The sequence below is a fragment of the Tsukamurella sp. NPDC003166 genome (assembly GCF_040611135.1).
Lineage (GTDB): Bacteria > Actinomycetota > Actinomycetes > Mycobacteriales > Mycobacteriaceae > Tsukamurella.
Map to the genome: position 1 here is coordinate 57,193 of NZ_JBEXNL010000001.1, position 222,807 is coordinate 279,999.

Sequence of the window (222,807 nt, forward strand, 5' to 3'; positions counted from 1 at the left end):
TGGCCCCCGCGCCCGCGGCGAGTGAGACGAGGACCCACAGCCACATCGCGCCGGGCCGGCGCACACTCGCCACCGTCAGGCCAGCCGGGCCTTGACGGCGGAGGACAGCCGCTTGCCGTCCGCGGCGCCCGCCGCCTTCGCGTTCGCGACCTTCATGACCTGGCCCATCTGGCGCACCGTCGGGGCCTCGCCGAGCTCGGCGGTCACTTCGGCGACCGCGGCGTCGACCAGCGCGTTCAGCTCGTCGTCGCCGAGCTGCTTCGGCAGGTAGCGCGACATCACCTCAGCCTCGGCGCGCTCCTTGTCGGCGAGCTCGTCGCGGCCGTTCGCGGCGAAGATCTCGGCCGCCTCTCCGCGCTTCTTCACCTCACGCGCGACCACCTTGAGGAATTCCTCGTCGGTGAGCGCGTGCGCGGTGCCGGAGGTCTCCTCGTTCTGGATCGCGGACAGCAGCATCCGGAGCGTGCCGGTGACCAGGGTGTCCTTGGCCTTCATCGCCGTCTTGAGATCGTCGCGGATCGCGGCCTTCACTTCTGACATGGCCTCCAAGTTACGCGGTGTGCGTGGGGGCGGCAGCTGAGTATCCTGGGGCAATGGCAGTTCACCCTCTTCTCCGCGCCGGTGCCGGGTTGGCGGGCGCGGGTGTCGCGTCCATCGCCTACGCCACGGTCCTCGAACGCAACGCGTTCACGCTGCGCGAGCACACGCTGCCGATCCTGCCTCCCGGTACGCCCACGCTGCGGATCCTGCACATCTCGGACCTGCACATGACGCCCGGACAGCGGCTCAAGCAGGGCTGGGTGCGTGACCTGGCGGCCCTCGAACCCGACCTCGTGGTGAACACGGGCGACAACCTGTCGCATCCGCGGGCCGTGCCGTCGGTGGTCCAGACGCTCAACCCGCTGCTGGCGCGCCCGGGCCTGTTCGTGTTCGGGTCCAACGACTACTTCGGGCCCACCCCGAAGAACCCCGCCAAGTACTTCGACAAGAATCACGAGCGCAAGCACGGTGAGCCCCTGCCCTGGCAGGACCTGCGCGCCGCATTCTCCGAGCGGGGCTGGCTCGACGCGACGCACCAGCGGCGCCGGCTCGAGGCCGGGGGAGTCACGATCCAGGTCGCGGGCGTCGACGATCCGCACATCGAGCGGGACCGGTACGAGACGATCGCAGGGCGGGCCGACGAGGCCGTCGACCTGCGGCTCGCGCTCACCCACTCGCCGGAGCCGCGCGTGCTGGACCGGTTCGCCGCCGACGGCTACGACCTCGCGCTCGCCGGCCACACCCACGGCGGTCAGCTGTGCTTGCCGGTGTACGGCGCGCTGATCACCAATTGCGGTTTGGATCGGTCCCGGGTGAAGGGCGCTTCCGCGTGGGGTGCGCACATGAAGCTGCACGTCAGCGCGGGTCTGGGCACGTCGCCGTGGGCGCCGTTCCGCACGTTCTGCCGCCCCGAGGCATCGCTGCTGACCCTCGTCGGTGCGCCCGTCCGCGACCGGGAAGTCGAGCTCGGTCCGGTCATCGCACCGGAGGCGGTACAGGCCTGACCAGCCGATTTCCTGCCCGACGGTGGCTGTAGTAACCTTATCGAGGTTGTCACCACGGGGTGTGGCGCAGCTTGGTAGCGCGCTTCGTTCGGGACGAAGAGGTCGTGGGTTCGAATCCCGCCACCCCGACTCGTTGGTTGAGACGACAGCAGGGCCCCTGATCAGTGGAAACACTGGCCAGGGGCCTTACTTGTCGGGATGGAGTCCGCGATCGTCGTCGACGGCCGTCACGCCGTTGTGAAGACGCGATCGAGTTGACGGTCGATGATCGCGATGGCGTCGTCGGACGACAGCTGGCTCAGCAGCATCCGCGTCTGCAGGCCTTCCGCGCCGGCGGTGAGGAAGGCGCCCTCGACGGCGGGCTCGACGTGATCCGGCACCTGCCCGAGTGTGTGCGCCGCGGCGATCAGGTCCGTGACCAGATCGGCGAGCCCGGAGGTGGCCGCTTCGGCGACCGCCATGAGTGCGGGCTCGGTGAGGAAGCGGACGAAGTAGGCCGCGTAGACGGTGTGCCGGTCACGGCGCTCCTGGTCGAGCGGCAGCATCTCCAGGAGAATCCCCCGGACGACGGCGCGGATGCTCGGTGACTCGCCGAGCTCGGCCATACGTCCCTTCGCCTGACGTTCTGCGTCGGCGTTGAGGATCTCCAGTGCGCCGAGCAGCACCTGATCGCGCGTGCCGAAGTAGTACTGCAGGAGTCGCGCGGAGACATCCGCCTCCGCCGCCACCTGGCGGAGGGTGACCTGCTCGAGCCCGCCTCGCATCGCCAGTCGCCAGACCGCCTCGGCGATCTGGCGCCGCCGTTCGTCGTGGTCCACCTGCCTCGGCATCGCGCCCAGCCCTTCTCCTGTTTCGTGGTGCGAGCGTAACAAAACGATGTTATGGTGCAATCGGACCAAAAAAGCTGATCGGCAAGGAGGTGACGATGCGGAACGGAATCGTGCTGGTAGTGGGTATCGCACTGCTGGTGCTGGGAGTGCAGGGCGGGATTCGACTGCTCGTCGATCACGGCAACGAGGGACTGTTGCGATGGATGCCGGGCGGATTCGTCGCGCACCTCGCCGTCTACGTCGCGGTGGCCGTGGTGGGGCTCGTCCTCGCGAGCCGAGGTGAGGGTCGGGCTGAGGGCTCCGACCATTAAGTAGCGAACGTAACGAATAGCCCCCGGGCGTCGACGTTCTGGACACGATCGATCCACAGGAAGAGAAGGAGACTCGACATGACCTCAACCAACACGCGGCTCCACCCGGTGGGCGTGAGGCGCTCTCTCGTCGTGGGAATCGCCGGCGCGATCGCCGCATCGGGGCTGTTCGTCGCGGGCGGCGGCGTTGCTCAGGCGGCGGGCGGCGAGGCACTGGTCTGCACGAGCGACGGTGTCTCGGTGAGTGCGTCCGATCGGGACGGCGCGCACGGCGGCTATCCGGCCCCCGGCCGCACCTGGGTCGACACCATTGCCGATGCGTCGAAGTACAATGCAGGATTCATGCAGGTCGTGCCGAAGACCTCTGGCACGCTGACCTGGCAGAACCTACGGACGGGCGCCCATGGGGTACTGCGGGCGGCCGACGGGCGGTTCGCCGATATCGACACCGGTGCCGGAACCGTTCGCCTCACCGCCGACACGACCGTGAAGTGGGGCTGGGGTTACGCGAATACGAGCCGCACGTCCTGTTCCGGAACGTACAGCCGGTAGGGATGTCGACGGTACGCGGCCCGCTCCGGGGGAGCGGAACGGGCGCGTCCGTCGCGCGGTCATCAGAGGTGGTCGGGCGTTCCCGTCACGGTGTGGTCGGCCTGCGCGACGGACTCCAGGAGGAGCCGCAGGACATGGCCACCCGCTAGACGGTAGAGCCGGGCGGTGCCGTCGGCGCGGTTCACGACCACACCGGCGAGGCGCAGTTTCGCCAGGTGCTGGCTAGCTGCGGTCGGCGTGCAACCGGCCTTCTCGGCGAGGGCGCCGACGCTCAACTCGTCGTCGCGCAGGGCCCAGAGCAGCCGGAGTCGGGTGGGCTCGGCGAGCATCGCCAGCATGGAGACCGCGGCACCGACCTGGTCGTCGCTCAGGTGCTCGGGGTGGTGAGTCGATCCGCTGTAGAGGTCGGTGGCTGAGTGGCCCATCTCCGCAGTATCTCCTCCGTCGGTCCGGCACCGGTCGTGAATCAGGCTACCCCTGAGTCGATGAGCCTTCGTGTCTTCGTGTCTTCGTGGATGCGCAGATATGCGATAAGGTAGCCCGATGAGCCTTGCCGCCCCCGCCTTGATCGCCGCTTCCGCCGGGGTCGGATTCGGCCACGCCGTCATGCCCGATCATTGGGTTCCGCTGTCGGTGATCGCACGGACGCAACGCTATCCGCTGCGCCGGGTGCTGCGATTGTCCGCGGTGGCCGGGGTTGCGCACGTCGCGCTGTCGCTGCTCCTCGGTGCCGCTGTCATCGCGATCGGACTGCAGTTCCGCTCGATCGTCGAGCGGAATCAGACACTGATCGTGGGCAGCCTCCTGATCCTGACCGGTCTGGTCTTCCTCGTGATGGAGGTCCTCGGGCGCGGCCACTCCCACGGCCACGATGAGCATGGTGGTCACGTCCACGGCGATGGTCGCCACGCCCACGCCCACGACCATGAAGGCCAAGGGCGCGACGGCCGTCATGCGCACGACCACGGCGGCAGGACGGCGCAGCTGATGGCGTTCGTGATCCCCTTCGGAGCTGCCGCGTCGCCGGACCTGACGATCCTGCCGGTGTTCCTCGCTGCGAGCGGTCTCGGGGTCGTCGCCGCGACGGGAACCCTCGTCGCCTTCTCGGTCGTGACGATCGGGACGATCGTCGGCCTGACGATGCTCGGCGCGATTGCGGGATATCAGCTTCGCGGTGCGTGGATCGACAAGGGAGCGAACCTGATCACCGCGGCGGTGCTGCTCGTGGTGGGCGTGTTGGTCGCCGCCGGTATCGTCTGAACTCGCTGGACCGTGGGGGTTGTCGCCGAGTCGGGGCGCTGCCGGGGCTAGCAGCAGCCGGGATCGAGGACCTTGCAGAGTGCGGTGAGCGCATCGCGACGAGGGGTGTGGTGCACGCTCATGCCCTGTCGCTCCGACGCGATGAAGCCGGCGATGCGCAGTTGAGTGAGATGGTGGCTGACGGTCGACTCGGCGAGACCCACTGCGGCGGCGAGTGATCCGGTCGTACAGGGCTCGGCGCAGGTGAACAGAAGCGACAGCATCTTCACGCGAACCGGATCGGCGAGGGCCTTGAGGCGCAGCGCGACGTCGAGCGCCGCGGCATCGTCGGCCGGTGCGGCCGCGACCGGTGCGCAGCGGACCGGGTCGGTCATGTCGATGACGGGCAACGCCTTGGGCATGGAGCCGAGCCTACGTACCTCGTTGACATATGTCGAAGAGGTGGCGTAGAACGGACCGCGCAAGTGATCGGCATACGCCGCAGAGCCTCGGAGGTGGACATCGTGTCCCGCGCACAGCTCGCCCTCAACGCCGACGACTTCGATACGCCGATCGCGTTCTACACCAAGCTGTTCGGTACCGGTCCGGCGAAGGTGAAGCCCGGGTACGCGAACTTCGCGGCCGCCGATCCCGCCCTCAAGCTCGTGCTGATCGAGAATCCGGGCCACGGCGGCACCGTGAATCACCTCGGCGTCGAGGTCGCGTCCACCGATCTCGTGCACGACGAGATCGCGCGCCTCGCGGACACCGGCATGTTCACCGGAGTCGCAGCAGCCGCCACGTGCCAGTGCGGACCGCAGTGACGGCGCCCGCCACGGACCACCGGGTCGCAAGGAAGCTGTCGACCCTCGATCGGTTCCTGCCGGTGTGGATCGGCGTCGCGATGGCTGTGGGCCTCCTCCTCGGCCGCGCGATCCCGGGCCTGAACACGACGCTCGAGAAGATCCGGGTCGACGGGGTCTCCCTGCCGATCGCGGTCGGGTTGCTCATCATGATGTATCCGGTGCTGGCGAAGGTCCGCTACGACCGCCTCGACACCGTCACCGGCGACCGCAAGCTCCTCCTGGGATCCTTGCTGCTGAACTGGATCGTCGGTCCGGCACTGATGTTCGCCCTCGCCTGGCTGATGCTTCCCGACCTCCCCGAGTACCGCACGGGGCTCATCATCGTCGGCCTCGCCCGGTGCATCGCCATGGTGATCATCTGGAACGACCTGGCCTGCGGTGACCGCGAAGCCGCGGCCGTGCTGGTCGCGCTGAACTCGGTGTTCCAGGTGATCATGTTCGCGGTACTCGGCTGGTTCTACCTGTCGGTTCTGCCTGGCTGGCTCGGCCTCGAACAGACCACGATCAGTGTCTCGCCGTGGCAGATCGCGAAGTCGGTGCTGATCTTCCTCGGTGTTCCGTTGCTCGCCGGCTACCTGTCGCGCAGGATCGGGGAGCGATCCAGGGGCCGGGCCTGGTACGAGTCGACCTTCCTGCCCAAGATCGGACCGTGGGCGCTGTACGGGCTGCTGTTCACCATCGTCGTCCTCTTCGCGCTGCAGGGCGCGCAGATCACCGCTCGCCCCTGGGACGTGGCGAGGATCGCGCTGCCGCTGCTCGCCTACTTCGCGATCATGTGGGGCGGTGGCTATCTCCTCGGCGCGGTGATGGGCCTGGGCTATGCGCGGACCACCACGCTGGCGTTCACCGCCGCGGGCAACAACTTCGAGCTCGCCATCGCCGTCGCGATCGCCACGTACGGCGCCACGTCCGGCCAGGCCCTCGCCGGCGTCGTCGGTCCGCTCATCGAGGTCCCCGTCCTCGTGGCCCTCGTCTACGTCTCCCTCGCTCTACGTGGCTGTTTCACTACCGAGAGGACCGCATCGTCGTGAGTGTGCCGTCCGTCCTGTTCGTCTGCGTCAAGAACGCGGGCAAGTCCCAGATGGCCGCAGGTCTCATGCGCGCCGCGGCGGGGACGACGATCGAGGTCCATTCGGCGGGCACTCGTCCGGGGATCGCGGTCAACGACCTGTCGGCCGCGGCGCTCGCCGAGTCGGGCGTCGACATCAGGGGCGAGGAACCGAAAGCAGTCGACGGGGCGCTCCTCAATCGCGTCGACCGGGTCGTCCTCCTCGGCGCCGAGGCGCAACTCGACGTTCCTGCGGGCGTCGACGTCGAGCGGTGGATCACCGACGAGCCGTCGGGCCGCGGCATCGACGGGCTCGAACGCATGCGTCTCATCCGCGATGACATCGCGGACCGCGTCGCCGATCTTCTCGATCGAACTATGTCGTTCGATCGGGACTCGTGACGGCGGCCAGCAGGGTCGGCCGAGTTTCCAGCCCGAGGTGTGTCGCGTCGAGCGCGATCCGTCGGTTCTATACCTGGCCGCCGCCCGCTCCTGCGGGCAGCGCACGGCATACGTCGAACGCCCGCGCGAGTGGGGCACCGTCGACAAGCCCGAACAGCGCGAACCGCTCGACGCTTACCACACGACCGGCATGGACGACCTCGCCGACCAACTGGTTGCTGACAACCGGGTTGCCGACGGCCCCCGTCCCGGCGCCTGGTAGACCGATAGAGGTGACCAGGCAGGACGTATCACCACAGTTCACCCGCAGCGGCGGCGGCTTCGATTCGCTGCCCGCGGCGGAGGGGCGCTGGGCGCCCGGCACTCTGTCGGGCCCCGCGATCACGGGCCTTCTCGCACAGGTCCTCGACACCGAGTTCGGCGAGGGCCTGGTCGGTACGCGGTGGCAGTGCGACATGTTCCGCATGGTGCGGTCCGGCCACCTCGAGGTGCGCACCCGCCTCGTTCGTTCCGGTCGCCGGATCCGCGTGGCGGACGCCGAGATCGTCCAGGAGGACAAGACCGTCGTCCGTGCGACGGCCACCTTCTACCACCGGGCCCCGCAGCCCGACGGTGCTGTCTGGTCCGACCCGCACGTCCCCGCGCCGCCGCCCGGCGACGGCCAGCGCCTCGCGATGGCGAGCGGCAGCGGTGATTACGTTTCCGCCGAGACGCCCGCCGCGTGGGCGAACGCCGAGCGCAAGCGGATCTGGACCGCCGGCTGGCGCGTCCTCGACGGCGAGGAGACCACGCCCTTCGCGCGTGCCGCGATGGTCTCCGACTGCACCAACCTGGTGACCGGCATGGGTACGGGCGGCGTCGAGACCATCAACGGCGACGTCTCGATGGCGCTCGCGCGAGCCCCGATCAGTGACGAGATCGGCCTGGAGGCCGATCAATTCGTCATCGTCGAGGGTGTCAGTGTCTCCTCGGCCAGCATGTTCGACCGCGGTGGGCGCTTCGGGGTCTGCACCGTCACCGGTATCGCCACCGGCTCCGCCGTCCACGGGCCGACATCGTCATGAGCACCGTCGTCGTCACCCGTGAGGGCCCGGTCACCGTCGTCGAGATCGACCGGCCCGGCGTGCGCAACGCCGTCGACCGCGCGACCGCCGAGGCACTGGCGGACGCCTTCCGCGCCTTCGATGCGGACCCCGACGCCGCGGTCGCCGTACTGCACGGACGGGGCGGGACCTTCTGCGCGGGAGCCGATCTCAAGGCCGTCGCCGCGGGAACACCGAACCGCGTCGAGCCCGACGGCGACGCCCCGATGGGGGTCTCCCGCATGCGGCTGGGCAAGCCGGTCATCGCGGCCATCGAGGGGCACGCCGTGGCGGGCGGCCTCGAGCTCGCGATCTGGGCGGATCTTCGGGTCGCTGCGAGCGACGCGACGCTGGGCGTGTTCTGCCGGCGGTGGGGCGTGCCGCTCATCGACGGCGGCACCGTGCGCCTGCCCCGGCTCATCGGCGCGAGCCGCGCGATGGACCTCATCCTCACCGGCCGCCCCGTCAGCGCCGCGGAGGCGGAGGCGATCGGGCTGGTCAACCGCACCGTCGAACCGGGAACGGCGCTGGCGGCGGCCGTCGAGCTCGGTCGGCAGCTCGCAGCATTCCCGCAGGCCTGCCTACGGAACGACCGGCTGTCGATGCTGGAGGGGGAGGCCGAGTCGCAGGACGAGGCTCTTGCCGTCGAATACCGCTACGGCCTGGCCTCGCTCGCCGACGGAGCGGTGGAGGGCGCCACCCGGTTCTCCGACGGTGCCGGGCGGCACGGGTCGTTCCCCGGCGAATGAGCGGTGTGCGATCGCCACGAATGGTCGGGTAACGGACACGCAACGGTCACCTGTAATTCGTCACATCGGTCACTCGTGCCACCTACTGTGCAGGTGGAACGGCTCCGTCCGGGGCCGTGCAGAGAGGGAACATCATGGGGCTCGCAGGCAGCGTCCGCAGCGAACTCGACGATCTCACCGCCCAGCTCACACTCATCGCCGACTCCCTCGGTCGCACCGGCGACGACCTCCAGATCGACGCCCGCAGCCTGCACGAGACCGGCTCGTGCGACGCGGTCAACTCCATCGCCCGCCGCCTCGACGATCAGGGGCTGCAACTGCGCCGGCTGCAGGCGCGGATCACCAAGGTGGCGGACACGCTCGCCTGATCGGCGTCGGCCGGCTCAGCCCCGGCCGATCCGCATCGCCGCGAGCCAGGCGCGGAAGTCCGCGTAGGCCGCGGTGAGCGCTTCCGCCGGCCAGCCCGCGGGACACAACTCCGGCGGCAGCAACGGGTCCTCGTAGAGGTGGCGCACCAGCGCCACCATGGTCAGGAATCGCGCCTGCCCGTCGTCTCCGGCATCGTCGACCGCGGCGAGCAGCGCGCGCCCGTGTCGGGACCACTCCGGCAGGTCCCACAGCGCGTGCGCGAGTTCGACGGGGTCGTCCTCGGGTCGGGCGGAGAAGCGCGACGCGACGTCCCGCACCGCGTCGGTCCACGGGCGGTCGAGGTTCGCCGGCCGCATCCACACGCCCTCGCGGAGCTCCGCGAGGCGGAGCCGGGTCATCTCGGCCCGCAGGTTCGCGCGGTCGCCGGCGCTGCGTCCGCTCGTGGTGATGATCGCGGTCTCCCACGTCCCGTCCCACACCGTCGTCGTGGGGGAGTCCGTGCGCGCCTGACGCCGCACCAGCCGCTCCGAGAGCGCGTACCGCCCGCCGTCGCGCACCAGGTCGCCTGCGGTCACCATGCGCGACATCGCCGCGCGGGTCGTCGATTCCGAGATCCCGAACAGCCGCATCGCCGCCACGATCTCGCGCCCCTCCAGCTCGGGCGGGTGCGCGCCGAGCAGCAGGCTGAGCACGGCCGATCGTGCCGAGACCGTGGCGGTGAGGGAGGGGGACATCGGCGTCGACGCTACACCGCGGGAGAACAGCTGAAGTCACGAATCCATTGCATTTCCGATGCAACTGTCGGCCACATGCAATACTGGAGGCTGCGGCCCGGGAGGGGCGCGCACCGTCGAGCCGGAGGAACCGCAGCATGCCCACGCACGAAGTGACCAATCAGGTGCCCCCGCTGCTCGGCTTCAACACCGCCGAGACCCCGGTGATCGACGATGCGCTGCGGCGCGCGCAGGTGGACACCGCGCAGCTCGACGCGATCGACGCGCTCGGGGCGCTCGGCGGTACCGCCGAGGCCCTTGAGTGGGGCGATCTCGCCGAGGCGCACCCGCCCGTCCTGAAGACCCACGACCGGTACGGCAACCGTGTCGACGAGGTGGTGTACGACCCCGCGTACCACCAGCTCATGAAGGTCTCCGTCGAGCACGGCCTGCATGCCGCACCCTGGGCGGAGACGGACCCGAACGCGCATCTCGTCCGCGCCGCGAAGTTCAGCGTGTGGGGCCACGTCGACGCCGGACACGGCTGCCCGATCTCCATGACCTACGCCGTGGTCCCCGCCCTGCGTGCGAACCCGGAGCTCGCGGCGCAGTACGTGCCGCTGCTCACCGCGAAGGAGTACGACTTCGGCCTGCGCGCCCCGCTCGGCAAGCGCGGCCTCATCGCCGGCATGTCGATGACCGAGAAGCAGGGCGGCTCGGACGTCCGCGCCAACACCACCCGCGCGATCCCGCAATCCGATGGGACGTACCGGATCACGGGCCACAAGTGGTTCACCTCAGCGCCGATGTCCGACCTGTTCCTGACGCTCGCACAGACCGAGTCGGGTGTCTCGTGCTTCTTCATCCCCCGCGTGCTGCCCGACGGGTCGCGCAACGTCTTCGCCCTGCAGCGCCTCAAGGACAAGCTGGGCAACCACTCCAACGCCAGCAGCGAGGTCGAGTACGACGGCACCGTCGGCTGGCTGGTCGGGGAGGAGGGCCGCGGCGTGCGCACCATCGTCGAGATGGTCAACATGACCCGCCTCGACTGCGTGCTGGGCACCGCGACCGGCATGCGGGCCGGGCTGACGCAGGCCGCGCACCACGCCGCGCACCGGAAGGCCTTCGGCGCCGACCTCATCGATCAGCCGCTCATGCGCAACGTGCTCGCCGACCTCGCCGTGGAGGCCGAGGGTGCGACCGCCGCCGGGCTCTGGCTCGCCGGGCTCACCGACCGCTCCGTCGCCGGCGATGAGGACGCGTCGCTGCTGCGCCGGATCGCCCTGGCCGTCACCAAGTACCACGTCTGCAAGCGCGGCCCGATCCACGCCGCGGAGGCACTGGAGTGCCTGGGCGGCAACGGATACATCGAGGACTCGCGGATGCCGCGACTGTACCGCGAGGCCCCGCTGCTCTCCGTCTGGGAGGGATCCGGCAATGTCGCAGCGCTGGACGTGCTGCGTGCCATGGCGCGCGAGCCCCAGGCCGTCGCGGCGTTCTTCGCCGAGCTCGACGCCGCCGCCGGCGCGGACTCCGTCTACGACGCCGCCATCGCGAAGCTCAAGGGCTCCTTCGGCGCGCTCGACCTCGGTGACCAGGTGGCGATGCAGTTCGGCGCCCGCCGCCTCGTCGGCGACATGGCAGCCGCGCTGCAGGGGTCGCTCCTCGTCCGGTTCGGCCACCCCGCCGTCGCGGACGCCTACACCCGCAGCCGGCTCGCGGGCGACCGCGGCGATGTCTTCGGCACCCTCCCGCAGGGCGTCGACACCGCAGCCATCCTCGATCGGGTGACTCCGAAGATCGGCTGATCAGGACGTGACGACCGGCCACATCGCCGGTGCCACCACGTCTTTCAGTTCCGACCACGGGACCGTGAACGCGCCGTAGTCGCCCGCTACATGGCCCACTCCTGCATACACCGTGATTCCTGCAGGCGACGGCACCCAGTTCGCCAGGTCTCGTGTGAAGTCCTCCGCGAACGGCTTGACGGGGCCGTAGGTCCGGGCTGAGATGAGGGAGAGCAGTTTCGCCTGGCCGGCCGGCGTGGGGAACACCTGCGAGAGCAGGATCGGCTGCGCCGTCGCGGTGTCGATGACGACGGTGCCAATGTCGTTGTTCGGGTGCGCCGCGCGCGCGGCGTAGAAGTTCGTCAGCAGGATCCCCGCGACGACGCGGGAGCCGATGTGGGTCACGCGGGACCGTTCGCCGTTGACGAGCCGTCCATCGACCAGTGTCACGCTGTCGTGCTTCGTCAGCGCGTTGGTCAGGTCTGCCAGGGACGCGCGCATCGACGCGTTGAACCGCGCAGTGACGGCGGCGGAACCGCCGGCCAGCGTCGGCACCCGCACGTCGTAGGTGAGCGGACCGTCGACGCCCGTGCGTCGTTCGAGACCGGGTACATAGCCGTGCGCCGGGGCCGCGGTGGGGCCGGGTGGACCGAAGTCGTACGACGGTTCCGCCGCGGACGTGGTCGACGGCGCGGCCGAGACGGCCACGGACGGGCCGGTCGTCCCGGCGAGCGACGACGCCGGATCGGCGCATGCGGTCACCGTCGAACCCGTGAGCAGGAGCGCGACGACGGCGCGTCCGCCGCGCACGTCAGTTGTCCGGGGTCGGCGCCGGCGTGGGAACCGGGCCGCCGCCCTGCCCGCCCGCACCGGGGATGGTGAACTGCCCGAAGCCCGGGATGGTGATCGTGGTGCCGCCCGGACCCGTCTGGACGCCGGGAAGGGACGGGGCCGACGGTGCGGGGGCGATGCCGTTCGACAGGTTGAGGGTGATCGTCGAGCCGGGCTGTGTGAAACCGGACGGCGAGGTCGAGACGACGGTGCCGTTCGGCGCGGAGTTGTTGACGTACGCGACGGTCGCCTTGAAGCCGGCGGCCTCGATCCGGGCCCGTGCCGCGGCCTCGTTGAGCCCGATCACGTTCGGGATCTTGCCGGGGCCGAAGCCGTCCCGGTACTTCGGGTCGACCGACGGCAGCGCGACGGGGCCGTAGATCGTCGAGACCGGTTTCATCGCGGTGTACCAGGCCAGAGCAGGCTCGTTACCACCGTAGACATTGCCCTCGCCGCAGGGCCGCAGCGGACTCGTGCAGATGGGGCCGGGGGAGTTGCCGTCGTTGTAGACGTAGCTGGCACCCGCGTACTGGTTGGTGAACGCGAGGAAGGCCGAGGAACGGAAGGTCTCCGTGGTGCCGGTCTTGCCGGACAACGGGAGCGACCAGCCGGCGCGGGAGGCCGAGCCCGCGGAGGTGCCCGCGCCACGGTCGTCCTGGCTCAGTGCATTCGCGAGGGTGTTCGCCAGGCCCTTGTCGATGACCTGCTCGCACTTCTCGGACTTGAAGGGCACCGGGGTCGTCTCCGGCTTACCGTCGGCCCCCACGGTCTGTATGCCGTCGCTGTTGCGCTTGGGCTGGGTGATCGACTGGATCGGATTCGCGGGGCACCACATACCGCCCGACGAGAGCGTGGCCGCGACGTTCGTCAGTTCGAGCGCGCTCACCGCGGTCGGACCGAGCGTGAACGAGGCCAGGTTCTGCTTCTTGAACATGTCGGCGAGGCTGTCGTTGCCGAAGCCCGAGCTTCCGGGCAGCGTGTACGAGCGCATGCCGAGCTTGACCGCCATGTCGACCACCGGCGTCACGCCCACCTGCTCAATCAGTTTGACGAACGGCGTGTTCGGCGAGGTCGCGAGGGCCTGCGTCAGCGACATGGAGTACGGGTACGCGCCCGCGTTCTTCACGCAGTAGGAATCGGACGGGCAGCCCGCGTAGCCGCCGTGGCCCATCCCCTTCACCGACACCGTGGACGGCACGGTGACGTTCGTGTCCAGCCCCATGCCCTTCTCCATCGCCGCCGCGACCGTGAAGATCTTGAAGGTGGACCCGGCACCGTCGCCCACCTGGGCGAAGGGCTCGGGCTGGACGGTCTCGCGTTTGTCGACGTTGAGGCCGTAGACGCGCGAGGAGTTCATCGCGACGATGTCGTGCGAGGTCTGGCCGGGCTTGATCACGTTCATGACCTGCGCGACATTGGAGAGGGTCGGGCTGGCGGTGGCGGTGAGTGCCGACTGCACCGAGTCCTGGACACGCGGATCGAGGGTGGTGCGGATCGTGTAGCCGCCGCGCATCACCATGTCCTTGGGGATCCCGGCCTGGGCGAGGTACTGCAGCACGTAGTCGCAGAAGTAGCCGCGGTTCGCGACCGCGGAGATGCAGCCTCCGGGCAGCGTGTTCGGTCGCGGGAGAACGCCGAGGGGCGCCTGCTTCGCCGCCTGGTACTCCGCCGCCTTGTCCGGGAAGTTCGCGATGAGCGTGTCCAGGACGGTGTTGCGGCGGATGGTGACGCCCTGGGGGTTGGTGTACGGGTCCAGCGCGGAGCTCGACTGGACCATTCCGGCGAGCATCGCCGACTCCGGGATGCTCAGCTGCGAGGCCCGCTTGCCGAAGTAGGTCTGCGCCGCCACCTCGATGCCGTAGGCGCCGTTGCCGAAGGGCACCAGGTTCAGGTAGCGCGCCAGGATCTGCTCCTTGGCGATCACCTTGGCCCGCGCGTCGTCGACGCCGTGCTCCTTCTTCGCGCGCTCGGTGAGCGTGCGCTCGAGCGTGAGCGCCATCCGTACCTCGCGCAGCTTGCGGGCCGGGGTGGTCTCGACCGCCGCGCGCCGGTCCGCGTCCGACTTCGCGAGGACGAGCAGCTGGTAGTTCTTGATGTACTGCTGATCCAGTGTCGATGCGCCCTGCTGGACCTCGCCCGCGGACTGGTTCTTGAGGAACGCGCGCAGTGTGCCCTGGTAGTCCACGCCGTCGTGCTCCATGAACCGCTTGTCCTCGATCGAGATGATCGAGCGCACCATGTTCTGCGAGATCTGGTCGAACGGGACCTGCACGCGCCGCTGGTCGTAGAGGTACGCCATCGGCGCTCCGGTCGAGTCGACCACCGTGGTCACCTCGGGGACCTGGCCCTCGAGCAGCTCGGAACTGATGTTGTCGACGGTGTCCGCCGCACGGTTCGAGATGAGGCCGATGCCGCCGATGTACGGGAACAGGACACCGGCGACCAGCAGCCCGGCCAGCAGGATGCAGCCGACCAGTTTCGCGATCACTCCGGGTTTCGACACGGTCACCAGGATACGTGCCGACCGGCTCGACTCCGGGGTCCCGACGCGCCGACCAGGGCGTCGGTACGGACGTACAGAATTTCTTGGACCACTGTTCCGATCTACCTCGGTCCCCGACTTGTTTCCTCCGTGTGATTCAGGTAACACTATTGCAGACGATGTGGTGAGCACCTCGATCGGCCCCCCGTACACCTCCGGGACGGACCGAGGGGAGGTCGGACCACGACACGCGAAAGGGGATGTCACATGACAAGTGCACGGGTTCTGGTCGACGACGAGGATCGCCTGGTTTGGGTCTCCAAGGCCAAGTGTCGCGACGTCGATCCCGATGAGCTGTTCGTTCGTGGCGCCGCCCAGCGCAAGGTCGCGACCATCTGCCGTCACTGCCCGGTCCAGCTCGAGTGCGGTGCCGACGCGCTCGACAGCCGCGTCGAGTTCGGCGTCTGGGGCGGTATGACGGAGCGCCAGCGCCGCGCCCTCCTCCGCCAGCATCCCGAGGTCACCAGCTGGCGCGCCTTCTTCGAAGCCCAGCGCGATCGCAAGCGCGTCGTCGCCGGCTGACTCCCCGCCTCCCGGCGGGAGGTATCAGGGCCTTGTACCTTCGACGGTGCGGGGCCCTTTCGTTTGCCCAGCTACCGAATTCGGCCGACGATCTGCTCGGCGACGGCCTGCAGCGCCTCCAGGTTGGCCACCTCGAAGGGCAGGGACGGCACGCCGACCACCGGCACCGTCGGGCACCGTCGGACGAACTCCCCGAGCACCTGCACCTCGCGCGCCGCGATCTCCGCGCGCCACGCGTGTACGCGCAGGACGGCCTCAGCGGTGCGGGCGGCACCGTCGGCCCCCAGGCGCCCGGACGCGGCCCGGGCGGCCTCGACGGGAACCGTCGCGAGCCCCGGGTGCGTACGGTTGACGATGAGTCCGGCGAGCGGCATCGACTCGCCCGCGAGACGCTCCACGAAATAGGTGGCCTCGCGCAGCGTGTCCTCCTCGGGCGAGGCGACCACCACGAAACGCGTGCTGGGCTGTGCGAGCATCGCGTAGGTGCGATCCGCGCGTTCCTGGAAGCCGCCGATCAGCGTGTCCATCTGGGACACGAATCCGGAAGCGTCCGAAAGCATCTGGCTTCCGACAATCGTCGAGACCAGCTTCAATGCGATCCCCATGCCGCCCGAGACCAACCGGCCGAAGCCGCGGGTGGGGCCCGCGATGAGCCCCATCAGGCGGGAATCGAGCATGGAGCCGAACCGTTTCGGCGCGTCCAGGAAGTCGAGGGCGTTGCGCGAGGGCGGCGTGTCCACGACGACGAGGTCCCAGCGCTCGTCGGCAGTGAGCTGGCCGAGCTTCTCCATCGCCATGTACTCCTGCGTCCCGGAGAACGAGCTGGCCACGGTCTGGTAGAACGGGTTCGCCAGGATCTCCTGCGCGCGTGCGGGATCCGCATTCGACGTGACCATCTCATCGAAGGTCCGCTTCATGTCGAGCATCATCGCGTGCAGGGTGCCGCCACCGGAGACGTCCACCGCCTGCGGTTCGTTCGTCAGGTCGGCCACGCCGAGGGCCTGTGCCAGTCGGCGCGCGGGATCGATGGTCAGGACCACCACCCGCCGGCCCTGCTCGGCCGCCCACAGCGCCATCGCCGCGGCCGTCGTGGTCTTACCCACGCCGCCGGAGCCGCAGCACACCACCACGCGGGTACCCGGATCCATCAGCTGCGGGCCCAGTTCCAGACCGATCATCGGACCCCCGCCTCCTCCAGTGCACCCGCCAATTCGCGGACGCCGCGCAGATCGACCCCGCCGGTCAACAACGGCAGTTCCAAGCGGCCCGCGACGTCGATCGCCCGCAGGTCCGCCCGGGCCTCGTCCTGACCGTCGACCGTCCGCGCGAACTGGATGGTCTCCGTGAGCAACCCCGCCAGATCCTCGTCGGACAGGGCGATCCCCGCACCGTCGAGCGCGGCCCGGACCGCGGGTCCGTCGATGGTGCCGTCGGCGGCGGCGCGCAGCTCGTCGGCGTCGAGGAGCTGCGGCAGCGTCCGGTTGACGATGACCGCGCCGACCCTGAGATCGAGCTCGCGCAGCTCTCGCGCGGCCTCCGCGGTCTCCTGGATCGGCAGTGACTCGAGGAGCGTCACCAGGTGCACGACGGTGTCGGGGGAGTGCAGCAGGCGCACCACCCGGTCCGCCTGGCCGGCGATCGGGCCCGCCTTGGCGATCTCCTTCATCGCCCGCGTGACGTCCAGGAACTTCCCGATGCGGCCCGTGGGCGGTGCGTCCACGACGATCGCGTCGTAGGCGTACCGGCCGTCGCGGTCGCGCCGCTGCGTGCACTCCATGATCTTGCCGGTGATGAGGATGTCCTTGAGGCCCGGCGCCAATGTCGTCGCGAACTCGATCGCACCGATCGACTTGAGCGCGCGGGCCGCGAGGCCCATGCCGTAGTTGGTCTTGAGGTAGTCGAGGAACGTGGCCTCGACGTCCATCGGGAGCGCGAAGACGGTGCCGGTGCCGGAGGTCGCGATCTTCGTCTCGGTCGGCGGCAGTTCGCCCAGCTCGAAGGTGGGCGCGATGCCGGCGCGGCCCTCGACCTCGATCAGCAGGACCTTCTTGCCGCCCTCGGCCAGGGCGAGCGCGAGCGCCGCGGCCACCGTCGACTTGCCGGTCCCGCCCTTGCCGGACACGAAGTGCAGCCGGGAATCCCGGAGGCCCTCGGGCCATGCCGCCGCCGTGTCCTGCGCGACCCCGCTCGGGCCCGCCTCGCTCACCACCACGACCGGAGCATATCCATACCGCCGTGCACGCCCGGGCCGATAGCGTGAACCTCCCCGCGCAATGCGACCGAGAACACGTTCTGCACCGCTGTAGGGATCGCGCCTATCGCCCTGCCCGCGAGGTGGATAGGGTGAGGCCATGAGTGAGAAGACCACGTGGGAGTACGCCACCATCCCCCTGCTGACCCATGCCACCAAGCAGATCCTCGACACCTGGGGCTCCGACGGCTGGGAACTCGTCACCGTGCTCCCCGGCCCCACCGGTGAGCAGCACGTGGCCTACATGAAGCGGCCGCTCTCGTGACCGCCCCGTCCGCCCGGCTCGCCGAGCTCGGCATCGTCCTGCCTGAGGTCGTGCCGCCCCTCGCCGCGTACGTCCCGGCCACGCAGGTGGGCGACCTGGTCCACACGTCCGGCCAGCTCCCGCTCGTCGACGGTGCCCTGCTCGCGCAGGGCAAGGTCAGCGAGAACGCGGAGGGTGTCGTGGACGTCGAGACCGCCGTGGCCGCAGCCCGGCAGTGCGCGCTCAACGCACTGGCCGCCGTGCACGCGCTCGTCGGCATCGACAACGTCAAACGCGTCGTCAAGGTCACCGGCTTCGTCGCCTCGGCGCCGGGATTCTCGGGTCAGCCCACCGTCGTCAACGGCGCGTCGCTCCTGCTCGGGGAGGTCTTCGGTGAGGCGGGCGTGCACGTCCGGTCCGCCGTCGGTGTCGCGGAGCTGCCGCTGGGTGCACCCGTCGAGGTCGAGCTCACGGTCCAGGTATGACCCTCGAGCATCCAGCGCCGGGGAAGCTGCGGCAGGTCACTCCCTTCGCCGCGGTGCTGCTCTGCGACAACCCGTCGGTGATGACCCTCGAGGGCACGAACACCTGGATCCTCCGGGCGCCCGGGCGCGAGGAGGCCGTGGTCGTCGACCCCGGCCCCAAGGGCGATAAGAAGCACCTGCGGCGCGTCGCGAAGGCTGCGGGCACCGTCGCGCTGACGCTCGTGACGCACCGGCACGCCGACCACACCGGCGGGCTGAAGAAGTGGGAGGAGCTCACGCGCAGCCCCATCCGCGCCTTCGCGCAGAAGTACTGCATCAACACCGCGACGCCGCTCGTCGGCGGCGAGGTGATCGAGGTCGCGGGACTGCGGATCACGGTGCTGCACACGCCGGGGCATACGGCCGACTCGCTGAGTTTCCTCGTCGACGGTGCCGAGGGCGAACCCGGAGCCCTCGTCTCGGGCGACACGCTCCTCGGGCGCGGCACCACCGTGCTCGACGCCACGGACGGCACGCTCGCCGACTACCTCGGCTCGCTGGAGTCGTTGTCGACGGTGGCCGACGGTCGCGTCCTGCTGCCGGGCCACGGCCCGGACCTGCCGGACGCGGGGCCCGTCGTCGCGGCGTACGCCGCGCACCGTCAGGACCGGCTGCAGCAGGTCCGCGACGCGCTCGACGAACTCGGCGTGAGCGCCGCTGACGCCAAGCCGATGAAGATCGTCAAGCACGTCTACCGAGACGTCGACAAGAAGGCCTGGCCGGCGGCCCGCATGTCCGTCAAGGTGCAGCTCACGTATCTCGCCGAGCACGGCTGAGGCGCCCGGGCCCGAGCCCGGGCACGGATCAGAGGGATGTCACTCCGTGGGCTGTGCCACCGTGACCGCCTGTGCCGAAACGGACATTGGTGCGACTCTGCGACGGGGCGTCGGCGTGTCGTCGCCGACACGCACCGAACCTCGAGGGCCGAGTGGCTCGGCGGACGAATAATGTCCGGTCGTTCGTCTCAACGATCGTGAGAACGAATGACCGGACATCTTCTCGATCCGGGGTATGAGATCTCAGCGGGCGCGGCGCGCCAATCGCTCCGAATCCGTGATCACCACGGACTTGCCTTCGAGACGCAGCCAACCCCGGTGGGCGAAGTCGGCGAGGGCCTTGTTGACCGTCTCGCGCGAAGCGCCGACGAGCTGTGCGATCTCCTCCTGCGTGAGGTCATGGGTCACACGCAGGGCGCCGTTCTCGTGCGTGCCGAAGCGCTGCGCGAGCTGCAGCAGCTGCTTGGCGACACGGCCGGGAACGTCGGTGAAGATCAGGTCGGCCAGGTTGTTGTTCGTGCGGCGCAGGCGGCGCGCGAGCACGCGCAGCAGCTGCTCCGCGATCTCCGGCCGGTCGCGGATCCACGCGCGCAGCGCCTCGCGGTCCATCGTCATTGCGCGGACCTCGGTGATGCAGGTGGCGCTCGACGTGCGGGGGCCCGGGTCGAAGATCGACATCTCGCCGAACATGTCCGACGGGCCCATCACCGACAGCAGGTTCTCGCGACCGTCCGGCGAGCGCCGGCCGAGCTTCACCTTGCCCGCGAGGATGATGTACAGCCGGTCACCCGGCTCGCCCTCGTTGAAGATCACGTGCCCGCGGGGGTAATCGACCTCGTGTAGATCCTTGGTGAGCGCATCGACCGCGCCCGGCTCGACACCCTGAAATATGCCGGCCCGCGCCAGGACCTCGTCCACGGGGTACCTCGTTCCTTGATCGACCATCCGTCGCAGGCGGCGATCGCCGCGACCTGGAGTGTGAGTTTATGCAGCGTTCCGCGCTGATGTGGGAAATCGCACAGACGTCTGTCGTGAACATTACCCGTTCGCGTGATGAACGGCACGTCCGCGTTCCACATCGGGCCCGTCCGATACCGGAGCGAAGTCGGCGAAGGCCCGCTGGGCGTCGGTGCTCGTCAGGTCGAGGAGTGCGGTCTCAGCTGGCCCGGCGCTCGGCGCCGCCGTCGAGGTCGAGGCTGTCCACGGCCTTGGGAAGCCCGATCCGCGCCAGCGTCTCGACATCGGGCACCTCGTCGTCGCCGCTGACGGGCGGCGCCGCACGTTCGGCGGTGACCCGCGTCTCGATTCGCTCCATGGCCAATGCGAACAGCATCAGCACCACCGGGAACAGCAGCCCGAGCAATCCTTGCATGCCGGACAGTAAACACAGCCAAGGTCTCGATACGGCAACGAACGAGTGACGTCGTCGTCGTTAGAATCGATTCTCATGCCCCAGGAGCCGGAATCCCACCTCGCGTTGGTGCGGCGCGCCCGCCGGATGAACCGCAGCCTGGCGACCGCGTTCCCCCACGTGTACTGCGAACTCGACTTCACGGACCCGCTCGAGCTGTCGGTCGCCACGATCCTCTCGGCGCAGTGCACCGATGTCCGGGTGAATCAAGTCACACCGACGTTGTTCGCCCGCTATCGGACGGCCGCCGACTACGCGGGTGCCAACCGGGCGGAGCTCGAGGAGTACATCCGGTCCACCGGCTTCTACCGCAACAAGGCCACCTCGATCATGGGGCTCGGGCAAGCGCTCGTGGACCGCTTCGACGGCGAGGTGCCGGGCACGATGAAGGAGCTCGTGACGCTCCCGGGATTCGGCCGCAAGACGGCGAACGTCATCCTGGGCAACGCCTTCGACGTCCCCGGCATCACCGTCGACACGCATTTCTCCCGCCTTGTCCACCGCTGGGAGTGGACCGAGCTGCACGACCCGGTGAAGATCGAGCACGCCGTGGGTGAGCTGATTCCCCGCAAGGAGTGGACCCTCCTCAGCCACCGGGTGATCTTCCACGGCCGACGGGTGTGTCACGCCCGCAAGCCCGCGTGCGGCGTGTGCGTCCTGGCCAAGGACTGCCCCTCGTTCGGCGCCGGCCCGATCGACCCCGTCGAGGCCGCGGAGCTGGTCAAGGGCCCGGAGCGCGACCATCTGCTTCAGATCGCGCCGCCCCCGCCCCGCCGGCGCCGCGTGCAGGCCGGAGCGGGTCGATGAACGCACCCGCCCCGCTGCTCCCGGGCGAGCGGCGCAGCCGCGTCCCGGCCGCCGCGCGCTGGCTGATCGTCTGCGGGGTCGTCGTGGTCGCCCTGGCCGTCGCCATCTGGCCCCGGGGCGGCGACGGTGCCCCCGCCTCGCCGACGCAGGGGGCGGCACCGTCGACCAGCGCGAGCGCCGGCCAGCTGACGGCGGCCCGGGAGCGGGCGGCGCAGCCGGCGTGCCCCGGCGGGATCGGCGCGGCGGCGTTGACGGGCCTGTCCCTGACCTGCCTCGGCGACGGTGCGCCCGTGGACCTCGCTGCCCCGACCGCCCGGCCGACGCTCATCAACGTCTGGGCCTGGTGGTGCGGGCCGTGCCGCGTCGAGTTGCCCGCTCTCGCGGAGATCGCCGCGCGTGCCGGTGACCGTCTGACGGTGCTCGGCGTCCACGCCGACCCGAATCCCGTCGCGGGCCTGGACCTCCTGGCCGAGCTGAAGGTGAAGCTGCCCACCGTGCAGGACCCGCGGGCCGTCGTCGCGGCGCTGCTCGGTGCCCCGCGCGCCTACCCCGTGACCGTTCTGTTGCGTTCCGATGGCACTGTTGCCGGTGTGCACGCCCAACCCTTCACCTCCGCCGACGACGTGGCCGCCCTGGTCCGCACCGAGCTCGGGGTGAGCCTGTGAGCGCGCCGCAATGGCTCGATCCGCTGCTGGACAACCTCGGCGGTGTGGCCGACGAGCTCCGGCTGCGCGGCGGCGCCGTCGCGGCGCTGCAACGGGCGAAGCATCCGCGTCCGGCGTCCGTCCTGATCCTGTTCGACGGCGACCCGGACGCGTCCGGCCCGACCCCGCCCGACGACGCGACGGTGCTGCTCACGCAGCGCGCGTCCGCCCTGCGGCAGCACTCGGGCCAGGTGGCCTTCCCCGGCGGCAAGCGGGACCCGGGGGACGCCGACGACGTGGCGGTCGCGCTGCGGGAGGCGTGGGAGGAGACCGGGCTGGCCCCCGACTCCGTCGAGATCCTCGCCGAGCTCGACCCGATCGAGGTGCCGGTGTCCGGCTTCCGCGTGGTGCCGGTCATCGGTTACGCCGCGCGGCCCTCCGGGGTGGGCGTCGTCGATCCGGGCGAGACCGCACTCGTCCGCCGCGTGCCCCTGGCCGAGCTCATCGATCCCGCGCACCGGTTCATGGTGCGCAAGTCCTTCTACCGCGGGCCCGCGTTCGCGGCCGGGCCGATGCTGGTCTGGGGCTTCACGGGGGGCCTGGTGAACGCGCTGATCCGCTCCGCGGGCTGGGAACGCCCGTGGAACACCGATGATGTGCGGCCACTCACCGACGAGGTGCGCGCCGCCGCGGCGCGCGCCGCGACCTGGCAGGAGAACGCCCGATGACCGGATCGACCTGGGTCGACGTGGTCGTCGTCGGTCTCATGCTCCTCGCTGCGTTGTCCGGCTACCGCCAGGGCGCCGCGGCGTCGGTGCTCGCGTTCGTCGGCGTGGTGCTGGGCGCCGCGGCGGGCGTCCTGCTGGCCCCGCACGTGCTCGACTCGGTGAACAATCCGACGGGGCGCGTCGTGCTCGGCGTCGGACTGCTCGCGGGCCTGGTGATCGTCGGCGAGCTGTCCGGCATGGTCCTCGGCCGGGCGGTGCGCAGTTCGATCCGGCACGGCGGCCTGCGGACGGTGGACTCGGGCGTGGGCGCGGTCGTGCAGGTGGGCGCGCTGCTGGTGGCGGCGTGGCTGGTCGCGATCCCGCTCACCACCGCCGCAGCGCCGCAGATCGCGCGGTCCGTCAACGGCTCGTACGTGCTCGGCAAGGTCAACGGCTTCGCCAAGGTGGTCGGCGCAGACGGGCTGCCGCAGAAGTTCGCGTCGATCATCGACGACTCCGGGCTGCCGCAGGCCCTGGGGCCGTTCGTGAACACTCCGGTGGTGAGCGTCGACGCCCCCGACCGCATCGACTTCACCGACCCGGTCGTGCAGCGGGTCCGCTCCTCGGTCGTGCGCATCGACGGCCAGGCCCCGTCCTGCAGCCGCGCGCTCGAGGGCTCGGGCTTCGTCTCGACGGCCGGCCGGGTCGTCACCAACGCGCACGTCGTCGCCGGCACCCGCAGCGTGCAGGTCACCGTCGACGGCACCAAGAAGTACAGCGCGCAGGTCGTCTACTTCGACCCCCAGACCGATGTCGCGGTGCTCAACGTGCCCGGGATGACCGCGACGCCGCTGCGGATCGTGTTCAACGGAGCTAAGCCGGGCGACCCGGGCTTCGTGCTCGGCTTCCCCGGTGGTGGGCCGCTGACCCTGTCCTCATCGCGCGTGCGCAGTCAGCAGACCCTCGAGGGCCGCAACATCTACCGCGACGCGCAGGTCCGGCGCGACGTCTACCTGCTGCGCGGGCAGGTCCGCCCGGGCAACTCCGGCGGGCCGATGTTCGACCGTCAGGGCAACGTGGTGGGGGTGATCTTCGGCGTCGCGGTCGATGACGCGGACACCGCGTTCGCGCTCACCGCCAAGCAGGTCGAGCCGGCGCTGCAGGCCGGCAGCACCGCCACCGCGGGCGTGTCGACGGGGGACTGCGTCAACCGCTGACGGAGCCCGACTCGCACGTCCGGGCCGCGGCACCGTCGGCCTGCGGACCGCGGGCCCTGCTCAGGGCAGGAGCCGGGGCCCGGGCAGGTCCGCGAGGAAGCTCGCCAGCTGCGGCCCGACGATGCCGGGCGCCTCCTCGTGCGCGTAGTGTCCGGCGTTCTCGACGGCGCGCACCCGGTAGTCGTTCGCCCAGTCGTGGCTCGAATACACGGGCTGCGGCAGGACGTACGGGTCGTCCTCGCCGCGGAAGGCGAGCACCGGGATGTGCAGCCGCTGATTCATGCTGCCGAGGAAGCGGCTGCCGTCGGGCCGGAACTGGCTGCGCCAAGCCCAGCGCGCGTATTCGAGGGCGCTGTGCGCGGTGCCGGGGATCTGGATGGCGCTGCGGTACTGGGTGAGCGCCTCGGCGTAGTCGGCGGTGCGCCGCCAGGTCGCGCCGCTGCGGGCGGCGTAGAGGGCACCGATCTCCGCACCGTCGTCCCTGGTCAAGCGGTCCTCGGCGACACGGGGGAGCTGCGCGAAGGTGATCGGGCCGAGCATCGCCGAGCGCTGATCCTTGTTGCGCAGGGCCGAGCGCTTGAGTGCGATCGGATGCGGCGAGGAGATCACCGCGATCGCCGAGACCACCCGCGGGTGGAGGGTGGCCGTGGCCCAGCAGCCCAGGCCGCCCTCGCCGTGCCCGACCACTGCGGCGGACGTGTGCCCGAGCGCGCGGATGAGGCCGCTGATGTCGCCGGCGAGCGTCCAGCCGTCGTAGCCACGGGGCGGCTTGTCACTGTCGCCGTAGCCGCGTAGGTCGACCGCGACGGCCCGGTGGCCCGCGTCGTGCAGCTGGGGGAGCAGGTGTCGCCAGCTCCACCAGAAGCCGCCGAAGCCGTGCAGGAACACCACGAGCGGCCGGTCGGCGGCGGGGGAGCCGGTGTCCGGCCGGTACTCGACGGCGTGCAACCGGATCCCGTTGGCGCGGACGTCGAGGTGCTCCCAGGGGCCGGCGAACCGGACGCTCGACGGGTCGGGGCTGGTCACCGTGTCCTCGCCTCGGGCCGGTCGGTCAGCGCCGGGCGTCGCCCGACGGTGCGCCGCCCTTCAGGGCCGCCATCGGGTCGACATCGCCCTTGAGGATCGACTGCGACTCCTTGAGCGAGGCGATCGTCTTCTGCGGGCCGCGGATCTTCCGCACCTTGAGGAAGCCGAAGAACGCCGCGAGGCCGGCCACGATCAGCATCAGGACGAACACGATGAGCGACGCGGCCCACATCGGCAGCCACACGTTGAGCAGCCACGCGAGGAAGAAGAAGAAGAAGAACGACGAGTACAGGGCGACCACGCCGGCGACGGCGAAGAAAGCCGAGCCCGTGGCCGCCTTCTTCACATCTCGCATGGTCTCGGCCTTGGCCAGCTCGACCTCGGCGCGGACCAGCGAGGAGACCTGGGCCGATGCATCGCGCACGAGGCTGCCGATCGTCGGATCGCCGGAGGCGGTCACGTGGGGATCGGTGAGCGGGATCGCCGAGAGCGTGCGCGGGGTCCCGCCGGTGGGTGTGCTGTCCAAGCTCACTGTGGTCCTCCTCTAGTTGTAGTCATCGTGCCAGAGGTCACGGATGCGCGTGCACCCTCCCACGCCGGAGGAGCAGTAGCGACCCGACGACGGACGCCACCACGGAGGTCAGCAGGACCGCCGCCTTCGCCAGATCGGCCTCGTCGGCGGGCAGCGCGAGCTCCGCGACCAGCAGGCTCACGGTGAAGCCGATGGCACCGAGCACGCTGAGCGCCAGGATGTCCCGGCCGACCAGGCCCTCGGGGCGTTCGGCGAGCCGGAGCCGTACGGCCAGCGCGCTGGCGCCGGAGATGCCGATGATCTTGCCCACGAACAGGCCGATCATGATGCCGAGCGCCAGCTCGTCGGTGAACAGCTCGCGGAAGACCCCGCCGTTCACCGCGACGCCCGAGGCGAAGAACGCGAATACCGGCACGCAGATCAACGCCGAGACCGGTTGGATCCGGTGCTCGAGCCGTTCGGCCGGCGACGAGTGTTCCCCGGGGTCCGGCTTCACGCGCGTGAGCAGGCCGAGCGCCACGCCCGCGATGGTCGCGTGCACCCCCGACTGCAGCATGGCCACCCAGACCACGATCGCGATCGGGACGTAGAGGAACGGCGTGGAGATCCGACGGTGCTGCCCGAACCAGTACAGCGCGCAACCGGCGGCGGCGACGGCGAGCCAGCCCGCGCGGAGGTCCCCCGCGAACAGCACCGCGATGACGGCGATGGCGATCAAGTCATCGACCACGGCGAGGCCGAGCAGGAACACCCGCGCCCCCGAGGGCAGCCGGGACCCGATGAGCGAGAGGATGCCGAGCGCGAAGGCGATGTCGGTGGCGATGGGGATGGCCCACGCGGTGCCGATGTGCGGGTTGTCGCGGGCGACCGTGAACGCGATGACCGCGGGAACGACGACGCCGCCGACCGCGCACAGCACGGGGAGTGCGGCGCCGCGCAGGGTCGAGAGTTCCCCGACCACCAACTCGCGCTTGAGTTCCAGCCCGGCCACGAAGAAGAAGATCGCGAGCAGGCCGTCCTTGGCCCAGTCGGCGAGCGAGAGCCGCAGGTGCAGGGGCTGCCCGAACACGGACCAGGTGTCACTGCCGAGAGTGATCTGTGCCAGATGGGTATAGGTCGAGCCCCACGGGGAGTTGGCCCACGCCAGCGCGATCGCGGCGGCGATGAGAAGGGCGGTGCCGCCGACGGTTTCGGTGCGCAGGAACCGGATCAACGCCCGTGAGGCCCGGAACCGGGGCGGTGCGTCGTTCATCCGTCAACGGTACCGCAGTGGGGTCGGGTGACCCGGGTCACCGCGGTGGTCGTTCGATGCCCGGAGTAATCTCCGCCCCATGAATCGCAGGCGGATCGTCGTCGCCTCCATGGTGGGCACCACCATCGAGTTCTTCGACTTCTACATCTACGCGACCGCAGCCGTGCTGGTCTTCCCCACGTTGTTCTTCCCGAAGGGCAATGACACGGCGGCGCTGCTCAGCTCGTTCGCGACCTTCGGGCTGGCCTTCGCCGCTCGGCCACTCGGCTCGATCCTGTTCGGCCACTTCGGCGATCGGATCGGTCGCAAGGCGACGCTCGTGGGCTCGCTGCTCACGATGGGCATCGCGACCTTCCTCATCGGCCTCCTCCCGACCTACGCCGTGGCCGGGTACTGGGCCCCCGGGCTGCTCGCGCTGATGCGCTTCGCCCAGGGGCTCGGGCTCGGCGGCGAGTGGTCGGGAGCGGCGCTGCTCGCGACGGAGACCGCGGAGAAGGGTAAACGTGCCTGGGCCGCGATGTGGCCGCAACTGGGCGCTCCCTTCGGCTTCTTCCTGGCCAACGGCGTCTTCCTCATCCTCATGGAGGTGCTCGACTTCGATTCCAAGGATCCGAGCACCAGTCACGCCTTCATGACCTGGGGTTGGCGCGTGCCCTTCCTGCTCTCGGCGGTGATGGTGATCGTGGGCCTGTATGTGCGGCTGCGCATCTCGGAGACGCCCGTCTTCGCGAAGGCCGTCGAGGAGGGCAAGAAGGTCAAGGCCCCGATCGGCGAGGTCTTCCGTACGGCGTGGCGTCCGCTGATCATCGGCACCTTCGTCATGGTCGCCACGTACACGCTGTTCTATCTGGTGACCACGTGGATCGCGTCCTACGGCGTGGGCAAGGTCGTGGACAAGTCGGGGATCAAGCTGACCTTCTCGTTCACCGACTTCCTCGAGATGCAACTGATCGCGGTGCTCTTCTTCGCCGCCTTCGTGGCGGTCTCCGGATGGCTCGCGGACCGGTTCGGGCGTCGCCTCGTCCTGATCGTCGTGACCGTCGGGATCATCGTCTACGGCTTGCTGTTCACGTGGATCCTCGACCCCGCGACCACCACGCGGGGCTCGATGCTGGTGGTCCTCATCGTGGGGCTGACGCTCATGGGCCTGACCTTCGGCCCCATGAGCGCCGTGCTGCCCGAGCTGTTCTCGACCAACGTCCGGTACACCGGCAGTGGCGTCTCGTACAACCTCGCGTCCATCCTCGGCGCGGCGATCGCGCCCTTTATCGCGACCTGGCTGGTGCACAGCTACGGCGTCGCCTGGGTGGGCGTCTACCTCGCGATCGCCGGCCTCGCCACGCTGATCGCGCTCGTCGTCATGCGCGAGACGCGGGACGTGGAGCTCGATAGGGTCTGATCCATGCGGATCCTGATCGTCGGTGCGGGTGCGACCGGAGGCGCGTTCGGCACGCGACTGATCGAGGCCGGAAGGGACGTGACCTTCCTCGTCCGGCCCGCCCGCGCGGCCCTGTTGCGGCGCGACGGACTCCGGTTCACGGACGCGTCCGGCACTCGCACGCTCCCTGTCGGCGTGCGCACGGCGGACGAGCTCGCCGCTGCCCCCGAGGTCTTCGACCTCGTGGTGGTCACGGTCAAGGCGCCCGCGCTGGAGGGCGCGATCGCCGATGTCGCGCCCGCGGTGGGGGAGGGCACCGTCGTCCTGCCCATCCTCAACGGCATGGCCCACGTGGACCGGCTCGAGCAGGCCTTCGGGAGCCGGGTGCTCGGCGGGCTCGCGATGATCGTCGCCACCCTCGACGACGGTGCCGTGGTCCAGCTGAACGACTGGTCCGCGATCACCATCGGCGACGGTGCGCCCGCGGTCGCCGAGGCCCTCGACGTGCCAGGGATCCGGCTCACCGTCGAGGCCGACATCGTCGGGGCGATGTGGGCGAAGTGGGCGTTCATCGCCGCCAGTGGCATCGACTGCTGTCTGTTCCGCAGCGCGGCGGGTCCGGTGATCCGCGCCGGCGGGGAGCCGCAGGTGCGGGCGCTCATCGCGGAGACCGAGGCGGTGGCCGCGGCCGCCGGCCACCCGGTTCCCGCGGCGTCCCACGAGCGGACCGTCGCGACCCTCGTCGACGTCGACTCGACGATGACCTCCTCGCTCTACCGGGATCTCGTGGCGGGCCTGCCCCACGAGGCCGAGCAGATCCTCGGCGACCTCGCGGCGCGCGGGCGCGAGCTGGGGGTGGCCACGCCCCTGCTCGACCTCACCCTGGTCCAGGTGCGGGCGGACGCCCTGCAACGGGCGGGATCCTGACGCCCGCTGCTTCTGCGGCTGCACGGTAGGCCGCGGCGAGCGTGTCCACGGTCTCGTGCGCGTTGAGTCCGCTCGGGTTCGGGAGGACCCATACCCGCGTCGTGCCGATGGTCCGGTCCTGCGGGCCGGACGTGGCCTGGGGCTCGTGGAAGGCCGTGCGGTAGGCCGTGATCCCGAGAACGGCGAGGATCCGCGGTTCCACCTCGCGGACGCGCTCGACGAGTGCCTCGCCGCCGGTCCGGAGCTCGTCGGCGGAGAGCTCGCTCGCCTTCGCCGTGGCCCGCGGCGCCACATTGGTGATGCCGATCCCCGCGTCCACCAGCGCGTTCCGGTCGGCGAAGGTCATCCCGTCGGACGCGTCGATGAGGTGGTCGACGATCCCCGCGGCGTACAGCGCGGGGTAGAAGCGGTTGCCGGGCCGGGCGAAGTGCGCCCCGGTCGCGGCCGTCCAGAGGCCGGGGTTGATGCCCGCGAACAGCAGTCGGCAGCCGGGGCCGATCAGGTCCGGCACCGTCGTATCGGCGTAGGCGAGGAGTTGTTCGCGAGTGAAGCCCATGGATCACTCCTACCGGGTCGCGCCCGCGTGGTCCACTGGGGCCCATGACCGTCGACGATCTGCTCGCCCGCACCGACATCCACGACGTGGTGCTGCGCTACTGCCGGGGCATCGACCGGCTCGACCTCGACGCGGTCCGCGCCTGCTACCACCCCGGCGCGCTCGACCACCACACCGGCTTCGACGGCCCCGTCGAGGAGTACGTGCCCTGGGTGCGCGGACGACTCGAGTCGTTGGGCGGCACGCACCATCAGGTGGGCAACCACCTGTGCGAGCTGTCCGGGGACGTGGCGGTGGTCGAGACCTACTGCACCGCAACGCACTGGTCCGCGCCCGGCGCCGAGCTGCAGGCCTACTTGACCCTCGGGCTGCGCTACGTGGACCGGTTCGAGCGCCGGGCCGGACGGTGGGCCGTCGCCGAGCGCTGGGCCGTCACCGATTGGACGCGGTGGGAGAAGGACCTGACCGGGCCGTTGGGGATCCCCGAGGCGGGCCCGCCGCCCGGCCGCACGGGTGACGATCCCGTCGAGGTCCTCCGGGCCCGGGTGTTCGGCCGGTAGCCGTCCTCGGCGACGTCCCAGCGGTGGCCCGTAGGTCGGGCGCCGTCACCCGATGGCGCGCACGGCGGTCTCGAAACGCTCGGCGAGGACGGTGAGGTCGTCGGGCCCGACGGTGAGCGGTGGCGCGACGAGGATCGCCTGCGTGGTCGCGGAGATCCCGGCGGGGCACAGGACCAGGCCCGCGGCGAGCGCCGCGCCGACGAGGCGTCGATGTGTCCCGGCGGGTGCGTCGGCGACGAGGTGGAGTCCGCGCATGAGGCCGCGGCCGGTGTGCGCGGCGAACAGCGCCGGGTTGCGCGCGACGATCCGGGCGAGGATCTCCTCCAGGTCGGCCCCGCGGCGACGGGCGGCACCCGGAAGGTCGTCGTCCGTCAGAACGCCGAGTACGGCGCCGGCCGCGGCGCAGGCCAGCGGGTTCGCCGACATGGTGTGGCCCAGGGCGATCGGTCCGAGGGGCTCGCCGATACCGTCGACGATGCGCTCCGAGATGAGGGACACCGCGAGGCTCGTGTAGCCGCCCGTGACTCCCTTGCCCGAGGTCGTGATGTCCGCGGCGATCCCGGCGTCGTCCGCAGCCCACCAGTCGCCGGTGCGGCCGAATCCGGACATCACCTCGTCGCCGATCAGGACGATGTCCTCGTCGTGGGTCTCGCGACGCAGCCATTGCAGGGTGTCGCGTGAGATCGGGGCGGCGCCGGACGAGGCTCCGCCGAGCGGCTCGACGACGATCGCCGCGATCCGGTGCGCCCCGACGCGCAGGATCGCCTCGGCCCAGTCGCCGCGGGTGGCGCGGGTGTTTCCGGGGCGGGGGCGCACCAGAATCCGGTCGGTGGCTCCGATCAGCGGGCGGAGGGACCTATCCCGTTTGGAGGGCATGCCCGTGATCGAGAGTGCCCCGGCGGTCATGCCGTGGTAGCTGGGCTCCTCGGACAGGATCGCGGTGCGGCCCTCGTTGCCGCGGCGATCGTGGTACGCGAAGGCCAGGCGCAGTGCGCACTCGTTGGCTTCGGACCCGGAGTTCGAGTACTCGACCGCCGCGGTGCCGGACGGAGCGATCTCCAGGAGGTGCGCGGTGAGTTCCGCCGCGGGGCCGTTGGCGAACTGCGTGCGGTGGACGAAGGCCACGCGATCGAGCTGGTCGTGGATCGCCGCGCGCACGGCGGGGTGGCGGTGCCCGATGTTGACGTTCAGCACGCCGGACGAGGCGTCGAGGTAGTCCCGTCCGTCCGTGTCGAAGAGGTAGCAACCGTCGGCGTGGTCGACGGTCGGGAGGACGGCCGTCAGGCGCGCGGACGGATCGGTGGTGGCGGTCATCGGTGACGTCTCCTGGGTCGGGCGGGTAGTGGGGTGCTTGCACGGCGGTGGACCAGCGGGACCGCGGCGAACGCGGCCGCCGCCAGCCCGAGGATCGCGGTGATGGCGGCGAAGGGGGCGCCGCCGAGCGCGACCGCTCCCAGTACGGTCGTGCCGAACGCGATCCCGGCGTTCATCATCGAGTTGTTCCAGGCCACGACGCTGGCGCGTTGGGCGGGGTCCGCGGAGGCGAGGTGGGTCTGCTGGCTCGAGTAGAAGACGCCGCCGAAGACGCACCAGAGTCCGAGCGCGACCAGCGCCACCGTCACGTGGTGCGTCGTCGTCGCGACGATCGCGCACGGAACGAACAGGAGGGCGCCGAGCACCGACAGCCAGGTCCCGGCGACGCCCCGTTCGGTCAGCGCGTCGAACGCGGCACCCGCGCACAGGGAACCGATCATCGAGCCCGCTCCCACGAGCAGGCCGACCAGTCCGAGCGCGGTGAGCCCCATCCCGAACCGGGTGGCGAACAGGATCCCGATGTAGCTGTAGGCGCCCAGCCGCGCGGCCTGGAGCAGGAAGGTGGCGACGAGGCCGAGGCGGATCTCGTCGGATCGCCACGGCCGGAACAGGGCACCCAGGCCCCGTGGCGGCCTCGTCACCGGCATCGATTCCAGCCGGTCGGCAAGAGTGAGTGTCGCGATCGCCATCAGGACACTGACGGCGAGGAAGGGCGCCTGCCACCCGCCGAACCCAGCCAGAAGGGTGCCCATCGGGACGCCGAGGACCTGGCCCAGCGAGTAGACGCTGGCGCCCAGCGAGATCGCCCGTCCGCGCTGGTGGGTCGCGGTGCGCTCGGCGAGGTACGCCCAGATCGCGGGGGCGGCGAGGGCCGCGCCGAGTCCGGTGAGTCCCCGCGCCAGCACGAGGGTCGTCAACGACGGTGCGAACGCGCAGGCGGTGTTGCCGAGGAGGAACACGAGCGATCCGGCGACGGCGGATCGCTTCCGCGGGTACCGGTCCGCCAGCAGCCCCAGGGGCGGTCCGGTGACCGCGTAGACGATGACGTAGGCGGTCACCACCGTCGCCGCAGCGGCGGCGGTGACGCCGAACGCGTGGGAGATCTGCGGCAGCAGAGGGGAGACGAGGTACATCTCCGCGCCCATGAGGAAGAACACCACGTAGAGCAGCGCGTGCTGTCCCCACGGTGTGCGCTCGGTGGTATCCGGTGCGGAGACCGACGCCGAGGTGGCGCTCATCCGAGGACCGCCTCGCGGCGGTCCTCGCTGCTCCGCGCGGCCACGGCGGCGGAGCCGCCGACCTTGGGCGTGCGGGGGAGATCGAGCCGGGTCCAGGTCGCGTCGACCAGGTCCACGAACCGTCGGACGGCGGCTGGGCTGTGCACGGGCGAGGGATTGATCCTGAGTCGTTCGGTGCCGCGGGGGACCGAGGGGAAGTTGATGGGCTGTGCGTACTCGGCGTGCTCGTACAGCAGGATGTCGGCGAGCTGCTTGCACTTGTGCGGGTCGCCCACGAGAACGGGGACGATGTGGCTCTCCGTGGATACCAGGGGGATCCGGCGCTGCGCGAACAGCTGTTGCATCAGGTTCGCGCGGTGGTGCAGCAGGATGCGCTCGTTCTCGGACTCCCGCAGGTGTCGCACGCTCGCGAGCGCGGCCGCGGCCAGTGCCGGCGGCATGGCGAGGGTGAAGATGAACGCCGGCGCGAAGCTGCGGATCGCGTCGAGGATCGCGGTGGGCCCGGTGACGTAGCCGCCCGCGGTCCCGTATCCCTTGGCGAAGGTACCCATGAGGAGGTCCACCTGATCCGCGCAGCCCTGAGCGGCGGCCATGCCGGAGCCCTCGGGGCCGTACATGCCCACCGAGTGGGCCTCGTCGACATAGGTGAGCGCGCCGTGACGCCGGGCCACCGCGCAGATCTCGGCCATCGGTGCGATGTCGCCGTCCATCGAGTAGATGGACTCGAACGCCACCACCTTCGGGCGGTCGGGGGCGGTCTGCGACAGCAGCTCATCGAGGTGTTCGGGGTCGTTGTGTCGGAAGATCTTCCGCTCCGCCTTGGTGGCGCGCATGCCGAGGATCATGGATGCGTGGTTCTGTTCGTCGGAGAAGAAGACCGGGTCCGGAAGGAACGTGCCGAGAACGCCCAGCACCGCGTCGTTCACCGCGTAGCCGGTGATGAAGGTCAGGCCGGCCTCCTTGCGGTGCAGCTCGGCGACCTCGCGCTCGAGCAGCACGTGGGTGTGGTTCGTTCCGGAGATGTTCCGCGAGCCGCCGGCCGCGACGCCGGACCGTTCGATCGACTTCTGCATCGCCGCCGTGACGGCGGGGAACTGTCCCATGCCGAGGTGATCGTTGCTGCACCACACGGTGACCTCGCGGATCCCGTCCGGGGTGTGGTGCAGCGCCTGCGGGAATCGACCCGCGATGCGCTCGATCTCCACGAACGTGCGGTACCGGCCGTCGGCGCGGATGTCGTCGATGCGGTTCTGGAAGTGGGCGGTGAAGTCGAAAGTCATGATGGGTACTCCGGTTCGTCAGGCTGAGTGCGGGGTGCGGACAGGGCGGTGCGGAGAGCGGTCGAGGTGTCCCAACCGGTGATCGGCGGATAGGCATCGGGGTCGGTGATCACGTCGATCACGACGGGGACGGGGGACGAGAGTGCAGCGGTGAACGCGTCGACGAAAGCGGCGCGCGTGCGGACGGTGCTCCCGCGCGCCCCGCAGGCGCGGGCGATCGCGGCGTGGTCCACCGCGCCGAGCACGACGGCGCTCGTCGCGCGTCCGAACTGGACGATCTCGGCGTGTTTCTGGTAGCCGAGCTCGGCGTTGTTGAGGACGACCACGATCACCGGGAGTTCCTCGCGGACAGCGGTCTCCAGCTCCGACCAGCAGTGTGCGAAGCCGCCGTCGCCCGTGAGGCAGACCACGGTGCGGGCGGGGTCCGCGGCCTTCGCGCCGAGGGCCAGTGGCAGGCCCCACCCCAGTCCGGCGATACCGCGCGGGAGCACTGTCCGCCGGTCCGTGTCCGGCATCGAGACGAACGTGCCGATCCAGATCGACGAGTAGCTGGCGTCCGCCGCGAAGACCGCGTCCGCCGGGCTGAGTGCGTCGATGGTCGTGACGATCGTCTCCGGCCGTAGGGGGACCGCGTCGTCAGCGGCGTATCGCCGGACCGTGCCGATGAAGTCGGAGCGGTTCGCGGCCACCGTGCGGACGGCCTCGTCGCGCACCGTCGGATCGATGCCGGAACCCTGCGCGCGGGCGTGCGCGAGGAGGTCGGTGAGGCCGGCTCGGACGTCGCCGATGAGGCGCGTGTGTGCGGGATAGTTGCGACCCACCTCGAACGGATCGATGTCGAGGTGGAGGTACGCCGCGTCGTGCGGGAGCAGCGTCCAGGAGTCGGTGCCGTTCTCGTTGGTCCGCGAGCCGGCCAACAGCACGACATCGGCGGTCCCGATCCAGTCGCGGATCCGGTGGGTCATCGAGTGCGGGCCCATGTAGTTGCCGATCACGCCGAGTGCGAGCGGATCATCGTCCGGGATCGCACCCTTCCCCATGGGGGTCGTGGCGACGGCGATGCCGGTCTCGGACGAGAAGGCGACGAGCGCGGCGCTCGCATCCGCGGAGACGACGCCGCCGCCGGCGACGATCAGAGGTCGTTCGGCGGTGCGCAGCGCATCCCACGCCCGGGCGATCGCGTCCGCGTCGGGGCGGGGCCGGTCACGCGGGCTGTGGGCAGCGGTGACGGGTGCTGCTCGGCCTGCCGTGCCGGGGCGCTCGAGCACGTCCTTCGGCAGCATCAATACTGCCGGGCCGGGCCGGCCGGTGGTGGCCGAGCGGATCGCGGCGTCGAGCGCCTCCTCCGCCCGGTCCCCGTCGTCGAGCACGCCGAACCAGGTGCTGCAGCCGGAGAACAGGGCGCGATGATCGATCTCCTGGAAGGCGTTGCGGCCGCGGCTGGTCGAGGGCACCTCCTGCACCAGTGCCACGATCGGGATGGACGCGTGCAGCGCCTCGGTCAGTGGGGCCACGAGGAGGGTCGCGGCCGGACCGTTCTGTGCGACGACGAAGCCGCAGGTGCGGCGCAGCCGCGCGTACCCGTCGGCCATCGCGCCGCCCGCGTTCTCGGTGCGGTACACGATCTGCCGGATGCCGGCGTCCTCCGCGGCCAGGACGAGGCGCGAGGGCAGGCTCTGCCCGAAGAACAGATCGACGCCGTGGGCCTTCAGTCGGGCGGCGAGGACGTCGGCGACGGTGTCCGGTGCAGTCATCGGGTCTCGATTCGATCGGCGAAGGGGACGCCTCCGATCTTCGACGTAGAAATCTAGTTCGGTCCAATAAAAGAATGTGTGAGCGGGCGGCTTCGCCGTCTTATCGCCGCTGGTGAGGCGGCCGGACCGGACCGGGCACGTGACGGGGCGCACACCACACGGGTGGCGCTCACCCGGCCGCTGCCACTGCGCGGAGCTAGCCTTGCGATGTGGACGACCTGCGGCGGCTGCGCAACTTCGTGGTGCTCGTCCGCCGCGGTCATTTCGGCGAGGCCGCTGCGGACCTGCACATTACGCAGCCGGCCCTGTCCCAGCAGGTCAAGAAGCTGGAGCGGGATCTGGGGGTCGAACTCGTGCTGCGCGGCGGCCGCGGATTCGCGCTGACCGCCGCGGGGGAGTATCTGGCGCGCTCTGCTCCGGACCTGCTCCGCGTCGCCGACGAGCTGGTCGTCCAGGTCCGCGATCACGCTGCCGGGACCCGCGGTGAGGTGCGCATCGCCTACACCCGTTCCGGGGCGGATGCCGGAATCGCCGGCCGCCTCCGCCGGTTCCGCGACGCTCACCCGGAGGTCCGGATCAGCTCCATCACGGGGTGGACGGCGTGGAACCTCGAGATGCTGCGGACCGGGGAGGTGGACCTCGCCTTCGTCCGGGGCCGGATCGATGACCCGGAGCTCGAATTCCTTCCGTGCGGCGCAGAGGAACTCGCGGTCGTCGTTCGGGACGATCACCCGCTCGCGATCGGGGCGACCGTCACCCCGGAACGGATTCGTTATGAGCCGGTGGTCTTCTGGACGCGGGCGAGCGGACCGGAGTACTACGACGAGGTGGTTCGCGCCGCCTGGCCGAACGGCGACGTGCGCATCGTGGCAGAGGAAGCGGATGCCGAGCAGGTACTCGAGCAGGTCGCCGCCGGGGCGGGCATCAGCGTGCTCGACCGACGCCGGTCGGAGCGCATCAAACCTTCGGGCGTCGTCGTCGTGCCCCTCGCCGGGGCGCCGACCGTTGCGATCAGCCTGGCGGTCCGACGCGGTGACGAGTCGCCGGCAGTGCGGAGACTCATCGCGTGGTGGCGGTCCGGCATCTGATCGACGGAGCGGCCCGTCCTACCGCCGAGTCGGCCGGGACCGCTCGTAGAGCCGACGGACCACGTCCTCGACGTCGGGTTCCTCGACCGTGAGATCGCGCACCGTCGAGGACTCCGATATCGCCGCGAGGACCGCCGGGAGCGGGCCGGTGAGCTCGAGTCGCTGCCGCAGTCCCCCGCCCTCGCTCGCGAGGTGACGGGCACCGTCGACCCGCAGGTGCGGGGTGGGGCGGTCCAGATCGACCACGAGTACCCGTGCGGCGCCGACCATGTCGATCAGGCCGGGAAGCGTGCCGTCGAACGCGGTGCGCCCGCGATCGACGACGAGGATCCGCTCGCAGAGGCGTTCCACGTCGCCCATGTCGTGCGTGGTGAGCAGGAGGGTGAGGCCGCGGTCTCGGCGCTCGGCGATGAGGAACTCCCGCAGTCGCTGCTTGCTGAGCACGTCGAGGCCGATGGTCGGCTCGTCGAGGATGAGAAGATCCGGCGAATGCAGGAGCGCCGCAGCTACTTCCGCGCGCATCCGCTCGCCCAGGCTGAGTTGCCGCACGGGACGGTCGAGGTACTCGCCGAGCTCCAGTTGCTCGACCAGTCGGCCCGCCCGCTCCTTCGCGACCGCGTCGGGCAGACGGTGCACCGCGGCGAGGATCTCCAGTGACCGGCCGGTGGGCAGGTCCCACCACAGTTGCGAGCGCTGCCCGAAGACCACGCCCACGCGCCGGGCCACGTCGCGCCGCCTGGTCAGGGGATCGAGCCCGACGGTGCGGGCCGTCCCGGAGGTGGGGACGAGGATACCCATGAGCATCTTGATGGTCGTCGACTTGCCGGCGCCGTTCGCGCCGATGTAGCCGACGGACTCGCCGGGAGCGATCCGCAGGTCCAGGTCGTCGACCGCCGTGGTGATCGCCTTGGCGCGGCCGTTCCATCCGCGCTTGACGAAAGTACGGGTGAGGCCCCGCGTCTCGATGATGTATTCCGCGCTCATCCGCCCGCTCCTCGGTAGTGCCGCAGTCCGAACCGCCATGTCGCGCCCGCCAGGATCAGTGCCCACGCGGTGACCACCGGCAGCAGCCAGGCGAGGCCGGACTGGAAGATCCCGTGTCCGGGGAGGCCCAGGACGTACAGCGCGGGAAGGTATCCCGTGAACGCCAGCGGCAGGACGAAGCCGAAGGTGGCCTTGATCGCCCCCGGCCACACGGACGCGGGCTGGGTGGCCGCGTACCGGCCGCCGTACACGAACGAGCTCGTGAATTCGGCGGCGTTGACCAGGACGAACTGGCATCCCGCCGCGATGACGAACACCGACGCGTAGATCGTGGGACCGCACACCAGCGTCAGCGCCAGCATCCCCACGGTGCCCGGCCCCCATGCGATCCCGTTGTGGGTGAGGGCGTAGCCGAGGGCGAACAGGCTGACGGCGGGTCGGGTGAGCCGGTGGATCCGGATGTCGCTCGTCATGAGCTGCAGCAGGATCGGCTGGGGCCGCAGGTAGAACACGTCGATGGTGCCGGCGCGCACGTAGCGCGGCAGCTTGTCGAGGTGGCCGAAGAGGATGTCCGCCGCGCAGAACGAGAGATCGGCCAACGCGAACACGAGGAGCACGGCCGAGAAGGTGAGTCCGCCGATCACGCTGGCGTTATGGAAGAGCAGCCAGACCTCGGCCAGTTCGACCAGTCCGAGGATCAGCGCCGAGAACAGGTCCATCGCCAGTGAGGCCCGGTACGCGACCTGAGCCTGGATCCGCGAGATCAGCACGGCGCGGTAGGGGGAGAGGGTGCCGGGGCGGCGCGTCGTGATCGGACGGTCAGCCACCCTGCACCTCCAGGCGCCGTCGGCCCGCGAGCGTGAGGCCGTGTCCCAGCGCGAGAACGGCTACCGTCCACCCCGCCTGGACCGCGACTGCGGTCAGCCCCGCGGTGGCGTCGATCCGGCCCGACAGGATGTCGCACGGCGGCATGAGGATCGACGCGAAGGGCGTGCACTCGGCGATCCGGGCGAGCCATTCGGGGAACAGGCCGACGGGCACGAACATCCCCATGAGAAAGGTTCCGGCAACGACGTAGAACGTCTGGATGCCGCGGGTGTCCACGACCCAGAAGCCGAGGATCTGCACGCAGTACAGCAGCGCCTGCGCGAGCACGATCGACAGCAGGACGCTGAGCGCGCCGAGGGGATACGCCGCCGGCTCGGCCGCCCAGGCCATCATGGACGTCGCTGCACCGATCACCACGAGTGGCAGCGCCCGCGGGATGAGCGAGTAGACCGCGCCGCCGACCGCCGTCGCCAGCGTGGCGGCCTGGACGTTCACCGGACGGAGGAAGTCGACGGCGATGTCGCCGTTCCGGATCCGCTCCGCCAGGGAACCGTCGCCGCCGAACGCGCCGATCGCAGTCAGCATGCCCTGCGACAGGAAGATGTAGCTGACCATGAGCTGCGGGGTGTACCCGCCCGCCGTCCCGCCGGCGCCGGAGAGCGTCGCCAGCAGGATGGCCATCTTGATGAACCCGAACACGGCGTTGGTGAACACACCGGCGGCCGCCGCGCCCAGGTAGGTGGACTGCTGGCGGAAGCCCGCCACCGTCAGGCGGGCGTACGGGAGGACGATGGACCGGGCGGAACGGAGAAGGGCGGCAGGCCCGGACACCGCGGTCGCGTGTTGCGACGTCACAGTGGCCTGACGTTACCGCCCTCCGGCGTCCCGGGCCAGCCCTCGGCTATCCCTTCTGCGTACGGATGTTCTCGAACACCGACGGATCGACGAGCGTGGACGTGTCGCCCAGCTCGCGGCCCTCGGCCACGTCGCGGAGCAGGCGGCGCATGATCTTGCCGGAGCGGGTCTTCGGCAGCTCGGGCACGATGTTGATCTCGCGCGGCTTGGCGATCGGCGAGATGTCCTTGGACACCTGTGCTTTCATCTCGTCGACGAGGCGTGCGGGATCGGAGTCGTCGACGCCCTGACGCAGGATGACGAACGCGGCGATGGCCTGGCCCGTCGTCGCATCGGAGGCGCCCACCACCGCGGCCTCCGCGACCGCGGGATGGCCGACGAGCGCCGACTCGACCTCGGCGGTCGAGATGCGGTGGCCCGAGATGTTCATGACGTCGTCGACGCGGCCCAGCACCCAGAGGGCTCCGTCCTCGTCGTACCGCGCACCGTCGCCCGCGAAGTACCAGCCCTGATCGGCGTAGCGCGACCAGTAGGTGTCCACGAAGCGCTCCGGATCACCCCAGATGCCGCGCAGCATCGCCGGCCAGGGCTTGTCGAGCACGAGCAGGCCGGACTCGCCGCGGGGCAGGCTGTTGCCGTCGTCATCGACGATGTTGGCGCTGATGCCGGGCACGGGCTCCATCGCCGAGCCGGGCTTGAGCGTCGTGGTGCCGGGGAGCGGCGCGACCATCGCGGCGCCCGTCTCCGTCTGCCACCAGGTGTCGACGATCGGGGCCTTGCCGGCGCCGATCACGTCGCGGTACCACCGCCACGCCTCGGGGTTGATGGGCTCGCCGACGCTGCCCAGCAGGCGGATCGAGCTCAGGTCGTGCGCGTCGGGGATCTCGCGGCCCCACTTCATGAACGTGCGGACCAGCGTGGGCGCGATGTAGTAGATCGAGACGCCGTACTTCTCGATGATCTCGAAGTGCCGGTGCTCGTTCGGCGAGTTCGGGGTGCCCTCGTAGATGATCTGCGTGGCGCCGTTGGCGAGCGGGCCGTAGACGATGTAGGTGTGCCCGGTCACCCAGCCGATGTCGGCGGTGCACCAGAACACGTCCTTCTCGGGCTTGAGGTCGAAGAGGTAGTAGTGCGTGTACGCCGCCTGCGTCAGGTAGCCGCCGGAGCTGTGCACGATGCCCTTCGGCTTGCCCGTGGTGCCGGAGGTGTACAGCAGGTACAGGGGGTGCTCCGCGTCGAAGGCCTCGGGCGTGTGGTCCGACGATGCCGCCCCCACGCTCTCGTGCCACCACACGTCGCGGTCGTGCCAGTCGATGTCGTTCTTGCAGCGCTGCACGACGAGGACCTTCTCGACGGACTGCGCCTTCTGCCCGTCGACATCCATGTCCAGCGCCTCGTCGACGTTGGCCTTGAGGGGGGTCGGCTTGCCGCGGCGGAACTGGCCGTCGGTGGTGATCACGACGCGGGCCTGCGCGTCGTCGATGCGGGAGCGCAGGGCGCCGGCGGAGAAGCCGCCGAAGACCACGGAGTGCGTGAGGCCCAGGCGCGCGCAGGCGAGCATCGCGACGATGGCCTCGGGGACCATCGGCATGTAGATCGCGACCCGGTCGCCGGCGTTCAGCCCCAGGGAGGCGAGGTAGTTGGCCGCGCGGCTGACCTCGTCCTTGAGGTCGGAGTACGTGATGTCCCGGCTGTCGCCGGGCTCGCCGATCCAGTGGATGGCGACGCGGTCGCCGTTGCCCGCATCGACGTGACGGTCCACGCAGTTGTAGGCGACGTTGAGCTTGCCGCCCACGAACCACTTGGCGAACGGGGCGCCGCTCCAGTCCAGGACCTCGTCGAACGGGGTGTCCCAATGCAGCCGGTTCGCCTGCTCCGCCCAGAAGTCCAGACGATCGGCTTCGGCACGGTCGTACAGGTCGCGGCCCTGCGTATTGGCCTGAGCTGCGAATTCAGCGGGCGGCGGGTATGCGGCGGCAGCGGAATCAGTCATGGGTCAATCGTAAGGAGCGTGCGCAAGGGAGGCAGAGGAAAGTCGAAAATCGACGGTGCCGGACGCGGGGTTGCAGACGGTTGCACCTGCTCGAGGGTGAGTGGCGTCGGGCCCGCAGATCCGTTAGCAGTGCTGGCGGTTACCGGGACAGCGAGCCCGACCGGTCCTAAAGTGCTGAACACCAGATGGCCAACTCAGGCGGAGGCAACAGTGAGAACACGAAGTAGGCGATGGTCTGCGGCGCGGGCGATCCTCGCGACGGCGGTCGCCGCGACCCTGGCGGTGTCGGGGTGCAGCATGGAGGGCGCGCGGTCCGTCAACACGACGGGGCCGAACGCGATCATCCGGGCGTTCGCGGGTGAGCCGCAGAACGGCCTGGTGCCGACGAACACGAACGAGCAGATGGGCGGCCGCTTACTCCGCGCGCTGTTCACCGGGCTGTACGAGTACAAGGCGGACGGAACGCTGGAGCTCGCCAACGCCGAAGCGGTCGACACCACGGACAACAAGCACTTCACCGTGAAACTCAAGCGCGACTGGAAGTTCACCGACGGGACGCCGGTCAAGGCGTCCAACTACGTCCGGGCGTGGAACTTCGGCGCCAACGTGAAGAACCTCCAGCTGCAGCAGGACTTCTTCGCCCCGATCGACGGATTCGCGGACGTGGCGAAGAAGGGGTCGGCGGTCGAGGACATGCGCGGCCTCAAGGTGGTGGACGACTACACCTTCACGATCGACCTCACGGAGCCGAACATCGACTTCAAGCTGGGCCTGGGCCACTACCCGTTCATGCCGCTGCCCGACGTCTTCTTCACCGAGGGCAAGGACAAGTTCGGCCAGAACCCGATCGGCAACGGCCAGTACAAGATGACCCAGTGGCGGCACAACGTCCAGGCGGACCTCGTCCGGAACGACGATTACAAGGGGGAGAAGCCGAAGAACGGCGGGTTGTCGTTCATCTTCTACGCCACGCAGGACGCCGCCTACACGGACCTCGGGTCGGGAAACCTCGACGTCATGGAGATCCTCCCGCCGAGCGCTCAGCGTTCGTACAAGAAGGTGCTCGGAGACCGGGCCATGGAGCGGTCGACCGCACAGACGCAGGCCTTCTCCATCCCCGAGTACCTGGACCACTTCAGGTACGACGAGGAGGGGCGGCTGCGTCGTCAGGCCATCTCCATGTCGATCGACCGATCGCTGATCATCGACAAGGTCTTCTTCGGTTCGCGCAAGCCGGCCCTGGAGTTCACCGCCCGCTCGATTCCGGGCTGGAACCCGGACATTCCCGGAAACGACAACGTGAAGTACAACCCCGAGAAGGCCAGGCAGCTCTGGGCGCAGGCGAATGCGATCCGTCCGTGGACCGGCTCCTTCCAATTCGCCTACAACACCGATGGCGGCCACCAGACGTGGGTCGAGGCGGTGTGCAACCAGATCAAGAACACCCTCGGCATCGATGCGGTGCCCAAGCCGTACGCCACCTTCAAGCAGATCCGCACCGAGGTGACCGCGAAGTCCCTGACCTCGGGGGCGCGCACGGGCTGGCAGGCGGACTATCCGTCGCTGCTGAACTTCCTCGGTCCGCAGTACCTGAGCACGGGCAGCTCCAACGACGCCGTGTACGCCAATCCCGAGTTCGATGCCAAGGTCCACGCTGCGGAGCAGGCTGTGGACCAGGCGACGTCGAACCGACTCGCGAACGAGGCGCAGGAGATCCTGCTGCGCGACCTGCCGATCATCCCGCTGTGGGACTACTTCGCAGTGGGTGCTCGAGGCGAGGGCGTGCAGTCCGCGTTGACCTGGAACGGTGAGGCCGACTACGCGAATACGACGAAGGGATAACCGACGATGCTGAGATATCTCCTGAGTCGGCTCGGGCAGGTGGTGATCGTCTTCTTCGGCGCCACCCTGCTCATCTACGCGCTCGTCTTCCTGGTCCCGGACGATCCCATCGCGGCGCTCGGTGGCGACCGGAAGCTCCCGCCGGACGTGGCTGCGGGCCTGCGGGCGCAGTACCACCTGGACCAGAACTTCTTCGTGCAGTACTGGTACTACATCAAGGGTGTGTTCTCGCTCGACTTCGGCACCTCGTTCTCCGGGCAACCGGTGTGGGACGTGATGAAGCGCGCGTTCCCCGTCACGGTGAACCTGGCGCTCATCGCGCTCGCGGTCGAGGCGGTCCTCGGCGTCTTCTTCGGCGTGCTCGCCGGGCTGAAGAAGGGGAAGTGGTTCGACACCACGATCCTCGCGGTGTCCCTCGTCGTGATCGCGGTGCCGATCTTCGTGCTGGGCTTCATCGCGCAGTACGTCTTCGGCGTGCAGCTGCAGTGGTTCCCGGTCACCGTCGGCGGCAACCTGGACTTCTACCACCTGCTGCTTCCCGGCATCGTGCTCGGCCTGGTGTCCTTCGCGTACGTCGTGCGGCTCACCCGCTCACAGGTGGCCGAGAACCTCACCGCGGACTACGTGCGGACGGCGACGGCCAAGGGCCTGCCGCGCTGGCGCGTGGTGATCGTGCACGTGCTGCGGAACTCACTGATCCCCGTGGTGACCTTCCTCGGCGCCGACCTCGGTGCGCTGATGGGCGGCGCGCTCGTCACGGAGGGCATCTTCAACGTGCCCGGCGTGGGCGGCACCATCTACCAGGCGGTGATCCGCGGCGAGGCGCCCACGGTCGTCTCGTTCGTCACCGTACTCATCCTGATCTATCTGATCTCCAACGTGGTGGTCGACCTGCTCTACGCCGCCCTCGACCCGAGGATCCGCTATGCCTGACAACAAGACCTATCCCGGACAGGAGCGGTTCGTCGCCGCGCCGGACGACGTGATCGTCGGCGCCGTCGACGCGGTCGCCAAGGACGTCGAGCCCGCGGGCTTCTGGAAGACCGCGTGGAAGGAACTGCGCCGCAAGCCGCTGTTCTGGGTGTGCGTGGTGATGTTGACGCTGATCGTGCTCTTCGTCCTCTTCCCGTGGGTGTTCGCACACCAGGACCCGCAGTACGCGACTCTTGATCGCTCGCTGTTGCCACCGAGCGGCGAGCACTGGTTCGGGACGGACCAGCTCGGATACGACATCTACACCCGCACCGTCTACGGCGCTCGCGCATCGGTTCTGGTCGGTGTGCTGACCACGATCGCAGTGGTGATCATCGGCGGTCTGCTGGGAACGATCGCCGGGTTCTACGGCGGGTGGCTCGATTCCGTGATCGCCCGCGTCGCCGACATCTTCTTCGGCATCCCGCTCATGCTCGCCGCCGTGGTCGTCATGCAGATGATCAAGGGCCGCACCATTTTCACCGTCGTGCTGGTCCTCGCGATCTTCAGCTGGCCGCAGATCGCCCGCATCGCGCGGTCGGCCGCCATCTCGATCCGGAACGAGGAGTTCATCACCGCATCGAAGTCGCTGGGGGCCTCCAAGGTCCGCACTCTCTTCACGCACGTGATCCCGAACTGCCTGGGTCCTGTGATCGTGATCGCGACCATCTCGCTGGGCATCTACATCGTCACCGAGGCCACGCTCTCCTACCTCGGCATCGGCCTGCCGAAGACCACCGTGTCGTGGGGGATGGACATCGCCGCAGGTAAGGACCTGCTCCGCGAGGGCACGCCCATCCTCTTCTACCCCGCCGCCGCGCTGGCGATCACCGTGCTCGTGTTCATGATGCTCGGTGACGTCCTGCGCGACGCGCTCGATCCGAAGGCGAGGACCCGCTGATGGTCGATCAACCGAAACCACTCCTCGAGATCCGTGACCTGGTCGTCGAATTCCGGGTGCAGGACCGCCAGGTGCAGGCCGTCCGGGGCGCCAACCTGACGGTCTACCCGGGCCAGACGGTGGCCATCGTCGGTGAGTCCGGTTCGGGCAAGTCCACGACGGCCGCGGCCGTGATGGGCCTGCTGCAGGGCACCGGCACGGTGGCCGGTGGCCGGATCGTGTTCGACGGCCAGGACCTCTCGCACGCCTCCGAGAAGGACTTCCAGAAGATCCGCGGCAGCGGCATCGGCCTGGTGCCGCAGGATCCGAATACGAACCTCAATCCGCTGTGGCGGGTCGGGTTCCAGGTGCGGGAGACACTCAAGGCGAACAACGCCGAGCAGGGTGACGCCAAGAAGCGGGCGATCGAGCTGCTGGCCGAGGCCGGGATGAAGGATCCCGACAAGCGCGTCAACCAGTACCCCCATGAGTTCTCGGGCGGCATGAAGCAGCGCGCGCTCATCGCGATCGGCCTGGCTTGCCGGCCGAAACTGCTCATCGCCGACGAGCCGACGTCCGCCCTGGACGTGACGGTGCAGCGCCAGATCCTCGACCACCTCGAATCGCTCACGCAGGAGCTCGGGACCGCGGTGCTGCTCATCACCCACGACCTGGGCCTCGCCGCCGAGCGTGCCAGCCATCTCGTGGTGATGTACAAGGGGCGGGTCGTGGAATCCGGTCCGGCGCTGGAGATCCTGCAGGATCCGCAGCACGAGTACACCAGACGGCTCGTCGCTGCGGCACCGTCGCTCTCGGCCCGCAGGACCGAGGCACCGTCTGTCACCGAGGTCCGGGAGCCGGCGGCCGTGGTGCGGGACGAGAAGGTGTACGCCGAGACGCTGACGGGCGAGGCCGAGGATGCGACGACGACGGGGATCGAAGAGGTCGTCGTCGCGTCGAATCTGGTGAAGGACTTCCCGATCCGTGGATCGTTGCCCTTCCAGAGCAGCGACTTCCGCGCCGTGGACGACGTGAGCTTCACGATGTTGCGCGGCACCACGACGGCGGTGGTGGGCGAATCCGGTTCGGGCAAGTCGACGGTGGCGCGGATGGTGCTGGGCCTGCTCGAGCCGACCGGCGGCACCGTCGAATTCGACGGGGTGGACGTGCGCGCCTTACAGGGGGCGGAGGCCAAGAGGTTCCGGCGTCGGGTGCAGCCCGTGTTCCAGAACCCGTACGGCTCTTTGGATCCGATGTACTCGATCTACCGCGCCATCACGGAGCCGCTGGTGGTGCACGGTGTCGGCGACAAGAGCTCGCGGGTGGACCGGGCGAAGGAGCTGCTCGAGATGGTGGCGCTCCCGAACGACACCATGCACCGGTACCCCAACGAGTTGTCGGGCGGTCAGCGGCAGCGCGTCGCGATCGCGCGGGCGCTGGCCCTCAACCCCGAGGTCATCGTGCTCGACGAGGCCGTCTCGGCGCTCGACGTGCTGGTGCAGGCCCAGATCCTGACCCTGCTCGAAGGGCTGCAGCAGGAGCTCGGCCTGACCTATCTGTTCATCACCCACGATCTGGCGGTGGTCAAGCAGATCGCGCACCAGACGTTGGTGATGGCCGGCGGCAAGGTGATGGAGCAGGGGCCGACGGACCGGGTGTACGACAACCCGACCTCGGACTACACACGCAAGCTGATCGACGCCATTCCCGGCGGGTCGATCGAGCTCGCCGGCTGATCCGAGGGCAGGCGGCCGCGGCGGCCGGGCGGCGGCGAGGTGCGGGCTAGGGTGGTCGAATGACCGACCCGTTGAGCCCGCTCGTCGCCGTCCCCGCCGTCGCGGAGGCGGCCGCCGCCGCCCGGGAGGCGCTCGCGAAGGTGCACCGTCATCCCGCGAACCGTCGTCAGTGGCGGGCTACGGCCACGGAATCGTCATTGCGCGGCGCCCGTGCGTCGGCGGCACTCGACGGTGCCGCGGTGGCGCTGAGTCGTGATGAGCTGATCAACGACCCCGTCCTGGCCGGGGCGATGCGCGCCTACCAGGCGATCGACGGCGATCTCCTGGACGCGAGCGTCGGCGTGTGGCGCCGGGCGCCGCTCCAGGTGCTGGCCCGGCTGCACACCCTGGCCGCTGCCGACCTGGTCGACGGTGACGACTCCCGGCTCGGCCGGCCACGGCCGGGCGCGGGTGAGCGGCTCTCGTTGCTCGCGCAGCTGGTCACGGGCGGTACGGAGGCGCCTGCGCCCGTGGTCGCGGCTGTCGTGCACGGGGAGCTGCTGTCGCTGCGGCCCTTCGAGGTGTCCGACGGGGTGGTGGCCCGCGCGGCGTCGCGCCTGGTCACCGTGGCGTCCGGTCTGGACCCGCACGCGCTGGGGATCCCCGAGACCACGTGGCTCAAGTTCGCCCCGAGCTACGCCGACGCCGCGGATGCGTTCGGGATGGGCGACCCCGACGGCGTGGTCGCGTGGGTGGTGTTGTGCTGCCAGGCGCTGGAGGCCGGTGGCGTGGAAGCGCTCGCGTTGGCCGAGCGCTGAACCGGTGTGGCGCGGTGGCCAGTCGGGAACGGAGTGGCGCTCGCGGTGGCCGAGCGCTGGTCGCGCAACCCACTCCGGACATGCGCAACGGCGACCCGGCCTGAGCTCCAGGTGCGCACCCGACGGTGTGTCCTGAAGAACGGGTCCGAATCGCCGTTCGCTAGCACGGATCCCGGTTACCAAGCGTGCGTGAGGGTGGGCTGTATTACGGCCTCGGCGTACCCGGAGAGAGATCCACTATCCGCAGACCTTGTGCTGACCACTGATCTCTCCGGTGACGCAGGCCGACAGCGCTTTCCGCCATAGGTGGCGAGCTCCGCGTGGGTGCCTGGTGTCCGTGCTGGGAGCCTTGACGCTCAGGGATCCTCGACCTTCTCTTCCGGTGAGGATCTGGCTTTGCGCCGCTCCGTGATTCATTTGTACCCTGTGAGCGGCGTCACATCAAGGGGGTGGCGGAAAAAATCTCCGATTGCTTTCGCGATCGGGGTTCAGCTCTTCTTCCGATGCAGCGCAAGGTAAGTCGCGACGCCCGCGCCGGCTGCGACCACGCCGAGCCCGGCGGTCGCGAGGACGGAGTTCCGCGAGGGCGTGGGGATGCGGTCTCGGAGCGGCGCGGGGTTCGAGAAGGACACGACGGGCCAGCCGCGCTCGGACGCTTCTTTGCGCAGGCCGCGGTCGGGGTTCACGGCGGTCGGGTGGCCGACGGCGGCGAGCATCGGGACATCGGTGATCGAGTCCGAGTACGCGAAGCATTGCGTGAGGTCGTAGCCGTGTTCGGCGGCGAGCGCCTCCATGGCGACCACCTTGTTCTCACCGTAGCAGTAGAACTCCACCTCGCCGGCGTACTTGCCGTCCTCGACCTTCATCTTCGAGGCGACGGAGTAGTCGGCGCCCAGCATCTCGGCGATCGGGGCGACCATCTCCTCGCCGGAGGCCGACACGATCACCACGTCGTGCCCGCGGGCGTGGTGGCCGGCGATGAGCTCGGAAGCCTCGGCGAACACCAGCGGGTTCACCACGTCGTGCAGGGTCTCGCGCACGATCGAGCGCACTTGTTCGACGTTCCATCCGTCGGTCATCTGCGTCAGATGCTCGCGCATGCGTTCCATCTGGTCGTGATCGGCTGCGGTGAGCATCATGAGGAACTGTGCGTAGCTCGATTTGAGTACCGCGCGGCGGTTGAGGAGGCCCTCGTCGAAGAAGGGACGCGAGAAGGCCAGCGCGGACGATTTCGCGATGATCGTCTTGTCCAGGTCGAAGAAGGCGGCGACCCGGCGCACCGGGGCCTCGTCGGGCGCGGTTGGGCTCACGCGGAACACACTACCGCTGCCACGTCGATCCGTGCCCCGCAAGAGCGGACCCGGGATTCCTCCACAGGTATTTCGAACGACGCGATTCCTCCACAGGTCCGGCCCGCACCCGAGGGAACCGGGGCGTGAGGGGGCGATGCTGGGCCCATGCGAGGGATCGAGATCGGTATGGCGGTGGCCGACAGCGCGCTGGCGGACGATGTGCGGCGCGCGGCCGCTGCGGCGGCGCGTGCGGTCACGGACATCGATCGGGGGCGCCCGCGCGCCGGCTGGGCGTCCGCCGCGGGCCTGGTGCTCGACCTGGCCGCGGCCACGGCGATGGCCGAGGCCGCGCGGAGCGGCGGCCTGCCCCGTCGGGAGGGCGTCGCGATCGTCGCGGCGCAGGCCGGGATGGCAGAGCTCGCGGCCGCGGTGGAGGTGGGCGCCGCGCAGGTCTTCGTTCTGCCCGAGCAGGTTCGGGACCTCGCCCGGTTCCTCGCCGCCCGCGAGCAGGACGACGGTGAGCGGTCCAGGGTCGTTGCCGTCGTCGGCGGGCACGGCGGCGCGGGCGCGTCGGTACTGGCCGCCGCGGTCGCGGTCGCGGCGCCGGGCCGGGGCGTGACGGCCCTGGCCGTCGATGCGGATCCGTGGGGCGGAGGCCTGGACCTGCTGCTGGGCTGCGCGGATCTGCCGGGCCTGCGCTGGGGCGATCTTGCGCTGCGGGGTGGGCACGTCCCCTCCGATGCGCTCGTGGCGGCGCTGCCGGGCCGAGCCGGCGCCGTCGCGGTGCTGTCCGCCGGCGGCGGTGCAGGAGTCCCTGAGATCCCCGTCGAGGGCCTGCTCGCGGTCATCGACGCGGGGCGCCGCAGCGTCGGCGTCACCGTCGTCGACCTGCCTCGCCGCGACGACCCGGCCACCTCGGCGTGCTTGGAGGTCGCCGATGCCGTGGTCGTGGTGGTCGGGGCCACCGTCCGCGGCTGCGCGGCGGGCCGGGCGGTCGCCGGCGGGCTGGCGGGCAGGGCCCGGTCGGTCGGACTGGTGGTCCGCGGACCGTCGCCGGGCGGGCTGTCGGCGCGCGACGTCGAGCGCGCCGTGGGGCTGCCGCTCCTGGCCTCGATGCGCCCGCAGCCGCGCCTCGACGAGCAGCTCGACGGTGCCGGGCTGCGCCTGCGCAGGGGCACGCCCCTCGAAGTCGCGGCCGGACGTGTTCTCGACGGCGTGCGGCGGGGTGCGGCGTGACCGCGCCGGATTCGGACCTGCTCGCCAGGGTGCGGGAGCGGCTCGCCCACACGGCCACCGCACTCACCCCCGATGTCATGGCTGCTGCGCTGCGCGCGGAGTGCGGCGGCGTCCTCGGCGACACCGACCTGCTCGACGGCCTCGCCTACCTCGAGACGGAGCTCGTCGGCGCCGGCCGGCTCGAGCCGCTGCTCGGCGACCCGGCGGTGGCGGACGTCCTGGTCGTAGGCCCGCGGCGCGTGTGGGTGGATCGGGGTGCGGGTCTCGAGCTCACGGACGTCGTCTTCGAGGACGACGACGCCGTGCGCCGCCTCGCGGCGCGGCTCGCGCTCACCGCGGGCCGGCGCCTCGACGACGCGCAACCGTGGGTCGACGGACATCTGCCGGCGGGGCCCGGCGGCCGGGCGGGTAGCGGTATCCGGCTGCACGCCGTGCTCCCGCCGCTGGCGCACGGCGGCACGTGCATCTCGCTGCGCGTGCTGCGGCCGGCGACCCAGACGCTCGACACGCTGATCGCCGGCGGCGCGGTACCGGCGGAGGTGGCAGACCTGGTGCGCCGGGTGGTGGCCGCGCGGCTGGCGTTCCTCGTGGTGGGCGGCACCGGCTCCGGCAAGACCACGCTGCTCAACGGACTGCTCGGCGCGGTGGATCCGGACGAGCGGGTGCTGTGCGTGGAAGACGCGCACGAGCTCGATCCGGTGCACCCCCACGTGGTCTCGCTCCTCGCGCGCGGCGCCAACGTCGAGGGCGTCGGCGAGGTGACGGTCCGCGACCTGGTGCGGCAGGCTCTGCGGATGCGGCCGGACCGGATCGTGGTCGGCGAGGTGCGCGGCGCCGAGGTCGTCGATCTCCTCACGGCGCTCAACACCGGCCACGACGGTGGTGCGGGCACCGTCCACGCCAACTCCCCGCGGGAGGTCCCGGCGCGGCTCGAGGCGCTCGCCGCGCTCGGTGGGCTCGGTCGGGAGGCGCTGCACGCGCAGTTGGCGGCGGCGTTCCAGATCGTCTTCTCGGTGCACCGCTGGCCGTCGGGCCGGCGCGGGCTGCGTAGCATCGGCGTCGTCGAGCGCGGCGGATCCGGCTACGTGCGGGTCCTGCCCGTCTGGGAGCGCGACGGCGGTTTCACGGAGTCCGCGGACCGGGTGACCGCGCTGCTCGCGGAGCGGGGTGCGTCATGACGGGCCTGGTCCTCGTGCTGCTCGCCGGCGCGATGGTGATCTGGCCCGGTGGCGCCGGTGTCGCCCGGCTCCGGGCGGCGCACGCGCCGGGCCGCGCCCGCCGAGCGGTGCGGTGGGGCTGGCTCGTGGTCGCGGTCCCCGTGAGTGCGCTGGCGATCGGGCCGGGGCAGGCCCTCGCCGCAGCGCTGGCGGCGGGCACCGCGCGGGAGCTGTGGGCGCGTACGCGGGCGCGGAACGAGTCCGCGGCGCGGCTCTCGGCGGTACTCGCGGGCGTGGATGCGATGGTCGCGGAGCTGTCCGTCGGCGCGCACCCGGCTGCGGCGTGCGCCACCGCGGGGCGGGATGCGGACGATCCGCACGTGCGATCGGTTTTCGCCGAGATGGCGGGGCGGGCGGAACTCGGTGGAGACGTGGCAGCCGGCCTGCGGAGGCACGCCGCCGAGAGCGCGGCCTGGGCGCGCATCGCGGCCGCGTGGGAGACGGGGACCAGGCACGGCATCGGCATGGGCGAGCTGCTCGCGTCGGTACGTGAGGACCTCCGATCCCGCGAAAGATACCTCGGGCGTGCGCATTCCGCTCTCGCCGGTGCCCGCGCCACCGCGCAGGTGCTCGCGGCGCTCCCCGTCCTGGGCGTCCTGATGGGCCAGCTCATCGACGCCGATCCCGTCGGTACGTTGCTCGGTACCGGCGCGGGTGGCGTGTTGCTCGTCGTCGGGACGTGCCTGACCTGCGCGGGGCTGCTCTGGTCCCGCTCGATCGCCGACGGTGCCGCCGGCGTCCCGTCGGGCGGGGGATCGTCGGGAGGCGGCACGTGAGCGGGCACGGGCCGCTCGCGGCTGCACTGTTGCTCCTCGCGGCGGCACTGCTCGTGCTCCCGCTGGCGGCGCGGGCACGGCTCGTGGCGGACGCCCCGGGCGGCGCAGAGCGGCACCGCCCACGGATCCCGCGACGCGCGCCGACACCGGACCCGTTCGACGCCGCGGCGGCGTACGACCTGTTCGCGGTGTGCCTGCGTGCGGGCATGCCGACGGCGGACGCGGCGCGTGCGGTCGCGATCGAGGCGCCCGTGGCGCTGGCGGCGGTGCTGAACCGGGCGGCGGAGCTGCTCGCGCTCGGTTCCGACGCCGAGACCGCCTGGCGCACCGATTCGGCGGCCCCGCAGGTCGTCGCACTGACCCGCATGCTGCGACGGTCCGCCCGTGCCGGGTCGCCACCCGCGGTCGGACTGGCGGACCTCGCGCGCACGGAGCGTGCACAGGCCGAGGACAGGGCCGTGGCGGCGGGGGAACGCGCGGGTGTCGCGGTGGCGGGCCCGCTGGGGCTGTGTTTCCTGCCGGCCTTCGTGTGCCTCGGCATCGTGCCGGTGGTGATGGGACTCGCGGGCAAGGTGCTCGGGGAGGGGCTGCTCTAGCGGCCCGACGAAAGGGGGATGGAATGTGGATTCGATTGCGGTGCAAGATGACCGAGCTCATGTTGGAAGAGGAGGGGATGAGCACCGTCGAATACGCGATAGGCACTATCGCTGCCGCGGCGTTCGGCGCGGTGCTCTACGGGGTCGTCACCGGCGACAACATCATCAGCGGTCTGACCTCGATCATCGGCAAGGCGCTGGGCACCTCCACCGGCTAGCGGGCGAGGCGGGCGCGGTCACGGTCGAGGCCGCGTTCGCCGTCGCCAGCCTGATCACGGTGCTGGTGCTCAGCGTCGGTGCGGTCGTCGGCGTCACCGCGCACGTCCGGTGCGTCGACGCGGCGCGGGAGGCGGCTCGGCTCGCCGCCCGGGGTGACGACGGTCGAGCGTCCCGTGCGGTCGCCGAGGTCGGGCCGCCCGGCGCGTCGTCGACGGTGAGCCGTGACGGCGAGACCGTCACGGTGCGGGTCAGGGCCCAGGTGGCACTGCTCCCGGGCCTGACGGTGTCTGCGACCGCCGTGGCGGCGGTCGAGCCCGGGACGGGGCCGTGACCTGCGCTCCGCCGCGGGCGGTGCCGTTGCGCGCAGGCGCGGAGGACGGGGTGGCGACAGTGCTGGCGGCGGTGATGGTCGCTGCGATCATCACAGTGGTCGTCATGGTGGTGGACGTCGGCGCTGCGGTATCCGCGCGCCACCGGGCCCAGGCCGCAGCCGACCTCGCGGCACTCGCCGGTGCGGCGAGTGCGATCGACGTCGACGCGGCGTGCGCGGCGGCGGACCGTCTGGCCCGTGCCAACGCGGGATCGCTGCGCGCCTGTTCCGTGGACGGATTCGAGGTGGTCGTGCGCGTGAGTGTTCCGGTGTCGCTGGCGGTCTTCGGGTCCGGCGAGGCCGTCGCCATCGCGCGTGCGGGTCCCGAGTAGGCGCGCACCGGCTGCGCGGCGCCGTCCACCGGCGCACACTGGGGCGATGGCGTACGACGAGGGGCTCGCGGACAGGATCCGGGACGCTATCGACGGTGAGCCCGGGGTCACCGAGAGGCGGATGTTCGGCGGGTTGGCGTTCCTCGTCGACGGGCACATGGCGATCGCGGCGAACAGCCGCGGCGAAGCGATGGTCCACCTGCACCCGGACAGCACGGACGGGTTGATCGGCCCGCACGTGCGGGCCACCGTCATGCGCGGGCGGGAGATGCGTGGGTGGCTCGACCTCGCGGCGGAGGCGACGGCCTCGGACGTCGAGCTCGCGGAGTGGGTACGGCGCACCGTCGAGTACGCGCGGTCCCTGCCGCCCAGGTGACGTCCCGCCGGCGGCGTTCGCGTTCAGTCCGCGGGGAACGCGTCCGGAAAGGCGTCGGGGTAGTCGGTGTCGATGATGGACTGCAGGTACTCGCGGTGTCGCTGCAGGAACTCGTCGGCGCTCTGGCCGGAGATCGTCCAGCCGCCGTCGTCGCGGGTCACGAGTTGCTCGAGCAGCCGCCCGAGCCGGCGTCGTGGTCCGTCCGGCAGCGCCATGGCGAATTCGACGTAGGGGTCGACCTCCGGGAGATCATGCACCGCGGGCCACCGCCGCGAGCACGAGGTCGAGCACGATCACCGCGCCGGCCTTGTCGAGGGGGTCGTTCCCGTTGCCGCACTTGGGCGACTGCACGCACGAGGGACAGCCGGACGGGCATTCGCAGGCCGCGACGGCATCGCGGGTGGCCACCAGCCACGTCGCGATCGACTCGTAGCCGCGCTCGGCGAAACCCGCACCGCCGGGGTAGCCGTCGTAGACGAAGATCGACGGCAGGCCGGTGTCCTCGTGCAGCGCGGTCGACAGGCCGCCGATGTCCCAGCGGTCGCACGACGCCACCAGTGGCAAGAGGCCGATCGCCGCGTGCTCCGCGGCGTGCAGCGCCCCCGGCCAGCGTTCCGGGACGAGCCCCGCCGATTCGAGGACCTCCGGCGTCAGCGTGAGCAGCGTCGCCCGCGTCGCCAGCGTGGTCTCCGGCAGGTCCAGCGGGGCTGCGTCCAGCACCTCGCCGCTGCGCAGTGTGCGCAGGTAGCCCACCACCCGGCTGGTGACCTCGACCGAGACGAACCGCACGGCCACCGCGCCCAGGATCTCCGTCGCGTGCACGACGGTGACGTGCACGTCCAGGTCCTCGCGCGCGGAGGTGGTCCAGTCGGGCTCCTCCGCGTGCACCAGCGCCAGGCCCTCGTCGAGGTCGAGCTCGTCGACGACGTAGGACTCGCCCTGGTGCACGTGCACCGCGCCCTCGTGCACCGTCGACAGCGCCCGCGTGAAGTCGACCGTGCCCAGCAGCCTGCCCGAGGACTCCTCGACGATGAGGATCTCACTGCCCGCGCCGCCCCGGATGTTCACGCCCGCATGGGGATCGATCCCCGCGGCCAGGAAGTAGCCGGCCGGACGTTCGCGGAGCAGCCCGTCCGCCACCAGCCGCCCCACCACGTCCACCGCGCCCAGCGAAACCACCTCCGTTCGGCTGAGCGGGATCTCTGCCGCCGCGCACAACAGCTGCGGCCCCAGAACGTACGGGTTCCACGGGTCCGTGATGGTGGCCTCGACCGGTTTGCCGAGCAGCGAATCCGGATGGTGCACGAGGTAGGTGTCCAGCGGGTCGTCACGCGCGATCAGCAGGATCAGCGAGCCCTGCCCGCGCCGCCCGCTGCGCCCCGCCTGCTGCCAGAAGGACGCGACGGTGCCCGGGAATCCGGCCATGAGCACGGCGTCCAGGCCGGCGATGTCCACGCCGAGTTCCAGGGCGTTCGTGGTCGCGACGCCCAGCAGCGCACCGTCGTTCAGCCCTCGCTCCAGCGCCCGCCGGTCGTCGGCGAGGTACCCCGCGCGGTAGGCGGCGATCCGCTCGGCCAGTTCCGGGGTGGCCTCCGCGAGCATCCGCCGCGCGGAGAGCGCGACGGTCTCGGCGGACCGTCGGGACCGGACGAACGCGAGGGTGCGCGCACCCTCGACCACCAGGTCGGCGAGCATCCGCGCCGCCTCGGTGGTCGCGGCGCGGCGCACCGGCGCGCCGTTCTCACCCTCCAGGTCGGGCAGGAGCGGGGGCTCCCACAGCACGACGGTGCGCGGTCCGTGCGGTGACGAATCCTCGGTCACGGCAACACAGTCGGCGCCGATCAGCCGGGACGCCGCGCCGCCGGGATCGGATGTGGTGGCGGACGCGCAGATCACCGTCGGCGTGGCGCCGTACTTCGCCGCTACCCGCAACAGGCGTCGCAGCACCAGCGCGGTGTGCGAGCCGAACACCCCGCGGTAGTGGTGACACTCGTCGACCACCACGTAGCGCAGGCCGCGCAGGAATCGCGCCCACTTCGCATGCCGCGGAAGCAGTCCCACGTGCACCATGTCCGGGTTCGTGAACACCCAGCGGCTGTCCGACCGCGCCCAGCGCCGCATCTCCTGCGAGGTGTCGCCGTCGTACATGGCGGGCGAGGCGTCGCTCGGGCCATACTCCGTGGTCAGGCGAACCGCGGCCCGGTGCTGGTCCGTGCCGAGCGCCTTCGTGGGGGAGAGGTACAGCACCGTCGCGCGCGGATCGTCGGCGAGCGCTGCGAGCACCGGCAGCTGGTAGGCGAGCGATTTGCCCGATGCGGTGCCCGTGGAGATCACCGTGTGCCGGCCCGCGTACGCGTGTTCCGCCGCCTCGGCCTGATGCCGCCAGGGCCGCTGGACCCCCTCGTCGATGAGCCCGTTCCGCAGGCGGGGCGGAACCCACGAGGGCCAGTCGGCGAATTCCGCGCGCCGTGACGGGATGTCGGCGACATGGGTCAGGCTCTCGGCCCCGGAGCCCGCGCCGGCCTGGATCCTGGCGAGGAGCTCGCGCCCGAAGGTATTGTGCTCCACCGTGTCAGACCTCGCTTCGAAACGTGCACCGGCGACCGCGGGGGCGGTGACGGCGAGCGCCGTCCAGTCTAGCGGCGGCTCGAACGGGCGATCGGCGGGTGGGACGGAGGGTTAACGGCAGGCGAAATTCCCGCCGCCCGCTGTCGCTCGCCTGGAAATCGTGATTGACTGTATGTGGTCGCAGCTCCCGCCGGGGGTCCTAGAGGACCATCGGGGGATCGATGTTGCGGGCGTGGTACTGAAGGTTTTTGTGTGCGGTCTCCGCAAACGGCTCCAGAAAGTATGGCGGCCGGAACCGGCCAGGAGTCGCACCCCACTCGGGGAACGGTTCCTACACCGGTAGTTAGACAAGTTAGGAAACATCTCAATGGCACAGGGAACTGTGAAGTGGTTCAACGCGGAGAAGGGCTTCGGCTTCATCGCACCGGCCGACGGCTCGGATGACGTGTTCGTCCACTACTCGGAGATCCAGGGCAACGGCTTCCGTACCCTCGAGGAGAACCAGCTCGTGGAGTTCGAGGTCGGCCAGGGCACCAAGGGCCCGCAGGCCACCGGCGTCCGCGCCCTCTAAGAAACCCCGCACCACGCGATAAGCGTTTCTCGCAACGCCCCTCCGCTGTCACAGCGGAGGGGCGTTGTGCATTTCGGTCACGTTTCCCGTGTCGACGGAGCTCTGTCGCACCACGGGGCTCTAGGCTCATCACGTGTCCCAACTGTCACTGTTCTCCGCGGAGCAGACCGAGCCGTCGCCGCGCGACCTGGCCGGTCTACTGGCTGCGTCGGGACAGATCGTGCAGCTGGGCGGCAGCGCCCGCGTGTCCGTGGTCGTCCCGGACCAGTGGCGCGCCGATGCCATCGCCGCGATGATCGAGGAGGCGGGGCTGCGTGCCCAGCAGGGCGTCTCCGAAGAGGGGACTCCGCTGGTCCGGACCCTCGCCGCGCCCGAATTGCAGCCCATGTCGCTGGCGTGGACGCGCGGCGCGGTGAAGACGGCACCGTCGACCTGGGTGCCCGGACCGCGGGCCCTGCGCGCCTGGGCGCTGGCCGCGGGCGACGTCGACGGGGTGCACTACCTGCTCCACCTCGACCCGCACGCCCCCGAGAGCGCACCCGTCCTCGCGACCGCGCTGATGCGTGCCGGGGTCGCCCCCACCCTCGTGGGCACGCGCGGGACGAAACCCGCGTTGCGGGTCTCCGGGCATCGTCGGCTGCTGCGCCTGCGGGAGAGCATCGGCGACCCGCCCGCGCATCCCGGCGCCGCCGAGCACTGGCCTCAGCCGTAGGTCTGGGCCGACTGCGAGTATTCCGCGAGGCGTGCGACGGACCCTGTATATAAGGTGGGGCGAAAGGTGCGGCAGAATGCGTACCGGAGTGGCCGCTGCGTCGTAGGTGACGCGAGGGGTCGTTGGTGGTGACGCAGGTGCCACCGGAACAGATCAGGAGGGTCGATGGCGGCACGTGGGAAGGCAGCGGCAGGAGACGGCCTGCAGCGTCTGGTGATCGTGGAGTCCCCGGCCAAGGGCAAGAAGATCGGCGACTTCCTGGGGCCGAACTACACCGTCCGCGCGTCGATGGGCCACATCCGCGACCTCCCGAGCCGGGACAACCCGCTCCCCGAGGCCGACCAGGGCAAACCGTGGGCGCGCCTCGGCGTCGACGTCGACCACGACTTCGAGGCCCACTACGTCACCTCCGCGAGCAAGCGCTCCACCGTCTCCGAGCTGAAGTCGCTGCTCAAGCAGGCCGACGAGCTCTACCTCGCGACGGACGGTGACCGCGAGGGCGAGGCCATCGCGTGGCACCTGCAGGAGGTGCTCAAGCCGAAGGTCCCGGTCAAGCGGATGGTCTTCCACGAGATCACCCAGCAGGCTATCCTCGCCGCCGCCCAGGAGCCGCGCGAGCTCGACATGAACCTCGTCGACGCGCAGGAGACCCGCCGCATCCTCGACCGCCTCTACGGCTACGAGGTCAGCCCCGTGCTGTGGCGCAAGGTCAACCAGGGCCTGTCCGCGGGCCGCGTGCAGTCCGTCGCGACCCGCATCATCGTCGACCGGGAGCGCGAGCGCATCGCTTTCCGCACCGCCGGCTACTGGGATATCGCCGCGCAGCTCGACGCCGGCGCCGACGCGACGCCGCGCACCTTCGGCGCACGCCTGGTCACCGTCGACGGCGACCGCGTCGCCACCGGCCGCGACTTCGACGCCACGGGTCAGCTCCGCAAGCCCGCCGGGATCACCGTGCTCGACGGTGCCCGGGCGAACGCCCTGGTGGCGAGCCTGCAGGGCGCAAGCCTGACGGTGACCTCGGTCGAGGAGAAGCCCTACACGCGCAAGCCCTACGCGCCCTTCATGACCTCGACCCTGCAGCAGGAGGCGGGCCGCAAACTGCGGTTCACCACCGACCGCACGATGCAGATCGCGCAGCGCCTCTACGAGGGCGGCTACATCACCTACATGCGTACCGACTCGACCACGCTCTCCGAGACCGCGATCACTGCGGCCCGGGACCAGGCGCGGCAGCTGTACGGGCCCGAATTCGTGCACCCCACGCCGCGCCAGTACACGCGCAAGGTGAAGAACGCGCAGGAGGCGCACGAGGCGATCCGCCCCGCCGGCGAGACCTTCCAGACGCCGGGCGCGCTGGCGTCGGTGCTGAACTCCGACGAGTTCCGGCTCTACGAGCTGATCTGGCAGCGCACCGTCGCCTCGCAGATGGCCGACGTCAAGGGCACCACCCTCAGCCTGCGGATCGGCGGCACGGCCTCGTCGGGCGAGAACTGCGAGTTCGCCGCGTCGGGCCGCACCATCACCTTCCCCGGCTTCCTCTCGGCCTACGTCGAGACCGTCGACGACCAGGCCGGCGGCGAGGCCGACGACGCCGAGTCGCGCCTGCCGCAGCTGGTCACCGGGCAGGCCATCACGGCCGCCGAACTGACCGCCGCCGACCACGTGACCAGCCCGCCCGCCCGCTTCACCGAGGCCTCCCTGGTGAAGACGCTCGAGGAACTGGGCATCGGCCGACCGTCGACCTACGCGTCGATCATCAAGACCATCCAGGACCGCGGCTATGTCGTGAAGAAGGGCAACGCCCTCGTCCCGCAGTGGGTGGCCTTCGCTGTGATCGGCCTGCTCGAGGGCCACTTCGGCGGCCTCGTCGACTACAACTTCACCGCCTCGATGGAGGACGACCTCGACGAGATCGCGGGCGGTCGCGAGGGTCGCGTCGACTGGCTCACCCGGTTCTACTTCGGTTCCGACCTGGTCGAGCCGAACGGCACTGAGCGCGTCTCACCCGGGCTCAAGAACCTCGTCGCCGAGAACCTCGACGCGATCGACGCCCGCGAGATCAACTCGATCCCGCTCTACACCGACACCGACGGCAACGTCGTCTACGTGCGGGTGGGGCGGTACGGCCCGTACCTCGAGCGCACCGTCGCACCGGCCGACGGTGCCGGGGAACCGACGGTCCAGCGCGCCAACATCATGGCGTCCATGACGCCCGACGAGCTCACCGAGGAGGTCGCGGAGAAGCTGTTCGCGACCCCGCAGGACGGCCGCCCGCTCGGCGTCGACCCGGCCACCGGCCACGAGATCGTCGCCAAGGAGGGCCGGTTCGGCCCCTACGTCACCGAGCTGCTCCCGGCGCCCGACGAGGACACCGCGGACGCCGAGGAGCTCGATGAGACAGGCGCCGCCAAAGCGAAGCCGAAGACGCGGAAGAAGAAGGTCGAGGGCCCGAAGCCGCGCACCGGCTCGCTGCTCAAGACGATGGACATCGAGACCGTCACGCTCGAGGACGCGCTGCGGCTGCTGTCGCTGCCCCGTGTCGTGGGTGTCGATCCCGAGTCCAAGGAGGAGATCACCGCCCAGAACGGCCGCTACGGGCCGTACCTGAAGAAGGGCACCGACTCCCGCTCGCTGGCCACCGAGGATCAGATGTTCACGGTGACCCTCGAGGAGGCGCTCAAGCTGTACGCGGAGCCCAAGCGCCGGGGCCGCGGTGCGGCCGCCGCGCCGCCGCTGCGCGAGCTGGGCAACGACCCTGTGTCCGGCACCGCGATGGTCATCAAGGACGGCCGGTTCGGTCCGTACGTCACCGACGGTGAGACCAACGCCTCGCTCCGCAAGGGGGACGAGGTCGCGACGATCACCGACGAGCGCGCCTCCGAGCTGCTCGCGGATCGTCGTGCTCGCGGTCCGGTGAAGAAGAAGGCCACCAAGAAGGCGGCGGCCAAGAAGGCACCGGCGAAGAAGGCGCCCGCGAAGAAGGCGCCCGCGAAGAAGACCGCGGCCACCAAGACGGCGGCGAAGAAGACCGTGGCCACGAAGACGACGGCGGCGAAGAAGACCGTCGCGAAGAAGACCACCGCGGCGAAGGCGACCTCCACCGACGCGACCTGATCGGGGTTTGACCGTCGTCGGGCTCGGCGGCACGCCGGGTAGTCGATGGCGTGCGCTTGCGCGGGGGATGATGCCGTTCCGGTAGTGATGCGCGGGACGCGTCGCGTGCGAATGCGCAGTTCAGAAGCGTTGTCGCGGTCGCCCGCATACGCAAACGCATACCCCGGCTGCATGGTCACGGCGTCCGGCGGGGCGTGAACGGCGCGCGGGGCACAGTCGACCCCCCTAGCGCAGGGGCGGTGTTCGGTGGGGGAGTGAACGCGGCGCGGGGGACGGCCGTAGGCGGCGCCGCTACTCAGCGGCCGACGCACACCGGGACCGCCACGGCGCGACGGGGATGAAGCGGACGCACCCGGGGTGTCGCCGAGCGTGTTGCCCGGTCATCGGGCGCAGAGGTATGCACGGCGCGCATGGCAGGCTGCGGAGATACTAGTCTTGACCTGCAGGTATTTAGGTGATGCGTCCGGCGCATCGGTGTTCGGATCGACCACACCCTGTGCCGCGCCCGCCCTTGCCCAGCAGTCGGGCGCACCGTCCAGCGTGCGCGTCCAGCGGGTCTCAGTCCTCGATGGGGCGCGCCAGTTGGGTGAGCTGTCCGCGCCCACGCAGTTCGATGGCCTCGCCGAGGACCCACAGGGCCTGCTCGGCGGGCGTCGACGCCTCGACTGCCCGGCCTGCGGCGAGCAACGACGAGGGCTCCGACTTCGCGATCTCCGTGATCCGGGCGGCCTCGTTGACCGGGTCGCCGATCACCGTGTACTCGAACCGGGCGCGCGCGCCGATGTGTCCGGCGACCACCTGACCGGCGGAGACGCCGATCCCGAAGCCGGTGCCGCCGAGCACGTCGCTGAGCTGGAACCGCATCTCCCGCGCCGCCGCCAGCGCGGCTCCTGCGGCGTCCGGGTGCGGCAGCGGGGCGCCGAAGATCGCCAGCGCCGCGTCGCCCTGGAACTTGTTGACGAAGCCGCCGTGCAGGTCGACCAGATCCACGACCACCTTGAAGAAGTCGTTGAGCAGGTCCACGACCGCGGCGGGCTCCTCGGTGACGGCGAGCTTCGTGGAACCCACCAGGTCGACGAAGAGGACGCCCACCTCCTGGATCTCGCCGCCGAGGTGGGTGCCGTGCTCGAGCGCCTGACGGGCGACGTCCTCGCCCACGTACCGGCCGAACATGTCGCGCATCCGCTGCCGCTCGGCGAGGTCGTGCACCATGTCGTTGAACCCGGCCTGCAGCAGGCCCAGCTCGCTGGAGTCGTAGATCTTCACCGACGCGGTGAAGTCGCCGCCCCGCACCCTGCGCTGCGCGCGGAACAGGTCGCTGATCGGGTCGCCGATCGACTTCGCCGCGCGCACGGTGCCGAGCAGGCCCGCACCCAGGGCCACGACCGACAGCAGCAGCACGGGATTGACGACGGTACGCGCGTCCGGGTCGATCACGCCGGTCTCCTGCGAGACGACGACCATGATGATGCCCACGATCGGGGTCGCGGTGCCCAGCACCCAGCTCAGCAGGATCCGCGTCGTCACGGACAGTCCGGCCGTGCCCTGCGGTTCCTGGGCCAGTGCAGCGACGGTGATGGGCCGCAGCACCCGCTCCGTCTGCATGTAGCTCAGCGCGCACGTGGTGGTCGCGCCCAGCAGCACCGTCATCGCGATGACGATGGGGATCCCGCGTGAGCTGGTGAAGTTGATCACCACGAAGATCGCGCCGCCCACCAGCCACAGCACGGCCTGCATGAACGCCATGCGCCCGGGGATCGCGAGCGCTCGACGCGAGATCTCGGGGTCATGGGGTGCGCTGCGGCGGTGCCAGCGCAGCACCGGCAGCACCATCCACAGGCCGATCAGCATCCCGGCCAGGCTGGCGATGATCAGGTACGTGACGAACACCAACAGATTGACGCCGCTGATCTGCTGCAACTGCACCGACTGCTGGACCGGCAGCGCGAACCGCAGGAAGCCGAACACGAAAACGGCGCCCAGGATGTTCGATCGCAGGATGTCCAGCGCGAAGATCGGCCAGGGCGTCTTGGCTAGCCACCGCGCCAGTCGCAGTGCGCGACTGAGTCTGCTCTTCGGTGCTGCCACCGCTCCAACTTAGCCTGCGCTGTGTGATCGGGGGAGTGCCAGTCGGATGGCTAAGCTGAGGGGGTGAGCTCAGTGTTCGATCGCCTGGTGGGGCAGGAAGCGGTGGTGATCGGCCTCCGAGCCGCGGCGACGGCCGCGCGGGAGGTCGTCGCGAGTGGGGGCACGGTCGCGGACCTCGCCGGATCGGCCATGACGCACGCGTGGCTGTTCACCGGGCCGCCCGGTTCCGGCCGGTCCGTCGCGGCGCGCGCGCTCGCGGCGGCGCTGCAATGCGAAGATCCGGACGAGCCCGGGTGCGGACGCTGCCGCGCCTGCACGACGGTGTTGGCCGGAACCCATGCCGACGTGCGGTCCATCGCCCCCGACGGGCTGTCCATCGCGGTCAAACAGATGCGCGAGGTGGTGGCCGACGCGTCGCGGCGGCCGTCCGTCGGGCACTGGCAGATCGTGCTCATCGAGGACGCCGACCGCCTCACGGAGCAGGCCGGCAACGCACTGCTCAAGATGGTCGAGGAGCCGCCGGGACAGACGATCGTGCTGCTCTGCGCGCCGACGGTCGATCCGGAGGACATCTCCGTCACCCTGAAGTCCCGCTGCCGGCACGTGCCGCTCGTCACACCCTCGGCGCCTGCGATCGCCGCGGTGCTCGAGCGCGACGGCATCGACCCCGACCGGGCCGCCTGGGCCGCCGGGGTGTCCGGCGGCCATGTCGGCCGGGCCAAACGCCTCGCGACGGACCCCGAGGCGCAGAAGCAGCGCAAACAGGCGCTCGGGCTGGCCCGTGCCGCCACCTCGGAGGGCGTGTACGGGGTCGTCGAGCAGCTCCTGCGTGACGCGGAGAACACCGCCAAGGAGATCAACGCCGATCTCAACGAGCGCGAGACCGAGGAGCTGAAGACGGCGCTCGGCGCGGGCGGCAGTGGCCGGGGCACCGCGGGCGTGATGCGCGGCTCGGCCGGCCAGCTCAAGGACCTGGAGAAGCGGCAGAAGGCTCGCGGCACCCGCGCGGTGCGCGACGCGCTCGATCGCGCGCTCATCGACCTCGCGGCCCTGTTCCGCGACGCGTTGGTCCAGGGCACGGGCGCCCGGGTCACCCTCATGCATCCCGACGAGGCCGAGCAGACCCGCCGCCTCGCCGGCTTCGCCCGCCCCGAGGGGCTGCTGCGGTGCGTCGAGTCGATCCTCGAGTGCCGCGCGGCCATCGACCTCAACGTCAAGCCGGTCGTCGCGCTCGACGCGATGGCCGCCGGCGTCTCCTCCGCGCTGCGCGATCACCGCCGCTGAGCGGCCGCTGCGCTACTTCCCGCTGAACTGGACCTGCGCGAGGGTCGTCGACCACTTGCCGTTGGCGACCTTCACCAGCCCGGTGATCCACACCAGCACGTACTTCGACGACGGTGCCCCGCTCGCGGTGAAGTGCGTGGCCCCGTCGGACAGCGTGCCGCTCCAAACCTTCGTCGTGCCGTCGAGCGAGCTGAGCGACGACGAGTCCGCGATCCGGATCTCCACGGTCGAGCCGCCGCTGGGCGAGGTGATCGTGCCCGAGGTGATGGACACCGCCTTGTCCAGGGTGATGAGCAGGCCCGTCCCACTCTTGAGGCCGCCGAAGCCGGGACCGGAGAAGTAGTCGTCGGTCCGCCACGACGGCTTGTCGCCGGTGAGCACGTTCTCGGCGTACTTGGACGCCTCGGCGCCGCCCTGGAAGTAGACGGGCGTGACCGAGGAGGCGGTCACCGTCGAACCGCCCCCACCGGATCCCCCGGTGCCGGGCCGGTCCACCACGTAGAACACTCCCGCCGCCAGCGCGACGATGACCACGGCCACCAGCGCGGCGACCGCGCGGCCCCACCTGCGGGGCCTCGCGGGGGCGGGCGCGACGGGGGCCTGTTGCCGGGCCGAGGCGGGGAGCTGCTCGGCGCGGGTGGGTGCGGGTTGCGCCGCGGTGTGCGGTCCCGGGTACTCGCCGGTCGGGACGTACTGTCCCGTCGGCGGTCCCGGGTGGGGCGCGGTGCCGGGGCCGGCCTGGGCGCCCGTCTGTTCGCCGGTGAACGCGGGCACGGGCTGCTGCGCGGTCCCCGCAGGCATACCCGACGGTGCCTCCCCGCGCAGCCCGGCGACGAACTCGGCGCAGGTCGCGTACCGGTCCTCGGGTCGCTTGGCGAGGGCTTTGCGGAAGACGGCGTCGAGGTGGCCCGGCAGTGCTGAGTTGCGAGCGGTGATCTTCGGCGCGGGCTGGTTCAGGTGTGCGGCGATGACGGCCGCGGGGGAGTCCCCGGGGAACGGCGGAGCGCCGGTGAGCAGCTCGAACACCGTGCAGCCGAGCGAGTAGAGGTCGGCCCGGTTGTCGAGGTTCTTGTTGTCGAAGGCCTCCGGCGACATGTACGACATGGTGCCGACCGTGATGCCCGTCGAGGTGACGCCGACCGCCTCTCCCGCGGCCTTCGCGATGCCGAAATCGGCGAGCTTGACCTGCGGCGTACCGTCGGCGTCGAAGGCCACGAGGATGTTGGCGGGTTTGACGTCGCGGTGGGTGATCCGCGCCTGCCGGTAGGCGTAGTCGAGGGCCGCCCCCGCACCGTCGGCGATGTCGATGGCGAGAGGCAGGGGCATCGGCCCGCGCTGGGCGAGCATCTGCGCGGTGTCCGGCCCGGCGACGTACTCCATCGTGATCCAGAGCCGGCCGTCGACCTCGCCGCGGTCGTACAGGTGGATGATGTTGCGGTGGTTGAGCTGGGCGAGGACATACGCCTCGCGCTCGAATCGTGCCTTGTACTGCGGGTTGCTGCTCACGGACGTGTGCAGCAGCTTGAGGGCGTCCTGCCGGGGGAGTCGCGGATGCTGGACGAGGTACACCTCGCCCATCCCGCCGCCGCCGAGTTTGCGGATCACGCGATAGCCCGCGACCTGCTGCTCGTTCATCCACTCCCCCTCACACCGGACCGCCCGTCGACCGCACCGAGTCAACGGTAGCGGTAGACGGGCGGAAGCAGTGATCGGTGCAGGTCAGACGGTGACCTTGGCGTGGCTGCTGGAGCTCAGGCGCAGGCCCGACTCCTCGCCGAGCGACAACTCGCTGTTCAGGCGCTTGGCGTCCTCGAAGTAGCTCATGGACATGCGCCAGTCGTCGGCCTCGCCCTGGCGGGGCAGCTCGTGCAGTGCGCGCTGGACGTAGCCGGCCTCGAAGTCGAGGGCGGGGCGGGTCGGCATGTCGGGGTCGGCGACCGCAACCGCGGTGTCGAGGCCCCTCTCGTCCATCGCGGAGATCAGTGTGGTGATGTACTTCCACAGCATCCCGACCTTGAGCGTCCACGACGAGTTGGTGTAGCCGATGGCGAGCGCCGCGTTCGGAACGCCCGAGAGCATGGCGCCGCGGTGGATGACGGCGTTCGGCACGTCGACGTCGCGGCCGTCGACCGACAGGGTCACCCCGCCGAGCAGCTTCAGCTTGAGTCCGGTGGCGGTGACGATGATGTCGGCGTCGAGGTGCTCGCCGCTCGCCAGCTCGATGCCGGTCTCGTCGAAGGTCGCGATCTTGTCGGTCGCGACGGCGGCGTCGCCGCTGCGGATGGCCTTGAACAGGTCGCCGTCGGGCACGGCGCACAGACGCTGGTCCCACGGGTTGTACGGCGGGTTGAAGTGCACGTCCACCGGGTAGCCCTTGGGCAGGCGCTTGGCGTTCTCGCTGCGGATGATCTTCCGGGCGAGGTCGGGGAAGCGCTGCGCGAAGACGTAGACGCCGCGCTGCTGCCAGATGAAGCGCTTGCGCGAAAGGTCGTGGCCGATCTTGTGGCCGAAGGCGCGGTGGAACAGGTTCGTCAGCGGGTCCTGCTTCGGCACCGGCATGATGTACGTCGGCGTGCGCTGCAGCATCGTCACGTGCGCGGCGCGCTTGCTCCCCGTCAGCAGCGACGGGACCAGGGTCACCGCGGTCGCGCCGGAGCCGATCACGACGACCTTCTTGCCGTTGTAGTCCAGGTCCTCCGGCCAGAACTGCGGGTGGATGATCTGCCCCTGGAAGCTCTCGCGTCCGGCGAACTCGGGCGTGAAGCCCTCGTCGTAGTCGTAGTAGCCGGTGCCCGCGAGGATCCAGCCGGCGGTGAGCACGCGGCGCTCGCCGGCGTGATCGATCTGCAGTGTCCAGCGGCCGTCCTCGCTCGACCAATCGGCGGAGACCACCTTGTGGTCGTAACGGATCTTGTCGGTGAGGTCGTTCTCCTCGATGGTCTCGCGCAGGTAGTCGAGGATCTTGTGCGCGTCGGCGATGGAGTCCTTGGACTCCCAGGGCTTGAACTCGTAGCCGAAGGTGTGCAGGTCGGAGTCGGAGCGGATGCCGGGGTACTTGAACAGGTCCCACGTGCCGCCGAAGGTCGCGCGGCCCTCGAGGATCGCGAAGGACTTCGACGGCAGCTCGGTGGTGATGTAGTGCCCGGCGCCGATGCCGGAGATGCCGGCCCCGATCACGATGATGTCGAGGTGCTCCGGTGTGGTGCTCGTCATGGGTGATTCTCCTGGTCCGAGGGCTCCGTGATAGAACCGATGACTCACTCTCTCGCTCGGCGGCCCCTTGCGGCCAGCACAGATTGCACCCGGTTGTCCCTCAGATTGGTGCAGATCGTCACGCGGGCCCGTCCGGGCCGAGCCAGCGCAACACGTCCAGCGCCACGGCCACGCCCGTCGGGTTGTCCGTCAGCGGGCGGGGAAGGAGCTCGTCCGCCCTGGTCAGGCGGCGGATCACCGTGTTGCGGTGGGTGTAGAGCCGCTCGGCGGTGCGGGAGGTGTTGAACTGTTCCTCGACGTACGCGGCCACCGTCTCGCGGGTCTCCCGATCAGCGGTCAGTAGATCGCCGAGGGTGTCCCGGACGAACTCGTCGGCCTTTCCGGTGTCGCTCGTGACCAGCGAGAGCAGCGCGATGTCGTCGTACCCGGCCACTCGCCGACGGGTCCGCAGGCGGGTCATCACGCGCTGCGCCGTGCCCGCGTCCAGATGGCTGCGGCGGAAACCCTCGAGGTCGTCGCCCGGACGACCGATCGCCACGCGGACCTCGGGGTGGTCGGCCAGTTCGCGGGCCAGGTCTCCGGAGTTCGGGACGACGGTTCCGGGAAGCCACAGCCACAGCGCCGACGCGCTCGCGACGACGGTGAGCGGCCGGGTCACCCCGGCGTGCCGGGCGAGGGCGTGGGCGGCGGCGTCGAGGTCGCCGACGGTGCCGGTGGTCCAGATGACTGCCGCGGTGTGCGGGCCGGTGAGCCGGTAGCCCAGCTGCTGCTCGGCGCGGGGTCGGGTGATCGGGGCGCCCTCGAGGATCAACGAGACCGCAGCCAGACGGTCCGCATTGGTCCCGGTCGTGAGCTGCTCGCGTTCGCCGGCCATCCGGATCGTGATGGCGTCGATGGTGTCGTCGACATAGGCCGACATCGAGGCCCACGTGATGGTCAGGAGCTCGCGCAGTTCCGCGGGGTCGTCGGTGAGCTCGAAGCAGACGTTCATCCACAGCGCCCAGGCGGTGTTGAGGCCCTTGCGGTAGGTGTCGATGCCGTGCAGGTCGAGGCCCCGTCGGACGAGGTCCCGCGCGACGGCGAGGGCGTCCGCGGAGTCGATGTTCGGCGGTACCCGGCGGCCCGGGTGGGCGAGGTTGTGCGCCGCCCAGTGCAGCATCACCGCGGTGTCGGAGTTGCGCACCAGCTCCGCCAGTGTCGGATCCGCGGCGATGGGGGACAGGATGATGCCGGTCAACGTCGCGTCCTGCAGCGCGGTCACCCATTCGTCGGGGGCGTTGCTGGCGAACTCCGCGGCGCGCCGGATGAGCTCCTTCACCCGGTCCGAGGGCTCGGGCCAGCTCTGCTCCATCGGCGCACCCATGGGAGGAACCCTACTGACCCGGGGCGTCGTTAGGGTGTGCCCGTGACGGGAATTCGGACAGTCGTGGATCGGATGGAGACGCACCAGGTCGCGCTGTACCTGGCCGGCCTCGCCCTCGGTGCCGCGCTCGGCCTCACCGTCCCGACGGTGGCCGGCCCCGCGGGGGTACTCGTCGAACCCGTCCTCGCGGTGCTGCTGTACGCGACCTTCCTCGGGATCCCGTTCGCCCGCATGGGCGAGGCGCTGCGCGACGTCCGGTTCCTCGGCACGGCGCTGGCGGTGAACTTCGTCGCGGTGCCGCTCGTGGTGCTGCTGGTGTCGCGGATCGTCGCGCACGACCGCGTGCTGCTGGTGGGGGTGCTTTTCGTACTGCTCACCCCGTGCGTCGACTACGTGATCGTGTTCAGCGGCCTCGCCGGTGGGGCGACGGACCGGCTGCTCGCGGCCGCGCCTCTGCTCATGCTGGCGCAGATGGTCCTGCTGCCCGCGTACCTGTGGCTGTTCGTGGGCGCCGACGTCGTCCGGACCCTCGAGGTCGCGCCCTTCGTCCGCGCGTTCGTCGTGATCATCGCGGTGCCGCTCGTGCTGGCCGGCGCGACGCAGTGGGCGGCGGAGCGCGCTCGCTGGGGTGCCGTGCTCTCCGCGGCGGTGTCGGGCGCGATGGTGCCGGTCATGGTGCTCACGCTGGCGGTGGTGGTCGCATCGCAGATCGCGGGTGTGCGTCCCGAGCTGTCGTCGCTGCTGCTGACGGTCCCGGTCTACGTGCTGTTCGCGGCCGTCATGACCCCGATCGGCGCGGCGGCGGGACGGGTCGCCGGGCTGGACGTCCCGGGCCGGCGCAGCGTCGTGTTCAGTGGTGTGACCCGGAACTCGCTGGTGATCCTGCCGCTGGTCCTGGCTCTCCCGGTCGCGTACGGTCTGGCGCCGCTGGTGGTGGTCACGCAGACCCTCGTCGAGCTGGTGGTGATGGTCGTCTTCGTCCGGCTCATCCCGCGCGTGATCCGCTAGCGGCGATCATCGCCGTATCCCACGCACAATCGGTGGATCATGTCGCTGTGCAGAGACCGCACCTGGTCGTGTGGAAGCAGCCCGGTGAGGGCCGACATGACCGCACCGTGGCCGGCGGTCCACAGCTGGCCCGCCCACATCGCCGGATGGTGCGACTCGCCCGGATGGAAACGACCGCCGCGGATGCAGCGATCGACGAGGCCCACGAACCTTTCGAACACCGCAGTGCCGGGGTCGTCGGTGTCGTCGGGCGGCTGATCGACGAACATGATGCGGTACATGGCGGGTTGCCGGCAGCCGTGATCGACCTGGATCGCGGCCGCGCGGGCGAGGTCCGCCACGGGGTCGTCGGTCGTCTCGGCGACGTCGAGCGCGGCCAGCAACGCCGTGATGGCGTGCCTGCGGACATGGCGATGGAGGTCGTCCATGCTGCCGAAGTAGGTGTACACAACGGTTGTCGAGGTGCCCGTCTCGCGGGCCAGCCGGCGAGCGGTCAACGCCGACCGTCCTTCGGTGCCGAGGATGCGGATCGCCGCGTCCATCACTGCGTTCCGAACCGCAGGGTCGAGCGCGCGCGGGCTCATGCCGTTCCCCTGGCGTGCCGAATCGACCACGCCCATGCCGCGGCGGTGATCACCCAGAGGGGATAGTTGAGTGCGATTCGCAGAAGTGCCATCGTGCCTGGCTGATCGTGCTGGTAGAACCACACCTGCGTCGCGGCACGCGTGGTGAACGCGACTGCCGCCACCGTCGTCGCGAGGCAATAGCCGAGCATGGCGCGCCTGTCGTGCCGCCATCGCATCGAGGTGCCGTTCAGTGCGCTCCAGAGGACTCCGGCGAGCGGCCACCGCAGCACCACCGACAGTGCGGCGGCCGCTGCGGCAGCCGCATAACCCCAGATGTCCGGAAGGAAGAAGTCACGCGCATCACCCGTCCGATACGCGAGCGCGGACGAGATGAGCACGCCGACCAGCCCGCCGATGGCGGGACGCACGGTCCGTCCGCGGAGGCGGCGCGCGATCAGCATCACGGTGGCGGCCGCGATCGCGACGACGGCGGCCGGTCCGATTCCGGTGACGGCGTGGGCGGCGACGAACACCAGGGAGGGCACGGCGGACTGCAGGAGGCCCGGGACGCCTCCGACGTGATCCCAGGCGGTCGGCCTGCGCCCGTCGGCGTAGACGGTGCGTTGATCGTTCACGCGGGATCACCTCGCTGTCGATTCACGTGCCGGCCCAAGGATGTTAGCGTAACACTGTTACGCTACGTGTGTTCCAGCGACGAGGATCCGCGGAGCGCGACTCGTCACGGCTCCGGCGAGGGATCGCCGTCCGCGTGGATCAGGATGACGGTCGCGGTGGCCGTGCCGGTCGCGACGAGCCGTCCGGACGAGTCAGTGAGGGTGGCATCGAGGAACGCCAGGCGATCGCGGCGCGCGATCACGCGCCCGCGCCCGAGGAGCCGACCCGGCCGTGCGGGCGCGACGAAGGTGGTCTTGAGCTCCAGAGTCTCCTGGAACTCGTCCGGCGCGAGAGTGGCGAGGAGGGCCGGCCCGACGGTGTCGTAGACCATCGCCGCGAGGAACCCGCCGAGTACCTCGCCCATCGGGTTCGTGAACGCCTCGGTCGCGGTGAACGCGACCTCGATCCACCCTCCATCGGGGTCCGCGTCGAGGAGCTCGAATCCGAGTGTCGCCGCAGCACGGGGGACGGGTGCCCGCCCGGCGATCGAATCCCAGAAGAGTCCTTCTCGACCATGAACGTCCATCTCTCTGACGGTACGACGTGGAGCGAGTGGTGTTAAGGGTCGGGAACACGGCGTTCTCGGTGAATCGCACGACCAAGGCCAGGTCAGAAAGTATCTCTGACCTGGCCTGATGGAGCCGCCTGCGAGAATCGAACTCGCGACCTTTTCATTACGAGTGAAGCGCTCTACCGACTGAGCTAAGGCGGCGTGGCCCCACACGGGTGCAGGACCGAGGACCAAGTCTACTGACCGCCCCGGCGACCACCAAATGCACCGCTCAGCTGGTCCGTCGCGCCGGTGGCAGCTCCCCCGTCGCTGCCGCCCGACGGGACGCCGTCCGCACCTCGGTCGGCGCGGCGGGACGTCTCGCCAGGACGCGGACCAGGAAGAACACGATTCCGGCGACGATCAGGAGCAGCGGTACTCCGAAGAACACCGCGAAGAAGACGGTCAGCTCATCGTTCATCTCCTTGCACACGGGCACCTCAGGCATCCGCGCGCATTCGCTGAGCCCCGCTTCGGCGAGGATCGACACTGCCGTCGTCATGGCTGCCGAGGCCGGTTCCGAGGCCGGGGCCAGGGCCAAGGCCGACGTCGTCATGACGGTGAGTCCGCGCCCCCCGGCGGCCGCCCGGGACCGCGCATCGGGCGCACTTTCGCGGGCATGCGCCCGGCATCGTCGAGCGCGCGGCGCAGCAGGAACTCGATCTGCGCGTTGACGCTGCGCAGATCGTCCGCGGCCCACTTCGCGAGCGCCTGATACACCGCGGGGTCGATCCGGAGCGGGACCGCCTTGCGGCCCCGCTCCTTCCCCGCCTCGGGCTCGTCCACTAGCTGTACAGGCTCCCCGTGTTCACCACCGGCGTGGTGCGACTGTCGGAGCAGAGGACCACCAGCAGGTTGGACACCATCGCCGCCCGGCGCTCGTCGTCGAGTTCGACGGTGCCGTTCTCCTCGAGCCGGGTGAGCGCGTTCTCGACGATGCCGACGGCGCCCTCCACGATCTTCTCGCGCGCCGCGAGCAGGGCGGACGCCTGCTGTCGCTGCAGCATTGCCTGCGCGATCTCGGGCGCGTAGGCGAGCGAGGAGATGCGGGCCTCGAGGATCTCGAGGCCGGCGAGCTCGACGCGTGCGGCGACCTGTTCGGCCAGCTCGGCGGCCACCTGGTCGGTGGATCCGCGCAGCGAGGTCGCGCCCGCCACGGCGTCGTCGGCGTCGTACGGGTGGCTGGTGGTCACGTGTCGCAGTGCGGACTCGGCCTGCGAGGCGATGAACTCCTCGTAGTCCTCCACCGCGAAGGTGGCCCGGGCGGTGTCCGCGACCTGCCAGACGATGATCGACGCGATGTTCACCGGGTTGCCGGTGGAGTCGTTCACCTTGAGCTCGGCGGTCTCGAAGTTGTGCACGCGCACCGAGACGCGCTGCCGCGTCGTCAGCGGTAGGACGAGGCCGAGGCCCTGGGTGCGCACGGTTCCCACGTACTTGCCGAACAGCTGCACCACCAGGGTGTGCCCTGGCGCGACGACCACGACCATGCTGACCAGCAACAGCGCGGCGATGGCCAGGACCACCGCGCCGACGATGAGTACCGGTGTCCGCGTCGAGATCGAGAGGATCACCAGTCCGACCGCGCCCGCGACGAGCGCGAGGAACCCGACGAACGCGGTCACGGCGGCGCCGGCGCCGGCATGCCACGCCGTGCGCTCCTCGACGGCCACCTGGGTGTCCTCGGGTTGAACGATGCCTGTCATCACCCCTCCTTATTCTGATATCACTTAAATAAGTGATATCAGAATAGTGGCGCCGCCGTCAAGGTTCCGTCAGGACCGCGTCAACATCCCTTCCGGGCGGAGCCGGATCCGAATAACGTTCCGGCTCATGATCTTCCTGCTGATCGTGGCCGGCGTTCTGTTGATCCTGCGCCTGATCCACGAGCTGTACTACCGGCGCGCGGATGCGCATCTCCTCGAATCGCACTGAATCGAAGGCTTGACCTGAACCGGGGTTGATAAGCGAGCCTGGAGGCATGGCTGACGACCGCTTCCGCGACCTTCCCGACATCCTCGGCGACGGCACCCCCGCCGACGCCACCGCGATCGTGGAGTTCGTCTCCGAGGTGCTCGAATCGCAACGCGAGGGCAGCGTGCCCCGCGTGCGCTCCCTCTTCCGCGACGACGCGGTGTGGACCACCGCGCACGGGCGGCGCCTGCACGGCCGGGCCGCGATCGACGGCTTCCTCGCGCGGACCGTCCGTGGCTCCGGGGTGCGGGCCGGGACGCACTACCGCGTCGAACGCATCCTGTTCATCCGCCCGGACGTGGCCGCGGTGAGCGTCCGGGTGCGACCTCTCGGGTCCGACGGTGCGCCGCAGCTCGAGTCCGCCCCGCTCTACGTGCTGTCCAAGGACGGCGGGGCTTGGCGGATCGCCGCTGCGCAGTCGACGGCGGTGTTCGACGATCCGGTCGCGCGGCAGTCCCGTGCCGGGTAGCCTTCGGGCCGTCGCGCCGATGTGACGCCCGGCTCCGGGAATCGCCGGCGAATCGTTCCGGCCAAAACTGGAACGTGTTACAGTTCTGCTCACGATACCGTGGCGCTGAGCTGTCCTGCCTGGGCATTCGAGGACGGCGCCGCGGGAGAGGGGTAGCACCATGGCGGCAACGACATCGGATCCGGACGGGGCCATCGACGACGTGACGGGCGCGGACGAGGCCGACGAGCCGACCGCGCCGGTGACGCAGAAGCCCACGAAGAAGGCCGCGAAGCAGGTGGCATCCGCGGAGCAGGCGACGCCGAGGGGCATCGTGGTCACGCCGCTCATGCTCGGTCTGGCGGCGGTCGTCGTCGTCCTCGCCGTTGCCGCGACCGCTTTCGGATTCCTCTGGCTCTCGGCGTCGTCGGACCGCGACGACGCGCGCGGGCAGCTCGCGTCGATCACCCACACCGAGGACCGGAACGCGCGCGCCAAGGACGTGGCGGTCAAGTACGCGATCGGCGCGGCCACGGTCGACTACCAGAACCTCGATCCCTGGCGCACGGCGCTCGTGGCGAACACGACGCCGGAGCTGGCGAACACGCTCAAGACGGCTTCGACGGACCTGGAGCAGGTGTACGTACCGCTGCAGTGGCAATCCACCGCCACTCCGCTCGGTACCGTCGTCGTCTCCGACAAGGACGACATCATGGTCGTCAACGTCTTCGTCAACGTCGTCACGAAGAGCACGCAGCGGCCACAGGGGATCCCGTCCGTCACCACCTATGCGCTGACGATCGACACCAAGCAGAACTGGGTGATCAGCGACGTGAGCAGCATCGACGGGGCGCTGGGCGGCAAGAAGTAGCGGCTGAGGCTCTGCCGCGCGAACGGCTCCCCGGCGCGGCTCAGGGCTGGCCGGGGAGCAGCTGCACCATCAGGCCCTCGCCGTCGGCCAGCAGCGTCCCGTCCTCCTCGGTGAGCCGGGCGGTGATGAAGGTCTTCCGCCCGTCCACCCGATCGACCTTGCCCTCGATGACGAGCGGCACGTCGAGCGGCGTCACCTTGCGGTAGTTCACGTGCAGGTACGCGGTGCGGCTGATCGGCCGCTTCGCCGCGTAGACCACATTGCCGAAGTTGTCGTCGAAGATCAGCGGCAGCACGCCGCCGTGCGCGACCCCGCCGCCGCCGAGGTGGTACCGGCGCAACACACCGCGGGCGACGACGGACTCCTCGTCGAACTTCTCGACGTGGAACGGAGGCATCAGCAGGCTGCCGCGCCCGGGCAGCGACATACTGCGGTTCGCGGGCCCCTTGCCCTCGCGCGCCTGATGCGGCGCCAGCAGCTCGATCAGCTCCGCGGCCCGGTCGCGGGCGGCTTCGTACACCTCGTCGGGGGCGTCGATGCTCACCGCGAGGTCCTGCAGCCGCCGCATGTTCTCGACGAACTCCCCGAACGCGGGCGGGGGCGTGGCCTCCCGGAATCGCGGGATCTCGCTCCGCAGGTCCACCTTGTCCGAATCCGACTCGCTCATCCGTCAGACCTTACTCAGCACCAAACCGCTGGTCGGAACCCCGGTCCCGGCGGTCACCACGGCGCGCTCCGCGCCCGCGATCTGGTTGGCCGCCGTCCCGCGCAGCTGGCGAACCGCCTCGGCGATGCCGTTCATCCCGTGGATGTACGCCTCGCCCAGCTGCCCGCCGTGCGGGTTGAGGGGCAGGGCCCCGTCGAGCTCGCAGGTTCCGGCAGCCAGATACGACGGTGCCTCCCCCCGCCCGCAGAAGCCGAGTTCCTCGAGCTGCATGAGCACGTAGGGGGTGAAGTGGTCGTAGAGCACCGCCAGGTCCATGTCCGACGGTGCCATCGCCGCCTGCGCCCACAGCTGGCCGGCGACGACGCCCATCTCGGGCAGGCCGGTGAGCCCGTCCCGGTAGTAGCTGGTCATCACGTACTGGTCGGGGCCGCTGCCCTGCGCCGCGGCGGCGATGATCGCGGGGGTCTGTTGCAGGTCCCGGGCGCGCTCAGCGCTCGTGATCACCAGCGCGACACCGCCGTCGGACTCCTGGCAGCAGTCGAGGAGGTGCAGCGGCTCGGCGACGAACTTCGACGCCTGGTGCTCGGCGAGCGTGATCGGTTTCCCGTGGAACCAGGCCTTCGGGTTGGTCGCGGCCCGCGCCCGGTCGAGGACCGCGACGCGGCCGAAGTCCTCACTCGTGGCACCGAAGTCGTGCATGTACCGGCGGGCGGCCATGGCGACGGTGGCCGCCGGGGTGGCGATCCCGGCGGGGTAGTGGAAGGCGTTGTCGATGCCGTTCGTGTTCACCTGCTGCGCCGCGGCGTTCGAGACCTGCCCGAAGCGGTGCCCGGACCGCTCGTTGAAGGCGCGGTAGGCCACCACCACGTCGGCGACGCCGGTCGCGACGGCCATCGCCGCCTGCTGCACGGTTGCGGCCGCGGCGCCGCCACCGAAGTTGATGCGGCTGAAGAACTTCAGCTCGGGGATCCGCAGCTCGCGCGCCACGGCGATCTCGGAGTTGGTGTCCATGGTGAAGGTCACCAGACCGTCGACGTCCTGCGGGGTCAGACCGGCGTCGTCGAGCGCCGCCCGGACGCATTCCACGGCCAGGCGCAGCTCGCTACGACCGGAGTCCTTGGAGAACTCGGTGGCGCCGATGCCGGCGATCGCGGCCCTGCCGCTCAGGCCGCTCATGCCGGCAGCACCACGGTCGAGGTGCCCGAGATGTGGTCTCCGAGGCTGTCTTTCGCGGTCACGGCGATGGTGATCGCGGCACCGTCGACCTGCGTGACCGTACCCGAGAACTCGAGCGTGTCGCCGGCGTAGCAGGGCGCGCCGAGCCGGATGGAGATGTTCCGCACGAAGGCCTCCGGGCCCGCCCAGTCGGTCACGTACTTCTGGACCAGGCCGTTGTCGGTGAGGATGTTGACGAAGATGTCCTTGCTACCGCGCGCGATCGCCGCATCGCGGTCGTGGTGCACGTCCTGGAAGTCGCGGGTCGCGATCGCGGTGGTCGCGACGAAGGTGGTGCTCGCGTGGATCGTCATGGGCGGCAGCGCCGTCCCGACGGTGACCGCCGACGCGCGCAGAGTGGTGGGGTACGTCATCGTGCCTCCCAGGCGGGCAGGGTCAGGTCGTCATCGACGCGGAGGAACACACTTCGCACGGGCATGCCGATCTCGACGGCGGCGGGGTCCACATCGATCAACTCGCCCAGCACGCGCACGCCCTCGTCGAGCTCCACGAGCGCCACCACGAAGGGCAGGCGCTTGCCGGGGACCTTCGGGTGGTGGTGCACCACGAAGCTGAAGACGGTGCCCGTTCCGGGGGAGACCACGTAGTCGGGGACGAGCCCCAGGTCGCCACCCGGGTCCATCGGGCCCGGCGGGTGCCGGAGCGTCTCGCCCCAGCGTTGGATCCGCAGCTCGCCGATCTTCGCGCCCTCCCAGTAGAAGGCGGTGTCGCGCGAGATCACCGGCCGGAGCACGCCGCCCGCGTACGCGGAGGCGTCGACGATGCGCCCGCTCGGCCCGGCCTCGGGCACGAGGGTGTCAGGGGCATCGGGCTGCTCCGCGGCGGGCGGCCGGAACTTGAGCATGCGGAAGGTCATCTCGGCGACCACCTCGTCGTCCACGCGCCACAGCGTCCGGGTGGTGAAGAACCAGCCCTCCCCGAGCCCGGTCCGCTTCGGCCCCACGACGTCCTCGAGGCGTGAGGACGCGGTGATCACTTCGCCCGGACGCACGTGCCGGTGGTAGGTCTGGTCGGAGTTGGTGGCGACGACCGACGTGAAGCCGGCCTCGTCGAGCGCGGCCGACATCAGCCCCATCGGGTCGTCGTCGGCCCGCACCCCGTGCAGTCCGCGCATCGACCACACCTGCGCCATCGCGGGCGGCGCCACGGGCCCGCCGAAGACCGAGTTTTTCGCGAACTCGGGATCCGCGTACAGCGGGTTGGTGTCGCCGATGGCCTCGATCCAGTTGTTGATCATCGGCTGGTTCACCGGATCCCGGCCCGCGCGCGGCACGGAATCGCCGAGCGCGCGGATCCGCTCCGCCGCGGCGAGAACGACCGCGGTCGTTTCCACGGTCGAGTCCGGGGCGGTCATCGGGGCACCCGCGGCAGCTGCAGGCCCATGAGGGCGATGAGTTCGCGCTGGATCTCGTTGACGCCGCCGCCGAAGGTCAGCACGAGGTGCCGCTTGGCCTGGACGTCGAGCCAGCGCAGTAGCTCCGCTGTCGCGGGATCGGACGGGTCGCCGTGCGTGCCGACGGTCTCCTCCAGCAGGGCGGTCAGCCCCTGGATCCGGTCCGAGCCGAACACCTTGGTGGCGGAGGCGTCCGCCACGTCCACGGGTCCGCCGGCCTCCGCAGCGGCGACCTGCCAGTTCAGCAGCTCGTTGATGAGCTCCGCCGCGCGGACTCGGGTCAGTGCACTCGAAACATCGGGATCGCCGAGCAGTTCCTGCTCGTGCGCCCAGGCGTCCACCCGGTCGTACAGCGCGCCGATCCGGCCCGACGGTCCGAGCATGACCCGTTCGTGGTTGAGCTGGGTGGTGATCAGCTTCCAGCCCTCGTTCTCGACACCCACCAGCATGTCCGCGGGCACGCGGACGTCGTTGTAGTACGTGGCGTTCACATGGTGCGCGCCGTCCGCCGTGATGATCGGCGTCCAGCTGTAGCCGGGATCCGTGGTGTCGAGGATGAGGATCGATATGCCCTTGTGCTTAGGGGCATTCGGGTCGGTACGGACCGCGATCCACACGTAGTCGGCGTCGTGGCCGCCGGTCGTGAAGATCTTCTGGCCGTTCACCACGTAGTGGTCGCCGTCGCGGACCGCGGTGGTGCGGATCGAGGCGAGGTCCGTGCCCGCCTCGGGCTCGGTGTAGCCGATCGCGAAATGCACCTCGCCCGAGAGGATCTTGGGCAGGAATCGTGCCTTCTGCTCCTCGGTCCCGAAGGCCTGCAGGGTCGGCCCCACGGTCTGCAGCGTCACCGACGGAAGCTGCACATCGGCGCGGGAGGCCTCGTTGACGAACAGGTACTGCTCGATCGGTCCGAAGCCCTTGCCGCCGAACTCCGTCGGCCAGCCCACGCCCAACCGGTCGTCGATGCCCATGCGCCGCACCACGTTGCGGAAGGCTTCGCCGTGGCGCTGCACCAGCATCTCGGCACGTTCCTCGGGCGTCATCAGCGTGGAGAAGTAGTCGCGCAACTCGGCCTGCAGCGCCCGCTGCGAGGTGGTCAGGGCGAGGAACCGCCCGGACTCGTCGGCGCCGGTGGCGTCGTCGCGGTGCGCTGCCGCGAGCGCCCGTACGGTCTGCGGGACACCGCCCACGAACCGGGTGAGGTCCTTGATCGTGGAGTAGAACCGGTGCAGCGGGTAGGTCACGTCCACGCCGATGCCGCCCTGCAGGTGGTGGCAGGTCCGTACCGCCGACGGTGCCTCCACCGCCAGCCAGTGCGCCGCGAGTGCCGTGGCCTCGTCGGCGGGGGACCCGGTGCCTATGCGCCAGGCGGCGGAGACCGCCGCGAGGTGCAGCGTGCGGGAGGCGATGTAGACGTCGGCGATCTGCTGCGCCACGGCCTGGAAGGCCCCCAGCGGGCGCCCGAACTGCTCCCGTTTGCGCAGATGGTCGACGGTGAGCGCCAGAGCCCCGGCGAGCGCACCGTCGGCGACGGCGGCCGCGCCCGTCAGGCCGCACTCCCGCACGGCCTGTGCGACGGTGCCGTCCGTGGAGCCGCCGAGGACCGCCTCGGCGGGTACCTCGACGCCGGCGAGATCGACGGTGCCCTCCGGCGTGCCCGCGGAGGTGGGGCTGGGGACGACGGTCAGGCCGGGGGCGTCGGCCGGGACCACGAAGACGGCGGCGCCGTCGTCGGTGGCGGCGCTCACGAGCAGATGCGTCGCGTGCTGCGCGTAGCCGACCGCGACCTTGCGTCCGGTCAACGCCCAGCCGTTCGCGGTGCGGAGGGCACGCGTCGACGGCGCGGTGGGGACGGCGTCGCCGACCTCGCCGAGGGCGCCCACGATGAGCTCGTCGCCGGTCAGGGCCGAGGGCAGCAGGGCCGCGCGCTGCTCGGGGGTGGCGTGCGCCGCGACGGGCAGGATGCCGAGCGCGAGCCCGGCGAGCAGGGGCGCGCCGATCGCGAGCCGCCCGCCCTCGGTGAGTACGGCCGCCACTTCCTCAGCGCCCAGGCCTGCGCCGCCGAGGTCCTCGGGCGCGGGAAGGCCGAGCAGGTCCGCCGTGGCGAGGTCGGCCCAGGTGGCGCGCCAGGCGTCCTCGGTGTGGGTGGCGGCGCCGTCGGCACGGCGCGCGGCGGCGTGGCCGAGCACGTCGGCCGCGAGGCCGGCGACGGCCACCTGGTTCTCGTCCGGACGGAAGTCCACGCGCACTCCTGATCTCGATACCGCGTACAAACGGTGAAACGTGTTCTATTTTTAGCAAGTGGGGCGAACGCCCGCAAGCAGTTCGACGAAAGGGTGACCATGCGATTCACGTACGCGGAGGCGATGACGGACCCGTCGTACTACGTGCCGCTCGCACAGGCGGCCGAGGAGGCCGGCTATCACAGCATGTGCGTGGCCGACAGCATCGCGTATCCCGAGGTCTCGGACTCGACGTACCCGTACACCCCGGACGGCAGCAGGGAGTTCCTCGACGGCAAGGAGTTCATCGAGACCTTCGTGCTGGCGTCGGCGCTCGCCGCGTCCACGAAGACCCTTCGCTTCACGCCCTTCGTGCTCAAGCTGCCCATCCGCCCGCCAGTGCTGGTGGCCAAGCAGGCCGCCTCGCTCGCGTCGATGAGCGGGAACCGGTTCTCGCTCGGCGTCGGCATCAGCCCGTGGCCCGAGGATTTCGAGATCATGGGCGTGCCCTTCGAGCGCCGCGGTAAGCGGATGGACGAGTGCATCGAGATCATCAAGGGACTCTCGACAGGCGAGTACTTCGAATACCACGGGGAGTTCTTCGACATCCCGTCGATCAAGATCGCGCCGGTGCCCACGGAGCCGTTGCCGATCCTGGTGGGTGGCCACGCGGATGCCGCCCTGCGCCGCGCCGTGCGGCTGTGCGACGGGTGGATGCACGCCGGCGGCGACGGCGAGGAGCTCGACCGCATGCTCGCCCGGATCGACGAGCTGCGCGCCGAGCACGACAAGAAGGAGTTCGAGATCCACGTGATCTCGCTGGACGCCTACACCGTCGACGGCATCAAGCGACTGGAGGACAAGGGCGTCACCGATGTCATCGTCGGCTTCCGCCTGCCCTACCAGCTGGGCCCGGACACTGAGCCGCTGCAACCCAAGATCGACCACCTACGGCGCTACGCCGAGTCCGTCATCAGCAAGTTCTAGGAGGCCCTGTGAAGGAAGATCATCCCGCAGTGTTGGCCGGCCGCGCCTCCCAGGCCGCGGCCAGCGGTCGTCGCAAGGAGGAGTGGCTCGACCTGTTCGCCGCCGACGGTGTCGTCGAGGATCCCGTCGGCCCCTCCGGATTCGACCCGGAGGGCAAGGGGCATCACGGCCGGGAGGAGATCGCGGCCTTCTACGACAAGACGATCGGCGTGGCGGAGTCGCTGGAGTTCCTCTTCGGCGACGGCTTCGCCTGCGGGAACGAGGTCGCATTCACCGGCCTGATCCGCACCGTGATCGGCGGGCACGTCATCGACGCGGAGGGCGTGTTCACGTACAAGGTCGACGATGCCGGGAAGATCGTGGCGCTGCGCGCCTTCTGGGAGGTCGACCGCGCGATGGCCACCGCCCGCCCCGCCTGAGGTCCGTCCCCGTCTGTGAATCCACGCTTCTACGCCCACACGAGGCCGGATCCGGCTGCGTGTCGCCCGAGAGCCGTGGATTCATAGAGCCGGTCGTGGCCGCGGGATGGATGAAATCACGATGCAGGTGCCATCATCGTCTCGCTGGTGGTGATCGTGATGCCGACCGTCGCGCGCCGTCGCCGTCCCGAAAGCGGCGCACCCGCTATCGTTTCCACCTCGTCATAGCGTTGCAACGTTATGGGCAGCACGAACCGATCGGTGGACCGCGGTCCGGTATGAATGTGGGGACGGGTGGCCGACGGTACCGAGCTCGTCGCGGCGTGGCCGACCCGCGGGGTATGCAAGATGCGCATAGCCACGCGGCTGAAAAGGGCCTTTGACCTGCGCGTATTCAGGTATGCGTCGCGCGCATGGCTCTTCAGCCACAACCCATTTACAGGTAGGTGCGCGTCCGGCGGCTTCTCTCGTCCGCAACCGCGGCCGGCGGGCTCAGCGCGCGGTGAACACCGCGTCCGCGAGCACAGGAGCGGCGCGTTCCACCGACTCCGCGGTCACCAGGTAACGATCGCCGTCGCGCCAGATCCGCACGCGCAGCGTCTCGCCCGGCAGCATGATCCCGGCGAACTTCGCCGACCACGAGCCCACCGCGGAGGCGTCCCCGTCCACCACCGCATCGGTCACGGCCTTGGCGACGATCCCGTAGGTGCACAGCCCGTGCAGGATCGGCGCGTCGAAGCCGGCGGCCTTCGCGAACGCCGGATCCGAGTGCAGGGGATTGCGGTCGCCGCACATCCGGTACAGCAGAGCCTGCTGGGGCAGCGTCGGAACGTCCACCGTCACGTCGGCGTCGCGATCGGGCAGCTCGAGTTTCTCCGACGGTCCGCGTTCCCCGCCGAATCCACCCTCCCCACGGGCGAAAATGGACGATCGCGCCGTCCACAGCGGCTCGCCGGCTCCGTCGACCACTTCGGTCTCCTGCCAGATCACGGCGGCCTTGCCCTTGTCGTGCACGTCGCTGATCCTGGTGCGGGCCACAGCCGTTCCCGACGTGGGCAGCGGGCGGTGCGCAGTCACGGACTGACTGCCGTGCACCACCTTAGCCAGGTCGATCTCGACGCCGGGGAAAGAGACCTTGGGCGCCTCGGTGGCGTGGAAGTTCTGTGCGACGGTCGCGAAGGTGGGGAGCACGACGGTGCCCTGCTCGGTCGCGTAGCGCAGCTCGCGCGGCGAGAGCGGGTCCGCGCCGGCGCCGAGCGACAGCTGGTAGAGCAGGACGTCCGAAGCGCTCCAGGTGAACTCGGCGGTGCCGAGCTCGGCGCCGATGGCGACCGACGGGTCGATGGGCATGGAACTCCCTTGTGAAGTGGGTCTATTCGTAGGTGATGTGCACGGACGCGCTGCGGCGCATCGACTGGCACGCCAGGATCAGGCCGTCGTCCAGGTCCTCTTGATCGAGCACCTCGTTGTGCGCGAGCTCGACCTCGCCGTCGACGATGCGGCACGCGCACGCGCTGCACGCGCCCTCGCGGCACGAGTACGGCGCGTCGAGGCCGGCGGCCAGCATGACGTCCAGCAGCTTCTTCTCCGCGGGCCAGGCGAGCTCGGTCGTCGTCCCGTCCAGTTCGACGGTGACGGTGCCCCCGTCGTCCGCGGGCGGCGGCGCGTCGTCGACAGGCAGATCCTCAGCCTCGGCGATCGCGGCCTTCTCCTCCGCCTCCTCCTGTGCGGCCTCGACCTCGAAGGGGTTGCGGGGCAGGGAACGGAACTTCTCGATGTGCACCTCGCGGCGCCCCTTACCGAGCCCCGTCATCGCCTCGGAAACCGCGTCCATGAACGGGCCGGGCCCGCAGACGAACACCTCGCGGTCCACGTACGGTGCCGCGAGCGTCGCAAGATTGGCCGCGCTCGGCAGACCCTGCACCGATTCCAGCCAGTGGATCACCGCGAGCCGGTCCGGGTACGACCGGGTCAGCTCGGCGAGAGCGGAGGCGAAGATCACCGACTGGGCGTCGCGGTTGGCGTAGATCAGCGTCACCGAGCCGCTACCGGTCTCGAGCACCGTGCGCAGGATCGACAGGATCGGTGTGACGCCGCTGCCGCCGGCGAACAGCAGCATGTCGACGTCGACCGATTTCGGCGTGAAGATGCCTGCGGGCACCAGCACATCGATCTCCATGCCGGGGGTGGCGTTGTCGCACAGCCAGTTCGAGGCGTAGCCGTCGGCGGTGCGCTTGACGGCCACGCGCAGCGGACCGTCGTCGTGCGGCGCGCTGCACAGCGAGTAGCACCGCGCCACGGAGCCGGTCTGATCGCTCGGGACGCGCAGTGTGAGGAACTGGCCGGGCTTGTAGGTGAAGCTCGACGCCAGTTCCGCAGGCACCTCGAACTCGATCGAGTGCGCGTCGTGCGTCTCCGCGACCACCTTGGCGACCACCAGTCGGTGGATGCTCACTTCTTCGTCACTCTCCTAGTCGGTGTCCGACGACATGTCGGTCGTCGGGACTGGCACCTCGCCCAGTTTGGCGGCGCGCGTGATGGATTCCATCAGCCGCGGACACGTGGCACGCAACGCGGAGCCGGCGCCGTCGGCGGCGAACACCGTGCACTCCCGCGCGGAACCGCACCACTGGATCGAGGTCTGCTCGCGGCTGTTCTTCTTGACCTGCACCGCGACCCCGCACGTGCCGCAGTTCAGCGCGGTGAAACCGTCCGTGAGGAAGCCCTCGCGGTCGGCCACCGTCGTCGGCGTGGTCACCGGCTCGCCGAACATCGTCACCGTCGGGGACATACGGATCAGGCCTCCGCGCCGGAAGCGTCGGCAGCAGCGGCCTTTTCGGACTCCTGGCGCGCGATGTTCTGCGCGACCTCCGCCTCCCATGCCTCGACGGCGTGAGCGGTGTCGATCTCGAACTCGAATCGCTGCGTCATGTCCTCGGAGACCTCGGCGGCGTCGACGTAGAACTGCTCGTACCAGCGGCGCAGCTGGTAGACGGGGCCGTCCTCCTCACACAGGAGGGGGTTGTCGATGCGGGTCTTGTTCTTCCAGATCTCCACGTCCTGCAGGAAACCCAGGCCCACGTTCTTGGCGAACTTGCCGGCCAGGTAGTCGGACTTCTCGTCGTCGAAACCGGGGAGCTTCTTGACCTTGACGCCGTACATGAGCTTGAACGAGTTCTGATCGATCGGGTAGTGGCAGTTGATCAGGATGTTCTCGATCAGGAAGCCCTTGTAGTCGTTGTGCAGGTAGTTGATCATGTACGACGGCCCGAAGTAGTGGGCCTCGGACTTGAGCAGCACGTCGTCCCCGCCCGAGAGCCCGATGTCGCTGACGTCGTTGCGCCCCTTGGTGTCCAGGTACTGCGAGGCGATGTGCCCGTCGAAGACGTTCTTGAAGTACGTCGGCAGGCCGTAGTGGATGTAGAAGAAGTGCGGCATGTCGACCACGTTGTCGACGATCTCGCGACAGTTGCTGTTCTCGATGACGATCTCGTTCCACACCCAGTTGGACCACTCGGGCCCGTCGACGTCACCGTCGATCTTGGGGATGTCCAGTTCGGCTGGGGGCTTGGAGTTCTCGACGTCGTGCCAGATGAACAACTGATCGTTCTCGATCATCGTGGGCCAGGTCCGGGTGCGGGCCCGCAGCGGCACGCGCTTGGCGTACGGGATCGCCTTGCACTTGCCGTCGCCGCCCCAGCGCCAGTCGTGGAACGGGCAGGCGATCTCGTTGCCCTTGACGGTGCCCTGCGTCAGGTCGCCGCCCATGTGCCGGCAGTAACCGTCGAGCACGTTGACGGAACCGTCCTCGCCCGCGAACACCACGAGCTTGGTGCCGAAAGCCTCGATGGCGTGCGGCTTCCCGTCGGTGAAGTCCTTCAGCAGGCCGATGCAGTGCCAGCCGCGGGCGTACCGGGTGGGGGCGGTGCCGCTGTCGATGAGGCGGGCTGCCGACTCGGTGGTGCTGCTCATGAGATCTCCTCCTCCGCGCGGGCGGGGGCTGCCGCCGCGGGTGTCGATGCCTGACGGGCCATGTCCTCGACCGCGAGATACGCGAACACCATCGCGGGGCCGATGGTTGCGCCGGGGCCGGCGTAGGTGTGGCCCATGACGGGCGAGCTGGTGTTGCCGGCGGCGTACAGCCCGTCGATGACGGTGCCGTCAGCGCGCTGGACCCGGCCCGCGACATCGGTGCGCAGGCCGCCCTTGGTGCCGAGATCGCCGGGAACCATACGTGCAGCGTAGAACGGGCCCGTGGCCAATTCCGCCAGACTGGGATTCGGCTTGTTGCGCGGATCGCCGTAGTAGTGGTCGTACGCGCTCTCGCCCCGATGGAAGTCCTCGTCGCGCCCGGCCCGTGCGAAACCGTTGAACCGCTCGACGGTGCCCGTCAGCGCCGCGGCCGGCACGTCCATCTTCTCGGCGAGTTCGGCGAGGCTGCTCGCCCGCACCATGCAGCCGGACTCGAACCAGCGCTTGGGCAGCGGCTGGCGGGGGCTCTGCCCCGCGAACAGGTACCGGTTGCGGTAGCGCTGGTCGAAGACGAGCCATGCGGGCACGTTCTCGCCCGGGCCTTCGCCCTGCCCGTACTCGCCGCCGTACATGGCGTGCACGGCCTCGACGTACGGCGCGGACTCGTTGACGAATCGCTCGCCGGCGGTGTTGACCATGAGGCTGCCGGGCAGCGACCGCTCGGAGAGCGCGAACCAGGCCATCTTCGGCAGCTGGATCGACGGTCCCCACCAGGCGTCGTCCATGAATTCGACGGCGCCGCCGACGGCCTGGCCGGCGCGGATCGCGTCGCCCGTGTTCGCGGGCACGCCGTTGGTCCACTCGGTGCCGATCGGTTGACGCTGGTACTGCGCGCGCATCTCCTTGCTGCTCTCGAAGCCGCCGGCGGCGAGGAGTACGCCGCGACGCGCCGTCAGGACGACGGGCCGGCCCTCGTGCTCGACGGTGATCCCGGTGACGCGGTCGCCGTCCTGCTGGATCGAGAGCAGCGGGGTGTTCAGCCAGACCGGCACGTTCGCGCGCTGCAGGCCGACGCGCAGCGCGGCGACCAGTGCCTGGCCGCGGCCCAGCAGGTGCTTGCCCCGCGCCTTCGCGGCGTAGAAGCGCGCACCGACGCGCAGTGCGCGGGCCACGCCCTTGGGGTGACGCATGATCAGGTTGAGCCACTTGAAGTCCGCCTGGGTGACCACGAGGTTCATCGGGGCCTTGGTGTAGTCCGGCTCCAGGTTCTTCAGCTCGTCGCCCAGTTGCTTGCCGTCGAAGGGCTTCGGCTCGCACGAGCGCCCGTGCGCGCGGCCGCCCGGTGCCTCGGGGTAGTAGTCGGAGTAGCCGGGCACCCAGGTGAGCTCGAGCGGGCTCATCCGGTGCACCATCTCGATCACCTCGGGGCCGCGGTCGATGTAGGTGTCGATCCGCTCGGCCGGGACCACGTCGCCGATGATGGCGTGCAGGTACTTGCGCGCCTCGTCCGGGGAGTCCTTGATCCCGGCCTTCACCAGCGCCTCGTTGCCGGGGATCCAGACGCCGCCGCCGGAGCGCGCGGTCGATCCGCCGTAGTGCTCGGCCTTCTCCACGACCAGGACGCTGAGCCCGGTGTCCGCGGCCTTGAGTGCGGCGGCCATGCCCGCCGCGCCGCTGCCCACCACGATCACGTCGTACTCGGTGGCTTCCGCCGTCATCGACTCTCCTCAATGCTGAAACAAGTTCTCTAGCCTCACCTGCGCCGATGGGCAGCAGGTACGCGCTATGACTGCAGCATAGACTAGAACACGTTCCAGTATCTAGAGATGACGGTGATCGCTCAGCAGGGGAGCGTGATCTTCTCGTAGGTCCCGGTGCTGGGGCGGAAGACCCACCGTGAGCCGGGTGTGCACGGTGCGGGCCTGGTCGTCGTCCGGGTCACGCGCGGCGGCGCGGTCGTGACCGGGGCGGCGGCGGTGGTCGTCGGGGGTGGCGGTGTCATGCTCGCGGGGGTCGACGGTGCCGGCACGGAGCTCGGGACGGGGGCGGGTGGTGGCGTGCTCGGGCTCGTGGAGGCGGCCGCGGACTCGGAGGTCGTCGGCGCGCCCGATGTCCCCGACGGCGCGACGACGGGCTTCGGCGTCGGCGAGGGGCCGCTGCACATGCTCACCGTCACCGCGATCGCAGCGACGCAGAGCGCCGCTGCGGCGGCGATGGCGAGGACTCGGCCGGCGAAACCGCCGAGCCGCCGGGTTCCGGATTCGACTCGATGGGTCATGATCCACGCCCTTCTCGTCGGGGTGCGGACGCGGCAGTGGTCGTCGCAGTCATACCGACATACTCCCAGTGTGCGACGCACGCCCCGGTAGGTGGTAGCGAGCACGAGTGGCGATGTGGCACTGGGTGTTCGGTGACAGTACTTCTCTTCGGTATGTCGTATCCGTGGAGGTTGTGCGATCGCGATTACGTAGTGGTGAGGACCCTGCCGAACGGACGCAGTCGCAAATCGACGCCTACCCGGATGCCGCCGCGATTCCCGCCCGACGACCGAAGAAGCTCCCGTCGCCCAGGCTCGTGCCGCTCGCGTACCCGCCGGCACAGACGCCCGAGGTGCACCGGCCGGCGGCGAACAGGCCTGGGATCGGCGCACCGTCGACGTGCAGCACCCGCGAATCGACGTCCGTGCGCAACCCGCCCAGGGTGAATCCGGCGGTGAAGCCGCGCATGTCCCAGGCGGCCACGGGTCCCGCGAGCGGCCGCACCCACTGCTCCTTCTTGTGCAGGAGGGGATCGGTGCCGTTCTCCGCGTGCCGGTTGTACGTGTCGACGGTGCCTGTCAGCGCGCCGGCGGGCAGGCCCATGTCGGACTCGAGCTCCGCGACCGTCTCGGCGGCCCAGGTCGGCGGCTGCCGGAAGTAGGGCGTCGAGGTCTCGGTGGCGAGCGCCTCCTCGTGCGCGTCCATGTCCATGACCAGGTACGCCGCGTTGTCCTGCTGGATCAGGACGGCCTGGCCGATCCGCCCGCCGTAGGTGTCCTCGGCGATGAACCGCTGGCCACGGCCGTTGACGAGGATCCCGCGGGCCATCATCTGCGGGTCGCCGAAGAACGCGACCTCGGTGGCGTCCATGTGGGCCACCGCGGCGCCGGCGGCCTGGGCCATGAGGATCCCGGCGCCGTCGTGCTCCTCGATGGCGGCCGCCGGACGGCCGATCAGGCGCGGTGCGTAGGTCTCGATCATCTCCGCGTTGTAGGCGAAACTACCGGTCGCGAGGACGACGCCGCGTCGGGCCCGGACACGCACGTCCGTGCCGAACCGGCGGGCGACGAGGCCCTCGACGGTGCCGTCCGCCGCGGTCACCAGGCGCTGGGCGCGAATGTCGTACTCTGCGCGTACCCCCAGCGTCTCGGCGGTCTCGACCAGGGGTTTCATCAGCATGTAGCCGGCGCCGCGCACGCCGGTCCGCTTGTCGGCCATCCGCGGCACGTGCCCGCGCGGCGCAGGGGTCGCGATCTCGCGGAGGGGCGACGCGTTCTCGCCGCCGGAGTAGCCCAGTCCCTCGTCGTGCGGCACCTCCCATCCCGGCTCGCCCCAGAACTCCTCCTTGAACACCACGCCGCAGCCCGTGAGCCAGTCGTAGTGCTCGCGGCTGCCGTGGGCGTAGGCGTGGATCTTCCCGCCGTCGACGCCCGGTCCGAGCGCGGCGGTCATGAAGGTCTCCATGTTCTCCGCGCTGTCCTCGAAGCCCAGGGCCCGCTGCAGCGGCGTGCCGCCGCCGAGATAGATCCACCCGCCGGACAGCGCCGCGGCCCCGCCCCACCCGCCGGCGCGGTCGAGGATCAGGACCTCCGCACCGGCTCGAGCGGCTTCGATCGCCGCGGACACGCCGGCGATGCCGTACCCGGCGATCACCACGTCGGCTTCCAGATCCCAGGTGTCCACGTCGGTGGAGGCGACGGGACGGCGGCTTTCGGGCATGGCTCTCCTCGGTCGGTCTCGGAACCGGTTGCATCAGGAACATAGGTGGATCGGAACCTTTGATGTAGCGTTTCGCGCCAGAAAATGAGAACGTGTTCTAGTATTGGCCTCCAGCGGCGGGCGTGGGTGCTCGCCAGGTGGCCCTGACGAAGGCGAGGAAAGATGAGCGATCAGAGCGTCGACGCGGTTCTGGCGGAAGTGGCGGAGCTGCTGCCCACCCTCCGGGACCGGGCGCAGGAGACCGAGGACGCCCGCCGGATCCCGGCCGAGTCCATCAAGGCGCTGCAGAAGAGCGGCTTCTTCCGTCTGCTCCAGCCGAAGCGGTACGGCGGCTACGAGGCCGACCCGGCGGATTTCTACACCGCGGTCAAGATGCTGGCGAGCGCCTGCGGATCCACCGGCTGGGTCTCCTCGATCCTCGGCATCCACCCGTGGAACGTCGCGCTGTTCGACGACCGGGCGCAGCAGGAGGTGTGGGGTGAGGACCAGGACACCCTGATCTCGTCGTCGTACGCGCCGATGGGCCGCTCGGAGGTCGTCGAGGGCGGCTACCGGCTCTCCGGCAAGTGGAGCTTCTCCTCCGGCTGCGACCACGGCACGTGGGCCCTGCTGGGCGGGCCCGCGTTCTCCGGTGGCAAACCGGTCGACTTCCTGACCTACCTGGTACCGATCAGCGACTACACCATCAACGACGTGTGGCGCACCGTCGGCCTGCGGGGCACCGGCAGCAACGACATCGTGGTCGAGGACGTCTTCGTCCCCGCGCACCGGGCACTGAGCTTCAAGGACGTCAGCAAGTGCAAGGGACCGGGCCAGGAGGTCAACGACAGCCCGCTCTACAAGATGCCCTTCGGCTCCGTGCACCCGTCCACGATCACTGCGCCGATCATCGGCATGGCGCAGGGCGCCTACGACGCGCACGTCGAGCACCAGCGCGGGCGCGTCCGCGCCGCCTACGCCGGCGAGACCGCGAAGGAGGACCCGTTCGCCATGGTCCGCGTCGCCGAGGCCGGCAGCGAGATCGATGCGGCCTGGCTCCAGCTGATCTCCAACATCAACGAGGAGTTCGCCCTCGTCAAGGCCGGCGAGAAGATCCCGTTCAACCTGCGGCTCAAGGTGCGTCGTGATCAGGTGCGCGGCACCGAGCGCGCGATCTTCGCCGTGGACCGGATGTTCGAGAACTCCGGCGGCCGAGCGCTGGCGGAGGGCACGCCGATCCAGCGGTTCTGGCGCGACGCCCACGCGGGCCGCGTCCATGCCGCGAACGATCCCGAGCGCGCCTACAAGATGTTCGGCACCGGCGAGTTCGGCCTTCCCGTCATGGACGGGATGGTCTAGCGGTGGCGGACACCGAGATCGACGTCCTCAAGGAGGGGAAGTTCGCCACCACGGCGGCCGGCCTCACGCTGCACTATCACGAGGCCGGCGAGGAGAACCGCGCCAACGGCACCGTCGTGCTGCTGCACGGCAGCGGCCCCGGCGTCTCCTCGTGGAGTAACTTCGGGCGCAACATTCCCGTGCTGGCGCAGCGCTTCCACGTGCTCGCCGTCGACCAGCCGGGCTTCGGCCGGTCCGACAAGCCGACCGAACACCCGCAGTACTTCGTGCACAGCGCCACGGCCCTGGCGGGCCTGCTCGACGTGCTCGGCGTCACCGGACGTGTTCACCTGGTGGGCAATTCGCTCGGCGGCGGCACCTCGGTGCGGTTCGCACTCGACTTCCCGGACCGCGCGGGCCGCCTCGTGCTCATGGGGCCGGGCGGGCTCAGCGTGAACACTTTCGCGCCCGACCCCACCGAGGGCCTGCGCACCCTGCAGAAGTTCTACGCCGCGCCGAGCAAGGAGCGGCTCGAGGACTTCCTGCGGATCATGGTTTTCGACCAGAAGATGATCACACCCGAACTCGTCGAGGAACGCTTCGAGCTCGCGCTCGACCCCGAGGCGATCGCCGCGTTCAAGGCGATGGGGAAGTCCTTCGCCTCAGCGGATTACGAGAAGGGCATGCTTTGGCGCGACGCGTACAAGCTCCGCCAGCCCGTGCTCATGATCTGGGGCCGCGAGGACCGGGTCAACCCGCTCGACGGTGCCCTGCTCGCCCTCAAGCAGATCCCGCGCGCGCAACTTCACGTCTTCGGGCAGTGCGGGCACTGGGCGCAGCTCGAGAAGTTCGACGAGTTCAACCGGCTCACGGCCGACTTCCTGGCCGGCTGACAAGGAGAAGTGGGACATGGCGATCAAGGCCCTCGGGTACATGCGCATCGAGGCCACCGACATGGCGGCCTGGCGCGAGTACGGGCTCAAGGTGCTCGGGATGATGGAGGGTGCCCCACCGGCGGGTGCGGGCGACACCTCACAGAATCTCTACCTGCGCATGGACGATTTCGCGGCTCGGCTGGTGATCGTGCCGGGCGAGAAGGACCGGCTGCTGGTCTCCGGCTGGGAAGTCACCGATGCGACCGGCCTGCAGGAGCTGCGTGACACGCTGACGGCCGCCGGCGTCTCCTTCGAGGAGGGGACGAAGGAGGAGAAGCTCGAGCGCCGGGTCGAGGGACTGATCCGGTTCCAGGATCCGGCGGGGAACTCACTCGAGGCCTTCCACGGCGCACAGTACCTGGGCCGCCGATTCGTCAGTCCGTACGGTCATCGGTTCGTCACGGGGGAGCAGGGGCTCGGGCACGTCGTGCTCACGTGCACCGATGACGCTGCGGCCCAGGAGTTCTACCAGGGCGTGCTCGGTTTCCGGCTCCGCGACTCGACGCGTCTGCCCCCGCAGATGGTGGGCAGGCCGGCCGACGGTGATCCGGCGTGGTTGCGGTTCTACGGCTGCAACCCGCGCCATCACGCGCTCGCCTTCCTGCCCCTGCCCAACCCGACGGGCATCGTCCACCTCATGGTCGAGGTCGAGAACTCGGACGACGTGGGCCTGGCCCTCGACCGGGCGAACCGCAAGAAGGTCAAGATGTCGGCGACGCTCGGCAGGCACATCAACGACAAGATGCTGTCCTTCTACATGAAGACGCCGGGCGGATTCGACATCGAGTTCGGCTGCGAGGGGCTCGAGGTCGAGAACGACGACTGGATCGCCCGCGAGTCCACCGCGGTCAGCCTGTGGGGACACGACTTCACCATCGGCTTCAAGGAGCAGTGATGACCGCACCCGCGGCGATCGAGCCGCTCGACTACCGGACGGCCATGGGGCACTTCTGCACCGGCGTCACGGTGATCACCGCGGCCGACGAGGAGGGCCCCGTCGGATTCGCCTGCCAGTCCTTCTCGGCGCTGTCCCTCGATCCGCCGTTGGTCCTGTTCTGTCCCATGAAGACCTCGGGCGCCTGGCGCACCATCGAGCGCACCGGGCGGTTCGCCGTCAACGTGCTCGGCGAGGGGCAGCAGGACGTCAGCTCGGTCTTCGGCTCGAGGCACCCGGACAAGTTCGGCGCGGTCGCGTGGAAGTCCTCGCGCACCGGTTCGCCGCTGCTCGACGGTGCGCTCAGCTGGATCGACTGCGCGGTGGAGACCGTGCACGACGGCGGCGACCATCACATCGTGATCGGTCGTGTGCTCGAGCTCAGCGCTCCCAACGCCGGTCGGCCGCTGCTGTTCTACCGCGGCCGCTACACCCAGACCGTGACGGACCCGGGCCAGGCGATCCCGCGTGCCCTGTCGCTCGACTCCTTCCTCACCTGGCCCGTCGGCGACGACTGGATGTAGCGGAACGCCGAGTGCCGCTCGGTGGCACGGTGATTCAGTCGTGCAGCGCCGCGGTGAAGTAGCCGATCGCGCCGGAGAGGAGCTCCGCGTCCGCCGGAACGGTGTCCCGAACGCCGTAGCTGCGGCCAAGTTCCACCGGGTTCCCCGCGCGCGTCACGGTCCAGCCCTGTGCGACGAGGAATTCGGCGGGATCGGCGCGGTCCTCGTCGGCGACGAACAGCGCGGTGACGTCGAAGTCGCCCAGGGGATTGCCCTCCCGCGAGTACTTCTCGGTGATGGCACGGAAGCCGTCGAGGTCGAGCGGGCCGACCTGACCCTCGACGGCGACGCGGCTGCCCGGCGCGGACAGCGCCACGATCCGCTCGAAGAGGAGGGACTGCGCCGCGGCGGGTAGGTAGGGGAGCAGGCCCTCGACCAGCCAGGCGGTGGGCATCGCACCGTCGAACCCGGCGGACCGCAGGGCGGCCGGCCAATCGTTGCGCAGGTCGACGGGGACGTGCCGCAGCCCGGCGGCCGGCGTCGTCCCGTGCGTCGCGAGCGCCTCCTGTTTGAACGTCAGCACCTCCGGCTGGTCGAGCTCGTAGACGATCGTGCCCGTCGGCAGGTCGAGCCGGTGGGCGCGGGAGTCGAGCCCGGCCGCGAGGATCACCACTTGCTGGATCCCGGCGGCGACGGCGTCGCGGGTGAAGTCGTCGAAGTACCGCGTGCGGACGCCGAGATGGCGGGTCGCGGCCATCGGGTTGCCCGCGCCGTTCCCGGCGTCGGCCAGTGCGACGGCGCGCGGGTCGCCCGCAGCCTCGAGGAACACCCGGGCGTACGGGTCCTGGGCGAGGGCGTCGGGACGCTCGGTCTCCACGGCACGCGCTGCGGCGACGAGGAGCGCGGTGAAGCCCACGCTCGTGGTGATGGTCCAGGTGTCGCCGTCGGACCGCGTGCTGTTCGGCATGGGATTTCCCTTCGCAAGTAGTTCGCCTACGAAAGTACATCGTGTCGCGAGGCGCGGCAAGAACGTGTTTCAGGAGTGTGTCAGTGCCCGCCGAGCCAGGTGCCGGGCCGGGTCGCCGAACAGCTGAGACGACGAGTGCGCGCGCTTGAAGTACAGGTGCGCGTCGTGCTCCCAGGTGATGCCGATGCCGCCGTGCAACTGGATCATCTCGGCGGCGACGGTACTCAGCGCCTCCGAGCAGTGGACCTTCGCCGTCGCGACCGCGACCGGAGCGTCGGCATCGCCGCGATCGAGGGCGTCCCCCGCGGCGCCGGCCGCCGATCGCGCCGACTCCACGAGCACGTACATGTCCGCCATCCGGTGCTTGAGCGCCTGGAAGGAGCCGATCGGCCGGCCGAACTGCACCCGGGAGCCGGTGTACTCCACGGTGATCTCCAGCGCCCGTGCCGCCGCGCCGGCCTGTTCGGCGGCGAGCACGGCACAGGCTGTGTCGAGCGCGCGGGCCAGCGCCGCTGCGGCGTTGCCGCCGAGTCGTCGGGCGGGAGTGCCTTCGAGGACGACGTCCGCGAGACGTCGCGTCGGGTCCATCGACGGGGTGTGCCGGCGGGTCGCCACGGAGCCGTCGACGAGGAACAGTTCGTCGCCGGCGACCACGAGCAGATCGTCGGCGAGGTCGCCGTCGAGGACGAATCGCGCCGTCCCGGTAAGCGTCCCGTCGACCGCTGTGACCGGTCGGGTGGCGAAGTCCTCCCCGGCGAACGCGACCGCGGCGATGCGCGAGCCACTCGCGAGGCCGGCCAGCAGCGCACCCTCGTCGGTGCCCGCGAGGAGTGCCGTCGCCAGCACCCCGGAGCCGAGGAAGGGCGACGGGATCAGGTGCCGTCCGAGCTCCTCCGCGACGACCTGCAGCGCACGCACCCCGGCTCCCACGCCGTCGTGGGCCTCGGGGACCGCCAGCGCAGCCACGCCGACCTGCTCGCACAGGACCGACCACAGCTCGCGGTCGTAGCCCTCGGGCGCGTCGATCGCCGCCCGCAGCGCGGCCGGCGACCACCGGCGGTCGATCACGCTGTGGACCGCGGCGGCCAGATCGTCCAGTTCCGAGCTCATCGCGCCGCCTTCCGGATCCTCTCGAGCACCGTCGCACGGTGCTCGGCCTGCGTTCCCCACGCCGACTGCAACGCTCGTACCTTGGTGATCCACAGGCCGAGGTCGTACTCGGCGGTGTAACCGATGGCGCCGTGCACCTGCAGCGCGGTGCGCGCCGCGAGGTACGCCGCGTCCGCCGCGGCCACCCGCGCCGCGGACACGTCGCGGATCGGGTCCAGATCCACACCGCGCGAGTCGTTCCCGGACAGCGCGACCGCAGCTCCGTGGAGGAGCGGCGCCGCGAGTTCGAGCCGCGTCGCCACATCGGCGAGGAGGTGCTTGATCGCCTGGTACTCGCCGATCGCCTTTCCGTACTGCGACCGGGCCTTCGCGTACTCGACGGTGTCGTCCAGCAGGCGCCGCCCCGCGCCGAGCACCTGCGCCGCCACCGCGAACGCCCCGGCCACCTCCCCCGATTGAACGCTGTTACGGAGAATCCGACCTGCAGGTTCTCCCTCCGTAACGGTGTTCAATTCCGTGGGGAAGAGGCGCCGGGTCCGGTCGACCGACCTCAACGCCGGGGTCGACGGTGCGTCCACGGTCGCGACCGCACCGTCGGGTCCGACGACGAAGTGCAGGTCCGCGGCATCGGCATCGAGCAGGTACGGGGTGCGCGGAGCCAGGGCGACGGTGCCGATCGCGCCGTCGGCCAGCGCGCGGAGCTGCGTCGCGTCCGTCAGCACTGCGGGTAGGACCGCGATCGACTCCACGACGGGGCCCGGCACGCCGTGGTAACCGAGCGCCTGGAAGGCGACGGCCAGGTCCGTGGCGTCGCCGCCGACGCCGCCGTGCTCCTCCGCGATGGCGAGGCCGGTCACCCCGAGCTCGGCGAGCGCGGCCCAGACCGTGCGTCCCGGCGCGCTGTCCCCATCGGCCCAGGCGCGGGCCGCGGCCACGACCCCGGCGCGCGACAGGAGGTCGTCGAGCGACTGTCCGAAGGCGACGTTCTCGTCGGACGGTGCGAATCTCATCGGGCTCCCCGGGGTAGGCCGAGGAGACGCTCGGCGATGGTGTTGCGCTGGATCTGGTCGGTGCCGCCGTAGATGGGGCCCGCCAGGGAGAACAGGTAACCGGCGGGCCAGCGGCCCCCGTCCGGTGCGGCGTCGCCGGTGAGTTCGCCGCTCGGGCCGAGCAGATCGAGTGCGGTCTCGTGGAGCGCCACGTCGAGGTGGCTCCAGAACAGCTTGTTGACACTGGATTCGGGGCCGAGCTCGCCGCCGTCCTGCAGGCGGGTGACGGTGCCGAAGGTGTACAGCTGGTAGGCCCGGGCACCGATCCACGCGTCTGCGACGCTCTGTGCCGGTGCGGTGCCGGTATCGCCGTCCTCACGCTCCCACAGGTCGACGAGGGCGTCCGCTGCGGAGAGGAACCGGCCCGGGCTGCGCAGGGAGAGACCCCGTTCGTTGTTGGCGGTCGTCATGGCCACGCGCCAGCCCTGGCCGGGCTCGCCGATCACGTCCGCGTCGGGCACGAAAACCTCGTCGAGGAAGATCTCTGCGAAACCCGGCTCGCCGTCGAGCTGCGGGATGGGACGCACGGTGACGCCGGGCGCGCGCAGGTCGAACATCAGGTACGTCAGCCCCCTGTGCCGCTCCGAGCCGGGCTCGCTGCGGAACAGGCCGAAGGCGCCGTCGGCGAACGCGGCGCGGGAACTCCAGGTCTTCTGGCCGGAGAGCCTCCAGCCACCGTCGACCCGCGTCGCGGTCGAGCGGAGCGAGGCGATGTCGCTGCCCGCCTCCGGCTCCGACCACGCCTGCGCCCACACCCGCTCCGAGCGGGCCATCGCCGGCAGGATCCGCGCGCGCTGCTCGTCGGTGCCGTGGCTGAAGAGTGTGGGGGCCAGCATGAACAGGCCGTTCTGGCTCACCCGCAGCGGCGCACCCGCGGCGTAGTACTCCTCCTCGAAGATCACCCACTGGAGCAGCGTCGCGTCGCGCCCGCCGAACTCGGCCGGCCAGGAGACCGCGGCCAGCCCGGCGTCGGCGAGGTTCGCCTCCCACGCGCGATGCGCGGCGAAGCCCTCGGCAGTGTCGAAGGAGGGGAGGGGCTCGGCCGGGACGTTCGCCGCCAGCCAGGCGCGCACCTCGTCGCGGAAGGCGAGGTCGGCGTCGTCGAACTCGAGATCCACGGGCCTACTCCGCCTTCCGGGCGGCGGCATCGTCGGTCGCGCTCCGCGCTCCGGATGCCATCGACTTGGCGCTCTGCCCGCCCAGCGAATCGCCGCCCGAGACCTCCGCGTTGTGCGCGTGCGCGAAGTGGTGGAGCCCGAAGACCGAATCCATGCCCGCCCGCATCCCCATGAGGTCCTCGCACTGGTTGACGGCCTTCTTCGTCAGCGCCAGGCCGAAACTCGGCATGTCCGCGATCCGCTCCGCGAGGGCGAGCGTCTCCTCCTCGAGCTCGCCGCGGGGGACGACACGGTTCACCATGCCCCACTCCTTGGCCTGCTGCGCCGAGAAGCGGTCGCCGGTGAAGAGGAACTCCTTCGCGGCCCGCGGACCCATGACCCACGGGTGGGCGAAGTACTCGACGCCGGGGATGCCCATGCGCACCACCGGGTCCGAGAAGAAGGCGTCGTCGGAGGCGACGATGAGGTCGCAGCTCCACGCGAGCATCAGGGCGCCCGCGATGCAGGCGCCCTGCACCGAGGCGATCACCGGCTTCGGGATCTCCCGCCACCGCCGGCACATGCCGAGGTACACCTCGGACTCCCGGGCGAAGCGCTGATCGCCGCCCTCTCTGCCCACGTGGTCCCACCACAGGACGGCCTTGTTCTCGAAGTGCTGGTCCACATCCCGGCCCGGCGTGCCGATGTCGTGGCCGGCGGAGAAGTGCTTGCCGTTGCCGGCCAGCACGATCACCTTGACCGCCGGATCCTCCACCGCGCGAACGAAGGCGGCGTCCAGCGCGTAGGTCATCGCCGAGTTCTGCGCGTTGCGGTACTCGGGCCGGTTCATGGTGACCACGGCGACGGGGCCGCGCACCTCGTAGGTCACCACCTCGGGGGTCGCGTCGGGGACGGGCGTGCTATCGGTCATCGCTTTTCTCCTGCTGCAGGGGCGGGCGCGCCGCGCAGGACGCGCTTGAGCACCTTTCCGGTCGCGTTACGCGGCAGCTCGGTCACGAACTCCACGCTGCGGGGGACTTTGAAGCCGGCCAGGTACTGGCGGCAGTGCTCGATCACGGCGTCCTCGGTCACGGTGCCACCGGCGGTGAGGACGACGAAGGCCTTGCCCACCTCACCGAGCCGCGCTTCCGGCACGCCGATGACGGCGCTCTCCGCGACGCCGGGGATCCGGGCGATCACCTGCTCGATCTCCGCCGGGTAGACGTTGAACCCGCCGTTGGTGAACATGTCTTTGATGCGGTCGGTGATCCGCAGGTTCCCCGCATCGTCCATCGATCCGGCGTCGCCGGTGTGGAACCACCCGTCGGCGTCGAAGGCTTTCGCCGTCGACGCGGGATCCTCGAAGTACTCGGCGATCACGTTCGGCCCGCGGACCAGGATCTCCCCGTCGTTCGCGATCCGCACCTCCATGTCGCGCACCGCGCGTCCGGAGGTCGTGGCGACGACGTCCGGGTCGTCATCCGCCCGGCACATCGTCACGACCGGCGCCTCGGACAGCCCGTACGCGGTGAGCACCCGGTCGTAGCGCAACTCGTCGCGCATTCGCTCGATGAGCACGACGGGGATCGTGGCGGCGCCCGTGGTCGCGGCGCGCAGGCTGGACAGGTCGTAGTCCGCGCGGGAGGGGTGGTCGAGCATCATCTGGTGCACGGTGGGTACGCCGGGCAGGATGGAGATCCGTTCCCGCTGGATGAGTTCGAAGGCCTGCACCACGTCGAAGGTCTGCGCCGGGTAGATCGCGGCGCCGTGCTGGAGGGCCGCGAGGATCCCCGCCTTGTACCCGAAGATGTGGAAGAACGGGCTCAGGATCAGGTACCGGTCGGCATCGGTGACCCCGACGAGCTCGGCCCAGTTCGCCGCGTTCGCGAGCGTCTGCGTGTGCGTGCTCACAGCTCCCTTGCTCCGTCCGGACGTCCCGGACGTGAAGAAGATGTCCGACGGTGCGTCGGGGGCGACCGCGGCGGCGGCATCGTCGAGCTCGGAGGCGGTGATCCCGGCACCGCGCGCGGGGACGCCGTGCCAGTCCGGGAGCCGGAGCACCGAGACGATGTCGCCGGGCAGGCCGCCGGCGATCTCGACCACGAGGTCGAGCCGGTCGACGCCGAGGAACGGGCCCGCGACGACGAAGGCTCGCGAGCGGGTGCGGACCAACAGGTCGACCATCTCGGGACCGGTGTAGCGGGTGTTGACGGGGACGAGGACGGCGCCGATGTAGGCGACGCCCAGTGCGGCCTCGATCCACTCGTGCCCGTTGGGCGCGCAGATCGCGACCCGATCGCCCTTCTCGATCCCCTCCGCGAGGAGCGCGCGAGCGATATCGCGAGCGCGCTCGTGCAGCTCGGTGTAGCTGATCCGTAGGTCGCCGTCGACCACGGCGGTGCGGTCCGCGAACTGTTCCGCGGCGCCGCGCAGAGCCCCTGCGATGGTGCGTGACATGCGCAAACCCTTCTGCCTAGCATGTGCTTGGTAGAACACGTTACAGTGCGGGAGGAGTCTGTGTAACCTGATTCCACCAAGCACTTGCTTGGTGGAGCCTGAAGGGAGTGCCGTGACCACGGTGAGCGGCGAGACGGACGCGGAGTTCCGGGCGCGGATCCGGGATTGGCTCGCGACGAACCTGTCCGGTGAGTTCGCCGGTCTCCGCGGCGCCGGCGGGCCCGGCCGGGAGCATGAGTTCTTCGACGAGCGCGTGGCCTGGGAGCGGCACCTCGCCGCGGCGGGGCTCAATTGCATCGGCTGGCCCGCTGAGAACGGCGGCGGCGGAGCGTCCCTCGCGCAGCAGGTGATCTTCCACGAGGAGTACGCCCGCGCCGGCGCACCCGCGAAGGTCTCCCACCTCGGGCAGGAACTCCTGGGCCCCACACTCATCGCCTTCGGCACCGACGAGCAGAAGGCCCGCTTCCTGCCCGCCATCCGCGACGTCCGCGAACTGTGGTGCCAGGGCTACTCCGAGCCCGGTGCCGGCTCCGACCTCGCCAATGTCAGCACCACCGCGCGCCTCGAGGGCGACGAGTGGGTCATCTCCGGCCAGAAGGTCTGGACGTCGCTGGCGCACGTCGCCGACTGGTGCTTCGTCGTCGCCCGCACCGAACCCGGCTCCGCCCGGCACAAGGGCCTGTCGTACCTCCTCGTCCCCATGGAACAGCCGGGCGTCGAGGTCCGGCCGATCGTCCAGCTGACGGGGACCTCGGAGTTCAACGAGGTCTTCTTCGACGGTGCGCGCACCGCCGCCGCCAACGTCGTCGGCGAGCCCGGCGAGGGGTGGCGCGTCGCCATGGGGACCCTCGCCTTCGAGCGCGGCGTCGCCACCCTCGGCCAGCAGATCGGCTTCCGTCGAGAGCTGCAGCGGCTCACCGACCTCGCCCTCGATTCCGGGGCCGCCGACCGGCCCGAGGTCGCCCTCGAACTCCGTCGCGCCTGGACCGAGCTCGACGTGATGCGCGCGCACGCGCTCCGCACTCTCGGCTCCGCCGCGACCGGCACCGCCGAGGTCGCGAAACTGCTGTGGGCCAACTGGCACCGAAGGCTCGGAGAGATCGCGATGACGGTGCGCGGCGCCGCCGGACTGCTCGCCGACCCCGAGCTCGACGACTGGCAGCGCCTCTACCTGTTCACCCGAGCCGACACGATCTACGGCGGCTCCAACGAGATCCAGCGCAACGTCATCGCCGAGCGCGTGCTCGGCCTGCCGAGAGAGGCCCGCCCGTGAGCGCCATCCCCACACCCCCGTACCCCCAGGGACGCAACCTCGTCGAGGACAAGGTCGTCGTCGTCACTGCGGCCGCCGGTACCGGCATCGGCTCCGCGACCGCGCGGCGCTGCCTCGAGGAGGGCGCCCGCGTCGTCATCTCCGACTGGCACGAGCGGCGCCTGGGCGAGAAGCGCGACGAGCTCGCCGCCGAGTTCGGCGACCGGGTGCACGCGATCACCTGCGACGTCACCGTCGAGGATCAGGTGCAGGCACTGCTCGACGGTGCCGCCGACCGCTACGGCCGGATCGACGTGCTGGTCAACAACGCCGGCCTCGGCGGCAGCGTCGCCGTGCAGGACATGACCGACGAGCAGTGGTCGCGCGTGCTCGACGTGACCCTCACCGGCACCTTCCGCGCCACCCGCGCGGCGATCAACCGATTCATCGCGCAGGGCGGGGGCGGCGTGATCGTCAACAACGCCTCGGTGATCGGTTGGCGCGCCCAGGCCGAGCAGGCTCACTACGCCGCCGCGAAGGCGGGCGTCATGGCGCTCACCCGCTGCTCGGCCGTCGACGCTGCGCAGCACGGGATTCGGATCAACGCCGTCTCGCCGAGCATCGCCATGCACGCCTTCCTCGCGAAGGTCACCTCCGACGAGTTGCTCGACGAGCTTTCCCGGCGCGAGGTCTTCGGCCGCGCTGCGGAGCCCTGGGAGGTCGCGAACGTGATCGCCTTCCTGGCGTCGGACTACAGTTCTTATATGACCGGCGAGGTGGTCTCGGTGAGCAGCCAGCATGCGTGATCAGTGCCCTCCTTCCATGACCTTCGAGGTGGTCTCGGTGAGCAGCCAGCATGCGTGATCAGTGTCCTCCCTCCATGACCTTCGAGGTGGTCCCCGTGAGCATCCGGCATGGCTAAGCCGGACCCGTCCGCGCGCCGCGCGGAGGTCCTGGCCCTGAGCGCGAAGCTGTTCGCGGAGAACGGCTACCGCGCGACAACCGTACGTGACATCGCCGATGCCGCCGGTATCCTCTCAGGCAGCCTGTACCACCACTTCGACTCCAAGGAGTCGATGCTCGACGAGATCCTCCGGGACTTCCTCGATCGGCTCTTCGGTGAGTACCGCACGGTGCTGGCGACCACCGTGGCCCCGCGGGAACAACTGCGCGGCTGCGTCATCGCCTCGTTCGCGGCGATCGACGCGAGCCCCGACGCCGTCGCGATATACCAGGCGGAGGCGCGCGGTCTCGCGCAGCAGGAGCGCTTCGCCTACATCGCCGACTTCCTGCAGGAGTTCCGCTCCATGTGGCGCGGCATCATCACGCGTGGTATCGAATCCGGCGACTTCCGAGCGGATCTCGACGTCGACGTCACCTACCGCTTCCTCCGCGACACCGTCTGGGTCGCGGTCCGCTGGTACCGACCCGCCGGGCACCTGCCCGTCGACACGGTGGCCGATCAGTACCTCACGATCCTCGAGCGCGGGATCGCCAGCCCTGAGAAGGAGCAATCATGACCGAACTCGCCCCCGGCGCCTACATCCTCGACGCTGTGCGCACCCCCACCGGCAAACGAGGCGGCTCGCTCGCGGCCGTGCACTCGGCCGACCTCGGCGCGCACGTGCTCCGGGCGTCGGTGCAGCGCTCCGGTGTCGACCCCGCGCTCGTCGACGACGTGATCATGGGGTGCTGCGACACGATCGGCCCGCAGTCCGGCAACATCGCGCGGACGTCCTGGCTCGCGGCCGGGCTGCCCGAACACGTCCCCGGCGTCACCGTCGACCGGCAGTGCGGATCCAGCCAGCAGTCCGTCCACTTCGCGGCACAGGCCGTGCTGTCCGGCACCGCCGACGCCGTCGTCGCCGCCGGCGTGCAGAACATGAGTGCCATCCCGATCAGCGCGGCGATGCTCGCCGGGCGCCAGTACGGCTTCGACGACCCGTTCTCCGGTTCGACGGGGTGGCGCGAGCGGTACGGCGACGTCGAGGTCTCGCAGTTCGCCAGCGCCGACATGATCGCGACCAAGTGGGGTCTCTCCCGCGCGCGCATGGAGGAGTTCGCTCTCGCGAGCCACGAGCGGGCGATCGCCGCCAGCGACGCCGGCAGGTTCGAGGCGGAGATCGCGCCCGTGGGCGACTTCGCGGTGGACGAGACGCCCCGTCGGGGCACGACACTGGAGAAGATGGCCGGACTGGCCCCGCTCGCAGAGGGATCCGCGATCACGGCGGCCGTCGCGAGCCAGATCGCCGACGGTGCCGCCGCCGTCATGGTCGCCTCCGCGGACTTCGTCCAGCGGCACGGCCTGACGCCCCGTGCCCGCATCCATCACATCTCCGTGCGCGCTGCGGACCCCGTCTGGATGCTGACCGGACCCATCCCCGCCACGCAGTACGCGCTGCAGAAGACGGGCCTCACCGTCGCCGACATCGACCTGTTCGAGTGCAACGAGGCATTCGCGTCGGTGCCGCTGGCCTGGATGGACGAGATGGGCATCCCGCACGAGAAGGTCAACGTCAACGGCGGTGGCATCGCGCTGGGTCATCCCCTGGGTGCCACCGGTGCCAAGCTGATGACCACCCTGTTGCACGAGCTCGAACACCGCGGCGGCCGCTACGGCCTGCAGACGATGTGCGAGGGCGGCGGCACCGCCAATGTCACGATCATCGAGCGCCTCTGAACCGCCCCCTCTGACTCAACAGCGTCAGCCCATACCGTGACCTGCGTGCGGGTTCGGTATAGGCTAACGCTGTTGAGTCAGGAAACGGGTGCGACGGTGCGCGGTACGGGTCAGGTGCGCAGGGTGGTGAGGTCGTCCAGGCGGGCCTCGGCCTCGGACACGATGCGCTCGATGAGCTCCGCCACGGTCGGCAGGTCGTCGATGATGCCGGCCACCTGGCCCGAGGCCAACACACCGGCGTCCGTGTTTCCCTCGACGAGCCCGGCGCGCAACAGCATCGGTGTGTTCGCCGACATCATCAGCTGGCTCCAGGTGCGGTCACCGCCCTTCTTGAGCGCGAGTCCCTCACTGATGAGTCCCTTCCAGGACACGCCGGTGAGGGCCTGGAACCGCAGGGTGTTCCGCGCGGCGTGCGCGAGCGTGGCGACGCCGTGCGAGCGTTCCAGGGCTTCGACGAGGGCCGTTCGCAGGACCCGGTGCGGCATACCGTCGACCTTGGTGGTGACGACCGTGTCCGCGAGTCCGCGCTGGAGGTACTCCGCCTTGACCGACTCGGGGACGCGGCTGTCCCGGGTGAGCAGGAACCGGGTGCCCATGGCCACGCCGGACGCGCCGTACGCGAGCGCCGCGGCGAGGCCGCGGCCGTCGAAGAAGCCGCCGGCGGCGATCACGGGGATGTCCACGGCGTCCAGGACGGAGGGCAGCAGGAGCGTGGTGGCGACACCGCCGGTGTGACCGCCGCCCTCGCCGCCCTGCACCACGACGGCGTCGGCGCCCCACGCGGCCACCTTCTCGGCGTGCCGCGCCGCGCCGATGGACGGGATGACCACGAGCCCGGCGTCTTTGAGCTGTGCGATCATCTCCTTGCGCGGCGCGAGCGCGAAGGACGCGACCTTCACGCCCTCTCGGATCATGAGCTCCACGCGCTGCTGCGCGTCCTCCGCGTCGGCGCGCAGATTCACCCCGAAGGGCTTGTCGGTGCGCTCCTTGGTCTTCCGGATCGCCGTCTCGAGCTCGGTGAAGGTCATCGTCGCGGACGCGAGAATGCCGAGGCCACCCGCGTTCGCCGTAGCCGCGGTGAGGTGGGCGCCGGACACCCAGCCCATGCCTGTCTGCACCACCGGGTGCTCGATTCCGATGAGCTCCGTCAGGCGCGTCCGCAGGGTCATGCGGGGACCTCCCTGCTGCGCAAGCTCTTCGGGTCGACGACGGTGCGGATCAGCTCGAGCTCCTCGGCCGTCGGGACGCGGGTCTCGGGGGCGCCGGCGCCGTCCAGGTCGAATCCCGTCGCCTCGCGCACCTGCTGCTCCGTAACGCCCGGATGCACCGAGAGGATGGTCATTGCACCGTCGTCGGTGAAACCGAGGACGGCGAGATCGGTGACCACGCGGTGGATGTCATGGAACCGGCTCGCCGCGGGGCCGGCCGCGCGGGCGCGGTCGTAGCCGACCCCGCTCACCACGTCCACGGAATCGACGAAGACCCGGGTGGAGTGTCTGGGGATCCAGTACGACGTGCGGTTGTTCACCGTGTTACCCGGGCCGCCGCGGACGCCCAGCAGCTGCCGGGTCGGGGCGGCGTGATCGCCGATCGCTGAGATGTTCTGGTTGCCGTACCGATCGATCTGGCTGGCACCCATGATGACGTGGCGCTTGCCGTTCGGCACGACCACGTCGAGCACCTTCTTGAAGGGCTGCCATCCCTCGATCCCGGCGGACGGGTTCGCCGCATCGGCGACCAGATAGGCCTCGCCGTCGGAGAGCAGGAGGTCGGGCGCGAAGGTCAGTCGGGCGAGCCGGCCCCCCAACGACGGGATGAGCCCCATGGGGCTGGCGGTGATCTCGCCATCGCCGCGGAACAGGTCTGCGATCGCGGCCACGCACACCTCGGCGCGGGTGATGTCGGTCATTTCTTCTCCTGCTCAGCCGATTCCGCGGCCCATGCGGCCACTTCAGCCTGGTAGTGCGCCTCATCGCCGCTGAGGAAGCGTTCCTCGAAAGCGGCCCAGGCTTCGGGATCCTTGGCGCTGGCGGCGTAGTGCCGCTGGAACTTCTCGTCGCGCCCGTAGTCAGGGGCCGCGGTGGTGAAGTGAGCGCCGTTCGGCGTCTCGACCACCCCCGTGACTGCGCTGCGATTGATGATCAGGGACTGCACCGGTCCGCCGGCGACGAGCTCCTCGGTCGGGACGATCCGCTCGCACGAGACATAGCAGCGGTCCGCGGCGAGGGCGAAATCGTCGTCGAAGTACGGGTCCGGACCCAGGTACTGGGCGTTGCCCCGGGCGTCCGCCCGGTTCATGTGCACCAGCGACGCATCGAGCCGCAGCGCCGGGACGGCGACGAGCTCCTCGCCGTCCGCGTACGGCGATACGACCGTGCGCAGCTCGGGATTCACATCCATCACCGACGAGCCCAGGCCCGCGCGGATCGGGAGGAAGGGCAGGCGCTGCACGGCGGCCTTGAGCCCTGCGGCGAACATGCCCTCGTCCCACTCGGCCACCTCGATGGCCCCGGACTGCCTGGCCCGCGCGAAGTTCGGATCGATCGGCACGCTGTCGAGGGTGACGAAGCCGAAGACCAGCTTCCGGATCTTCCCGGCCGCGGCGAGCAGGCCCACGTCGGGGCCCCCGTAGGACACCACGGTGAGGTCCGTGAGGTCGGAGCGGAGGATCGCGCGCACCAGGGCCATCGGCTTGCGGCGCGATCCCCAGCCGCCGATGCCCAGTGTCATGCCGTCCTCGAGTTCGGCGACCACCTGCTCGGGGGTCATGGTCTTGTCGCTCATGCGTTCTCCTGCTGTGTGTCCTGGGCCTCGGCTGCTTCGCCCACGGTGCGGCCGGTGGAGACGAACTCCCGGCGGTGCTCGTCCGAGTAGCCCGCGAGATTGAGTTCGAAGGTGAATCCCTGCTCGAACCGGTAGCTGGTGTGCACGTTCACCGGGTCGATCCCGTTGATGGCCTCCTTCGCCTTCCGGATCACCCGGGTGTCCTTGGCCGCGATGGCCCGTGCCACCTCGAGGGCGGTCTCATCGAGCTCGGCCCGCGGCACCACGCGGTACACCGACCCGAAGTGCTCCAGCTGCTGCGCGGTCACGGTGCCGGCGGTGAAGTACAACGTGCGCATGAGGTGCTGCGGTACGAGACGCGCCAGATGCGTTGCGGCGCCCAGTGCCCCGCGGTCGACCTCGGGCAGCCCGAAGGTGGCGTCGTCGGAGGCGACGACCACGTCGGCGTTGCCGACGAGGCCGATGCCGCCGCCCAGGCAGAAGCCGTTCACCGCGACGATCACCGGGACCGCGCAGTCGTACACCGCGGAGAAGGCCGCGGCGCACCCGGCGTTCGCGCCGATGAGCGCACTGTAGCCGTCTCCTGCGGCCTGCGCCGCGTCGATCTCCTTGATGTCCACGCCGGCGTTGAATCCGCGGCCCGCCGCGCGCACCACCACGACGTGGCACGACGGGTCGCGACCCGCCTCGGTGATGGCGTTCGCGAGGTCGAACCAGCCCTGCACGGTGAGGGCGTTGACGGGGGGCGCATCGACGGTGATCGTGTGGATTCCGGACTCGTCGACGGTGGTCGTGATCGGTGAAGGCACACCGACTCCTTCGAGGTAGACAGGTAGAACGTGATCTAAACCTAGCAATTGCTTGGTACGCTACCACCGAAGCCGGGTCAGCCGGAATACGAAGAGGAGAATCCATGTCGAGCGCAGCCGTCCCAGGTGGCCTGGGACTCGAGGGCGCGGTGGTCCTGGTCACCGGCGGCGTCCGTGGGATCGGCGCGGGTATCGCCCGCGTGTTCCTCCGCCACGGGTCGACGGTGGTGGTCTGCGCCCGTCGGGAACCCGAGCGTCAGATCGAGGTCGACGGTGCCGTGGCCGAGTTCGTCGCGGCCGATGTCCGCGAGCCCGAGCAGGTCGAGGCCCTGATCGCCGGCATCGTCGAGCGGCACGGCCGGCTCGATGTGCTCGTCAACAATGCGGGCGGTGCTCCCTTCGCCGATGCCGCGACGGCCTCGACGCGCTTCCATGAGAAGGTCGTCGGGCTCAACCTGCTCGCACCGCTCCTGGTGGCACAGAGGGCTAATGCGGCCATGCAGCGCGCTGGGGGAGGGGCGATCGTGAACGTCTCCAGTGTGAGCGCGACCCGTCCCTCGCCGGGCACGGCGGCCTACGGGGCGGCCAAGGCGGGGCTCGACTCGCTCACCGCGAGCCTTGCGGTGGAGTTCGCGCCCGCGGTGCGGGTCAACGCGCTCGACGTGGGGATGGTCCGCACCGAGGCCGCCGAGCAGCACTACGGCGACGACGCCGGGATCGCGGCCATCGGTGCGACCGTGCCGCTCGGGCGGCTGGCCGATCCCGAGGAGGTCGGCGCGTGCGCCGCATTCCTCGCCTCGCCCCTCGCGTCGTATGTCAGCGGCGCGACACTGCTCGTCCACGGCGGTGGCGAGCGCCCCGCCTTCCTGGCCGCCGCGAACGTCGAGCGCGACGCGCGGTAGATCCGAACCACGAACGAGGAGAACAACAATGACAGGAATCGTCGACGGTCGCGTCGTCATCGTCACCGGAGCCGGTCGGGGAATCGGTCGGGCCCACGCGCTCGCCTTCGCCGCGGAGGGCGCGGCTGTCGTGGTCAACGACTACGGGGTGGGGCTCGACGGTGCCGAGGCCTCATCGGGGCCGGCGCAGCAGGTCGTCGAGGAGATCCGCGCCGCGGGCGGCCGGGCGGTCGCGAATCCGTCGGACGTCGCCGATTGGGCGGGCGCGGAGGCGTTGGTGCGGACGGCGATCGACGAGTTCGGGCGCCTCGACGTGCTGGTGAACAACGCCGGCTTCCTCCGGGACCGGATGCTGGTGAACATGTCGGAGGCGGAGTGGGACGCGGTGACCAGGGTGCACCTCAAGGGGCACTTCGCGATGCTCCGGCACGCGGCCGGCTACTGGCGGGACGAGTCCAAGGCGGGGCGGCAGCCGGACGCGCGGGTGATCAACACCAGCTCCGGCGCGGGCCTGCTCGGCAGCATCGGCCAGGGCAACTACGCCGCCGCAAAGGCGGGTATCGCGGAGATGACGATCCAGGCGGCCGCCGAGATGGGGCGGTACGGGATCACCGTGAACGCGATCGCGCCCGCGGCCCGGACCCGCATGACGGAGACGACCTTCGCCGACGACATGGCCGCGCCGGAGGACGGTTTCGACGCGATGGCGCCGGAGAACGTCTCGCCGCTCGTGGTCTGGCTCGGCAGTACTGAATCCGCGGATGTCACCGGCCGGGTCTTCGAGGTCGAGGGCGGCAAGGTCTCGGTGGCGCAGGGCTGGCGACACGGCCCGCAGCGCGACAAGGGCGCCCGTTGGGAGCCCGCCGAGCTCGGGACGGTCGTGCGCGGCCTGATCGCCGAGGCACCGGCCCCGGAGTCCGTCTACGGCGCGTGAGCACAGGCCCGGGCGCTCCGCCGGAGCCCCGGGGGACGACGATGCCGGCCGCGCGGGAGGGGATCTCCGCGCGGCCGGCCGCGTCTCGGCGAGGGGTCGGCCGAGTTCGTGCGGTCAGGCCCGGGCGCGGAGCCGACCGGAGTCCACGAAGAACTGCACCAGCTCCGCCGCGGTGCTCTCCATGGTGCGCGGCGCGTACCCGAGTTCGTTGCGGGCCTTCGAGATGTCCACCAGGGGAGATGCGAACAGCGGCCCGAGCGCCGCCTTCGACAGCACGTCGGAACCGAGTCTGCTGTTGATCGGCTCGAGGACGGGCATGACCGCGGCGAGCGCCCCGATCGGCACGGCCACGCGCGGTCCGGAGCGGCCGGCCGCACGCGCGGACAGGCGCATGGCGTCGATGATCGGCGCGAACTCCCCACCGAGAAGGTAGTTCTCGCCCGTCCTGCCCTTCTCCGCGGCGAGCATGATGCCGGTGGCCACGTCCCGGACATCGACCAGGTCGAAGCCGGCCTTCGAGACGAAGGCGGGCATCCGTCCCCGGGCGGCGGTGTGCGCGAGTCGATTCAACCGGGACAGGGCGGCGCCGTGGTCGGCGGGCCCCCACACGCCCGTGGGGTTGCAGATGGCCGCATCCAGCCCGTCGTCGATGACCTTCCGGAGCTCCTGCTCGCCGGCCCACTTGGAGCGGTCGTAGACGGGGATCTCGGGGCGCACGGACCGCGGCGCGGTCTCGTCGATGACCTCGACCAGATCCTGGTCGAACGCGTGGATCGAGCTCAGGTGCACCATCTTCCGCACGCCTGCGTCGAGCGCCGCGCGAGCGACGATGCGTACGCCCTGGGTGTTGAGGCGCCACGCGGCCTCGTCCTCCATTCGCAGCGTGATCATCGCGACCAGGTGGTAGACGACCTCGACGCCCTCGAATGCGGCGCGCATCTCGTCCGGTTCGAGGACACTCGCCTGCACCCACCGCACGCCCTCGGGCGCATGCGGCGACGAGGTCCGGTCGATCGCGACAACCTCGTGTCCCTGCTCGACCAATTGCTGCAGGAGGTTCCCGCCCACGAATCCGGCTGCGCCGGTGACTGCTACGCGCATGTCGTCAGATCCGCTCGATGATGGTGCCGGTGGCCATCGCGCCGCCGCAGCACATCGCGATGAGGGCGGTCGACGCATCGCGCCGCTCCAGCTCGTGCAGCGCGGTCGTGATGAGCCGGGCGCCGGTGGAGCCGACCGGATGACCGAGTGCGATGGCGCCGCCGTTGACGTTCACCTTGTCCGGATCGGGGCCGATCACCTGCTGCCAGGACAGGACCACGGAGGCGAAGGCCTCGTTGACCTCGAACAGGTCGATGTCGCCGAGCGACCGGCCGGAGCGCTCGAGCACGCGCTCGGTGGCGCGGATCGGGCCGTCGAGGTGGTAATACGGCTCCCCGCCGACCAGAGCCTGCGAGACGATCCGGGCGCGCGGGGTGAGGCCGAGCGCGGCGGCATGGTCGGAGTCCATGAGCAGGACGGCGGCGGCACCGTCGGACACCTGCGAGGAGGTGCCGGCCGTGTGCCGGCCACCGTCGAGCATGGGCGTGAGCTTGGCGAGCCCCTCGAGCGTGCTCTCGCGCGGACCCTGGTCCCGGGAGACCTCGATGGTCTCGCCGGTGGGCGCACCGTCGGCCATCGCGGGCGCCTTGAGCGGCACGACCTCGCGGTCGAACCGGCCCTCCGCCCAGGCCTGCAGCGCCTTGCGCTGCGACGCGAGGCCGAAGGCGTCGATGTCCTCGCGGGTGAGCCCGCGGCGTTCGGCGATCCGTTCGGCGGCGAGGAACTGGTTGGGCATGTCGATGGTCCACGACGGAGGGCGGGAGGTGCCCAGGCCCTCCGGGCGGTTCGCACCGAGCGGGATCCGGCTCATCGACTCGACTCCGCACGAGATGCCGGCCGCGATGGCGTCGGTGGCGATGAGGCCGGCGATCAGGCCCGTGGCCTGCTGGGCCGATCCGCACTGCGCGTCGATCGTGGTGGCGCCGGTCAGCTCCGGGAGGCCCTCGTTGAGCCAGGCGGTGCGGGTGATGTTGCCCGCCTGCTCACCGGCCTGCGTGACATTGCCGCCGATGATCTGCTCGATCTGCGCCGGGTCGACCCCGGCGTGCCCGAGGAGGGCGGTGACGGTGCCCCCGAGGAGCTCGGCGGGGTGCAGTCCGCTCAGCCAGCCGCCTCGCTTGCCGATGGGGCTGCGGACGGCGTCGACGATGACGGGGATGCCCATATCGATCGTTCCTCACATTCTCGGCTCGCCCCGATTGGGTAGAGCACGTTCTCGATTGTGGCGCCGATCTCCGGCTCTGTCGAGCCTCATGCGGTGGCGCCGCGACTGGTTCGTCCCTGTGTAACTGCTGTGCAACCAGCGTCCTTCGCAATCTAGCTCACGAGCGGACAGTCTGTGCTTCAATGAGTAGAACATGTTTCAGATACGCCTGGCCAGAGTCCGGGTGGAGACGCTTGAGGAGGCGGCGTGAGCGTGCACTTCCCCGCGGGGTTCGATTTCACCAGCCCCGACCTGTGGTCGGAGCGGCGGCCCGAGGCCGAGTTCGCCGAGCTGCGGCGATCGGCACCGGTCTGGTGGCAGGACATCCCGCCCGGCACCACCGGCTTCGACGACGGTGGCTTCTGGGTAGTGTCCAAGCTGGAGGACATCAAGGCCATCTCGCGGAACCCGAAGCAGTACTCGAACTGGGAGAACGGCGCGATCGTCCGGTTCGGTCCGGAGATCGAGCGCGAGCAGATCGACATGCAGCGGATGCTGCTGCTCAACATGGACCCGCCGCAGCACACCAAGACGCGCCGCATCATCTCGCGCGGCTTCACGCCGAAGGCGGTGCAGTCCCTGCACGACGCGCTGGCGGAGCGGGCCGAGCAGATCGTGCACGAGGCCCGCAAGGCCGGCGGCGGTGACTTCGTCGAGCAGGTCGCCAGCGAGCTCCCGCTGCAGGCGATCGCCGAGCTGCTCGGCGTGCCGCAGGAGGACCGCAAGAAGCTCTTCGACTGGTCCAACTCGATGATGGCGTACGACGACCCCGAGTTCGAGGGCGACTACCTCACCGCCATGACCGAGTTCACCGGCTATTCGTGGAACCTCGCGGAGGAGCGCCGCAAGTGTCCGATGGACGACATCGTGACCACCCTGGTGCAGGCGGACATCGATGGCGACGGTCTCGGCAGTGACGAGTTCGCGTTCTTCGTGCTGCTGCTCGCAGTCGCCGGCAACGAGACCACGCGCAACGCCATCAGCCACGGCATGAAGGCCTTCGTCGACCATCCCGACCAGTGGGAGATCTACAAGGAGCAGCGGCCGCGCACCGCGCCCGACGAGATCGTGCGCTGGGCGACGCCCGTCTCGGTGTTCCAGCGGACCGCGCTCGAGGACGTCCAGCTCGGCGAGCAGACGATCAAGAAGGGCCAGCGCGTCGCGCTGTTCTACGCCTCGGCCAACTTCGACGAGGACGCCTTCGAGGATCCCTACACTTTCAACATCCTGCGCGACCCGAACCCGCACGTCGGCTTCGGCGGCTCGGGCACCCACCACTGCGTGGGCGCGAACCTCGCCCGCCTCGAGATGGACCTGATGTTCAAGGCCATCGCGGACGTCATGCCGAACCTGCGCGAACTCGAGCCCCCGCAGCGGCTGCGGTCGGGCTGGCTCAACGGCATCAAGCACTGGAAGGTCGCCTACGAGTAGGCGGCGAACTCACTGACGAGGCCCCCGGGATTTTCCTGGGGGACTCGTCGTGGTGCGGTCCGGAAACCCGGTGGCCCCGGGACGGTCGTGGAGGTTAGCGTGGTCGGGTGAGCACACCGGAATCGCATGAGGAAGGGGTCGCCGGTCCCGCCGCCGACCCCGTGCAGAACCGCGCCGTCGTGCGCTGATCCGCGGGCCCGAGTCGGCCGCGGCGACCGGAGACGATCCCACGTTTCCGTCGTCCCAGGAGTGCTCCGTGCCTCGACTCGTCCTGTTCCTCGCCCTCGCCGTCTTCGCGATGGGTACCTCCGAATTCATGCTCGCCGGCGTGCTGCCGGCCCTCGCCGACGACCTCGCCGTCGCCCCGTCCGCCGCAGGAAGCCTCGTCTCCGCGTTCGCCGTCGGGATGGTCGTCGGTGCCCCGGTCACCGCCGCCCTCGCCCGACGGTGGCCGCCCCGCTCGGCCCTGCTCGGCTTCCTCGCACTGTTCGCGGCGGCGCACGTCGTCGGCGCGCTGGCCGCCTCCCTCCCGGTGCTGCTCGGGACCCGCGTCGTGGCCGCCTTCGCCAATGCGGGCTTCCTCGCCGTCGCGTTCACCGTGGCGGCCGCGGCGGTCGGCCCCGACCGTCGGGCGCGGGCGCTGTCGATGCTGCTCGCGGGGACCACCGTCGCCATGGTCGCGGGCGTTCCCGCCGGCGCAGGCGTAGGCGCCGCCGCGGGATGGCGCGTGCTGTTCTGGGCGGTCGCGTTGCTGTGCGTGCCGCCCTTCCTCGCGATCCTCGGTACGGCTCACCTCGATTCCATCGACGGCGGGCGTCGCTCGCTCCGAACGGAACTCGCCGCGCTGTACGACGGCCGAACGGCGACGATGCTCGTCCTCACCGCGCTGGTGAACGCGGGCACCTTCGGCGTCCTGACCTACCTCGCGGTCCCGGTGGCGGAAGTGCTGTCGGCGGCGTGGATCCCGCTGGTGCTGATGCTCTTCGGGGCGGGTGCGTGCGCCGGCGTCGCGCTCGTAGGCCGCGTCGCCGACGCCCGACCGCGAGCCCTCCTCGCTGCGGGAGCACCGCTCCTGGTGGGCGCGTGGGTGATGCTCGCTTCCGGCGGACGGGACCCGCTCCTCCTGCTGGCGATCGTGCCCCTGTCGGGCCTCCTCGCATTCGCCGTCGGCGGGACGCTGATCGCTCTCTCGATCGGGTCCGCCTCGGCAACTGCACCCACGATGGCCGGTTCCTACGCCACCGCCGCGCTCAACGTGGGCGCGGTGGCGGGACCCATCGGCGCGGGCGCTGCCCTCGACCGCCTCGGCGGGATCGCGGGACCGGCCGGATTCGCCGCGGCCGTCACGGCCATTGCGGCTGCGGCGATCCTCGCTGGGACGCGGCTCCGGTCGGGTCGGTGATATGCGGTGCCTGCGCAGGCTTGTCCGCGCGCACCAGCCCATCGAGAGGTTCGGGGAACGATGCCGGGTGTCACGCGGGCTTGTCCGCGCCCACCAGCCACATGGAGAAGTACTGCGAACCGCCGCCGTAGGCGTGGCCGAGTGCCTTGCGGGCACCGTCGACCTGGTAGTCCCCGGCGCGGCCCATGACCTGCTTGGCGGCCTCGGCGAACCGAATCATGCCCGACGCGCCGATGGGGTTCGAGGACAGCACGCCGCCGGACGGATTGACGGGGAGCTCCCCGCCGATCTCGGTGCCCCCGGACTCGGTGAGCTTCCAGCCCTCGCCCGTGGGCACGAAGCCGAGGTTCTCCAGCCACATCGGCTCGAACCAGGAGAAGGGCACGTAGATCTCGGCGGCGTCCACCTGGCGGAGCGGGTCGGTGATGCCGGCGTCCCGCCACAGGGCGGCGGCGGCGTCCTGCCCGGCCTGCGGGCTCACATGCTCGCGGCCGGCGTAGGCGAGGGGCTCGGTGCGCATCGCGGTCGCGAGCACCCACCCGACGCGGTTGCCGGTGGCCGCTTCCGATGCCTCGGCGGCCTCCTCGTCGCCGAGCACGATGGCACAGGCACCGTCGGACGACGGGCAGGTCTCGTCGAATCGGATGGGGTCCCAGAGCATCTGGGACGCCTGTACCGACTCGAGCGTGATGTCGGGCTGGTGCAGGTGGGCCAGGGGGTTGCGCGCGCCGTTGCGCCGGTCCTTGACCGCGACCATGGCGCCGACGTGGTCGGGCGCGCCCGACCGCCGGATGTAGGAGCGGACGTGCGGCGCGAAGTAGCCACCGGCCCCCGCGCCGACGGGCACGGTGAACGGAACCGGGATCGACAGCGCCCACATGGCGTTCGACTCCGACTGCTTCTCCCACGCCACCGTGAGCACCCGCTTGTGCACGCCCGACTTGATCAGGGCGGCGGCGACGGCAGCGGTGGACCCACCCACCGAGCCCGCGGTGTGCACGCGCAGCAGTGGCTTGCCGACCGCGCCCAGAGCGTCGGCGAGGAACAGCTCGGGCATCATCACGCCCTCGAACATGTCGGGCGCCTTGCCGATCACGATGGCGTCGATGTCGGCCATCGTGGTACCGGAATCGAGCAACGCGGCGTCGACGGCCTCGCGGATCATGCCCGCCATGGAGACGTCGGCGCGTTTGGCGCGGTGGTGGGTCTGGCCGGTTCCGAGCACGGCGGTGGGCTTACCCATCACTTGGCCTCCATCACGGCGATCAGGTTCTGCTGCAGGGAGTGTCCGCTCGTGGCGTGCGCCAGGACGCGTTCCGCGTCGCCGTTCCACACGGCGCGGGCGGCCTCGCCGATTCGGGCGAGGCCCGCGGAGAACATCGGATTCCCCACGAGCGCACCGCCGGACGGGTTGATCCGTACGTCGTCGTCGAGACCGATCGCCCTGCGCAGGATCAGCTCCTGGTGGGTGAAGGGCGCGTGCAGCTCGGCGAGCTGCACGCCGTCCGCTCCGGCGGCGCGGGCCGCGACGGTGGTCGACGGCGACAGGGTGAGATCGCGCGAGCCCAGTGCGGGCGAGTCGATCCGGTGCTCGAGCCCGGTGATGAACGCGGGGTTCTCCCGGATCTCGCGGGCGCGCTCGGCGGAGGCCAGGATCGCGACCGCGGCACCGTCGGTGACGGGCGCGATGTCGTGCCGGCGCAACGGATCCGCCCACAGCGGCTCGCCCAGGAGCGTCTCCGCGTCGACGGTGCGCGACACCTGCGCCGCGGGGTTCGTCGTCGCGTCGGTGAGGCTGCGCGCGGCGACCGCGGCCATGTCGGCCTCGGTCCAGGCACCGGCGTCGATGCCGGCGCGGGCCTGCAGCGCGGCGACCGACACCGAGTCGGGCCACAGCGGTGCGACGGTGTACGGGTCGAGCTGCATGGTCAGCGTGCGGCGCAGCATGCCCGCGGAGGACTTGCCGAAGCCGTAGACGAGCGCGGTGTCGATCTCGCCGGTGCGGATCTTGACCCAGGCCTCGTACAGCGCCCACGCGGCGTCCATCTCCACGTGCGACTCGTTGATCGGCGGCACGGCCCCGATGGAGTCGATCGCCGCGATGAACGAGAAGGCGCGTCCCGCGAGGTAATCCGACGAGCCGGAGCACCAGAATCCGATGTCGGACTTGGTGAGACCGGTCTGGGCGAAGACGTCGGCGAACAGCGGGATCAGCATCTCCACGCCGTTGGTGGTGGTCTGGTGGGCCCGCAGCCACGGGGTGGCGGCGTAGCCGACGACGGCGACGGAGCCGTCCGGATCGGTGCAGGTGCGTGTGCTCACAGGTGCTTCTCGTAACTGGAGTAGGGGGCGTCCGGCTCACCGGTCGGTTCGAAATGCGAGATGTTGCCTGGACTCTCGGTCCATTCCTCACGCGGCTTCCACACGGCGCGCACGCGCAGACCCATCCGCACCTCGGACGGGTCGCAGCCGAGCACGAGGTGGAGGAACGGTATGTCGGCGCCGTCGATCAGCACGTAGGCGGCGACGTACGGGGGCTTGATCCGCTGCCCCTGGAAGGGCACGTTGACCACGCAGAAGGTGGTGACCACGCCGGTGTCCGGCAGGTCGACCTCCTCGGTGGTGGGGATGCCGTCGATCGGGCAGGCGTTGCGGGGCGGCACGTAGACGTTCCCGCACTTCCCGCAGCGCTGGCCCAGCAGCCGGCCCTCGGCGAGTGCCCGCAGGTAGCGGGTCTCGGGCTCGGAGGCGGAGTGTTCGAGGGTGAGGGAGACGGGGGCGACCAGCATCGTCACCGGATCGCCCGACGGTGCCGCGACCTCGGGGACGCCGTCGCCCTCGCCGGGGACGAAATGCGTGATGTCGCCGATCGCGCCTGTCGTCTCGGCGGTCCAGCGCGCGTGCACCCGCATGCCGGTCGAGATGTCCTCGGGGCCCGCGACGTCGACGGCGTGCAGGAGGGACGTGTCGGCACCGTCGAGCCTGATGAGCGCGTACGCGAAAGGGCGGTCGAGGGGCTGACCGTCGACCGGATGCGCGTTCCAGGTCCAGCTCGTCACCGTGCCGGTGTCGGACACGGGCACGACCTCGGCCAGCGGGGCGTGCGTGTCGGGGTCGAACTCGAGCGGGGGCACGTGCACCCGCCCGGCGGCGTCCCTGGTGCCGACGATGCGGCGCGCGCGGAGGTTCGTCATGAACGCGCCCAGCACCGGTCCGAGCGACCGGGTGTAGTCGAAGGACAGGTGCATCGGCGCCGAGAGGGTCTGCGGTTCTGCGGTCACCACCCGAGTGAAACATGTTCTAACTTTTTGGCGCAAGGGTATCCCGGAAATGGGATTGAGCCCCTACCGTGGAGACGATCGCACCGCACGAGAAGGCGGTGTTCCGCAACGATCCACGAGGTGTTCCATGGACGATCTGCATCGCGAGCCGCTCGCCGGCGACATCCTGCTCGGCTCGCTCGAGGCCTACCCGGACAGGACCGCCGTGCATGTCACCGGTCCGCAGGGCGATAGCACGCTCACCTATGCGCAGGTGCGAGACGAGGTCAGCCGGTACGCCCAGGCGTACGCGTCCTTCGGTCTCGGCGCGGGAAGCCCCGTCGCGATGCTGTCGGGCAATCGGCACGAGGTGCTGATCGCCCAGTCCACCAACCTGATCACCGGCGTCCGCTTCGCCGCGCTGCACCCGATGGGCTCACTCGACGATCACGTCTACGTCATGGAGGACGCGGGGATCGAGACCCTCATCTACGACCCGCGCCTGTACGAGCAGCGTGCCGCCGACCTGCGTGAGCGCGTTCCCGGCTTGAAGACGCTGCTCTCGTTGGGGCCCACGGACTCCGGCATCGACCTCACGGCGGTGGCGGCCGGCTTCGAGCCCGGACCGCTCGCGGCGCACACCGCCGACCCGTCCTCGACCGCGAGCCTCGCCTACACCGGCGGCACCACCGGCAAGAGCAAGGGCGTCATGCTCAGCTACTCGGGCGGCGCGGCGCTGCTGCGCATCCAGCGCACGGAATGGGAATGGCCGCAGGAGATCCGATTCCTGGTCTGCGCACCGCTCAGCCACGCCGGCGGCGCGTTCTGGAACCCGACGTCGATGTCCGGCGGTTCCATGGTCGTGCTGCCGCGGTTCGAGCCGGAGGCCGTGCTCGCGGCGATCGAGAAGTACCGGATCACCGCGACGATGCTCGTGCCGACCATGATCTACGCGCTGCTCGACCACCCGAAATTCGACGACTACGACCTCTCCAGCCTGGAGACCGTCTTCTACGGCGCGTCGGCGATCTCACCGACCCGGCTCACCGAGGCGATCGAGCGGATCGGGCCCGTGTTCTTCCAGTTCTACGGCCAGGCCGAGTGCCCCATGACGATCGCGGTGCTCCGCCGCGGCGACCACGACCCGTCGAAGCCGGAGCGGCTGGCGAGCTGCGGCAAGCCCGTCCCGTGGGTGAATGTCGCCCTGCTCGACGATGCCGGGCGCCCCGTCGAACCCGGTGCGCCGGGGGAGATCTGCGTGCGTGGCCCGCTGGTGATGCAGGGCTACCTGAACAAGCCGGAGCAGACGGCCGAGGCCACCGAGCACGGCTGGCTGCACACCGGCGATGTGGGACGGTTCGACGACGAGGGCTACCTGTACATCGTCGACCGGAAGAAGGACATGGTGGTCACGGGCGGGTTCAACGTCTTCCCGCGCGAGGTCGAGGACGTCATCTCGACGCACCCGTCCGTCGCGTCCGTCGCGGTGATCGGCGTACCCGACGACAAGTGGGGCGAGGCCGTGAAGGCCGTCGTCGTGCCGCGCGCGGGCGCGACCGTCGACGTCGAGGAGCTGCGCGACCTGGTCCGCGACCGCAAGGGCGCCGTCTACACCCCGAAGACCGTCGACCTCGTCGAGTCGATCCCCGTCAGCCCCCTCGGTAAGCCGGACAAGAAGGCCCTGCGCGCCCAGTACGCCTGATCACCGCAATTGAACGCTGTTACGGAGAGGAAAACCGCAGGTCATTTGCTCCGTAACAGCGTTCAATTGCGGGATCAGCGGCCCTCGAAGACCGGCTTGCGCTTCTCGGCGAAGGCGCGCGGGCCCTCCTTGGCGTCCTGGGAGAGGAATACCGGCAGGCCCTCCTTCGCATCGATCGCGAAGGCCTCCTCCTCATGCATGCCCTCGGTGGCGCGCATGGTGCGGAGCATCGCCTGCACGGCCAGTGGGCCGTTCGCGTTGATCAGCTCGGCCAGCTCCAGCGCCTTGTCCAGCGCGCCCCCGTCGGGCACCACGTGTCCGATCAGCCCGTACTCCTTGGCCTCGGCTGCGGTGATGTGCCGGCCGGTGAGCAGGAGGTCCGCCGCCACGGTGTACGGGATCTGCCGCGGCAGCCGGACGGCCGAGCCGCCCATGGGATAGAGGCTCCACTTCGCCTCCGAGACGCCGAACTTCGCGCTCTCGCCCGCGACGCGGATGTCGGTGCCCTGCAGGATCTCCGTGCCGCCGGCGATGGCGGCGCCCTCGACCGCGGCGATGAGCGGCTTGCCCGGGCGGCGGCCCTTGATCAGGCCGGGGATCCGGGCCGGGTCGAAGGCGCTGCCCTCCTTCATCGCCTCGCCCGGGTTCGACTTCGCCATGTTCTTCAGGTCGGCCCCCGCGCAGAACGCACCGCCCGCGCCGGTGAGCACGGCGCTGCGGATCCCGGGGTCGGTGTCGATGCGATCCCATGCGTCGCTGAGGATCTGCAGCATCTCGCCGGTGAGTGCGTTCTTGCGCTCCGGCCGGTTCATGGTGATGAGCAGCGTGTGTCCGCGCTGTTCGACGAGCGCGTGCGGGGCGTTTGTCATGACTGAGGCTCCTTCGGTCGAGGACCCTCACCGAGACGAGGATCGGCAAATGCGGGAATCCGCTTCCATGGAACAGTAACAGGTTCTAGTTTGGTGGAAAGATCTCTTCAGGAGGAATTCCATGCGCACACCCCTGTGCGACGACCTGGGCATCGAGTACCCGGTCATCGCGTTCACCCCGTCCGAGCACGTCGCCGCGGCGGTCTCCCGTGCGGGCGGCCTCGGCGTGCTCGGCTGCGTCCGGTTCAACGACCCCGACGAGCTCGACGCCGTCCTCGACTGGATGGACGCCAACACTGACGGCAGGCCGTACGGCGTGGACGTCGTCATGCCCAACAAGGTGCCCACGGAGGGGAGCGCGGGCGATCTCACCGAGCTCATTCCCGCCGAGCACCGCGCGTTCGTGGAGCGCACCCTCCGCGAGCTCGGGGTGCCGGAGCTGCCCGACGGTGCCGCCGGGGCCGGGGTGCTCGGCTGGCTGCACTCGGTGGCCCGCTCCCATGTCGATGTGGCGCTGAAGCGCCGGATCGCGTTGATCGCCAACGCCCTCGGCTCGCCGCCGAAGGACGTCATCGACGCGGCGCACGAGCACGGCGTCAAGGTCGCGGCGCTGGCCGGCCGGGCCAAGCACGCCCGCGCCCACGTCGACAACGGCGTCGACATCGTCATCGCGCAGGGCTATGAGGCCGGCGGTCACACCGGCGAGATCGCCTCGATGGTGCTGCTGCCGGAGATCGTCGACGAGGTGGGTGAGGACGCCACGGTCGTGGCCGCGGGCGGCATCGGCTCCGGCCGGCAGATCGCCGCCGCGCTGACCCTCGGCGCCGAGGGGGTGTGGATGGGCTCCTACTGGCTCACCACCACCGAGTATCTCGAGACGCACACGAAGTCGCAGACCATGCAGGACGCCCTGGTCGCCGCGACGAGTGCGGACACCGTGCGCACCCGGATCTTCTCGGGCAAGCCCGCCCGCTTGCTCAAGACCCGGTGGACGCAGGCCTGGGAGGAGCCCGGCGCACCGTCGGCCCTGCCCATGCCTCTGCAGAACCTCCTGGTGGGGGAGGCGCACAGCCGGATCCACGCCTCGGGCGATCCGTCGGTCGTCGCGATGCCGGTCGGCCAGATCGTGGGCCGGATGAATGCGGTGCGGCCCGTCGCCGAGATCATGGCCGAGCTGGTCGGCGAGTTCGAGGATGCCGTCGACCGCCTGAACCTGGCACGCTGACCCCATGGGAAACAATCAGCGCGGCCAGATCCAGATGTCCGAGGCGGAGGTCGAGGAGTTCCTCGAGCGCAGCCGGACCGCCACCATCGCCACGGTCGGTTCCAGCGGGGTGCCTCACCTCGTGGCGATGTGGTACGCCGTGATCGACGGCGATCTCTGGATCGAGACGAAGGCGAAGTCGCAGAAGGTCGTGAACCTGCGCCGCAACCCGGCGATGAGCGCGTCGATCGAGTCGGGCCGGTCCTACGATCAGCTCCGCGGCGTGACGTTCGAGGGCACGGCCGAGATCGTCGAGGACGAGGCGACCGTGCGCGCCGTCTGCGAACAGGTCTACGAGCGCTACTTCGGCCCGTACTCGGAGGAGCTCAAGCCCGCTATCGACGCGATGATGAACAAGCGCGTCGCGGTGCGGCTGCGCGCCGACCGCGTGCGCAGCTGGGACCACCGCAAGCTCGGGATGCCCGAGATGCCCGTGAGCGGATCGACCGCGGCGTTCCTGTAGGGGGCGGGCGTGCCCGGATCGCATGCACAGCGGAATGATTCCACCGGCCTCGTCGAACTCAGCCCGTGCGTCGGGGGGCTCGTCCGGACCTGGTCGGACGACGGTGCTTCCCGCCTCTGGTCGGTGCCCGACGACGCGTGGATCCGCGACGCTCAGGCCACCGGCCGGATCGGACGCGCATCCCGCAAGGAGAACCGGTACCGCGAGGCGGCGCGCCTGAGCGAGTCCGACGGTGCGCTCCTCGTCCGTCCTCGAGGCCCGATGCGGGGCGCCGACGGGAACCTGACCATGGCCGAGCAGGTCGTCGCGCTCGGGCCCGAGAAGCGGCCCTCCCGGTCGACCTTCGAGGACTTCCGCGAGGTGCTTACCCGTGCTGTCGAGCACTGCGCCGCCACCGACGAGTACCTCGTGGTCGAGCGGGGTGCTCGGGACGCCGGACGAGAACCCTTCTGCCTCTTCGCGGTGCTGCCCGCCGGGACGGAGCCGGGCGTTTTCGTCACCGTCGTCGAGACCTCTCCGCCGCCCCGCGATTCGGACCTGTGGGCACCCTACGTCGACGAGTGGGACCGGACCGCCACGATCAGCGCACCGTCGGGCCCGGAGACGGTCGCGACCGCCCCGACGGTGATGATCGAGGCGATCAGCCGCTGGGACATCGACCCCTGGGACCTCGCCTTCACCTTCGGTCGACGGTGACCGTCAGGCCCGGGCGGCCTCGACGAGCGCGCGCAGGGTCGGCTCGTCCCGGACCCCGCTGAAGAGCAGCGTCGTGATAGGGGAATCCCGCCAGAGCTCCAGACGTTCGGCGATCCGATCGATGGAGCCGAGCAGGGCGATGGAGTCCGCCAACTCGTCGGGGACCGCGTCGATGGCGCCGGCGCGATCGCCGGCGAGGAACTTCTCCTGCACGGCCACTGCGGCGTCGGCGAACCCCAAGCGGCCGATGAGGTCCAGGTGGAAGTTCGTCGACCTGTGGCCCATGCCGCCGATGTAGAAGGCCAGCGGGATCTTCGCCTGCGTGAGCGCCGCGTCGAGGTCGTCGGAGACGATCACCGACACGGTCGCGGCGATCTCGAAATCCGCGGAGCGACCCGCGAGGGACTCGCCGAAGACCGACTCGACCTGCTGCGGATCGACGAACAGCGGCAGCCAGCCGTCGGCGATCTCGGTGGACAGCGCCACGTTCTTCGGGCCCTCCGCACCGAGGAAGATCGGGATCCGCGGGCGGACGGGCAGCGCGATGGACTTGAGCGGCTTCCCGAGCCCCGTGCCGCCGGGCAGCGGCAGCGGGTAGTGCGGGCCGGCGCTGGTCACGGGCTCCTCGCGGGCGATGACGCGGCGCACGATCTCGACGTACTCGCGGGTGCGCGCGAGCGGCTTCGGGAAGGGACTGCCGTACCAGCCCTCGGCGACCTGAGGTCCGGAAGCGCCGAGGCCGAGCACGATGCGGCCGCCGGACAGTCCGTCGATCGTCAGGGCGTGCATCGCCGTCGCGGTGGGCGTGCGCGCGGGGATCTGCGCCACCGCGGTGCCGAGCTTGATCCGCTTCGTCCGCGACCCGTACCAGGCCAGCGTCGAGAAGGCGTCGGAGCCGTAGGCCTCCGCGGTGAACACGTAGTCGTAGCCGAGGCCGTCGGCGGCGACGACGGTGTCGGTGTGGTCCTCCGGCCCACGCGTCCAGTAGCCGAGGTTGATGCCCAGATTGAGATCGTTGACCATTCCTCGAATCTAGAACAAGTTCTAGGTTTTGGGTTACAGTTCGGTATGGCTTCGCCCACGCAGATTCAGCACACCCTGCCCGCGCGCGTCACGGACGAGCTCATCGAGCGCCTCACCGCGCTCGTGGTGGCCGACGGCAGTCGCGACCCGTTCACCATGACCGAGGTCTTCACGGGAGCGGCGATCGGCGCGCTCCCGCAGTCCACTCCGAGCGACGTGGTCGCGGCGTTCGACACCGCGCGCGAGGCGCAGCGGCAGTGGGCGCAGCGCCCGCTCGACGACCGGCTCGCCGTGTTCCGAAGACTGCACGAGCTGATCCTCGAGAACAACGAGCTCCTCGTCGATCTCATTCAGGGCGGCACTGGCAAGAATCGGCGGATGGCCTTCGAGGAGTCCTGCGACGTCCCGATGGTGATCAGTCACTACCTCAGGGCCGCGCCCAAGTTGCTGCGCTCGCGCCGTCGCGGCGGCCCCGTGCCGGTGCTGAGCAACTCGGTGGAACTGCACCGGCCCAAGGGTGTCATCGGCGTCATCGCGCCGTGGAACTTCCCGTTCGCGATGGCCCTCTCGGACGCGATCCCCGCCCTCATCGCGGGCAACGGCGTGGTGCTCAAGCCCGACAACAAGACCGCCCTCGCCGCGCTCTACGGTGTCGAGCTGCTGCGCCGCGCCGGCGCGCCCGACGGGCTGTTCCAGGTGGTCTGCGGCCAGGGGCCCGACGTCGGGCCCGCCCTCATCGACGAGTCCGACTTCGTCATGTTCACCGGGTCCAGCGCCACGGGCACGACGGTCGGCGAGCGAGCCGGGCGCAACCTCATCGGCTGCAGCCTCGAGCTCGGCGGCAAGAACCCCATGATCGTGCTCGACGATGTGGACCTCGACGAGGCCATCACCTCGGCGATCTTCGCCGTCTTCGCCAACGCCGGCCAGGCCTGCATGCACATCGAGCGGATGTACATCCACGACAACATCTTCGACGAGTTCTCCCGTCGCTTCGTGGCCGCCGCGGGCGCACTCAAGCTGGGCGCGACGTACGACTACGACCCCGACATGGGTTCGCTGGCCTCGCCCGATCAGTTGCGTCGGGTATCGGCGCACGTCGAGGACGCGCGCGCCAAGGGGGCCACCGTGCTGTGCGGCGGGCGGGAGCGCACGGACGTCGGCCCCGCCTTCTACGCCCCGACGGTGCTCACCGGCGTCACCCCCGACATGCACCTCGCGACGGCCGAGACCTTCGGCCCCGTCGTCGCCCTGTTCCGTTACTCGAGCGAGGACGAGGCCATCCGCCTCGCGAACGACACCCGCTACGGCCTCAACGCCAGCGTGTGGGGCAAGGATCTCCAGCGTGCGGCGCGGATCGGCGCACAACTGGAGGCCGGCAACGTGAACATCAACGACGGCTTCGCCGCTTCGTTCGCGAGCAAGGGCACCCCGTCCGGGGGATGGAAGGCCTCGGGGGTCGGTGTCCGGCACGGCGACGCGGGGCTGCTCAAGTACACCGACACCACCAACCTCGCGACGCTGAAGAAGCAGGTCTACGGCGTGCGTCCGGGACAGAACTACACGCAGTACGCGCAGCAGACCGTTCAGGTGCTGCGCTGGATGCGCAAGCTGCGCATCCGCTGACCGCGCGCCACGCGACTACGCTGGCCGGGTGCACGACGGCAGCGCCCCCGACGAAGCGGCGATGATCGGCGTCCTCGGACCGGTCGTCGTCGGTGGTCGCTCGGTACCGGGCGTTCGGGCCCGGCGCCTGCTGGTGGCCCTCGTCCTCGCGGACGGCCGCCCGGTCAGCGCGGACCGTCTCATCGATGAGGTGTGGGGCGACGAGCCCCCGAGGTCCCCGCACGCGGCGCTGCACACGCAGATCTCCCGCCTGCGCACGCTGCTCCGGCCGGTCACGATCGAGGCGGTCGCCGGCGGCTACCGGCTCGATGCCGACACCGATCTGGCCCGCGCCGAGGCCGCGGTGCGCGAGGGCGAGGGGCACGTCGTCGCGATGCGGCTCTGGCGCGGCGCACCCGGAGACGATCTCGACGGCCTCGGCCCCTCGACCCACCTCGCCCGCCGCGCGGCATCGGCGTTCGACCGGCTCGAGACCCGCGTCGCCGCCGATGCCCTTGAGACCGGGGATCATCCGGCGGCGCAGGCGATCGCGGAGCGTCGCATCGCGGCCGATCCGCTCGACGAATCGGCCCGTGTGCTGCTCATGCGCGCCCTCGCCGGCGCGGGGCGCACGTCCGAGGCGCTCGCCGCGTACGCGGAGCTGCGGCGCGTCGCGATCACCGAGCTCGGCACGGACCCCGGCGCCGAGGCCACGAGCCTGCACCGGGCCCTGCTGGCCGGGGCGGGCCCGGCACCGTCGGCCAGTGCGGGCGCGGTGGGCCTCCCGGCCCAGGTCACACCGCTCATCGGCCGCGACGATGAGGTCGCGGAGCTCGTCGACCTGCTCGCGGACCGTCGGATAGTGACAGTGCTCGGGCCGGGCGGGGTCGGGAAGACCCGCATCGCCGAGGCCGTCGGCGCTGCGCTCGCGCGAGCCGGCACCGCGGTCTACTACGTGCCCCTCGCCTCGGTCCGATCCGCCGACGGCGTGCTCCCCGCCATCGCCCGCGTGCTCGGGCTCGCCGAACCCGATCTGGGTGCGGACGGCCTGCCCCGCATGACGATCCGGGATCTGGGGGAGCGTCTGCTGGAGCACCTCGGGCGCCGACGGTGCCTCCTCGTCCTGGACAATTGCGAGCAGGTCGTGGACGCCTGTGCGGACGTCGTCACGGATCTCGTCGCAGGGGCGGCCGGGGTCACCGTGCTCGCGACCAGCCGCTCGCCGTTGCAGCTGCGCGCCGAGTGGGTGCACCCCCTCCCGGAGCTCGGGACCGAGGGCGCGGGCTCCGCGGCGGTCGAGTTGTTCGGTGAGCGCGCCCGCGCCGTGCGCCCCGACGTGTGGCTCCCCGTGGAGGCGGTCGCCGAGCTGTGTCGCCGGCTGGACGGCCTGCCGCTCGCCATCGAGCTGGCGGCGGCGCGCGTGCGGACCCTCGGCGTCGAGGAGATCACCGCGCGGCTCGAGCAGCGATTCGCGTTGCTGCGGTCGGCGGATCGCTCGGCGCCGGACCGGCATAGGACGCTGCACGCGGTCATCGAATGGAGTTGGGACCTGCTCGAGCCCGACGCGCAGCTGTCGCTGCGCCGACTGTGCCGGTTCCCGGCGGGATTCGACGCCGAGGCGGCGTCCGCCACGACGGGGCTCGATCCGCTGGCGCTCGACGACGCGCTGGCCTCGCTCGCGAACCAGTCGCTCCTCCGAGTCACGGAGAACGGCGGTCGCACCCGGTACCGCATGCTGGAGACGGTCCGCGAGTTCGGCGAGGAACGCCTCGCCGAGGGCGGCCCGACGGTGCGGTCGGGCTCGGAATCGGCGGACGTGGACGCGGCGATGGCAGTGTGGGCGGCCGACGTGGCGGTTCGGATGTGGCGCGAGTACCGTTCCGTCGGCGGGCACGGCGTCATCGGGCGCCTCGCGGAGGACATCGAGAACCTGGTCTTCGTGCTCCGTATCGCCGTCGCGGAGATGGTCGCCGGCGACGCCACTGCGACCCGGACCGTGATCCGGGTGTTCCCCCTCATCGCGGGCCTGTGGTCCATGCGGAGCCTGCACGGGCAGGTCCAGGAGATCGGCCACCGGATCGTCGGGGCACTCCCCGATCCGCGCGCCGCCCTGGCCGAGGGCGTCGACGAGGAGGAGCGGGAACTGTGGCAGGCCACGCTGCTCGCCTCGTGCGCGGCGCCGGGCGTCGACCCGAGGGCGCGGCACCTGGCGCGCGGTCGCACCATGGTCCGCCGGCTCTACCGCTCGGACCTGCTGCTGAACCGACCCATGGACTACTTCAGTGCACTGTTCCTCCAGCACTCCGTGACCGGTGTGCTGCGGCTCGTCGTCGCCGGCGTGGACTCTCCGGCGGACGAGGTCCGCCTGCCGGCGCTCGCCGCCCGGATGAACCTGCGGGAGAACCGCGGGGATCTCGTCGGCGCGCTTCAGGATTCGCAGGCGATCAGCGCGCTCGGCCACGCGGGGGACGCCTGGGCCGATGCGATGCTGGCGATGAGCACCGGCAGCGTGTACGGCCAGCGCGCCGACTGGGAGGAGGCCGTCCGGTGCTACCGGATCGCCGCCGAGAAGCTGGCCTCGATCGGCGCGGACGAGGACGGGAAGCAGGCGACCGCGTATCTGGTGGCGGGCCTGTGCTGCCTCGGCCGGATCGACGAGGCGGCCTCCCTGCAGCGGATGCTCGAGGACGGTTGGCACCCCAAGGGGCCCGATCCGGACGGCGGACCCGAGGTCGCGGCCTCGGTGCTGATCGGCGCTGCGGAACTGGCGCGGCTCCGCGGTGCGCCCGACGCGACGCTGTACCGACGGGCGGGTGAGTTGCTGGTGCGCCGGATCCCCAACGGCGGCAGGGATCCGGGTGGCGAGATGCTGGTCGCCACGGCGCTGCTCGGCGTCGTCGAGTGCGGCGCAGCGGAGACCGGCCGGGAACTGGTCGCGGCGTTGATCGCCGGCGACGAGGCCATGTTCGGGATCACCGGCTACTGGGATCTGCCACAGGCCGCGACGATGGCGCTCGCGGTGGGCTCGTACCTGGTCGCCACGGCGCCGGAGTCGGAGGAGGCCGCCGTGTTGATCAGCCTGGCGCGCAGGCTCGGTGCACGCCAGGACTACCCGGTCATGCACGCAGCGCTGCAACGGTTCGCGGCACCGTCGGACCTCCCGGACGAGCGGTGGCGTGCCGAGGCGGACCGCATCGCCGGGCTGTCCCGGTCGAGGGCCGTGCGCCTGCTGCGCGAGACCACCGCCGCGCTGCGCCGGAGGGCGTAGCGCGGCGGTCGGGCACCGTCGTGGACGACGTCAGCGGGCGTTCCGGATGTAGGCGCGCACGGCGAGCGGCGCGAACACCGCGATCAGCACCACGGCGCCGACCAGGCTCCACAGGACGTGGACCCCGGCGTGGCCGGTGTCGCACAGCTCGCGGATCGCCGTCACCAGGTGGCTGGTCGGGTTGACAGTGACGAAGGCCTGCAGCCAGCCCGGCATCGTGTTCACGGGGACGAACGCGTTCGACAGGAAGGTCAGCGGGAACATGATCATCATCGACACGCCCTGCACGGCGGTGGCCTTCTTCATGAGGCAGCCCATCAGCGCGAAGATCCACGAGACCGCGAAGGCGCAGAACAGGATCAGCGCGGTCGAGGCGACGACGCCCACCGGGTCGGGCCGCCAGCCCATCGCGATCCCCACGGTGAACGTGATGGCGGTGGCGATCAGGTAGCGGATGACGTCGGCGAGGAGGGCGCCCGCGAGCGGGCTGATCCGGGCGATGGGCAGCGACCGGAACCTGTCGAAGACGCCCTTGTCCATGTCCTCGCGCAGCTGGGTGCCGGTGACGATGGAGGCCACGATCACCGTCTGCATGAGGATCCCGGGGATGATCACGGGCAGGTAGTGCTGCACGTCGCCGCTGATCGCGCCGCCGAAGATGTAGGTGAACATCAGCGTGAAGATGATCGGCTGCAGCACCACGTCGAAGAGCTGCTCCGGGTTGTGCCGGATCTTCAGCAGGCCGCGCCAGCCCATGGTGAAGGACTGCCGGACGGTCTCGGTGAGGCCGATGCGGTTCGCGGCCATGCGTTCCGGCGTCCTGCCGGGTGCAGGGGTCAGGGTGGTGGTCATGACGCCTCCTGGGCGGTGTCGGTGGCGGCCGAGCCCTCCGAACTGTCGTCGGTGCGGCCGGTGAGGGTGAGGAAGACCTCGTCGAGGCTGGGTTTGGAGACGACGATCTCCTCGATGGCGACGCCCTCCTCGCGGAGGGCGATGAGCAGGTCGGGGACGAGGTCGGGGCGATGCAGCGCGGCCGTCACGCGGGCGGCCTCGGGGCTGAACGACGCCGTCTCCGTGAGGATCCGCTCGACGGTGCGGGCCACCGTCGGCGCGTCCGCGCGGTCGGCGGGCGTGAGCTGCAGGGTCGCGGAGCCGACCGAGGCCTTGAGCTCGTCGGCCGTCCCGTCGGCGATGACCAGCCCGCGGTCGATCACCGCGATCCGGTCCGCCAACTGATCGGCCTCGTCGAGGTATTGCGTGGTGAGCAGCACCGTCGAGCCCTGGGCGACGAGATCGCGGATGGTGTCCCACATCTGGGAGCGGGTGCGCGGGTCGAGGCCCGTCGTCGGCTCGTCGAGGAACAGCAGCGGCGGCGTGTCGACGAGGCTGGCCGCGAGGTCGAGCCGACGCCGCATGCCGCCGGAGAACTCCTTGAGCGGACGGTTCGCGGCGTCCTCGAGGCCGAACGCGTGCAGCAACTCATCGGCGCGCGCCCGCGAGGCGGCGCGACTCTTGCCGAGCAGCCGGGCGAAGAGCACGAGGTTCTGGCTCGCGGTGAGGTCCTCGTCGACGGAAGCGTACTGCCCGGTGACGCCGATGAGCGAGCGCACCAGGGTGGCTTCGGTCACCACGTCGTGTCCGAAGACGCGGGCGCTGCCGGCGTCGGGTTTGAGCAGGGTCGCGAGCATGCTGATGGTCGTGGTCTTGCCGGCGCCGTTGGGGCCGAGCACGCCGTAGACGGTGCCGGTGGGTACCTGCAGGTCGACGCCGTTGACGGCGCGGGTGGCACCGAAGTGCTTGACCAGGCCGCGGGCGTCGATCGCGAGGTCGGTGGGGGAGGCCGGGACGTGGCCGGTCCTCATCTGGGTGATCGTCATGCTCATCACGATGCATCGCGTCGCTGTCGTGGACCTTGCACAGGACTGACGTCGCCTGTCGTGGCGTTCGCACGACGATGTCAGGGGTCTGCGCGACAATGGTGGGGTGCTGTTCGCCGAGGTCGTCGCCGCATCCGCTGAGGTCGCGGGCACCCGTTCGCGCACTGCGAAGATCGCCGCGCTGGCGGCCGTGATCCGCGCCGCCGGGGTCACGGATGTGCGGCCGGTCGTCGCGTGGCTGTCGGGCGGGTTGTTGCAGGGCCGCCTCGGCGCGGGGTGGCGCACCGTCGGGCGCACCGTCGACGGCCTGGAGCCCGCATCCGTGCCGTCGTTGAGCGTCGAGGAGGTCTCCTGCGCGCTGGACGAGCTGGCCGGGACCTCGGGCGCCGGCTCAGTGGCCCGACGGGACGCCGTCCTCGCCCGGGTGCTCGGCCGCGCTACGGCGGCCGAGCAGCGCTTCCTGGTCGGGCTCGTCACCGGGGAGCTGCGGCAAGGCGCGCTCGCGGGCGTGGTGACCGACGCGGTGGCGCGCGCCGCCGCAGTCCCGTTGGAGACGGTGCGTCGCGCGGCCATGCTCTCCGGATCGCTGCCCGACACCGCCGCTGCGGCCCTGCGCGGCGGCGCCGAGGAACTCGCCGGGTGCGGCCTCGAGGTGCTGCGCGGTGTCTCGCCGATGCTCGCCTCACCGGCGGACGGCGTGGAGGCCGCGCTCGCCGATCTGGGATCCGAGGTGAGCGTCGAGTTCAAGCTGGACGGCGCCCGGATCCAGGTGCACCGGGTCGGCGACGAGGTCCGCGTCTACACCCGAACGCTGCGCGACATCACCGACGCGGTGCCCGAGATCGTCGCGCTGGCGCGAGAGTTGCCGTGCGACTCCGTCGTGCTCGACGGGGAGTCGCTGGCCCTGACCGACGCCGGCCGGCCACGACCCTTCCAGGAGACGATGAGCCGGTTCGGCGCGGCGGAGGGCCCGGCGGTATTGCGGCCCTTCTTCTTCGACTGCCTGCACCTCGACGGACGCGACCTGCTGGACGAGCCGTTATCGGTCCGGCTCGACGCGCTGGACACGGTCGCGGGCCCGCTGCGCATCCCCGCCCTGGCCCGGCCCACGCCGGACGAGGCCGCTGCCCACTACGGGGCCGCTCTCGCGGCCGGGCACGAGGGCGTCATGATCAAGGCGCTCGCCTCGCCCTACGCCGCGGGCCGCCGGGGCCGCGCGTGGCAGAAGGTCAAGCAGACCCACACCTTGGACCTGGTGGTGCTGGGCGCCGAATGGGGCTACGGCCGCCGCACCGGGATGCTGTCGAACCTGCACCTGGGTGCCCGCGATCCCGACGGCGGCGATCCGGTGATGGTGGGCAAGACCTTCAAGGGGCTCACCGACGCGCTGCTGCGCTGGCAGACCGAGGAGTTCCCGCTCCACGAGCGCGATCGGGACGGGCACACCGTGTTCCTGCGGCCCGAGATCGTGGTCGAGATCGAACTCGACGGTGTGCAGGTCTCGCGCCGGTACCCGGGCGGCGTCGCGCTGCGTTTCGCGCGGGTGCTGCGCTACCGCCCGGACAAGTCCGCCGCGGAGGCGGACACGATCGACGCGGTGCGGGCGCTACTGCCCGGGTAGCGGCTCGGTGGCGTCGATTCCGTCGGTAACGAGGGCCCGCCGGAGCACCTTGAACGACGGGGTCCGGGGCAGCTCGTCGACGACCCGCCAGCGGCGCGGGTACTGCCGCGGTCCGAGGTCCGGCTGTGCACGCAGGAACGCGGCGAACTCCGCCGGGGCGAGGTCCGCGCCGGGTGCGAGGACGAGTGCCGCCGCCACCTGGTCGCCGACGCGGTCCGGCAGCCCGTAGACCGCGGCCTCGGCGACCGCGGGGTGGCGGAGCAGCGCGCGCTCGATCGGGGCGACTCCCAGGTTCTCGCCGCCCACCCGCATCCAGTCGCCGGTGCGGCCGGCGAAGTGGACGAAGCCCGCCTCGTCGACGTAGGCGAGATCGCCGGTGCGGTAGACGCCGCCGTCGGAGCGGGCGGCGTCCGCAGCGGGATCCTTGTAGTAGCCGGAGAATCCGCCGGTGCTCGCGGTGTTCACCAACTCGCCGATCGCCTCGTCGGCGTTGAGGAGCGCCCCGTCCGGGTCGGTCACGGCACGCGGGCACTCCTGCGTGGTGCCGGGCTTCCAGACGGCGACCCCGTCGGGCAGGGGACCGAGCGCGTCTGGTGGGGTCTCCGGCGTGCGGGCGATCGCGACGCCGTTCTCGGACGAGCCGTAGCCGTCTTGGACGTGACAGCCGAACCGCGTTGCGAATGCGGCGATGTCCTCGGCGCGGCCTTCGTTGCCGTACAGGACGCGCAGCGGATTGTCGGCGTCGTCGGGCCGTTCGTCGGTGGCGAGGATGTACGACAGGGGCGTGCCCACGTAGTTGGCGTAGGTGGCGCCGTACCGGCGCACGTCGGGCAGGAAGGCCGATGCGGAGAAACGTTCCGCGAGAGCGATGGTCGCGCCCGCGGCCAGCGCCACCGCCCAGCCCGCGAGGAGCGCGTTGGAGTGGAAGAGCGGCATCGCCACGTAGGCGGTGTCGTCGCCGCTCAACCCGAACCGCTGCGCCAGCATGATTCCCGCGCCGGTGAACTTGCCGTGGGTGGCCTGCACGGCCTTGGGCTCACCGCTGGTCCCGGAGGTGAAGACGAGGGCGAGCAGGCTGTCGGTGGTCACGCCGGCGGTCGGCAGCGGGGCGCCCGCGTGCGCGTCGAGGAGCGCGGCCCACCGCGGACCGTCGAGGTCGATGATCGGGACGCCCAGGTCGAGGCCGTCGAGGAGCGTCGCATGCCGGCCCTGGGTGAGGACGACGCCGCAGTCGGCGAGCGCTACGTCCCGTGCGAGGGCGGCGCCGCGCCGAGTGGGGTTGAGACCCACGACGACCGTGCCCGACAGGGCCGCGGCACCGAGCAGGAGGGAGAACTCGGGGACGTTGTCCGCGAGCACCCCGACGTGCCGGGGCGCAGCTCCGCCACCGTTGCCGCCTCCGGCGGCGTCGGGCAGGAGCTCCCGCAGGATGGACGAGCGGACCGCGGACGCCGCGACGTGTTCCGCCCAGCTCCACGTGCGATCGCCCGCCCGCAGGCCCGCGCCGGGATCATCGGCGCGGGCCAGCAGCAGGTCGGCGACCGTGGGGAGCACGGTCACGTCAGGCGCCGAGGAACCGCGCGCACATCTCACCGATCATGTACGACGGCGCATTCGTGTTGCCGCCGGTGATGGACGGCATGATCGAGGCGTCCGCGACGCGGAGCCCCTCGATCCCGTTCACCCGCAGCTCGGGGTCGACGACGGACCGCTCATCGGTGCCCATGCGGCAGGTGCCCACCGGGTGGTACACCGAGTGCACGCGGTTCGGGAGCTCGCGACGCAGCGCGGCATCGTCCATGAAGGCGGCGCCCGGCGTGAACTCCTCGGTCACCATCGGCGAGACCGACGGGTGCCGCATGACCTCGCGGATCATGCCGATGCCCTCCATGAGCACCTCGGTGTCCTGCGGATCGCTGAGGTATCCCGGGTCGATCGACGGCTGCTCGAGCGGGTTCGCCGAATTCAGCCGCAGCTCGCCGCGGCTCTGCGGGTAGATCAGCGTGGGCAGGATCGTCAGGCCCGGCCGCGGGTCGACCATGTGCAGCTTGTCGGCGTCCTGGTTCGGCGTCGGGTAGTTCCACGGCAGGCAGTGGATCTGCAGGTCGGGAATGTCCTTGGCGTAGGAGGTGCGCACGAACGCCGCCGCGTCGAAGACGGTGTTCGCCATGAAGCTCTGGCCGGGGCTCCGCCATTCCTTCGCCAGGCCCTTCGAGAAGTACGCGGGTGTGCCCTTGTGGACGGCGTCCTTCATGAGGAAGGTCAGCGGGACGAACAGGTGGTCGTGCAGGTTCTGGCCCACCGGGAGGTCGGCGTGCACGTCGATTCCCTTCTCACGCAGGTGCGCACCGGGCCCGATGCCGGACAGCATGAGGATCTGCGGCGAGCCGATGACGCCACCCGAAACGATGACCTCGCGGTTGGCGCGGATCGTGGTCACGGCGTTCCCGTCCAGCACCTCGACGCCCGTGGCGCGGCCGTTCTCGATCACCACGCGCTTGACGTGGGCGTTCACGTGCACTCGCAGGTTCGGGCGGGCCTCGCGCAGGTAGCCGTGCGCGGAGCTGAACCGGGTGCCGCCGGCGGCGCTCTGCTGGAAGACGCTCACGCCCTCCTGGGACGGGCCGTTGTAGTCGTCGATCATCGGCGCGTTCAGCGTGGACGAGAGCGCCCCCATGTAGGACCTCGTGGCGTCGGTGAGGTGGGCCTGCCGGGTCACCTCGATGGGGCCGCCGGCGCCGCGCAGGTCGGTGGCGCCGTCCTCCCAGTTCTCGAGGCGCTTGAAGGCGGGGAGCACGCCCGCGTAGTCCCAGCCGGTGGCGCCCTCGGCGGCCCACGAGTCGTAGTTGGCGCGGTTGCCGCGCACGAAGAGCATGCCGTTGATCGAGCTGGATCCACCGAGCACCTTGCCGCGGGTCATGGGGATCCGGCGGTCGTTGGCGAACTTCTGCGGGGTCGAATACTGCTTCCAGGCGACCCGCGCCTTGAGCTGCGGCACCGTGTGGACCATCGAGATCATGCCGGGGACCTGGGCGAGCCGGGTGTTGTCGTTGCGGCCCGCCTCGAGCAGCGCGACGCTGGCGCCGGTGTCGGCGAGCCGTCCGGCGACCACGGAACCCGCGCTGCCGGAACCGATCACGATGTAGTCGACCGCCTCGTTCGGCGACACGGCGGAGGTCGTGGTCTTGTACTTCTTGCGGATCATGCGGGGTTCCTTCCGGCGAGGGTCGCGCCGAGGGCGCGGAGGTGGGCCGTCGCGCCGCCGAGCGCGAACTCCGCGCGCTTGGCCGCCACGAAGTAGCGATGGGTGGGGTGGTCGGTGTCGATGCCGACGCCGCCGTGCACGTGCACCGCGGTGTGCGCCACCCGGTGTCCGGCCTCGGCGGCCCAGAACTTCGCGGTGGCGATCTCGGCCGCTGCATCGAGGCCTTCGGACTCGCGCCAGGCGGCCTCGAGCACCGTCAGCCGGACGGCCTCGACGTCGATGTAGGCGTCGGCGAGGCGCTGCCGGACCGCCTGGAAGCTGCCGATCGGCTTGCCGAACTGCTCACGGGTGCGGGCGTAGTCGGCGGTGAGCTCGAGCGCGCGCTCCGTGATGCCGGCCTGCAGCGCGCACCATCCGATCACGGCGCGACGGCGAGCGCGCGCCGCCGTGTCGGCGCCGCCCAGTCGTGCCGTCGCGGGCACGAGTGCGGCATCGGCCTCGACGATCGCGGCGTCGGTCCCGTTCCCCACGTGCTGGCCCGTGACGGACAGGCCGGCCGTGGCACGCGGAAGTAGGAAGAGCGCGGGACCTTCCTGCGTCGCCGCCTCGATGACGAGAAGATCGGCGAAGGCGGCGGAGGAGACCGCGGCCTGGGCACCGTCGAGCCGCCAGCCGTCACCCGACGGGCGGGCGGTGAAACCGCTCAACGCGTCGCCGAAGGCGACTGCGGCCGTGGACCGTCCGCGCACGAGCGGAACCAGCCATTGCTCGATCTGCTCCGGGCTCCCGGACTCGGCGATGCTCTCGGCGACGACCAGGACGGTGTCGAGGTAGGGCGCCGGGGCCGCGACGCGACCGAGCTCGGCCAGGACCGCGGCGTGGGCCAGCAGGCCCAGCCCGCCGCCGCCCACCGTGGTGGGGAGTGCTGCGTCGAGCACGCCCGACCGTGCCAGTGCGGCCCAGAGCTCCTGGTCGAGACCGGAATCGGTCGGGCGGGGCGTCTTGTCCCGCCACGATTCGACGATGCGCCGGGTCAGCTCGGCGAGGTCGGTGCGTGCCTCGGGGACGGTGAAATCCATGTCGTGTGTCTCCTTGACGTCCTAGCGGCTGACCGGCAGCCGGAGCCCGGCTCCGGCGATCAGGTCTCGCTGGATCTCGTTCGTACCGCCGCCGAAGGTGAGGATCAGGGAGCTGCGGTGCAGCCGTTCGATCCGGCCGCGCAGGAGTGCACCGGGCGAGCACGCGCGCACGATCGCGGCGGTGCCGAGGACCTCCATGAGGAGCCGGTAGCCCTCGGTCGCGTACTCCGTGCCGAAGACCTTGGTGGCGGAGGCGTCGGCGGGGCCGAGCTCGCTGTGGTCCGCGGCCCAGGCGATCTTCCAGTTCCGCAGCTTGAGGTACTGCGCGTGCGCGTAGACGCGGGCCAGGTGGGTGCGGACCCACTCGGCGTCGATGACGCGCGAGCCGTCCGCCAGCTTGGTGTTCTGCGCCCAGTGCCGCACCTGCCGTTCCGAGTCCAGCAGCGGGGCTGCGGAGGTCAGCGCAACGCGTTCGTGGTTGAGCTGGTTGGTGATCAGCTTCCAGCCGCCGTGCAGCTCGCCGACCACCGCCGTGGCCGGTACACGGACGTCCTGGTAGTAGGTGGCGGAGGTGCCGGGCCCGGCCACCGTGTGCACCTTGGTCCACGAGAAGCCCTCGGCAGCGGTCGGGACCACCATGATCGACACGCCGCGGTGGCGCTGCGCCTCCGGGTCGGTGCGCGCGGCGAGCCAGATGTAGTCGGCGTACTCGATGAGCGAGGTCCACATCTTCTGGCCGTTGATCACGTAGTCGTCGCCGTCGCGCACGGCCCGGGTGCGCAGGGCCGCCAGGTCGGTGCCCGCCTCGGGCTCGGAGTAGCCGATCGAGAAGTGGGTCTCGCCCGCGGCGATCCCGGGCAGCAGGTCCGCCTTCTGCTCGGCCGTGCCGCCTGCCATGATCGCGGGGCCGACGGTGTTCACGGTGAGGAACGGGACGGGCACCCCGGCGATGGCGGCCTCGTCGGTGAAGATCAGCTGGTCGAGCATCGGGCGGGCCTGCCCGCCGTACTCCTCGGGCCACCCGATCGCGAGCCAGCCGTCCTTGCCGAGCGTCCGGGTGATCTCCTTGTAGACCTCGCCGTCGCCGTACTCGCCGCCGGCGCCGAGCAGGGCCTCGCGGCGCTCGGGTGTCATGAGCTGGGCGAAGTAGCCGCGCAGTTCCGCGCGCAGCTCCTGCTGTTCCGGCGCATAGTCGATCCGCATGGCGCCACTGTAGAACAAGTTCTAGAAAAGCGGAACGAAACAGCGGTCTCGGCAGTATTTTCCTGTTGAGGGCGTATGAGCTCCGCAGTGAACAGGTTCTTGCATCGAAGGGTGGAACATGACGCAGGCACAGGTGGCGAGCCTGGACGGCAAGGTCGCGATCGTGACCGGCGCGGGCGCCGGGCTGGGCCGCGCCGAGGCGTTGGCGCTCGCCCGCGGCGGCGCCGGGATCGTGGTGGGCGATGTCTCGCCCGCGGCGGAGGAGGTCGTCGCGTCGATCCGGGCCGACGGCGGCCGCGCCGAGCTCGTACTCGGCGATTCCGGCGACCGGGAGACGGCCGACGCGCTGATGGCCGCCGCCGAGCGGCTCGGCGGGCTGAACATCGTGGTCAACAACGCGGGGTTCTGCCGCGACAAGATGATCTTCTCCATGACCGACGACGAGTTCGACGCAGTGATCCGGGTGCATCTGCGCGGGCACTTCCTGCTCTCGCGCAACGCGTCCGCGTACTGGCGGGACGCGGCGAAGGCGTCCGGCGGGGAGGTCTACGGGCGCGTGATCAACACATCCTCGGAGGCCTTCCTGTTCGGCTCGGTCGGCCAGCCCAACTACGCGGCGGCCAAGGCCGGGATCGCCGCCCTGACGATCGCCACGGCTCGCGGGCTCGGGCGGTACGGCGTGCGCGCCAACGCGATCTGCCCCCGCGCGCGGACGGCCATGACCGAGGGCGTCTTCGGGGACGCGCCCGACGGTGCCGTCGACCCCCTGTCCGTCGATCACGTGGCGCGGTTCGTGCGCTTCCTCGCCGGACCGGAGGCCGGACGCGTCAACGGGCAGGTGTTCGTCGTGCACGGGGGCATGGTGGCGCTCATGGCCCCGCCCTCGCTCGAGCGGAGGTTCGACGCCGACGGCGGCCAGTGGGACGAGGCCGGTCTCGCCGAAGCTGTGGGCGGCTACTTCGCGGACCGCGACGACCGCATGTTCGTCGCAGCACAGTTGGAAGGGTGATCGCCATGACCGGAAGGCTCACGGGGAAGCGAGCGCTCGTCACGGGCGCCGCACGGGGACAGGGCGCCGCGGTGGCCCGCCGGTTCGTCGCGGAGGGCGCGCAGGTGCTGCTCGGTGACGTGCTGGACGACCAGGGCGAGGAGCTCGCCGCCGAGCTCGGCAGCGCCGCCGTGTACCGGCACCTCGATGTGACGAGCGAGGAGGACTGGGCGGCCGCCGTCGCCGTCGTGCAGGACAGCTTCGGAGGACTGGACGTGCTGGTGAACAACGCCGGCGTGCTGTTCTTCTCGGCCCTCGAGCAGACCTCCCTTGCGGACTACGAGCGGGTCATCCGGATCAACCAGTTCGGCTGCTTCCTCGGCATGCGCGCCGCGGTGGAGCCGATGAAGGCCGCGGGCGGAGGGTCGATCGTCAACACGTCGTCCGTCGAGGGGCTGGGCGGCATGCCCTATCTCACCGCGTACACGGCCAGTAAGTTCGCGATCCGCGGCATGACCAAGTCCGCGGCGATGGAGCTGGGGCAGTACGGCATCCGGGTCAACTCCGTGCATCCGGGCATGGTCGACACCGCGATGGTGGCGGACGCGCTGGGCGGCAACGAACCGCCGACCGATTGGCTCAAGCAGCGGCTGCCGATCGGGCGGCAGGGCAGCGCCGACGAGATCGCCGCACTCGTGCTGTTCGTCGCCTCCGACGAGGCGAGCTACAGCACCGGCGCCGAGTTCGTGGCGGACGGCGGCGCCACCGCGACCCACGCGCTGAAGCTGTAAATGCCCGGCACTGAAGAGATCCGGCGTGTCGTCGAGGCCTCGCCCACCGCCGTCGCCGCGCATGACAAGGCGGCATGGACAGCGTTGTTCGCGCCCGACGGGGTCGTGCACGACCCCGTCGGGCCCCCGCCGCAGACGACGCCCGCGGCGATCGCGCGGTTCTACGACATGTTCATCGCCCCGAACACCATCGTCTTCGAGGTCGAGCACGACGTGATCCTGCCGGCCCGGGGCCTGATGATCCGCGACCTCACCGTGCACACCACCATGAGTACCGGTGTTACGCTGCATATCCCGATGCACCTGCGGTACGCCGTCGCCGACGGTCCCGGCGGCGCCGCGATCACCGGGCTGTACGCGCACTGGGAACTGCGCGGAATGATCGCGCAGCTGCTGCTCTCCGGGCCGCGCGGCCTCGCCGCGGGCGCCCTGCTCGGACCGCGCTTGTTCCGCACTCTCGGTCCCCGTGCGGCGCTGGCGTTCCTGGGCGGCGTGCGCGGCGTCGGCGGACGCGGCCGGAGGCGGGCCACCGAGCTCCTGCACCTGCGCGGACTGCAGGTGGGCAAGGTCCTCGCCTCCGGCACGGCCGTCACCGCCACCGTGTGCGACGGTGCCCGCCGCGGCGTGGCCCTCGTCGACCTGTCCGGACGGGAGCCGACGGTCATCGTCCACCTCCCTGATTGAACACCGTTCATGCCCACCGTGACCTGCTGATTCACCGTTCGTAACAGTGTTCAATCGGGGCGGCGGGCGGCGACGCGGGAGAGCGTGAGAGCGGCGGCCCGAACCGCGGGGGCGACCCGGTCGGGGCGCATGCGGTTGCTCCATCCGGCCACGGAGACGGCGGCGACGGGGGCACCGTCGGCGTCGAGGACCGGGCAGGCGACGCAGACGGTTCCCGCGCTCGATTCCTCTCGCTCGTAGGCGACGCCGTCGTCGCGGACCCGCTGCAGCTGGCGGCGCAAGATCGCCGGCGAGGTGATGGTCCGGGTGCTCAGCCGGGGCAGGCCGGTCGCGATCACGCCTTCCACGACCGCGGCGTCCGAGAACGCCAGGATCGCCTTGCCGACGCCCGTGGCGTGCGCGGGCATGCGCCCGCCGACCCGCGACGGCAGGTTCGGCGCGTCCGGTCCCGGGAGGACCTCGAAGTAGACGACCTCGGTGCCCTCGAGCCGCGCCAGGTGAACCGTGTTCCGGGTACCGGATCGCAGGTCGGCGAGGAGCGGCCGCGCGGCGTCGACGAGGTCCCGGTGCCCGGTGGCCAGCTGCCCGATCTCGAAGAGCCGCAGCCCGAGCCGCAGGTCCGTGCTGGACCGCGCGAGCAGTCCCGCGGCCACGAGGTGTCCGGTCAGGCGGTGCACCGTCGACTTCGGCAGGCCGGTGCGCCGCGCCAGCTCGGACACGCCGAGGCCGCCGTCACCGGGCCGGTAAGCGGCCAACACGGCGGCGATCCGGTCGACGGTGGCGCCGTCGTTCCGCTCAGCGGGACACATGGACTCAGTCTGCCAGCCGGGGACGTGCGCCGTTCCGCCGGTCGGCCCGGCGGATCGGACGGATTCGCCGACGGAGCGGTTCTCAGTCCTGGATGAGGATGGCCTGGGTGGGGCACTGACTGGCCGCGTACTCGATGTCCTCGCGGTCGGCGTCGGTGAGGCCCTCGTCGGTGGCCTCGGCGAAGCCCTCGTCGTTGACCTCGAAGACGTCGGGCCGGATGCCCTCGCAGACGCCGAATCCGGTGCATGCGTCGCCGATGATGATCTTCATGATGTGCCTTTCGTTCGCGGGGTCAGGGGGCAAGGATCGCGGTGACGGACCCGAGCGGGCCCATGTCCGCGACGACGACATCGCCGGCGCGGACGGGCTCGGCCCGCGTCATCGAGCCGGGGAGTACCACGTGTCCGGGCTGCAGGACGGTGCCGAGCGGTCCGACGGTGTTCGCGAGCCAGACCAGGGCGTTGATGGGCGAACCCAGGACGGCGCCGCCGGCTCCCGTGCCCACCTGCTCGCCGCCGATCCGGAACGTGCACCCGACGGTGCGCAGGTCGACGTCGTGCAGGCGGGTGGGGCGACTGCCCAGGACCACACCGCCCGAAGAGGCGTTGTCGGCGACCGTGTCGACGATGGAGATGTTCCAGTCTTTGATGCGGGAGTCCACGACCTCGAGCGCGGGCACCACGAAGTCGACGGCGCGGATCGCGTCGGCGACCGTGACGCCGGGACCGCTGAGCTCGCGGCCGAGGACGAAGGCGATCTCGGGTTCGATCCGCGGCTGCATCCACGCCGATGTGTCGATCGGCATCTGCTCCAGGTGGAACATCGACGCCGTCAGGTGTCCGAAGTCGGGTTCGTAGACGTTCATCTGGCGCTGCATCGCGAGTGACGCCAGCCCGACCTTGTGGCCCTTGACCACGTCGCCGTCGGCCTCCCAGCGGCGCACCTGCTCCTGTTGGATGCGGTAGGCATCGGTGATCGTGGCCCCGGGGAACCGTCCGATGATCGGGTCGATCGGCGTGCGCGCCGTGTAGGCACCCGCGAGCGCGTCGGCGGCGGCGGAGATGGCGGAATCGTCCATGTTCGAATACTAGAACAGGTTCCAGTCGCGCGGTGCGGAACCGCTGGTTAGCGCGGGAGGCCCAGCAACTGCTCCGCCGCGACATTGCGCAGAATCTGCTCGGTGCCGCCCGCGATCGACAGGCAGCGGGTGAGCAGGAACTCGTACCGCACATCGGCGGGGTCCTCGGGGCCGGCCACGGCACCGTCGGGACCGAGGCTGCGCAGGCAGGCCTCCGCGACCGCTTGACGGTGCCGTACGCCCACCAGCTTGCGGACGCTCGACGCGGCGCCGGGGTCCTGGCCGCCGACGCTGGCGATGACGGCCCGCAGGTCGAGGAGTGAACAGGACGCCGCCTCGGTGATCAGCGCGCCGAGCCGGCCGAGGTCGGCGTCCGCGCCCGGATCGGCGATGAGCGCCTCGAGGCGGGCGCCCAGGCCCGATCCGCTCATCGCGACCCGCTCGTTCGCGAGAGTCGTGCGGGCTAGCCGCCAGCCCCCGTTCACCGGGCCCACGACGCAGTCGTCGGGGACGAAGACGTCGGAGAGGAACACCTCGTTGAACCGGACGTCGCCGGTGATCTCCCGCAGCGGCCGCACATCCAGGCCATCGGACAGCATGTCGACCAGGAAGTAGGTGATGCCCTTGTGCTTCGGTGCGTCGGGGTCGGTGCGGGCCAGGCAGATCGCCCAGTCCGCCTCATGCGCGAGCGAGGTCCACACCTTCTCGCCCGTCAGCGACCAGCCGCCCTCGACCCGCGTGGCCTTCGTGCGCAGCGACGCCAGGTCGGAACCCGCCTCGGGCTCGCTGAACAGCTGGCACCAGCTGATCTCGCCGAGCAGGGTCGGCCACACGAAGCGCTCCGCCTGCTCGGCTGTGCCGTGCTCGAGAATGGTGGGCGCGGCCCACGCGCCGATCACGAGCGTCGGCCGCTCGATCCCGGCTGCGTCGAGCGCACCGTCCAACACGATCTGCTCGGCGGGGCCCGCGCCGCGGCCGTAGGGCGGATCCCAGTGCGGCACCAGTAGTCCGGACTCCGCCAGTGCGCGCCGTTGCTCGTCCGCCGGGAGTTCCGCGATCCCCGCGACCTCCGCCGCAGCGCCGGCGTGATCACCGTCCACCTCGTAGTCGAGGCCTCGGCGCACGCCCGAGCGGGCGAGTTCCGCGGCGCGCGTGCGCCAGCGCGCCGAATCACCCAGCATCGCCCGGAGCGCGGTCGCGCGACGCAGGTACAGGTGTGCGTCGTGCTCGAAGGTGAAACCGATGCCGCCGAGCACCTGGATCGCGTCCTTGGCGTTCTCCACCGCGGCGTCGAGGGCGCCCGCGGCCGCGACCGCAGCGGCCAGCAGGTGCTCCGGGCCCCTCCCGAGGGATCGCGCGGCGTCCCAGGCCAGCGCTGCGGATTGCTCCGAGCGGCAGAGCATGTCGGCCGCGATCTGCTTGATCGCCTGGAACGAGCCGATCGGCTTGCCGAACTGCACGCGGACCTTGGCGTACTCGGCGGCGGTGCGCAACGCCCAGGCGGCGACCCCCGCGGCCTCCGCCGCGGCGAACGCGGCGAGCGCCGCGCGAGCGTCGTCCGAGGTGATGCCGGGGACCAGGGTGTCGTCGCCGAAGGCAGGGGTCTCCAGGTGGATCCGCGCGAGCGGTCGCGAGGTATCTAGCCCGGCAACGGTTTCCACGACGACCCCGGGGTGCCCGGGTGGCAGCAGGTGCCACGCGCCCTCGGGGGAAGCGATCAGGAGGTGCGACCCGGGGGTGGCGTCCGGTGCGAGCGAGCCGTCACCGTCGACGACGAGCGCCGCACGGGCCTCCCCAGCGGCGAGTGCGGCCCGCACGCCCGCGAGCCGGTCCGTCCCGCGCAGGTGATGCTCCAGGAGGACCCCGACCGCGACGGTGCCCGCGACCGGCCCGGGGGCGAGGACGGTGGTCGCGGCCTCGACGGCGGCGGCCGCATCGTCGGCGGTCCCGCCGAACCCGCCGAGGTCCTCGCTCAGCGTGATCCCGAAGACCCCGATGTCGGCCAGGCCGCGCCATGCCTTCTCGACGGCCCCGGAGTCGCCCGAGCGGACGGCGTCGACCGGGTGTGCGCGGTCCGCCCAATCGCGGATCGAATCGGCAAGGGCGAGCTGGACATCGGTGAGCGCGAGGGCCATGGTCTCCGGGTTCTCCTTGGGTCCCGCGTCAGCGGGGCTTGGCAGGGGTGCTGGACGGTGCGGCGGCTCCGGAGGTCGCCGGCGCGGTGCTCGACGGTGCGCCGGACGGCTTGGCGGCCGTCGCTCCCGCGGGGGCGCCCGACGGTGCCATCCGCAGTGTCACTGCGCCGGTGCGGCCGCGGACGGAGGACAGCGCCGTGTCGAGCAGCGCGCCGCCGTTGATGGTCGACAGGGGCTCGGCGATGGCGCGCACCGACGGGAGCATCAGGTCGGACAGGTACTGCACGCTGGACGCCGACCGATCCTCGAAGTTCTGGATGATCTTGAACAGCTCGAGCATGCCGTCCTTGATGACGTTCGGGTAGTCGCCCTGGCTGATGTAGGACACGGAGTACGGCGCCATCTCGCCGTAGCCCTTGCCGAAGGTCCGCAACGGCTGGTCGAGACTCAGCAGCAGTGCGCCGACATCGCCCGCGCGCGGGGTGATCGAGTTGAAGGACTGCATGAGGTCCTTGATGTCGGGCAGCTGCCGCAGGATCGATGTCGCGGTGAGCAGCGCGCCGGCATCGATCGTGGGCACCGTCTGTTCGCCGGCGGGTAGGGCCTCGTCAGCGCGCGCGAGTAGACGCTGCACCGTCGCGGGGTCGAGCTGCTTCATCAGGCGCGACAGCGAACTCGACAGCGCGCCGACGGTGGAATCCGCGGTGTCCACGACGCCCTCGAGGCGGGCCCCGTCGGGGATCGGTGCACCGTCGCCCTGCGCGATGGTCAGGTAGGTCTCGCCCAGCCCCGACAGGTTCTGGACCCGGACCTTCGCGCCGGAGGTGATCCGGGTGTCCTTGGCGTAGCGGACCTCGACCTCGACACGGTCGGCGTTGACCGTGAGGGCGCGGACCTTGCCGACCTCGACGCCCCGGTCGAGGACGCGGGAGCCCTCCTGCAGCCCGTTGGCGTCGGTCAGCTGGATGTACGCGGTGCGCTGCCCCGAGGGCGAGAGCCACTGCACGCCCTGCTGTCCCAGCAGGAGCACCGACACGACGACGAGTGCGATCAGGCCGAGAGTGGAAGCGATTCCGGAACGGGTCATCGTGCCTGTCCGATCAGTCGGAGGACCTTGACCGTGCCGGGCGAGAGGTCCTGCCCGCTCGCGCCGGTCACCGAATCGATCTTGACGACGGGCTTATTGAGGAACGGGACGAGGTTCTTGTTCACCAGGATCGACCCGACGTGGATCGCCGTGCCCAGCGACACCATGTCGGCCGTGAGCAGCTCGAACAGGTCCGACGAGCTGTTCATGAGCGGGATCAGCCACGAGCCCTGCTGCAGCATGCCGCCGACTGCGGGCAGCAGGACGCCGATGTTCGACATCAGCTTGCCCTGGTTTCTCCAGTACTTGAGGTGATAGGGCGACAACGTGTCCTTGAAGTTCTTCTCCTGCTTGGCCAGCCGGTCCGCCATCTCCGTGGCGGAGTCGAGCAGCCGATTGACCTCGGCGGTCGACGACCCGATGCCCGTGACATCGCGGCTGAGCTGATCGGAGAGCTGCTCGAACTGCGGGCGGTCCTTGGGCACCGCGGTGTTGAGCCGGTTGATCGTGCGGCTGATCTCCTGCACCGAGCCGCTGCCGAAGTAGTCCGCCAGGATGGTGAGCGTGCTCTCCACCGAGCGGGGCGGACTCGTCTGCGTCAGGGGCACGACGGATCCCGCGCGGAGCGGCGTGGCGGAGGCGCTCGGCGTCTCCGGCGCCTCGAGCCGGACGTAGGCCTCACCCAGGAGGGTGTCCTGCAGGACCGAGGCGTGGATGTCCGAGGGCAGCTCGACCGACTTGTCCACGCGGACGGTGACGGTGGCCGCGTCCTCACCGAGGTTCACCGCCTTGACCCGGCCGACGGTCAGCCCGCCGAGCGAGATCCGGGCGCCGATGGGAAGGTTCAGGACGTCCGCGAACTGCAGCTTCACGTCGTACTGGTCGCTGTCGCCGATCGGGTTGCGCATGTCCATGTTCGCCGGGCTCACCGTGCAGCCGGCGAGCACGACGCCCGCCGTCAGCGCGATCGCCGCGGCGGCGGACCGGGGGAGCCAGCGGACCGGCTTCCGAGTGCCGAACATCATCGACCTCCCTGCAGGGGCAGCTGGAGCAGGTTGACGGTGGCGGTCTGCGCCTTCCCGGCGACGACCGAACAGCTCCCCGGCGCCTGGGCGTTGATGCTCGCGCACAGCTTCGCCGGATCGCTCGTGGCGACCGTGGTGACGGGGACCCCGGCGACCGTCACGGGGCCCTCGTCGCCGCCGCGGGGCAGGTACGGCGCGATCTGCGAGCCGAACACCGGGAGCGTCCGGGCGAGCGCCTCGTTCGAGCGCACGCCGGTCGCCGCGAGCCGCACGGCGTCGGCCGCCATCGTGCCGCCGGGGCGCAGGATGTCGCCGTAGCGGCGCATCGCGTCGTCGCCCACCAGGAAGAACACCGGCAGCGTCTGGAAGATCTCCGATACTGCGGGGAAGGTGACCTTGCCGTACTGGTCCAGCACGTTGCCGACGTGCTGCAGGGTGAGCAGCAGTTCGCTCCACTGGGAGTCCATGCTCTGCATCAACGGCCGGATGTCGCTCACCACGGTCGTCACATCGCCGAGGAAGCCGGCCGGATCGCTGAGCAGCGTCGAGAGATTGGTGAGCGAGCGCGCGGCCTGCGGCGGCACCGACGGGCCGACCTCCGTGTCGAGCCGGGTCAGCAGCTTGCCGAGGTCCGCGGAGGCGCCGCCCTCGGTGACCGAGTCGACCAGCCGCGTTGCGGCGGAGGTGGTCTCGGAGATCGACTTCGGCGTCGCGGTCCGGTCCCGGGTGATGCACGTGCCGGGTGAGAGCGTCGCGCCGGACGAGTAGTTGCCGACCAACTCGAGCGACCGGTCCGCGAGGATCGAGGTCGAGCGGGTGACGGCCTTCACGGTGGCCGGAAGGGTGCGGCCGGACACGTCGAAGGTGACCTTCACGCCGTCGCCGTTCGGCTCGACCGTGCGCACCGAACCGATCTTCACGCCCATCTGGGTGACGTCGTTGTTCGGGTAGAGGCCGATGCCGTCGGCCAGGTAGGCGCACTGGGTGGTGGAAGCGGCTGCGGCGGTGCCGATCGCAGTGGGTACCGTCGCGGCGACGAGCGCGGCGGCCGCCGCGATCAGGGAGATCCTCGCGGGGCGCATCAGCAGCTCACCGTCGCCGTCGGGAAGCAGAGGCGGCTGGCCAGAACCGTGTCCGGTGACATGGGCTTGCCCTGCTTCTCCAGGGTCTTCTGCATGGTGTCGATCGCCTTCTGCAGCTCGCCGATCATCGCGGGGATGGTCACGTTGGTCGTCTTCAGCGCGGACTCCATCTTCGTGAAGGCGTCGCCGAGGGTGTCGCGGTACTTCCAATACAGGTCGAGGAAGGGTTTGATCTTGCCGAACATCCCGGCGAGGCCCTGGTAGGCGATGCCGAAGTTCGCGGCGGTCTGATCGAGCGTGACGATCGCCAGGGACGCCTTGTGGATCATGTTCATGATGGTCTCGCGCTGCTTGGCGAAGTCGGTGGTGTACTGCGTGCTGATGTTGACGATGCGTCCCACCTGGTCGCGCTGGTCGGTGAGCTGCCCGATGAGCGAGTTCACGCCCTTGACGATGTTGTCGACGGATCCCGGGTTCGAGTCGAGGCCCGTGCTCAGGGCCTTGATCGACGCGGCGAGTTGCGTCCGGTCGACCGGCACCAGCTTCTCGGGCGTGTCCTGCAGGAGGTCGCCGATGCTGTACGGCAGCTCCACCCGGGTGCGGGGGATCGGCTTGTCGCCCAGGGACGCCCGGCCCGCGGACGTGACCGCGACGTAGAAGCCGCCGGCGACGGTGAGCATGCGGACGGCGACGGAGGTCTGGTCGCCCACGAACACGGAGTCGTCGATGCGGGCCGTCACCTCGACATCGTCCTTGCGCAGGTCCACCGCGGAGATCGAGCCGATGCGCACGCCCGCGGCGCGCACCTCGACACCGGGCTTGATGAGCGCCGCGTCCTGGGTCACGAACGTGAGCTCCTTCTGCCCGGGCGGGCGCAGGTACACGTACGCCAGGCCCGCCGTGATGAGCAGGGCAACGGCCACGGCGATCGCGCCGATCCGCGTGCTGCGGTTGACCAGTCCGCGCCAGGGCGGACGTCCGGTGAAGATCATTTCAGGCACACCGTCACATTCGTTCCGCCGGTCAGCACGGTGACCTTGTTCGGGAGTTGCGCCGTGCCCTTCGAGCACGGCGCCGGCGGCGCGCCGAGGAGCGCGGCGACGCCGGTGAACAGCCCGGGCAGCTTGCTCATGGCCTGGACGGCCGCGCCCGGATCCTTGAAGGCCGTGCGGACGAGGTTCTCCACGTCGAGGTCCTTGGACAGGCCGAGCGCCGTGAGCACCCGGTTCGTCGCGGCGCCGAACCCGGGCCCGTACGTGGCGGTGCGCCGGAACTCGTCGAGGTTCTCGAGCACCTTCGTCAGCAGCAGGTCGAAGTTGACGATGAATTCCACGACCTGCGGCGAGTAGTCGTTGATCATGTTCGCGACCCGGGTGACGTTGTCGATGAGGGTCTTGATCACGGTCTGCCGGTCGGCCAGGTTCGCGGTGATCTTGTCGATCGCCCCGAAGGTCTGCGCCGCGGTGGTGTCGTCGCCCTGCAGGAGGCCGAGCAGGTTGCGGGTCAGATCGTTGACGTCGTCGGGGCTCAACGTGCGCAGCACGGGCGCGAGACCGTTGAACAGCGTCGTGATGTCGAACGACGGAGTGGTGCGGCCCATCGGGATCGTCGTGGTGGGCACGCCGCCGGCGGAGGAGCCGGGCTGGACCTCGATGAACCGCTCGCCGGTGAGGTTGCGGTACTTGACCGCGACCCGAGTGGTCGAGGTGACGGGGTGGTCCTTCTGCGCCGAGAAGCCGACCACCGCCTCGTTGCCGTTCCCGTCTGCCGTGCTGCGGACGTCGACCGAGGTGACCTTGCCGATGAGTACGCCGCGCAGCCGCACGTCGCTGCCCACGCGCAGGCCCGACGCGTCGGACAGGTGCGCCTGGTAGTCGCGGGTCTCGCCGCCCGCCGGGTTGCGCAGCGCGGCGAAGATCCCCGCGGCGATGACCAGCGTGACGACGAGCGCGATCGCCAGGGTGACGGCAGCGCGGGTGTTCTTCGCGCGCATGTCAGCGACCCCCCTCGAGCACGGAGGCGGCTGCCGGGATGCGGTCGGCGATGATGTTCATGCGCAGTGCGGTGCCCTCCGGAACGGTGATGAAAGCGTTGTTCAGGCCGGTGATCAACGGGACGATCTGGCGCGGGACGCTGACGGTGCGCATCACCTTGGTCGTGCTGTCCATGACGACGCGAAGCAGGACGGTGCCGGACGTGAACTCGGCCTCGTGCGAGCCGAACATGTCGGCGAGCGGGGTGAAGAAGCCGGTTCCCAGCAGGGTCGTCGTCTTGTCGATCTTGTCGTAGTTGTTGACGGTGTAATCGAGGGTGCCGGCGGCCTCGCCGCCGCGCATCTGCGGGACGAACCAGCCCTCGAAGGCGCCCTCGACCAGGCCCGGCACCCCGTCGAGCGTGGTGCGCACGGTGCGCAACGTGGTCGCGATGGGCACCTTGACGGTGAGGGCGTTCTGCTGCTCGACGGAGAACGCGACCTGCAGCAGCGGGGTGATGGCCTGCGTGTACGAGGTGGCCTTCTTGGTGACCTCGATCAGCTTCGGCGTCATGACGCCCGAGACGGAGACCGCGCTCCGGGTGAGCAGGTCCGAGATGGTGTCGTTGCTCGACACGGGGCGCAGGGTGCTGCCGGAACGCAGGTCCTCGCCGCCCTTCCCCGGAACCAGCGCCATCTCGGTGACGCCGAAGTAGTTGCCCGGTTGGTACCGCACCGACAGCGCGTCGGTCAGGCCGCGGATGCTCCCGCGGTCCAGCCGGACCGCGACCTTGGCCTGGCCCGCGCGGGGGATCACGACGGACTGCACCTCACCGATCGGGACACCGCGGAGCGTGACCCGCGTGCCCGCCTTCACGCCGGGGCCCACGTCCGCGGATTCGACGGTGACCGCGAGGCGGCTGTCCGACGCCGGGATACGGGAGGAGATGAAGCCGGTCAGGGCTGCCACCAGGATGACCGCGACGGTCGCGGCGCCCACGACGAAGAAGACCCGCTGCTGGCGTTGCGGTGTGCCACCGAGCAATTCGTACACGGCTCCCCCTAACCCTTGAACACGATCTCGGGCGTGATGCCCCACATCACGATGGTCATGATGAAGTCGAGCGTCAGCACGGTGACGAGGCTCGCGCGCACGGCGCGCCCACTCGCGAGGCCGACGCCCTCCGGGCCGCCCTTGGCGAAGTACCCGTAGTAGCAATGGATGATCGTGACGGCCGCGCAGAAGACCACGGCCTTGACCGTGGACAGCGCGATGTCGCCGGGGCTGAGGAACTGCTCGAAGTAGTGGTTGTAGGTGCCCTGCGCCTGGCCGTGGAAGACGACCACGATGAGCTTGCAGGTGAGGAAGCTGAGCAGCAGCGTGAGCAGGTAGGCGGGGAGTACCACGACGATGCCGGCGATCAGGCGGGTGCTGACCACGTACGGGATCGATCGGATACCGAGCGCCTCCACGGCGTCGATCTCCTCCGCGATCCGCATCGAGCCGATCTGCGCGGTCATCCGGCAGCCGGCCTGCGCGGCGAAGCCGATGCCCGCGGAGATGGGGATCATCTCGCGGATGTTCGCGAGGCCGCCGATCACGCCGGTGAGGGGACCGAATCCGATGAGGTTCAGGCCCGCGTAGGCCTCGATCGCGACCGCGGCACCGCTGGCGGCGCCGAGGATGACCATCATGACGACGACGCCGCCGTCGACGATCACGGATCCGCGGCCCCACGCGAGTTGTTTGAGCACCCGCGAGGTCTCCCCGCGGTACTTCTTGAGCGCGAGGGGGACCAGGTAGATCGACTGCGCGACGAAGACGACGGCCTCGCCGATCCGGGCGACGAGCCCGGCCGGGCCCGACGCGAGGGCGCTACCTTTCGGCGTGGTGGTCGGCTTCTCGACGGGAGCGGGTGCGTTCGTGGTCATCTCAGGCCACCTGACTCGGGAAGAACATCGTCTGCAGCTGCGTCAGTCCCAGGAAGGAGAGGAAGATCAGCGTGATCGACAGCACCACGGAGGAGTTCACACCGTCGGCGACGCCCCGCGGGCCGCCCGAGGCCTCCAACCCGCGGAGGCCGGCCACCAGGCCGACGATCATCGCTCCGGTCTCGGCCTTGAGCACGGCGAAGGCGAGGTCCGAGGGTGCCGAGAAGGCGCCGAACGACGACCAGAAGCCGCCGGAACTGAGCCCGAACTGCCACACCGAGACCGTGAGCGCGACGACCATCGCGACCGCGACGATCGCCACCAGCAGCATCGGTGCGATGAGCATCAGCGCGAGCATCCGGGGCGCGATGAGCCGGGCGATCGGGTCGACGCCCATGACCTGCATGGCCTGTAGCTCTTCGCGCACCGTACGGGAGCCGAGGTCGGCCGCGATGGCCGAGGCGCACACGCCGCCCAGCAATACGCCGGTGGCGAGCGGCGCACCCTGGCGGATGATGCCGATGCCGCTGGCCGCGCCGACCAGGGAGTTCGCCCCGACGGTGTCGACCAGTGCGCCGACCTGCACCGAGACCACCGCGCCGAACGGGATCGCGACGAGGATCGCGGGCAGCGTTGTCACTCGCAGCAAGGTGACCGCTTGCGTGATCGTCTCGCCGACCGCGAAGTTCCGCTTGAGGACGCCGCGCACCGTCCACATGATGATCTGCCCGGCCAACAGGACCGACCGGCCTACCGTGGACAGGCTCTTGGTGAAGATCGCCGCCAACTGATACAGCCGGTACAGCGCCGCGGCCCTCATGCCGTGCCTGACGAACGCGCCATCGTCTGTCCCTCTCCCTCAATTATCGGAAGGAGCGTATCAACTGCCGGGGCAAAACTAGTACGTGTTTCAGTTTTTCGGTTGAGAACCTGCCGCGAACAGGTAGTTCGTCAGTCCTTGATCAGAAGGTCGACGGCGACCGAGAGCCTCTTTTGCACTTCCGTTGCGGACGCGCGGTGCGTCACCCAGGCGACGAGGTTCGCCATCCACACATCGGCGATGAGGTGGAAGGTGTCGCGCTGGCGATCGTCCGGGTCCTCCACGCCGAGCGCGTGCGCGAACATGTCCTCCAGCAGGCGGCCGACCCGCTCCACCTCGGCGGCGGCCGTCGCGTCCGCGAACATGAACGCCCGCACCATGGCTTCGGTCAGCAGTGGTGCCCGCTGCAGCGCCTCGGTGTTGCGGTCCAGGACGAACATCAGCCGCTCGGCGGAGGTGTCGCCGGGGATCTGCGCCTTCCCGATCCGTTCGCCCGCCCGCTCGAACTGGCTGACCAGTCCCGCGACCAGAAGGTGCACCTTGGACGGGAAGTACCGGTACAGCGTGCCGAGCGCGACGTCCGCCTTCTTCGCCACCGCGCGCATCTGCACCGCGTCGTAGCCGCCCTTGCGGGCCAGCGCCAACGTGGCGTCGATGATGCGCTTGCGCCGCTCGCGCTGCCCCGCGGTGTCGAGGTCCTCCCGCGGTGGAACTGCGGTGGCGGTGGCGGTAGCGGCGGGGGTGCCTTCGGGCGGCATGGGTGGTCACCTCGTGGATCTCGTCGGCCGCCGGTCGATGGTCCGGGCGGTCGGTCGCGTCTGATGTCGCGACAATTGAAACAGGTTTTCGTGCCGGACCTGTGCTTTCCGCGGTGGTTCGGTCGAAGATCACACGATTTCCGGCGTCAGCGCGCCGTCTCCCGGCGCGCGTAGGCGGCCTCCACGCCGGCTTTGGCGGGCTCCCACCACGCGCGGTTGCGCCGGTACCACTCGACGGTGTCGCGCAGGCCCGCATCCAGATCGGCGTGCGCGGGCTCCCAGCCGAGTTCGCGCCGGAGCCTGCTCGAGTCGATCGCGTACCGCAGGTCGTGCCCCGCGCGATCGGGGACGACGTCGAAGTCGTCCGCCGGGCGGCCCATCACCTCGAGCAGGGTGCGGAGCACCTCGCGGTTGGACCGCTCACCGTCGGCCCCGATGAGGTAGGTCTCGCCGATCTCGCCCCGGTCGAGGATGGTCCAGACCGCATCGTTGTGATCGTCGACGTGGATCCAGTCGCGGACGTTCGCCCCCGCACCGTAGAGCTTGGGGCGCTCCCCGCTGAGGATGTTGGTGATCTGCCGCGGGATGAACTTCTCGACGTGCTGGTACGGCCCGTAGTTGTTGGAGCAGTTGGAGATCGTGGCCCGCACGCCGAAGCTGCGCACCCACGCCCGCACCAGGTGGTCCGACGATGCCTTGGAAGCCGAGTAGGGGCTCGACGGGCGGTACGGCGTGTCCTCGGTGAACCGCGCCGGGGTGTCCAGGGGGAGGTCGCCGAAGACCTCGTCGGTCGAGATGTGGTGCAGCCGGACGTCGTGCCGGCGCACGGCGTCGAGCAGGACCGCCGTGCCGCGGATGTTGGTGTCCAGGAAGGGCCACGGATCGCTCAGCGAATTGTCGTTATGCGTATCGGCGGCGAAGTTGACCACCGCGTCGGCGCCGGCGACGACCTCGTCGACGACCGCGGGGTCGACGATCGAGCCCTTGACGAAGTCGATCCGCTCGCGCACCTCGTCCAGCGAGGACTCGTTGGCGGCGTAGGTGAGTGCGTCCAGGACCGTGATCCGCACGTCCGGGCGGGTCGCCACGGTCCGGCGGACGAAGTTCGCGCCGATGAACCCGGCGCCGCCGGTGACCACGATGTGCATGGGAACAGGCTAGTGGGGTTGCAAGGGCGCGTCGAACCAGCGCAAGAGCCGGATCGGCGAGTCGGCCTCCGCGGCGGCGAGCGTCGACCAGGCCCGACGGGCCAGGTCGCGGGCGCGGGCGCCGGTCCAGTCCCGGGGGAGGAGCTCCGGCGGCAGTAGAGGGTCCGGTGCGTGTGCGCGGTCGAACGCGGCCACGAGCCCGACGGTGAGCGCGAGCCGTTCGGGGTGTGCGGCATGCGGCGCGCGGTCGAGTGCCTCGGCCGCGGTGTCCGCGAGCCGACGGTGCCCGTCGGCCAGATCATCGAGGTCCCACAGCCGTTGCGCGGCAGCGGCGCCGCGGGTGCCGCCGATCACGAGGTCGGCGGTGCTCAGGGTGGTCAGAAACTCGCTCGCGCCGATGGCGTGGGCGGCACCCCGCAACTCGTCCTCCCACGCGTGGGCGGAGGCGTACAGCCCGCCGTGCACGAGGCCGCCCCCGAGCGCGCGGATCGTTTCGCGGAGGACGGCCCGAGCCTCCCGCTCGGCCTCCGGCACGGCGAACCCCGCGAGGTGCCACACCCCGTCCCAGGGCGCCTCGCCGCGGTCCTGCGCGTACGCGAGTTCGACGTGCGCCCGATCCGGTTCGATGTCGGCGCGCGTGGCGTCGGTCGCGGTGAGCACGGCCCGGCGACCCCGCCCGACACAGGTGAAGCGGCCCTCGGTCACAAGGCGTTTGACCGCGAGCCGGACCTGCTGATCGCCCATCCCGAGGACCTCGGCGACCGCGTAGAGTTCTCCCGCGTCGATCGTCGCGTCCTCGCGGAGCAGGGACTCGACGAGGGATCGCGTGGAGATCGGGGCGCCGATCATCGGACTGCCGCCTGCCGAGCGGCGAAGTCGGTGAGCGCGTCGAGGTACCCCGGCGCGTAGATCTCCCGCGGCGCGAGAACCGCCCCCGCGATGACCCGCGGGTCGTCGCTGCGGTACTCGATGTCGTCGCGGGTGAGGCTGTGCGTCGCGCGGGGGAAGGCGCGTTCGGTGAGGAGGCCGGGGCGCATCGTCGCGGCGTACACGCGGGCCGTCTCGGCCGTGTCGACGTTGCGGTCGGCGCCGCCGAGGAGCAGGAGGACGGGGATGCCGATGCGAGCGATGTCCCCGGTCGCGTCCGCGCGGAAGTTGCGTAGCACGAAGCCGTAACGGTCCTCGGTCATCGGGTTCGGGTCGACCTTCGCATCGAGGTACTCGCGATAGGAGGCGCCGCGCTCGAGTAGAGTGATGTCCGCCGCGCGCCGGTCGAGCGCTCGCTGTTTCTCCTGTTCGGACGCGGCCCGCAGGTCCGCGAGGAGGTTGTACTCGCCCTGGCGCAGCCAGTTCACCGCCGCGCCGACGAGCATCAGGAAGCGCAGGTCCGTACGCTTCGCCGCGATCGGCGGCAGCACCCAGCCACCCTGGCTGACGCCCCACGCGCCCATGCGCGTCGGGTCGATCTCCGGCCGCGTCCGTGCCCAGTCGAGCGCGGCCGCGACCTCGGCACCGCGATCGGCGAGGGACTGGTCGAGCCAGTTCCCCGGCGCACCGTCGACCCCGGCCTTGTCCCACGACAGCGTCGCGTACCCGGCGCGGGAGAACGCCTCCCAGATCGGCCGGTAGGCGTCGTCGCGGGACGCGTTCGCGGGTCCGTCACCGTGCACGAAGACGACGAGGCCGTGCCTGTCCGAGCTCCCCTTCGGGGTGGTGAGCACGCCGTCGAGTCGGCCACCGGTGTGCGCGTCCGGCGTGGTGCCGCCCGCGGCGACCGCATCGGTGACGGGGATGCGCACCCGCTGCTCGTCGAAGGCGAAGGTGTTCGAGACCACGATCCGTACACCCAGCGACAGAGCGAGAACGGCGACGAGCGCGATCGCCCATTGCTTCTTCATAAAACGATCGTACTCGATGCGATCGGTCACCAAGCGATAGATATGCAGTCCGATAGAGTCGGCTCATGCGAGGGATCATCCTGGCCGGCGGCACGGGCAGCAGGCTCCACCCGATCACCGTCGGTGTCAGCAAGCAGCTGCTCCCCGTCTACGACAAGCCGATGATCTACTACCCCCTCTCCACCTTGATGCTGGCGGGGATCCGGGAGATCCTCGTCGTCACGACGCCGGGCGACGCCGAGCAGTTCCGGCGACTCCTCGGCGACGGCTCCCAGTTCGGTGTGCGGATCGAGTACGTGGTGCAGCCGAGCCCGGACGGCCTCGCCCAGGCCTTCGTGCTCGGCGCGGACTTCATCGGCGACCAGACGGTCTCGCTCATCCTGGGCGACAACATCTTCTACGGTCCGGGCCTCGGCTCGCAGCTGCGGCGCTTCGACGGGATCGCCGGCGGTGCGGTCTTCGCGTACCGCGTCGCCGATCCGCGCGCCTACGGGGTCATCGAGTTCGACGGTGCCGGTCGCGCCGTCGGCTTCGAGGAGAAGCCGGAGCATCCACGGTCGCCGTACGCCGTGCCCGGCCTGTACTTCTACGACCCGTCGGTGGTCGAGGTCGCGCGGAACCTGAAGCCCTCGCCGCGCGGCGAACTCGAGATCACCGACGTCAACCGGCACTACCTGAACGAGGGGCGGCTCGCCGTCGAGGTGCTGCCGCGCGGGACCGCGTGGCTCGACACCGGGACCTTCGACGCCCTCGCCGACGCCACGGGGTACGTCCGCGCGGTGGAACAGCGGCAGGGCACCAAGATCGGCGCCCCCGAGGAGGTGGCGTGGCGGAGCGGCTTCATCGACGACGCGCAGCTGCGCTCCCACGCGGACCGGCTTGTCAAGTCCGGCTACGGCACCTACCTGCACGGACTGCTCGAGGAGGGCAGATGAACGTCGCCTCGCTGTCCATCGCCGGCGCCTTCGTCCTGGACCCCATCGTCCGGCCGGACACGCGCGGCGAGTTCTTCGAGCTGTTCAAGGCGTCGGCGTTCCGCGAGGCCACCGGCCACGAGCTCGTCGTGGCGCAGACGAACGTCTCGGTGAACCGCGTGGGCGCTGTGCGCGGCATCCACTACGCGGACGTCCCTCCGGGGCAGGCGAAGCTCGTGGCGTGCCTGCACGGCGCGATCCTCGACGTGATCGTGGACCTACGGGTCGGCTCGCCCACCTTCGGCGCGGTCGAGACCGTGCGCCTCGACGCCGAGGGGCATCGCACCGTGTACCTCGCCGAGGGACTCGGGCACGGCTTCTGCGCCCTGACCGACGGCGCGGTCGTCGCGTATCACGTCTCGTCCGAGTACAACCCGTCCGCCGAGCACGGAGTGGACCCGCTCGACCGCGAGCTCGCGATCGCGTGGCCGGACGAGGTGCCGCCGATCCTGTCCGAGAAGGACACGGCGGCACCGACGCTCGCGCAGGCGCTCGCCGCGGACGCGCTGCCGCGCTGGAGGGGCTGATCAGGCGTTGTGCGGCAGGAGCGCGATCATCAGCGCTTCGCACTCCGCGAGCAGCGTCCCGTCCGGCGTGGCGAGCGTGGCGCGGACGAACATCTTGCGCCCCTCCACGCGCTCGATCCAGCCGTCGAGCACGAGGTCGGTGTCGAGCGGTGTCACCTTGCGGTAGTCGACCTTGAGATAGGCGGTGCGCGCGATGGGATGCCCGCCGCTGTAGACGATCCAGCCGAGGTGCTCGTCGAAGAGCTGGGCGATCATGCCGCCGTGGGCTGCGGAATGTCCGCCGAGGTGGGCCCGCCGGAAGCGCACGATCGATCGGATCCCGTCGTCGTCGAAACGCTCCATCCGCCAGGGGATCTGCATCGGATTCCCGCGGCCGGGCAGCTCCGGCACCCGGCTCGCGGGGCCCGCCGCTTCGGTGGCCTCGCGGTGCGGCGCGAGCGTCGCGCTCGCCCGCCGGATCTGCTCCGCGGCCAGCGCGTAGGCGGCGTCGTCGGCGTCGGAGGCGACCGCGAGGTCCATCAGGTCGCGCATCGCCTCGACGAAGGCGCCGTACGACGGCGGCGGGGTGACCGGCGTGAACTTGGGGAACTCGGCGCGCCGGTCGACGATGCCTTCGGTGTCGCTCATGCGACCACGCTACAACAAAATATATCTACGTGGACTGGTCGAACGATCGGTTCTCGTGGGCGCGACGGTCGAGGAGGGCGCGCTCGCCGGCGTTGCGGGTGCGCCGCGCGGCCTCGTCGAAGTGCGCCGCCGCCTCCGCATGCCGTCCGGCCCGCTCCAGCAGGTCGCCCCGGACGCTCGGCACGAGCGGCGCGTCGCCGAGGGCGGCCGGATCGACGGCGTCGAGCACCGTCAGGCCTGCCCCGGCGCCGAACGCCCGGCCGTGCGCCACAGCCCGATTGACCTCCACCACCGGCCCGGGTGCGGCGTGCGCGAGCGCGTCGTAGAGCCGGGCGATCCGCGACCAGTCGGTGTCGGCGGGGGTCGCGGCGCGGGCGTGCTGTGCGGCGATCGCGGCCTGCAGGTAGTAGCGTCCGACGGGGACGCCCCGCGCGGCGAGCTCCTCGGCCCGGCGCAGGGCGGTCAGGCCCCGTCGGATCAGGAGCCGGTCCCAGCGGCCTCGGTCCTGGTCGTCCAGGAGGACGGGGGCACCGTCGGCGTCCGTGCGAGCGTCGATGCGGGAGCCCTGCAGTTCGACGAGGGCCTGCAGGCCGTGCGCCTCGGGCTCGTCCGGCGCGAGTTCGGCGAGCATGCGGGCCAGCCGGATGCCCTCGCGGGCGAGGTCGGGACGCATCCAGTCGTCGCCGGCGGTGGCGGAGTAGCCCTCGGTGAAGATCAGGTAGATCACGGCCATCACGTCGTCGAGGCGGCGCGTGCGCTCCTCGCCGGTGGGCAGTTCGAACTCCGCGCGGGCGGTGGTGAGCGTCTTCTTCGCGCGGGAGATGCGCTGCCCCATGGTCTTTTCCGGTACCAGGAAGCCGCGCGCGATCTCGCCGGTGGTGAGCCCGCCGACCACGCGGAGGGTCAGCGCCGCCCGCGCCTCGGGGGTGAGGGCCGGGTGGCAGGACAGGAAGATCAGGCGCAGCGCGTCGTCGACGATGAAGTCGACCTGCGCATCGAGATCGGGCATACCGTCGTCCTCCCGCAGGCCGCGACCGATCTCCTCGGTCTTGCGGCGCAGGTTCTCGGCGCGGCGGATCGAATCGACGCCGCGCCGCTTGGCGGTGGTCATGAGCCACGCGGCCGGGTTGTTGGGGACACCCGTCTCGGGCCACTGCTCCAGCGCGGCGACCAACGCGTCCTGCGCGAGGTCCTCCGCGAGCTGGATGCTGCGGGTCATGCGGGTCAGCGCACCGACGAGGCGCGTCGACTCCGCCCGCCAGGTGGCGGTGATCGCTTCGGCTGATTTCGACCCGCTCGCTCCGCTCCCGGCGTCGGCGGTGATCCCGGCTGGCACTCGACCAGCGTAGGCGGGACCACCGCCGGCGCGTCAGTCCTCTGCCGGGGTGGGCGGCTCGTCGGAGACCTGCCGCAGCGTGGAGACCATGTTCAGTTCGGGCCAGTGGGTGGCGTGCAGCTGGGCGAACTCCTCCGACGCGGCGATCGCCTCCTCAACGGTGTCGTACTGCAGCAGCGACCAGCCGCCGACGACCTCCTTCGACTCGGCGTACGGGCCGTCGACCCGGGTGATCTCGCCCTTGCGCACGACGAAGTTCACCGCGTCCTCCGTGCCGTACAGGCCGCCGCCGTCGAGGAAGTGGCCCTTCGCGGCCTGCTCGCCGATGTAGACGTCCATCGCGTCGAAGAGCGCCTGGGGCGGCGTGCCGACCTCGGGTCCCTCGGCCATCCGTACGAATCCCATGAAACGAGGCATATCGATCAGTCCTTCTTCTGTGGTGGTGAGCGTGTCTCGTACAGGCGTCGAACGGGACGACCCCGTTTCGACATCGTCCCCACAGAAAGTTTCCGCCGCCGCGCGCCCGGGCGGGCGGGATCGGGTCAGAGCGCGGTGAGCACGGGGAGCGGCGGCAGCGCGGTCTCGTACAACCACGTGCGCCACAGGTCGCGCAGCGGCTCCGGGCTGTGCTTCGCGACCAGCGAGACGAAGTCCTCGGTCGTGACGGACTGGTGCGCGTACTCGGAGGTCCACTCGTGGAGGACCGAGAAGAAAACGGGGTCGCCGAGCGCGACCCGCACCGCGTGCACTGTCAGCGCGCCCCGCTTGTAGACGCGATCGTCGAACATCAGGTCCGGGCCCGGATCGCCGACCACGATGTCCGTGGGCGACGCGGCGAGCTTCGCGTAGTACCTCGCCGCCATCTGCTGGGTGGTCGCCTCGCCGCACTCCTGGGCCCACAGCCACTCGGAGTAGCAGGCGAAGCCCTCGTGCAGCCAGATGTCCTTCCACCGGGTCAGCGTCAGCGAGTTGCCGAACCACTGGTGCGCCAACTCGTGGGCCACGAGCCGCTCGGCGTGCCGCGTACCGTCGCAGTGGTTGGCCCCGAAGATCGACACGGTCTGGGCCTCGACGGGGATCTCCAGCGTGTCGTCCGTGACGACGACGGTGTAGTCGGGGAACGGGTACGGGCCGAACCAGCGGGTGAAGGCGCGCATGATGCGCTCCTGGTTGCCGAAGCTGCGCTGGAAGTCGGAGGTCAGCCGCGCGGGGACGGCGGCCCGGATCGGCACCGGTTTGTCGGCGACCTTGAGCAGGTCGTACGCGCCGATCTGGATGGTGGCCAGGTACGACGCCATCGGCGCGGCCTGCTCGTAGACCCACGTGGTGTGCGCGGCCGAGACCTTCCGGGAGACCAGCTTGCCGTTGGACACCACGCGGTAGGGGGAGTCCGTGGTGATGGCGATGCGGTACGAGGCCTTGGACGCCGGGTGGTCGTCGCAGGGGAACCACGACGGTGCGCCGCTCGGCTGCGAGGCGACGATGACGCCCTCCGACAGCTCCTCCCAGCCGACCTCGCCCCAGGTCGAGCGGATCGGCTTCGGGGTGCCCGCGTACCGGATGGAGATCGTCATCGCCGCGCCGGCGGGGACCGCGTCCGAAAGCGTGAGCGTGAGCTTGCCCCCGCGGTGGGTGTAGCGCTGCGGGCGGCGACCGTTGACCGAGATCTTCGATGCGGTGAGCGCGTCCGACAGGTCGAGGGCGAAGCGTTTGAGCGGCTCGGAGGCCGTCGCGGTGATCTCGGCCTTACCGTCGAGGCGGTTGCTCTCGACCTTGTACGTCAGCTCCAGGTCGTACCGCGACACCCGGTAGCCCGGATTGCCGTGGCTGGGGATGTACGGATCCACCGCGCGCGCGTGCTGCGGATTCGGTGCGGCGACGAGCTTCGGGCCGACCGATTTGCGCACCACGGATCGCACTTCCTTTCGCTGGGGTTCGGGTGATCACCTTACCGGCTTGCGCAGCGTCACGGTGGCGACGCCGCCGTGCGGCGCGGGCTCGGGATCTCCGACGGTGTACCCCGCGCGCTCGTACGTCCGGATGTTGCGTACGCTGCCGGCGCCGGTGAACATGACGAACTCCTCGGTGCCTGGAGGGGCCAGCGACTCCATGAGAGCGATGAGCTCCGTGCCGAGCCCGCGGCCGGCGAGGTCCGGTGCGACCATCACGCGCCCGATGTGCCAGCGGTGATCGGCCTCCGCCCGGCCGCGGACCGCGCCGATCAGCCGACCGTCGAGCCGCATGACGAAGGTCGCCCATTGCGCGGCCCACTGCAGGATGTCGTCGTGGGTCTCGGTCAGCGGCGGGATGGCGAGACTGTCGTTCGCGATCGCCTCCTGCACCCAACAGCAGCGCTGCAGGACGAGCAGCTCCGCCACGTCGCTCGGCTGGAACGGGGTGATCTCGAGCCCATCGCTCACGGGAGGCCTTTCGTCGGGGGCGGGTCGGCGGACCGTCGGTCAGTCGCGCTTGCGTTTGCCCGCGTTGAAGATCCACGGCGAGATGGGGTTGCCCTGCCACTTGGTGTTGGCGGGCACCGAGTCGCCCCGCATGACCAATGACGCCGGGCCGACGGTGGCACCGTCGCCCACGGACGACGCGGGCAGAGCGACGCAGTGCGGGCCCAGCGTGGCGCCCTCGCCGAGGACGACGGTGTCCATCGCCATGATCCGGTCGTGGAAGAGGTGCGTCTGGACGACGCAGCCGCGGGAGACGGTGGCGGCGTCGCCGAGCGTCACGAGGTCGGCCTCCGGCAGCCAGTACGTCTCACACCACACGCCGCGGCCGATCTTCGCGCCGAGCATCCGCAACCACAGGTTGAGGATCGGGGTGCCGGTGGCGGCGTGCGCGAACCACGGCGCGGCCACGCACTCGACGAAGGCGTCGGAGAGCTCGTTGCGCCAGACGAACGAGGACCACAGCGGGTGCTCCTCGCGGCCGATCCGACCGACCACCAGCCACTTCGCGGCGGCCGCGACACAGCAGGCGATCGCGCCGGCGACGAGCAGCGTGACGCCCGACAGCAGCGCCGCGAGCCACCAGCCCACGTTGATCGCGAAGTAGTTCAGCGCGACCAGCGTCGCCAGGCCGAGACCGAAGCTGACGAAAACCGCCAGCAGGCGCGCCGTCTCGACGGATCCCCGGGCCATGCGCAGGCCGAGCGACGGGTTGTAGGTGAAGGTGGAGTCGGTGTTACCGGCGGTGCGGCGCAGGCGGACCGGGGGAGAGCCGAGCCAGGAGCTGCCGCTCTTCGCCTTCGACGGGGTGGCGCTCAGGACCGCCACCAGGCCGTCCTTCGGGACGCGGCGGCCGGGCCCCGTCATCCCCGAATTGCCGAGGAAGGCGCGCTTGCCGATCTTGGCCTCGTCGATGCGCATCCACCCGCCGCCGAGCTCGTAGCTGCCGACCATCGTGTCGTCGGCGAGGAAGGACCCGTCGCCGATGGTGGTGAACTTCGGAATGACCATGGCCGTGGAGATCTCGGCGTCCTTGCCCACCGTGGTGCCGAGCATGCGGAACCAGATCGGCGTCAGGAGCGAGGCGTACAGCGGGAACAGGAAAGTGCGCGCGGCGTCCATGAGTCGCTCGGTGGCCCACACCTGCCAGCCGACGCGGCTGCGGACCGCGTGGTAGCCGGGCTTGAGGCCGATCGCGAGCAGCCGCACCGCGATCAGCGTCAGAAGCGCGTACACGGTGAGTGAGAGGAGGACGGCGATCGGCAGGACCGCCAGCCCGTGCAGCGCGGCCTCCTTGAGGTACGCGTCGTCCCGGACGAACCAGCCGATCAGCGCGAGGCCCGCCCCGATCGCGACCATCGGCAGGCCCGCGAGCAGCACGGAGCTGACACCGTAGACCCACACCCAGAAGGGCCTGCGCGGCGGGTGCTCCGCGGGCCACGGGTGCTCGGCCTTGCCGATCTTCTCCGCGGGCGAACCCGCCCAGTGCTGCTTCGCCTTCACCTTGCCGAACACCGCCGAGCCGGGACCGATCTCGGCGCGCCTGCCGACCTTCGCGCCCGGCAGCAGCGTGGACCGTGCGCCGACCGACGCCTCGTCCCCGATGCTGATCTCGCCGATGTGCAGCTCGTCGCCGTCGAGGTAGTGCCCGGCGAGGTCGACCTCCGGCTCGACGGACGCGTAGTCGCCCAGCTCGAGCATGCCGGTCACGGGCGGGAGGGCGTGCAGGTCGACGCCCCGGCCGACCGTCGCGCCCAGCGCGCGGGCGTAGTAGATCATCCACGGTGCGCCGGAGAGGTTCTCGGCACCGGACGCGGCCGTGAACCGCTCCGCGATCCACAGTCGTAGGTGCTCCGGGCCGCCGCGACGGTAGACGCCCGGCTTCAGTCCGCCGAGCAGCAGGCGGCACGCGATCACCGACAGCGCCATGCGGCCGATCGGCGTGATGAAGACCAGGAACAGCACGAGTACCACCCACCAATTCATGGTGGGGAGCAGGTCCGAGCCGGTGGCCCAGGCGAAGACATTGTTGGCGATGGCCATCCAGGTGAGCCACTGCAGGCCGGTCAGGGTCGTGAGCGGGACCGACAGCAGGATCTGGGCGATGCCCGTCGATCGCGGGGTGGGCCGGACGATGCGCGGCTCCGCGACCTCCGCCGGCCGCAGCGAGTCCAGGTACGCGGCGAGGGATCCGAGGCGCGGGTGGTCGTACAGGTCCGCGACGGTGATCGACGGGTACTGCTCGCGCAGCGCCGTGACCAGCTGCGCCGCACTGAGCGACCCGCCGCCCTCGGCGAAGAAGTCGGCGTCCTCGCTGGTGATCGATGCGCCGAGGATGCCGGCCCAGCGCTCCGCGACCCACGCCGCGGTGCCGGCCAGGTCGCCCGTGTCGGTGTCGTCCGAGCCCGGGAGCGGCCAGGGAAGCGCGTTGCGGTCGACCTTGCCCGACGTGCGGGTGGGCAGCTCGTCCATGAGCGCGAGCCGCGGCACCAGCGCCGCGGGAAGCTCCTTCGACAGCAGCTCGCGGGCCGCCGTGAGGTCGAAGTCGGGGTCGGTCGACGCGAGGTAGCCGACGAGCATCGACGTACCGGCCGAGTTCTTCCGCACCGCGGCGGCCGCGCCGGACACGCCCGGCAGGTTCTGCAGCGCCGTGTCGACCTCGCCGAGCTCGATGCGTCGACCGCCGACCTTCACCTGGTCGTCGGCGCGGCCTTCGAACAACAGTCCCTCGAGTTCGAGTCGCACGAGATCGCCGGAACGGTACGCGCGATCCCACCCGAGGGTCTCCATCGGCGCGTACTTCTCGGCGTCCTTGGCCGGATCGAGGTACCGGGCGAGGCCCACGCCGCCGATCACGAGCTCGCCGGACTCGCCGACCGCGACGGGCAGCCCCGTCGCCGGGTCCACGACGGCCAGGTCCCAGCCCTGCAGCGGCAGGCCGATCCGGACGGGGCCTCGTCCGTCGAGCGGGGCGGCGCACGCGACGACGGTGGCCTCGGTCGGGCCGTAGGTGTTCCACACCTCGCGGCCGTCGACAGCGAGTCGCTGCGCCAGCTCGGGCGGGCAGGCCTCGCCGCCGAAGATCAGCAGGCGGACGGCTTCGAGCGCCTCGGCGGGCCACATCGCGGCCAGGGTCGGCACCGTAGACACCACGGAGATGTCGCGGGAGACGAGCCAGGGCCCGAGGTCCATGCCCGAGCGCACCAGCGAGCGCGGGGCGGGGACCAGGCACGCGCCGTGGCGCCAGGCGAGCCACATCTCCTCGCAGGAGGCGTCGAAGGCGACGGACAACCCGGCGAGCACACGGTCGCCGGGCACCAGGGGCTCGGTCTGCAGGAAGAGTCGGGCCTCGGCGTCGACGAAGGCAGCCGAGTTGCGGTTCGTGACGGCCACCCCCTTCGGGGTGCCCGTCGAACCCGAGGTGAAGATGATCCAGGAGTCGTCGTCGGGCGTCGGCAGGCGGTTGCCGGGCTCGGCGGTCCCGGCCTCGATCGCGGCCGCCCGTTCCTTGGTCGACGGTGCCCGCCAGAGGCCGTCGCCGGTGAAGATCGCGGCGGCGACGGCCTCGCCGAAGACGAGGTCGGCGCGTTCCTGCGGGTCGTCGGCGTCGACGGGGACGTAGGCGCAGCCGGCCGCGATCGTCGACAGGATCGCGACGTAGAGCGAGCGGTGTCCGGAGGGCATGCGGATACCGACGCGGTCGCCCGCAACGACGCCGCTGCGTCCGAGGAAGTCGGCGCCCTCGAGGACCTCCTCCCACAGCTCGGAGTAGGTGAGGACGACGTCGCCGTCGTCGATCGCCGGCGCCTCGGGGTGCTCGTCGACCGACGCCCTGAGGATGTCGATCAGGGTGCGGGGCTCGGGTGCGAGCGCGGAGAGCAGGTACTGCGGGGGGATCTCGTGCGGGACCACGGTGGCCGACTTCCTCCGGTTAAGAGAACGGGGACGACAGAGAGCACAGAACTTCGCGTTGATTGTGTCAGGTCACAGGAATCCTGCAGCAGGGGCTTCCGGAGTTACTATGGCTGTACTGATTACCGGCCAGTAACAAGGAGTGATCGAGATGGCCGTCGTCGCCCATCGAGGCCGTAGTGTGCGCGCGTTGATCGTGCTGTGGTTCGTACGCATCGTGATGAAGACGCTGTTCCGGGTGTTCCCGATGAGCGATCGCACCTTGCCGATCCTGCGCGCCTTCGATCCCTATCTGAGTCGGGTACCGAACTCGGTGCGCGGCGTGCGGATCGAGAAGATCACCCTGGGCGGTGTCCCGACCGAGCGGATCGTCCCCGACGGTGACGCGGATCCCCACCCGCGTGCTGCGCTGATCTACTACCACGGCGGCGCCTTCATCGGCTGCGGACTGGACACGCATCGGCGCATCGCGGCGCTGTTGGCCCGTGGCCTGCGGGTGCCCGTCTACAACGTCGAATACCGCCAGTACCCGGACGGTGGCGTCGGTACGTCCGTGGCCGACGGATTCGCGGCGTACCGCGAGCTGTTGGACTCCGGTGACTTCGACCGGATCCTCGTGGCGGGCGACTCCGCCGGCGGCTTCGTCTGCGCGAAGGTCATCGAGTACGCCGGCGAAGCCGGTATCCAGGGCCCGACGGCGTTTGCCGGGTTCTCGCCCTTCCTCGACATCAGTGCGGAGCTGCCCAGGTCGTCGCGGCACGACGCGATGCTGCCGCTCGGCAAGATCCGCAAGCTGCGGATGGTGCTGGGGCGCGGGCCGGAGCCGCTGCGCGGTCCGCAGAACATGACGACCGACGCGACCGCACAGTACTTCCCGCCCAGCATCCTGTTCGCGGCGAGCCGAGAGGCCCTCGAACTGGATGCGCTGGAGCTGCACGCCGCGCTGGACCGCGCGGGCGTCGAGAACGAGGTGCACCTGTACGACGCGCAGGTGCACGCCTTCGTCGTCGGCGCGGGCCTGACCCCCGAGTCCTGGGCCGCGTACAAGACCGCGGTGGCCTTCCTCTCCGACCAGCTCACCGAAGCCGAGGTGGACGCCGCACGCAGCGACGCCGCCTGACCGCACGAACGTCGGCCCCAGCGGCGCCCACGTCCCGCGAACAGGCGAAACGACGGGAGCACGCCGCTCAGGCCGGCATTCGTGCGGGCACCTCCGGTAGACGGCGGAAGGCCACCGGTCAGCGCCGCCGATCGATCTCGGCGACGACGGCGGTCTGGCCCCGGTTCACGGCGTGCTGCCTCGCGGTCATGCCCCCGCGGTCCGCGAGACCCGAGCGGGCGCCCGCGTCGAGCACCAGCCGGACCGTCTCGACGTGGGCGGCGTCGCCGTTGCCGAGGATCACGGCCTCCAGCAGACAGGTCCAGCCCGAGTCGTTCACGTGGTCCACGTCCACGCCGGCAGCGATGAGCAGCTTCACGTTCTCGACGTGCCCGTGCTCGCAGGCCGGGATGAGCGCGGTCCCGCGGTAGCGATTGAGGCTGCGCACATCCGCGCCGTGCCGCAGTGTCGACGCAAGGACCTCGGTCATCCCCTCCGCTCCCGCGTACAGGTAGGCCGAGTCCTGGATGTCGTCCTTGGCGTTCGGGTCCGCGCCGGCATCGAGCAGGGCCAGCGCTATCCGGGTGTGCCCCGACTTCGTCGCGGCGACCAGCGCTGTGCGGGCGCGCGTGATCCGGACCTCGAGGTCCGCGCCGGCGGCGACGGCCGCCCGAGTAGCGGCGAGGTCGCCCGCGGTCACGGCGCTCACCAGCGCCCGGGTCGCCTCCGGGCTCCGGGCGGGGCGCACCGTCGACGACGGTGCCGGGACCGTTGTGCGGGGCGGTGCCGAGGGTGCGCGGGGAGGTGCCCCGGGTTCCGGCGCGGCGCATCCGATGAGGAGCGCCGCCGCGCAGAGTAGGCCGAGCCGCTTCACGATTCGATCCCTGCCGCCCGGGCGTGCAGCGCGCGCAGCTCGGCGGCGAGGGACGGCTCGGGGCCGGCGACAGGGATGCCCGGCGCGACCGCGCCGATGGGGAGTGGCGCGACGGCGGCGGGCGGCACGCCCCATTCCGCGTGCCAGCCGACCAACTGCTCGGTGCTGCCCGCGTAGACGATGCGGCCGAGTCCGACCCAGGCGTGCGCGGCGCTGCACATCGCGCAGTGTTCGCCGGAGGTGTAGGTGACGGCGTCCGCACGCTCCGCGGGCGTGAGGTGCTCCGCGGCCCAGCGGGCGATCTCGAACTCGGGGTGCCGCGTGGCGTCCCCACCGGCGGCCCGGTTGCGATCCTCGAAGACGATCTCGCCGCCGTAGGTCAGTACGGAGCCGAAGGGCTCGTCGCCGTCGTCGAGGGCGACGCGAGCGAGGTCGATGCATCGTCGCAGGTAGGGCAGGTCGTGGGCAGTGGGCGCGGCCGGAGCCGCGGAACGTGTCATCCCCCGACAGTATCGTTCGAGTCAGGCGAATCGGACGGCGTTCGGTTGGACGAAGGAGAGCACATGGGCCTGCATCTGCAGATGATCAATCTCGACTGCGCGGATGTCGCCGCGCAGGCCCGGTTCTGGTCGGAGGCGCTCGGCATCCCCGTCGACGCCACCGACGGCAACGATTTCATGCGCACCCTCGGCACGGCGAATCCGGCGCTGCCGCGGATGATGCTGCTCAAGGTGCCCGAGGGTAAGACGGTCAAGAATCGCATGCACCTGGACCTGCACGCAGACGACCGGGCCGCCGAGGTCGCCCGGGTCGTGGCCCTGGGCGCCGTGCACCTGCGCGATCACGACGAGTGGGGCGTGCAGTGGACCGTGCTGGCGGATCCGGAGGGCAACGAGTTCTGCATCGCCCAGGGGTGATTCAGCGCGCGTCGGTGAGCCGCCATGCCGCCGCGGAGTCCTGAGCGCGCCAGAACCGCGCGAACGGTCCGTCGGCGGCGAGCAGCTCGTCCGGTGTTCCGGATTCGACGATCCGTCCGTCGTCGAGCACGATCACGCGGTCGGCCCGCCGGATCCCCGCCCGACGGTGCGCCACGATCACCCGGGTCCGGGCGGTCGCGTCGGCGGACAGGGCGTCGACGACCGCCCGTTCGTTGACATTGTCGAGCGCGCTCGTCGCCTCGTCGATGAGCAGGATCGGGGCGGGCTTGAGCAGTGCGCGGGCGATGCTCACCCGCTGGCGCTCGCCGCCCGACAGCGCGCTCCCCGCCTCGCCGACCCGCGCGTCGAGGCCGCCCGGGATCCGTTCGACCAGCTCGTCCACGCGGGCGAGTGCCGTGGCCGCCGCGATGCGCTCCGGCGATGCCGCGGGGTCACCGGCGCGGACGTTCTCGGCGACGGTGCCCGCCACCAGATGGGGGTGTTGGAAGACCACGCTGGTCAGGGCCCGACGCGAGGCGAGGTCGAGGTCCGCGACGTCGGCACCGTCGACCAGGATGCGGCCGGACACCGGCTCGTACAGCCCCGCGAGGAGGCCGAGGATCGTGCTCTTGCCCGATCCGGAAGCGCCGATGATCGCGGTGGTCGAGCCCGCTTCGAGGACGAGGTCCAGGTCGCGCAGCACCGGGTGCTCGGGATCGTCGTAGTGGAACGTGACACCCCGGAACTCGATGCGGGGCGCACCGTCGACCGTGCGGGTCGCACCGCCCGACGGCGCGACGGGACCGTCGAGTACCGCCTCGATCCGGCGCATGGTCAGGCGGGTCGTCTCCAGGCCGCCGGAGAGGAGGCCGAGTGTGGTGAAGGGCTCGAGGTAGCGCACCGCCACCACGATGAGGGCGACGGCAGCGGGTGCCATGAGGTCGCCGCGCAGGGTGAGCCAGGCGGTGGTGCCCGCGAGCGCGAAGAGCGCGATCTGCCCGGCGATGCCGAAGACGATCTGCCCGGGGACCTGGAGGAGGAGCAGTCGCATGGTCGCGCCGTGCTGGCGGCGCAGCGCCTCGCCGGCGAGGCTGCGCTCCGGCTCGACCCGGCGGGAGACGCGCAGCGCCTGCTGGGTCCGCGCGAACTCGACGACCCGCTCGCCGAGCAGTGTGTTCGCCTCGTCGGCGACGTGGTCGGCGCGTCGGCTGATCGCGCCGCCCGCCCACAGCGCGCCGAGCAGCAGCGGCACCCCGGCCAGGGCGACCAGGCCGAGCTGCCAGGCGATCGGCAACAGCGCCAAGCCGATCGCCACGGGCAGGAGCAGTGCCGTGAGCAGCGGCAGCACCAGATAGATGACGAGGCCGACCAGATCGGGTCCGGTGGCTGCGATCGCCTGCCGGGCCGTGGCGACGTTGTCCGCGCCGAACCAGGTCAGCTCGATGCGCGAGAGGCGTTCCGCGACCGCGTGCTGCGCGCTGTTCAACGTGTCGAAGCCGAGCTCGTAGGCAGAGCGCGAGGTCGCGGCGTCGACGATCCAGCCGAGGACGGCGGCCGCGGTGAGCGCGCCGAGCCATCGGAGGGCATCGGCGTTGCGGCCCTCGAACAGCGCCGTGAGCAGGGGGATCAGCAGCACCACCCCTGCGGCGCGAGTGGCGACCGAGGCGATCGCGAGCACCAGGAACCGCACCACCAGTGGGCGGCGGTCGTGGGGGAGCAGGGCGAACAACGTCCGGATCATCGGGTCTCCTCCATCGACGGGGCCGCAGGGCGCGCCGCGTCCCACAGCGAGTGGTAGGCGCCACCCGCGGCCAGCAGGGCGTCGTGCGTGCCGTGCTCGACGATCCGGCCCCCGTCGAGCACGACGATCGCGTCGGCGTCGACGACGGTGTGCAGGCGATGCGCGATGACCAGCACCGTGCGGCCCGCGGCGAGCCGGCTCAGCGACTCCTGCACGAGGTACTCCGATTCGGGGTCGGCGAACGCCGTGGCCTCGTCGAGCACGAGAACCGGCGCATCGGCGAGGATCGCCCGGGCGATCGTGAGGCGTTGGCGCTCACCGCCGGACAGCGCGGGATCCCGTCCGAGCGGCGTGTCGTAGCCCTGGGGCATGCGCAGGATCCGCTCGTGGATGTTCGCCGTCCGGGCCGCCTCCTCGATGCGCTGCGAGGTGGCGTCCGGCACGGCCAGCGCAATGTTCTCCGCGACCGTTCCCACCACGAGTTGCGTCTGCTGCAGCACGAATCCGAGACGGGCGTACAGCTCGTCGGCCGACATGGTCGCGATGTCGCGGCCGCCGACGGTGATGGTGCCGGCATCGACGTCGTGGAACCGGGCGAGCAGGGCGGCGAGCGTCGACTTGCCCGAGCCCGACGGCCCGACCAGCGCGGTCACCGTACCCGGCGCCAGGCTCAGCGAGATGTCGTGCAGCACCGGCACGTCCGGCCGGTATCCGAAGGTGACGCCGCGGACCTCCACCGCGCCGGGCGCGGCCGTCGCCGCACCGTCGTCCGACGGTGCGCGGGTCGTCAGCTCCGGCTCGTCGAGGACGGTCTGCAGGTCGCGCGCCGCGATCATGCCCGCTCGCAGCCCGCTGAGGCCGTAGCCGATCCCCAGGAGGCGGACACCGAAGGTCGCGCCGAGCAGGAGGAAGGGCAGCAGGTCGACGGGCCGGGTCCAGCCCTGGATGACGAACAGCGTTCCGGCGGCGGCGATCACCCACAGGAACGTGGTCGGCCGGGTCACGATGTCCATGACGGTCTTGGTGCGCACGAAGGGTCGCTGCCAGCCGGAGAGGAAGTCGATGTAGCCGTCCAGGTTCCGCTGGAAGCCGGAGGCGAGCACGCCGCCGAACACGCGGATCACGGGCTGCGCGTCGAGGTAGGCGCCGGCCTCGCCGCCCATCTTGTCGACCCACGCCTGATGCTGCGGGATCTGCGCCGACGACGCGATCACCATGCGGTACATGGTGAGCACGTACCCGAGGACCGGCAGAAGCAGGAACAGGGCGATGCCCCAGTCCACCGTGAACAGGTAGATCAACACGGCGATCGGCGCGACAACCGCGGAGACGGCGTCGAGCGTCGCGTGCGTGACGAGGTAGTGCAGGGCGAGCGTGTTGTCCTGGATCAGCGTCTTGATCCCGCCGGAGCTCCGCGCCGAGAACCAGCCCAGCGGCAGCCGCGCCAGTTTGCCGAGGAGGCGGCCGCGCAGGTCCCGCGAGAAGCGCGCGTCGATCGCGTGCAGCCACAGCATGAGTGCCGATTCGAGGAGCGTGCCCGCGCCCAGCAGCACGATCGCCAGTACGCCGACCGACCACAGGTCCGCCGCGGGTGCGCCGTCCAGCAGCCGGCGGCCCAGCTCGATGAGCAGCAGGTAGGGCGCGAACTGCAGCAGCGTCACGACGGCCTGCGCAACCCCGGCCAGGATGAGCGTGTGCTTGAGCGGTGCGAGCAGCCGTCCCGCGCCGGCCGAGCGCCAGAGACCCTGCGGGGGAGGGGTTTTCGACGGTGCCGCAGGCTCGCGGTGGGCGGCGGCACCGTCGGGCTCGGGGGCCGGCGCCGGCGTGCCCGGCTCGGGGGCGCCACCGTCGAGTACGGAGGGTGATGCGGCACCGTCGGACTCGGGAGTCTCGGGGGCGCGCTCCTTGCCCATGGCCTTGCCCTGCGACCAGTAGGCGAGGGCGTGCGTCTCGGAGCGCGGGAAGCCGAACTCCTTGAGTCGCGCGCGAATGAGCTTGAGCGAGCCCTGCTCCGGCCCCGCCCACGCGTACCAGTTCGACCAGTCGCGCGCCTCGAGAGCGTCGGCGAGCGAGTGCGTGCCCGCGCGGTGCACCCAGTGCACCCGCAGTCGCGGGTGCGGGTTGATCGGCAGCTCGCGGTCGGCGGGCTCGTGCTCCTCGAGATAGACCTCGAGGGGGATCTCGGGCGGTGTCGCGGCGATGATCGTGTTGATGGCGGGGATCGACGCCGAGTCACCGATCAGCAGGTAGCCGGCGGGCGGATCGTCCTCCGGGATCTCGAGGGGGACCGAGCTCATGTAGTTCACGGCCAGCACGTCGCCGGGCTGGGCGGCGCGCGCCCAGTTCGAGGCGGGCCCCGCGGGCTCGTGCAGCACGAAGTCGAGGGCGAACCGGCCCGATGCGGCATCGACCTCGGAGAAGGTGTAGGCGCGCTGGAACTCCTTGCCCGCGTCGTCGGGGAACCAGCAGCGGATCCAGGAGGTCGGGCCGTCCGAGACGACGTCGAAGAGGGTGTCGGAGTGGAACCGGATCCGGATGCAGTGCGCGGTGCGCTGCTCCGTCCCCACCACGGTGATCGCGTAGTCCTGCGCGCCGAACGCCCGCATGACCGCCCCGCTGAATCCGCGTGCCATCTCGCCGCCCTCCCGCCGCGCGCCCCGGGCGCGGGTGCGCCGGGGCGTCGAGGCCATCGGGGTAGAGGTTAGCCTAAGCTCGGTTATTCGTCGACGGCTCAGGCCGCCTGATCGGCGAACTGTGTCCGGTAGAGCTCCGCGTACCGCCCGCCCTGCGCGAGCAGGGTCTCGTGCGTTCCCCGTTCGACGATGCGACCCGCCTCCAGCACGAGGATCTCGTCTGCGGCGCGGATGGTGGAGAGCCGGTGGGCGATCACCAGCGACGTCCGGTCGGCCAGGGCCTCGCCGAGGGCCGCTTGGACCGCCGCCTCCGAGGTCGAATCGAGGTGCGCGGTGGCCTCGTCGAGGATCACGACCGAGGGCTGCGCGAGAAGTAGGCGTGCGATGGTCAGCCGCTGTCGCTCGCCCCCGGAGAGTCGGTAGCCCCGCTCGCCGACGACGGTGTCGAGCCCGTCGGGCAGATGCTCGACGAGGTCGTCGAGGCGCGCACGGCGCAGGGCGTCGTGCACCTCTGCGTCGGACGTGTCCGGATTCGCGAGCAGGAGGTTCGCGCGGATGCTGTCGTGGAAGAGGTGCCCGTCCTGCGTCACCAGGCCGACGGCGGAATGCAGGCTCCGGGCGGTGATGTCGCGCAGGTCGGTGCCGTTCAGCGTGATCGCCCCGCGGTCCGGGTCGTACAGCCGGGTCGCGAGCTGCGCGATCGTCGACTTGCCGGCGCCCGAGCTGCCCACGAGCGCGACCATCGAACCCGGTGCCGCGGTGAAGGACACGTCGTGCAGCACCGTCTCGCCGCCGCGGGTGTCCAGCTGCGCGACCTCCTCCAGTGAGGCGAGTGAGACCTTCTCGGCCGACGGGTAGGCGAAGTCGACGTTCTCGAAGCGCAGCTGGGTGGGGCCCTTGCCGACGGTGCGCGCATCGGGAGCGTCGCGGACCATGGGTTCGAGGTCGAGCACCTCGAAGACGCGCTCGAAGGAGACCAGGGCGGTCATCACCTCCACCCGGGCGTTGGCGAGCGCGGTGAGTGGGACGTAGAGCCGGGTGAGGAGCAGCGCGAGCGCGACCACGGCGCCGGCCTGCAGCTCGCCGCGGAGGGCGTAGAAGCCGCCGAGGCCGTAGACGAGGGCCAGTGCCAGGGAGCTGACCAGCGTCAGCATGGTCACGAAGGTCATCCGCGCCATCGCGGTGCGGACGCCGATGTCGCGGACGGCCGCGGCGCGCCAGGCGAACTCGTGCGATTCGATCTCGGGCCGGCCGTACAGCTTGACGAGGGTGGCGCCGGGCGCCGAGAAGCGCTCGGTCATCTGGTCGCTCATCGAGGCGTTGTGCCGGGCCGCGCGCCGCGACATGGCCGCGATCCGCACGCCCATACTGCGCGACGGGACGATGAACACCGGTAGGAGCACCAGCGCGAGGAGCGTGATCTGCCACGAGATGCTGAGCATGACGCCGAGTGTCAGCGCCAGCGTGACGATGTTGGTGACCACGCCGGCCAGGGTGTCCGAGAACGCACGCTGCGCGCCGAGCACGTCGTTGTTGAGCCGGCTGACCAGGGCGCCGGTGCGCGTGCGGGTGAAGAAGGCCACGGGCATCGTCTGGACGTGGTCGAACACGGCGGTCCGCAGCTGGTAGATCAGGCCCTCCCCGATGCGGCTCGAGAACCACCGGGAGAGCAGGTCCACGCCGGCGCCCACGAGGGCGATCACCGCGATGAGGATCGCGAGCTCGACGACGGTGCCGGTGGGTCCGCCGCCCACGATCCGGTCGACGACCTTGCCCGCGAGCAGCGGCGTCGCCACCGCCAGTAGTGCCGAGGCGATGGACAGCAGGAGGAACCAGGTGAGGCGCCAGCGGTGCGGCCGGGCGAACGGGCCCATCCGCCGCAATGTCTCACTCGGGCGCCGCGACGGTGCGTCGAGCGACCGGTTCCCCTGATACAGCGTGCTCCACGCGACCGATTCCATGCTCATGCATACAAGGCTAGGACCTCAAGTTACCTTGATGTCCAGCCGTTTCGCTGAGCGAGGAATTTCTGCCGGTCGTGACTGCTCGCGGGTCGCCGTCACTCCGCCGCTCTCACCGAGTGACCTGGCGGGCGATCCTTCTCGCACGCAGCAGATATCTCCGCTCGCGGCGCGGATTCTCGGGGCGAGTGGAGATAGCTGCGGGGAGGGGTGATTCGTGCGGCGGGACGGGCGGTCCTTGACATCTCCTGGGATTTACATGAGTCTCAATAACAACAACAGCAACATTCGTCACAGAATGTCGTGTCGCGACCGAAGGAGACATCGGATGCCCGTGTGGATCGACGGAGGCCCCCGTCGCTCTCCGCGTGCCGTGGCGACCCGCGCTGCGCTGGTCGCGGTCGTGCCCGCACTGCTCATCGGTGGGGCGCTGGCCGGGTCGGGCGCACTGCCCGCGACCACGCTGGTCGACGGGCCCAATGACACCGCGCCGGGCGGCGCCGGCGGCCACGGCCGCGGCATGAGCCAGCTCGGCGCGCTCACCTACGCCAAGCAGGGCTGGAACGCCGAGCAGATCCTCGCCAAGTACTACCCCGGCACGACGCTGGGCCGGGTGAATACGGGCCTGCCGGTCACCGTCCGGCTGACCAAGCAGAGTGCACTGAACGTCGTCGCTCCCGCGGGCGGCCTGATCGCCGGGAAGTCCCTGGCCCCCGGCCAGGCGGTCAGCATCAGCGGGACCACGGCGACGGTGCGCTCGGGCTGCGGCGGGCAGGTGCTCGGGACGCTCGAGGTGCCCGACGGCACCGTCAGCCCGGCGACCAACAACCAGTCCGTCGCGCCCGACCAGGTGCTCCGCTTCTGCGGCAGTAACGCCGGCTACCGAGGTCGCCTCACCGCGCGTCCCGACGGGGTCCTCAACATCGTGGGCATCGAGGACTACGTGCGCAGCGTGGTGCCGGTCGAGAACTCGCCCGGCTGGGCCGATCAGGGCGGTACCGCCGCGCTGCAGGCCCAGGCCATCGCGGCCCGGTCCTACGCCCTCGTCCGCGGCGCCGCGCGCGGCGAGGAGTTCGACGACACGCAGGGCTCACAGGTGTACGGCGGGATCGACAAGGAGGACCCGCGCACCGACGCCGCCGTGTCCAGCACCAGCGGCCTTGTCATGGCGCAGAACGGCCGCGTCTACGAGACCGAGTACGGCGCCTCCCGTGCGGACGATCCGGCGGTCGACCCGGTCCGGTGACCCGCACCGTCGGTTGAACACCGTTACGGTCGGCGAACTCCCAGGTCGCCCCGGGTCGTAACAGTGTTCAATCGGCACGCAGTAGTGTGAGTCACATGGCGAAGTTGCAGCTCGGTTACAAGGCATCGGCGGAGCAGTTCGGGCCCCGCGAGTTGGTGGAGATCGCGGTCGCGGCGGAGGGCGCGGGCATGGACTCGGTCGCGGTGAGCGACCACTTCCAGCCGTGGCGCGTGAACGGCGGCCACGCGCCGTTCTCCCTGGCATGGATGGCCGCGGTGGGCGAACGCACCGAGCGCGTGAAGATCGGCACGTCGGTGATGACCCCGACCTTCCGCTACAACCCCGCGGTCATCGCGCAGGCCTTCGCGAGCATGGCGTGCATGTACCCGGACCGCATCTTCCTCGGCGCGGGCACCGGCGAGGCGCTCAACGAGTACGCGACCGGCTTCCAGGGCGAATGGCCCGAGTTCAAGGAGCGGTTCGCCCGGCTGCGGGAGTCCGTCCGCCTCATGCGCGAGCTGTGGTCCGGCGAGGTCGTGAACTTCGAGGGCGAGTACTACCACACCAAGGACGCCGTCCTGTTCGACATTCCGGAACGCCCCGTCCCGGTCTACATCGCCGCCGGCGGCCCCGTCGTGGCCAAGTACGCGGGCCGCGTGGGCGACGGCATGATCTGCACCTCCGGCAAGGGCATGGAGCTCTACACCGACAAGCTGATCCCCGCCGCGAAGGAGGGGGCGGAACTGGGCGGCCGCGACTTCGAGGCGCTGGACAAGATGATCGAGATCAAGATCAGCTATGATCCGGATCCCGAACTGGCGCTGGAGAACACGCGCTTCTGGGCACCGCTGTCGCTCACCCCGGAGCAGAAGCATTCGGTGAACTCGAGTGCCGAGATGGAGCGCCTCGCCGACGAACTGCCGATCGAGCAGGTCGCCAAGCGGTGGATCGTCTCCTCGGATCCCGACGAGGCCGTGGCCGCCGTCCAGCAGTACGTGGATGCGGGCCTGAACCACCTCGTGTTCCACGCCCCCGGCCACGACCAGCGCCGGTTCCTCACCAACTTCCAGCGCGATCTGGAGCCCCGCCTGCGTGCGCTCGGCTGACCCGCGGCTGGAAGAGTGAAGGTCATGGCCGCGGATCGAGCACCGAAGACGACCAGCATCTACATCGCCTCCCCGGAGGGCGACACGGGCAAGTCCACCATCGCGCTGGGCGCGATGAACCTGCTCACCTCGACGGGCTGGACGATCGGGGTGTTCCGGCCGATCCCGCGGTCCACCGGCGACCAGCGCGACTACATCCTGGAGTTGCTCATCGAGCAGGCGACCGCCGACCTCGACTACGACGAGTGCGTGGGCGTCGGCTACGAGCAGGTGCACGAGGATCCGGACGCGGCCATCGCCGAGATCGTGAGCCGATTCCACGCCGTCGCCGACAAGTGCGACTTCGTGTTGGTCCTCGGCTCCGACTACACCGATGTCACCACGCCCACCGAGCTGTCCTTCAACGCGCGGATCGCCGCGAACCTCGGATCGGCGATCCTCCTGGCGGTCAAGGCCCTGGACCGTACCCCGGAGCAGGTCGTCTCGGTCGCGGAGCAGTGCATGGCCGAGATCCGGGCCAACCACGCGCACACCGCCGCGATCATCGCCAACCGCTGCGCGCCGGAGCAGCGCGAGGCGGTCTGCGAAGCGCTCAAGGCCGACAGCGGGCTGCCCGTCTGGGCGCTGCCGGAGGAGCCCGTGCTCACCGCGCCGACCATCGGCGAGCTCATGGAGGCGATGGGCGGCAGGCTGCTGTGGGGCGATCCGGAGCTGCTGTCCCGCGAGGCGATGTCGGTCCTGGTCGCCGGTATGACCGCCGAGCACAGCCTGGAGCGGGTCACCGAGGGCGTCGCCGTCATCGCCGCGGGTGACCGCTCCGAGGTGCTGCTCGCGATGGTCACCGCGCACCGGGCCACGGGGTTCCCGTCGCTGGCCGGGATCATCCTCAACGGCGGGTACATGCCGCACCCGGTGACCGCGGCGCTGGTCGACGGGCTCGCTCCCAACGTGCCGATCATCTCCGTCGAGCACGGTACGTACGAGACGGCCCGGCTGGCCGCGAAGACCCGCGGCCGCGTCGGTCCGGGCTCGGAGCGCAAAGTGGACCTCGCGATCGCGCTCACCGAGAAGTACGTCGTCTCACAGGCGCTGCTCGAGGCGCTGCAGGTGTCCAACCCGGGCGTGGTGACGCCGCAGATGTTCGAGTACAACCTCATCGCGCGGGCGCGCGCCGACCGCAAGCGGATCGTGTTGCCGGAGGGCGGCGACGATCGCATCCTGCGGGCGGCCGGCCGGCTCCTGCAACGCGAGGTGGCCGACCTGACCATCCTCGGCCAGGAGTCCCGCGTGCGGGCCCGCGCCGCGGAGCTCGGCGTCGACCTGGGCGACACCGAGGTCATCGATCCCAAGCGCGCAGGCGATCTCGTCGCGACCTTCGCGCAGGCCTACTACGAGCTGCGCAAGCACAAGGGCATGACGCTCGAGCGCGCCGCCGAGGCGGTGGTCGACGTGAGCTACTTCGGCACGATGATGGTGCACCTGGGCATGGCCGACGGCATGGTCTCCGGCGCGGCGCACACCACCGCCCACACGATCCGTCCCTCGTTCGAGATCATCAAGACCAAGCCCGGCGTGTCGACGGTGTCATCCATCTTCCTGATGTGCCTGGCCGACAAGGTGCTCGCCTACGGCGACTGCGCCGTCGTCCCGGACCCGACGGAGACGCAGCTGGCGGACATCGCCATCTCGTCGGCGCAGACCGCCGCCCAGTTCGGCATCGACCCACGGGTCGCGATGCTCTCCTACTCGACGGGCGAATCCGGGACGGGCGCCGATGTCGACAAGGTGCGCGCCGCCACCGCGCTGGTCCGCGAGCGTTCTCCGGAACTGCTGGTGGAGGGTCCGATCCAGTACGACGCCGCCGTGGATCCCGGCGTGGCGGCGGCGAAGATGCCCGACTCCCCGGTGGCCGGGCGGGCGACGGTGCTCGTCTTCCCCGACCTCAACACCGGCAACAACACCTACAAGGCGGTGCAGCGCTCGGCGGGCGCCATCGCGATCGGCCCGGTGCTGCAGGGCCTCAACGCGCCGATCAACGACCTCTCCCGCGGGGCGCTGGTCGAGGACATCGTGAACACCGTGGCGATCACCGCGATCCAGGCGCAGGCCTTCGCCCAGGAGCGGAACGGGCACGGGGCGCCGGCGGAAGCGGCCGCAGGAAAGGGGCAGTCATGAGCGCGGTCGCGGGAGCGGTCCTGGTCCTCAACTCGGGCTCGTCGTCACTGAAGTACCAGCTGCTGCACCCGGATTCGGGTGAGGTGGTGCATGGCGGCATCGTCGAGCGGATCGGCGAGGCCGAGGTGCCCGACCACAAGGCGGCGCTGCGCCTGGTGTTCGACGAGTTCGCCGCGCGCGGACTGGACCTGACCGACGGTGCGGGGAGCCCGGAGGGGCTCGCCGCCGTCGGACACCGGGTGGTGCACGGCGGCCGCAGCTTCCACTCGCCCACGGTGATCGACGATCACGTGCTGGCGGAGATCCGCCGGCTCAGTTCGCTGGCGCCGCTGCACAACCCGGCGAACGCGCAGGGCATCGAGGTCGCCCGGGAGCTGCTGCCGGGGGTCACGCAGGTGGCCGTGTTCGACACGGCCTTCTTCTTCGACCTGCCCGCGGCGGCCGCGACCTACGCGATCGACCGCGAGCTCGCGGAGGAGCATGCGTTGCGGCGCTACGGCTTCCACGGGACCTCGCACGAGTACGTCTCGCAGCAGGCGGCGGCGTTCCTCGGCCGGCCGACCACCGAGGTGAACCAGATCGTGCTGCACCTGGGCAACGGCGCCTCGGCGTCCGCCGTCCGCGGGGGCCGCGCCGTCGACACCTCGATGGGACTCACGCCGCTCGAGGGCCTCGTCATGGGCACCCGGTCCGGCGACATCGACCCGGGTCTCGTACTGCACCTGGGGAGATCGCTCGGCATGGGCATCGACGAGATCGACGCCCTCCTCAACCGCCGGTCGGGCCTGAAGGGGATCGCCGGCGAGAACGACTTCCGCGCGCTGGGCGCCCTCATCGCGCAGGGCGACGAGCACGCGAAGCTGGCCTACGACGTATACATCCATCGACTGCGGCGGTACATCGGCGCGTACCTGGTCGACCTCGGCGGGGCCGACGCGATCAGCTTCACGGCCGGCGTCGGGGAAAACGCCGCGCAGGTCCGGGCCGACGCACTCGCCGGGCTGGCGGGCTTCGGCATCGTCGTCGACCCCGAACGGAACGTCGGCCGGATCTCCGAACCCATCCGGATCTCGCCCGACGACGCCCCCGTCGCCGTGCTCGTGATCCCGACGAACGAGGAGCTCGCGATCGCGCGCGAAGCAGCGGCGCTCTGATGCCCCTCGGGCGCCCGGCGAGGATCTCCGACGACGGCGGCGACTTCGGATCGCCGCTCCTCGGCACGCGCACGGAGGGCGCCCGACAACGGCGGCTGCGCACCGTCCTGCTGCTCAGCGGAGCCACGACCATCGCGACGATCGTCGGCGCCGGCTACGCGACCATGCTCATCATGGTGGGGCTGCCCGAGCCCTCGGTGCTGCGGCCGGAGCTGCGCGTCGTCAACGCGGTCTGGGTGCCCTCGTACGTGCTCGCCGGCGTCCTGATCGGATTCGGCTACGCGACGTTCACGGTCCACCGGGCCCTGCACTGGTCCGGCCTGGACGTTCCGCCGACCGAGCGCGAGGCGCGGCGCACCCTTGCCCTGCCGCAGCGGATCTACCTGTTCGAACTGTTCAGCTGGTTCCTCGCCGCGGCGCTGTTCGGGCTGATGTACGGATCACGGGATGTGCAGCTGGTGCCGAAGGTGGTGCTCGTGCTCGCCGGCGTGGGCCTGCTGACCGCCGGCGTGTGCAAGGTGCTCGCCGAGTTCAGCCTCCGGCCGGTGACGGCGATCGTGCTCCGGACCTACCATCCGACTCCGAAACATCAGACCCTGCAGGCACGCTCGCTCGGCCTCTGGTTCCTCGGCTCGGGCCTGCCGACCGCCGGGGTCCTGATGATCGCGCTGTTCGCCCTCGTCGGACCGGAGGGGATGACGGTGCGCGGCATGGCCGTCAGCCTCTGCGCGGTCGCGGGCGGCGGCATCCTCTCGGGCGTCGTGCTCAACCTGCTCGGCGTGACGCGGGTGTCCTCGCCGGTCCGCAGCGTGATCGCCGCGATGCGGCGCGTGTCCGAGGGGCGGTACGACACCGAGGTCGTGGTCTACGACGGGACCTCGCTCGGTGACCTGCAGTCCGGCTTCAACGCCATGGCGGACGGGCTGCGGGAGCGGGAGCGGGTGCGTGACCTCTACGCCCGGCAGGTGGGCGAGCAGGTGGCCCGCGCGAGCATCGAGCGCGACCCGGAGCTCGGCGGCGTGGAGCAGACCGTTGCGGTGATCTTCATCGACCTCGTGGGCTCGACCGCGCTCGCCGCGGAGCGCCCCGCAACCGAGGTGGTCGACATCCTCAACCGCTTCTGCAGCGTCGTCGTGGCCGAGGTCAACAGTCGTGGCGGGCTGGTGAATAAATTCGAGGGCGACGCCGTGCTGGCGATCTTCGGCGCGCCCGCCGCGCTGTCGGATCCGGCCGGCGCGGCCCTGTCCGCGTCGCGGGCGATGATGCGGCGTCTCGCCCGCGAGGTGCCCGAGGTGCGGGCCGGCTGCGGCGTCACCTACGGCACCGTCGTCGCCGGGTACGTGGGCGCGGCGGACCGCTTCGAGTACACGGTGATCGGCGATCCGGTCAACGAGGCCGCCCGGCTCTCGACCTACGCCAAAGCCGACCCGACGGTGCCGTGGGCCTCCGGTTCGGCGTTCGACGCGGCCGAGCCCGCGGAGCGGCGCCGGTGGCGCGAGGGCCCGACCGAGGTGCTCCGGGGCCGTTCGCATCCGACGTGGATGTTCCTCGCCCGACGGTGACCGCGCCCCGCCCGGAGGGCGGCGGGATCAGGCGAACGCGGGGAGCTTCGGCGGCAGCGTCTTGAGCACCCACTCGATGGTCACCGGGTTGGGCATCGACATCGCGTTGCCGATGGTCCGGTCGATGGTCGTCACCCGGTTCTCGCGGCTGACCGCGAGCGCGCGGAAGGCCGTGTCCTCGCTGACCTTGGTGCCGTAGTCGAGGTAGACCAGCGCGTCCAGATCGAGGACGGAGGCCTTCTCCGCGGGGATCTCGGCGTAGAACTTCCCGGCGGGGACCAACGACGAGATCGTCCCGGGCAGCGTGAAGCCGAGCATCGTCAGCACCTGGCCGCGTCCGTCGGTGTCGGCATAGGCGTAGAAGCCGCCGTCGGACTTCGGCAGCACCGTGGCGGCGGTCCTGCCGCGGTACTGCGGGTGCTGCTCCTGGGTGCGGCGAATGGTGTTCTCGGTCTTGGTGATCAGCGCGTCGCCCTGGGTGGCGCGTCCGACCCCGGAGGCGATGGCCCGGACCTGGTCCTGCCACGGCACGCCCCACGCGGCGAACTGCGCCGGCCGGCGGACCACGGGCGCTATCGTCTCGAGCCGCGAGAAGGTGGCGTCATCGAAGCCGGAGTTGACCGCGACGATCACGTCGGGCTTGCTGGCGGCCAGGGTCTCGAGGGCCTTGGTGTCGAGCTTGGTCCCGGTGCCGAGCAGCATCTGCGGGTTCCTCCCCTGCAGCAGCGGCTTCGCCCACTCGCCGACCGGCTCCTTGGCGTCCTGCGCCCACGGTGCGACCAGCACCGGGACCACGCCGAGGGCCAGGAGGGTGTCCACGTCGCCGAGGCCGAGGGAGGCCACGCGCTGCGGGCTGGTGGGTGCCGAACTCGCGGGGCCCGGTTCGGACGAGGCCCCGCACGCGGTCACGGTGAGGGATACCAGGATGGCGAGGACCACCGAGATCAGACGCATACCGCCCCTTCCTTGAAATGAAGGGCAGCCTATCATTACAGCTGTGACCGCTACCTCGACTGAGGAGGCCGCCCCCGGGGCGACGCCTCCCGCGCGACCGGAGCCCACCTCCGGCGCCGCCCGGCGCCGGCGTCGGCGGATCGGCCTCGCCGCGCTGATCGTGCTGCTCGTGGTGACCGTGATCGCGTCGCTCGCGATCGGCTCGCGCAGCCTGGCACCGTCGGACGTGTGGGCCGGTCTGTGGCATCGGTACACGACCGGCCCGAACCCGGCGGACGCCGAGCTGAACCAGGCCGCGATCATCGTCCAGACCCTGCGCGTACCGCGCACGCTGCTGGCGCTGATCGCCGGCGCGGCGCTGGCGCTGGCCGGCGCGCTGATCCAGGGCCACACCCGCAATCCCATCGCCGACCCGGGCATCCTCGGCATCACGCAGGGCGCCGCGTTCGCCGTGGTCTGCGCGACCTTCGTCGGCGGACTCACCGCGCCGATCCAGTACGTGTGGTTCGCGTTCGCGGGAGCGGCCATCGCCGCGGCGGTCGTCTTCGGGCTCTCCAGCATGGGGCGGGGCGTGTCCTCGCCGCTGACGCTGGTGCTCGCGGGCACCGGTGTGAGCGTCTTCCTCAGCTCGATGACCTCGGCCATCGCGCTCAGCGACAACGCCTCGCTCGACACGCTGCGGTTCTGGAACGCGGGTGCCGTCGTCGGCCGCGGCTACGACGTGATCGCCGTCGTCGCCCTGCCCATCCTGCTGGGCGTGATCCTCGCCCTCGCCAACGGCCCGGCCGTCAACCTCCTCAACATGGGCGACGACGTGGCCAAGGGGCTGGGCCTGAACATCGGCCTAGCGCGGACCGTCGGCGTGGTCGCGGTGACGATCCTCGTGGGCGCGGCCACGGCGGCGTGCGGCAGCATCGCCTTCCTCGGCCTCATGGTGCCGCACATGGTCCGGTACTTCACCGGCCCCGACTACCGCTGGCTGCTGCCGTACTCGGCGCTCATGGGTGCGTGGCTGCTGCTCGCGGCCGACATCGTCGGCCGGGTCGTGGCCCGGCCGGGCGAACTCGAGGTGGGCATCGTCGTGGCCATGGTCGGTGCGCCCTTCTTCGTGGGACTCGTGTGGTGGCGGAAGGCGGTCCGGGTATGAGCGCGACCATCGATCGGACGGACGTCGAGCAGAAGCCGCCCATCCGGCCCGGCCTGCGGTTCGGCACCGTCGTCTCGTTCGTGTGGCGACCCTGGCCGGTGATCGTCACCGCGATCATCGCGGCGGTGGCCTTCGTCGCGTTCTGCGCCAGCATCCGGATGGGCGCCTTCCCGCTCACCTTCGGTGAGGTGCTGCAGGCCCTCGTCGGCCGCGGCGACTCGATGACGCACTTCATCATCGTGGAGCTGCGGATGCCGCGGGCCCTGGTCGCGATCATCGTGGGCGCGGCACTCGGCATGTCCGGGGCGATCGTCCAGTCGATCGCCCGCAACGCGCTGGCCAGCCCCGACATCCTCGGCATCACCGCCGGCGCGGGCGTGGCGGCCGTCTTCCTCGTGACCTCCACGGGCACCCTCGCCGCGACGTTGAACAACGGCATCGGCCTGCCGGTCGTCGCGCTCGCGGGCGGTCTCGCGACCGGTGCCCTCGTGTACCTGCTGGCCGTGCGCGGCGGGGTCGACGGCATGCGGCTCATCCTCGTCGGCATCGCGATCACCGCGCTGATGCGCGCGCTCATCGACTGGATGCTGGTGCGCGCCGACATCCGCGACGTGGCCCGCGCCCAGGCGTGGCTGGTGGGCTCGCTCGAGAGTCGTAGCTGGACCGACGTGTGGTCGGCGCTGGCGATCGCGGTCCCCGCGGTGGTGCTGGCACTGGGCGCGGCGTTCGCGCTGCGGGCCGTGCAACTCGGGGACGACGTGGCGCTCGGCCTGGGCGTGCGTCTCGGCTGGACCCGGGCGATCCTGCTCATCGCGGCGGTCCTGCTCGCGGCGGCCGGCGTCTCCGCCGCCGGACCGATCGCCTTCGTCGCCTTCGTCTCCCCGCAGCTCGCGATGCGCCTCACCCGGCTGCCCACGCCGCCGCTCATCCCGTCCGCGTTCATGGGCGCGGCACTGCTGGCCTGCGCCGACCTCGTCGCCCGCACGCTGTTCTCCGTCGCGCTGCCGGTCGGCATCGTGACCGCCGCCGTGGGCGGCCCGTTCCTCGTCTACCTGCTCGTCCGCCAGAACCTCAAGGGGGCCACGTGACCACGACCGACGCGCTGCGCAAGGAGCCGTTCGACGGCGCGACGGCGGCACCGTCGCGCCTGGGCGCCCGCGGGGTCTCCTCCGGCTACGGCCACACCACCATCCTCAACGACCTCGACCTCGACATCCCGACCGGCGTGGTCACGACGATCATCGGGCCGAACGGGTGCGGCAAGTCGACGCTGCTGCGCACCCTCGCGCGCCTGATCAAGCCCACGTCCGGCCACGTCGTGCTCGACGGTGCCGACATCGCGAAGCTCAAGTCGAAGCAGATCGCGACGACGATGGGCCTGCTGCCGCAGAGCCCCGTGGCGCCCGAGGGGCTCACCGTCGGAGACCTCGTGGCCCGTGGTCGGCACCCGCATCAGACCTGGCTGCGGCAGTGGAGCTCCGACGACGCCGAGGTCGTCGACGCCGCGCTCGAGCAGACCGGCGTGCGCGACCTGGCGGACCGCCCCGTCGACTCGCTGTCCGGCGGCCAGCGGCAGCGGGTCTGGATCTCCATGACCCTCGCCCAGGGCACCGACCTGCTGCTGCTCGACGAGCCGACCACCTACCTCGACCTCTCGCACGCCCTCGACGTGCTGGACCTGGTCGACGAGCTCAGTGGCCAGGGGCGGACCGTCGTCATGGTCCTGCACGACCTGAACCTCGCCATCCGGTACAGCGACCACATCATCGCCATGCGCGACGGTGCCGTGGTCGCCCAGGGAACGCCCGCGGAGGTGATCAGCGAGGAGATGCTGCTCGAGACCTTCGGCCTGCGCTCGACGGTGATCGACGACCCTGTCGCCCCCGGCCGACCCTGCATCGTCCCGATCGGCGCGCGCCGCACCGGCGACTCGGCGAGCTAGCCGGGCCCTCCCTATCGGGGCGTGCATCGCCGTCGCGTGTCGTGCATTCCCCCTGTCCATGGACAGGGGGGGAGCTGGCCGCCCCGCTAGGGGCGCGCCGAGCGTAGCGAGCGGCTAGAACAGCGTGCGCGGGCGGATCGCGTTCGCGAGGTCGACGAGGGCGTGGCGCTGGCGCTTGCGTTCGGCGAGCGCCGCGATCTCGCGCAACGACTTCTCCGTGGCCTTGCGCAGCCCGCGCTCGGTGAGGGCGTGGTCGAGCAGGGTACCCGTGCCGTCGAGCCGACCGTGCTGATTGCGGTGCTGCACCCACCCCAGCGCGACACCGAGCACCAGCGCGCGCAGCTGCAGCCGGCGGAACTCGGACTTGGGGAGCGTGCGCACGCGCCGCGCGGCCTCGTGCAGCTGCGCCTCCGTGACCTCGGCGAGGTCACGGCCGTGCACCAGCGCGACCACGGAACTGCACAGCGCGTTGTGGTAGTGCCGGCTGGTGGACGGGACCTGGTCGAGGATCTCGACGGTGCCCGCGATATCGCCCGCGGCGCGGCGCATCCGGGCGGCGCCGAAGGCGGCGGAGATGATCCCGCGGTCGGTGCGCCACACGTTCTCGTACCGGCAGCGGGCGCGGTCGAGCCAGCCCTCCGGGTCGGATTCGCCGGACATGTAGCAGAACTCGGCGGCCACCGCCGCGGCGAGCTTCGGTGCGGCCTCACCCGGCGCCTGGTCGGTCACCGTCTCGAAGTAGTCGTAGGCCGCCGCGTAGTCGCCCTGCATGAGTGCGGTCTCGGCGCGGTACCAGGTGACCTGCCAGCGGTGCGGCTCGCGCGCAGCCAGCGAGTCGAGCAGCGTGGTCGCGGCGTCGACCTCGCCCAACTCCAGGTGTGCGCGCGCCTCGGCCAGGTCGATCTCGACGGTGCCGGCCATCGCCTCGCGCAGCTCGGCGAGCGAGTCGAGGATCTGTGTCGGGTCGCTGCGCATCGTCAGCGCGAGCACGCCCGCCGCGGGGTCGGCGGGGTTCGCGATCGGGATCGGCAATGCGGCCAGCACCTCCGGGGCGCGGAGCCGGTCGTCGTGCACCTCGGGGTCGGGGTCGACGGCGCGCAGCATCAGCTCCACGCCGAAGGTCGAGCGCTGCGGCGTGAACACCACGGACAGGCCCGGCCGGGGTTCACCGGACTTGGTGGACAGGCACTCCCGCAGCACACCCAGCAGCTGATCGGTGAGCTCGGCCGCCGAGGAGAACCGCTCGTCCGGGTTCTCCGCCGTCGCCTTCACCAGCAGCCGGTACAGCGAGTTGTACTGTGCGAGGGTCGGATCCTCGGTGGGGGAGGGCAGACCGTCGACGTACCGGCCCTTCTCCATCGGCACGTCGGCGACCAGGACCGCGAGGGTACGGCCCACCGTGTAGATGTCGGAGGCGATCGACGGCCCCGTCTTCGCGATCTCCGGCGCTTGGAAACCGGGCGTGCCGTAGATGTAGCCGTAGCCGCCGAGCGGGGCGACGGCGCCGAGGTCGATGAGCTTGACGTCCTCCTCGCTGATCATGATGTTGTCCGGTTTGAGGTCGTTGTAGGCGAGGCCGAGGCTGTGCAGGTAGCCGAGGGCGGGAAGCACCTCGAGGATGTACGCGATCGCCTGCTCGACCTCCACCTGGGCGCCGGCCCCGGCACCGTCGGCGGCCTCGGACAGGATCTCCTTGACCGTCTTGCCCGGCACGTACTCCATGACGATGTAGCCGATCTGGGTACCGTCGGGGTCGGGGTGCTCGACGAAGTTGTAGATCTTGACGATCGACGGGTGGGTCATCTCGGCGAGGAACCGCCGCTCCGAGACGGCGACCGCCTGCGCCTGGGCGTCGCCGGAATTGAGCAGGCCCTTGAGCACGACGGGCCGGTCCACCACGTTGAGGTCGGTCGCGAGGTAGATCCACCCCATGCCGCCGTGCGCGATCGCGCCCTGGATCTCGTACTGGTCGGCGACGATGTCGCCGGGCTTGAGCGCGGGTTCGAAGGAGAACCGGGCGCCGCAGTGCGGGCAGGTGCCGATCAGCTGGCCGGGCTCGCCGTCGTGCGCGCGGCCGACGGGCTTGCGGCAGTTCCAGCAGTACCGCTTTCCCTCCGCGATGATCGGGTTGGTGCGGATGGCCTCGGACGGGTCGACCTCGGTGATCCGCGGGATCTCGACGAGGCCGCCGCCCACGCGCCGGCGGGCCGCGACCCGCGTCGTGCTCGCGGCCCGGACGGGTGCGTTCCCGAACCGGGGCGTCGCCTCCGTCGCCGTCGCCGGGGCCGGGGGCGGCACCGTCGTCACCTGGGTGCCGACGGGCGGGGGCTCGGTGTCGAACAACCCCTCCATCGGTGCCCCGACGGTGCCCTCGTCCTCGTCGTCCAGCAGCCCGGCCATCGGAGCGCCGACGGTGCCGGGGCCCTCGTCGTCATCGAACACGACGACCTGCGCCTGCGTGCGCTCCGTCTCCTCGGCCTCGTCGCTCATCGTGCTTCCCTACCCCTCGTACCTGGCCGCGGGCGCCGACCACACCTGGCCCAGCGAGGGCGCGAACCACTGGTTGTACAGGCGCATCCACGTGCCGTCGAAGGCCATGCGCAGCAGCACCCCATTGATGAAACGCACGAGGTCCGGCCGGTTCTTCCCGATGCCGACGGCGTAGTACTCGAGACCCATGGACGGCCCCGTCAGCGTCAGATTCGGATCCTGCTGACCCAGCCCGGCGAGGATGGCGTCGTCGGTTGAGATCGCGTCGACCTGCGACTGCTGCAGCATCACCAGACAGTCCGACCACGAGTCCGCGGCGATCACCGCGGCGCTGGGCACCAGGCGCCGCACCCGGTCGAGCGAGGTCGTGCCGCGCACCTCGCACACCCGCCGCCCGGACAGGTCGCCGACGGTGTTGATCGGGGCGCCGCGCGGCGCGAGGATCCGTTGCTGCGCGATGAAGTAGGTGGCGGAGAAGGCGACGGTCTTGGCCCGGTCGCAGGTCGCGGACATGGTCTTGACCACGATGTCGACGGTGCCGTCCTCCAGCGCTTTCTGGCGCTCGGCGGTCGAGAGGATCCGGAAATGGATCCGGTTCGGGTCGCCGAAGATCGCGGCGGCGATCTGGTGCGCGATGTCCGCGTCGAAGCCCTTGATCTCGCCCGTGATCGGATCCCGGAAGGACAGCAGGTTCGACCCGATGTCGATGCCGACGATGAGCCGGCCGCGGTCGTGGATGGTCGCCATGGTGGTGCCCGGGAGCATCTGGCCGGCGGGCGGCAGGCCCGACGGTGCCAGGGTGCCGGGGCACATGGACACCTCGGCGGGGATCGGAGCGTCGGTGGGGACGACCGCCCCGGATCCCGGGACCGGCTGGGAGAACGCGGTGACCGCGTCCCCCGGAGCGTCGGGGGCCGATACGACGCAGCCCGCCGTCGAGAGGGCGACGGCCGTGCCGAGGGCGATCCCACTGAGCAGCCTGCGCATCATCGGTACTCCCTCACGCGGGGGTAGAAGCCGGCGGTGACGCCCGCCGCCGCCAGTACGCACAGCACGAACGCGCTGGGGCCGGAGAACGCGATGGCGAAGCGTGCCGTGTTGACGTTGTCGCGGTAGAGGGTTCGGGCCCGGTCGATCGCGGCGGTGAGATGCTCGTCGAGCGATCGGTAGGCCACCGCCGCGGAGCCGGGGTCCGAGCCGATCGCGAGGCGCGTCGCGCCCAGGTAATCGCCCGTCGCCTCCCGCGCGGCGATCTGCTGGTGCGCGGATATCCAATGGGTGGCGTCGGCCCGGGCGGCGTCCACCGCCGCGGAGATCTCGGCGTCGGGCGTACCGAGCGACTCGAGCTCGGACTGCGCCTGCTGCAGGGTCTCGGCGAAGGCGCTCGCCGGCACGCCCCGTCCGGCACCGCGCTGCACGAGCGCCATGGTCTCCATGGAGCGCGCCTTCTGGGTGAGTGTCCGGGCCTGCGAGAGCGCGTCCACCGCCGCGGTGCCGCGCTGCTCGGCGCGCAAGGAGTAGGTCGACGATGCGAGGCCCGCGATCGCCACCCAGGTCAGAGCGATGGTGAGCGCCGCCGCGGCGACGACCAGCCCGCGATTGATCCGGCGCTGGGTGCGGCGTGCGAGATATTCGTGTGTGAGCAGCAGCGACACGAGCGCGATCCCGAGCACGCCGAATACCGCCCAGGGGGGCGCGGCGAACTTCGCGTGCGTATCGCGCAGATTCTCCGTCTCCTCGCGGTAGAAGCTCTCCGCGGCGGGCAGGAGCGTGTCCTGCATGAGCGTCGAGGCGGTCGCGAGGTAGGCCGCCGCCACCGAGTTGTCGAGCCGGTTGTTGGTGCGGGCCGTCTCGACGAGGCCGGTGTACACGGGGAGGTTCATCGCGATGGTGTCGAGGTTGCCGTGCGCGCGCCCGTCCTCGGGCGGCAGGCTGGTGGCGGAGGTGATGAGCGCCTTGCCGGCGGTCGCGACGGCGAGGCTGTAGCTGCTCTGGATCTCGTCGGACGGGAGGCCTCCCGCTACGAAGGCCGCGTTCGCGGACTCGTTCGCCGCGGACAGCGAGCTGTAGAGCACCTGCGCGGCGTGGGCGCGCGGCTCGTAATCGGCGAGGTTCTGTTGCAGCACCTCGGTGCGCGAGAGTTGCACGGCAGAGGTGAACCAGCCGGTGAACAGGCACATGGTGATGAGCACCAGGGTCATGGACACGAGCTTGCCGGGGCTGGAGGTGAAGAACTCGCGGAGTTCGCCGAAAACCGATGACTCGGGGAAGGATCGGAGGCGCAGGGACGACAGTTGTCGGCTCTTCGACGCCTGGGCTGTCACCGTCTGCTCCTTCCCTGAAGTTCACCCTCCGGCCGGGGTCGGGCCACTACGGACACTGTGCATCGACCCTATCGCGCGAGCCCACCGCATCGGCGCGCATGACGCGCTTTGTCCTCGCCCGAGTCCGTGGTTCGTCGGCTACGGTGGGTGCATGTTGGGTGACGGGAACGGATGGGTGCGCGACCCGGACGGTTCCCGGTTCTGGGGCCGGTTCGGCGCGGCGGGTCTGTTGGCTCTGTCGCCCGACGAGAGCAGCGTGTTACTGCAGCACCGGGCGTGGTGGAGCCATCAGGGCGGCACGTGGGCGCTGCCCGGCGGCGCGCGCGACTCGCACGAGTCCGCCGCCGATGCCGCACTCCGCGAGGCCTTCGAGGAGACGGGCCTGCCGCCCACCTCGCTGGAGGTGCTGTCCGAGGTGGTCACCGCCCGTTCCGCCGTCGGGTGGACCTATACGACGGTGCTGGCGCGCCTCGTCGAGCCGCGCGAGCTCGTGCCGAACGAGGAGTCCACCGCGCTCGAGTGGGTCGCGTTGGACTCCGTCACCGACCGCACACTGCATCCGGCCTTCGCCACCGCCTGGCCGGAATTACAGATCCGGGTCCGCGCCCTCGCGGCGGAGTAGCGTTACGCCTCCTCCGTCGGCGTGGAGTGTCTTTGCGTGCAGTCATACGCGGGCTGTATACCCATGTTTGCGCAGGTCAGTGGCCTGTTTCTTCGGAGAGTTATGCAGCGCACGTATACCGTTGCTGCTGAGACGGCGGGTGTGAGGCGGTGGCTGTCGAACCTTGCCCGGTGCGCGCCGGCGTGGCGTCGCCGCTCAACATCTTTCGAAGCGTTCTGCGATGAATCCGCCGCCGATCCCGTCGCAGAACGCTTCGAAAGACGGCGCATCCCGTCGGTGGCCGACTCGACGGCCTGTCCTCGCGCAGCCGAAGAGCCTGCGGCGGACGTCTGATGCCGGAGACTGATGTTCGTCCCCCGCGCTGCGCCGAGTCCCCGCTCCGGCGTTCCGTCCCACACCGAGCGCCGTTCGTTCGATAGGGGCTCGGTTGTCCCCCGCTCGGCGTTCGGTCCCCGGCTGAACGCCGACTGTCCCACACTGGAAGCCGATTCCCCCGCGGCGGGTCGTGTGGTGTGGGTTGTCCCCCGCTCGGCGTTCGGTTCCCGGCTGAACGCCGACTGTCCCACGCCGAAAGCCGATTCCCCCGCGGCGGGCCGTGTGGGGGGCGTCGTCCCCCGCGCAGTGTTCGGTCCCCGCGGAGCGAGTGGCCGGCCTACCGAGCTCGCCGCCGCACGGACGAGGGCGACGGGGCATCACCGTGGTCGGGCCACGCCGAACGGGTTGTCGATGACGTACCTCCACCTCCCGTCCTGTCCGCGTCGGGCCACATCGGTCGCCGTGCCACGGATGTCGACGTGGTCTCCCGAAGCGGTTCGTCCAACGATCTCCCAGTCGACGATCAGCAGCACGATCGAATCGTCGAACCGGTACACCTGCTGCACTGTGATGCTGATCGGTACTCCCAGTGACTGCAGCGCAGTGTTCGCTGACCGCCGTTCGGCTCCGGTGACAGCAGTGCCCTCGCGCGTGACGAGAACCGCATCGGGCTCGTACGCCCGCTCCAACGCCGCCGGATCGCCGGAGTTGAAGGCCGCGGCGAACACGGACGGATGCAGGTGCGGCTCGGTGGCCGACTCGATAGCGTGGGCGGTGTGATCCATGAGCCCACGCTGGCAGCCATTTCCGTGGCTCACCAAACGGTGAGTCCGTAGGTGGTCGACGACCTCGTTCCGGACGGGGCGGGGAATCACACCGCCCCCTCAGCGGATTGCCCGGTAGAGACGGCGCTCGCGGCGATCGCGGGGAAGTGGACGACGCTTCTCCTCCGGGAACTGAGCCGGGCCGAGCTCACCTTCGGTGGTCTGAAGGACACGTTGCCCGAGTTGTCCGACAAAGTCCTCGCCGATCGCCTGGCCACTCTGGTCGACCGCGGTGTCGTCGACCGGGTCGTGCACCGCGGATACCCGAATCGCGTGGCCTACTCGCTCATCGACGCGGGCAGGGAGCTGCGGCCCCTCCTGATCGAGCTCTACCGGACCGGAACGCGACTTCAGAGTCTTCGAGGCGGTGGCGGTGACGCCGTCAGCTCACAGCGACCTTGAGGGCGCGGGCGGCGGCCTCGGGGTCCGCTGCGGCGGTGATGGCGCGCACGACGACGATCGCGTTCGCGCCCGCGGCCGTGATCTCCGGGACGCGATCGAGGTCTATGCCGCCGATGGCGAACCACTTCCGCGCGGGCCCGGCGGCCGCGGTCTCGCGGACCAGGGGCAGGCCCGGCGCGAAGCGGCCCGGCTTGGTGGGCGTGGGCCAGCACGGGCCGGTGCAGAAGTAGTCGACGCCGTCCTCGGCCGCCGCGGCCCGGGCCTGCGCGGCGTCGTGCGTGGAGCGGCCGATGACGACGTCCGGCCCCACGATCGCGCGCGCGAGGGGAACCGGCAGGTCGTCCTGACCCAGGTGCAGCACGTCCGCGCAGGCGCCGAGCGCGACATCGGCACGGTCGTTCACCGCGACCAGCGCGCCGTGCTCGTGGGCGATCTCCCGCAGCTGCGCCACGATGTCGATCTCCTGCGCCGCCTCGAGCGCTCCGAACTCGCGCTCGCCCGCCGAGCCCTTGTCGCGCAGTTGCACGATGTCCACTCCGCCGCGCAGAGCCGCCGCTACGAACTCCGCCAGGTCCCCGCGCTCGCGACGTGCGTCGGTGCACAGGTACAGGGAGGAGGAGGCGAGCCGCTCGCGTGGGGAGACCATGCCCCAACATTAGGCGCCGGGAGTAGGGTGGCGGACGTACACACGGGAGTCCCGAGGTCGCGGGGCTGAGAGTGGGGCACGCGCCGCCCCTGACCGTCAGACCTGATCCGGGTAATGCCGGCGAAGGAAGGATCCCGTGCGGATGAACAAGAGCGTGTCGGTCGTGGGCGGCGGAACCGTCGGCCTGACTGTGGCGTGGTCGCTGGCGCGCCGGGGGTGCGCCGTCACCGTCATCGATCCGGAGCCCGGCTCCGGGGCGTCCTGGGTAGCGGGAGGCATGATCGCCCCGTACTCGGAGGCCTGGCCGGGGGAGGAGGAGCTGTACGCCCTCGGTGTCGAATCCCTCGGGCTGTGGGCCGATTTCGCAGCGTCCCTCCAGCCCTACGCCGACGGTCCGCTGATCACCGCCCGCGGCACCGTCTGGCTGGCGATGGACGACGGGGACGCCGCCGACCTCGCGACCGTCACGGCGGCGGTCGGCGACGAGGAGCTGTTCGGGCCGCTGCGACCGTCGGTCGCCGTCCGGGCGGTTCCCGGTGCGGCCCCGCGGATCCGGGCCGCCGCGACGGCACCGCGGGAGATCGCCGTCGACAACCGCCTCGTGCACCGTGCGCTGTCCGCCGCCTGCGCGGACGCGGGGGTCGTGTTCCGGGCGGAGGCCGTCGGCGGACCGTCGGGCCTGGCGGACCTGAGTGGCGATGCCGTGATCGTCTGCGCGGGTTCGGCTTCCGGCTCTCTCGCGCCGGAGCTGAAGGTCCGTCCCGTGAAAGGGGAGGTGGTGCGGCTGCGGTGCGGCCCGTCCTGCCTGCCTCCGCCGACGGTGACCGTCCGGGCCCGGGTGCACGGCCGGCAGGTGTACGTGGTGCCCCGTGGCGACGGCGTCGTCGTCGGAGCCACCCAGTACGAGAACGACCGCGACCTGGCGCCCCGCGTCGGCCCGGTGGTGGACCTGCTCGACGACGCGTTCACGGTACTGCCCTTCCTCCGCGAGTACGACCTGCTCGAGGTCGGCGCGGGGCTGCGCCCCACGACGGCGGACAACGTTCCCGTGATCGCGCCGGTCGGCGGGCGCGTCTTCGCCGCCACCGGCCACGGGCGCAACGGCATCCTGCTCGCCCCCGTCACCGGGGCGCGCGCGGCGGATATGGTTCTCGACCAGGAGGTGCACGCATGGAGCTGACGGTGAACGGCGAGGACCGACAGGTCCTCGACGGGACGTCCGCGGAGTCGCTGCTCGAGCAGCTCGGGCTGCCCGACAAGGGCGTCGCGATCGCGGTGAACGGAGCCGTCCACCCGCGGTCGCGGTGGACGCAGGCGCTGCCGGCGTACGCCGATGTCGAGGTGCTCACGGCGGTCCAGGGTGGCTGACGCCGTGCGCGAACCGCTGGTGATCGCGGGCCGCGCCTTCGGCTCGCGGCTCATCACGGGCACCGGCGGCAGCGCGAACCTGGATCACCTCCGGGCGGCGCTCGTCGCCTCGGGGACCGAGATGACCACGGTCTCGCTGCGCCGCACCAGTCTGGCGGAGGGCGGCGGGGTCCTCGACCTCATCCGTGAGCTCGGCATCGTGCCGCTGCCGAACACCGCTGGCTGCCTGGGCGCGGCCGAGGCGGTTCTCACCGCGCGACTCGCGCGGGAGGCGTTGCACACCGACTGGATCAAGCTCGAGGTGATCGGCGACGACGAGACCCTGCTGCCTGACGCGGTCGCCCTGGTGGAGGCCGCGGAGGAGCTGGTGGCCGACGGTTTCGTCGTGCTGCCCTACACCAACGACGACCCGATCCTGGCGCGCCGCCTCGCGGACGTCGGCTGCGCCGCGGTGATGCCCGCGGGGGCGCCGATCGGCACCGGGCTGGGGATCCTCAACCCGCACAACATCGAGATGATCGTGGCGCAGAGCGAGGTCCCGGTGATCCTCGACGCGGGGATCGGCACGGCGAGCGATGCCGCCCTGGCGATGGAGCTCGGTTGCGATGCAGTGCTTCTCGCATCGGCGGTGACCCGGGCCGCCGATCCGGAGGCGATGGCGACGGCGATGCGCCTCGCCGTCGAGGCCGGGCTCCTCGCGCGCGGGGCCGGGCGGATCCCGCGTCGGCGATGGGCGAGGGCATCGTCCCCGGCCGAAGGGCGGTTGGGAACCGGGGCGCGCGGCGGCGGAGCGCCGCCGCTGGATGGGCGTCAGCGAGCCGGGGCCGACCGTGGCACGGCGTGACCCGGACGACGTCGAGTCGGCCGCGCCGGCCGGACGGGTGCGGCGCGGTGCCCAGATCGGGGGTGTCGCCGTGCGGCACGCGGCGCGCACGGCGGGCACGATGGTCGCCTCCAGGTTCCGCGACGAGCAGGCGGACCGGGACGCGCGCGATGCGTTGATCCTGGCGCTCGCCGACGACCTGGTGACGGTGCTCGGCGGTATGCGCGGCGCCGCGATGAAGCTCGGTCAGCTGCTCGCGGTCATCGACATCGGCATCACGAGTAGCGCTGCGCGCGAGGAATTCGCGCAGCGGCTGCAGCCGCTGTTCTCGTCGGCACCGCGATGGACCGACGCCGAGATGATGAAGCTCCTGGATCATCAGCTCGGCGAGCGTCGTAGCCGGATCGTCTCGATCGAGGGTCCGATCGCGGCGGCGTCGATCGGCCAGGTGTACCGCGGTGTGCTCGACGACGGACGCGCGGTGGCGGTCAAGATCCAGTACCCCCGGGTGCACACGATGGTCCGGGCGGACCTGAAGAACATGCGCCTGCTGATGAAGGTGCTCGGCACGTACATTCCCGCGTCGAACGCCGAGAAGCTGTCGGAGGAGATCTCGCGGCAGGTGATGGCCGAACTCGACTTCGTCGCCGAACTCGGCCACCACCGGTACTTCGCGGATCAGTTCGACGGCCATCCGTCGATCGCCGTACCGCAACCCGTGGACGAGCTGTGCACCGACAGAGTCCTGGTCACCGAATTCCTGGAGGGCAAGCCCTTCGCGGACGCTCTCGACGACGACCAGGCGGTCCGGAACCGGCTGGGAGAGGCGATCTACCGGTTCTACTGCGGTGAGATGTACCGGACGGGGCGGTTCTGCGCGGATCCGCACCCCGGCAACGTCATCGTGCTCCCGGACGGCAGGGCGGGGTTCGTCGACTTCGGCATGACCGTGCACCTGAGCCCCGCCGATCACGAGTTCGAGCGGGAGCTGTTCACGGCTCTGCTGCGCGGCGAGAACGAACGGGTGCACCAGCTCGCCGTGCGGGCGGGATTCATCGGCCGCCCGGACCTGATGACCTCCGCGGACCTCGCCGAGTACATCGACAGGGTGGTCGGCTGGCACATCCGCGACGGTGAGATCACCGTGACGCCGCGGACCGCGCGCGACGCGGTCATCACCGCGACCCTGCCGGCCGGCGGGTTCTTCGACAAGTTCGAGGGCCAGATGCTGCAGGAGGCCCATGCCCTCGGCCGGCGCACCGACATCTCGACGGTCGCGCTGCTCGGCGAGCTACGGGCGACGGCGGCGTGGCGCGACGTGGCGTGCGAGGTCCTCGAGATCACGGGTCCGAGGACCGCCATGGGCGATGAGATCGCAGAGTGGCGTGCGCGCCGGGGGAACCCGTCACGCTAGAGTCTTCAACCATGTCGGAACCGGAGTCGGGAGTGCGCGACGGGTCCAAGCCCCGCCGCGGCAGGCCGCCCTCGGCCGGCCTCGCGGAGCGGCGCCGGGACGAGCTGACCGAGGCGGCGTTCGCGGTGTTCGCGGAACTGGGCTACGAGCAGGCCTCCGTCGCCGACATCGCGAAACGAGCGGGCATGGGGCAGGGCACCCTGTACCGCTACGTCGACGGCAAGCGTGAGCTCCTCGACCTCGTCTTCGATCGCTCCGTGGACGAACTGATGACGGCGATCTCACCCGACGAGGTGATCGAGACGACCGCCACGGGCGATCTCGCGGCCTCCGAGGCGATGGTGGAGGCCCTGAGCCGCAGGCTGTTCCATCTCGTCGACGCGCGGCCCGACATCCTCAAGGTCGTGATGGTGCAGGCGGGAACCGTCGACGAGGAGCTGCGCTACCGGATCCGCGGGCTCTACCAGACCTTCGACGCGATGATGGGGCGGGTGCTCGCGCACGCGCGCGATCGCGGATGGATCGTGACCCGCACCGACGATCCGGAGACGGAGACCGTCGAGTTGGGCCGGTTGCTTCCCGCGCTCGGCGTGCCCGGACTGGTCATGGCGCTCAACGGGGATGCCGATCCAGCACGTCGGCAGGCGTACGTGCGCGTGGCGGTCCGGATGTCGGCGCGTGGTCTCGTCTCCGACGGTGCGCGCGCGGCCCTGCGGTCCGAGCCGCTTCCCTCCGGCGCCGATGCGGACTCCCATGAGGCACGGTCGCACGACGGGGACGCGGGCGGACGATCCGCCGAACTGTTGGACGCGGCGATCGCGGAGTTCGTCGAGAACGGCTACGCCGAGGTCGGGGTCAAGGAGATCACCGAGCGCGCGGGTGTCAGCCACGGAACCTTCTACAACTACTTCGACAGCAAGCGGCACATGCTGTCGGTCCTCATCGAGCGGAATCGCAACCTTCTCCTCGGACGGCTCGAGGGCGTGGCCGCGACCTTCGACGAGCCGTTGACGGCCCGCGCGCTGTACGAGGCGGTCCTCGCGGTCAACACCGGTGCGCTGCAGGACATCGCAGGCAGGCTGGACGAGTTCCGCTTCCTCACCTTCGAGGTGCCGGGCGTCGACGCCGAGGCCTTCGACGACTACCTGCGGCTCTACCGCGAGGGCGCCGATCGGTACGCCGCGATCCTCACCGCCGGCGCCGAGGCCGGCCTGATCGAGGACACGGTCGACATCGCCGTCGCCGCCGAGGCGTGGCTCGGCTACATGCTGGGTGCCGTCGCCGCGATGGTCAGCGAGGTCGACGTGGCCGCGCCCGCCGAGAGCGCACGCGTGGTCACGAACCTCCTGCTCGGCGGAGCACGGCCGGATCAGCCGTGCGGGCGGCCGTCAGCAGGCGGCCGCGGGTAGCGCTCCGAGGTGCGTGCGGACCGCGTTCGCGAGCGTGGTGAGCGCGGCCTCCCCGGAGGCGAGAGCACCGTCGGCCGGGCGGACCGACAGCATGACGCCGGTCGTGCCCCGCTCGGTCTGCACGACGGCCAGCTGCCGCACGACGTACGCGCCGTCGGTGCCCGGGCCCCACCCGCCCTTGACGCCGACCGACTGTGCGCCGCGCAACCCGTAGAGGCCCCACTGCTGGTTCCCGGCGACCTGTTGCATGAGTCCGAGGGCCGTGAGCCCCGCGGGGGAGCAGGGGATCCGGGCGGCGAATCGCGCTGCGGCGTCGTCGGTCCAGAGCGTTTGGCCGAACGCGGAGTACTCGGGCCGAACCTTGCGGGTCTGCACCGTGGTCCGCGCGTCGCCGCCCGCGTGGAGGACGTTCTGCACCGCCGCACCGGCCTGCGCCGGGGTGCCGAGCGAATCCCAGATCGCCTCGGCGGCGTCGTTGTCGGACTGCGTGATCGCGGCGCGCATCCGGTCAGTGGCCTGCTGTCGCCCGGACCGCTCGAGGGCGGCCATCACCAGCGGCACCTTGGAGGTCGACCAGGCCGGGAGCGCGGCGGAATCGCCCGCGGTCACCACTCGGCCGCCGGCCGCGACGGCGATGCTCGCCCCGCCGGGCACCTCGCCGACGGCGCGCGTCAGGGCCGCCTGCAGCGGATCGGCGCGCTGCGACGGTGCCGGTCGTCCCGGACCCGCCGTGGACGGGGCCGTGGTCGGGGCCGTGGCCACCGTCGGCCCCGCGGACGACGGGGCGGCGGCACCGTCGTCCCCGATCGTGCAGGCCGTCGCGCTCAGGGCGAGCACGAGGAGCACTGCGGCCCTAATAGAGGTAGACGATCGCATTGTTCCCTCCCCGGCAGGTCACGACGTTCGACTCGCCGGTGCACGACATCGAGATGGCGCCGAGGTCCGGCGCGCGGGGACTGACCGCCGCCACGGTCCCGGACTGCGGCGCCGTGAACCGGGCGCGGTATGCGGCGACGATCGCGCCGGCGAACTCGCACGAGGTGTAGGGCTCTCCGGCGACGCCGCTGCCCTTGTCGGCAGCGACCGAGGTGAAGGCCTCGCCCGTGCCGGGCGTGCAGATCGTGGTGTTGGCGGGCTGGACCGCCTTGGTCACGGTCGGGCTGGTCGACGGTGCCGCGCTCGTCGTGGCCTCGACGGACGACGTGGTGGGGGCAGCCCTCGTGGTCGGCGAGGAGGACGGACCGCCGGAGGTGAGCAGCACCGCCACGGCCGCGACGAGGGCGACGACCAGGACCACGGCGGCGATCGCGAGTGCGGGCACCACGGACCGCTTCCGCTGCGGCGGCGCGGCCGGCGCGGGCGGGTACGACGCCGGTGGCGCGTAGCTCGGCGTGACGTAGCGGGGCCCGCCGCTCGACCCGGGCGCGCTGCGGGGGTACGAGACCTGCGTCGGCAGCGGAACGGACGAGGGGGGTGCCGGGCGGGGAGCCGACGGTACCGTCGTCGTGGTGCCCCAGCTCTGGGCCGTGCCCTGCAGGGCGGAAACCGCGGCCCGGGCGAGCGAACCGCAGGTCGCGTACCTGTCCTCGGGGCGCTTGGCCATGCCCTTGGCGACCACGGCGTCGAGGGCCGCGGGCAGCTGCCGGGACGCGTCGACCGACGGGCGGGGCGGCGGCGAGAGCAGGTGGTGCCGCATCATCTCCGAGATCGACTTCGCGGCGAACGGGGGCCGGCCGACCAGGAGCTCGTAGAGCACGCACGCGAGCGAGTAGACGTCGCCGGCCGGGGTGGCGCCGCCGCCGTCGAACCGCTCCGGCGCGGCGTAGGCCTGCGAGCCGACGAACAGCCCGGCGGAGGTGAGGCGGTCGGCGTCGCCGGTCACGACCAGCCCGAAGTCGAGGAGGTACGCGAAGCCCGACGGGGTGACCTGGATGTTGGCCGGCTTCACATCGCGGTGCACGAGGCCCTGCAGGTGGGCCGAATCCAGTGCGGAGGCGACCTGGGTGACGAGGTCGACGGCGCGGTCCGCGGGGAGCGGGCCGGCCGCGACGATCTCGGCGAGGTTACTGCCGTCGACCAGGCGCATGTCGAGGTACAGGGTGCCGTCGATCTCGCCGTAGTCGTGGATCGGGATGACGTGCGGATCGGACAGCCGTGCCGCGGTCTGCGACTCGTGGGTGAAGCGCTCGCGGAAGCCGGGATCCTGCGCGGCGCTCGCGTGGAGCAGTTTGAGCGCGACATCACGATCCTTCGTGGTGTCGTGCGCGAGGTAGACCTCGCCCATCCCGCCGCGGCCCAGTAGCCGGACCAGGCGGTACCGGCCGAACGTGCTCCCCGCCCGTGCTCCCGCTGCGTCCCCGTCCATCGCGCTCCTCCCAGAGTCCGATCGTGCCGAGTGTAAGCCGCGCGGCGTCCGGGCGGCTTCGCCGGATGATTGTTAGCGTGAATCCATGATCGAAGTCGCGGGCTTGACCAAGACCTACGGTGCCGTCCGGGCGGTGAACGACCTGTCGTTCGCCGTGCGGCCGGGCCGGGTCACCGGGTTCCTCGGGCCGAACGGCGCTGGCAAATCGACGACGATGCGGTGCATCCTGGGGCTCGACCGGCCGACCGCCGGGGCCGCCACGATCGGAGGCAGGCAGTACCGGACGCTGGAGCGTCCACTCACCCAGGTGGGTGCCCTGCTCGACGCGAAATGGGTGCACCCCAACCGTTCCGCCCGCGACCACCTGCGGTGGCTCGCCGTCGCGAGCGGGATCCCCGCGGCCCGCGCCGACGAGTGCCTCGCGGCGGTCGGGCTCACCGACGCCGCGCGCAAGAAGGCGGGCGGGTTCTCGCTCGGCATGGCGCAGCGGCTGGGCATCGCCGGTGCCCTGCTGGGGGATCCGGGCGTACTGCTGTTCGACGAGCCGGTCAACGGGCTCGACCCCGAGGGCATCGTCTGGGTGCGCACGTTCATGAAGTCCCTCGCAGCGCAGGGCCGGACCGTGTTCGTCTCCAGTCATCTGCTGGCCGAGATGGCGCTCACGGCGGACGACGTGGTCATCGTCGGTCGCGGGCACCTCGTGTGGAACGGGACCATGGCCGACTTCATTGCGCAGAACTCGGAACACTCGGTGCGCGTGCGCAGCCCGCGCGATCGCGAGCTGGCGACCGCGCTGACCTCGCGCGGGTTCGCCGTCGAGGCGGCGGCCGAGCCCGCGCCGGGTGGCGGCGGCCGGACCGTGCTGACGGTGCGCGGCGCGACCAGCGACGTGGTGGGCGAGATCGCCGCCGCAGAAGGGCTGCCGCTCGCCGAGCTCGCGCCGCAGAGCAGTTCGCTCGAGCAGGTCTTCATGCGGCTGACCGGCGCGGCTGTGGAGTACCGGGGAATGGGAGGCATCGGATGATCGTGCGCGCCATACGTGCGGAGTACGTCAAGCTCACCACGGTCCGGGCCGCCAGGTGGCTGCTCATCGGGTCGATCGTGCTCTCGATCGGCATCACATTGATCGTCGCTCTCGTCATGCGGTCGATCCTCCGTTCCGAGGAGGTATCGGACGAGGGGGTGATCGCCTTCGCGCCGTTCACCGGGTTCGGTGGAGTGCCGGGCATCTCGATCGTCTTCGCCGCGATCATCGGCGTGCTGTCGGTGACCACGGAGATCCGGTTCAACACCCTGCGGACCACCTTCCTCGCTGTGCCGAACCGGTGGGCGGCGCTGCTCGCGAAGACCTCGGTCGTCGTCGTGGTCTGCGCCGTCGTGCATCTCCTCGCGCTGCTCGTCGGGGCCGTCCTCTACGGACTGATCGCGCACGGCTCGCCGTTCGCGGCGTTCCGCGCGGGGGACACCACGGTACTCACGTTCCCTCTCGCCGTCGCATTCGCGACGGTTCTGGGCGTCGCCACCGGAGCCGCGCTGCGCAACGGCGCCGGGGCGATCGCGCTGCTGCTGGGCTACCTGTTCGTGGTCGACAACGTGATCGGTCAGATTCCGCAGACCCACGACGCCGCCGCGTTCCTGCCGTTCTCCAACCTGCAGAACCTGCAGGGGGTGCTGTTCACGAGTCTCCCCTGGGGTGCGCCCGTGTCCTTCCTGTACCTGCTGGTGGTCGTCGGGGCGCTGTGGACGGGGGCGGTCGCGCTGCTCGCCCGGCGTGATGCGTGACTCAGCCGACACGGCATGGCTCGCAGGTCACAGGGGTGATGTAAGCATCGCGTGAACGTTCGCCGACGGCCCTGGCCGCCGGGTGGTTCGCAGTGCTACACACAAGGGGTGACCGTTGAGAACGCAGCCCCGCCGACCACGCCGACGTCCGGTCCGGCGGCCGCCGCACCGGGGCGCGTGCGGCGGACCGTCGGGCGGCGCGGCGTGCGGTACCTCGCGGTGCTGGCCGGCGCCTGGCTGCTCGCCGAGGCGATGGGACGGATCGGCGTCCCGGCGCCTGCGCTGCTCGGCGCGCTCCTGCTCGGCGCCGCGCTGCGGCTTGCGATCGGGCGGGAGGTGGCGGTGCCGGCGGAGGTCTCCCGGTGGACGCAGGCCTTCATCGGGGTGATGCTGGGCGGCTACCTCAATCTCGAGGCGATGCGCGCGGTGGGCCCGGTACTGGCCCCCTTCCTCGCGATCTCGGTGCTCACCGTGGTGCTGTCCGTCGTGGCCGCCTGGCTGCTGAGCCGGTGGGTCGCGGATCTCGATCAGCGCACGGCCACACTGGGTCTCATGGCCGGCGGATCGTCGGCGGTGGTCACGCTGTGTGACGAGCTCGGCGCGCGCAAGGACGTGGTGGGGGTCATGCAGTACTCCCGGGTCCTGCTGGTCAGCGTCACGGCGCCCTTCGTGGTGGTGGGCCTCGCCGGCGGGTCGACGGTGCCCGCGAAAGCCTGGTCCCTCGACCTGCAGATCGTGGGGCGCGGCGACCAGGTGGCGGGCCTGTCCACGGCGATCGTGTTCGCGCTGGCCGGGATGTGGCTGGGGCGCCGGCTCCACCTGCCGGGCGGCGGGCTGATCGGGCCGATGCTGCTGGCCGCCGTGATCGGCGGCGCGGAGCTCACCCGTGGGTTCGCGCCGCAGGGCGCGTTCAAGGAACTGCTGCTCATCGTGGTGGGGCTCGAAGTGGGGCTGTTGGTCGACCGGAGGCTGCTCCGCCGGCTGGCGCACCTGCTGCCCGCGATCGGCGGCGGCATCGTCGTGGTGTGCGGGCTCGTGGCGCTTCTCGCGATCGGGGCCGCGCGCATGACCGGGACCTCCGTGGCCGACGCCTACCTCGCGACCACGCCCGGCGGGATCAACGCGGTGGTGGCCAGCGCCACCGGCAGTTCCGCGGCGAACATGGCGCTGATCGCGACGGTCCAGAGCCTGCGACTGATCATCGTGGTCCTGGCGCTGCCCCTGGTGGTGGCGGCGGTGAACCGGCTCTCGGGGCTCAGGAAGTCGCCCGCAACCGCCACGACGCGTTGACGGGGCCGTGCCCCGCGCCGACCGGGTAGGCGGCGGCGAGCGACCTGGTGACCCACTCCTTGCCGTAGGCGATCGCGGCGGGAACGTCGAGTCCGTGGGCGAGGGCGCAGACGGTTGCCGCCCCGAGGGTGTCGCCCGCGCCGTGATCGTGGCGCGTGTCGAGCCTCGGGGCCTCGAACTCGAGGAAATCGGCACCGTCGTAGAGGATGTCCGTGCTGGTCACGGCGGCCCGCAGGTGCCCGCCCTTGACGAGCGCCCAGCGCGGGCCCAGTGCGTGCAGGGCGCGGGCCGCGTCGCGCTGCGAGGCCTCGTCGACGACGTCGATGCCGGTGATGAGCCGCACCTCGTCGAGGTTGGGCGTGACGATCCAGGCCAGCGGGAACAGCCGGCGCAGGAGTGTGTCCAACGCCTCCGGGGTGAGCAGCGGATCGCCGTGCTGCGACGCGCAGACGGGGTCGACCAGGAACGGGATGCTGTCGGCGCTGCCGGGGAGGCGCCCGCCGATGCCTAGCTCGATCGCGGTGTCGGCGATGGCGTCGATGATCTCCGCCGTCGCGAGCATGCCCGTCTTGACCGCGCCGACGCCGACGTCCTCGACCACGGCCCGGATCTGGCCGGCGACCGTGGCGGGCGGGATCGGATGGAACCCGGTGACGCCTAGGCTGTTCTGCACGGTGACGGCGGTGACCGCGCAGGTGCCGTGCACCCCCGCGAGCGCGAAGGTACGCAGGTCCGACTGGAGACCGGCGGCCCCGCCCGAATCGGATCCGGCGATGGTCATCACCCGGACCGGGGTCTCGCCGGTGCCGGGAAGGGGCAGGTGCTGCATGGACTTCAGGGTAGCGCCGGGCACCGTTCGGGCCGCCGGTGCCACGCGAGGTGTACCGCGGCCCGTGCATCATTCTCGGGTGCGTCCCGAGTACGCCCGGGCGAACCTCAACCGCCTTGCCGATGAGCTCGAGGCCGCTCGATTCCCTGACGTCCGGGCGTGAACGCACTGCAGTAGCGGTTCGGCGCTGGTGATAATTCCGTTGAGCCGGAGTGGAGCCGCACCTACTCTTGCAGGTCGAGAAGAGGAGGTGCGGAATGAACGCGACTGCTTCCGCACCGCCGGTGCGGGTGTTCAACGCCGACTACAGTCTGCTCGACGTCGTGCACTGGCAGGACGCCGTGGGCATGCTGCTGCGTGAGGTCGCACACGCGCTGGAGCCGCACGATCCCCCGCGGGTGCTGCGGTCCCCGAGCACGGAGATCGAGGTTCCGCGGTCGTTGCTGCTGGTGCGGTACGCGGCGGTTCCCTACCGGCGCACCGCCGACCACGCGAGCCGGTCCGAGATCCTGCGGCGCGACGGCTTCGAGTGCCAGTACGCGGGCTGCGCCGCGCGGGCCGCCACGATCGACCACGTCTTCCCGCGGTCGAGGGGTGGTGGCAACACGTGGTCGAACCTCGTCGCGTGCTGCGCGGACTGCAATCACCGCAAGGCCGACCGCACGCCGGCAGAGGCGGGCATGCGCCTGGTGCGTGAGCCCTTCCGTCCTGCCGGCGTCTGATCCGATTAAACACTGTTACTACCCATCGCGACCTGCGGATTTTCCGTTGGTAACAGTGTTCAATCGGGGAGGGCGACCGCCCAGAGCGGGTTGACGGGGCCGTGGCCGGCGCCGAGGGGGTACGCCCAGCGCAGGCCCTCGGTGACCCAGGCCTTGCCGAACTCGACGGCGGCGGGCACCGTCCGGCCGTGCGCGAGCGCCGCCGTGATCGCCGCGGCGAGGGTGTCGCCCGCCCCGTGATCGTGGCCGGTGGGAACTCGAGGCGCGGTGAACGCGACGAACTGCGCGCCGTCGGTGAGGAGATCGGGGCTGTCCGGGCTCTCCCGCAGGTGGCCGCCCTTGACCAGGGCCCACTGCGCGCCGAGCGCCAGCAGCGCGTCGGCGGCCCGGCGCTGAGAGTCGCCGTCGACGACCTCGACGCCGGTGATCAGCCGCACCTCGTCGAGGTTGGGGGTCACGACGGTGGCGCGCGGGATCAGTTCGGAGCGTAGGGCGTCCAGCGCCTCGGTGGCGAGCAACGGGTCGCCGTGCATCGATGCCGCCACCGGATCGACCACGAGGGGAGTGGCACGGCCGTTGCCGATGCCCTCGGCGTCCGCCGCCGCGGCGACCGCCTCGATGATCATCGTGGATGCGAGCATCCCGGTCTTGGCGGCCTCGACACCGATGTCGCCCGCGACGGAACGGATCTGGGCCCCGACGATGTCCGGATCGATCCCGCGGAAGTCCTGCACCCCTACACTGTTCTGGACCGTGACCGCGGTGATCGCCACGCACGCGTGCAACCCGAGGGCCGCGAACGTCCGCATGTCGGCCTGAATGCCCGCGCCGCCACCGGAATCCGACCCCGCGATGGTCAGGACCCGGTGCGGCGCCGCGCCCCGCGGCGAGGTCGGCAGGCGCGACGGTGCGCCGACGGTCACGACCGTCGGCTCGCCGGCGGCCGCCCCGCGGACCTCTGTCACCGGGCTGCGGTCTCCAGTGGGATGTACACGCGGCCACCGGCGTCGGCGAACTCCTGCGACTTCGCCGCCATGTCGGCGGCGAGCTTGGCGTCGATGTCCTCCTGCGTCACCAGGTTGTGCTCCTGCGCGTACGCGCGCACGTCGGCGCTGATCCGCATCGAGCAGAACTTCGGGCCGCACATCGAGCAGAAGTGCGCGGTCTTCGCCGGCTCCGCGGGCAGCGTCTCGTCGTGGAACTCGCGCGCCGTGTCCGGGTCCAGCGACAGGTTGAACTGGTCCACCCAGCGGAACTCGAAGCGCGCCTTGGAGAGTTCATCGTCGCGGGACTGCGCGCCCGGGTGCCCCTTCGCGAGATCGGCGGCGTGCGCCGCGATCTTGTAGGTGATCACGCCGGTCTTCACGTCGTCCCGGTTGGGCAGGCCCAGGTGCTCCTTCGGTGTCACGTAGCAGAGCATCGCCGTGCCCGCCTGCGCGATGATCGCCGCGCCGATCGCCGAGGTGATGTGGTCGTAGGCCGGCGCGATGTCGGTGGCGAGCGGGCCGAGCGTGTAGAACGGAGCCTCCTCGCACAACTCCTCTTCGAGTCGCACGTTCTCGACGATCTTGTGCATCGGAACGTGGCCGGGGCCCTCGATCATCACCTGCACGCCATAGGACTTCGCGATCTTCGTCAGCTCGCCCAGGGTGCGGAGCTCTGCGAACTGCGCCTCGTCGTTCGCGTCGGCGATGGACCCGGGACGCAGGCCGTCGCCGAGGGAGAAGGTCACGTCGTACTCGCGCAGGATCTCGCAGAGCTCGCGGAAGTTGGTGTACAGGAAGGATTCCTCGTGATGCGCGAGGCACCAGGCGGCCATGATCGAGCCGCCGCGGCTGACGATGCCGGTGACCCGGTTCGCGGCGAGCGGCACGTAGCGCAGCAGCACGCCGGCGTGCACGGTCATGTAGTCGACGCCCTGCTCGCACTGCTCGATCACGGTCTCCCGGAAGATTTCCCAGGTGAGCTTGGTCGGGTCGCCCTTGACCTTCTCCAGCGCCTGATAGATCGGGACCGTGCCGACCGGGACCGGCGCATTGCGCATGATCCACTCGCGGGTCTCGTGGATGTCCTTGCCGGTGGACAGATCCATGATGGTGTCGCCGCCCCAGCGGGTGGCCCAGACCATCTTCTCGACCTCCTCGGCGATGGAGCTGGTCACCGCGGAGTTGCCGATGTTCGCATTGATCTTCACCGCGAAGGCCTTGCCGATGATGGCGGGCTCGAGCTCGGGGTGCTTGCGGTTGGCCGGGATCACCGCGCGGCCGGCGGCGACCTCTGCGCGCACCGTCTCCGGATCGAAGCCCTCACGGGCGGCCACGAAGCGGATCTCATCGGTGATGATTCCCGCACGCGCCCAGGCGAGTTGGGTACTCGCACCGTCGACCGGGGCGGGCCTGGACCAGCCCTCGCGAGTCTTCGGCAGACCCTCGGCCAGGTCGTGCAGCTGATCCTCAGCGGTGTACTGCGTGTACGGACCGGAGGTGTCGTACACGTCGTGGTGATCGCCGTTGGTGAGCGCGATGCGCCGGAACGGGACGTGCAGCTCAGCTCCGCCGTCCGGGGCGCCCGGGAGGGTGCGGTACTGCTTGGCGGAACCCTCGATCGGCCCGACGGTGACGGTGGAGACAGGTGTGAACGACGAAACAGGCATACGGGACTCCTCTTCCCTACGCCGGCATTACCCGGACAGGTTCGTACGGTCGACGCCCGCGCCAGGCGCCCTCTCAGCTCGCTGCGGCGAGCTCCCGATGGTGTGCGTCACCGAGAGTAACGCACGAATCCCGCCCCGTCAGGCAATGCGCACGGCCACGGGCGTTCGCCCCCGACGAGTGCGGCGACAGTAATGACGTTCGGTGATTCGAGATCACGAAACGCGCATCGATCGGGACACGGTCGTGTCGGCAGCACCGACTTGTCGGTGCTGCGGCGTACGGTGAAGTGATACGCATCACGTCACGGAGGTGTTCATGGCAGACATGGTCGAGGTTCCGCCGCCCACGATGGAGCTGTCGGAGTCGTTGCGGTTGTTCGACAATCCCGTCCGCGACCGGTACGAGCTGTGGTCGGGTGACGAGTTGATCGGCGTCGAGGGGTACGAGGTCACCGACCACGGTGATGTGATCCTGTTGCACACGGTCGTGATGGAGAAGTTCGGCAAGCAGGGCTTCGCGCGTGCGCTCGTGTCCGGCGTCCTCGACGACCTGCGCTCGCGCAACCGGCACGCGATCCCCGTGTGCACGTACGTGCGGTCGTTCATCACCCGGTTCCCGCAGTACCAGGACGTGGTGAACGCGGCGCGGACCTAGTTCGCCTGCAGCGCACGGGGTGTTCACGGCGCGGTCCAGTAGCGGTAGCTGTGGTGAGGTGCGAAACCGAGGCCCCGGTACAGCGCCTGCGCGCCCGCATTCGCGTGCGTGACCTCGAGGAACACCTTGTCGGCGCCCGCCCTGCCCGCCTCCGCGCGCAGCGCGCGCACCAGGCGGGACGCCAGGCCCCGTCGGCGGTGCTCGGGTGCGACGGCCATCGAGCCGAGCCTGCCCCACACGGTCCCGGCGGCGTCGGCGGTGAGGGCGAGCCGTCCCGCGGCGATCGGCGCACCGTCGGGCCCCGGAACGGAGGCGAACCGCGCCCGCCCGTCGACGGAGGTCACCAGTGCCGCGTTGGTGCCGGTGAGCGCCAGCCAGGCCGCGCTCGGGACGTCCGCGAGTTCGACGGTGCCCTCGGGCTCCGGGCCGCCGCTGGGCGCGACGAGGACGTCGGTCGGCGTCGTGACGGGGGACAGCTCGCGCGTGCCGCGCAGCAGCCGGTCGGAGAGCGTCAGGTGCACGGGGAGGCCGCGGGCCGCGTACCAGGCACGGACGCCGTCGAGGTGCTCCAGCGACGCGTCGGGGTGCAGCGGCGCGGCGCAGGTGGCGCGGTTGCCGGCGATGCCGGGGGCGGCCCGGCACAGCCAGCCGTCGATCCACTCCCGCTCCACCGACCACCAGGACCGTGCTCGAGCCAGATCGAGCGAGCGGATCTCGCTCGCCCGCACGGGCTTCGGTGGCACGGTCTTGTAGGCGACGATGTCGGACCGGGACACCGTGATCCGGTCCCCGCCGCGTTCGACGACGAGCGGCTCACCGTCGGAGACGAGGGTCCCGATGACGTCCGAGGCCTGCCCGGACGGCAGCAGCCGCCGGACGACGACCCGATCGCCGGGCCTCGGAGGCGGGGGAGTCATGTCGTTCAGTGGCCGAACGGGTCCTCGACGGTGCCGGGCATCCACGTGAGCCCGGGCTCGGTCCAGCCGTTCTTCTTGATCGCCTTCTTGGCCTGGCGCGCGTACCGACCCGTGAGGACGTCGGTGTAGAGGAAGCCGTCGAGGTGGCCGGTCTCGTGCTGCAGCATCCGCGCGAAGAAGCCGGTGCCTTCGATCTCGACCTCCTGTCCGTCGCGGTCGGTGCCGACGACCTTCGCCCAGTCGGCGCGGCCGGTCGGGAAGGATTCGCCGGGGACCGAAAGACAGCCCTCCCAGTCGTCGTCGGGGTCGGGCATGGTCTCCGGGATCTCCGACGTGGTGAGGACGGGGTTGATGACCTCGCCGCGGCGGCGCTCGCCGGCCTCCTCGTCGGGGCAGTCGTAGACGAACAGGCGCAGGCCGCGCCCCACCTGGTTGCCGGCCAGGCCCACCCCGTTGGCGACGTCCATCGTCGCGTACATGTCGTCGAGGAGCGCCACGATCTCGGCCGACGGCTTGCCGTCCGCGTCCAGCTCGACGGGCGTCGTGGGGGTGTGCAGCACGGGGTCGCCGACGATGACGATGGGGAGAACAGGCATGTCTGCACGGTAGTCGGGGGCGGTTCGGACCGCACCGGCGCACCCGGGCGTGGCGAGGCTTCGGCGGCGCGGCGAGCTGCGCGACACGCCCCCGTAGCCCCACGACCGCGAACGCGCCCGTGGTTAGATTGAACCGAACTACAGCAGTGTTATTCCGAATGCGAGGGGAACGCATGGAGGGCGCCGGTGCGGCCGCGCACGACCTGGCCAATACTGACGCGCACGCGGTGCACGAGCGGGGCGACGACGGCCTGACCAGGCGTGAGCACGACATTCTCGCCTTCGAGCGGCAGTGGTGGAAGTACGCCGGTGCCAAGGAGGACGCGATCAAGGAGCTCTTCGGCCTGTCCGCCACGCGGTACTACCAGGTGCTCAACACCCTGGTCGATACGCCGGAGGCGCTCGCCGCCGACCCCATGCTCGTCAAGCGTCTGCGCCGCGTCCGCGCGAGCCGGCAGAAGGCCCGCGCCGCGCGCAAGCTGGGCTTCGAGATCACGTGATCCGATACAGTCGGGTGTCGTGAGCACTCAGAACACCCGCGCCGTGCCGATCCGGACGATCATCATGATCCTGATCTCGGCCGCGATCATCCTCGCGGCGATCGGGGTGCACGGTCTCGTGACCCGCAACGACGACCCGCAGGCCGCCCTGAACGCGCAGGAGGCCAAGCTCAAGGCCGCGGCCGCCGAGACGACCGCCGCCCCGGCCGCCAAGCCGACGGTGTGCCTGCTCGCCGTCGCCCGCGCACCGCTCGCCGACGCAACGGACAGGCTCACGAAGGCGGGCGTCACCGTCCAGCCCGAGACCGAGGTCTGGCCCAACCGCCCGGCGGCCCCGCGCGCCACCACCGTCTACTTCAGCGAGGGCGGCGAAGCGGACGCCAAGACCGTCGCGTCCGCCCTGCCCGGCTCGACGACCGCGGCGCGCCCGGCGGCCCTCGAGGCGTGCGCCGGTGTCCTCGCGGTCGCCGTGGTGAAGAAGTAGGTCGGCCGAGGGGCGACACGGGGTCCTGTCCGCAGCGGCGGCCACCGACCCCGATATGATTCGGGCAACCCAGCCCAGGGCGGCACCGCCCAGGAAGCCGTTCCATAAGGAGTCATCGATGACGAAGCGTCAGTTCCTCGCCCCGCTTGCGATCCTCCCGGTGGCGGCCCTCGCCCTGGTCGGGTGCAGTACCAACGAGAAGCCCGCCGAGAAGGGCACCGGCCCCACCGCGCCGGCGGTCGTGAGTGGCGCGGCCGTCCCGACCCAGGGCCTGGTCACCAGCAACGAGGGCGGCCACGGTGCGGACGCGACCGGCGAGAACGGCCCGTCGGCGGGCTCGGCGGAGGCCTCGCTCGTCAAGCCCGACGGCAGCAGCGCCGGCAAGGCGACCTTCACCGAGAAGGACGGCGTCGTGGTGATCGACGTGCGGGTCACCGGCCTGACCGCAGGCTTCCACGGGATGCACATCCACGAGGTGGGCAAGTGCGAGCCGAACTCGGTCGCCAAGAACGGCGCGCCCGGCTCCGCCACCAACTTCGGTTCCGCCGGCGGCCACTGGCAGAAGGCCGGCGCCACCGGCCACCCCATGACGGGTGACCTGGTGTCGATCTACGTCAACGCCAACGGCACCGGCCAGACGGTGACCAGCACCGGTGCCTTCACCCTCGCGGACATCAAGAAGAACGCCGACGGCAACGCGCTCATGATCCACGCGGGCCCCGACAACTTCGGCAACGTCCCGTCGGCGCGCTACACGAACATCGTTCCGGGCCAGCCCGTTCCGGACGAGCAGACCCTGAACACCGGTGACGCGGGCGGCCGGGTCGCCTGCGGCGTGATCAAGGTCGGTTAGCCATCGAGACCGTCGCCTTCGAGGCGTCGCCGCGGCCGACGATCGGCGTCGAGTGGGAGTTCGCCCTCGTCGACCGGGAGACCGCGGACCTGGTCAGCAGGGCCGGGGAGCTGTTCGACGGTGTCCGCGCGTCCCGTCCGGACATCGCGCACCAGGTGCACTCGGAGATGCTGCGCAACACCGTCGAGGTGGTGACGGGCGTCTGTGCGAACACCGCGGAGGCGATGGCCGACCTGTCCCGCGTGATCGCGGCCGTCCGGGAGACCGCCGACCCGATGGGCGTCGATCTCTTCGGTGCCGGCACGCATCCGTTCGCGCAGTGGAACGCACAGCAGCTCACCGAGAATCCCCGCTACGACGAGCTGATCGCGCGCACCCAGTGGTGGGGGCGGCAGATGCTCATCTGGGGCGTGCACGTGCACGTCGGGGTGAATCATCGCGACAAGGTGCTGCCGATCATCTCGGCGCTGCTCAACCACTACCCGCACCTGCTGGCGCTGTCGGCCAGCTCCCCGATGTGGGGCGGCCACGACACCGGCTACGCCAGCACCCGCGCCATGATGTTCCAGCAGCTGCCCACCGCGGGCCTGCCCTTCCAGTTCGAGCGGTGGAGCGAGTTCGAGCGCTTCGTGCACGACCAGAAGACCACCGGGATCATCGACCACCTCAACGAGATCCGCTGGGACATCCGCCCCGCGTGTCACCTCGGTACCATCGAGGTGCGGATCTGCGACGGCATGTCGTCGTTCGCCGAGCTCGAGGCGATCGTCGCGCTGATCCACTGTCTCGTGGTGTGGCTCGACGCCCGCCTCGACGCGGGGGAGAGCCTGCCCACGCTGCCGCCGTGGCACGTGCAGGAGAACAAGTGGCGCGCGGCCCGGTACGGCCTCGACGCCATCATCATCCTGGACGCGGACAACAACGAGCGGCTCGTCACCGAGGACCTGGACGAATTGCTCGAGCAGCTCGCCCCGGTCGCCCGGCGGCTCGGCTGCTCGCGCGAACTGGCCGCGGTCGCCGAGATCCCACGGCGCGGCGCGTCGTACCAGCGCCAGCGCGCCGTCGCCGGCGGCGTCTGCAGCACGGACGCCTACCGGGACGTGGTCCGGTCCGTGACGAGCGAGCTGATCCTGCCGTAGTCGCTCGCGTCTGCCGGACACATAGACGCATGCCGCTTTGTTAACGAAAATTATTATCGTTAATCTGGCCGCGTGCTCACCACCGTGCCCGGCCGGCGTGCCGGTACCCGGACCTCGCTGCTGGCCGGTGTTCTCGCCGCGGCGCTGGTCGTGTCGATGGCGATCGCGGTGTCCCAGGGCGCTGCGACGGTGCCGCTCGACGACGTGCGCCGGCTCCTCTGGGCCGCGCTGAGCGGCGGAACGGTAGCCCGCGAGGACTATTCGACCTACTCGATCCTGTGGGACCTCCGTGTCCCCCGCGTGCTCCTCGCCGCCCTCGTGGGAGGCGGGCTCCCTCTCGCCGGCGTCGCCTGTCAGGCACTCGTCCGCAATCCGCTCGCCGATCCGTTCATCCTCGGCATCTCCAGCGGCGCCTCCGTGGGGGCGAGCTTCGTGCTCACCACGGGTGTTGCGGCCGGGTTCGGCGTGGCCGGTACCGCGGGTGCCGCGTTCGTCACCGCGGTCCTCGCCTCCGTGCTGGTGTACCAGCTGAGCCGGGCCTCAGACGGTGCGCTCAGTCCGGTCCGGCTGGTGCTCACGGGCGTCGTGCTCGCCTTCGCCTTCCAGGGCCTCGCGGGCGCGATCGTCTTCTTCGACCCGGTCGGCGACGCGGCTCGGTCGGTGATGTTCTGGCTGCTCGGCGGATTGGGCGGTGCGCAGTGGTCGGTGCTGCCCCTGGTCGCGGTGACGGTGGCCGTCTGCGGTGCGCTCACGGCGCGCCTCGCGGGCGTGCTGGACGTGCTGTCCCAGGGAGACGAGGCCGCGGCGGCGCTCGGCCTCGACCCGCACCGCGCCCGACGGATGCTGTTCCTGGTCATCGTGGTCATGACCTCGGTCCTCGTCGCCGTCGCGGGCACCGTCGGCTTCGTCGGGCTCGTGGTCCCGCACGCCGTCCGCATGATCGTCGGCCCGGCGCACCGTCGCGTGCTGCTGCTGGCACCGCTCGTGGGTGCGCTGCTGCTCGTCTGGGTCGATCTCCTGAGTCGCCTGGTGGTGGCGCCCCGTGAGCTGCCGCTCGGGATCGTCACGGCCCTGGTCGGGGTGCCCGTCTTCATCGTGCTGCTCCGGCGGCGCGGCGGGCTGCTGGGCGGTGCGGCGTGAGGGTGGAACTGGACTCGGTCACCGTCGAGCTGGCCGGTCGCCGCATCCTCGACCGCGTGACCCTCGACATCGACGCGGGGGCACACATCGGCCTGATCGGTCCGAACGGCAGTGGGAAGTCGACGCTGCTGCGGTGCCTCTACCGCGCGATCGCGCCCACCTCCGGGTCCGTGCGCGTCGGCGGCGACGACCTCGGAACCCTCCGGCGGCGCGACGGTGCCCGACGGGTCGCCGCCGTCACGCAGAGCGAGTCCGGCCACCTGGGCTTCACGGCGGGGGAGACCGTGATGCTGGCCCGGTTCGCCCACGGCGACGCCGGGAGCGACCGGGCGGTGCGCGCGTGTACGGCTGCGCTCGATGCGGTCGGCGCAGCGCACCTCCGTCGGCGCAGCGTGCTCGGGCTCTCGGGCGGGGAACGGCAGCGGATCCTCATCGCCCGTGCCCTCGCACAGGAAACCCGGTGCTCCTGCTCGACGAGCCCCTCAACCACCTCGACGTACGGCACCAGCTGGATCTGCTGCGCCTGCTGCGGGCCACCACGAAGACCACCGTCACCGCCATCCACGACATCGACCTCGCCGCGCAGAGCTGTGATCGCCTGGTGTTGTTGGACGCCGGGCGGGTCGTCGCCGCCGGAAGCCCGGCGCAGGTCCTGACGCCCGACCGCATCGCGGGCGTCTACGGCGTTCGCCCCACCGTCGCGACGGCCGACAGCGGCTCGCCGCGCATTCGCTTCGACCTGTAGAACCGACCGATCGAGAGGATCGAGAAGATGTACCCCCGTTCCCTGCTCGCCGCCGTCGCTGCGGCGGGCGCCGTGCTCTGCGGCACCGCCTGCGGCGCGCGTCCTGCGGATACCGCCACGGACGTCATCGACGTCACCAACTGCGGTGTGCACCAGCAGTACCGGTCGCCGACCGCGGCCGTTCCCTACGACGTCTCGGCGATCGAGAAGATGTTCGCGCTGGGGCTCACCGACCGCATCCGGGGCATCGTTTTGCCGAAGACCGTGCACGGCGTGATCGCGACGTCGCCGTACCGCGACGAGTACGCCAAGGTGCCGATCCTCAGCGACGGCGTGCTCACCCAGGAGCCGCTCGTCGCAGCCAAGGCCGACTGGGTGTTCGCGGGCTGGCAGGCCGGATTCAGCCCGGCCCGCGGAGTGACGCCGGAATCGTTGGGGAAGCTGCGGATCGACAGCTACATGCAGGAGGAGACCTGCTACAACTACGGCGACAAGCCGGCCGTGCGCGCGGCGAATCCGATGGCGGACACCTACACCGACCTCACCAACCTGGGCGCGATCTTCCGCGTCCCGGACCGGGCGACGAAGCTGGTCGACGGCCTCCGGACGCGGGAGCACACCTTGCAGGAGCGCGCCGACCGGAAGACGGTGAAGCCCTCGGTCTTCGTCTACGACTCGGGGACGGCCGAACCGTACACCGCCGGGCGCCGCGCCGCGGCCGACCGGGTCGTCTCGCTGGCCGGCGGCCGCTCCGTGACCCATGACGTGGACGGGCGGTGGACCACGGTCGGCTGGGAGTCCATCGTGCAGACGCAGCCCGAGGTGATCGTCATCGTCGACTACGACAAGCAGCCGGCGCAGCAGAAGATCGACTACCTGCGACAGTCGTCGCCGATCAAGGACTCGCCCGCCGTGCGGGAGAACCGCATCCGCGTCGTGGACTACGCGGAGCTGGTCGCGGGGCCGCGGAACCTCGACGCCGCCCAGGCCCTGGCGGAGTACCTGGAGCAGAGCGGGACGGCCCGATGAGCGCACCCGGCTCCGCACCCGAAGCCGTCGCGGACGTGCTGGATCTCGCTCGTGAGGTCGCCGAGGACGAGGTGGCCCGCAGTGTCTTCTTCCTCACGCACGGCACCCGGCTCGCGGGAAGCGACCAGCGCTACCGCAACCGCTACGTCCTCGTCCGCGTCGGGGATTCCTTCGGCGCGTGCGCCTTCGAGGAAGGGGAAGTGGATCCCGACGTCGCGGACCTGTCCGGCGAGCCGCTCGCGGCACTGCTCGAGCACGCCGCGCGGCCGCTGCGGATCGCCGCGGCCGACGCCGCGCTCGGCGCTACGGCCCCGCACCGCGAGGATTCGCGCGCCGAGCGTCGGATCCTGCCCACCGGTACCCCCGACGTTCGCGCGGTCGCGCGGGACGCGGCGGTGGCGGAGCTGCTCACCTTCACTCCCGGCGCGCGGGTCGGTCTGATCGGCGTGGTCAATCCCCTGGTGGCCGCCATCCGCCAGCGCGGCGGCGAACCCGTACTCGCGGACCGGAACCTGCAGCGCACCCACTGGGGCGACCCCGTCGCCGATGATCATCGCGATGTCGTCGCGCAGGCGGACGTCGTGCTCGCGACGGGCATGACGCTCGGCAGCGGCAGCTTCGACGAGATCCTGGCGACGTGCCGGGAGCGGGGCGTGCCGCTGGCCGTGTACGCGCAGAGCGGCGCCGCGGTGGCCCGCGCCTTCCTCGGCGCCGGCCTCACGGCCCTCTCGGCCGAGCACTTCCCGTTCTCGCAGTTCTCGGCCGACGCCTCGCCGATGTACCTGTACCGGGGGCACGCATGAGTGCACCACTGGAACGGCCGCTGCCCGACCGGGTCCTCGTCCGCGCGGTGTGGCCCTTGCTCGTCGCCGCCGCACTCGGTCTGGTGCCGTTCACCGTCATGGCGAACTTCCTCGTCGCCATCGCCGCCGACGCGCGCGCGAGCGTCGACGTGATCGGCAGCCTCCGCGGCCTCGGCGGCCTAGCGGCGCTGCTGGTCGGGATCGCCGCCGCGCCGCTGCTCGACCGGCTCTCGCGGTCGGCGGTGGCCGCGCTGGCCCTGGTCGTCCTCGCCGCGGGCTGCGGCCTGTCGGTGCAGGGGACCACGGCCGCGTGGATCGCCTTCTGCCTGCTGATCGGCGCGGGGACCGCGGTCCTCAACCCCGCGCTCTCGGCGATGGCCGCCGACCGGTTCGATGCACCCGCGGCGTCCGCGCGGGCCGCGACCCTGGTCTCGTCGACCATGACCCTCACGGCGGTCCTCGCGGCGCCCGCGCTGGCGGTGCCGGCGGTCCTGTGGGGATGGCGCGCCGACATGGCGGCGACCGCCGTCGTGCTGCTCCTCGTGGCGGTCCTGGTCGCGCGCCGCAGCGACCCGAGCGGCGGGGACACCCGACTGAGCTATCTGGACGCCTTTCGCACCGTCCGGTCGATCCCCGGCGCGATGGACGTCCTGGCGATCTCCCTGCTGCGCACGCTCGCCTTCATGGGCTCGCTCGCCTACATCGCCGCGGCCTTCGGCGAGCGGTTCGGTATCGGGACGGGCTGGTTCTCCCTGGTCTGGGCCACATCGGGCCTCGCCTTCTTCCTCGGGAATTTCCTCGGCGGCCGGGTGATGCAGGACCACAGCACGGAACGGCTGTTCCGCAGCGCGGGGGTCGCGATCGCGATCGCCTCGATCGCGATGGTCGCGCTCTACACCGTCCCGCACATCGCGGTGGCGTGGCCGATGGTGGCGGTCGTCTCGGCCGCGCACGCCGTCATCGCCGCCGCGGTGACGACGACGCTCGTGCGCGGGGCCGGGCCGGTGCGCGGCACCGTCCTCTCGCTCAACGGCGCGGCCCAGAGCGTCGGCGTCTTCGCCGGCGCGACCCTCGGCGGGGTGGCGCTCGCGGCAGGCGGATGGACCGGCGTGGGGCTCGTGCTCGGTGGTGCGACGGCCCTCGCGGCGGCCTTCGTCCTCCGGGCCTCGCGCCGCCTGTGCGCCGAGGAGCCGGCCGCATGACGGGGCGACGCCCGGCGGCCCGGGGCCGGGGCACGGGCCGGAGCACCGGCCACCACGGCGAACTCCTGCAGGGACGGTTCCGCTGTCCCGTGCTCGACGAGTGCCCGGGCCTGGTGACGGTGCCGATCGGCACCGTCGGATCCGTCGCGCTGTTCACCCCCGATGCCGGCGCCGGCGTGCGGATCCGGACCGACGGTGACGCACGGGATCTGACGAAGGCGCGGCGCGCGGCTGAGGCGACGCTCGCCCACCTGCGCGCCGAGGGCGCACCCGGGTTCACCGGCGGCGAGCTGCGCGTGACCAGGACGGCGCCGGTCGGCCTCGGTCTCGGGTCCTCCACCGCCGACGTCCTCGCCGCCGTCCGCGCGGTCGCGGATTGCTGCGGCGTCGAACTCGACGCGGACACCGTCGCGCGTCTGGCGATCGGCGCCGAGGGGGCGTCCGACCCGCTGTGGTCCGACCGGCCGATCCTGTTCGCGCACAGGCACGGCCACGTCATCGAGGAACTCGGCCCGGAACTTCCGCGGATGTTCCTCGTGCGCTGCATGCTGGGCGGCCCCGTCGACACCCTCGCGCTCGCCCCGGCGGGCACGGGGCACGTGGGGGAGTACGAGGAACTGCGCGCCCTGCTGCGCCGCGCGGTCGCCGACGGGGACGCTCCGGGGGTCGCCGCCGTCGCCACCCGGAGCGCGCGGCTCAACCAGAGCCGGCACTACAAGCCCGATCTCGACCGGCTGATCGCGGCGGGCGAGCGCGCGGGCGCACTCGGCGTCCAGGTCGCCCACTCGGGCAATGTCGCCGGCCTCCTCTTCGCGCACACGCTGTCCCCGGACCGGGTGCGGCGCGCGGCGGACTGCGTGCGCGCGGACGGATTCCGGGTGGATGTCGAGCCGCTGCCGATCGGCGGGGCGGTATGAAGACCTACGGTCACATCGCGGAGGCCCTGAGCCGTCCCGCCCTGATCCGCGCCGAGGACGCGCGGTACCTCCTGCGGTTCGAGTCGATGAAGGTCGCCTCGGCCCGCGCGGCGTTGCAGGCGGCCCTGGACGCGGGTCGGGTCCGTCCCGGCGGCACCGTCATCGACTCCTCGTCGGGCATCTACGCCTACGGGTTGGCGCTCGCCTGCCACGAGGCCGGCGTGCGGTGCCGCATCGTGGGATCCACCACCATCGACGAGGGGCTGCGAGTCCAGCTGCTGGCCCTCGGCGTCCATCTGGAGCAGATGCCGCCGTCGGAGTCGCTCAAGCTGGATCAGGACCGCCGCGTCCGCCGGATCGCCGAATTGCTCGCGGAGGACCCGTCGCTGCACTGGATGCGGCAGTATCACGATCCGGTGCACTACCTGGGCTACCGCGACATCGCGCGCAACGCCGCTGCGGAGCTGTCCGCCACCGGCGTGCGGTCGCTGCGCCTGGTCGCGCCGGTGGGATCGGGCGTCTCGAGCGGCGCGTTGCGGCTCGGCTTCGAGGAGGCGGGTCTGCGGGTGCGGCTCGTCGGGGTGCAGCCCTTCGGCAGCATGACCTTCGGCGCCGAACACGTCGCGGACCCCGCGATGCTCATAGCGGGCATCGGTTCGTCGATCCGGTTCGAGAACGTCCGGCACCGCCTCTACGACGTCATCCACTGGGTGTCCTTCGACCTCGCGCGGGGCGGCGCGCACCGACTGCTCGCCGACCACGCGCTGTTCGCGGGTCTCTCGTCCGGGGCGGGGCACGTCGTCGCCGGGTACGAGCAGGACCACGACGACCACGACGACCCCGTCGACGCCACCGTGCAGGTGCTCCCGGACACCGGTCACCGCTACCTGCGCGCGCTGACCGAACCTCTTCCCGCGGAAGCGGAACCGGTGTGGCCGCGCCTCGTCGACGACCCGTCGGACATCGTTCTTCCCTGGTCGCGGATGTCGTGGTCGGGACGGCCCGGCCCGACGTGAGCCGGACGTCGGGAACGGGGCCGCGTCAGTCCCGGGCGCCGGACTCCATGTCGTCGCGGGCGATGGTGCTGTCCCGCAGGCGCTGCTCCTGATAGGCGACGCGGCCCACGCGGTGCGCGACCACGGGCGCGGTCAACATCGCGAACAGGCCGGCCAGTACCAACATCCACACGTCGACCGAATCCGCCATCCGGACGATCGCGCCGAGCAACAGCAGTAGCAGCCCCATGGTCTGCGGCTTCGTCGCGGCGTGCATGCGGGTCAAGGTGTCCGGGAACCGGATGATCCCGATCGCGGCGGTGAGCGCGAATACCGCACCGGTGAGGAACAGGACGGCGGAGACCACGTCGACGATCATCGGGACTCACCGCCCGGGCGGAGCGCGATGTCCGGCGTCTCGTCGGGCTTCGGGGCGAGCCCGGCATCGTCGGGCACGCGGAAGCGCGCCACGGATGTGGACCCGACGAAGCCGATCAACGACAGCGCGACGATCCCCGGGATCACCGACGAGTTGCGGCTGAACGCCGCCCACACCGCGAGGCCACCCATCGCGATCGCGACGAGCGCGTCGACGGCGACCACCCGGTCGAGCGTGTTCGGGCCCACCAGCAGGCGGTAGGCGGTGAGGAAGGCCGCCACCACGAGGATCACGCCGGTCACGGTGTACACGACGGTCATGGTTGCTCCTCGGTCGGTGGGGCCTCTTCGGTGCGACGGTGGGCGATCTCCGGGGCGGCCATCCGCCGGGCGGCGCCGATCCGGTCCGGCCGGGTCGCGACGCGCCGGGCCGCGCCGTCGACGTGGTGGTACTCGTCGTCGTCGATGCCGTGCAGCGGGCTGGCGTGCCACTCGCTGTCGCGCTCGAAGGCGCTGATGAACAGGCGCTCGAGCCGCGCGGTGCTCAGGTAGAACTGCCGCACCGCCTTCTCGCTGCTCACATCCACGACGTGCACGTAGAGCAGCCGGCGCTTCGCGTCGATGTCGAGCACCATCGTGCCGGGGATCAGGTTCATCATGTCGACCAGCAGCGTCAGCACCAGGTCGGACTTGACCGACACCTTCGCGCGCAACACCGCGCTCATCGGCGGCGCGCCCGGGCGGATCGCCAGCCAGGCGACCTGCACCGACGACTTGAACATCTCCACCACGTAGACCACCGCCAGCTTGAGCAGCGAGCCCACGTGGACCCGCCCCTCGACGGGTACCGGTGGCAGCGGCAGCAGGAGCAGGATCGCGAGCCCGATGATCAGGCCACCCGCGATGTTCCCCCAGGTCACGCGGCCCCACAGCATCACCCACACGGCGTCCAGCCACACCAGCTGGCCCACCTTGACCATGACGGCCCGGCGGTCCCGCAGGTCGGGCAGGATCCGGGTCACGAGTCGCTTAGCCATGCGCGCCTCCCTGCGGTCCGGGGGTCGGCGCACCGTCGGGCTGCCCGACGGTGAGCGGTTCGTACGCGTGCCAGCCGGCGTCACCGGCGGGCACCTCGAGTTTCGCGAGGGCCTCGGGGCCGAGCACGGCCTCGACGTAGTCGGACCTGCCGATGAGCTGGTCCGCGGCGCGGTCGGTGATGCCGAACATCGGGCCGGCCCACAGGGCGATGAACAGGCCGACGGCCAACAGGCCGGCCGTCGGCGCGACCATGCTGATCGGCATCCGGCCCGGGTCCTCCCGGTCGGCGAACTCGATCACGTCGGCGTCGTCGAGCAGCGCCTCCGGGCGGGCGCCCGCGAGTCGCCCCTCGGGGGCGTCGGCACGGGCCCGCCAGAAGGCCTTGGTCCACACCCGCGCCACCGCGTACAGCGTGAGCAGCGAGGTGATGACGCTGCCGGCGACCAGCACCCACGCCAGTACCGAACCCTTCATCACACCCGCTTCGATCAGCCCGACCTTGCCGATGAAGCCCGAGAACGGCGGGATG

Annotated in this window: 217 protein-coding genes, 2 tRNA genes, 3 pseudogenes and 2 riboswitches (2 of these 224 cut by a window edge); of the genes and pseudogenes, 106 read left to right on the top strand and 116 right to left on the bottom strand. The window is 70.8% G+C overall.

Annotated elements, in window-relative coordinates; all coding sequences use genetic code 11:
• Both ABZX10_RS00255 and ABZX10_RS00260 read right to left on the bottom strand, forming a co-directional pair.
• Positions 1–64 carry the start of a hypothetical protein gene (locus ABZX10_RS00255; RefSeq protein WP_355533209.1) on the bottom strand. It extends 428 nt beyond the left edge of the window, so only the first 64 of its 492 coding nucleotides appear in the window; it begins with the start codon at positions 62–64; its stop codon lies beyond the left edge, outside the window.
• A gap of 11 nt (positions 65–75) precedes the next feature.
• On the bottom strand, positions 76–540 hold the full coding sequence (locus ABZX10_RS00260; protein WP_355533212.1) for a GatB/YqeY domain-containing protein: 465 nt from the start codon (positions 538–540) through the stop codon (positions 76–78).
• A 53-nt stretch (positions 541–593) separates the two neighbouring features.
• Between ABZX10_RS00260 and ABZX10_RS00265 the strand changes: the two genes are divergently transcribed.
• Together ABZX10_RS00265 and ABZX10_RS00270 are read left to right on the top strand one after the other, a co-directional pair.
• On the top strand, positions 594–1,544 hold the full coding sequence (locus tag ABZX10_RS00265) for a metallophosphoesterase (RefSeq protein ID WP_355533215.1): 951 nt from the start codon (positions 594–596) through the stop codon (positions 1,542–1,544).
• A 55-nt stretch (positions 1,545–1,599) separates the two neighbouring features.
• Positions 1,600–1,673 (top strand) — tRNA-Pro (locus tag ABZX10_RS00270).
• 98 nt (positions 1,674–1,771) lie between these two features.
• On the opposite strand, the gene ABZX10_RS00275 is transcribed toward ABZX10_RS00270, so the two are convergent.
• Positions 1,772–2,374: a TetR family transcriptional regulator C-terminal domain-containing protein gene (locus ABZX10_RS00275; RefSeq protein ID WP_355533218.1), complete on the bottom strand. Its 603-nt coding sequence runs from the start codon at positions 2,372–2,374 to the stop codon at positions 1,772–1,774.
• A 95-nt stretch (positions 2,375–2,469) separates the two neighbouring features.
• On the opposite strand from ABZX10_RS00275, the gene ABZX10_RS00280 reads away from it, so the two are divergent.
• Together ABZX10_RS00280 and ABZX10_RS00285 are read left to right on the top strand one after the other, a co-directional pair.
• Positions 2,470–2,685, top strand: a complete 216-nt coding sequence (locus ABZX10_RS00280) for a hypothetical protein (protein WP_355533221.1) — start codon at positions 2,470–2,472, stop codon at positions 2,683–2,685.
• Positions 2,686–2,763: 78 nt separating this feature from the next.
• On the top strand, positions 2,764–3,237 hold the full coding sequence (locus tag ABZX10_RS00285; RefSeq protein WP_355533224.1) for a hypothetical protein: 474 nt from the start codon (positions 2,764–2,766) through the stop codon (positions 3,235–3,237).
• 62 nt (positions 3,238–3,299) lie between these two features.
• Here ABZX10_RS00285 and ABZX10_RS00290 read toward each other — a convergent pair whose 3' ends face one another.
• Positions 3,300–3,662, bottom strand: a complete 363-nt coding sequence (locus tag ABZX10_RS00290; RefSeq protein ID WP_355533227.1) for a metalloregulator ArsR/SmtB family transcription factor — start codon at positions 3,660–3,662, stop codon at positions 3,300–3,302.
• A gap of 118 nt (positions 3,663–3,780) precedes the next feature.
• On the opposite strand from ABZX10_RS00290, the gene ABZX10_RS00295 reads away from it, so the two are divergent.
• Entirely contained in the window at positions 3,781–4,497 is a 717-nt protein-coding gene (locus ABZX10_RS00295; RefSeq protein ID WP_355533230.1) for a hypothetical protein, read from the top strand.
• A gap of 47 nt (positions 4,498–4,544) precedes the next feature.
• On the opposite strand, the gene ABZX10_RS00300 is transcribed toward ABZX10_RS00295, so the two are convergent.
• Positions 4,545–4,898, bottom strand: a complete 354-nt coding sequence (locus ABZX10_RS00300) for an Rv2640c family ArsR-like transcriptional regulator (protein WP_355533233.1) — start codon at positions 4,896–4,898, stop codon at positions 4,545–4,547.
• Between the two features lie 102 nt (positions 4,899–5,000).
• Here ABZX10_RS00300 and ABZX10_RS00305 point away from each other — a divergent pair.
• The 7 genes and pseudogenes from ABZX10_RS00305 to ABZX10_RS00335 form a co-directional block, all read left to right on the top strand.
• Positions 5,001–5,258 (top strand): annotated as a pseudogene (locus tag ABZX10_RS00305) (VOC family protein); the annotation flags it as partial.
• A gap of 38 nt (positions 5,259–5,296) precedes the next feature.
• Positions 5,297–6,373 carry an ACR3 family arsenite efflux transporter gene (gene arsB, locus ABZX10_RS00310; RefSeq protein ID WP_355534055.1) on the top strand — a complete coding sequence of 359 codons (1,077 nt, stop codon included), beginning with the start codon at positions 5,297–5,299 and terminating at the stop codon, positions 6,371–6,373.
• Positions 6,370–6,792 carry a low molecular weight phosphatase family protein gene (locus tag ABZX10_RS00315; RefSeq protein ID WP_355533236.1) on the top strand — a complete coding sequence of 141 codons (423 nt, stop codon included), beginning with the start codon at positions 6,370–6,372 and terminating at the stop codon, positions 6,790–6,792. Before arsB ends, ABZX10_RS00315 begins: the two co-directional genes overlap by 4 nt.
• A gap of 37 nt (positions 6,793–6,829) precedes the next feature.
• On the top strand, positions 6,830–7,054 hold the full coding sequence (locus tag ABZX10_RS00320) for a hypothetical protein (protein ID WP_355533239.1): 225 nt from the start codon (positions 6,830–6,832) through the stop codon (positions 7,052–7,054).
• Positions 7,055–7,064: 10 nt separating this feature from the next.
• Positions 7,065–7,856, top strand: coding sequence for an acyl-CoA thioesterase domain-containing protein (locus ABZX10_RS00325; protein WP_355533242.1), 792 nt, complete (start codon positions 7,065–7,067; stop codon positions 7,854–7,856).
• Positions 7,853–8,623, top strand: a complete 771-nt coding sequence (locus ABZX10_RS00330; protein WP_355533245.1) for a crotonase/enoyl-CoA hydratase family protein — start codon at positions 7,853–7,855, stop codon at positions 8,621–8,623. Before ABZX10_RS00325 ends, ABZX10_RS00330 begins: the two co-directional genes overlap by 4 nt.
• Before the next feature lie 134 nt (positions 8,624–8,757).
• On the top strand, positions 8,758–8,991 hold the full coding sequence (locus tag ABZX10_RS00335; protein ID WP_355533248.1) for a hypothetical protein: 234 nt from the start codon (positions 8,758–8,760) through the stop codon (positions 8,989–8,991).
• Between the two features lie 15 nt (positions 8,992–9,006).
• Here the strand turns inward: ABZX10_RS00335 and ABZX10_RS00340 are convergent, their stop codons facing one another.
• Positions 9,007–9,726 (bottom strand): PaaX family transcriptional regulator, encoded by a 720-nt coding sequence (locus tag ABZX10_RS00340; RefSeq protein WP_355533251.1) that lies wholly within the window; start codon positions 9,724–9,726, stop codon positions 9,007–9,009.
• A 137-nt stretch (positions 9,727–9,863) separates the two neighbouring features.
• On the opposite strand from ABZX10_RS00340, the gene ABZX10_RS00345 reads away from it, so the two are divergent.
• Positions 9,864–11,513: an acyl-CoA dehydrogenase family protein gene (locus tag ABZX10_RS00345; protein ID WP_355533254.1), complete on the top strand. Its 1,650-nt coding sequence runs from the start codon at positions 9,864–9,866 to the stop codon at positions 11,511–11,513.
• On the opposite strand, the gene ABZX10_RS00350 is transcribed toward ABZX10_RS00345, so the two are convergent.
• Positions 11,514–12,302 carry a hypothetical protein gene (locus ABZX10_RS00350; RefSeq protein WP_355533257.1) on the bottom strand — a complete coding sequence of 263 codons (789 nt, stop codon included), beginning with the start codon at positions 12,300–12,302 and terminating at the stop codon, positions 11,514–11,516. It lies immediately after the preceding gene.
• Position 12,303: 1 nt separating this feature from the next.
• The gene (locus ABZX10_RS00355) at positions 12,304–14,826 is read right to left on the bottom strand and encodes a transglycosylase domain-containing protein (protein WP_355533260.1); all 2,523 of its coding nucleotides are present in this window, start codon (positions 14,824–14,826) and stop codon (positions 12,304–12,306) included.
• A gap of 246 nt (positions 14,827–15,072) precedes the next feature.
• On the opposite strand from ABZX10_RS00355, the gene ABZX10_RS00360 reads away from it, so the two are divergent.
• Positions 15,073–15,387 (top strand): WhiB family transcriptional regulator, encoded by a 315-nt coding sequence (locus ABZX10_RS00360; RefSeq protein ID WP_068571349.1) that lies wholly within the window; start codon positions 15,073–15,075, stop codon positions 15,385–15,387.
• A 71-nt stretch (positions 15,388–15,458) separates the two neighbouring features.
• On the opposite strand, the gene ABZX10_RS00365 is transcribed toward ABZX10_RS00360, so the two are convergent.
• Positions 15,459–16,565: an ArsA family ATPase gene (locus ABZX10_RS00365; protein ID WP_355533264.1), complete on the bottom strand. Its 1,107-nt coding sequence runs from the start codon at positions 16,563–16,565 to the stop codon at positions 15,459–15,461.
• Complete coding sequence (locus ABZX10_RS00370) at positions 16,562–17,518, bottom strand: ArsA-related P-loop ATPase (RefSeq protein ID WP_355534057.1); 957 nt, start codon at positions 17,516–17,518, stop codon at positions 16,562–16,564. The genes ABZX10_RS00365 and ABZX10_RS00370 overlap by 4 nt, the downstream gene beginning before the upstream one ends.
• A 220-nt stretch (positions 17,519–17,738) precedes the next feature.
• Between ABZX10_RS00370 and ABZX10_RS00375 the strand changes: the two genes are divergently transcribed.
• From ABZX10_RS00375 to ABZX10_RS00385, 3 genes are read left to right on the top strand one after another with little or no spacing between them, the layout of a single operon-like run.
• Positions 17,739–17,903, top strand: coding sequence for a hypothetical protein (locus ABZX10_RS00375; protein ID WP_355533267.1), 165 nt, complete (start codon positions 17,739–17,741; stop codon positions 17,901–17,903).
• The gene (locus tag ABZX10_RS00380) at positions 17,900–18,367 is read left to right on the top strand and encodes a RidA family protein (protein WP_355533270.1); all 468 of its coding nucleotides are present in this window, start codon (positions 17,900–17,902) and stop codon (positions 18,365–18,367) included. The genes ABZX10_RS00375 and ABZX10_RS00380 overlap by 4 nt, the downstream gene beginning before the upstream one ends.
• Entirely contained in the window at positions 18,364–19,182 is an 819-nt protein-coding gene (locus ABZX10_RS00385; RefSeq protein WP_355533273.1) for an MBL fold metallo-hydrolase, read from the top strand. Before ABZX10_RS00380 ends, ABZX10_RS00385 begins: the two co-directional genes overlap by 4 nt.
• A 243-nt stretch (positions 19,183–19,425) precedes the next feature.
• Here ABZX10_RS00385 and ABZX10_RS00390 read toward each other — a convergent pair whose 3' ends face one another.
• Together ABZX10_RS00390 and ABZX10_RS00395 are read right to left on the bottom strand one after the other, a co-directional pair.
• The gene (locus ABZX10_RS00390) at positions 19,426–20,100 is read right to left on the bottom strand and encodes a Crp/Fnr family transcriptional regulator (RefSeq protein WP_068571345.1); all 675 of its coding nucleotides are present in this window, start codon (positions 20,098–20,100) and stop codon (positions 19,426–19,428) included.
• 238 nt (positions 20,101–20,338) lie between these two features.
• Positions 20,339–20,554 (bottom strand): hypothetical protein, encoded by a 216-nt coding sequence (locus ABZX10_RS00395; RefSeq protein WP_355533278.1) that lies wholly within the window; start codon positions 20,552–20,554, stop codon positions 20,339–20,341.
• Positions 20,555–20,629: 75 nt separating this feature from the next.
• On the opposite strand from ABZX10_RS00395, the gene nth reads away from it, so the two are divergent.
• Genes nth through ABZX10_RS00415 form a run of 4 tightly spaced genes read left to right on the top strand, consistent with a single transcriptional unit; the run spans position 20,630 to position 23,968 of the window.
• Positions 20,630–21,400 carry an endonuclease III gene (gene nth, locus ABZX10_RS00400; protein WP_355533281.1) on the top strand — a complete coding sequence of 257 codons (771 nt, stop codon included), beginning with the start codon at positions 20,630–20,632 and terminating at the stop codon, positions 21,398–21,400.
• Positions 21,397–22,065: a TlpA disulfide reductase family protein gene (locus ABZX10_RS00405; protein WP_355533284.1), complete on the top strand. Its 669-nt coding sequence runs from the start codon at positions 21,397–21,399 to the stop codon at positions 22,063–22,065. The genes nth and ABZX10_RS00405 overlap by 4 nt, the downstream gene beginning before the upstream one ends.
• A complete protein-coding gene (locus ABZX10_RS00410; RefSeq protein ID WP_355533287.1) occupies positions 22,062–22,772 on the top strand; it encodes a CoA pyrophosphatase in 711 nt (236 codons plus the stop codon). Before ABZX10_RS00405 ends, ABZX10_RS00410 begins: the two co-directional genes overlap by 4 nt.
• Positions 22,769–23,968: a MarP family serine protease gene (locus tag ABZX10_RS00415; protein ID WP_355533290.1), complete on the top strand. Its 1,200-nt coding sequence runs from the start codon at positions 22,769–22,771 to the stop codon at positions 23,966–23,968. The genes ABZX10_RS00410 and ABZX10_RS00415 overlap by 4 nt, the downstream gene beginning before the upstream one ends.
• A 60-nt stretch (positions 23,969–24,028) precedes the next feature.
• On the opposite strand, the gene ABZX10_RS00420 is transcribed toward ABZX10_RS00415, so the two are convergent.
• From ABZX10_RS00420 to nhaA, 3 genes are read right to left on the bottom strand one after another with little or no spacing between them, the layout of a single operon-like run.
• Positions 24,029–24,994 carry an alpha/beta hydrolase gene (locus ABZX10_RS00420; RefSeq protein ID WP_355533294.1) on the bottom strand — a complete coding sequence of 322 codons (966 nt, stop codon included), beginning with the start codon at positions 24,992–24,994 and terminating at the stop codon, positions 24,029–24,031.
• A 25-nt stretch (positions 24,995–25,019) separates the two neighbouring features.
• Entirely contained in the window at positions 25,020–25,526 is a 507-nt protein-coding gene (locus ABZX10_RS00425; RefSeq protein ID WP_355533296.1) for a phage holin family protein, read from the bottom strand.
• A gap of 37 nt (positions 25,527–25,563) precedes the next feature.
• Complete coding sequence (gene nhaA, locus ABZX10_RS00430) at positions 25,564–26,778, bottom strand: Na+/H+ antiporter NhaA (protein WP_355533299.1); 1,215 nt, start codon at positions 26,776–26,778, stop codon at positions 25,564–25,566.
• Between the two features lie 79 nt (positions 26,779–26,857).
• Between nhaA and ABZX10_RS00435 the strand changes: the two genes are divergently transcribed.
• Both ABZX10_RS00435 and ABZX10_RS00440 read left to right on the top strand, forming a co-directional pair.
• Entirely contained in the window at positions 26,858–28,177 is a 1,320-nt protein-coding gene (locus tag ABZX10_RS00435; RefSeq protein ID WP_355533302.1) for an MFS transporter, read from the top strand.
• A gap of 3 nt (positions 28,178–28,180) precedes the next feature.
• Positions 28,181–29,083: a 2-dehydropantoate 2-reductase gene (locus ABZX10_RS00440; RefSeq protein ID WP_355533305.1), complete on the top strand. Its 903-nt coding sequence runs from the start codon at positions 28,181–28,183 to the stop codon at positions 29,081–29,083.
• On the opposite strand, the gene mug is transcribed toward ABZX10_RS00440, so the two are convergent.
• Positions 29,034–29,639, bottom strand: coding sequence for a G/U mismatch-specific DNA glycosylase (mug, locus tag ABZX10_RS00445; protein WP_355533308.1), 606 nt, complete (start codon positions 29,637–29,639; stop codon positions 29,034–29,036). The genes ABZX10_RS00440 and mug overlap by 50 nt on opposite strands.
• Positions 29,640–29,683: 44 nt before the next feature.
• Between mug and ABZX10_RS00450 the strand changes: the two genes are divergently transcribed.
• Positions 29,684–30,199, top strand: a complete 516-nt coding sequence (locus ABZX10_RS00450) for a nuclear transport factor 2 family protein (protein WP_355533311.1) — start codon at positions 29,684–29,686, stop codon at positions 30,197–30,199.
• Between the two features lie 45 nt (positions 30,200–30,244).
• Here the strand turns inward: ABZX10_RS00450 and ABZX10_RS00455 are convergent, their stop codons facing one another.
• Genes ABZX10_RS00455 through ABZX10_RS00470 form a run of 4 tightly spaced genes read right to left on the bottom strand, consistent with a single transcriptional unit; the run spans position 30,245 to position 35,785 of the window.
• A complete protein-coding gene (locus ABZX10_RS00455; protein WP_355533314.1) occupies positions 30,245–31,513 on the bottom strand; it encodes an aminotransferase class III-fold pyridoxal phosphate-dependent enzyme in 1,269 nt (422 codons plus the stop codon).
• Positions 31,510–32,751 (bottom strand): MFS transporter, encoded by a 1,242-nt coding sequence (locus ABZX10_RS00460; RefSeq protein ID WP_355533317.1) that lies wholly within the window; start codon positions 32,749–32,751, stop codon positions 31,510–31,512. The genes ABZX10_RS00455 and ABZX10_RS00460 overlap by 4 nt, the downstream gene beginning before the upstream one ends.
• Entirely contained in the window at positions 32,748–34,031 is a 1,284-nt protein-coding gene (gene hemA, locus ABZX10_RS00465) for a 5-aminolevulinate synthase (RefSeq protein WP_355533320.1), read from the bottom strand. The genes ABZX10_RS00460 and hemA overlap by 4 nt, the downstream gene beginning before the upstream one ends.
• On the bottom strand, positions 34,028–35,785 hold the full coding sequence (locus tag ABZX10_RS00470) for an acetolactate synthase catalytic subunit (RefSeq protein ID WP_355533323.1): 1,758 nt from the start codon (positions 35,783–35,785) through the stop codon (positions 34,028–34,030). The genes hemA and ABZX10_RS00470 overlap by 4 nt, the downstream gene beginning before the upstream one ends.
• A 209-nt stretch (positions 35,786–35,994) precedes the next feature.
• On the opposite strand from ABZX10_RS00470, the gene ABZX10_RS00475 reads away from it, so the two are divergent.
• A complete protein-coding gene (locus tag ABZX10_RS00475; RefSeq protein ID WP_355533326.1) occupies positions 35,995–36,873 on the top strand; it encodes a LysR family transcriptional regulator in 879 nt (292 codons plus the stop codon).
• A gap of 18 nt (positions 36,874–36,891) precedes the next feature.
• On the opposite strand, the gene ABZX10_RS00480 is transcribed toward ABZX10_RS00475, so the two are convergent.
• The 4 genes from ABZX10_RS00480 to acs are packed head-to-tail and all read right to left on the bottom strand — an operon-like array spanning position 36,892 to position 41,533.
• Positions 36,892–37,857, bottom strand: a complete 966-nt coding sequence (locus ABZX10_RS00480) for an ATP-binding cassette domain-containing protein (protein WP_355533329.1) — start codon at positions 37,855–37,857, stop codon at positions 36,892–36,894.
• Positions 37,854–38,684 carry an ABC-2 family transporter protein gene (locus tag ABZX10_RS00485; protein ID WP_355533332.1) on the bottom strand — a complete coding sequence of 277 codons (831 nt, stop codon included), beginning with the start codon at positions 38,682–38,684 and terminating at the stop codon, positions 37,854–37,856. Before ABZX10_RS00485 ends, ABZX10_RS00480 begins: the two co-directional genes overlap by 4 nt.
• Positions 38,677–39,540, bottom strand: a complete 864-nt coding sequence (locus ABZX10_RS00490) for an ABC-2 family transporter protein (RefSeq protein WP_355533335.1) — start codon at positions 39,538–39,540, stop codon at positions 38,677–38,679. The genes ABZX10_RS00485 and ABZX10_RS00490 overlap by 8 nt, the downstream gene beginning before the upstream one ends.
• A 46-nt stretch (positions 39,541–39,586) precedes the next feature.
• Positions 39,587–41,533, bottom strand: a complete 1,947-nt coding sequence (gene acs, locus ABZX10_RS00495; protein WP_355533338.1) for an acetate--CoA ligase — start codon at positions 41,531–41,533, stop codon at positions 39,587–39,589.
• Positions 41,534–41,743: 210 nt separating this feature from the next.
• Here acs and ABZX10_RS00500 point away from each other — a divergent pair, with 210 nt between their 5' ends.
• Genes ABZX10_RS00500 through ABZX10_RS00520 form a run of 5 tightly spaced genes read left to right on the top strand, consistent with a single transcriptional unit; the run spans position 41,744 to position 47,760 of the window.
• A complete protein-coding gene (locus tag ABZX10_RS00500; protein ID WP_355533341.1) occupies positions 41,744–43,375 on the top strand; it encodes an ABC transporter substrate-binding protein in 1,632 nt (543 codons plus the stop codon).
• A gap of 6 nt (positions 43,376–43,381) precedes the next feature.
• Positions 43,382–44,308 carry an ABC transporter permease gene (locus ABZX10_RS00505; protein WP_355533344.1) on the top strand — a complete coding sequence of 309 codons (927 nt, stop codon included), beginning with the start codon at positions 43,382–43,384 and terminating at the stop codon, positions 44,306–44,308.
• Positions 44,301–45,248 (top strand): ABC transporter permease, encoded by a 948-nt coding sequence (locus ABZX10_RS00510; RefSeq protein ID WP_355533347.1) that lies wholly within the window; start codon positions 44,301–44,303, stop codon positions 45,246–45,248. The genes ABZX10_RS00505 and ABZX10_RS00510 overlap by 8 nt, the downstream gene beginning before the upstream one ends.
• Entirely contained in the window at positions 45,248–46,963 is a 1,716-nt protein-coding gene (locus ABZX10_RS00515; RefSeq protein ID WP_355533350.1) for an ABC transporter ATP-binding protein, read from the top strand. Before ABZX10_RS00510 ends, ABZX10_RS00515 begins: the two co-directional genes overlap by 1 nt.
• 59 nt (positions 46,964–47,022) lie before the next feature.
• The gene (locus ABZX10_RS00520) at positions 47,023–47,760 is read left to right on the top strand and encodes an oxidoreductase (protein ID WP_355533353.1); all 738 of its coding nucleotides are present in this window, start codon (positions 47,023–47,025) and stop codon (positions 47,758–47,760) included.
• A gap of 488 nt (positions 47,761–48,248) precedes the next feature.
• Here ABZX10_RS00520 and ABZX10_RS00525 read toward each other — a convergent pair whose 3' ends face one another.
• Positions 48,249–49,079: an HAD-IB family hydrolase gene (locus tag ABZX10_RS00525; protein ID WP_355533356.1), complete on the bottom strand. Its 831-nt coding sequence runs from the start codon at positions 49,077–49,079 to the stop codon at positions 48,249–48,251.
• 138 nt (positions 49,080–49,217) lie between these two features.
• Here ABZX10_RS00525 and ssd point away from each other — a divergent pair, with 138 nt between their 5' ends.
• The 8 genes from ssd to ABZX10_RS00565 are packed head-to-tail and all read left to right on the top strand — an operon-like array spanning position 49,218 to position 54,174.
• Entirely contained in the window at positions 49,218–50,288 is a 1,071-nt protein-coding gene (gene ssd / locus ABZX10_RS00530; RefSeq protein ID WP_355533359.1) for a septum site-determining protein Ssd, read from the top strand.
• On the top strand, positions 50,285–51,466 hold the full coding sequence (locus ABZX10_RS00535; protein ID WP_355533361.1) for a TadA family conjugal transfer-associated ATPase: 1,182 nt from the start codon (positions 50,285–50,287) through the stop codon (positions 51,464–51,466). Before ssd ends, ABZX10_RS00535 begins: the two co-directional genes overlap by 4 nt.
• Positions 51,463–52,281, top strand: a complete 819-nt coding sequence (locus ABZX10_RS00540) for a type II secretion system F family protein (RefSeq protein WP_355533364.1) — start codon at positions 51,463–51,465, stop codon at positions 52,279–52,281. Before ABZX10_RS00535 ends, ABZX10_RS00540 begins: the two co-directional genes overlap by 4 nt.
• Positions 52,278–52,877, top strand: coding sequence for a type II secretion system F family protein (locus ABZX10_RS00545; RefSeq protein ID WP_355533367.1), 600 nt, complete (start codon positions 52,278–52,280; stop codon positions 52,875–52,877). The genes ABZX10_RS00540 and ABZX10_RS00545 overlap by 4 nt, the downstream gene beginning before the upstream one ends.
• 23 nt (positions 52,878–52,900) lie before the next feature.
• Entirely contained in the window at positions 52,901–53,095 is a 195-nt protein-coding gene (locus ABZX10_RS00550) for a DUF4244 domain-containing protein (protein ID WP_355533370.1), read from the top strand.
• Between the two features lie 50 nt (positions 53,096–53,145).
• Complete coding sequence (locus ABZX10_RS00555; RefSeq protein WP_355534059.1) at positions 53,146–53,427, top strand: TadE family type IV pilus minor pilin; 282 nt, start codon at positions 53,146–53,148, stop codon at positions 53,425–53,427.
• Between the two features lie 50 nt (positions 53,428–53,477).
• On the top strand, positions 53,478–53,798 hold the full coding sequence (locus tag ABZX10_RS00560; RefSeq protein WP_355533373.1) for an Rv3654c family TadE-like protein: 321 nt from the start codon (positions 53,478–53,480) through the stop codon (positions 53,796–53,798).
• Positions 53,799–53,844: 46 nt separating this feature from the next.
• A complete protein-coding gene (locus tag ABZX10_RS00565) occupies positions 53,845–54,174 on the top strand; it encodes a TfoX/Sxy family protein (RefSeq protein WP_355533376.1) in 330 nt (109 codons plus the stop codon).
• Positions 54,175–54,197: 23 nt separating this feature from the next.
• Here the strand turns inward: ABZX10_RS00565 and ABZX10_RS00570 are convergent, their stop codons facing one another.
• On the bottom strand, positions 54,198–54,431 hold the full coding sequence (locus ABZX10_RS00570; protein WP_355533379.1) for a hypothetical protein: 234 nt from the start codon (positions 54,429–54,431) through the stop codon (positions 54,198–54,200).
• Positions 54,424–56,742, bottom strand: a complete 2,319-nt coding sequence (locus ABZX10_RS00575) for a DEAD/DEAH box helicase (RefSeq protein ID WP_355533382.1) — start codon at positions 56,740–56,742, stop codon at positions 54,424–54,426. Before ABZX10_RS00575 ends, ABZX10_RS00570 begins: the two co-directional genes overlap by 8 nt.
• Before the next feature lie 367 nt (positions 56,743–57,109).
• Between ABZX10_RS00575 and ABZX10_RS00580 the strand changes: the two genes are divergently transcribed.
• The 3 genes from ABZX10_RS00580 to topA all read left to right on the top strand — a co-directional run bounded on the left by ABZX10_RS00580 (position 57,110) and on the right by topA (position 61,142).
• Positions 57,110–57,313 (top strand): cold-shock protein, encoded by a 204-nt coding sequence (locus ABZX10_RS00580; protein WP_068523077.1) that lies wholly within the window; start codon positions 57,110–57,112, stop codon positions 57,311–57,313.
• 133 nt (positions 57,314–57,446) lie between these two features.
• Complete coding sequence (locus tag ABZX10_RS00585) at positions 57,447–58,025, top strand: hypothetical protein (protein ID WP_355533387.1); 579 nt, start codon at positions 57,447–57,449, stop codon at positions 58,023–58,025.
• A gap of 165 nt (positions 58,026–58,190) precedes the next feature.
• Positions 58,191–61,142 carry a type I DNA topoisomerase gene (topA, locus tag ABZX10_RS00590; protein ID WP_355533390.1) on the top strand — a complete coding sequence of 984 codons (2,952 nt, stop codon included), beginning with the start codon at positions 58,191–58,193 and terminating at the stop codon, positions 61,140–61,142.
• 558 nt (positions 61,143–61,700) lie between these two features.
• Here topA and ABZX10_RS00595 read toward each other — a convergent pair.
• On the bottom strand, positions 61,701–63,230 hold the full coding sequence (locus tag ABZX10_RS00595) for an adenylate/guanylate cyclase domain-containing protein (RefSeq protein WP_355533393.1): 1,530 nt from the start codon (positions 63,228–63,230) through the stop codon (positions 61,701–61,703).
• 63 nt (positions 63,231–63,293) lie between these two features.
• Here ABZX10_RS00595 and ABZX10_RS00600 point away from each other — a divergent pair, with 63 nt between their 5' ends.
• On the top strand, positions 63,294–64,514 hold the full coding sequence (locus ABZX10_RS00600; protein ID WP_355533396.1) for a DNA polymerase III subunit delta': 1,221 nt from the start codon (positions 63,294–63,296) through the stop codon (positions 64,512–64,514).
• 12 nt (positions 64,515–64,526) lie between these two features.
• Here ABZX10_RS00600 and ABZX10_RS00605 read toward each other — a convergent pair whose 3' ends face one another.
• The 3 genes from ABZX10_RS00605 to ABZX10_RS00615 all read right to left on the bottom strand — a co-directional run bounded on the left by ABZX10_RS00605 (position 64,527) and on the right by ABZX10_RS00615 (position 69,090).
• On the bottom strand, positions 64,527–66,149 hold the full coding sequence (locus ABZX10_RS00605) for a serine/threonine-protein kinase (protein WP_355533399.1): 1,623 nt from the start codon (positions 66,147–66,149) through the stop codon (positions 64,527–64,529).
• Between the two features lie 84 nt (positions 66,150–66,233).
• Positions 66,234–67,727 carry an NAD(P)/FAD-dependent oxidoreductase gene (locus ABZX10_RS00610; RefSeq protein WP_355533403.1) on the bottom strand — a complete coding sequence of 498 codons (1,494 nt, stop codon included), beginning with the start codon at positions 67,725–67,727 and terminating at the stop codon, positions 66,234–66,236.
• Between the two features lie 118 nt (positions 67,728–67,845).
• Entirely contained in the window at positions 67,846–69,090 is a 1,245-nt protein-coding gene (locus ABZX10_RS00615; RefSeq protein WP_355533406.1) for a helix-turn-helix domain-containing protein, read from the bottom strand.
• A 42-nt stretch (positions 69,091–69,132) separates the two neighbouring features.
• On the opposite strand from ABZX10_RS00615, the gene ABZX10_RS00620 reads away from it, so the two are divergent.
• Positions 69,133–70,098: an arsenic resistance protein gene (locus tag ABZX10_RS00620; protein WP_355533409.1), complete on the top strand. Its 966-nt coding sequence runs from the start codon at positions 69,133–69,135 to the stop codon at positions 70,096–70,098.
• On the opposite strand, the gene ABZX10_RS00625 is transcribed toward ABZX10_RS00620, so the two are convergent.
• From ABZX10_RS00625 to ABZX10_RS00655, 7 genes are all read right to left on the bottom strand, one after another.
• Positions 70,095–70,682, bottom strand: coding sequence for a TetR/AcrR family transcriptional regulator (locus ABZX10_RS00625; RefSeq protein WP_355533412.1), 588 nt, complete (start codon positions 70,680–70,682; stop codon positions 70,095–70,097). The two genes, ABZX10_RS00620 and ABZX10_RS00625, sit on opposite strands and share 4 nt — an antisense overlap.
• Entirely contained in the window at positions 70,679–71,299 is a 621-nt protein-coding gene (locus tag ABZX10_RS00630; RefSeq protein WP_355533415.1) for a DUF3159 domain-containing protein, read from the bottom strand. Before ABZX10_RS00630 ends, ABZX10_RS00625 begins: the two co-directional genes overlap by 4 nt.
• Before the next feature lie 104 nt (positions 71,300–71,403).
• Positions 71,404–71,865, bottom strand: coding sequence for a PaaI family thioesterase (locus tag ABZX10_RS00635; RefSeq protein WP_355533418.1), 462 nt, complete (start codon positions 71,863–71,865; stop codon positions 71,404–71,406).
• Positions 71,866–71,975: 110 nt separating this feature from the next.
• A tRNA-Thr gene (locus ABZX10_RS00640) sits at positions 71,976–72,051 on the bottom strand.
• A gap of 70 nt (positions 72,052–72,121) precedes the next feature.
• A complete protein-coding gene (locus ABZX10_RS00645; RefSeq protein ID WP_355533421.1) occupies positions 72,122–72,337 on the bottom strand; it encodes a hypothetical protein in 216 nt (71 codons plus the stop codon).
• A gap of 104 nt (positions 72,338–72,441) precedes the next feature.
• A complete protein-coding gene (locus ABZX10_RS00650; RefSeq protein ID WP_355533424.1) occupies positions 72,442–72,675 on the bottom strand; it encodes a hypothetical protein in 234 nt (77 codons plus the stop codon).
• Positions 72,675–73,595, bottom strand: coding sequence for an SPFH domain-containing protein (locus tag ABZX10_RS00655; protein WP_355533427.1), 921 nt, complete (start codon positions 73,593–73,595; stop codon positions 72,675–72,677). The genes ABZX10_RS00650 and ABZX10_RS00655 overlap by 1 nt, the downstream gene beginning before the upstream one ends.
• A gap of 275 nt (positions 73,596–73,870) precedes the next feature.
• Between ABZX10_RS00655 and ABZX10_RS00660 the strand changes: the two genes are divergently transcribed.
• Positions 73,871–74,332, top strand: a complete 462-nt coding sequence (locus ABZX10_RS00660; protein WP_355533430.1) for an SgcJ/EcaC family oxidoreductase — start codon at positions 73,871–73,873, stop codon at positions 74,330–74,332.
• Positions 74,333–74,492: 160 nt separating this feature from the next.
• The gene (locus tag ABZX10_RS00665) at positions 74,493–75,182 is read left to right on the top strand and encodes a hypothetical protein (RefSeq protein WP_355533433.1); all 690 of its coding nucleotides are present in this window, start codon (positions 74,493–74,495) and stop codon (positions 75,180–75,182) included.
• A 40-nt stretch (positions 75,183–75,222) separates the two neighbouring features.
• Here ABZX10_RS00665 and ABZX10_RS00670 read toward each other — a convergent pair whose 3' ends face one another.
• From ABZX10_RS00670 to ABZX10_RS00690, 5 genes are read right to left on the bottom strand one after another with little or no spacing between them, the layout of a single operon-like run.
• Entirely contained in the window at positions 75,223–75,849 is a 627-nt protein-coding gene (locus ABZX10_RS00670; protein ID WP_355533436.1) for a hotdog fold domain-containing protein, read from the bottom strand.
• A gap of 3 nt (positions 75,850–75,852) precedes the next feature.
• Positions 75,853–77,025 (bottom strand): lipid-transfer protein, encoded by a 1,173-nt coding sequence (locus tag ABZX10_RS00675; RefSeq protein ID WP_355533439.1) that lies wholly within the window; start codon positions 77,023–77,025, stop codon positions 75,853–75,855.
• Positions 77,022–77,438 carry a MaoC family dehydratase gene (locus tag ABZX10_RS00680; RefSeq protein ID WP_355533442.1) on the bottom strand — a complete coding sequence of 139 codons (417 nt, stop codon included), beginning with the start codon at positions 77,436–77,438 and terminating at the stop codon, positions 77,022–77,024. Before ABZX10_RS00680 ends, ABZX10_RS00675 begins: the two co-directional genes overlap by 4 nt.
• A complete protein-coding gene (locus tag ABZX10_RS00685) occupies positions 77,435–78,439 on the bottom strand; it encodes an OB-fold domain-containing protein (protein ID WP_355533445.1) in 1,005 nt (334 codons plus the stop codon). Before ABZX10_RS00685 ends, ABZX10_RS00680 begins: the two co-directional genes overlap by 4 nt.
• Positions 78,436–80,721, bottom strand: coding sequence for an acyl-CoA dehydrogenase (locus ABZX10_RS00690; RefSeq protein ID WP_355533448.1), 2,286 nt, complete (start codon positions 80,719–80,721; stop codon positions 78,436–78,438). The genes ABZX10_RS00685 and ABZX10_RS00690 overlap by 4 nt, the downstream gene beginning before the upstream one ends.
• 99 nt (positions 80,722–80,820) lie before the next feature.
• On the opposite strand from ABZX10_RS00690, the gene ABZX10_RS00695 reads away from it, so the two are divergent.
• Together ABZX10_RS00695 and ABZX10_RS00700 are read left to right on the top strand one after the other, a co-directional pair.
• Complete coding sequence (locus ABZX10_RS00695; protein WP_355533451.1) at positions 80,821–81,687, top strand: TIGR03619 family F420-dependent LLM class oxidoreductase; 867 nt, start codon at positions 80,821–80,823, stop codon at positions 81,685–81,687.
• Between the two features lie 8 nt (positions 81,688–81,695).
• The gene (locus ABZX10_RS00700) at positions 81,696–82,106 is read left to right on the top strand and encodes a nuclear transport factor 2 family protein (protein WP_355533454.1); all 411 of its coding nucleotides are present in this window, start codon (positions 81,696–81,698) and stop codon (positions 82,104–82,106) included.
• A 492-nt stretch (positions 82,107–82,598) separates the two neighbouring features.
• Here the strand turns inward: ABZX10_RS00700 and ABZX10_RS00705 are convergent, their stop codons facing one another.
• Genes ABZX10_RS00705 through kstD form a run of 5 tightly spaced genes read right to left on the bottom strand, consistent with a single transcriptional unit; the run spans position 82,599 to position 87,796 of the window.
• On the bottom strand, positions 82,599–83,456 hold the full coding sequence (locus ABZX10_RS00705; protein ID WP_355533457.1) for a MaoC/PaaZ C-terminal domain-containing protein: 858 nt from the start codon (positions 83,454–83,456) through the stop codon (positions 82,599–82,601).
• A gap of 22 nt (positions 83,457–83,478) precedes the next feature.
• Positions 83,479–84,561, bottom strand: coding sequence for a ferredoxin--NADP reductase (locus ABZX10_RS00710; protein ID WP_355533460.1), 1,083 nt, complete (start codon positions 84,559–84,561; stop codon positions 83,479–83,481).
• A 15-nt stretch (positions 84,562–84,576) separates the two neighbouring features.
• On the bottom strand, positions 84,577–84,897 hold the full coding sequence (locus ABZX10_RS00715; RefSeq protein ID WP_355533463.1) for a hypothetical protein: 321 nt from the start codon (positions 84,895–84,897) through the stop codon (positions 84,577–84,579).
• Positions 84,898–84,902: 5 nt separating this feature from the next.
• Complete coding sequence (locus ABZX10_RS00720; RefSeq protein ID WP_355533466.1) at positions 84,903–86,078, bottom strand: Rieske 2Fe-2S domain-containing protein; 1,176 nt, start codon at positions 86,076–86,078, stop codon at positions 84,903–84,905.
• Positions 86,075–87,796 carry a 3-oxosteroid 1-dehydrogenase gene (gene kstD, locus ABZX10_RS00725; protein ID WP_355533469.1) on the bottom strand — a complete coding sequence of 574 codons (1,722 nt, stop codon included), beginning with the start codon at positions 87,794–87,796 and terminating at the stop codon, positions 86,075–86,077. Before kstD ends, ABZX10_RS00720 begins: the two co-directional genes overlap by 4 nt.
• A 156-nt stretch (positions 87,797–87,952) precedes the next feature.
• Between kstD and ABZX10_RS00730 the strand changes: the two genes are divergently transcribed.
• Positions 87,953–88,447, top strand: a complete 495-nt coding sequence (locus tag ABZX10_RS00730) for a hypothetical protein (RefSeq protein WP_355533472.1) — start codon at positions 87,953–87,955, stop codon at positions 88,445–88,447.
• A gap of 144 nt (positions 88,448–88,591) precedes the next feature.
• On the opposite strand, the gene ABZX10_RS00735 is transcribed toward ABZX10_RS00730, so the two are convergent.
• Positions 88,592–90,055 carry an FAD-dependent oxidoreductase gene (locus ABZX10_RS00735; RefSeq protein WP_355533475.1) on the bottom strand — a complete coding sequence of 488 codons (1,464 nt, stop codon included), beginning with the start codon at positions 90,053–90,055 and terminating at the stop codon, positions 88,592–88,594.
• Positions 90,056–90,217: 162 nt separating this feature from the next.
• On the opposite strand from ABZX10_RS00735, the gene hsaA reads away from it, so the two are divergent.
• Genes hsaA through hsaB form a run of 4 tightly spaced genes read left to right on the top strand, consistent with a single transcriptional unit; the run spans position 90,218 to position 93,765 of the window.
• Complete coding sequence (hsaA, locus tag ABZX10_RS00740; RefSeq protein ID WP_355533478.1) at positions 90,218–91,393, top strand: 3-hydroxy-9,10-secoandrosta-1,3,5(10)-triene-9,17-dione monooxygenase oxygenase subunit; 1,176 nt, start codon at positions 90,218–90,220, stop codon at positions 91,391–91,393.
• 2 nt (positions 91,394–91,395) lie between these two features.
• Complete coding sequence (gene hsaD / locus ABZX10_RS00745; RefSeq protein WP_355533481.1) at positions 91,396–92,265, top strand: 4,5:9,10-diseco-3-hydroxy-5,9,17-trioxoandrosta-1(10),2-diene-4-oate hydrolase; 870 nt, start codon at positions 91,396–91,398, stop codon at positions 92,263–92,265.
• A 16-nt stretch (positions 92,266–92,281) separates the two neighbouring features.
• Complete coding sequence (hsaC, locus tag ABZX10_RS00750) at positions 92,282–93,202, top strand: iron-dependent extradiol dioxygenase HsaC (RefSeq protein ID WP_355533484.1); 921 nt, start codon at positions 92,282–92,284, stop codon at positions 93,200–93,202.
• A complete protein-coding gene (gene hsaB / locus ABZX10_RS00755) occupies positions 93,202–93,765 on the top strand; it encodes a 3-hydroxy-9,10-secoandrosta-1,3,5(10)-triene-9,17-dione monooxygenase reductase subunit (protein WP_355533487.1) in 564 nt (187 codons plus the stop codon). Before hsaC ends, hsaB begins: the two co-directional genes overlap by 1 nt.
• Before the next feature lie 34 nt (positions 93,766–93,799).
• On the opposite strand, the gene ABZX10_RS00760 is transcribed toward hsaB, so the two are convergent.
• The 6 genes from ABZX10_RS00760 to ABZX10_RS00785 form a co-directional block, all read right to left on the bottom strand.
• Positions 93,800–94,711 (bottom strand): class I SAM-dependent methyltransferase, encoded by a 912-nt coding sequence (locus ABZX10_RS00760; RefSeq protein ID WP_355533490.1) that lies wholly within the window; start codon positions 94,709–94,711, stop codon positions 93,800–93,802.
• Between the two features lie 69 nt (positions 94,712–94,780).
• The gene (locus ABZX10_RS00765; protein ID WP_355533493.1) at positions 94,781–95,821 is read right to left on the bottom strand and encodes an acyl-CoA dehydrogenase family protein; all 1,041 of its coding nucleotides are present in this window, start codon (positions 95,819–95,821) and stop codon (positions 94,781–94,783) included.
• A complete protein-coding gene (locus ABZX10_RS00770) occupies positions 95,818–96,831 on the bottom strand; it encodes an acyl-CoA dehydrogenase family protein (protein WP_355533496.1) in 1,014 nt (337 codons plus the stop codon). Before ABZX10_RS00770 ends, ABZX10_RS00765 begins: the two co-directional genes overlap by 4 nt.
• Positions 96,828–97,988 carry an acyl-CoA dehydrogenase family protein gene (locus tag ABZX10_RS00775; protein ID WP_355533498.1) on the bottom strand — a complete coding sequence of 387 codons (1,161 nt, stop codon included), beginning with the start codon at positions 97,986–97,988 and terminating at the stop codon, positions 96,828–96,830. Before ABZX10_RS00775 ends, ABZX10_RS00770 begins: the two co-directional genes overlap by 4 nt.
• Positions 97,989–97,992: 4 nt before the next feature.
• Positions 97,993–98,898, bottom strand: coding sequence for an enoyl-CoA hydratase (locus tag ABZX10_RS00780; protein ID WP_355533500.1), 906 nt, complete (start codon positions 98,896–98,898; stop codon positions 97,993–97,995).
• Entirely contained in the window at positions 98,895–100,424 is a 1,530-nt protein-coding gene (locus ABZX10_RS00785) for a FadD3 family acyl-CoA ligase (protein ID WP_355533502.1), read from the bottom strand. Before ABZX10_RS00785 ends, ABZX10_RS00780 begins: the two co-directional genes overlap by 4 nt.
• A 112-nt stretch (positions 100,425–100,536) precedes the next feature.
• Here ABZX10_RS00785 and ABZX10_RS00790 point away from each other — a divergent pair, with 112 nt between their 5' ends.
• The 4 genes from ABZX10_RS00790 (at position 100,537) to ABZX10_RS00805 (ending at position 104,356) form a co-directional block, all read left to right on the top strand.
• Positions 100,537–101,697, top strand: coding sequence for an acyl-CoA dehydrogenase family protein (locus ABZX10_RS00790; protein WP_355533504.1), 1,161 nt, complete (start codon positions 100,537–100,539; stop codon positions 101,695–101,697).
• Positions 101,694–102,482 carry an SDR family oxidoreductase gene (locus ABZX10_RS00795; RefSeq protein WP_355533506.1) on the top strand — a complete coding sequence of 263 codons (789 nt, stop codon included), beginning with the start codon at positions 101,694–101,696 and terminating at the stop codon, positions 102,480–102,482. Before ABZX10_RS00790 ends, ABZX10_RS00795 begins: the two co-directional genes overlap by 4 nt.
• A 108-nt stretch (positions 102,483–102,590) precedes the next feature.
• Positions 102,591–103,196 carry a TetR/AcrR family transcriptional regulator gene (locus ABZX10_RS00800; RefSeq protein WP_355533508.1) on the top strand — a complete coding sequence of 202 codons (606 nt, stop codon included), beginning with the start codon at positions 102,591–102,593 and terminating at the stop codon, positions 103,194–103,196.
• On the top strand, positions 103,193–104,356 hold the full coding sequence (locus ABZX10_RS00805) for an acetyl-CoA C-acetyltransferase (protein ID WP_355533510.1): 1,164 nt from the start codon (positions 103,193–103,195) through the stop codon (positions 104,354–104,356). The genes ABZX10_RS00800 and ABZX10_RS00805 overlap by 4 nt, the downstream gene beginning before the upstream one ends.
• Before the next feature lie 110 nt (positions 104,357–104,466).
• Here ABZX10_RS00805 and ABZX10_RS00810 read toward each other — a convergent pair whose 3' ends face one another.
• From ABZX10_RS00810 to ABZX10_RS00825, 4 genes are read right to left on the bottom strand one after another with little or no spacing between them, the layout of a single operon-like run.
• Positions 104,467–105,525, bottom strand: a complete 1,059-nt coding sequence (locus tag ABZX10_RS00810; RefSeq protein WP_355533512.1) for a nitronate monooxygenase — start codon at positions 105,523–105,525, stop codon at positions 104,467–104,469.
• A complete protein-coding gene (locus ABZX10_RS00815) occupies positions 105,522–106,265 on the bottom strand; it encodes a CoA-transferase (RefSeq protein ID WP_355533514.1) in 744 nt (247 codons plus the stop codon). Before ABZX10_RS00815 ends, ABZX10_RS00810 begins: the two co-directional genes overlap by 4 nt.
• On the bottom strand, positions 106,262–107,140 hold the full coding sequence (locus ABZX10_RS00820; RefSeq protein ID WP_355533516.1) for a CoA-transferase: 879 nt from the start codon (positions 107,138–107,140) through the stop codon (positions 106,262–106,264). The genes ABZX10_RS00815 and ABZX10_RS00820 overlap by 4 nt, the downstream gene beginning before the upstream one ends.
• Positions 107,137–107,949, bottom strand: coding sequence for an enoyl-CoA hydratase family protein (locus ABZX10_RS00825; protein ID WP_355533518.1), 813 nt, complete (start codon positions 107,947–107,949; stop codon positions 107,137–107,139). Before ABZX10_RS00825 ends, ABZX10_RS00820 begins: the two co-directional genes overlap by 4 nt.
• A 104-nt stretch (positions 107,950–108,053) precedes the next feature.
• On the opposite strand from ABZX10_RS00825, the gene ABZX10_RS00830 reads away from it, so the two are divergent.
• A complete protein-coding gene (locus ABZX10_RS00830) occupies positions 108,054–108,851 on the top strand; it encodes an SDR family oxidoreductase (RefSeq protein ID WP_355533520.1) in 798 nt (265 codons plus the stop codon).
• A gap of 28 nt (positions 108,852–108,879) precedes the next feature.
• A complete protein-coding gene (locus tag ABZX10_RS00835) occupies positions 108,880–109,785 on the top strand; it encodes an SDR family oxidoreductase (RefSeq protein WP_355533522.1) in 906 nt (301 codons plus the stop codon).
• Between the two features lie 114 nt (positions 109,786–109,899).
• Here the strand turns inward: ABZX10_RS00835 and ABZX10_RS00840 are convergent, their stop codons facing one another.
• Together ABZX10_RS00840 and ABZX10_RS00845 are read right to left on the bottom strand one after the other, a co-directional pair.
• A complete protein-coding gene (locus tag ABZX10_RS00840; protein WP_355533524.1) occupies positions 109,900–110,886 on the bottom strand; it encodes an NAD-dependent epimerase/dehydratase family protein in 987 nt (328 codons plus the stop codon).
• A gap of 4 nt (positions 110,887–110,890) precedes the next feature.
• The gene (locus ABZX10_RS00845; RefSeq protein WP_355533526.1) at positions 110,891–112,051 is read right to left on the bottom strand and encodes a steroid 3-ketoacyl-CoA thiolase; all 1,161 of its coding nucleotides are present in this window, start codon (positions 112,049–112,051) and stop codon (positions 110,891–110,893) included.
• Positions 112,052–112,297: 246 nt separating this feature from the next.
• Here ABZX10_RS00845 and ABZX10_RS00850 point away from each other — a divergent pair, with 246 nt between their 5' ends.
• The gene (locus tag ABZX10_RS00850) at positions 112,298–113,521 is read left to right on the top strand and encodes a cytochrome P450 (RefSeq protein ID WP_224645357.1); all 1,224 of its coding nucleotides are present in this window, start codon (positions 112,298–112,300) and stop codon (positions 113,519–113,521) included.
• A 256-nt stretch (positions 113,522–113,777) separates the two neighbouring features.
• Entirely contained in the window at positions 113,778–114,923 is a 1,146-nt protein-coding gene (locus tag ABZX10_RS00855; protein ID WP_355533529.1) for an MFS transporter, read from the top strand.
• A 70-nt stretch (positions 114,924–114,993) separates the two neighbouring features.
• Here the strand turns inward: ABZX10_RS00855 and ABZX10_RS00860 are convergent, their stop codons facing one another.
• Genes ABZX10_RS00860 through ABZX10_RS00870 form a run of 3 tightly spaced genes read right to left on the bottom strand, consistent with a single transcriptional unit; the run spans position 114,994 to position 118,171 of the window.
• Complete coding sequence (locus ABZX10_RS00860; protein ID WP_355533531.1) at positions 114,994–116,166, bottom strand: thiolase domain-containing protein; 1,173 nt, start codon at positions 116,164–116,166, stop codon at positions 114,994–114,996.
• Positions 116,166–117,245, bottom strand: a complete 1,080-nt coding sequence (locus tag ABZX10_RS00865; protein WP_355533533.1) for a thiolase domain-containing protein — start codon at positions 117,243–117,245, stop codon at positions 116,166–116,168. The genes ABZX10_RS00860 and ABZX10_RS00865 overlap by 1 nt, the downstream gene beginning before the upstream one ends.
• Positions 117,242–118,171: an OB-fold domain-containing protein gene (locus ABZX10_RS00870; protein ID WP_355534061.1), complete on the bottom strand. Its 930-nt coding sequence runs from the start codon at positions 118,169–118,171 to the stop codon at positions 117,242–117,244. The genes ABZX10_RS00865 and ABZX10_RS00870 overlap by 4 nt, the downstream gene beginning before the upstream one ends.
• A gap of 160 nt (positions 118,172–118,331) precedes the next feature.
• Between ABZX10_RS00870 and ABZX10_RS00875 the strand changes: the two genes are divergently transcribed.
• Positions 118,332–119,885, top strand: a complete 1,554-nt coding sequence (locus ABZX10_RS00875) for an AMP-binding protein (RefSeq protein ID WP_355533536.1) — start codon at positions 118,332–118,334, stop codon at positions 119,883–119,885.
• Between the two features lie 74 nt (positions 119,886–119,959).
• On the opposite strand, the gene ABZX10_RS00880 is transcribed toward ABZX10_RS00875, so the two are convergent.
• Positions 119,960–120,754 carry a crotonase/enoyl-CoA hydratase family protein gene (locus ABZX10_RS00880; protein ID WP_355533538.1) on the bottom strand — a complete coding sequence of 265 codons (795 nt, stop codon included), beginning with the start codon at positions 120,752–120,754 and terminating at the stop codon, positions 119,960–119,962.
• Positions 120,755–120,875: 121 nt separating this feature from the next.
• On the opposite strand from ABZX10_RS00880, the gene ABZX10_RS00885 reads away from it, so the two are divergent.
• The 3 genes from ABZX10_RS00885 to ABZX10_RS00895 are packed head-to-tail and all read left to right on the top strand — an operon-like array spanning position 120,876 to position 123,177.
• A complete protein-coding gene (locus tag ABZX10_RS00885; RefSeq protein WP_355533540.1) occupies positions 120,876–121,979 on the top strand; it encodes a nitronate monooxygenase family protein in 1,104 nt (367 codons plus the stop codon).
• A 4-nt stretch (positions 121,980–121,983) separates the two neighbouring features.
• Positions 121,984–122,481, top strand: a complete 498-nt coding sequence (locus ABZX10_RS00890; protein WP_355533542.1) for a PPOX class F420-dependent oxidoreductase — start codon at positions 121,984–121,986, stop codon at positions 122,479–122,481.
• 9 nt (positions 122,482–122,490) lie between these two features.
• Positions 122,491–123,177, top strand: coding sequence for a hypothetical protein (locus ABZX10_RS00895; protein WP_355533544.1), 687 nt, complete (start codon positions 122,491–122,493; stop codon positions 123,175–123,177).
• 3 nt (positions 123,178–123,180) lie between these two features.
• Here ABZX10_RS00895 and ABZX10_RS00900 read toward each other — a convergent pair whose 3' ends face one another.
• Positions 123,181–124,200, bottom strand: coding sequence for an LLM class F420-dependent oxidoreductase (locus ABZX10_RS00900; RefSeq protein ID WP_355533546.1), 1,020 nt, complete (start codon positions 124,198–124,200; stop codon positions 123,181–123,183).
• A gap of 45 nt (positions 124,201–124,245) precedes the next feature.
• Here ABZX10_RS00900 and ABZX10_RS00905 point away from each other — a divergent pair, with 45 nt between their 5' ends.
• On the top strand, positions 124,246–125,826 hold the full coding sequence (locus ABZX10_RS00905; protein ID WP_355533548.1) for a succinic semialdehyde dehydrogenase: 1,581 nt from the start codon (positions 124,246–124,248) through the stop codon (positions 125,824–125,826).
• 28 nt (positions 125,827–125,854) lie between these two features.
• Positions 125,855–129,073, top strand: coding sequence for a BTAD domain-containing putative transcriptional regulator (locus tag ABZX10_RS00910; protein WP_355533550.1), 3,219 nt, complete (start codon positions 125,855–125,857; stop codon positions 129,071–129,073).
• 30 nt (positions 129,074–129,103) lie between these two features.
• Here the strand turns inward: ABZX10_RS00910 and ABZX10_RS00915 are convergent, their stop codons facing one another.
• Both ABZX10_RS00915 and ABZX10_RS00920 read right to left on the bottom strand, forming a co-directional pair.
• Positions 129,104–129,880 (bottom strand): ABC transporter permease, encoded by a 777-nt coding sequence (locus ABZX10_RS00915; RefSeq protein ID WP_355534063.1) that lies wholly within the window; start codon positions 129,878–129,880, stop codon positions 129,104–129,106.
• A gap of 41 nt (positions 129,881–129,921) precedes the next feature.
• Positions 129,922–130,950 (bottom strand): ATP-binding cassette domain-containing protein, encoded by a 1,029-nt coding sequence (locus tag ABZX10_RS00920; protein WP_355533552.1) that lies wholly within the window; start codon positions 130,948–130,950, stop codon positions 129,922–129,924.
• A 106-nt stretch (positions 130,951–131,056) separates the two neighbouring features.
• Here ABZX10_RS00920 and ABZX10_RS00925 point away from each other — a divergent pair, with 106 nt between their 5' ends.
• Complete coding sequence (locus ABZX10_RS00925; protein ID WP_355533554.1) at positions 131,057–132,571, top strand: ATP-dependent DNA ligase; 1,515 nt, start codon at positions 131,057–131,059, stop codon at positions 132,569–132,571.
• On the opposite strand, the gene ABZX10_RS00930 is transcribed toward ABZX10_RS00925, so the two are convergent.
• From ABZX10_RS00930 to ABZX10_RS00945, 4 genes are read right to left on the bottom strand one after another with little or no spacing between them, the layout of a single operon-like run.
• Positions 132,557–134,131 carry a long-chain-fatty-acid--CoA ligase gene (locus tag ABZX10_RS00930; protein WP_355533556.1) on the bottom strand — a complete coding sequence of 525 codons (1,575 nt, stop codon included), beginning with the start codon at positions 134,129–134,131 and terminating at the stop codon, positions 132,557–132,559. The two genes, ABZX10_RS00925 and ABZX10_RS00930, sit on opposite strands and share 15 nt — an antisense overlap.
• 1 nt (position 134,132) lies before the next feature.
• Positions 134,133–135,776, bottom strand: a complete 1,644-nt coding sequence (locus tag ABZX10_RS00935) for a GMC family oxidoreductase N-terminal domain-containing protein (protein WP_355533558.1) — start codon at positions 135,774–135,776, stop codon at positions 134,133–134,135.
• The gene (locus ABZX10_RS00940) at positions 135,773–136,855 is read right to left on the bottom strand and encodes an acyl-CoA dehydrogenase family protein (protein ID WP_355533560.1); all 1,083 of its coding nucleotides are present in this window, start codon (positions 136,853–136,855) and stop codon (positions 135,773–135,775) included. The genes ABZX10_RS00935 and ABZX10_RS00940 overlap by 4 nt, the downstream gene beginning before the upstream one ends.
• Before the next feature lie 21 nt (positions 136,856–136,876).
• Positions 136,877–138,058 (bottom strand): acyl-CoA dehydrogenase family protein, encoded by a 1,182-nt coding sequence (locus ABZX10_RS00945; RefSeq protein WP_355533562.1) that lies wholly within the window; start codon positions 138,056–138,058, stop codon positions 136,877–136,879.
• Positions 138,059–138,176: 118 nt separating this feature from the next.
• Between ABZX10_RS00945 and ABZX10_RS00950 the strand changes: the two genes are divergently transcribed.
• From ABZX10_RS00950 to ABZX10_RS00960, 3 genes are read left to right on the top strand one after another with little or no spacing between them, the layout of a single operon-like run.
• A complete protein-coding gene (locus ABZX10_RS00950; protein WP_355533564.1) occupies positions 138,177–139,067 on the top strand; it encodes a 3-oxoacyl-ACP reductase in 891 nt (296 codons plus the stop codon).
• Between the two features lie 5 nt (positions 139,068–139,072).
• Positions 139,073–139,837 carry a glucose 1-dehydrogenase gene (locus tag ABZX10_RS00955; protein ID WP_355533566.1) on the top strand — a complete coding sequence of 255 codons (765 nt, stop codon included), beginning with the start codon at positions 139,073–139,075 and terminating at the stop codon, positions 139,835–139,837.
• Positions 139,838–140,521: a nuclear transport factor 2 family protein gene (locus tag ABZX10_RS00960; protein WP_355533568.1), complete on the top strand. Its 684-nt coding sequence runs from the start codon at positions 139,838–139,840 to the stop codon at positions 140,519–140,521.
• A gap of 50 nt (positions 140,522–140,571) precedes the next feature.
• Here the strand turns inward: ABZX10_RS00960 and ABZX10_RS00965 are convergent, their stop codons facing one another.
• The 16 genes from ABZX10_RS00965 to ABZX10_RS01040 all read right to left on the bottom strand — a co-directional run bounded on the left by ABZX10_RS00965 (position 140,572) and on the right by ABZX10_RS01040 (position 156,266).
• Positions 140,572–141,330: an IclR family transcriptional regulator gene (locus ABZX10_RS00965; RefSeq protein WP_355533570.1), complete on the bottom strand. Its 759-nt coding sequence runs from the start codon at positions 141,328–141,330 to the stop codon at positions 140,572–140,574.
• An 82-nt stretch (positions 141,331–141,412) separates the two neighbouring features.
• Positions 141,413–141,601, bottom strand: coding sequence for a ferredoxin (locus ABZX10_RS00970; protein WP_355533572.1), 189 nt, complete (start codon positions 141,599–141,601; stop codon positions 141,413–141,415).
• 22 nt (positions 141,602–141,623) lie between these two features.
• Positions 141,624–142,409 (bottom strand): 2-keto-4-pentenoate hydratase, encoded by a 786-nt coding sequence (locus tag ABZX10_RS00975; RefSeq protein ID WP_355533574.1) that lies wholly within the window; start codon positions 142,407–142,409, stop codon positions 141,624–141,626.
• A gap of 47 nt (positions 142,410–142,456) precedes the next feature.
• The gene (locus ABZX10_RS00980; RefSeq protein WP_355533576.1) at positions 142,457–144,544 is read right to left on the bottom strand and encodes an acyl-CoA dehydrogenase family protein; all 2,088 of its coding nucleotides are present in this window, start codon (positions 144,542–144,544) and stop codon (positions 142,457–142,459) included.
• A 28-nt stretch (positions 144,545–144,572) separates the two neighbouring features.
• Complete coding sequence (locus ABZX10_RS00985; protein ID WP_355533578.1) at positions 144,573–145,631, bottom strand: MlaD family protein; 1,059 nt, start codon at positions 145,629–145,631, stop codon at positions 144,573–144,575.
• A complete protein-coding gene (locus tag ABZX10_RS00990; protein WP_355533580.1) occupies positions 145,628–146,653 on the bottom strand; it encodes an MlaD family protein in 1,026 nt (341 codons plus the stop codon). Before ABZX10_RS00990 ends, ABZX10_RS00985 begins: the two co-directional genes overlap by 4 nt.
• A complete protein-coding gene (locus ABZX10_RS00995) occupies positions 146,653–147,738 on the bottom strand; it encodes an MlaD family protein (protein ID WP_355533582.1) in 1,086 nt (361 codons plus the stop codon). Before ABZX10_RS00995 ends, ABZX10_RS00990 begins: the two co-directional genes overlap by 1 nt.
• Complete coding sequence (locus tag ABZX10_RS01000; RefSeq protein ID WP_355534065.1) at positions 147,738–148,730, bottom strand: MlaD family protein; 993 nt, start codon at positions 148,728–148,730, stop codon at positions 147,738–147,740. Before ABZX10_RS01000 ends, ABZX10_RS00995 begins: the two co-directional genes overlap by 1 nt.
• Positions 148,727–149,731 carry an MlaD family protein gene (locus ABZX10_RS01005; protein ID WP_355533584.1) on the bottom strand — a complete coding sequence of 335 codons (1,005 nt, stop codon included), beginning with the start codon at positions 149,729–149,731 and terminating at the stop codon, positions 148,727–148,729. The genes ABZX10_RS01000 and ABZX10_RS01005 overlap by 4 nt, the downstream gene beginning before the upstream one ends.
• Position 149,732: 1 nt before the next feature.
• A complete protein-coding gene (locus ABZX10_RS01010; protein ID WP_355533586.1) occupies positions 149,733–150,764 on the bottom strand; it encodes an MlaD family protein in 1,032 nt (343 codons plus the stop codon).
• An 8-nt stretch (positions 150,765–150,772) separates the two neighbouring features.
• Positions 150,773–151,642 (bottom strand): ABC transporter permease, encoded by an 870-nt coding sequence (locus ABZX10_RS01015; RefSeq protein ID WP_355533588.1) that lies wholly within the window; start codon positions 151,640–151,642, stop codon positions 150,773–150,775.
• Position 151,643: 1 nt separating this feature from the next.
• Positions 151,644–152,462 (bottom strand): ABC transporter permease, encoded by an 819-nt coding sequence (locus tag ABZX10_RS01020; RefSeq protein WP_355533591.1) that lies wholly within the window; start codon positions 152,460–152,462, stop codon positions 151,644–151,646.
• Positions 152,463–152,593: 131 nt separating this feature from the next.
• The gene (kstR, locus tag ABZX10_RS01025) at positions 152,594–153,220 is read right to left on the bottom strand and encodes a cholesterol catabolism transcriptional regulator KstR (protein WP_355533593.1); all 627 of its coding nucleotides are present in this window, start codon (positions 153,218–153,220) and stop codon (positions 152,594–152,596) included.
• Positions 153,221–153,366: 146 nt separating this feature from the next.
• A complete protein-coding gene (gene rfbB, locus ABZX10_RS01030; protein ID WP_355533595.1) occupies positions 153,367–154,368 on the bottom strand; it encodes a dTDP-glucose 4,6-dehydratase in 1,002 nt (333 codons plus the stop codon).
• 9 nt (positions 154,369–154,377) lie between these two features.
• A complete protein-coding gene (locus ABZX10_RS01035; protein WP_355533597.1) occupies positions 154,378–155,217 on the bottom strand; it encodes a PaaX family transcriptional regulator C-terminal domain-containing protein in 840 nt (279 codons plus the stop codon).
• Positions 155,214–156,266, bottom strand: a complete 1,053-nt coding sequence (locus tag ABZX10_RS01040) for an alpha/beta hydrolase (protein WP_355533599.1) — start codon at positions 156,264–156,266, stop codon at positions 155,214–155,216. Before ABZX10_RS01040 ends, ABZX10_RS01035 begins: the two co-directional genes overlap by 4 nt.
• Before the next feature lie 65 nt (positions 156,267–156,331).
• Here ABZX10_RS01040 and rfbA point away from each other — a divergent pair, with 65 nt between their 5' ends.
• Positions 156,332–157,201, top strand: a complete 870-nt coding sequence (rfbA, locus tag ABZX10_RS01045; RefSeq protein ID WP_355533601.1) for a glucose-1-phosphate thymidylyltransferase RfbA — start codon at positions 156,332–156,334, stop codon at positions 157,199–157,201.
• On the top strand, positions 157,198–157,767 hold the full coding sequence (gene rfbC, locus ABZX10_RS01050) for a dTDP-4-dehydrorhamnose 3,5-epimerase (protein ID WP_355533604.1): 570 nt from the start codon (positions 157,198–157,200) through the stop codon (positions 157,765–157,767). Before rfbA ends, rfbC begins: the two co-directional genes overlap by 4 nt.
• Here the strand turns inward: rfbC and ABZX10_RS01055 are convergent, their stop codons facing one another.
• The 6 genes from ABZX10_RS01055 to ABZX10_RS01080 form a co-directional block, all read right to left on the bottom strand.
• Entirely contained in the window at positions 157,768–158,394 is a 627-nt protein-coding gene (locus ABZX10_RS01055; protein ID WP_355533606.1) for a PaaI family thioesterase, read from the bottom strand.
• Between the two features lie 25 nt (positions 158,395–158,419).
• Entirely contained in the window at positions 158,420–159,730 is a 1,311-nt protein-coding gene (locus tag ABZX10_RS01060; RefSeq protein WP_355533608.1) for a sigma-70 family RNA polymerase sigma factor, read from the bottom strand.
• A gap of 33 nt (positions 159,731–159,763) precedes the next feature.
• Entirely contained in the window at positions 159,764–160,135 is a 372-nt protein-coding gene (locus ABZX10_RS01065; protein WP_355533610.1) for a hypothetical protein, read from the bottom strand.
• A gap of 137 nt (positions 160,136–160,272) precedes the next feature.
• Positions 160,273–161,637, bottom strand: a complete 1,365-nt coding sequence (locus ABZX10_RS01070) for a M1 family metallopeptidase (RefSeq protein ID WP_355534067.1) — start codon at positions 161,635–161,637, stop codon at positions 160,273–160,275.
• Between the two features lie 36 nt (positions 161,638–161,673).
• Complete coding sequence (locus ABZX10_RS01075) at positions 161,674–162,150, bottom strand: GNAT family N-acetyltransferase (RefSeq protein WP_355533612.1); 477 nt, start codon at positions 162,148–162,150, stop codon at positions 161,674–161,676.
• A gap of 39 nt (positions 162,151–162,189) precedes the next feature.
• Positions 162,190–166,098, bottom strand: coding sequence for a Pls/PosA family non-ribosomal peptide synthetase (locus ABZX10_RS01080; RefSeq protein ID WP_355533614.1), 3,909 nt, complete (start codon positions 166,096–166,098; stop codon positions 162,190–162,192).
• Positions 166,099–166,249: 151 nt separating this feature from the next.
• Between ABZX10_RS01080 and ABZX10_RS01085 the strand changes: the two genes are divergently transcribed.
• Complete coding sequence (locus ABZX10_RS01085) at positions 166,250–167,218, top strand: alpha/beta hydrolase (protein ID WP_355533616.1); 969 nt, start codon at positions 166,250–166,252, stop codon at positions 167,216–167,218.
• Between the two features lie 118 nt (positions 167,219–167,336).
• On the opposite strand, the gene ABZX10_RS01090 is transcribed toward ABZX10_RS01085, so the two are convergent.
• Positions 167,337–168,071 (bottom strand): ankyrin repeat domain-containing protein, encoded by a 735-nt coding sequence (locus tag ABZX10_RS01090; protein WP_355533618.1) that lies wholly within the window; start codon positions 168,069–168,071, stop codon positions 167,337–167,339.
• Positions 168,068–168,571, bottom strand: coding sequence for a nucleoside deaminase (locus tag ABZX10_RS01095; RefSeq protein WP_355533620.1), 504 nt, complete (start codon positions 168,569–168,571; stop codon positions 168,068–168,070). Before ABZX10_RS01095 ends, ABZX10_RS01090 begins: the two co-directional genes overlap by 4 nt.
• Before the next feature lie 63 nt (positions 168,572–168,634).
• Here ABZX10_RS01095 and ABZX10_RS01100 point away from each other — a divergent pair, with 63 nt between their 5' ends.
• Positions 168,635–168,988, top strand: coding sequence for a VOC family protein (locus tag ABZX10_RS01100; RefSeq protein ID WP_355533622.1), 354 nt, complete (start codon positions 168,635–168,637; stop codon positions 168,986–168,988).
• A 1-nt stretch (position 168,989) separates the two neighbouring features.
• On the opposite strand, the gene ABZX10_RS01105 is transcribed toward ABZX10_RS01100, so the two are convergent.
• The 3 genes from ABZX10_RS01105 to ABZX10_RS01115 all read right to left on the bottom strand — a co-directional run bounded on the left by ABZX10_RS01105 (position 168,990) and on the right by ABZX10_RS01115 (position 175,329).
• Positions 168,990–170,729, bottom strand: coding sequence for an ABC transporter ATP-binding protein (locus ABZX10_RS01105; RefSeq protein ID WP_355533624.1), 1,740 nt, complete (start codon positions 170,727–170,729; stop codon positions 168,990–168,992).
• Positions 170,726–173,362, bottom strand: coding sequence for an ATP-binding cassette domain-containing protein (locus tag ABZX10_RS01110; RefSeq protein ID WP_355534069.1), 2,637 nt, complete (start codon positions 173,360–173,362; stop codon positions 170,726–170,728). The genes ABZX10_RS01105 and ABZX10_RS01110 overlap by 4 nt, the downstream gene beginning before the upstream one ends.
• A gap of 98 nt (positions 173,363–173,460) precedes the next feature.
• Positions 173,461–175,329, bottom strand: coding sequence for an ABC transporter ATP-binding protein (locus ABZX10_RS01115; RefSeq protein WP_355533626.1), 1,869 nt, complete (start codon positions 175,327–175,329; stop codon positions 173,461–173,463).
• Positions 175,330–175,651: 322 nt separating this feature from the next.
• On the opposite strand from ABZX10_RS01115, the gene ABZX10_RS01120 reads away from it, so the two are divergent.
• The 5 genes from ABZX10_RS01120 (at position 175,652) to ABZX10_RS01140 (ending at position 182,566) form a co-directional block, all read left to right on the top strand.
• Entirely contained in the window at positions 175,652–176,569 is a 918-nt protein-coding gene (locus ABZX10_RS01120) for a SpoIID/LytB domain-containing protein (protein WP_355533628.1), read from the top strand.
• Between the two features lie 95 nt (positions 176,570–176,664).
• Positions 176,665–177,675 carry a glucose-6-phosphate dehydrogenase (coenzyme-F420) gene (gene fgd / locus ABZX10_RS01125; protein WP_355533630.1) on the top strand — a complete coding sequence of 337 codons (1,011 nt, stop codon included), beginning with the start codon at positions 176,665–176,667 and terminating at the stop codon, positions 177,673–177,675.
• A 24-nt stretch (positions 177,676–177,699) separates the two neighbouring features.
• Positions 177,700–179,850, top strand: a complete 2,151-nt coding sequence (gene pta / locus ABZX10_RS01130; RefSeq protein WP_355533632.1) for a phosphate acetyltransferase — start codon at positions 177,700–177,702, stop codon at positions 179,848–179,850.
• Positions 179,847–181,004 carry an acetate kinase gene (locus ABZX10_RS01135; protein ID WP_355533634.1) on the top strand — a complete coding sequence of 386 codons (1,158 nt, stop codon included), beginning with the start codon at positions 179,847–179,849 and terminating at the stop codon, positions 181,002–181,004. The genes pta and ABZX10_RS01135 overlap by 4 nt, the downstream gene beginning before the upstream one ends.
• Positions 181,004–182,566 (top strand): adenylate/guanylate cyclase domain-containing protein, encoded by a 1,563-nt coding sequence (locus ABZX10_RS01140; RefSeq protein WP_355533636.1) that lies wholly within the window; start codon positions 181,004–181,006, stop codon positions 182,564–182,566. The genes ABZX10_RS01135 and ABZX10_RS01140 overlap by 1 nt, the downstream gene beginning before the upstream one ends.
• A gap of 27 nt (positions 182,567–182,593) precedes the next feature.
• Here the strand turns inward: ABZX10_RS01140 and ABZX10_RS01145 are convergent, their stop codons facing one another.
• The gene (locus ABZX10_RS01145) at positions 182,594–183,520 is read right to left on the bottom strand and encodes an ABC transporter substrate-binding protein (protein WP_355533638.1); all 927 of its coding nucleotides are present in this window, start codon (positions 183,518–183,520) and stop codon (positions 182,594–182,596) included.
• A 43-nt stretch (positions 183,521–183,563) separates the two neighbouring features.
• On the opposite strand from ABZX10_RS01145, the gene ABZX10_RS01150 reads away from it, so the two are divergent.
• The 3 genes from ABZX10_RS01150 to ABZX10_RS01160 are packed head-to-tail and all read left to right on the top strand — an operon-like array spanning position 183,564 to position 186,609.
• The gene (locus ABZX10_RS01150) at positions 183,564–184,667 is read left to right on the top strand and encodes an iron ABC transporter permease (protein WP_355533640.1); all 1,104 of its coding nucleotides are present in this window, start codon (positions 183,564–183,566) and stop codon (positions 184,665–184,667) included.
• Positions 184,664–185,755, top strand: a complete 1,092-nt coding sequence (locus tag ABZX10_RS01155) for an iron chelate uptake ABC transporter family permease subunit (protein ID WP_355533642.1) — start codon at positions 184,664–184,666, stop codon at positions 185,753–185,755. The genes ABZX10_RS01150 and ABZX10_RS01155 overlap by 4 nt, the downstream gene beginning before the upstream one ends.
• A complete protein-coding gene (locus ABZX10_RS01160) occupies positions 185,752–186,609 on the top strand; it encodes an ABC transporter ATP-binding protein (RefSeq protein WP_355533644.1) in 858 nt (285 codons plus the stop codon). The genes ABZX10_RS01155 and ABZX10_RS01160 overlap by 4 nt, the downstream gene beginning before the upstream one ends.
• Positions 186,610–186,723: 114 nt before the next feature.
• Here ABZX10_RS01160 and ABZX10_RS01165 read toward each other — a convergent pair whose 3' ends face one another.
• Genes ABZX10_RS01165 through ABZX10_RS01175 form a run of 3 tightly spaced genes read right to left on the bottom strand, consistent with a single transcriptional unit; the run spans position 186,724 to position 191,423 of the window.
• On the bottom strand, positions 186,724–189,099 hold the full coding sequence (locus tag ABZX10_RS01165; protein ID WP_355533646.1) for a tetratricopeptide repeat protein: 2,376 nt from the start codon (positions 189,097–189,099) through the stop codon (positions 186,724–186,726).
• Between the two features lie 9 nt (positions 189,100–189,108).
• Positions 189,109–190,089 carry a glutamate ABC transporter substrate-binding protein gene (locus ABZX10_RS01170; protein WP_355533648.1) on the bottom strand — a complete coding sequence of 327 codons (981 nt, stop codon included), beginning with the start codon at positions 190,087–190,089 and terminating at the stop codon, positions 189,109–189,111.
• Positions 190,086–191,423: a hypothetical protein gene (locus ABZX10_RS01175; RefSeq protein ID WP_355533650.1), complete on the bottom strand. Its 1,338-nt coding sequence runs from the start codon at positions 191,421–191,423 to the stop codon at positions 190,086–190,088. Before ABZX10_RS01175 ends, ABZX10_RS01170 begins: the two co-directional genes overlap by 4 nt.
• A 151-nt stretch (positions 191,424–191,574) precedes the next feature.
• On the opposite strand from ABZX10_RS01175, the gene ABZX10_RS01180 reads away from it, so the two are divergent.
• A complete protein-coding gene (locus ABZX10_RS01180) occupies positions 191,575–192,045 on the top strand; it encodes an NUDIX domain-containing protein (RefSeq protein ID WP_355533652.1) in 471 nt (156 codons plus the stop codon).
• Between the two features lie 692 nt (positions 192,046–192,737).
• Here the strand turns inward: ABZX10_RS01180 and ABZX10_RS01185 are convergent.
• A complete protein-coding gene (locus ABZX10_RS01185; RefSeq protein ID WP_355533654.1) occupies positions 192,738–193,145 on the bottom strand; it encodes a nuclear transport factor 2 family protein in 408 nt (135 codons plus the stop codon).
• Between the two features lie 51 nt (positions 193,146–193,196).
• On the opposite strand from ABZX10_RS01185, the gene ABZX10_RS01190 reads away from it, so the two are divergent.
• Positions 193,197–193,586, top strand: coding sequence for a helix-turn-helix domain-containing protein (locus tag ABZX10_RS01190; RefSeq protein WP_355533656.1), 390 nt, complete (start codon positions 193,197–193,199; stop codon positions 193,584–193,586).
• Here the strand turns inward: ABZX10_RS01190 and thiE are convergent.
• The gene (gene thiE, locus ABZX10_RS01195) at positions 193,567–194,232 is read right to left on the bottom strand and encodes a thiamine phosphate synthase (RefSeq protein ID WP_355533658.1); all 666 of its coding nucleotides are present in this window, start codon (positions 194,230–194,232) and stop codon (positions 193,567–193,569) included. The two genes, ABZX10_RS01190 and thiE, sit on opposite strands and share 20 nt — an antisense overlap.
• A gap of 32 nt (positions 194,233–194,264) precedes the next feature.
• A riboswitch (TPP riboswitch) is annotated at positions 194,265–194,378 on the top strand.
• Here thiE and thiO point away from each other — a divergent pair.
• The 5 genes and pseudogenes from thiO (at position 194,375) to ABZX10_RS01220 (ending at position 199,246) form a co-directional block, all read left to right on the top strand.
• Complete coding sequence (thiO, locus tag ABZX10_RS01200) at positions 194,375–195,412, top strand: glycine oxidase ThiO (protein WP_355533660.1); 1,038 nt, start codon at positions 194,375–194,377, stop codon at positions 195,410–195,412. Its footprint overlaps the riboswitch before it by 4 nt.
• The gene (gene thiS, locus ABZX10_RS01205; RefSeq protein WP_355533662.1) at positions 195,403–195,600 is read left to right on the top strand and encodes a sulfur carrier protein ThiS; all 198 of its coding nucleotides are present in this window, start codon (positions 195,403–195,405) and stop codon (positions 195,598–195,600) included. Before thiO ends, thiS begins: the two co-directional genes overlap by 10 nt.
• A 4-nt stretch (positions 195,601–195,604) precedes the next feature.
• A pseudogene (locus tag ABZX10_RS01210) lies at positions 195,605–196,354 on the top strand (thiazole synthase); the annotation flags it as partial.
• 76 nt (positions 196,355–196,430) lie between these two features.
• Complete coding sequence (locus ABZX10_RS01215) at positions 196,431–197,837, top strand: AarF/ABC1/UbiB kinase family protein (protein ID WP_355533664.1); 1,407 nt, start codon at positions 196,431–196,433, stop codon at positions 197,835–197,837.
• A gap of 11 nt (positions 197,838–197,848) precedes the next feature.
• Entirely contained in the window at positions 197,849–199,246 is a 1,398-nt protein-coding gene (locus ABZX10_RS01220; protein ID WP_355533666.1) for a TetR/AcrR family transcriptional regulator, read from the top strand.
• Here ABZX10_RS01220 and ABZX10_RS01225 read toward each other — a convergent pair.
• Positions 199,226–200,122 (bottom strand): hypothetical protein, encoded by an 897-nt coding sequence (locus ABZX10_RS01225; RefSeq protein WP_355533668.1) that lies wholly within the window; start codon positions 200,120–200,122, stop codon positions 199,226–199,228. The two genes, ABZX10_RS01220 and ABZX10_RS01225, sit on opposite strands and share 21 nt — an antisense overlap.
• Positions 200,100–201,611 carry a serine/threonine-protein kinase gene (locus tag ABZX10_RS01230; RefSeq protein WP_355533670.1) on the bottom strand — a complete coding sequence of 504 codons (1,512 nt, stop codon included), beginning with the start codon at positions 201,609–201,611 and terminating at the stop codon, positions 200,100–200,102. Before ABZX10_RS01230 ends, ABZX10_RS01225 begins: the two co-directional genes overlap by 23 nt.
• An 85-nt stretch (positions 201,612–201,696) precedes the next feature.
• Between ABZX10_RS01230 and ABZX10_RS01235 the strand changes: the two genes are divergently transcribed.
• The 3 genes from ABZX10_RS01235 to ABZX10_RS01245 all read left to right on the top strand — a co-directional run bounded on the left by ABZX10_RS01235 (position 201,697) and on the right by ABZX10_RS01245 (position 204,683).
• Positions 201,697–202,635, top strand: coding sequence for an ABC transporter ATP-binding protein (locus tag ABZX10_RS01235; protein WP_355533672.1), 939 nt, complete (start codon positions 201,697–201,699; stop codon positions 202,633–202,635).
• Positions 202,636–202,637: 2 nt separating this feature from the next.
• The gene (locus ABZX10_RS01240) at positions 202,638–203,393 is read left to right on the top strand and encodes a hypothetical protein (protein WP_355533674.1); all 756 of its coding nucleotides are present in this window, start codon (positions 202,638–202,640) and stop codon (positions 203,391–203,393) included.
• Positions 203,394–203,501: 108 nt separating this feature from the next.
• Positions 203,502–204,683, top strand: a complete 1,182-nt coding sequence (locus tag ABZX10_RS01245) for an AbrB family transcriptional regulator (RefSeq protein ID WP_355533676.1) — start codon at positions 203,502–203,504, stop codon at positions 204,681–204,683.
• Here the strand turns inward: ABZX10_RS01245 and thiD (ABZX10_RS01250) are convergent.
• Positions 204,649–205,512, bottom strand: a complete 864-nt coding sequence (gene thiD / locus ABZX10_RS01250; protein WP_355533678.1) for a bifunctional hydroxymethylpyrimidine kinase/phosphomethylpyrimidine kinase — start codon at positions 205,510–205,512, stop codon at positions 204,649–204,651. The genes ABZX10_RS01245 and thiD (ABZX10_RS01250) overlap by 35 nt on opposite strands.
• Positions 205,513–205,769: 257 nt before the next feature.
• On the opposite strand from thiD (ABZX10_RS01250), the gene ABZX10_RS01255 reads away from it, so the two are divergent.
• The gene (locus ABZX10_RS01255) at positions 205,770–206,234 is read left to right on the top strand and encodes an HNH endonuclease (protein WP_355533680.1); all 465 of its coding nucleotides are present in this window, start codon (positions 205,770–205,772) and stop codon (positions 206,232–206,234) included.
• A gap of 59 nt (positions 206,235–206,293) precedes the next feature.
• Here the strand turns inward: ABZX10_RS01255 and thiD (ABZX10_RS01260) are convergent, their stop codons facing one another.
• Positions 206,294–207,157: a bifunctional hydroxymethylpyrimidine kinase/phosphomethylpyrimidine kinase gene (thiD, locus tag ABZX10_RS01260; protein ID WP_355534071.1), complete on the bottom strand. Its 864-nt coding sequence runs from the start codon at positions 207,155–207,157 to the stop codon at positions 206,294–206,296.
• A 38-nt stretch (positions 207,158–207,195) separates the two neighbouring features.
• Positions 207,196–208,887: a phosphomethylpyrimidine synthase ThiC gene (gene thiC, locus ABZX10_RS01265; RefSeq protein ID WP_355533682.1), complete on the bottom strand. Its 1,692-nt coding sequence runs from the start codon at positions 208,885–208,887 to the stop codon at positions 207,196–207,198.
• Positions 208,884–208,995, bottom strand: a riboswitch (TPP riboswitch). It overlaps the preceding gene by 4 nt.
• Before the next feature lie 208 nt (positions 208,996–209,203).
• On the opposite strand from thiC, the gene ABZX10_RS01270 reads away from it, so the two are divergent.
• Positions 209,204–209,542, top strand: coding sequence for a GNAT family N-acetyltransferase (locus tag ABZX10_RS01270; RefSeq protein ID WP_355533684.1), 339 nt, complete (start codon positions 209,204–209,206; stop codon positions 209,540–209,542).
• Between the two features lie 23 nt (positions 209,543–209,565).
• On the opposite strand, the gene ABZX10_RS01275 is transcribed toward ABZX10_RS01270, so the two are convergent.
• Both ABZX10_RS01275 and ABZX10_RS01280 read right to left on the bottom strand, forming a co-directional pair.
• Positions 209,566–210,459: a GNAT family N-acetyltransferase gene (locus ABZX10_RS01275; protein ID WP_355533686.1), complete on the bottom strand. Its 894-nt coding sequence runs from the start codon at positions 210,457–210,459 to the stop codon at positions 209,566–209,568.
• Positions 210,460–210,464: 5 nt separating this feature from the next.
• Entirely contained in the window at positions 210,465–211,055 is a 591-nt protein-coding gene (locus ABZX10_RS01280; RefSeq protein ID WP_355533688.1) for a peptide deformylase, read from the bottom strand.
• Between the two features lie 173 nt (positions 211,056–211,228).
• Here ABZX10_RS01280 and ABZX10_RS01285 point away from each other — a divergent pair, with 173 nt between their 5' ends.
• The 12 genes and pseudogenes from ABZX10_RS01285 (at position 211,229) to ABZX10_RS01340 (ending at position 220,883) form a co-directional block, all read left to right on the top strand.
• Complete coding sequence (locus ABZX10_RS01285) at positions 211,229–211,555, top strand: DUF3263 domain-containing protein (RefSeq protein ID WP_068571184.1); 327 nt, start codon at positions 211,229–211,231, stop codon at positions 211,553–211,555.
• Positions 211,556–211,574: 19 nt separating this feature from the next.
• Positions 211,575–212,039: a LytR C-terminal domain-containing protein gene (locus ABZX10_RS01290; RefSeq protein ID WP_355533691.1), complete on the top strand. Its 465-nt coding sequence runs from the start codon at positions 211,575–211,577 to the stop codon at positions 212,037–212,039.
• Positions 212,040–212,157: 118 nt separating this feature from the next.
• Positions 212,158–212,892: a superoxide dismutase family protein gene (locus ABZX10_RS01295; RefSeq protein WP_355533693.1), complete on the top strand. Its 735-nt coding sequence runs from the start codon at positions 212,158–212,160 to the stop codon at positions 212,890–212,892.
• A gap of 2 nt (positions 212,893–212,894) precedes the next feature.
• Positions 212,895–214,031, top strand: coding sequence for a glutamate--cysteine ligase (locus ABZX10_RS01300; RefSeq protein WP_355534073.1), 1,137 nt, complete (start codon positions 212,895–212,897; stop codon positions 214,029–214,031).
• Positions 214,032–214,103: 72 nt separating this feature from the next.
• Positions 214,104–215,171, top strand: a complete 1,068-nt coding sequence (locus ABZX10_RS01305) for an iron ABC transporter permease (protein WP_355533695.1) — start codon at positions 214,104–214,106, stop codon at positions 215,169–215,171.
• Positions 215,172–215,227: 56 nt separating this feature from the next.
• Positions 215,228–215,572, top strand: a pseudogene (locus tag ABZX10_RS01310) (ABC transporter ATP-binding protein); the annotation flags it as partial.
• A gap of 59 nt (positions 215,573–215,631) precedes the next feature.
• The gene (locus ABZX10_RS01315) at positions 215,632–215,916 is read left to right on the top strand and encodes a hypothetical protein (RefSeq protein WP_355534090.1); all 285 of its coding nucleotides are present in this window, start codon (positions 215,632–215,634) and stop codon (positions 215,914–215,916) included.
• Between the two features lie 27 nt (positions 215,917–215,943).
• Positions 215,944–216,945: an ABC transporter substrate-binding protein gene (locus ABZX10_RS01320; protein WP_355533697.1), complete on the top strand. Its 1,002-nt coding sequence runs from the start codon at positions 215,944–215,946 to the stop codon at positions 216,943–216,945.
• Positions 216,942–217,748, top strand: a complete 807-nt coding sequence (locus ABZX10_RS01325) for a DUF364 domain-containing protein (RefSeq protein WP_355533699.1) — start codon at positions 216,942–216,944, stop codon at positions 217,746–217,748. Before ABZX10_RS01320 ends, ABZX10_RS01325 begins: the two co-directional genes overlap by 4 nt.
• Complete coding sequence (locus ABZX10_RS01330; protein WP_355533701.1) at positions 217,745–218,950, top strand: MFS transporter; 1,206 nt, start codon at positions 217,745–217,747, stop codon at positions 218,948–218,950. The genes ABZX10_RS01325 and ABZX10_RS01330 overlap by 4 nt, the downstream gene beginning before the upstream one ends.
• Entirely contained in the window at positions 218,947–219,867 is a 921-nt protein-coding gene (locus tag ABZX10_RS01335) for a hypothetical protein (RefSeq protein WP_355533703.1), read from the top strand. The genes ABZX10_RS01330 and ABZX10_RS01335 overlap by 4 nt, the downstream gene beginning before the upstream one ends.
• Complete coding sequence (locus ABZX10_RS01340; protein WP_355533705.1) at positions 219,864–220,883, top strand: pyridoxal-phosphate dependent enzyme; 1,020 nt, start codon at positions 219,864–219,866, stop codon at positions 220,881–220,883. The genes ABZX10_RS01335 and ABZX10_RS01340 overlap by 4 nt, the downstream gene beginning before the upstream one ends.
• Positions 220,884–220,908: 25 nt before the next feature.
• Here ABZX10_RS01340 and mnhG read toward each other — a convergent pair whose 3' ends face one another.
• The 4 genes in view from mnhG to ABZX10_RS01360 are tightly spaced (each overlapping or abutting the next) and all read right to left on the bottom strand, a layout consistent with a single transcriptional unit that may run on beyond the window.
• Positions 220,909–221,241, bottom strand: coding sequence for a monovalent cation/H(+) antiporter subunit G (mnhG, locus tag ABZX10_RS01345; protein ID WP_355533707.1), 333 nt, complete (start codon positions 221,239–221,241; stop codon positions 220,909–220,911).
• Positions 221,238–221,561, bottom strand: coding sequence for a monovalent cation/H+ antiporter complex subunit F (locus ABZX10_RS01350; RefSeq protein ID WP_355533709.1), 324 nt, complete (start codon positions 221,559–221,561; stop codon positions 221,238–221,240). The genes mnhG and ABZX10_RS01350 overlap by 4 nt, the downstream gene beginning before the upstream one ends.
• Complete coding sequence (locus tag ABZX10_RS01355) at positions 221,558–222,277, bottom strand: Na+/H+ antiporter subunit E (protein ID WP_355533711.1); 720 nt, start codon at positions 222,275–222,277, stop codon at positions 221,558–221,560. The genes ABZX10_RS01350 and ABZX10_RS01355 overlap by 4 nt, the downstream gene beginning before the upstream one ends.
• Positions 222,270–222,807, bottom strand: partial view of a Na+/H+ antiporter subunit D gene (locus ABZX10_RS01360; RefSeq protein ID WP_355533713.1) — the 3' end only. 1,181 nt of this gene lie beyond the right edge of the window; only the last 538 of its 1,719 coding nucleotides appear in the window; the start codon falls outside the window, past its right edge — the gene reads right to left on this strand; the stop codon is at positions 222,270–222,272. The genes ABZX10_RS01355 and ABZX10_RS01360 overlap by 8 nt, the downstream gene beginning before the upstream one ends.

Coding starts and splice junctions, on each gene's coding strand:
- ABZX10_RS00260 (WP_355533212.1), bottom strand. CDS start 540: ATGTCAGAAGTGAAGGCCGCGATCCGCGACGATCTCAAGACGGCGATG.
- ABZX10_RS00265 (WP_355533215.1), top strand. CDS start 594: ATGGCAGTTCACCCTCTTCTCCGCGCCGGTGCCGGGTTGGCGGGCGCG.
- ABZX10_RS00275 (WP_355533218.1), bottom strand. CDS start 2,374: ATGCCGAGGCAGGTGGACCACGACGAACGGCGGCGCCAGATCGCCGAG.
- ABZX10_RS00280 (WP_355533221.1), top strand. CDS start 2,470: ATGCGGAACGGAATCGTGCTGGTAGTGGGTATCGCACTGCTGGTGCTG.
- ABZX10_RS00285 (WP_355533224.1), top strand. CDS start 2,764: ATGACCTCAACCAACACGCGGCTCCACCCGGTGGGCGTGAGGCGCTCT.
- ABZX10_RS00290 (WP_355533227.1), bottom strand. CDS start 3,662: ATGGGCCACTCAGCCACCGACCTCTACAGCGGATCGACTCACCACCCC.
- ABZX10_RS00295 (WP_355533230.1), top strand. CDS start 3,781: ATGAGCCTTGCCGCCCCCGCCTTGATCGCCGCTTCCGCCGGGGTCGGA.
- ABZX10_RS00300 (WP_355533233.1), bottom strand. CDS start 4,898: ATGCCCAAGGCGTTGCCCGTCATCGACATGACCGACCCGGTCCGCTGC.
- ABZX10_RS00330 (WP_355533245.1), top strand. CDS start 7,853: ATGAGCACCGTCGTCGTCACCCGTGAGGGCCCGGTCACCGTCGTCGAG.
- ABZX10_RS00335 (WP_355533248.1), top strand. CDS start 8,758: ATGGGGCTCGCAGGCAGCGTCCGCAGCGAACTCGACGATCTCACCGCC.
- ABZX10_RS00340 (WP_355533251.1), bottom strand. CDS start 9,726: ATGTCCCCCTCCCTCACCGCCACGGTCTCGGCACGATCGGCCGTGCTC.
- ABZX10_RS00345 (WP_355533254.1), top strand. CDS start 9,864: ATGCCCACGCACGAAGTGACCAATCAGGTGCCCCCGCTGCTCGGCTTC.
- ABZX10_RS00360 (WP_068571349.1), top strand. CDS start 15,073: ATGACAAGTGCACGGGTTCTGGTCGACGACGAGGATCGCCTGGTTTGG.
- ABZX10_RS00365 (WP_355533264.1), bottom strand. CDS start 16,565: ATGATCGGTCTGGAACTGGGCCCGCAGCTGATGGATCCGGGTACCCGC.
- ABZX10_RS00375 (WP_355533267.1), top strand. CDS start 17,739: ATGAGTGAGAAGACCACGTGGGAGTACGCCACCATCCCCCTGCTGACC.
- ABZX10_RS00385 (WP_355533273.1), top strand. CDS start 18,364: ATGACCCTCGAGCATCCAGCGCCGGGGAAGCTGCGGCAGGTCACTCCC.
- ABZX10_RS00395 (WP_355533278.1), bottom strand. CDS start 20,554: ATGCAAGGATTGCTCGGGCTGCTGTTCCCGGTGGTGCTGATGCTGTTC.
- nth (WP_355533281.1), top strand. CDS start 20,630: ATGCCCCAGGAGCCGGAATCCCACCTCGCGTTGGTGCGGCGCGCCCGC.
- ABZX10_RS00405 (WP_355533284.1), top strand. CDS start 21,397: ATGAACGCACCCGCCCCGCTGCTCCCGGGCGAGCGGCGCAGCCGCGTC.
- ABZX10_RS00415 (WP_355533290.1), top strand. CDS start 22,769: ATGACCGGATCGACCTGGGTCGACGTGGTCGTCGTCGGTCTCATGCTC.
- nhaA (WP_355533299.1), bottom strand. CDS start 26,778: ATGAACGACGCACCGCCCCGGTTCCGGGCCTCACGGGCGTTGATCCGG.
- ABZX10_RS00435 (WP_355533302.1), top strand. CDS start 26,858: ATGAATCGCAGGCGGATCGTCGTCGCCTCCATGGTGGGCACCACCATC.
- ABZX10_RS00440 (WP_355533305.1), top strand. CDS start 28,181: ATGCGGATCCTGATCGTCGGTGCGGGTGCGACCGGAGGCGCGTTCGGC.
- mug (WP_355533308.1), bottom strand. CDS start 29,639: ATGGGCTTCACTCGCGAACAACTCCTCGCCTACGCCGATACGACGGTG.
- ABZX10_RS00450 (WP_355533311.1), top strand. CDS start 29,684: ATGACCGTCGACGATCTGCTCGCCCGCACCGACATCCACGACGTGGTG.
- ABZX10_RS00455 (WP_355533314.1), bottom strand. CDS start 31,513: ATGACCGCCACCACCGATCCGTCCGCGCGCCTGACGGCCGTCCTCCCG.
- ABZX10_RS00460 (WP_355533317.1), bottom strand. CDS start 32,751: ATGAGCGCCACCTCGGCGTCGGTCTCCGCACCGGATACCACCGAGCGC.
- hemA (WP_355533320.1), bottom strand. CDS start 34,031: ATGACTTTCGACTTCACCGCCCACTTCCAGAACCGCATCGACGACATC.
- ABZX10_RS00470 (WP_355533323.1), bottom strand. CDS start 35,785: ATGACTGCACCGGACACCGTCGCCGACGTCCTCGCCGCCCGACTGAAG.
- ABZX10_RS00480 (WP_355533329.1), bottom strand. CDS start 37,857: ATGAGCGCGGAATACATCATCGAGACGCGGGGCCTCACCCGTACTTTC.
- acs (WP_355533338.1), bottom strand. CDS start 41,533: ATGACTGATTCCGCTGCCGCCGCATACCCGCCGCCCGCTGAATTCGCA.
- ABZX10_RS00505 (WP_355533344.1), top strand. CDS start 43,382: ATGCTGAGATATCTCCTGAGTCGGCTCGGGCAGGTGGTGATCGTCTTC.
- ABZX10_RS00510 (WP_355533347.1), top strand. CDS start 44,301: ATGCCTGACAACAAGACCTATCCCGGACAGGAGCGGTTCGTCGCCGCG.
- ABZX10_RS00515 (WP_355533350.1), top strand. CDS start 45,248: ATGGTCGATCAACCGAAACCACTCCTCGAGATCCGTGACCTGGTCGTC.
- ABZX10_RS00520 (WP_355533353.1), top strand. CDS start 47,023: ATGACCGACCCGTTGAGCCCGCTCGTCGCCGTCCCCGCCGTCGCGGAG.
- ssd (WP_355533359.1), top strand. CDS start 49,218: ATGCGAGGGATCGAGATCGGTATGGCGGTGGCCGACAGCGCGCTGGCG.
- ABZX10_RS00540 (WP_355533364.1), top strand. CDS start 51,463: ATGACGGGCCTGGTCCTCGTGCTGCTCGCCGGCGCGATGGTGATCTGG.
- ABZX10_RS00550 (WP_355533370.1), top strand. CDS start 52,901: ATGTGGATTCGATTGCGGTGCAAGATGACCGAGCTCATGTTGGAAGAG.
- ABZX10_RS00565 (WP_355533376.1), top strand. CDS start 53,845: ATGGCGTACGACGAGGGGCTCGCGGACAGGATCCGGGACGCTATCGAC.
- ABZX10_RS00580 (WP_068523077.1), top strand. CDS start 57,110: ATGGCACAGGGAACTGTGAAGTGGTTCAACGCGGAGAAGGGCTTCGGC.
- topA (WP_355533390.1), top strand. CDS start 58,191: ATGGCGGCACGTGGGAAGGCAGCGGCAGGAGACGGCCTGCAGCGTCTG.
- ABZX10_RS00605 (WP_355533399.1), bottom strand. CDS start 66,149: ATGAACGAGCAGCAGGTCGCGGGCTATCGCGTGATCCGCAAACTCGGC.
- ABZX10_RS00610 (WP_355533403.1), bottom strand. CDS start 67,727: ATGACGAGCACCACACCGGAGCACCTCGACATCATCGTGATCGGGGCC.
- ABZX10_RS00615 (WP_355533406.1), bottom strand. CDS start 69,090: ATGGGTGCGCCGATGGAGCAGAGCTGGCCCGAGCCCTCGGACCGGGTG.
- ABZX10_RS00625 (WP_355533412.1), bottom strand. CDS start 70,682: ATGAGCCCGCGCGCGCTCGACCCTGCGGTTCGGAACGCAGTGATGGAC.
- ABZX10_RS00635 (WP_355533418.1), bottom strand. CDS start 71,865: ATGGACGTTCATGGTCGAGAAGGACTCTTCTGGGATTCGATCGCCGGG.
- ABZX10_RS00645 (WP_355533421.1), bottom strand. CDS start 72,337: ATGCCTGAGGTGCCCGTGTGCAAGGAGATGAACGATGAGCTGACCGTC.
- ABZX10_RS00655 (WP_355533427.1), bottom strand. CDS start 73,595: ATGACAGGCATCGTTCAACCCGAGGACACCCAGGTGGCCGTCGAGGAG.
- ABZX10_RS00660 (WP_355533430.1), top strand. CDS start 73,871: ATGGCTGACGACCGCTTCCGCGACCTTCCCGACATCCTCGGCGACGGC.
- ABZX10_RS00665 (WP_355533433.1), top strand. CDS start 74,493: ATGGCGGCAACGACATCGGATCCGGACGGGGCCATCGACGACGTGACG.
- ABZX10_RS00670 (WP_355533436.1), bottom strand. CDS start 75,849: ATGAGCGAGTCGGATTCGGACAAGGTGGACCTGCGGAGCGAGATCCCG.
- ABZX10_RS00675 (WP_355533439.1), bottom strand. CDS start 77,025: ATGAGCGGCCTGAGCGGCAGGGCCGCGATCGCCGGCATCGGCGCCACC.
- ABZX10_RS00680 (WP_355533442.1), bottom strand. CDS start 77,438: ATGACGTACCCCACCACTCTGCGCGCGTCGGCGGTCACCGTCGGGACG.
- ABZX10_RS00685 (WP_355533445.1), bottom strand. CDS start 78,439: ATGACCGCCCCGGACTCGACCGTGGAAACGACCGCGGTCGTTCTCGCC.
- ABZX10_RS00695 (WP_355533451.1), top strand. CDS start 80,821: ATGCGATTCACGTACGCGGAGGCGATGACGGACCCGTCGTACTACGTG.
- ABZX10_RS00705 (WP_355533457.1), bottom strand. CDS start 83,456: ATGCCCATCGACCCGTCGGTCGCCATCGGCGCCGAGCTCGGCACCGCC.
- ABZX10_RS00715 (WP_355533463.1), bottom strand. CDS start 84,897: ATGTCCCCGACGGTGACGATGTTCGGCGAGCCGGTGACCACGCCGACG.
- ABZX10_RS00720 (WP_355533466.1), bottom strand. CDS start 86,078: ATGAGCAGCACCACCGAGTCGGCAGCCCGCCTCATCGACAGCGGCACC.
- kstD (WP_355533469.1), bottom strand. CDS start 87,796: ATGACGGCGGAAGCCACCGAGTACGACGTGATCGTGGTGGGCAGCGGC.
- ABZX10_RS00735 (WP_355533475.1), bottom strand. CDS start 90,055: ATGCCCGAAAGCCGCCGTCCCGTCGCCTCCACCGACGTGGACACCTGG.
- hsaA (WP_355533478.1), top strand. CDS start 90,218: ATGAGCGATCAGAGCGTCGACGCGGTTCTGGCGGAAGTGGCGGAGCTG.
- hsaC (WP_355533484.1), top strand. CDS start 92,282: ATGGCGATCAAGGCCCTCGGGTACATGCGCATCGAGGCCACCGACATG.
- hsaB (WP_355533487.1), top strand. CDS start 93,202: ATGACCGCACCCGCGGCGATCGAGCCGCTCGACTACCGGACGGCCATG.
- ABZX10_RS00760 (WP_355533490.1), bottom strand. CDS start 94,711: ATGCCGAACAGCACGCGGTCCGACGGCGACACCTGGACCATCACCACG.
- ABZX10_RS00765 (WP_355533493.1), bottom strand. CDS start 95,821: ATGAGCTCGGAACTGGACGATCTGGCCGCCGCGGTCCACAGCGTGATC.
- ABZX10_RS00770 (WP_355533496.1), bottom strand. CDS start 96,831: ATGAGATTCGCACCGTCCGACGAGAACGTCGCCTTCGGACAGTCGCTC.
- ABZX10_RS00780 (WP_355533500.1), bottom strand. CDS start 98,898: ATGACCGATAGCACGCCCGTCCCCGACGCGACCCCCGAGGTGGTGACC.
- ABZX10_RS00785 (WP_355533502.1), bottom strand. CDS start 100,424: ATGTCACGCACCATCGCAGGGGCTCTGCGCGGCGCCGCGGAACAGTTC.
- ABZX10_RS00800 (WP_355533508.1), top strand. CDS start 102,591: ATGGCTAAGCCGGACCCGTCCGCGCGCCGCGCGGAGGTCCTGGCCCTG.
- ABZX10_RS00805 (WP_355533510.1), top strand. CDS start 103,193: ATGACCGAACTCGCCCCCGGCGCCTACATCCTCGACGCTGTGCGCACC.
- ABZX10_RS00810 (WP_355533512.1), bottom strand. CDS start 105,525: ATGACCCTGCGGACGCGCCTGACGGAGCTCATCGGAATCGAGCACCCG.
- ABZX10_RS00815 (WP_355533514.1), bottom strand. CDS start 106,265: ATGACCGACATCACCCGCGCCGAGGTGTGCGTGGCCGCGATCGCAGAC.
- ABZX10_RS00820 (WP_355533516.1), bottom strand. CDS start 107,140: ATGAGCGACAAGACCATGACCCCCGAGCAGGTGGTCGCCGAACTCGAG.
- ABZX10_RS00830 (WP_355533520.1), top strand. CDS start 108,054: ATGTCGAGCGCAGCCGTCCCAGGTGGCCTGGGACTCGAGGGCGCGGTG.
- ABZX10_RS00835 (WP_355533522.1), top strand. CDS start 108,880: ATGACAGGAATCGTCGACGGTCGCGTCGTCATCGTCACCGGAGCCGGT.
- ABZX10_RS00840 (WP_355533524.1), bottom strand. CDS start 110,886: ATGCGCGTAGCAGTCACCGGCGCAGCCGGATTCGTGGGCGGGAACCTC.
- ABZX10_RS00845 (WP_355533526.1), bottom strand. CDS start 112,051: ATGGGCATCCCCGTCATCGTCGACGCCGTCCGCAGCCCCATCGGCAAG.
- ABZX10_RS00860 (WP_355533531.1), bottom strand. CDS start 116,166: ATGGGTAAGCCCACCGCCGTGCTCGGAACCGGCCAGACCCACCACCGC.
- ABZX10_RS00870 (WP_355534061.1), bottom strand. CDS start 118,171: ATGCACCTGTCCTTCGACTACACCCGGTCGCTCGGACCGGTGCTGGGC.
- ABZX10_RS00875 (WP_355533536.1), top strand. CDS start 118,332: ATGGACGATCTGCATCGCGAGCCGCTCGCCGGCGACATCCTGCTCGGC.
- ABZX10_RS00880 (WP_355533538.1), bottom strand. CDS start 120,754: ATGACAAACGCCCCGCACGCGCTCGTCGAACAGCGCGGACACACGCTG.
- ABZX10_RS00885 (WP_355533540.1), top strand. CDS start 120,876: ATGCGCACACCCCTGTGCGACGACCTGGGCATCGAGTACCCGGTCATC.
- ABZX10_RS00890 (WP_355533542.1), top strand. CDS start 121,984: ATGGGAAACAATCAGCGCGGCCAGATCCAGATGTCCGAGGCGGAGGTC.
- ABZX10_RS00900 (WP_355533546.1), bottom strand. CDS start 124,200: ATGGTCAACGATCTCAATCTGGGCATCAACCTCGGCTACTGGACGCGT.
- ABZX10_RS00905 (WP_355533548.1), top strand. CDS start 124,246: ATGGCTTCGCCCACGCAGATTCAGCACACCCTGCCCGCGCGCGTCACG.
- ABZX10_RS00915 (WP_355534063.1), bottom strand. CDS start 129,880: ATGGCCGCGAACCGCATCGGCCTCACCGAGACCGTCCGGCAGTCCTTC.
- ABZX10_RS00920 (WP_355533552.1), bottom strand. CDS start 130,950: ATGACGATCACCCAGATGAGGACCGGCCACGTCCCGGCCTCCCCCACC.
- ABZX10_RS00935 (WP_355533558.1), bottom strand. CDS start 135,776: ATGATCCGCAAGAAGTACAAGACCACGACCTCCGCCGTGTCGCCGAAC.
- ABZX10_RS00940 (WP_355533560.1), bottom strand. CDS start 136,855: ATGGATTTCACCGTCCCCGAGGCACGCACCGACCTCGCCGAGCTGACC.
- ABZX10_RS00945 (WP_355533562.1), bottom strand. CDS start 138,058: ATGCGGATCGACTATGCGCCGGAACAGCAGGAGCTGCGCGCGGAACTG.
- ABZX10_RS00950 (WP_355533564.1), top strand. CDS start 138,177: ATGACGCAGGCACAGGTGGCGAGCCTGGACGGCAAGGTCGCGATCGTG.
- ABZX10_RS00955 (WP_355533566.1), top strand. CDS start 139,073: ATGACCGGAAGGCTCACGGGGAAGCGAGCGCTCGTCACGGGCGCCGCA.
- ABZX10_RS00960 (WP_355533568.1), top strand. CDS start 139,838: ATGCCCGGCACTGAAGAGATCCGGCGTGTCGTCGAGGCCTCGCCCACC.
- ABZX10_RS00965 (WP_355533570.1), bottom strand. CDS start 141,330: ATGTGTCCCGCTGAGCGGAACGACGGCGCCACCGTCGACCGGATCGCC.
- ABZX10_RS00970 (WP_355533572.1), bottom strand. CDS start 141,601: ATGAAGATCATCATCGGCGACGCATGCACCGGATTCGGCGTCTGCGAG.
- ABZX10_RS00975 (WP_355533574.1), bottom strand. CDS start 142,409: ATGGACGATTCCGCCATCTCCGCCGCCGCCGACGCGCTCGCGGGTGCC.
- ABZX10_RS00980 (WP_355533576.1), bottom strand. CDS start 144,544: ATGGCCCTCGCGCTCACCGATGTCCAGCTCGCCCTTGCCGATTCGATC.
- ABZX10_RS00985 (WP_355533578.1), bottom strand. CDS start 145,631: ATGACCCGTTCCGGAATCGCTTCCACTCTCGGCCTGATCGCACTCGTC.
- ABZX10_RS00990 (WP_355533580.1), bottom strand. CDS start 146,653: ATGTTCGGCACTCGGAAGCCGGTCCGCTGGCTCCCCCGGTCCGCCGCC.
- ABZX10_RS00995 (WP_355533582.1), bottom strand. CDS start 147,738: ATGCGCCCCGCGAGGATCTCCCTGATCGCGGCGGCCGCCGCGCTCGTC.
- ABZX10_RS01000 (WP_355534065.1), bottom strand. CDS start 148,730: ATGATCTTCACCGGACGTCCGCCCTGGCGCGGACTGGTCAACCGCAGC.
- ABZX10_RS01005 (WP_355533584.1), bottom strand. CDS start 149,731: ATGCGCGCGAAGAACACCCGCGCTGCCGTCACCCTGGCGATCGCGCTC.
- ABZX10_RS01015 (WP_355533588.1), bottom strand. CDS start 151,642: ATGACCACGAACGCACCCGCTCCCGTCGAGAAGCCGACCACCACGCCG.
- ABZX10_RS01020 (WP_355533591.1), bottom strand. CDS start 152,462: ATGAGGGCCGCGGCGCTGTACCGGCTGTATCAGTTGGCGGCGATCTTC.
- kstR (WP_355533593.1), bottom strand. CDS start 153,220: ATGCCGCCCGAAGGCACCCCCGCCGCTACCGCCACCGCCACCGCAGTT.
- rfbB (WP_355533595.1), bottom strand. CDS start 154,368: ATGCACATCGTGGTCACCGGCGGCGCCGGGTTCATCGGCGCGAACTTC.
- ABZX10_RS01035 (WP_355533597.1), bottom strand. CDS start 155,217: ATGATCGGCGCCCCGATCTCCACGCGATCCCTCGTCGAGTCCCTGCTC.
- ABZX10_RS01040 (WP_355533599.1), bottom strand. CDS start 156,266: ATGAAGAAGCAATGGGCGATCGCGCTCGTCGCCGTTCTCGCTCTGTCG.
- rfbA (WP_355533601.1), top strand. CDS start 156,332: ATGCGAGGGATCATCCTGGCCGGCGGCACGGGCAGCAGGCTCCACCCG.
- rfbC (WP_355533604.1), top strand. CDS start 157,198: ATGAACGTCGCCTCGCTGTCCATCGCCGGCGCCTTCGTCCTGGACCCC.
- ABZX10_RS01055 (WP_355533606.1), bottom strand. CDS start 158,394: ATGAGCGACACCGAAGGCATCGTCGACCGGCGCGCCGAGTTCCCCAAG.
- ABZX10_RS01065 (WP_355533610.1), bottom strand. CDS start 160,135: ATGGGATTCGTACGGATGGCCGAGGGACCCGAGGTCGGCACGCCGCCC.
- ABZX10_RS01085 (WP_355533616.1), top strand. CDS start 166,250: ATGGCCGTCGTCGCCCATCGAGGCCGTAGTGTGCGCGCGTTGATCGTG.
- ABZX10_RS01095 (WP_355533620.1), bottom strand. CDS start 168,571: ATGACACGTTCCGCGGCTCCGGCCGCGCCCACTGCCCACGACCTGCCC.
- ABZX10_RS01100 (WP_355533622.1), top strand. CDS start 168,635: ATGGGCCTGCATCTGCAGATGATCAATCTCGACTGCGCGGATGTCGCC.
- ABZX10_RS01105 (WP_355533624.1), bottom strand. CDS start 170,729: ATGATCCGGACGTTGTTCGCCCTGCTCCCCCACGACCGCCGCCCACTG.
- ABZX10_RS01110 (WP_355534069.1), bottom strand. CDS start 173,362: ATGGCACGCGGATTCAGCGGGGCGGTCATGCGGGCGTTCGGCGCGCAG.
- ABZX10_RS01115 (WP_355533626.1), bottom strand. CDS start 175,329: ATGAGCATGGAATCGGTCGCGTGGAGCACGCTGTATCAGGGGAACCGG.
- ABZX10_RS01120 (WP_355533628.1), top strand. CDS start 175,652: ATGCCCGTGTGGATCGACGGAGGCCCCCGTCGCTCTCCGCGTGCCGTG.
- fgd (WP_355533630.1), top strand. CDS start 176,665: ATGGCGAAGTTGCAGCTCGGTTACAAGGCATCGGCGGAGCAGTTCGGG.
- pta (WP_355533632.1), top strand. CDS start 177,700: ATGGCCGCGGATCGAGCACCGAAGACGACCAGCATCTACATCGCCTCC.
- ABZX10_RS01135 (WP_355533634.1), top strand. CDS start 179,847: ATGAGCGCGGTCGCGGGAGCGGTCCTGGTCCTCAACTCGGGCTCGTCG.
- ABZX10_RS01140 (WP_355533636.1), top strand. CDS start 181,004: ATGCCCCTCGGGCGCCCGGCGAGGATCTCCGACGACGGCGGCGACTTC.
- ABZX10_RS01145 (WP_355533638.1), bottom strand. CDS start 183,520: ATGCGTCTGATCTCGGTGGTCCTCGCCATCCTGGTATCCCTCACCGTG.
- ABZX10_RS01155 (WP_355533642.1), top strand. CDS start 184,664: ATGAGCGCGACCATCGATCGGACGGACGTCGAGCAGAAGCCGCCCATC.
- ABZX10_RS01165 (WP_355533646.1), bottom strand. CDS start 189,099: ATGAGCGACGAGGCCGAGGAGACGGAGCGCACGCAGGCGCAGGTCGTC.
- ABZX10_RS01170 (WP_355533648.1), bottom strand. CDS start 190,089: ATGATGCGCAGGCTGCTCAGTGGGATCGCCCTCGGCACGGCCGTCGCC.
- ABZX10_RS01180 (WP_355533652.1), top strand. CDS start 191,575: ATGTTGGGTGACGGGAACGGATGGGTGCGCGACCCGGACGGTTCCCGG.
- ABZX10_RS01185 (WP_355533654.1), bottom strand. CDS start 193,145: ATGGATCACACCGCCCACGCTATCGAGTCGGCCACCGAGCCGCACCTG.
- thiE (WP_355533658.1), bottom strand. CDS start 194,232: ATGGTCTCCCCACGCGAGCGGCTCGCCTCCTCCTCCCTGTACCTGTGC.
- thiO (WP_355533660.1), top strand. CDS start 194,375: ATGAACAAGAGCGTGTCGGTCGTGGGCGGCGGAACCGTCGGCCTGACT.
- thiS (WP_355533662.1), top strand. CDS start 195,403: ATGGAGCTGACGGTGAACGGCGAGGACCGACAGGTCCTCGACGGGACG.
- ABZX10_RS01220 (WP_355533666.1), top strand. CDS start 197,849: ATGTCGGAACCGGAGTCGGGAGTGCGCGACGGGTCCAAGCCCCGCCGC.
- ABZX10_RS01225 (WP_355533668.1), bottom strand. CDS start 200,122: ATGCGATCGTCTACCTCTATTAGGGCCGCAGTGCTCCTCGTGCTCGCC.
- ABZX10_RS01230 (WP_355533670.1), bottom strand. CDS start 201,611: ATGGACGGGGACGCAGCGGGAGCACGGGCGGGGAGCACGTTCGGCCGG.
- ABZX10_RS01235 (WP_355533672.1), top strand. CDS start 201,697: ATGATCGAAGTCGCGGGCTTGACCAAGACCTACGGTGCCGTCCGGGCG.
- thiD (WP_355533678.1), bottom strand. CDS start 205,512: ATGCAGCACCTGCCCCTTCCCGGCACCGGCGAGACCCCGGTCCGGGTG.
- ABZX10_RS01255 (WP_355533680.1), top strand. CDS start 205,770: ATGAACGCGACTGCTTCCGCACCGCCGGTGCGGGTGTTCAACGCCGAC.
- thiC (WP_355533682.1), bottom strand. CDS start 208,887: ATGCCTGTTTCGTCGTTCACACCTGTCTCCACCGTCACCGTCGGGCCG.
- ABZX10_RS01270 (WP_355533684.1), top strand. CDS start 209,204: ATGGCAGACATGGTCGAGGTTCCGCCGCCCACGATGGAGCTGTCGGAG.
- ABZX10_RS01275 (WP_355533686.1), bottom strand. CDS start 210,459: ATGACTCCCCCGCCTCCGAGGCCCGGCGATCGGGTCGTCGTCCGGCGG.
- ABZX10_RS01280 (WP_355533688.1), bottom strand. CDS start 211,055: ATGCCTGTTCTCCCCATCGTCATCGTCGGCGACCCCGTGCTGCACACC.
- ABZX10_RS01285 (WP_068571184.1), top strand. CDS start 211,229: ATGGAGGGCGCCGGTGCGGCCGCGCACGACCTGGCCAATACTGACGCG.
- ABZX10_RS01295 (WP_355533693.1), top strand. CDS start 212,158: ATGACGAAGCGTCAGTTCCTCGCCCCGCTTGCGATCCTCCCGGTGGCG.
- ABZX10_RS01320 (WP_355533697.1), top strand. CDS start 215,944: ATGTACCCCCGTTCCCTGCTCGCCGCCGTCGCTGCGGCGGGCGCCGTG.
- ABZX10_RS01325 (WP_355533699.1), top strand. CDS start 216,942: ATGAGCGCACCCGGCTCCGCACCCGAAGCCGTCGCGGACGTGCTGGAT.
- ABZX10_RS01330 (WP_355533701.1), top strand. CDS start 217,745: ATGAGTGCACCACTGGAACGGCCGCTGCCCGACCGGGTCCTCGTCCGC.
- ABZX10_RS01335 (WP_355533703.1), top strand. CDS start 218,947: ATGACGGGGCGACGCCCGGCGGCCCGGGGCCGGGGCACGGGCCGGAGC.
- ABZX10_RS01340 (WP_355533705.1), top strand. CDS start 219,864: ATGAAGACCTACGGTCACATCGCGGAGGCCCTGAGCCGTCCCGCCCTG.
- mnhG (WP_355533707.1), bottom strand. CDS start 221,241: ATGATCGTCGACGTGGTCTCCGCCGTCCTGTTCCTCACCGGTGCGGTA.
- ABZX10_RS01350 (WP_355533709.1), bottom strand. CDS start 221,561: ATGACCGTCGTGTACACCGTGACCGGCGTGATCCTCGTGGTGGCGGCC.
- ABZX10_RS01355 (WP_355533711.1), bottom strand. CDS start 222,277: ATGGCTAAGCGACTCGTGACCCGGATCCTGCCCGACCTGCGGGACCGC.